The 227,792-nt window shown below is 54.0% G+C and carries 247 protein-coding genes, 9 tRNA genes, 1 other RNA gene and 5 pseudogenes (1 of these 262 running past the window's edge); 139 read left to right on the top strand and 123 right to left on the bottom strand.

The features are described from left to right. Positions 1-52 precede the first annotated feature (52 nt). On the top strand, positions 53-667 hold the full coding sequence (locus tag HBUT_RS00005) for a DMT family transporter (RefSeq protein ID WP_052287721.1): 615 nt from the start codon (positions 53-55) through the stop codon (positions 665-667). A 239-nt stretch (positions 668-906) separates the two neighbouring features. Here HBUT_RS00005 and HBUT_RS00010 read toward each other — a convergent pair whose 3' ends face one another. Beyond that, entirely contained in the window at positions 907-1,857 is a 951-nt protein-coding gene (locus tag HBUT_RS00010; RefSeq protein ID WP_011821199.1) for an ABC transporter permease subunit, read from the bottom strand. A 519-nt stretch (positions 1,858-2,376) separates the two neighbouring features. Next, a tRNA-Ala gene (locus HBUT_RS00015) sits at positions 2,377-2,453 on the bottom strand. A gap of 327 nt (positions 2,454-2,780) precedes the next feature. On the opposite strand from HBUT_RS00015, the gene HBUT_RS00020 reads away from it, so the two are divergent. The 4 genes from HBUT_RS00020 to HBUT_RS00030 all read left to right on the top strand — a co-directional run bounded on the left by HBUT_RS00020 (position 2,781) and on the right by HBUT_RS00030 (position 4,414). Continuing rightward, positions 2,781-2,856 (top strand) — tRNA-His (locus HBUT_RS00020). 90 nt (positions 2,857-2,946) lie between these two features. Continuing rightward, positions 2,947-3,271, top strand: an RNA gene (gene rnpB, locus HBUT_RS09130) — RNase P RNA component. Between the two features lie 77 nt (positions 3,272-3,348). After that, complete coding sequence (locus tag HBUT_RS00025; protein ID WP_011821200.1) at positions 3,349-3,732, top strand: Zn-binding domain-containing protein; 384 nt, start codon at positions 3,349-3,351, stop codon at positions 3,730-3,732. After that, on the top strand, positions 3,680-4,414 hold the full coding sequence (locus HBUT_RS00030) for a phosphoglycerol geranylgeranyltransferase (protein ID WP_228546743.1): 735 nt from the start codon (positions 3,680-3,682) through the stop codon (positions 4,412-4,414). The genes HBUT_RS00025 and HBUT_RS00030 overlap by 53 nt, the downstream gene beginning before the upstream one ends. Here the strand turns inward: HBUT_RS00030 and HBUT_RS00035 are convergent, their stop codons facing one another. From HBUT_RS00035 to HBUT_RS00050, 4 genes are all read right to left on the bottom strand, one after another. Then, complete coding sequence (locus HBUT_RS00035; protein ID WP_011821202.1) at positions 4,415-4,717, bottom strand: MazG nucleotide pyrophosphohydrolase domain-containing protein; 303 nt, start codon at positions 4,715-4,717, stop codon at positions 4,415-4,417. A gap of 98 nt (positions 4,718-4,815) precedes the next feature. After that, a complete protein-coding gene (locus HBUT_RS00040; RefSeq protein WP_011821203.1) occupies positions 4,816-5,010 on the bottom strand; it encodes an SEC61-beta family protein in 195 nt (64 codons plus the stop codon). 529 nt (positions 5,011-5,539) lie between these two features. Continuing rightward, a complete protein-coding gene (locus HBUT_RS00045) occupies positions 5,540-6,829 on the bottom strand; it encodes a TiaS agmantine-binding domain-containing protein (RefSeq protein ID WP_011821204.1) in 1,290 nt (429 codons plus the stop codon). 69 nt (positions 6,830-6,898) lie between these two features. After that, positions 6,899-7,144 (bottom strand): Lrp/AsnC family transcriptional regulator, encoded by a 246-nt coding sequence (locus tag HBUT_RS00050; RefSeq protein WP_011821205.1) that lies wholly within the window; start codon positions 7,142-7,144, stop codon positions 6,899-6,901. 137 nt (positions 7,145-7,281) lie between these two features. Between HBUT_RS00050 and HBUT_RS00055 the strand changes: the two genes are divergently transcribed. After that, a complete protein-coding gene (locus tag HBUT_RS00055; RefSeq protein WP_011821206.1) occupies positions 7,282-7,875 on the top strand; it encodes a DUF367 family protein in 594 nt (197 codons plus the stop codon). A 21-nt stretch (positions 7,876-7,896) separates the two neighbouring features. Here the strand turns inward: HBUT_RS00055 and HBUT_RS00060 are convergent. The 4 genes from HBUT_RS00060 to cca all read right to left on the bottom strand — a co-directional run bounded on the left by HBUT_RS00060 (position 7,897) and on the right by cca (position 10,611). After that, positions 7,897-7,984 (bottom strand) — tRNA-Leu (locus HBUT_RS00060). A 72-nt stretch (positions 7,985-8,056) separates the two neighbouring features. Continuing rightward, positions 8,057-8,437 (bottom strand): helix-turn-helix domain-containing protein, encoded by a 381-nt coding sequence (locus tag HBUT_RS00065; RefSeq protein WP_011821207.1) that lies wholly within the window; start codon positions 8,435-8,437, stop codon positions 8,057-8,059. Between the two features lie 15 nt (positions 8,438-8,452). Next, entirely contained in the window at positions 8,453-9,226 is a 774-nt protein-coding gene (locus HBUT_RS08765; protein ID WP_011821208.1) for a Thr/Ser protein kinase, read from the bottom strand. After that, positions 9,157-10,611 carry a CCA tRNA nucleotidyltransferase gene (cca, locus tag HBUT_RS00075; protein WP_011821209.1) on the bottom strand — a complete coding sequence of 485 codons (1,455 nt, stop codon included), beginning with the start codon at positions 10,609-10,611 and terminating at the stop codon, positions 9,157-9,159. The genes HBUT_RS08765 and cca overlap by 70 nt, the downstream gene beginning before the upstream one ends. Positions 10,612-10,805: 194 nt before the next feature. On the opposite strand from cca, the gene HBUT_RS00080 reads away from it, so the two are divergent. Further along, positions 10,806-11,540, top strand: coding sequence for an HD domain-containing protein (locus HBUT_RS00080; RefSeq protein ID WP_011821210.1), 735 nt, complete (start codon positions 10,806-10,808; stop codon positions 11,538-11,540). A gap of 384 nt (positions 11,541-11,924) precedes the next feature. Here HBUT_RS00080 and HBUT_RS00085 read toward each other — a convergent pair whose 3' ends face one another. Together HBUT_RS00085 and HBUT_RS00090 are read right to left on the bottom strand one after the other, a co-directional pair. After that, the gene (locus HBUT_RS00085; RefSeq protein ID WP_011821211.1) at positions 11,925-12,986 is read right to left on the bottom strand and encodes an NAD(P)-binding protein; all 1,062 of its coding nucleotides are present in this window, start codon (positions 12,984-12,986) and stop codon (positions 11,925-11,927) included. Further along, complete coding sequence (locus HBUT_RS00090; protein ID WP_011821212.1) at positions 12,983-13,921, bottom strand: polyprenyl synthetase family protein; 939 nt, start codon at positions 13,919-13,921, stop codon at positions 12,983-12,985. Before HBUT_RS00090 ends, HBUT_RS00085 begins: the two co-directional genes overlap by 4 nt. Before the next feature lie 176 nt (positions 13,922-14,097). Between HBUT_RS00090 and HBUT_RS00095 the strand changes: the two genes are divergently transcribed. Beyond that, positions 14,098-14,844 (top strand): DNA polymerase sliding clamp, encoded by a 747-nt coding sequence (locus tag HBUT_RS00095; RefSeq protein ID WP_011821213.1) that lies wholly within the window; start codon positions 14,098-14,100, stop codon positions 14,842-14,844. A 78-nt stretch (positions 14,845-14,922) separates the two neighbouring features. Here HBUT_RS00095 and HBUT_RS00100 read toward each other — a convergent pair whose 3' ends face one another. The 6 genes from HBUT_RS00100 to HBUT_RS00125 form a co-directional block, all read right to left on the bottom strand. Continuing rightward, the gene (locus HBUT_RS00100) at positions 14,923-15,816 is read right to left on the bottom strand and encodes an ATP-grasp domain-containing protein (protein ID WP_011821214.1); all 894 of its coding nucleotides are present in this window, start codon (positions 15,814-15,816) and stop codon (positions 14,923-14,925) included. After that, a complete protein-coding gene (locus tag HBUT_RS00105; RefSeq protein ID WP_011821215.1) occupies positions 15,809-16,030 on the bottom strand; it encodes a hypothetical protein in 222 nt (73 codons plus the stop codon). The genes HBUT_RS00100 and HBUT_RS00105 overlap by 8 nt, the downstream gene beginning before the upstream one ends. A 248-nt stretch (positions 16,031-16,278) precedes the next feature. Next, positions 16,279-16,779 (bottom strand): hypothetical protein, encoded by a 501-nt coding sequence (locus HBUT_RS00110; RefSeq protein ID WP_011821216.1) that lies wholly within the window; start codon positions 16,777-16,779, stop codon positions 16,279-16,281. After that, positions 16,746-17,570, bottom strand: a complete 825-nt coding sequence (locus HBUT_RS00115; protein WP_011821217.1) for an S-methyl-5'-thioadenosine phosphorylase — start codon at positions 17,568-17,570, stop codon at positions 16,746-16,748. Before HBUT_RS00115 ends, HBUT_RS00110 begins: the two co-directional genes overlap by 34 nt. Before the next feature lie 85 nt (positions 17,571-17,655). Then, complete coding sequence (locus tag HBUT_RS00120; RefSeq protein ID WP_011821218.1) at positions 17,656-18,594, bottom strand: class I SAM-dependent methyltransferase; 939 nt, start codon at positions 18,592-18,594, stop codon at positions 17,656-17,658. Positions 18,595-18,707: 113 nt separating this feature from the next. Further along, a complete protein-coding gene (locus tag HBUT_RS00125; RefSeq protein WP_083756226.1) occupies positions 18,708-19,040 on the bottom strand; it encodes an SWIM zinc finger family protein in 333 nt (110 codons plus the stop codon). Between the two features lie 85 nt (positions 19,041-19,125). Between HBUT_RS00125 and HBUT_RS00130 the strand changes: the two genes are divergently transcribed. Continuing rightward, positions 19,126-20,034 (top strand): geranylgeranylglycerol-phosphate geranylgeranyltransferase, encoded by a 909-nt coding sequence (locus HBUT_RS00130; RefSeq protein WP_011821220.1) that lies wholly within the window; start codon positions 19,126-19,128, stop codon positions 20,032-20,034. Between the two features lie 18 nt (positions 20,035-20,052). On the opposite strand, the gene HBUT_RS00135 is transcribed toward HBUT_RS00130, so the two are convergent. Both HBUT_RS00135 and HBUT_RS00140 read right to left on the bottom strand, forming a co-directional pair. Continuing rightward, entirely contained in the window at positions 20,053-20,745 is a 693-nt protein-coding gene (locus HBUT_RS00135) for a tRNA(Phe) 7-((3-amino-3-carboxypropyl)-4-demethylwyosine(37)-N(4))-methyltransferase (protein WP_048061340.1), read from the bottom strand. Next, on the bottom strand, positions 20,723-21,457 hold the full coding sequence (locus tag HBUT_RS00140) for a hypothetical protein (protein ID WP_011821222.1): 735 nt from the start codon (positions 21,455-21,457) through the stop codon (positions 20,723-20,725). The genes HBUT_RS00135 and HBUT_RS00140 overlap by 23 nt, the downstream gene beginning before the upstream one ends. A gap of 156 nt (positions 21,458-21,613) precedes the next feature. Between HBUT_RS00140 and HBUT_RS00145 the strand changes: the two genes are divergently transcribed. Then, positions 21,614-22,024, top strand: a complete 411-nt coding sequence (locus HBUT_RS00145) for a hypothetical protein (protein ID WP_048061341.1) — start codon at positions 21,614-21,616, stop codon at positions 22,022-22,024. 4 nt (positions 22,025-22,028) lie between these two features. Here HBUT_RS00145 and HBUT_RS00150 read toward each other — a convergent pair whose 3' ends face one another. Continuing rightward, a complete protein-coding gene (locus HBUT_RS00150) occupies positions 22,029-22,364 on the bottom strand; it encodes a hypothetical protein (protein WP_011821224.1) in 336 nt (111 codons plus the stop codon). Between the two features lie 100 nt (positions 22,365-22,464). Between HBUT_RS00150 and HBUT_RS00155 the strand changes: the two genes are divergently transcribed. The 8 genes from HBUT_RS00155 (at position 22,465) to HBUT_RS00190 (ending at position 31,034) form a co-directional block, all read left to right on the top strand. Beyond that, positions 22,465-23,706: a hypothetical protein gene (locus HBUT_RS00155; RefSeq protein WP_011821225.1), complete on the top strand. Its 1,242-nt coding sequence runs from the start codon at positions 22,465-22,467 to the stop codon at positions 23,704-23,706. Positions 23,707-23,735: 29 nt separating this feature from the next. Next, the gene (locus tag HBUT_RS00160; protein WP_011821226.1) at positions 23,736-24,446 is read left to right on the top strand and encodes a fibrillarin-like rRNA/tRNA 2'-O-methyltransferase; all 711 of its coding nucleotides are present in this window, start codon (positions 23,736-23,738) and stop codon (positions 24,444-24,446) included. Positions 24,447-24,570: 124 nt separating this feature from the next. Continuing rightward, positions 24,571-25,029 (top strand): DUF61 family protein, encoded by a 459-nt coding sequence (locus tag HBUT_RS00165; protein ID WP_011821227.1) that lies wholly within the window; start codon positions 24,571-24,573, stop codon positions 25,027-25,029. Between the two features lie 6 nt (positions 25,030-25,035). Next, the gene (locus HBUT_RS00170) at positions 25,036-25,992 is read left to right on the top strand and encodes a transcriptional regulator (RefSeq protein WP_011821228.1); all 957 of its coding nucleotides are present in this window, start codon (positions 25,036-25,038) and stop codon (positions 25,990-25,992) included. Between the two features lie 86 nt (positions 25,993-26,078). Further along, a complete protein-coding gene (gene aspS, locus HBUT_RS00175) occupies positions 26,079-27,407 on the top strand; it encodes an aspartate--tRNA(Asn) ligase (protein WP_011821229.1) in 1,329 nt (442 codons plus the stop codon). 173 nt (positions 27,408-27,580) lie between these two features. Then, positions 27,581-28,828 (top strand): TIGR04053 family radical SAM/SPASM domain-containing protein, encoded by a 1,248-nt coding sequence (locus tag HBUT_RS00180; RefSeq protein ID WP_011821230.1) that lies wholly within the window; start codon positions 27,581-27,583, stop codon positions 28,826-28,828. 5 nt (positions 28,829-28,833) lie between these two features. Next, positions 28,834-29,835: an Lrp/AsnC family transcriptional regulator gene (locus tag HBUT_RS00185; RefSeq protein ID WP_011821231.1), complete on the top strand. Its 1,002-nt coding sequence runs from the start codon at positions 28,834-28,836 to the stop codon at positions 29,833-29,835. An 11-nt stretch (positions 29,836-29,846) separates the two neighbouring features. After that, positions 29,847-31,034 carry a radical SAM/SPASM domain-containing protein gene (locus tag HBUT_RS00190; protein ID WP_011821232.1) on the top strand — a complete coding sequence of 396 codons (1,188 nt, stop codon included), beginning with the start codon at positions 29,847-29,849 and terminating at the stop codon, positions 31,032-31,034. On the opposite strand, the gene HBUT_RS00195 is transcribed toward HBUT_RS00190, so the two are convergent. Then, complete coding sequence (locus HBUT_RS00195; RefSeq protein WP_011821233.1) at positions 31,031-31,798, bottom strand: 5-formyltetrahydrofolate cyclo-ligase; 768 nt, start codon at positions 31,796-31,798, stop codon at positions 31,031-31,033. The two genes, HBUT_RS00190 and HBUT_RS00195, sit on opposite strands and share 4 nt — an antisense overlap. Next, entirely contained in the window at positions 31,795-32,493 is a 699-nt protein-coding gene (locus HBUT_RS00200) for a YraN family protein (RefSeq protein ID WP_048061611.1), read from the bottom strand. The genes HBUT_RS00195 and HBUT_RS00200 overlap by 4 nt, the downstream gene beginning before the upstream one ends. Before the next feature lie 118 nt (positions 32,494-32,611). On the opposite strand from HBUT_RS00200, the gene HBUT_RS00205 reads away from it, so the two are divergent. Then, positions 32,612-33,574 (top strand): deoxyhypusine synthase, encoded by a 963-nt coding sequence (locus HBUT_RS00205; RefSeq protein WP_011821235.1) that lies wholly within the window; start codon positions 32,612-32,614, stop codon positions 33,572-33,574. Here the strand turns inward: HBUT_RS00205 and HBUT_RS00210 are convergent. Next, a complete protein-coding gene (locus HBUT_RS00210; protein ID WP_228546744.1) occupies positions 33,546-34,256 on the bottom strand; it encodes a class I SAM-dependent methyltransferase in 711 nt (236 codons plus the stop codon). The genes HBUT_RS00205 and HBUT_RS00210 overlap by 29 nt on opposite strands. Here HBUT_RS00210 and HBUT_RS08770 point away from each other — a divergent pair. Both HBUT_RS08770 and HBUT_RS00220 read left to right on the top strand, forming a co-directional pair. After that, a complete protein-coding gene (locus HBUT_RS08770) occupies positions 34,210-34,929 on the top strand; it encodes a class I SAM-dependent methyltransferase (RefSeq protein ID WP_011821237.1) in 720 nt (239 codons plus the stop codon). The two genes, HBUT_RS00210 and HBUT_RS08770, sit on opposite strands and share 47 nt — an antisense overlap. Beyond that, the gene (locus HBUT_RS00220) at positions 34,883-35,476 is read left to right on the top strand and encodes a UbiX family flavin prenyltransferase (protein WP_011821238.1); all 594 of its coding nucleotides are present in this window, start codon (positions 34,883-34,885) and stop codon (positions 35,474-35,476) included. The genes HBUT_RS08770 and HBUT_RS00220 overlap by 47 nt, the downstream gene beginning before the upstream one ends. Here the strand turns inward: HBUT_RS00220 and HBUT_RS00225 are convergent. The 3 genes from HBUT_RS00225 to HBUT_RS00235 form a co-directional block, all read right to left on the bottom strand. Further along, entirely contained in the window at positions 35,449-35,883 is a 435-nt protein-coding gene (locus HBUT_RS00225) for a hypothetical protein (RefSeq protein ID WP_011821239.1), read from the bottom strand. The genes HBUT_RS00220 and HBUT_RS00225 overlap by 28 nt on opposite strands. A gap of 96 nt (positions 35,884-35,979) precedes the next feature. Continuing rightward, a complete protein-coding gene (gene endA / locus HBUT_RS00230; protein ID WP_011821240.1) occupies positions 35,980-36,525 on the bottom strand; it encodes a tRNA-intron lyase in 546 nt (181 codons plus the stop codon). A 14-nt stretch (positions 36,526-36,539) separates the two neighbouring features. Further along, positions 36,540-37,247: a DUF47 domain-containing protein gene (locus HBUT_RS00235; RefSeq protein WP_011821241.1), complete on the bottom strand. Its 708-nt coding sequence runs from the start codon at positions 37,245-37,247 to the stop codon at positions 36,540-36,542. A 119-nt stretch (positions 37,248-37,366) separates the two neighbouring features. Here HBUT_RS00235 and HBUT_RS00240 point away from each other — a divergent pair, with 119 nt between their 5' ends. Next, positions 37,367-38,953 (top strand): B12-binding domain-containing radical SAM protein, encoded by a 1,587-nt coding sequence (locus HBUT_RS00240; RefSeq protein WP_011821242.1) that lies wholly within the window; start codon positions 37,367-37,369, stop codon positions 38,951-38,953. Here HBUT_RS00240 and HBUT_RS00245 read toward each other — a convergent pair. The 3 genes from HBUT_RS00245 to glyS all read right to left on the bottom strand — a co-directional run bounded on the left by HBUT_RS00245 (position 38,950) and on the right by glyS (position 41,844). Next, positions 38,950-39,393: a hypothetical protein gene (locus HBUT_RS00245; protein ID WP_011821243.1), complete on the bottom strand. Its 444-nt coding sequence runs from the start codon at positions 39,391-39,393 to the stop codon at positions 38,950-38,952. The genes HBUT_RS00240 and HBUT_RS00245 overlap by 4 nt on opposite strands. A gap of 200 nt (positions 39,394-39,593) precedes the next feature. Beyond that, a complete protein-coding gene (locus HBUT_RS00250; protein ID WP_011821244.1) occupies positions 39,594-39,992 on the bottom strand; it encodes a hypothetical protein in 399 nt (132 codons plus the stop codon). 70 nt (positions 39,993-40,062) lie between these two features. Beyond that, a complete protein-coding gene (glyS, locus tag HBUT_RS00255; protein WP_011821245.1) occupies positions 40,063-41,844 on the bottom strand; it encodes a glycine--tRNA ligase in 1,782 nt (593 codons plus the stop codon). Positions 41,845-41,952: 108 nt separating this feature from the next. Between glyS and speB the strand changes: the two genes are divergently transcribed. Further along, positions 41,953-42,891, top strand: coding sequence for an agmatinase (speB, locus tag HBUT_RS00260; protein ID WP_011821246.1), 939 nt, complete (start codon positions 41,953-41,955; stop codon positions 42,889-42,891). On the opposite strand, the gene HBUT_RS00265 is transcribed toward speB, so the two are convergent. Continuing rightward, positions 42,878-43,081: a TFIIB-type zinc ribbon-containing protein gene (locus HBUT_RS00265; protein ID WP_011821247.1), complete on the bottom strand. Its 204-nt coding sequence runs from the start codon at positions 43,079-43,081 to the stop codon at positions 42,878-42,880. The two genes, speB and HBUT_RS00265, sit on opposite strands and share 14 nt — an antisense overlap. Positions 43,082-43,199: 118 nt before the next feature. Here HBUT_RS00265 and yciH point away from each other — a divergent pair, with 118 nt between their 5' ends. The 4 genes from yciH (at position 43,200) to HBUT_RS00285 (ending at position 47,044) form a co-directional block, all read left to right on the top strand. Beyond that, entirely contained in the window at positions 43,200-43,511 is a 312-nt protein-coding gene (gene yciH, locus HBUT_RS00270) for a stress response translation initiation inhibitor YciH (protein ID WP_011821248.1), read from the top strand. Between the two features lie 308 nt (positions 43,512-43,819). Next, positions 43,820-44,776, top strand: coding sequence for a transcription initiation factor IIB (locus HBUT_RS00275; protein ID WP_011821249.1), 957 nt, complete (start codon positions 43,820-43,822; stop codon positions 44,774-44,776). A gap of 83 nt (positions 44,777-44,859) precedes the next feature. Next, positions 44,860-46,557 carry a lysine--tRNA ligase gene (gene lysS / locus HBUT_RS00280; protein ID WP_011821250.1) on the top strand — a complete coding sequence of 566 codons (1,698 nt, stop codon included), beginning with the start codon at positions 44,860-44,862 and terminating at the stop codon, positions 46,555-46,557. Positions 46,558-46,624: 67 nt separating this feature from the next. Then, positions 46,625-47,044, top strand: coding sequence for a transcriptional regulator (locus tag HBUT_RS00285; RefSeq protein ID WP_011821251.1), 420 nt, complete (start codon positions 46,625-46,627; stop codon positions 47,042-47,044). Here HBUT_RS00285 and speE read toward each other — a convergent pair. After that, complete coding sequence (gene speE / locus HBUT_RS00290; protein WP_011821252.1) at positions 47,041-47,919, bottom strand: polyamine aminopropyltransferase; 879 nt, start codon at positions 47,917-47,919, stop codon at positions 47,041-47,043. The genes HBUT_RS00285 and speE overlap by 4 nt on opposite strands. Before the next feature lie 310 nt (positions 47,920-48,229). Next, a tRNA-Thr gene (locus tag HBUT_RS00295) sits at positions 48,230-48,304 on the bottom strand. A gap of 89 nt (positions 48,305-48,393) precedes the next feature. On the opposite strand from HBUT_RS00295, the gene HBUT_RS00300 reads away from it, so the two are divergent. Together HBUT_RS00300 and HBUT_RS00305 are read left to right on the top strand one after the other, a co-directional pair. Next, positions 48,394-49,023: a YkgJ family cysteine cluster protein gene (locus HBUT_RS00300; RefSeq protein WP_011821253.1), complete on the top strand. Its 630-nt coding sequence runs from the start codon at positions 48,394-48,396 to the stop codon at positions 49,021-49,023. Positions 49,024-49,084: 61 nt separating this feature from the next. Further along, complete coding sequence (locus HBUT_RS00305) at positions 49,085-49,810, top strand: DUF357 domain-containing protein (RefSeq protein ID WP_011821254.1); 726 nt, start codon at positions 49,085-49,087, stop codon at positions 49,808-49,810. On the opposite strand, the gene HBUT_RS00310 is transcribed toward HBUT_RS00305, so the two are convergent. Both HBUT_RS00310 and HBUT_RS00315 read right to left on the bottom strand, forming a co-directional pair. Further along, entirely contained in the window at positions 49,807-50,433 is a 627-nt protein-coding gene (locus HBUT_RS00310) for a DUF1028 domain-containing protein (protein WP_011821255.1), read from the bottom strand. The two genes, HBUT_RS00305 and HBUT_RS00310, sit on opposite strands and share 4 nt — an antisense overlap. A gap of 99 nt (positions 50,434-50,532) precedes the next feature. Continuing rightward, a complete protein-coding gene (locus HBUT_RS00315; protein ID WP_011821256.1) occupies positions 50,533-50,739 on the bottom strand; it encodes a DUF5622 domain-containing protein in 207 nt (68 codons plus the stop codon). Between the two features lie 113 nt (positions 50,740-50,852). On the opposite strand from HBUT_RS00315, the gene HBUT_RS00320 reads away from it, so the two are divergent. The 3 genes from HBUT_RS00320 (at position 50,853) to HBUT_RS09390 (ending at position 53,909) form a co-directional block, all read left to right on the top strand. Next, entirely contained in the window at positions 50,853-51,485 is a 633-nt protein-coding gene (locus tag HBUT_RS00320; protein ID WP_011821257.1) for a cysteine hydrolase family protein, read from the top strand. 253 nt (positions 51,486-51,738) lie between these two features. After that, positions 51,739-53,574 (top strand): ATP-dependent DNA helicase, encoded by a 1,836-nt coding sequence (locus tag HBUT_RS00325; protein WP_011821258.1) that lies wholly within the window; start codon positions 51,739-51,741, stop codon positions 53,572-53,574. 164 nt (positions 53,575-53,738) lie between these two features. Continuing rightward, positions 53,739-53,909 carry a hypothetical protein gene (locus tag HBUT_RS09390; protein WP_153801334.1) on the top strand — a complete coding sequence of 57 codons (171 nt, stop codon included), beginning with the start codon at positions 53,739-53,741 and terminating at the stop codon, positions 53,907-53,909. Here the strand turns inward: HBUT_RS09390 and HBUT_RS00330 are convergent. The 3 genes from HBUT_RS00330 to HBUT_RS00340 form a co-directional block, all read right to left on the bottom strand. Continuing rightward, a complete protein-coding gene (locus tag HBUT_RS00330; RefSeq protein WP_011821259.1) occupies positions 53,906-55,009 on the bottom strand; it encodes an ABC transporter ATP-binding protein in 1,104 nt (367 codons plus the stop codon). The two genes, HBUT_RS09390 and HBUT_RS00330, sit on opposite strands and share 4 nt — an antisense overlap. 64 nt (positions 55,010-55,073) lie before the next feature. Continuing rightward, positions 55,074-56,969, bottom strand: coding sequence for an ABC transporter permease (locus tag HBUT_RS00335; protein WP_011821260.1), 1,896 nt, complete (start codon positions 56,967-56,969; stop codon positions 55,074-55,076). Beyond that, positions 56,959-58,512, bottom strand: coding sequence for an ABC transporter substrate-binding protein (locus HBUT_RS00340; protein ID WP_011821261.1), 1,554 nt, complete (start codon positions 58,510-58,512; stop codon positions 56,959-56,961). Before HBUT_RS00340 ends, HBUT_RS00335 begins: the two co-directional genes overlap by 11 nt. A 208-nt stretch (positions 58,513-58,720) precedes the next feature. Between HBUT_RS00340 and HBUT_RS00345 the strand changes: the two genes are divergently transcribed. After that, positions 58,721-60,070, top strand: a complete 1,350-nt coding sequence (locus HBUT_RS00345; RefSeq protein ID WP_011821262.1) for a hypothetical protein — start codon at positions 58,721-58,723, stop codon at positions 60,068-60,070. A gap of 199 nt (positions 60,071-60,269) precedes the next feature. Continuing rightward, a complete protein-coding gene (locus HBUT_RS00350; protein ID WP_048061344.1) occupies positions 60,270-62,420 on the top strand; it encodes a metallophosphoesterase in 2,151 nt (716 codons plus the stop codon). Here the strand turns inward: HBUT_RS00350 and HBUT_RS00355 are convergent. Then, positions 62,417-62,896, bottom strand: coding sequence for a hypothetical protein (locus HBUT_RS00355; protein ID WP_011821264.1), 480 nt, complete (start codon positions 62,894-62,896; stop codon positions 62,417-62,419). The two genes, HBUT_RS00350 and HBUT_RS00355, sit on opposite strands and share 4 nt — an antisense overlap. Positions 62,897-62,964: 68 nt before the next feature. Beyond that, positions 62,965-63,420 (bottom strand): hypothetical protein, encoded by a 456-nt coding sequence (locus tag HBUT_RS00360; RefSeq protein WP_011821265.1) that lies wholly within the window; start codon positions 63,418-63,420, stop codon positions 62,965-62,967. Between the two features lie 134 nt (positions 63,421-63,554). Here HBUT_RS00360 and HBUT_RS00365 point away from each other — a divergent pair, with 134 nt between their 5' ends. The 3 genes from HBUT_RS00365 to HBUT_RS00375 all read left to right on the top strand — a co-directional run bounded on the left by HBUT_RS00365 (position 63,555) and on the right by HBUT_RS00375 (position 65,141). Next, complete coding sequence (locus HBUT_RS00365; RefSeq protein WP_011821266.1) at positions 63,555-64,454, top strand: RIO1 family regulatory kinase/ATPase domain-containing protein; 900 nt, start codon at positions 63,555-63,557, stop codon at positions 64,452-64,454. Positions 64,455-64,599: 145 nt separating this feature from the next. Next, on the top strand, positions 64,600-64,974 hold the full coding sequence (locus HBUT_RS00370) for an ArsR/SmtB family transcription factor (protein ID WP_011821267.1): 375 nt from the start codon (positions 64,600-64,602) through the stop codon (positions 64,972-64,974). Between the two features lie 89 nt (positions 64,975-65,063). Next, positions 65,064-65,141 (top strand) — tRNA-Val (locus HBUT_RS00375). 307 nt (positions 65,142-65,448) lie between these two features. On the opposite strand, the gene HBUT_RS00380 is transcribed toward HBUT_RS00375, so the two are convergent. After that, positions 65,449-65,820, bottom strand: a complete 372-nt coding sequence (locus tag HBUT_RS00380; RefSeq protein ID WP_011821268.1) for a hypothetical protein — start codon at positions 65,818-65,820, stop codon at positions 65,449-65,451. Between the two features lie 550 nt (positions 65,821-66,370). Then, positions 66,371-66,661 carry a hypothetical protein gene (locus HBUT_RS00390; protein WP_048061346.1) on the bottom strand — a complete coding sequence of 97 codons (291 nt, stop codon included), beginning with the start codon at positions 66,659-66,661 and terminating at the stop codon, positions 66,371-66,373. A gap of 294 nt (positions 66,662-66,955) precedes the next feature. On the opposite strand from HBUT_RS00390, the gene HBUT_RS00395 reads away from it, so the two are divergent. From HBUT_RS00395 to HBUT_RS00415, 5 genes and pseudogenes are all read left to right on the top strand, one after another. Then, on the top strand, positions 66,956-67,621 hold the full coding sequence (locus tag HBUT_RS00395) for a hypothetical protein (RefSeq protein ID WP_153801335.1): 666 nt from the start codon (positions 66,956-66,958) through the stop codon (positions 67,619-67,621). A gap of 118 nt (positions 67,622-67,739) precedes the next feature. Beyond that, positions 67,740-68,267, top strand: a complete 528-nt coding sequence (locus HBUT_RS00400; RefSeq protein WP_153801336.1) for a hypothetical protein — start codon at positions 67,740-67,742, stop codon at positions 68,265-68,267. Positions 68,268-68,662: 395 nt separating this feature from the next. Beyond that, positions 68,663-69,033: pseudogene (locus HBUT_RS00405) on the top strand (PaREP1 family protein). 334 nt (positions 69,034-69,367) lie between these two features. After that, a complete protein-coding gene (locus HBUT_RS00410) occupies positions 69,368-70,417 on the top strand; it encodes a phosphate signaling complex PhoU family protein (RefSeq protein WP_194840481.1) in 1,050 nt (349 codons plus the stop codon). A 203-nt stretch (positions 70,418-70,620) separates the two neighbouring features. Further along, positions 70,621-71,736, top strand: a complete 1,116-nt coding sequence (locus HBUT_RS00415; RefSeq protein ID WP_011821272.1) for a hypothetical protein — start codon at positions 70,621-70,623, stop codon at positions 71,734-71,736. A gap of 34 nt (positions 71,737-71,770) precedes the next feature. Here the strand turns inward: HBUT_RS00415 and HBUT_RS00420 are convergent, their stop codons facing one another. Together HBUT_RS00420 and HBUT_RS00425 are read right to left on the bottom strand one after the other, a co-directional pair. Beyond that, on the bottom strand, positions 71,771-72,457 hold the full coding sequence (locus HBUT_RS00420) for a phosphoribosyltransferase (protein ID WP_011821273.1): 687 nt from the start codon (positions 72,455-72,457) through the stop codon (positions 71,771-71,773). Between the two features lie 67 nt (positions 72,458-72,524). Continuing rightward, positions 72,525-72,932, bottom strand: a complete 408-nt coding sequence (locus HBUT_RS00425; protein WP_011821274.1) for a cupin domain-containing protein — start codon at positions 72,930-72,932, stop codon at positions 72,525-72,527. A 223-nt stretch (positions 72,933-73,155) separates the two neighbouring features. Here HBUT_RS00425 and HBUT_RS00430 point away from each other — a divergent pair, with 223 nt between their 5' ends. Further along, the gene (locus HBUT_RS00430; RefSeq protein ID WP_011821275.1) at positions 73,156-75,303 is read left to right on the top strand and encodes a DUF460 domain-containing protein; all 2,148 of its coding nucleotides are present in this window, start codon (positions 73,156-73,158) and stop codon (positions 75,301-75,303) included. Here the strand turns inward: HBUT_RS00430 and HBUT_RS00435 are convergent. The 4 genes from HBUT_RS00435 to HBUT_RS00450 form a co-directional block, all read right to left on the bottom strand. Further along, positions 75,271-76,500, bottom strand: coding sequence for a methionine adenosyltransferase (locus tag HBUT_RS00435; RefSeq protein WP_011821276.1), 1,230 nt, complete (start codon positions 76,498-76,500; stop codon positions 75,271-75,273). The two genes, HBUT_RS00430 and HBUT_RS00435, sit on opposite strands and share 33 nt — an antisense overlap. A gap of 83 nt (positions 76,501-76,583) precedes the next feature. Beyond that, on the bottom strand, positions 76,584-76,865 hold the full coding sequence (locus tag HBUT_RS00440) for a U6 snRNA-associated Sm-like protein LSm6 (protein ID WP_011821277.1): 282 nt from the start codon (positions 76,863-76,865) through the stop codon (positions 76,584-76,586). Positions 76,866-77,132: 267 nt separating this feature from the next. Continuing rightward, a complete protein-coding gene (locus HBUT_RS00445; protein ID WP_011821278.1) occupies positions 77,133-77,498 on the bottom strand; it encodes a hypothetical protein in 366 nt (121 codons plus the stop codon). 98 nt (positions 77,499-77,596) lie between these two features. Further along, positions 77,597-77,698, bottom strand: a tRNA-Cys gene (locus HBUT_RS00450). A gap of 130 nt (positions 77,699-77,828) precedes the next feature. Here HBUT_RS00450 and HBUT_RS00455 point away from each other — a divergent pair. Beyond that, on the top strand, positions 77,829-78,977 hold the full coding sequence (locus tag HBUT_RS00455; protein WP_011821279.1) for a lycopene cyclase family protein: 1,149 nt from the start codon (positions 77,829-77,831) through the stop codon (positions 78,975-78,977). Further along, a complete protein-coding gene (locus HBUT_RS00460) occupies positions 78,943-79,806 on the top strand; it encodes a class I SAM-dependent methyltransferase (protein WP_011821280.1) in 864 nt (287 codons plus the stop codon). The genes HBUT_RS00455 and HBUT_RS00460 overlap by 35 nt, the downstream gene beginning before the upstream one ends. Here HBUT_RS00460 and HBUT_RS00465 read toward each other — a convergent pair. Then, the gene (locus tag HBUT_RS00465) at positions 79,803-80,240 is read right to left on the bottom strand and encodes a hypothetical protein (RefSeq protein WP_011821281.1); all 438 of its coding nucleotides are present in this window, start codon (positions 80,238-80,240) and stop codon (positions 79,803-79,805) included. The genes HBUT_RS00460 and HBUT_RS00465 overlap by 4 nt on opposite strands. A 133-nt stretch (positions 80,241-80,373) precedes the next feature. Between HBUT_RS00465 and HBUT_RS00470 the strand changes: the two genes are divergently transcribed. After that, a complete protein-coding gene (locus tag HBUT_RS00470; RefSeq protein WP_011821282.1) occupies positions 80,374-82,152 on the top strand; it encodes a S16 family serine protease in 1,779 nt (592 codons plus the stop codon). Here the strand turns inward: HBUT_RS00470 and udg are convergent. After that, on the bottom strand, positions 82,108-82,773 hold the full coding sequence (gene udg / locus HBUT_RS00475; RefSeq protein ID WP_011821283.1) for a type-4 uracil-DNA glycosylase: 666 nt from the start codon (positions 82,771-82,773) through the stop codon (positions 82,108-82,110). The genes HBUT_RS00470 and udg overlap by 45 nt on opposite strands. Before the next feature lie 108 nt (positions 82,774-82,881). Between udg and udp the strand changes: the two genes are divergently transcribed. The 4 genes from udp to HBUT_RS00495 are packed head-to-tail and all read left to right on the top strand — an operon-like array spanning position 82,882 to position 86,197. After that, positions 82,882-83,724 carry a uridine phosphorylase gene (udp, locus tag HBUT_RS00480; protein ID WP_011821284.1) on the top strand — a complete coding sequence of 281 codons (843 nt, stop codon included), beginning with the start codon at positions 82,882-82,884 and terminating at the stop codon, positions 83,722-83,724. Positions 83,725-83,751: 27 nt separating this feature from the next. Then, the gene (locus HBUT_RS00485) at positions 83,752-83,967 is read left to right on the top strand and encodes a hypothetical protein (protein ID WP_011821285.1); all 216 of its coding nucleotides are present in this window, start codon (positions 83,752-83,754) and stop codon (positions 83,965-83,967) included. Next, complete coding sequence (locus tag HBUT_RS00490) at positions 83,933-84,958, top strand: TIGR00269 family protein (protein ID WP_011821286.1); 1,026 nt, start codon at positions 83,933-83,935, stop codon at positions 84,956-84,958. Before HBUT_RS00485 ends, HBUT_RS00490 begins: the two co-directional genes overlap by 35 nt. Positions 84,959-84,979: 21 nt before the next feature. After that, complete coding sequence (locus tag HBUT_RS00495; protein ID WP_048061347.1) at positions 84,980-86,197, top strand: hypothetical protein; 1,218 nt, start codon at positions 84,980-84,982, stop codon at positions 86,195-86,197. Here the strand turns inward: HBUT_RS00495 and HBUT_RS00500 are convergent. The 5 genes from HBUT_RS00500 to HBUT_RS00520 form a co-directional block, all read right to left on the bottom strand. Next, positions 86,194-87,045, bottom strand: a complete 852-nt coding sequence (locus tag HBUT_RS00500) for an ABC transporter permease subunit (protein WP_011821288.1) — start codon at positions 87,043-87,045, stop codon at positions 86,194-86,196. The two genes, HBUT_RS00495 and HBUT_RS00500, sit on opposite strands and share 4 nt — an antisense overlap. Continuing rightward, the gene (locus HBUT_RS00505; RefSeq protein ID WP_011821289.1) at positions 87,038-88,075 is read right to left on the bottom strand and encodes an ABC transporter permease; all 1,038 of its coding nucleotides are present in this window, start codon (positions 88,073-88,075) and stop codon (positions 87,038-87,040) included. Before HBUT_RS00505 ends, HBUT_RS00500 begins: the two co-directional genes overlap by 8 nt. After that, positions 88,065-89,594, bottom strand: coding sequence for an ABC transporter ATP-binding protein (locus tag HBUT_RS00510; protein WP_011821290.1), 1,530 nt, complete (start codon positions 89,592-89,594; stop codon positions 88,065-88,067). The genes HBUT_RS00505 and HBUT_RS00510 overlap by 11 nt, the downstream gene beginning before the upstream one ends. A gap of 167 nt (positions 89,595-89,761) precedes the next feature. Beyond that, entirely contained in the window at positions 89,762-90,028 is a 267-nt protein-coding gene (locus HBUT_RS00515; RefSeq protein ID WP_011821291.1) for a 50S ribosomal protein L13e, read from the bottom strand. 829 nt (positions 90,029-90,857) lie between these two features. Then, complete coding sequence (locus HBUT_RS00520; protein ID WP_011821292.1) at positions 90,858-91,334, bottom strand: Lrp/AsnC family transcriptional regulator; 477 nt, start codon at positions 91,332-91,334, stop codon at positions 90,858-90,860. 153 nt (positions 91,335-91,487) lie between these two features. Between HBUT_RS00520 and HBUT_RS00525 the strand changes: the two genes are divergently transcribed. The 6 genes from HBUT_RS00525 to HBUT_RS00550 all read left to right on the top strand — a co-directional run bounded on the left by HBUT_RS00525 (position 91,488) and on the right by HBUT_RS00550 (position 96,022). Further along, positions 91,488-91,811: a DUF211 domain-containing protein gene (locus HBUT_RS00525; RefSeq protein ID WP_048061349.1), complete on the top strand. Its 324-nt coding sequence runs from the start codon at positions 91,488-91,490 to the stop codon at positions 91,809-91,811. 70 nt (positions 91,812-91,881) lie between these two features. Continuing rightward, positions 91,882-92,220 carry a methionine--tRNA ligase subunit beta gene (gene metG, locus HBUT_RS00530; protein ID WP_048061350.1) on the top strand — a complete coding sequence of 113 codons (339 nt, stop codon included), beginning with the start codon at positions 91,882-91,884 and terminating at the stop codon, positions 92,218-92,220. A 10-nt stretch (positions 92,221-92,230) separates the two neighbouring features. Beyond that, positions 92,231-93,373, top strand: a complete 1,143-nt coding sequence (locus HBUT_RS00535) for a saccharopine dehydrogenase family protein (protein WP_011821295.1) — start codon at positions 92,231-92,233, stop codon at positions 93,371-93,373. Between the two features lie 291 nt (positions 93,374-93,664). Next, the gene (locus tag HBUT_RS00540; RefSeq protein ID WP_011821296.1) at positions 93,665-94,408 is read left to right on the top strand and encodes an ABC transporter ATP-binding protein; all 744 of its coding nucleotides are present in this window, start codon (positions 93,665-93,667) and stop codon (positions 94,406-94,408) included. Further along, positions 94,405-95,637 (top strand): ABC transporter permease, encoded by a 1,233-nt coding sequence (locus HBUT_RS00545; RefSeq protein WP_011821297.1) that lies wholly within the window; start codon positions 94,405-94,407, stop codon positions 95,635-95,637. The genes HBUT_RS00540 and HBUT_RS00545 overlap by 4 nt, the downstream gene beginning before the upstream one ends. A 73-nt stretch (positions 95,638-95,710) precedes the next feature. Next, positions 95,711-96,022: a signal recognition particle protein Srp19 gene (locus tag HBUT_RS00550; protein WP_011821298.1), complete on the top strand. Its 312-nt coding sequence runs from the start codon at positions 95,711-95,713 to the stop codon at positions 96,020-96,022. On the opposite strand, the gene pyrC is transcribed toward HBUT_RS00550, so the two are convergent. Genes pyrC through pyrF form a run of 6 tightly spaced genes read right to left on the bottom strand, consistent with a single transcriptional unit; the run spans position 95,991 to position 100,729 of the window. Then, positions 95,991-97,265, bottom strand: a complete 1,275-nt coding sequence (gene pyrC / locus HBUT_RS00555; protein ID WP_011821299.1) for a dihydroorotase — start codon at positions 97,263-97,265, stop codon at positions 95,991-95,993. The two genes, HBUT_RS00550 and pyrC, sit on opposite strands and share 32 nt — an antisense overlap. Then, positions 97,253-98,026 (bottom strand): iron-sulfur cluster-binding protein, encoded by a 774-nt coding sequence (locus HBUT_RS00560; protein ID WP_011821300.1) that lies wholly within the window; start codon positions 98,024-98,026, stop codon positions 97,253-97,255. The genes pyrC and HBUT_RS00560 overlap by 13 nt, the downstream gene beginning before the upstream one ends. Before the next feature lie 2 nt (positions 98,027-98,028). Beyond that, positions 98,029-98,511, bottom strand: coding sequence for an aspartate carbamoyltransferase regulatory subunit (gene pyrI, locus HBUT_RS00565; protein WP_011821301.1), 483 nt, complete (start codon positions 98,509-98,511; stop codon positions 98,029-98,031). 4 nt (positions 98,512-98,515) lie between these two features. Further along, positions 98,516-99,463, bottom strand: a complete 948-nt coding sequence (gene pyrB / locus HBUT_RS00570; RefSeq protein ID WP_011821302.1) for an aspartate carbamoyltransferase — start codon at positions 99,461-99,463, stop codon at positions 98,516-98,518. Positions 99,464-99,470: 7 nt separating this feature from the next. After that, positions 99,471-100,076 (bottom strand): orotate phosphoribosyltransferase, encoded by a 606-nt coding sequence (gene pyrE, locus HBUT_RS00575; protein ID WP_011821303.1) that lies wholly within the window; start codon positions 100,074-100,076, stop codon positions 99,471-99,473. Further along, a complete protein-coding gene (gene pyrF / locus HBUT_RS00580; RefSeq protein ID WP_011821304.1) occupies positions 100,073-100,729 on the bottom strand; it encodes an orotidine-5'-phosphate decarboxylase in 657 nt (218 codons plus the stop codon). Before pyrF ends, pyrE begins: the two co-directional genes overlap by 4 nt. Before the next feature lie 116 nt (positions 100,730-100,845). Here pyrF and HBUT_RS00585 point away from each other — a divergent pair, with 116 nt between their 5' ends. From HBUT_RS00585 to HBUT_RS00595, 3 genes are all read left to right on the top strand, one after another. Continuing rightward, entirely contained in the window at positions 100,846-101,826 is a 981-nt protein-coding gene (locus HBUT_RS00585; RefSeq protein WP_011821305.1) for a PLP-dependent cysteine synthase family protein, read from the top strand. Between the two features lie 25 nt (positions 101,827-101,851). Next, on the top strand, positions 101,852-103,459 hold the full coding sequence (locus HBUT_RS00590; protein ID WP_011821306.1) for a CTP synthase: 1,608 nt from the start codon (positions 101,852-101,854) through the stop codon (positions 103,457-103,459). Between the two features lie 101 nt (positions 103,460-103,560). Next, on the top strand, positions 103,561-103,896 hold the full coding sequence (locus tag HBUT_RS00595; protein ID WP_011821307.1) for a hypothetical protein: 336 nt from the start codon (positions 103,561-103,563) through the stop codon (positions 103,894-103,896). 107 nt (positions 103,897-104,003) lie between these two features. Here the strand turns inward: HBUT_RS00595 and HBUT_RS00600 are convergent. The 6 genes and pseudogenes from HBUT_RS00600 to HBUT_RS00625 form a co-directional block, all read right to left on the bottom strand. Next, positions 104,004-104,357, bottom strand: a pseudogene (locus tag HBUT_RS00600) (Fur family transcriptional regulator); the annotation flags it as partial. A 295-nt stretch (positions 104,358-104,652) separates the two neighbouring features. Continuing rightward, positions 104,653-105,543, bottom strand: a complete 891-nt coding sequence (locus tag HBUT_RS00605) for a CBS domain-containing protein (protein WP_011821309.1) — start codon at positions 105,541-105,543, stop codon at positions 104,653-104,655. 119 nt (positions 105,544-105,662) lie between these two features. After that, positions 105,663-107,039: an NfeD family protein gene (locus HBUT_RS00610; protein WP_011821310.1), complete on the bottom strand. Its 1,377-nt coding sequence runs from the start codon at positions 107,037-107,039 to the stop codon at positions 105,663-105,665. A 60-nt stretch (positions 107,040-107,099) separates the two neighbouring features. Next, positions 107,100-107,351, bottom strand: a complete 252-nt coding sequence (locus HBUT_RS00615; RefSeq protein ID WP_011821311.1) for a hypothetical protein — start codon at positions 107,349-107,351, stop codon at positions 107,100-107,102. A gap of 38 nt (positions 107,352-107,389) precedes the next feature. After that, positions 107,390-107,587 carry a ribbon-helix-helix domain-containing protein gene (locus tag HBUT_RS00620; protein ID WP_011821312.1) on the bottom strand — a complete coding sequence of 66 codons (198 nt, stop codon included), beginning with the start codon at positions 107,585-107,587 and terminating at the stop codon, positions 107,390-107,392. Between the two features lie 157 nt (positions 107,588-107,744). Then, positions 107,745-108,110 (bottom strand): hypothetical protein, encoded by a 366-nt coding sequence (locus HBUT_RS00625; RefSeq protein ID WP_011821313.1) that lies wholly within the window; start codon positions 108,108-108,110, stop codon positions 107,745-107,747. A gap of 96 nt (positions 108,111-108,206) precedes the next feature. Here HBUT_RS00625 and HBUT_RS00630 point away from each other — a divergent pair, with 96 nt between their 5' ends. Together HBUT_RS00630 and HBUT_RS09740 are read left to right on the top strand one after the other, a co-directional pair. After that, on the top strand, positions 108,207-108,812 hold the full coding sequence (locus tag HBUT_RS00630; protein WP_011821314.1) for an ATP/GTP-binding protein: 606 nt from the start codon (positions 108,207-108,209) through the stop codon (positions 108,810-108,812). Positions 108,813-108,819: 7 nt separating this feature from the next. Further along, complete coding sequence (locus HBUT_RS09740; RefSeq protein ID WP_011821315.1) at positions 108,820-108,999, top strand: hypothetical protein; 180 nt, start codon at positions 108,820-108,822, stop codon at positions 108,997-108,999. Positions 109,000-109,001: 2 nt separating this feature from the next. Here HBUT_RS09740 and HBUT_RS00635 read toward each other — a convergent pair whose 3' ends face one another. Both HBUT_RS00635 and HBUT_RS00640 read right to left on the bottom strand, forming a co-directional pair. Next, on the bottom strand, positions 109,002-109,454 hold the full coding sequence (locus HBUT_RS00635) for a DUF488 domain-containing protein (RefSeq protein WP_048061351.1): 453 nt from the start codon (positions 109,452-109,454) through the stop codon (positions 109,002-109,004). Further along, positions 109,439-110,347, bottom strand: a complete 909-nt coding sequence (locus HBUT_RS00640) for a thiamine-phosphate synthase family protein (protein WP_048061352.1) — start codon at positions 110,345-110,347, stop codon at positions 109,439-109,441. The genes HBUT_RS00635 and HBUT_RS00640 overlap by 16 nt, the downstream gene beginning before the upstream one ends. A gap of 258 nt (positions 110,348-110,605) precedes the next feature. On the opposite strand from HBUT_RS00640, the gene HBUT_RS00645 reads away from it, so the two are divergent. Both HBUT_RS00645 and HBUT_RS00650 read left to right on the top strand, forming a co-directional pair. After that, complete coding sequence (locus HBUT_RS00645) at positions 110,606-111,835, top strand: M20 family metallo-hydrolase (protein WP_011821318.1); 1,230 nt, start codon at positions 110,606-110,608, stop codon at positions 111,833-111,835. 16 nt (positions 111,836-111,851) lie between these two features. After that, complete coding sequence (locus HBUT_RS00650; protein WP_011821319.1) at positions 111,852-112,367, top strand: hypothetical protein; 516 nt, start codon at positions 111,852-111,854, stop codon at positions 112,365-112,367. Between the two features lie 2 nt (positions 112,368-112,369). On the opposite strand, the gene dph5 is transcribed toward HBUT_RS00650, so the two are convergent. Further along, positions 112,370-113,164: a diphthine synthase gene (dph5, locus tag HBUT_RS00655; protein WP_011821320.1), complete on the bottom strand. Its 795-nt coding sequence runs from the start codon at positions 113,162-113,164 to the stop codon at positions 112,370-112,372. A gap of 78 nt (positions 113,165-113,242) precedes the next feature. Between dph5 and HBUT_RS00660 the strand changes: the two genes are divergently transcribed. Further along, positions 113,243-113,944 carry an orotidine 5'-phosphate decarboxylase / HUMPS family protein gene (locus HBUT_RS00660; protein WP_194840482.1) on the top strand — a complete coding sequence of 234 codons (702 nt, stop codon included), beginning with the start codon at positions 113,243-113,245 and terminating at the stop codon, positions 113,942-113,944. Here the strand turns inward: HBUT_RS00660 and HBUT_RS00665 are convergent. After that, complete coding sequence (locus HBUT_RS00665; protein WP_011821322.1) at positions 113,934-115,199, bottom strand: molybdopterin molybdotransferase MoeA; 1,266 nt, start codon at positions 115,197-115,199, stop codon at positions 113,934-113,936. The two genes, HBUT_RS00660 and HBUT_RS00665, sit on opposite strands and share 11 nt — an antisense overlap. A 125-nt stretch (positions 115,200-115,324) precedes the next feature. Here HBUT_RS00665 and HBUT_RS09940 point away from each other — a divergent pair, with 125 nt between their 5' ends. Continuing rightward, positions 115,325-115,456, top strand: coding sequence for a hypothetical protein (locus HBUT_RS09940; protein WP_267195207.1), 132 nt, complete (start codon positions 115,325-115,327; stop codon positions 115,454-115,456). Here HBUT_RS09940 and HBUT_RS00670 read toward each other — a convergent pair. Next, the gene (locus HBUT_RS00670) at positions 115,453-116,640 is read right to left on the bottom strand and encodes a Clp1/GlmU family protein (protein ID WP_011821323.1); all 1,188 of its coding nucleotides are present in this window, start codon (positions 116,638-116,640) and stop codon (positions 115,453-115,455) included. The genes HBUT_RS09940 and HBUT_RS00670 overlap by 4 nt on opposite strands. A gap of 99 nt (positions 116,641-116,739) precedes the next feature. Between HBUT_RS00670 and HBUT_RS00675 the strand changes: the two genes are divergently transcribed. Continuing rightward, the gene (locus HBUT_RS00675; RefSeq protein ID WP_011821324.1) at positions 116,740-116,952 is read left to right on the top strand and encodes a hypothetical protein; all 213 of its coding nucleotides are present in this window, start codon (positions 116,740-116,742) and stop codon (positions 116,950-116,952) included. A 4-nt stretch (positions 116,953-116,956) separates the two neighbouring features. Here HBUT_RS00675 and HBUT_RS00680 read toward each other — a convergent pair whose 3' ends face one another. Further along, positions 116,957-117,235, bottom strand: a complete 279-nt coding sequence (locus tag HBUT_RS00680; protein WP_011821325.1) for a ubiquitin-like small modifier protein 1 — start codon at positions 117,233-117,235, stop codon at positions 116,957-116,959. Positions 117,236-117,558: 323 nt separating this feature from the next. Here HBUT_RS00680 and HBUT_RS10120 point away from each other — a divergent pair. The 3 genes and pseudogenes from HBUT_RS10120 to HBUT_RS00690 all read left to right on the top strand — a co-directional run. After that, positions 117,559-117,687, top strand: a pseudogene (locus HBUT_RS10120) (hypothetical protein); the annotation flags it as partial. Between the two features lie 34 nt (positions 117,688-117,721). Further along, positions 117,722-118,003, top strand: a pseudogene (locus HBUT_RS09945) (MarC family protein); the annotation flags it as partial. Between the two features lie 91 nt (positions 118,004-118,094). After that, positions 118,095-118,520 (top strand): hypothetical protein, encoded by a 426-nt coding sequence (locus HBUT_RS00690; RefSeq protein ID WP_011821326.1) that lies wholly within the window; start codon positions 118,095-118,097, stop codon positions 118,518-118,520. 512 nt (positions 118,521-119,032) lie between these two features. Here HBUT_RS00690 and HBUT_RS00695 read toward each other — a convergent pair. From HBUT_RS00695 to HBUT_RS00715, 5 genes are all read right to left on the bottom strand, one after another. Beyond that, a tRNA-Val gene (locus HBUT_RS00695) sits at positions 119,033-119,110 on the bottom strand. A gap of 345 nt (positions 119,111-119,455) precedes the next feature. Beyond that, the gene (locus tag HBUT_RS00700) at positions 119,456-120,220 is read right to left on the bottom strand and encodes an anaerobic ribonucleoside-triphosphate reductase activating protein (RefSeq protein ID WP_011821327.1); all 765 of its coding nucleotides are present in this window, start codon (positions 120,218-120,220) and stop codon (positions 119,456-119,458) included. Beyond that, positions 120,175-120,813, bottom strand: a complete 639-nt coding sequence (locus HBUT_RS00705) for a nucleoside/nucleotide kinase family protein (RefSeq protein ID WP_011821328.1) — start codon at positions 120,811-120,813, stop codon at positions 120,175-120,177. Before HBUT_RS00705 ends, HBUT_RS00700 begins: the two co-directional genes overlap by 46 nt. Before the next feature lie 39 nt (positions 120,814-120,852). Further along, positions 120,853-122,763, bottom strand: a complete 1,911-nt coding sequence (locus tag HBUT_RS00710; protein WP_011821329.1) for an anaerobic ribonucleoside triphosphate reductase — start codon at positions 122,761-122,763, stop codon at positions 120,853-120,855. Positions 122,764-123,102: 339 nt separating this feature from the next. Next, positions 123,103-123,181 (bottom strand) — tRNA-Gly (locus HBUT_RS00715). Positions 123,182-123,322: 141 nt separating this feature from the next. Here HBUT_RS00715 and HBUT_RS00720 point away from each other — a divergent pair. From HBUT_RS00720 to HBUT_RS00735, 4 genes are all read left to right on the top strand, one after another. Further along, complete coding sequence (locus HBUT_RS00720) at positions 123,323-123,793, top strand: hypothetical protein (RefSeq protein WP_011821330.1); 471 nt, start codon at positions 123,323-123,325, stop codon at positions 123,791-123,793. Continuing rightward, positions 123,759-126,605 (top strand): hypothetical protein, encoded by a 2,847-nt coding sequence (locus tag HBUT_RS00725; RefSeq protein WP_153801337.1) that lies wholly within the window; start codon positions 123,759-123,761, stop codon positions 126,603-126,605. The genes HBUT_RS00720 and HBUT_RS00725 overlap by 35 nt, the downstream gene beginning before the upstream one ends. Positions 126,606-126,829: 224 nt before the next feature. Continuing rightward, positions 126,830-128,713 carry a coiled-coil domain-containing protein gene (locus HBUT_RS00730; protein ID WP_048061354.1) on the top strand — a complete coding sequence of 628 codons (1,884 nt, stop codon included), beginning with the start codon at positions 126,830-126,832 and terminating at the stop codon, positions 128,711-128,713. A 129-nt stretch (positions 128,714-128,842) separates the two neighbouring features. Beyond that, positions 128,843-128,980 (top strand): hypothetical protein, encoded by a 138-nt coding sequence (locus tag HBUT_RS00735; protein WP_153801338.1) that lies wholly within the window; start codon positions 128,843-128,845, stop codon positions 128,978-128,980. A 1,158-nt stretch (positions 128,981-130,138) separates the two neighbouring features. Here HBUT_RS00735 and HBUT_RS00740 read toward each other — a convergent pair. Continuing rightward, positions 130,139-130,216 (bottom strand) — tRNA-Glu (locus HBUT_RS00740). A gap of 64 nt (positions 130,217-130,280) precedes the next feature. Continuing rightward, on the bottom strand, positions 130,281-130,712 hold the full coding sequence (locus HBUT_RS00745; protein ID WP_011821333.1) for a hypothetical protein: 432 nt from the start codon (positions 130,710-130,712) through the stop codon (positions 130,281-130,283). A gap of 98 nt (positions 130,713-130,810) precedes the next feature. Here HBUT_RS00745 and HBUT_RS00750 point away from each other — a divergent pair, with 98 nt between their 5' ends. From HBUT_RS00750 to HBUT_RS09405, 10 genes are all read left to right on the top strand, one after another. Further along, positions 130,811-132,685 carry a CBS domain-containing protein gene (locus HBUT_RS00750; RefSeq protein WP_011821334.1) on the top strand — a complete coding sequence of 625 codons (1,875 nt, stop codon included), beginning with the start codon at positions 130,811-130,813 and terminating at the stop codon, positions 132,683-132,685. Positions 132,686-132,901: 216 nt separating this feature from the next. After that, on the top strand, positions 132,902-133,198 hold the full coding sequence (locus HBUT_RS09750) for a PH domain-containing protein (RefSeq protein ID WP_011821335.1): 297 nt from the start codon (positions 132,902-132,904) through the stop codon (positions 133,196-133,198). Next, a complete protein-coding gene (locus HBUT_RS00760) occupies positions 133,198-133,560 on the top strand; it encodes a hypothetical protein (RefSeq protein WP_011821336.1) in 363 nt (120 codons plus the stop codon). Before HBUT_RS09750 ends, HBUT_RS00760 begins: the two co-directional genes overlap by 1 nt. A gap of 389 nt (positions 133,561-133,949) precedes the next feature. Next, complete coding sequence (locus HBUT_RS00765; protein WP_048061356.1) at positions 133,950-134,231, top strand: hypothetical protein; 282 nt, start codon at positions 133,950-133,952, stop codon at positions 134,229-134,231. Beyond that, on the top strand, positions 134,228-134,524 hold the full coding sequence (locus tag HBUT_RS00770; protein ID WP_011821338.1) for a type II toxin-antitoxin system VapC family toxin: 297 nt from the start codon (positions 134,228-134,230) through the stop codon (positions 134,522-134,524). The genes HBUT_RS00765 and HBUT_RS00770 overlap by 4 nt, the downstream gene beginning before the upstream one ends. Next, positions 134,521-134,682, top strand: coding sequence for a PIN domain-containing protein (locus HBUT_RS09755; protein WP_228546745.1), 162 nt, complete (start codon positions 134,521-134,523; stop codon positions 134,680-134,682). Before HBUT_RS00770 ends, HBUT_RS09755 begins: the two co-directional genes overlap by 4 nt. A 316-nt stretch (positions 134,683-134,998) precedes the next feature. Next, positions 134,999-135,748 carry a phosphocholine cytidylyltransferase family protein gene (locus HBUT_RS00775; RefSeq protein ID WP_011821339.1) on the top strand — a complete coding sequence of 250 codons (750 nt, stop codon included), beginning with the start codon at positions 134,999-135,001 and terminating at the stop codon, positions 135,746-135,748. Further along, entirely contained in the window at positions 135,723-136,382 is a 660-nt protein-coding gene (locus HBUT_RS00780) for a CDP-alcohol phosphatidyltransferase family protein (protein ID WP_011821340.1), read from the top strand. Before HBUT_RS00775 ends, HBUT_RS00780 begins: the two co-directional genes overlap by 26 nt. Before the next feature lie 48 nt (positions 136,383-136,430). After that, the gene (locus HBUT_RS00785) at positions 136,431-137,168 is read left to right on the top strand and encodes an acetate--CoA ligase family protein (RefSeq protein ID WP_011821341.1); all 738 of its coding nucleotides are present in this window, start codon (positions 136,431-136,433) and stop codon (positions 137,166-137,168) included. Positions 137,169-137,364: 196 nt separating this feature from the next. Further along, complete coding sequence (locus HBUT_RS09405; protein ID WP_153801340.1) at positions 137,365-137,529, top strand: hypothetical protein; 165 nt, start codon at positions 137,365-137,367, stop codon at positions 137,527-137,529. A 73-nt stretch (positions 137,530-137,602) separates the two neighbouring features. On the opposite strand, the gene HBUT_RS00790 is transcribed toward HBUT_RS09405, so the two are convergent. Then, positions 137,603-139,000 carry an NAD(P)-dependent malic enzyme gene (locus tag HBUT_RS00790; protein WP_011821342.1) on the bottom strand — a complete coding sequence of 466 codons (1,398 nt, stop codon included), beginning with the start codon at positions 138,998-139,000 and terminating at the stop codon, positions 137,603-137,605. Positions 139,001-139,282: 282 nt separating this feature from the next. Here HBUT_RS00790 and HBUT_RS00795 point away from each other — a divergent pair, with 282 nt between their 5' ends. Genes HBUT_RS00795 through HBUT_RS00810 form a run of 4 tightly spaced genes read left to right on the top strand, consistent with a single transcriptional unit; the run spans position 139,283 to position 142,939 of the window. After that, positions 139,283-141,040: a succinate dehydrogenase/fumarate reductase flavoprotein subunit gene (locus HBUT_RS00795; RefSeq protein ID WP_011821343.1), complete on the top strand. Its 1,758-nt coding sequence runs from the start codon at positions 139,283-139,285 to the stop codon at positions 141,038-141,040. Positions 141,041-141,093: 53 nt separating this feature from the next. Further along, complete coding sequence (gene sdhC / locus HBUT_RS00800) at positions 141,094-141,582, top strand: succinate dehydrogenase, cytochrome b556 subunit (RefSeq protein ID WP_110138720.1); 489 nt, start codon at positions 141,094-141,096, stop codon at positions 141,580-141,582. A 30-nt stretch (positions 141,583-141,612) separates the two neighbouring features. Further along, on the top strand, positions 141,613-141,969 hold the full coding sequence (locus tag HBUT_RS00805) for a succinate dehydrogenase/fumarate reductase transmembrane subunit (protein ID WP_011821345.1): 357 nt from the start codon (positions 141,613-141,615) through the stop codon (positions 141,967-141,969). Positions 141,970-142,015: 46 nt separating this feature from the next. Further along, complete coding sequence (locus tag HBUT_RS00810; RefSeq protein ID WP_011821346.1) at positions 142,016-142,939, top strand: succinate dehydrogenase/fumarate reductase iron-sulfur subunit; 924 nt, start codon at positions 142,016-142,018, stop codon at positions 142,937-142,939. An 82-nt stretch (positions 142,940-143,021) separates the two neighbouring features. On the opposite strand, the gene HBUT_RS00815 is transcribed toward HBUT_RS00810, so the two are convergent. Beyond that, positions 143,022-143,621, bottom strand: a complete 600-nt coding sequence (locus HBUT_RS00815; protein WP_011821347.1) for a FumA C-terminus/TtdB family hydratase beta subunit — start codon at positions 143,619-143,621, stop codon at positions 143,022-143,024. A 23-nt stretch (positions 143,622-143,644) separates the two neighbouring features. Continuing rightward, entirely contained in the window at positions 143,645-144,529 is an 885-nt protein-coding gene (locus HBUT_RS00820) for a fumarate hydratase (RefSeq protein WP_011821348.1), read from the bottom strand. A gap of 756 nt (positions 144,530-145,285) precedes the next feature. Between HBUT_RS00820 and HBUT_RS00825 the strand changes: the two genes are divergently transcribed. After that, a complete protein-coding gene (locus HBUT_RS00825; protein ID WP_011821349.1) occupies positions 145,286-146,101 on the top strand; it encodes an SAM hydrolase/SAM-dependent halogenase family protein in 816 nt (271 codons plus the stop codon). Here the strand turns inward: HBUT_RS00825 and HBUT_RS00830 are convergent. Both HBUT_RS00830 and feoB read right to left on the bottom strand, forming a co-directional pair. Continuing rightward, positions 146,081-146,359 carry a hypothetical protein gene (locus tag HBUT_RS00830; RefSeq protein ID WP_011821350.1) on the bottom strand — a complete coding sequence of 93 codons (279 nt, stop codon included), beginning with the start codon at positions 146,357-146,359 and terminating at the stop codon, positions 146,081-146,083. The two genes, HBUT_RS00825 and HBUT_RS00830, sit on opposite strands and share 21 nt — an antisense overlap. Before the next feature lie 22 nt (positions 146,360-146,381). Further along, positions 146,382-148,535: a ferrous iron transport protein B gene (gene feoB, locus HBUT_RS00835; RefSeq protein ID WP_011821351.1), complete on the bottom strand. Its 2,154-nt coding sequence runs from the start codon at positions 148,533-148,535 to the stop codon at positions 146,382-146,384. A gap of 81 nt (positions 148,536-148,616) precedes the next feature. Here feoB and HBUT_RS00840 point away from each other — a divergent pair, with 81 nt between their 5' ends. The 3 genes from HBUT_RS00840 to HBUT_RS00850 are packed head-to-tail and all read left to right on the top strand — an operon-like array spanning position 148,617 to position 149,888. Then, positions 148,617-149,333, top strand: coding sequence for a metal-dependent transcriptional regulator (locus HBUT_RS00840; protein ID WP_011821352.1), 717 nt, complete (start codon positions 148,617-148,619; stop codon positions 149,331-149,333). A 27-nt stretch (positions 149,334-149,360) separates the two neighbouring features. Beyond that, a complete protein-coding gene (locus HBUT_RS00845) occupies positions 149,361-149,615 on the top strand; it encodes a FeoA family protein (protein WP_048061632.1) in 255 nt (84 codons plus the stop codon). Positions 149,616-149,642: 27 nt separating this feature from the next. Further along, a complete protein-coding gene (locus HBUT_RS00850) occupies positions 149,643-149,888 on the top strand; it encodes a bifunctional DNA primase/polymerase (RefSeq protein ID WP_011821354.1) in 246 nt (81 codons plus the stop codon). Here HBUT_RS00850 and HBUT_RS00855 read toward each other — a convergent pair. Beyond that, entirely contained in the window at positions 149,878-151,413 is a 1,536-nt protein-coding gene (locus HBUT_RS00855; protein ID WP_011821355.1) for a carboxypeptidase M32, read from the bottom strand. The genes HBUT_RS00850 and HBUT_RS00855 overlap by 11 nt on opposite strands. A gap of 111 nt (positions 151,414-151,524) precedes the next feature. On the opposite strand from HBUT_RS00855, the gene HBUT_RS00860 reads away from it, so the two are divergent. Further along, positions 151,525-152,877, top strand: coding sequence for a DsbA family protein (locus tag HBUT_RS00860; protein WP_011821356.1), 1,353 nt, complete (start codon positions 151,525-151,527; stop codon positions 152,875-152,877). Positions 152,878-153,001: 124 nt separating this feature from the next. After that, positions 153,002-153,655, top strand: a complete 654-nt coding sequence (locus tag HBUT_RS00865; protein WP_011821357.1) for a hypothetical protein — start codon at positions 153,002-153,004, stop codon at positions 153,653-153,655. Here the strand turns inward: HBUT_RS00865 and HBUT_RS00870 are convergent. Beyond that, positions 153,652-154,182 (bottom strand): NUDIX hydrolase, encoded by a 531-nt coding sequence (locus HBUT_RS00870; protein ID WP_011821358.1) that lies wholly within the window; start codon positions 154,180-154,182, stop codon positions 153,652-153,654. The genes HBUT_RS00865 and HBUT_RS00870 overlap by 4 nt on opposite strands. Before the next feature lie 100 nt (positions 154,183-154,282). Between HBUT_RS00870 and HBUT_RS00875 the strand changes: the two genes are divergently transcribed. The 7 genes from HBUT_RS00875 (at position 154,283) to HBUT_RS08780 (ending at position 160,131) form a co-directional block, all read left to right on the top strand. Beyond that, a complete protein-coding gene (locus HBUT_RS00875) occupies positions 154,283-154,831 on the top strand; it encodes a hypothetical protein (protein WP_048061358.1) in 549 nt (182 codons plus the stop codon). Positions 154,832-155,031: 200 nt separating this feature from the next. Beyond that, positions 155,032-156,141: an ABC transporter substrate-binding protein gene (locus HBUT_RS00880; RefSeq protein WP_011821360.1), complete on the top strand. Its 1,110-nt coding sequence runs from the start codon at positions 155,032-155,034 to the stop codon at positions 156,139-156,141. Positions 156,142-156,154: 13 nt separating this feature from the next. Next, positions 156,155-157,123 carry an iron ABC transporter permease gene (locus HBUT_RS00885; protein WP_011821361.1) on the top strand — a complete coding sequence of 323 codons (969 nt, stop codon included), beginning with the start codon at positions 156,155-156,157 and terminating at the stop codon, positions 157,121-157,123. 3 nt (positions 157,124-157,126) lie between these two features. Continuing rightward, positions 157,127-157,291 (top strand): ATP-binding cassette domain-containing protein, encoded by a 165-nt coding sequence (locus HBUT_RS09950; protein WP_011821362.1) that lies wholly within the window; start codon positions 157,127-157,129, stop codon positions 157,289-157,291. Further along, positions 157,233-157,910: an ABC transporter ATP-binding protein gene (locus tag HBUT_RS00890; protein WP_011821363.1), complete on the top strand. Its 678-nt coding sequence runs from the start codon at positions 157,233-157,235 to the stop codon at positions 157,908-157,910. Before HBUT_RS09950 ends, HBUT_RS00890 begins: the two co-directional genes overlap by 59 nt. A 222-nt stretch (positions 157,911-158,132) precedes the next feature. Next, entirely contained in the window at positions 158,133-158,498 is a 366-nt protein-coding gene (locus tag HBUT_RS00895) for a roadblock/LC7 domain-containing protein (RefSeq protein WP_011821364.1), read from the top strand. Positions 158,499-159,213: 715 nt separating this feature from the next. After that, positions 159,214-160,131: a DNA glycosylase family protein gene (locus HBUT_RS08780; RefSeq protein WP_011821365.1), complete on the top strand. Its 918-nt coding sequence runs from the start codon at positions 159,214-159,216 to the stop codon at positions 160,129-160,131. Here the strand turns inward: HBUT_RS08780 and HBUT_RS00905 are convergent. Then, positions 160,095-160,889: a radical SAM protein gene (locus HBUT_RS00905; RefSeq protein WP_011821366.1), complete on the bottom strand. Its 795-nt coding sequence runs from the start codon at positions 160,887-160,889 to the stop codon at positions 160,095-160,097. The two genes, HBUT_RS08780 and HBUT_RS00905, sit on opposite strands and share 37 nt — an antisense overlap. A gap of 173 nt (positions 160,890-161,062) precedes the next feature. On the opposite strand from HBUT_RS00905, the gene HBUT_RS08785 reads away from it, so the two are divergent. The 3 genes from HBUT_RS08785 (at position 161,063) to HBUT_RS00920 (ending at position 163,218) form a co-directional block, all read left to right on the top strand. Beyond that, positions 161,063-161,443, top strand: a complete 381-nt coding sequence (locus tag HBUT_RS08785) for a 6-pyruvoyl trahydropterin synthase family protein (RefSeq protein ID WP_011821367.1) — start codon at positions 161,063-161,065, stop codon at positions 161,441-161,443. After that, positions 161,373-162,080, top strand: a complete 708-nt coding sequence (locus HBUT_RS00915; RefSeq protein WP_011821368.1) for a 7-carboxy-7-deazaguanine synthase QueE — start codon at positions 161,373-161,375, stop codon at positions 162,078-162,080. The genes HBUT_RS08785 and HBUT_RS00915 overlap by 71 nt, the downstream gene beginning before the upstream one ends. 103 nt (positions 162,081-162,183) lie before the next feature. After that, positions 162,184-163,218, top strand: coding sequence for an NAD(P)/FAD-dependent oxidoreductase (locus HBUT_RS00920; RefSeq protein WP_011821369.1), 1,035 nt, complete (start codon positions 162,184-162,186; stop codon positions 163,216-163,218). 25 nt (positions 163,219-163,243) lie between these two features. On the opposite strand, the gene gcvH is transcribed toward HBUT_RS00920, so the two are convergent. Then, positions 163,244-163,663, bottom strand: a complete 420-nt coding sequence (gene gcvH, locus HBUT_RS00925) for a glycine cleavage system protein GcvH (protein WP_011821370.1) — start codon at positions 163,661-163,663, stop codon at positions 163,244-163,246. 187 nt (positions 163,664-163,850) lie between these two features. On the opposite strand from gcvH, the gene ndhC reads away from it, so the two are divergent. Both ndhC and HBUT_RS00935 read left to right on the top strand, forming a co-directional pair. Next, complete coding sequence (ndhC, locus tag HBUT_RS00930; RefSeq protein WP_011821371.1) at positions 163,851-164,225, top strand: NADH-quinone oxidoreductase subunit A; 375 nt, start codon at positions 163,851-163,853, stop codon at positions 164,223-164,225. An 11-nt stretch (positions 164,226-164,236) separates the two neighbouring features. Then, positions 164,237-164,731: pseudogene (locus HBUT_RS00935) on the top strand (NADH-quinone oxidoreductase subunit B); the annotation flags it as partial. Between the two features lie 642 nt (positions 164,732-165,373). On the opposite strand, the gene HBUT_RS00945 reads toward HBUT_RS00935, so the two are convergent. Continuing rightward, positions 165,374-165,898 (bottom strand): NADH-quinone oxidoreductase subunit C, encoded by a 525-nt coding sequence (locus tag HBUT_RS00945; RefSeq protein WP_011821373.1) that lies wholly within the window; start codon positions 165,896-165,898, stop codon positions 165,374-165,376. Between the two features lie 144 nt (positions 165,899-166,042). On the opposite strand from HBUT_RS00945, the gene HBUT_RS00950 reads away from it, so the two are divergent. Genes HBUT_RS00950 through HBUT_RS00985 form a run of 9 tightly spaced genes read left to right on the top strand, consistent with a single transcriptional unit; the run spans position 166,043 to position 174,734 of the window. After that, positions 166,043-167,251 (top strand): NADH-quinone oxidoreductase subunit D, encoded by a 1,209-nt coding sequence (locus tag HBUT_RS00950; protein WP_011821374.1) that lies wholly within the window; start codon positions 166,043-166,045, stop codon positions 167,249-167,251. 24 nt (positions 167,252-167,275) lie between these two features. Continuing rightward, entirely contained in the window at positions 167,276-167,521 is a 246-nt protein-coding gene (locus HBUT_RS09955; RefSeq protein WP_052287728.1) for an NADH-quinone oxidoreductase subunit H, read from the top strand. Next, positions 167,506-168,294, top strand: coding sequence for a complex I subunit 1/NuoH family protein (locus tag HBUT_RS00955; protein WP_011821375.1), 789 nt, complete (start codon positions 167,506-167,508; stop codon positions 168,292-168,294). Before HBUT_RS09955 ends, HBUT_RS00955 begins: the two co-directional genes overlap by 16 nt. 30 nt (positions 168,295-168,324) lie before the next feature. Beyond that, a complete protein-coding gene (locus tag HBUT_RS00960) occupies positions 168,325-168,870 on the top strand; it encodes a NuoI/complex I 23 kDa subunit family protein (RefSeq protein ID WP_011821376.1) in 546 nt (181 codons plus the stop codon). Next, positions 168,854-169,396 carry an NADH-quinone oxidoreductase subunit J gene (locus HBUT_RS00965; RefSeq protein WP_011821377.1) on the top strand — a complete coding sequence of 181 codons (543 nt, stop codon included), beginning with the start codon at positions 168,854-168,856 and terminating at the stop codon, positions 169,394-169,396. The genes HBUT_RS00960 and HBUT_RS00965 overlap by 17 nt, the downstream gene beginning before the upstream one ends. 42 nt (positions 169,397-169,438) lie before the next feature. Next, a complete protein-coding gene (locus HBUT_RS00970; protein WP_153801341.1) occupies positions 169,439-169,759 on the top strand; it encodes an NADH-quinone oxidoreductase subunit NuoK in 321 nt (106 codons plus the stop codon). Between the two features lie 6 nt (positions 169,760-169,765). Then, positions 169,766-171,277, top strand: a complete 1,512-nt coding sequence (locus HBUT_RS00975; protein ID WP_011821379.1) for a complex I subunit 5 family protein — start codon at positions 169,766-169,768, stop codon at positions 171,275-171,277. Positions 171,278-171,290: 13 nt separating this feature from the next. Continuing rightward, positions 171,291-173,255 (top strand): NADH-quinone oxidoreductase subunit 5 family protein, encoded by a 1,965-nt coding sequence (locus tag HBUT_RS00980; protein WP_011821380.1) that lies wholly within the window; start codon positions 171,291-171,293, stop codon positions 173,253-173,255. Positions 173,256-173,285: 30 nt separating this feature from the next. Further along, positions 173,286-174,734: an NADH-quinone oxidoreductase subunit N gene (locus tag HBUT_RS00985; protein ID WP_011821381.1), complete on the top strand. Its 1,449-nt coding sequence runs from the start codon at positions 173,286-173,288 to the stop codon at positions 174,732-174,734. On the opposite strand, the gene HBUT_RS00990 is transcribed toward HBUT_RS00985, so the two are convergent. After that, entirely contained in the window at positions 174,731-175,627 is an 897-nt protein-coding gene (locus tag HBUT_RS00990) for an NAD(P)-dependent oxidoreductase (protein ID WP_011821382.1), read from the bottom strand. The two genes, HBUT_RS00985 and HBUT_RS00990, sit on opposite strands and share 4 nt — an antisense overlap. Positions 175,628-175,838: 211 nt before the next feature. Between HBUT_RS00990 and HBUT_RS00995 the strand changes: the two genes are divergently transcribed. After that, positions 175,839-177,458, top strand: a complete 1,620-nt coding sequence (locus HBUT_RS00995) for a cytochrome c3 family protein (protein WP_011821383.1) — start codon at positions 175,839-175,841, stop codon at positions 177,456-177,458. Between the two features lie 95 nt (positions 177,459-177,553). On the opposite strand, the gene HBUT_RS01000 is transcribed toward HBUT_RS00995, so the two are convergent. Genes HBUT_RS01000 through HBUT_RS01010 form a run of 3 tightly spaced genes read right to left on the bottom strand, consistent with a single transcriptional unit; the run spans position 177,554 to position 179,174 of the window. Next, on the bottom strand, positions 177,554-178,081 hold the full coding sequence (locus tag HBUT_RS01000; RefSeq protein WP_011821384.1) for a hypothetical protein: 528 nt from the start codon (positions 178,079-178,081) through the stop codon (positions 177,554-177,556). Continuing rightward, positions 178,078-178,677 (bottom strand): macro domain-containing protein, encoded by a 600-nt coding sequence (locus tag HBUT_RS01005; RefSeq protein ID WP_011821385.1) that lies wholly within the window; start codon positions 178,675-178,677, stop codon positions 178,078-178,080. The genes HBUT_RS01000 and HBUT_RS01005 overlap by 4 nt, the downstream gene beginning before the upstream one ends. A 23-nt stretch (positions 178,678-178,700) precedes the next feature. Further along, positions 178,701-179,174 carry a hypothetical protein gene (locus HBUT_RS01010; RefSeq protein WP_011821386.1) on the bottom strand — a complete coding sequence of 158 codons (474 nt, stop codon included), beginning with the start codon at positions 179,172-179,174 and terminating at the stop codon, positions 178,701-178,703. 208 nt (positions 179,175-179,382) lie between these two features. Between HBUT_RS01010 and HBUT_RS01015 the strand changes: the two genes are divergently transcribed. Together HBUT_RS01015 and HBUT_RS09410 are read left to right on the top strand one after the other, a co-directional pair. Then, the gene (locus tag HBUT_RS01015; RefSeq protein WP_011821387.1) at positions 179,383-179,655 is read left to right on the top strand and encodes a hypothetical protein; all 273 of its coding nucleotides are present in this window, start codon (positions 179,383-179,385) and stop codon (positions 179,653-179,655) included. Continuing rightward, entirely contained in the window at positions 179,648-179,842 is a 195-nt protein-coding gene (locus HBUT_RS09410; RefSeq protein WP_153801342.1) for a hypothetical protein, read from the top strand. The genes HBUT_RS01015 and HBUT_RS09410 overlap by 8 nt, the downstream gene beginning before the upstream one ends. 12 nt (positions 179,843-179,854) lie before the next feature. Here HBUT_RS09410 and HBUT_RS01020 read toward each other — a convergent pair whose 3' ends face one another. Beyond that, entirely contained in the window at positions 179,855-180,736 is an 882-nt protein-coding gene (locus HBUT_RS01020) for a DMT family transporter (RefSeq protein ID WP_338034150.1), read from the bottom strand. A 328-nt stretch (positions 180,737-181,064) separates the two neighbouring features. Here HBUT_RS01020 and HBUT_RS01025 point away from each other — a divergent pair, with 328 nt between their 5' ends. The 4 genes from HBUT_RS01025 to HBUT_RS01040 all read left to right on the top strand — a co-directional run bounded on the left by HBUT_RS01025 (position 181,065) and on the right by HBUT_RS01040 (position 182,396). Then, positions 181,065-181,298, top strand: a complete 234-nt coding sequence (locus HBUT_RS01025) for a hypothetical protein (protein WP_048061361.1) — start codon at positions 181,065-181,067, stop codon at positions 181,296-181,298. After that, positions 181,285-181,701, top strand: a complete 417-nt coding sequence (locus HBUT_RS01030; RefSeq protein WP_011821389.1) for a hypothetical protein — start codon at positions 181,285-181,287, stop codon at positions 181,699-181,701. The genes HBUT_RS01025 and HBUT_RS01030 overlap by 14 nt, the downstream gene beginning before the upstream one ends. A gap of 40 nt (positions 181,702-181,741) precedes the next feature. Continuing rightward, a complete protein-coding gene (locus HBUT_RS01035; protein WP_048061362.1) occupies positions 181,742-181,975 on the top strand; it encodes a hypothetical protein in 234 nt (77 codons plus the stop codon). Between the two features lie 73 nt (positions 181,976-182,048). Beyond that, positions 182,049-182,396, top strand: coding sequence for a hypothetical protein (locus HBUT_RS01040; RefSeq protein WP_011821390.1), 348 nt, complete (start codon positions 182,049-182,051; stop codon positions 182,394-182,396). Positions 182,397-182,832: 436 nt separating this feature from the next. On the opposite strand, the gene sucD is transcribed toward HBUT_RS01040, so the two are convergent. The 3 genes from sucD to HBUT_RS01060 form a co-directional block, all read right to left on the bottom strand. Next, entirely contained in the window at positions 182,833-183,714 is an 882-nt protein-coding gene (gene sucD / locus HBUT_RS01050; protein WP_011821391.1) for a succinate--CoA ligase subunit alpha, read from the bottom strand. A gap of 35 nt (positions 183,715-183,749) precedes the next feature. Next, entirely contained in the window at positions 183,750-184,883 is a 1,134-nt protein-coding gene (sucC, locus tag HBUT_RS01055; RefSeq protein ID WP_011821392.1) for an ADP-forming succinate--CoA ligase subunit beta, read from the bottom strand. Between the two features lie 699 nt (positions 184,884-185,582). Continuing rightward, positions 185,583-185,996: a CopG family ribbon-helix-helix protein gene (locus tag HBUT_RS01060; RefSeq protein WP_011821393.1), complete on the bottom strand. Its 414-nt coding sequence runs from the start codon at positions 185,994-185,996 to the stop codon at positions 185,583-185,585. 130 nt (positions 185,997-186,126) lie between these two features. Here HBUT_RS01060 and HBUT_RS01065 point away from each other — a divergent pair, with 130 nt between their 5' ends. Together HBUT_RS01065 and HBUT_RS09415 are read left to right on the top strand one after the other, a co-directional pair. After that, positions 186,127-187,503 (top strand): heavy metal translocating P-type ATPase, encoded by a 1,377-nt coding sequence (locus HBUT_RS01065; RefSeq protein WP_228546770.1) that lies wholly within the window; start codon positions 186,127-186,129, stop codon positions 187,501-187,503. Between the two features lie 46 nt (positions 187,504-187,549). Beyond that, positions 187,550-187,717, top strand: coding sequence for a hypothetical protein (locus HBUT_RS09415; protein ID WP_153801344.1), 168 nt, complete (start codon positions 187,550-187,552; stop codon positions 187,715-187,717). Between the two features lie 70 nt (positions 187,718-187,787). Here the strand turns inward: HBUT_RS09415 and hemA are convergent, their stop codons facing one another. Beyond that, a complete protein-coding gene (hemA, locus tag HBUT_RS01070) occupies positions 187,788-189,023 on the bottom strand; it encodes a glutamyl-tRNA reductase (RefSeq protein ID WP_011821395.1) in 1,236 nt (411 codons plus the stop codon). A gap of 270 nt (positions 189,024-189,293) precedes the next feature. On the opposite strand from hemA, the gene HBUT_RS01075 reads away from it, so the two are divergent. Then, positions 189,294-190,082 (top strand): helix-turn-helix domain-containing protein, encoded by a 789-nt coding sequence (locus tag HBUT_RS01075; protein ID WP_011821396.1) that lies wholly within the window; start codon positions 189,294-189,296, stop codon positions 190,080-190,082. 162 nt (positions 190,083-190,244) lie between these two features. Then, positions 190,245-190,730 (top strand): DUF2795 domain-containing protein, encoded by a 486-nt coding sequence (locus HBUT_RS01080; RefSeq protein ID WP_011821397.1) that lies wholly within the window; start codon positions 190,245-190,247, stop codon positions 190,728-190,730. Here HBUT_RS01080 and HBUT_RS01085 read toward each other — a convergent pair. The 6 genes from HBUT_RS01085 to HBUT_RS08795 form a co-directional block, all read right to left on the bottom strand. After that, a complete protein-coding gene (locus tag HBUT_RS01085; protein WP_048061364.1) occupies positions 190,727-191,056 on the bottom strand; it encodes a hypothetical protein in 330 nt (109 codons plus the stop codon). The genes HBUT_RS01080 and HBUT_RS01085 overlap by 4 nt on opposite strands. Positions 191,057-191,272: 216 nt before the next feature. Next, the gene (locus HBUT_RS01090) at positions 191,273-192,766 is read right to left on the bottom strand and encodes a DUF7125 family protein (protein WP_011821399.1); all 1,494 of its coding nucleotides are present in this window, start codon (positions 192,764-192,766) and stop codon (positions 191,273-191,275) included. 111 nt (positions 192,767-192,877) lie between these two features. Beyond that, on the bottom strand, positions 192,878-193,771 hold the full coding sequence (locus HBUT_RS01095; protein WP_011821400.1) for a type II secretion system F family protein: 894 nt from the start codon (positions 193,769-193,771) through the stop codon (positions 192,878-192,880). A gap of 15 nt (positions 193,772-193,786) precedes the next feature. Continuing rightward, positions 193,787-194,629: a type II secretion system F family protein gene (locus HBUT_RS01100; RefSeq protein WP_228546771.1), complete on the bottom strand. Its 843-nt coding sequence runs from the start codon at positions 194,627-194,629 to the stop codon at positions 193,787-193,789. 12 nt (positions 194,630-194,641) lie between these two features. Then, on the bottom strand, positions 194,642-196,264 hold the full coding sequence (locus HBUT_RS01105) for a type II/IV secretion system ATPase subunit (RefSeq protein ID WP_011821402.1): 1,623 nt from the start codon (positions 196,262-196,264) through the stop codon (positions 194,642-194,644). A 209-nt stretch (positions 196,265-196,473) separates the two neighbouring features. Further along, a complete protein-coding gene (locus HBUT_RS08795; protein ID WP_153801345.1) occupies positions 196,474-196,896 on the bottom strand; it encodes an archaellin/type IV pilin N-terminal domain-containing protein in 423 nt (140 codons plus the stop codon). A 136-nt stretch (positions 196,897-197,032) separates the two neighbouring features. Between HBUT_RS08795 and HBUT_RS01115 the strand changes: the two genes are divergently transcribed. Continuing rightward, positions 197,033-198,154: a TIGR04084 family radical SAM/SPASM domain-containing protein gene (locus HBUT_RS01115; RefSeq protein ID WP_011821404.1), complete on the top strand. Its 1,122-nt coding sequence runs from the start codon at positions 197,033-197,035 to the stop codon at positions 198,152-198,154. Here HBUT_RS01115 and ilvA read toward each other — a convergent pair. From ilvA to rgy, 3 genes are all read right to left on the bottom strand, one after another. Next, on the bottom strand, positions 198,151-199,410 hold the full coding sequence (ilvA, locus tag HBUT_RS01120) for a threonine ammonia-lyase (RefSeq protein WP_011821405.1): 1,260 nt from the start codon (positions 199,408-199,410) through the stop codon (positions 198,151-198,153). The two genes, HBUT_RS01115 and ilvA, sit on opposite strands and share 4 nt — an antisense overlap. Next, positions 199,403-199,804 carry a RidA family protein gene (locus HBUT_RS01125; protein ID WP_011821406.1) on the bottom strand — a complete coding sequence of 134 codons (402 nt, stop codon included), beginning with the start codon at positions 199,802-199,804 and terminating at the stop codon, positions 199,403-199,405. The genes ilvA and HBUT_RS01125 overlap by 8 nt, the downstream gene beginning before the upstream one ends. A 307-nt stretch (positions 199,805-200,111) precedes the next feature. Further along, a complete protein-coding gene (gene rgy, locus HBUT_RS01130) occupies positions 200,112-204,353 on the bottom strand; it encodes a reverse gyrase (protein ID WP_011821407.1) in 4,242 nt (1,413 codons plus the stop codon). Between the two features lie 288 nt (positions 204,354-204,641). Between rgy and HBUT_RS01135 the strand changes: the two genes are divergently transcribed. Together HBUT_RS01135 and HBUT_RS01140 are read left to right on the top strand one after the other, a co-directional pair. Next, a complete protein-coding gene (locus HBUT_RS01135) occupies positions 204,642-204,881 on the top strand; it encodes a winged helix-turn-helix domain-containing protein (RefSeq protein WP_083756248.1) in 240 nt (79 codons plus the stop codon). A gap of 274 nt (positions 204,882-205,155) precedes the next feature. After that, positions 205,156-205,320 carry a hypothetical protein gene (locus tag HBUT_RS01140; RefSeq protein ID WP_153801346.1) on the top strand — a complete coding sequence of 55 codons (165 nt, stop codon included), beginning with the start codon at positions 205,156-205,158 and terminating at the stop codon, positions 205,318-205,320. Positions 205,321-205,430: 110 nt separating this feature from the next. On the opposite strand, the gene HBUT_RS01145 is transcribed toward HBUT_RS01140, so the two are convergent. After that, the gene (locus HBUT_RS01145) at positions 205,431-205,772 is read right to left on the bottom strand and encodes a hypothetical protein (RefSeq protein ID WP_011821408.1); all 342 of its coding nucleotides are present in this window, start codon (positions 205,770-205,772) and stop codon (positions 205,431-205,433) included. 208 nt (positions 205,773-205,980) lie between these two features. On the opposite strand from HBUT_RS01145, the gene HBUT_RS01150 reads away from it, so the two are divergent. Beyond that, entirely contained in the window at positions 205,981-207,021 is a 1,041-nt protein-coding gene (locus HBUT_RS01150) for a fumarylacetoacetate hydrolase family protein (RefSeq protein WP_153801347.1), read from the top strand. On the opposite strand, the gene HBUT_RS01155 is transcribed toward HBUT_RS01150, so the two are convergent. Beyond that, a complete protein-coding gene (locus HBUT_RS01155) occupies positions 206,998-208,482 on the bottom strand; it encodes a B12-binding domain-containing radical SAM protein (RefSeq protein ID WP_048061647.1) in 1,485 nt (494 codons plus the stop codon). The genes HBUT_RS01150 and HBUT_RS01155 overlap by 24 nt on opposite strands. A 64-nt stretch (positions 208,483-208,546) precedes the next feature. Beyond that, complete coding sequence (locus HBUT_RS01160; protein ID WP_011821411.1) at positions 208,547-208,897, bottom strand: hypothetical protein; 351 nt, start codon at positions 208,895-208,897, stop codon at positions 208,547-208,549. Positions 208,898-209,762: 865 nt separating this feature from the next. Between HBUT_RS01160 and HBUT_RS01165 the strand changes: the two genes are divergently transcribed. Together HBUT_RS01165 and HBUT_RS01170 are read left to right on the top strand one after the other, a co-directional pair. After that, entirely contained in the window at positions 209,763-210,500 is a 738-nt protein-coding gene (locus HBUT_RS01165; protein ID WP_011821412.1) for an MBL fold metallo-hydrolase, read from the top strand. Between the two features lie 234 nt (positions 210,501-210,734). After that, entirely contained in the window at positions 210,735-211,841 is a 1,107-nt protein-coding gene (locus HBUT_RS01170) for an aminotransferase class V-fold PLP-dependent enzyme (protein WP_011821413.1), read from the top strand. Here the strand turns inward: HBUT_RS01170 and HBUT_RS01175 are convergent. From HBUT_RS01175 to HBUT_RS09420, 4 genes are all read right to left on the bottom strand, one after another. After that, positions 211,838-212,563: a hypothetical protein gene (locus HBUT_RS01175; RefSeq protein WP_011821414.1), complete on the bottom strand. Its 726-nt coding sequence runs from the start codon at positions 212,561-212,563 to the stop codon at positions 211,838-211,840. The genes HBUT_RS01170 and HBUT_RS01175 overlap by 4 nt on opposite strands. A gap of 131 nt (positions 212,564-212,694) precedes the next feature. Next, the gene (locus HBUT_RS01180; protein WP_011821415.1) at positions 212,695-214,287 is read right to left on the bottom strand and encodes a sodium-dependent transporter; all 1,593 of its coding nucleotides are present in this window, start codon (positions 214,285-214,287) and stop codon (positions 212,695-212,697) included. A 207-nt stretch (positions 214,288-214,494) separates the two neighbouring features. After that, positions 214,495-215,280 carry a polysaccharide deacetylase family protein gene (locus HBUT_RS01185; protein ID WP_011821416.1) on the bottom strand — a complete coding sequence of 262 codons (786 nt, stop codon included), beginning with the start codon at positions 215,278-215,280 and terminating at the stop codon, positions 214,495-214,497. Between the two features lie 89 nt (positions 215,281-215,369). Further along, complete coding sequence (locus HBUT_RS09420; protein WP_153801348.1) at positions 215,370-215,519, bottom strand: hypothetical protein; 150 nt, start codon at positions 215,517-215,519, stop codon at positions 215,370-215,372. A gap of 235 nt (positions 215,520-215,754) precedes the next feature. On the opposite strand from HBUT_RS09420, the gene HBUT_RS01190 reads away from it, so the two are divergent. The 4 genes from HBUT_RS01190 to HBUT_RS09150 all read left to right on the top strand — a co-directional run bounded on the left by HBUT_RS01190 (position 215,755) and on the right by HBUT_RS09150 (position 217,295). Beyond that, positions 215,755-216,453, top strand: coding sequence for a peroxiredoxin (locus HBUT_RS01190; RefSeq protein WP_011821417.1), 699 nt, complete (start codon positions 215,755-215,757; stop codon positions 216,451-216,453). 172 nt (positions 216,454-216,625) lie between these two features. Then, the gene (locus HBUT_RS01195) at positions 216,626-216,889 is read left to right on the top strand and encodes an AbrB/MazE/SpoVT family DNA-binding domain-containing protein (protein ID WP_011821418.1); all 264 of its coding nucleotides are present in this window, start codon (positions 216,626-216,628) and stop codon (positions 216,887-216,889) included. Positions 216,890-217,023: 134 nt separating this feature from the next. Then, the gene (locus tag HBUT_RS09960; RefSeq protein ID WP_267195208.1) at positions 217,024-217,152 is read left to right on the top strand and encodes a hypothetical protein; all 129 of its coding nucleotides are present in this window, start codon (positions 217,024-217,026) and stop codon (positions 217,150-217,152) included. A gap of 17 nt (positions 217,153-217,169) precedes the next feature. Beyond that, positions 217,170-217,295 carry a type II toxin-antitoxin system VapC family toxin gene (locus HBUT_RS09150; protein ID WP_083756250.1) on the top strand — a complete coding sequence of 42 codons (126 nt, stop codon included), beginning with the start codon at positions 217,170-217,172 and terminating at the stop codon, positions 217,293-217,295. Here HBUT_RS09150 and HBUT_RS01205 read toward each other — a convergent pair. The 5 genes from HBUT_RS01205 to HBUT_RS01225 all read right to left on the bottom strand — a co-directional run bounded on the left by HBUT_RS01205 (position 217,292) and on the right by HBUT_RS01225 (position 220,817). Then, positions 217,292-218,683, bottom strand: coding sequence for a glycerate kinase type-2 family protein (locus HBUT_RS01205; RefSeq protein WP_011821419.1), 1,392 nt, complete (start codon positions 218,681-218,683; stop codon positions 217,292-217,294). The genes HBUT_RS09150 and HBUT_RS01205 overlap by 4 nt on opposite strands. Before the next feature lie 115 nt (positions 218,684-218,798). After that, positions 218,799-219,440, bottom strand: coding sequence for an ABC transporter ATP-binding protein (locus HBUT_RS01210; RefSeq protein ID WP_011821420.1), 642 nt, complete (start codon positions 219,438-219,440; stop codon positions 218,799-218,801). After that, positions 219,437-219,874 carry a hypothetical protein gene (locus HBUT_RS01215; protein WP_011821421.1) on the bottom strand — a complete coding sequence of 146 codons (438 nt, stop codon included), beginning with the start codon at positions 219,872-219,874 and terminating at the stop codon, positions 219,437-219,439. Before HBUT_RS01215 ends, HBUT_RS01210 begins: the two co-directional genes overlap by 4 nt. After that, positions 219,843-220,469 carry a hypothetical protein gene (locus HBUT_RS01220; RefSeq protein ID WP_153801349.1) on the bottom strand — a complete coding sequence of 209 codons (627 nt, stop codon included), beginning with the start codon at positions 220,467-220,469 and terminating at the stop codon, positions 219,843-219,845. The genes HBUT_RS01215 and HBUT_RS01220 overlap by 32 nt, the downstream gene beginning before the upstream one ends. Positions 220,470-220,526: 57 nt before the next feature. Further along, positions 220,527-220,817: a hypothetical protein gene (locus tag HBUT_RS01225; RefSeq protein ID WP_153801350.1), complete on the bottom strand. Its 291-nt coding sequence runs from the start codon at positions 220,815-220,817 to the stop codon at positions 220,527-220,529. Between the two features lie 663 nt (positions 220,818-221,480). Between HBUT_RS01225 and HBUT_RS01235 the strand changes: the two genes are divergently transcribed. Together HBUT_RS01235 and HBUT_RS01240 are read left to right on the top strand one after the other, a co-directional pair. Then, positions 221,481-222,704, top strand: coding sequence for a hypothetical protein (locus tag HBUT_RS01235; RefSeq protein WP_011821424.1), 1,224 nt, complete (start codon positions 221,481-221,483; stop codon positions 222,702-222,704). Positions 222,705-222,740: 36 nt separating this feature from the next. Beyond that, positions 222,741-224,360 carry an HD domain-containing protein gene (locus HBUT_RS01240; protein WP_011821425.1) on the top strand — a complete coding sequence of 540 codons (1,620 nt, stop codon included), beginning with the start codon at positions 222,741-222,743 and terminating at the stop codon, positions 224,358-224,360. On the opposite strand, the gene HBUT_RS01245 is transcribed toward HBUT_RS01240, so the two are convergent. Continuing rightward, positions 224,357-224,686: a hypothetical protein gene (locus tag HBUT_RS01245; protein ID WP_194840485.1), complete on the bottom strand. Its 330-nt coding sequence runs from the start codon at positions 224,684-224,686 to the stop codon at positions 224,357-224,359. The genes HBUT_RS01240 and HBUT_RS01245 overlap by 4 nt on opposite strands. A gap of 272 nt (positions 224,687-224,958) precedes the next feature. Here HBUT_RS01245 and HBUT_RS01250 point away from each other — a divergent pair, with 272 nt between their 5' ends. Both HBUT_RS01250 and HBUT_RS01255 read left to right on the top strand, forming a co-directional pair. After that, positions 224,959-225,801 carry a hypothetical protein gene (locus HBUT_RS01250; RefSeq protein ID WP_011821427.1) on the top strand — a complete coding sequence of 281 codons (843 nt, stop codon included), beginning with the start codon at positions 224,959-224,961 and terminating at the stop codon, positions 225,799-225,801. Between the two features lie 241 nt (positions 225,802-226,042). Next, positions 226,043-226,279 (top strand): PIN domain-containing protein, encoded by a 237-nt coding sequence (locus HBUT_RS01255; protein ID WP_048061370.1) that lies wholly within the window; start codon positions 226,043-226,045, stop codon positions 226,277-226,279. An 80-nt stretch (positions 226,280-226,359) separates the two neighbouring features. Here the strand turns inward: HBUT_RS01255 and HBUT_RS01260 are convergent, their stop codons facing one another. Continuing rightward, positions 226,360-227,160 carry an energy-coupling factor ABC transporter ATP-binding protein gene (locus HBUT_RS01260; protein ID WP_011821428.1) on the bottom strand — a complete coding sequence of 267 codons (801 nt, stop codon included), beginning with the start codon at positions 227,158-227,160 and terminating at the stop codon, positions 226,360-226,362. After that, on the bottom strand, positions 227,147-227,792 hold the 3' portion of the coding sequence (locus HBUT_RS01265) for an energy-coupling factor transporter transmembrane component T family protein (RefSeq protein ID WP_011821429.1). It continues 128 nt past the right edge of the window; 646 of the gene's 774 nt are visible here — the last part of the coding sequence; its start codon lies beyond the right edge, outside the window; its stop codon occupies positions 227,147-227,149. The genes HBUT_RS01260 and HBUT_RS01265 overlap by 14 nt, the downstream gene beginning before the upstream one ends.

Below are 227,792 nucleotides of genomic sequence, written 5' to 3' on the forward strand. Positions count from 1 at the left end.
CTGCTGCAGCACGTGGAGGGTTGGCCGCGGGGGCCGCCTATACTCTTGGGATTTGGCTGCAGGCTGGGGGACAGCCTACACTACCGCGTCGAACTCGGCCTTCATAACTGGGCTTAACGTTGTATTCGTCCACCTATTCCAGGCACTTGTAATGCGGCTGTACAGCGTTGAACTCGCATTCTCCCTAGTACTTGCAGTAGGAGGGCTCTACATGTTGACCGGGCCCACTGGCGGCTTCAGCTTTGGTGAGTTCTTGGTACTACTGAGCGCTTTTGCATGGGCTGCACAAGTTCTTATCGTTTCAAGGTTTAGCGGCAGCGACCCATTCGCATTCACCTTCTTTGAAGCATTAACAGCTACGGTCATGATTATACCCGATATGCTGGTCTACGGCAACTCTCTCGATGTGCCTGCACAAGCACTACCCTACCTGGCGTATCTAGGGCTAGCGTGCACTGATGCAGCGTTTGTGCTACAAGTGTATGGGCAGCGCGGCGTCTCGCCAGCTACAGCTGCAATAATATACCTTCTCGAGCCGGTTATCGCTGCAGCCATAGCTGCAGCCATGCTCGGCGAACATATGTCCACCCTACAAGCGATAGGCGCTGCCGCTATACTAGCCTCTCTAGCTGTTGCAGCGAGAGCCGAGGCCAGGAGGGAGGGATGAAAGGAGGAGAGTGGATTAGGGTGTGCCCCCGGCTGGAGGCTAGCCCGCCCATCCAACACCGGGCTTAGCCCGGTGTCGCGGCTGCGCCGCCGCCGGGAAGCCGGGGGCCGCGGTGTTTCCTTCTACTACTTAGAGGAGCTGTATCTGTGTTTCCCCGGCATCACCCCAATACCACGAGACTACAAAACATCTTATATTATTTCTACAGTTTTTATGTTATTACTAGATCGAGTTTCGGCCTAGACGACGTATCGCTTAAAGTATACGGTCAGTATGGTGATTAGTAGAATTGTCGCCGTGACATAGGCTAGTATGGCTGCTGCTAGTATCTCGCCCACGCTTGGCATGTATGCCTTACTGCCCATCAGCGTTAACACGAGTTTGGCGTCGAGACCTGAAACTATCGCATCGAATATTAGTCCTGGAAGCTTGAAGCTACCATGGATGGGTTCTGCATAGTCTAGCATAATTGCCGTTCTCATTGCAGCTATAACATCCTCCATGCCGTCGCGTGAGGCGCCTATTATTGGTATGGCAGCTACAAAGCTGCCAACAATGTAGATTATTATCGCTATGAGTGCTGCTATGCTGCTCCTCCGCAGCTTTAGGCCGAGGAGTGCTGCTACGAGGGCAAGGGGAAGTGTAGAGATTGAAATGAGTAGACCGCTGACAGGTATAAGCCAGGGGTAGTCCTGTATCGTGAATAGTATGCTAAAGCTGGCGTATAGCATGCCAGCCGAGAGAGTATACATAAGCGCCATTGCCACGATGTAGGCTATGAGTTTTGTAGCTATGATTTCAACCCGCGATACCGGCCTTACAAGGATTAGACTTATCCTCCCGGATTCTATGTCGGAGGCAAAGAGGTATGCACCGTACATTGCTGCTATTATCCAAGCAAAGCTGGCAACCGTTGAGAACTGTACAGGAGTAATGGCCATTACCGCGCCAACATAACTGCTGATATCCGTTACCGTACGCGCACCAAGAGTGCTAAGCCACACAGCCCGGAAAATAGAAGCGTTAAGCCCTACCCCTGCAAGAATATTCCTCACGAAACCCCTCAAAAGCACCGCTACAGCTAGCGGTACAACAGTGAGTGCCAGGAGTGCTAGAAACGAGCGCCTCCGCAGAAAGCCCTCAACCTCCACGCGTACAAGGACAAGAAACTCCCTACTCAGCAGCCTCATGTCCGTCCAGCACCCACCAGCCTGGAGCCCACACAAGTGTGACGACTCGATAATAATTCGTGATAAAAACTTCTACGCAGCATTCTGCACACAACAGCATACACTAGCTCGCCGGGAACCAGTTTTGAAGCAAGATGCACGAGAGTTGCCGCCACAGCTTGGAGTCGTTAGAGGAAGCCGTGAGTTCCGTAAGCCTCAACGAAGGATGCGGGTCGGGACGCGGCCTCATACATCACCGCATAGGCTAAATGCTGCATGCTCAGCTGTCCGGCAGAGCCTCCTCAGCCCCAGCAGACCCTACCAACTATGCCAGGGGAGGAGTATATACTGCCTACCACGGACATCACCGCACATTCCACATCACAGCCTAGAAGGAGCTGGCATCACACACAATATCAGCCGGGATTAGAGGTAACGAAACACACCGTGAACATGTAGGCTAACAACCACATAACAACATGTTTACACATGGCCTGTATGAACGCATTGCACCACGGATAGAAGTCTAGAGGTGGGGGGTGGTGGACCGGCCGGGATTTGAACCCGGGACCTCTCGGGTGCGAACCGAGCGCTCTTCCAGGCTGAGCTACCGGCCCACCCATCCAAATTATGTTGCATGGCTAACACCGCATCATCCTATAAGGTTTACGTACATGCCATTGAGGGGCTCTGTTGCGGGCCTTGCCGCCATCCCCCGGGCTCTCACCCCGGGGTTGCCGGTGCCACGGTGTCAACCCGGGTTCTCTCTTCATCGCCCACCGCTTGCTACGTGTATACGACCAGACAGAGACCTATATTAATCCGAAACCGTGAAGGTAGACTCTCCTAACATGGCACTGGGCCGCCTCCAAAGAGCCCCACACGCGTGGGGCGATGAGCTGCAGCGGCCTCGCGGCAGAGCCACAGGCTGTGACCAGTGGGAGGCCGCCGTAGCTCAGCCGGGAGAGCGCGGGGCTGTGGACCCCGAGGTCCCGGGTTCAAATCCCGGCGGCGGCCCCACTCCATCCTCGTGAAAAACATTCCCCGTACACTTTCACACCATAGCCTAATTACCAACATATTGTTCCTCCCAAACTACACGAGGAGGGCGGGCCCCGGCTGGCCGCTGACGGGCCGTTCAGGCCCGAGGAAACTCCGCCCTCCCCGCGGCACCGGGGCCCCGAGAGGGGGCGCGGGTAACACCCGCGGCAACGGCACAGAAACGGCACGCCCACCCGCGGGAGGACGATGAGGCGGCGAGGGCTCCCCGGCGACGGGGAGCCAGTAACCCGCTGAGGACCCGGGTGGGTGCGTTGAAACGGCCGTCCCCCGGGGAGCAAGGCGGCGCGCCGATGAGGGCCGCGCGATTGGCGCGCCGGCGTCCGCTTAGTCGGATGCGGCCGTAGGTACAGAAGGCGGGTTATAGCCGGGGCCCGCCGCTTCTCGCCTCCGACGGAGCTGCATGGGTATATTAGTCCTTGGATTCTGGTAGTGTCGCGTGGTGGCGGCGGTATGGGTAGGCGGAGGCGTAAGTATAAAAAGCGGCCTTTGCTGAGAGCGCCCCGCGTCCTGCCAACGGTGTTTGAGTGTCCACACTGCGGCGCCAAGGCTATGACCGTTGAGATCAAGAAGAAGGAACGCAACGAGCAGGGCTACGTGAAGGCGATTATACGCTGTGGAAACTGCAGCCTCTACGCCGAGATGTGGGCACCAGAACTCTTCCAGCCCGTCGACGTGTACTCGAAGTTCCTTGACGCATACCTGGAGGGCAGGATAGAGTATAAGTTTATCAAGGCCGAGGGCGAGAAGACCATCAGCCTAGAGGAGCTGACATCTGAGGAGGGTGAAGTTGTTGAAACTTGGGAAGGTGGAGAGACTACTGAGGAGCAGGGTTGAATCAGGAGAGAAGCTCTTCTTACTACTCTCCGACCCCGAAAAACCAATATCGCCCAACACTGTCAAGCTCTTCGAAGAGAATGGCGCCGACGTACTACTAATTGGTGGTAGCCTAAACGTTACCCCCTACGATATAGATGAGTACATAGCTAGGCTTAGGGTTGAGGGTGTGAAGCTCCCCATAGTTCTGTTCCCGGGCGGTCTCAACAACATCGCCAAGTCTGCCGACGCAATACTCTTCATGACTTTGATGAACAGCATGGATCCCTACTGGATTGTTGGCGCACAGGTAGCTGCAGCCCCAATCGTGTATAGGCTGGGCCTCGAGGCTATACCATCAGCATACATCATTGTAGGGCACGGTGGTGCAGCTGGACATATAGGCCGCGCACTACCAATTCCATACGAGAATGGCTATATAGCAGCAGCCTACGCCCTAGCTGCCGAGTACCTCGGAGCACGCCTAGTATACTTTGAGGCAGGCTCAGGTGCCCCAAAACCCGTACCTGTTGACGCTGTAGCTGCTGCCAGCAAGGTTCTATCGCAAGCTTTGCTAGTAGTTGGTGGTGGTATACGGGAAGAGACCCTGGCCGCTGAGAGGCTTAAGGCGGGAGCGGACGGCGTCGTAATTGGAACACTTGCAGAAAAGGATCCCGAGAAAGCACTGAGATCCTCTCGGTAGTTAAGAAGCGCTAGACTCCTCCCCGCCTGTGCCTGTACAGCTGACACTCCCTAGCTCAGCACCATACTTCTTCTTGAATGCTTCCTCAGCGTCAACTCCCACGAGGTTTGCTATACTGAGAGCCCAAGCTATAACATCACCTATCTCCTCAGCAATGAGGTTCTTGTCACCCTTTAGCAGGGCTTCAGCCAGCTCTCCAACCTCCTCCACAAACCATGTGAACGTCGCATATAGCCCTCGAGCATTGTCACGCTCGTAGAAAGCCTTCCTCATAGCCTCTTGTGCACATCTCAGGCTAACCATAATCACGACACCTCTTGACACTGAGCACCCTGCTACGCTTACAGAGCGCCTTCTACCATCAGAGAAACTCATCAGACTCACAGGGCTGTAAGAGAAGGCTAGACTATGTTGAACACTATGACACTTGCTATGAAGCCTAGCGTTATGAGCATTATGTGGAGCGGCTTAAGCCTTACGACAGCATCCTCCTCACTAAACGCCAAGAGGCCAGCAGCACTAAACACAGCCGGCGACGTATCCTTGGTCTTCTCCTTCTCGTTGTCGCTACGGCTACGCCTCCTAGCCCTAGCCACTGCTCCCCCCAGACTAGGCTAGTTCTTAGCTAGCCCCTCCTTAAAACTGGCGGGAGACTACTAGCCCCACTCTGGGCCCACTCCACAGGAAAGCTAGGGGTCGTATGACGAACTGTTTCACAATAAGAACGAAATATTCAGCACTAGCATGCACCAATGGTTGACTCTGGCACCCCTCAACTTCTAGTGCAGACAATACAGCATACAAGGATGAACTGGTAACTGCATAGCAATTGCAACGCTACTCTAGTTTATACAAACAGGCAAGTTTAAATAAGGGCCTATAAAGGATATGCGATGTAAATCCATTGTCCAATAATCTGATTCACAACTTGAATGCAAACTGCAATATGTATGTGAGTTCACAATTGTAACTCAGAGCTTCTGTCTACAGGCAATTGGGGGGTGCCAGGGTGTTTCCATGTGCTACAGCTGGCAGTGATCTTAGAGTCATTGCTGCCGTGATGGGTTTCAGTGTCTTGTGGCCCTATGGTGGGCTGGAGTGGAAGCTGAGGGGTTGTTTACCCTATTATAAACTAATGGTGTCGGAATGGATGGGGGTTGAGGGTGGCTCTAGGCTCTTTGATGGGTGTAGAGGTCTCTCTGGCGGCTTCATAAGGTGGTGGAATGCTGCACGTGGAGGATAGAGTATGACGTTACGTCCCGATGGTATTGTTGCTGTGCAGCCTCCAGCACGTAGCGATGCTGGCTCGAGTATTCGTAGATACTCAGCGTTGAGGGTTAGTTTGTCAGTGTGTGGCTTAACCTGACCCCCAACCTCGACTAGTGTGCCGCGGGGCAGTTTGAGGACATGGTTTCGCAGCCTCCCCGTTTCCCTGTAGAATGCAGTATCTATGCATGTGTTGTTGCATAGCCGGACTATCACGTGGCCTCCAGGTATAGGCTTTGTGTCCTCTATCACGCCACAGACTATGGCGTTGTCGTAGGGTCTTACACGTTCTATCTCCTTTCTCTGGAGGTGTGCATTGGTAGCTTGATTAGTCCTGAATATTGTCCAATGGCTAGGTTCCTCCTCCACATCGATGATCTTCAGTGCTTTTAACAATATGTGTGGCTCCTCACCCCGCACGCCATAGAGAACAGGGTCGAAGCCGTGTGGCGCTATTAGCGGTTTGGACTGTTCATAGTCGTAGTTTAGGAATGTTAGGGGCCGAGTTTTCAAGTCGAACTCTATAATGCTGTCCTCGTCTATTCTGCGAGGTTCGGACCACATTCTGGGCTTTCTGTAGACTATGAGTTCGAATGTGTGGTCAGTTATTAGATCGGCTCCAAGGGCGGCTAGTGCCCCTACTAGGCCCCGATGTGTAGAGCCGTGTAGGGCTATGAGCTTGGTCTTTCCATCTTCCCTAATACTCTCCAAGCAGTTCATAGCGGTCTTCAGAGGTACGAGTTCGTGTACGGCCCTGCGGTATAGTTCCACGAGGCAGTGTGGCCTAGCAGTAATGTAGTCTTGGAGGTTATCGGCATGGTAAAGTAGTATCGCGACAAAGCTCTCCTTACCTGTAGACCCATAGGCCTTGGCGAGCCTTGAAGTTACTTCTTCAGCTACTCTGCGAGCCTCGTCCTCACGGTCAACAGATACTAGGAGTGCGGTGGCACCATTGCCCCTGGTCTTCCATGGTACAGCCGGGTTTAAGCGGACAAGCCATGGGTAGTCAGCGAGTCTATAGCCATGAATCGACAGGGTGTATGCAAGTATTGAGGTGAAATGGGTTGTACAACCAGCTAGGGGGGTATCAAAGCTATCAATACCTATTGCGAGGAGCATCGGCTCTAGCCCATCCTCCTGAATGCTCAATCTGTGTACTGCGGAGGGCCTGGATAAAAGGGGGTGAGGCTTTGGGCGAATCTCCTTGCTGCATAGTGGCTATTTCTTTTCGCTCTCGTTTACAACTATCATTGTAAGTGTTGAGCGTACATAAGGTGATGATCTTACGTGTTTGTATACTATCTCTCTAAGCTGGTCCATATCGTCAGTCTCTATCACCGCTACAATATCGTATAGGCCGTAGACCATGTATACAGCCTTAACCTGGGGCAACTCCTTTAGCTTCTCGAAAACCTTCTCGTCGGTTCCCATCTCGGTGTTTATAAGTAGTACAGCCTTGACCATGAAACTGTACACCTCGGCTATGCAGTATGGTAGGGGTGGTCCTACCAGATTTAGGTTAGATAGATTCGGGCCAAATTTATCCTCCTACGGGTAGGCGTGACTGACAGTATCGTGCGCTGGAGGGGCTGTGAAGGGTATTGCGTAGCGGTGTGAGGCTATACGCTGTATACCTTAGACAAGACAACCCGAAGTACAATACGGTTGCAAAGCTGGTACGGCATGGCGTTGTCTCGGAGGTGCGTGCGCCGCCCAGAGGTGTTGTTGTGCTTGACCCCTTCTCTCCAACACCAATATCGGTATCGGATAGAGGGCTGATCGAGAAGAGCGGGCTTTGCGTGATAGATGGCTCGTGGCGCCGCGTCAGCAGCTATCTCCGGAGGCTACGCCGCGTTGTTGGTAGAAGGCTTCCCCTGCTCCTAGCAGCTAATCCAGTAAACTATGGTAGGCCCTTCCTCCTCAGTAGTGCTGAGGCGCTCGCAGCAGCACTATATATCGCAGGATTTAGAAGCATAGCTGAGCAGCTACTATCATTCTTCAAATGGGGCCCAGAATTCCTAAGGCTTAACAAACAGTTGCTCGAGAGATATGAAGGCAAGACATCCACGGAGATAGTTGGTGAGGAGTGCCGCCTCATAAGCAGTATGACGGGCTTAGAGATTGGAGACTGTGATGCTGCTAGACTTGTTGAGATCTATGGCAGAATAGTTGAGGACTACATAGGGGAGAGGTAGGGATAGTACAGGATAATTGGTTGGTGCGGGGGGTGGGATTTGAACCCACGCAGGCCTACGCCAGCGGGTCCTCAGCCCGCCCCCTTTGACCTGGCTCGGGCACCCCCGCAGCCGCTGCCGGGGGCTGGATTGCCGTCCATTATTTTGGTGGCAGACTGGTCTGGGGCTTAAAACTATTGCTCTATGGTGTTGGTGGTGGTGTGTGTTTGTGTGCTAGCAGTTCCGCTATGGTGTCTGATATTCGTTCCAGTAGTCTCCTTGTACGTGGTGTTGGAGGTAGGTTGTGGAGTAGTTTCTCGAGGCTCAGCCATATACTCTCGGCTATCGTTTCTAGGAGCCTGGTTCTTGTTTCCTCGTCTATGTTGAGTAGGAGCCTGCACAGAGTCTCAGAGCTTGGTGCAAGGGTTCCATGTACGTACCGTGATACTGCTGCGGAAGAGACGCCCATGAGTTCTGCAACGTCTTTTGCAGCATAGCCTGATTCTATGGTTTCGGCTACGAGTCGCTGTCTTGCCGTAGGTGGTAGGAGTTGTAGGAAGCTGCAGAGCTCTGTGTGGTTCATGGCTATCCGTCTAGGCTATGTGAGGCCTAGGTGTTCAAGTATCTTGTGATAGTTTTGGATAGTGGGGTTCAGCTTGTATTGTTTCAACAAGCTTCTTAACACTTTATCTCTGGGCTCGACTATAATGATGCTCCTTATCCACTGGATCCTCATGAGGCCTCCGATGAGCTGTGTTAGGTTCTGGGGGTTCTCGTGTAGTGTTGCTGACTCGAAGTCTATTATGTAGGGCTCACATGTGTTATGCTCGACTAGGACCTGCTCTCCAGGTCTTGCTAGCTCATTATGCCTTATTCCAAGCCTGTCCAGGGTAAATGTTTTCCAGAGCAGCCTCTTCAGCGCTAGTCTTCCACAAGTCTTGTTGTCTGGCTTGTAGTCTCCTAGCGTGTTGCCTCTAACAAGCTCCATGAGTATGATCGTTCTTGAGGCAGCGTACAGCCGTGGTGATACTCCTGCCCAGCCCGTAACGGCTAGGATTGCGGCCTCCCAGAGTAGGCTTCTCCTCCTACTCTTAGGGTGTAGTATTTTCGCTGCAGCAACGCCTGCTGCTGTAGCTGCTGCTGCTACGACTGCGCTCCATCCCCTGCCCAGCAGCTTGAGCTTGCCCAGTATAGTGTTGCCGAGGGGTATGATTCCTCTGATTCCTAGGGAGTTAGCGTCGTGTATGAGCCTATGGCACTCTGGTGACTCCATGCTCACGCTATAGTAGCTACAGATTATTTCTATGGCTTTTGCGAGTGGTATAGCCTCCTCATCCAGGCTGGCTTCTTCACGGCTAAGCTGGCTAGGCATTCCAGCTCACACTCCTCAATCCTCCTCTCCAGGAGGCCCTGAAGTAGCGGGTGGACCTCCACCTTGTACCCACTAGCGCTGCCGGGGAGCCATTCCCATGCCCGGTCGCGTAGGAGGTGTATAGCGTCCTGGTACCTCCTAGCCCTAATCACTACCAGCCGGCCCTCCTCGTCAATCCAGGGCCCATAGGCGTTTGGATCGGTGGCGTACTTCTCGAGGAAGCGTAGCGCGTGCCCACTCCAGGCCGGTGGGCCCCGGTGCAGTGTGTATGGCGGGGTTACCCTCTCTTCCAACTCGATACAGGCTAGTATTCTCCCTTCTGTGCATGCTGTAACCCTGTAGTCTATTACGTGGAAGCCCCATCTCTCTAGCAGGTTTACTGCTAGCCTTAGGGCTCGCTTGCCAACCCCCCATAGTGTGTCGGGGGGCACTCTCTGCGGTGGCTCTAGGAGTAGTAGCACCATGTTTGACACACGCTCACCACTACTTGCTACTGCTTGTTGGGGCGTCGTAGGGGGGGTTCTGGCTACGTGGAAGAACTCCATGCGGGGTTCCCTGAGGTACATTTTTGCTGCGAGAACAAGCTCTGCAAGTGATCGTGTCGAGACTGCTGCTGCCGCATTCCTCGATGGGTCTACGGGATCAACAACTATCATGGGTTTATCGCCAAACTTTTCCAGGAGCTCCTTACGGCTATAGCCGGCCCCATTCACGTCAACTATCACTGGTGGTTTCCACTTGGCAGCCTCAGCTATAACATTACGAAAGCAGCCATAGGCTGCGATTAGTAGTTCTGCTAGGTAGCCGGAAAATCCCTCCACAGCTATTTCAGCACCATAAACACCTATTCCCTTAAGGAAGCTCTTGAGAAGCCTAACCTCGTCACGCTGATGGGGCTCTAGCCTTCCAAGTATATACCTTGTGTGAAGGGGGGTCCTGTCAACAGCAGTAACAACCTCTCCAGGCTTCTCCACGCGACAAGCTGGCACCACCTCAACCCAGTAGCTGTGAACTAGTACTCTTGCGTATGGATGCTGGGCATACCTGCGTTCAGTGCGCAAGCCGAGCTTGGCCAGTTTCTCCTCAATCTGGTCTATCAGCCCGGCGTGTATCAGGTCTAGGCACTTGCTTCTCGGGAGGAGTATGAAGAGGTCTATGTCTAGCTCGCCGCTAAGCCAGGTATCCTTTGCATAGCTTCCCTCGACACGTACCTCATAGTCCTTGACTCCAAGTTCTTTCAGTACAGCGTCGAGAAGCCTGGTGGCCTCCTCTACAGCTTTACGCGCCTTTTCGCGCTCACCCGTGGTGGGTGCAACCATAGCTAGTACTTGTTTCTCGACCTTGGTATGGGGGCAGCCGCTGCTGCCGGCGATGCCGGTCTTCATGGCTCCACCAGTACGCATATAGTATGGTGGCGTGGTAGGTCTTAAAGAGGAGCGATGAAGAGGGCTGGTATTGCTGACCAGCCATAAGCTGTGTGATGAGGGACACCAGCACGGAGCATCAACATACTCTGGTGCTACAAGCTATATAGCCTTGTAGCACATGCCTTGTGTGGAATATGTTCGGGGTGACTGCAGTGGACTGGTTCATGGAGCGAGCTAAGAGCGTGTACGCACAGCTACTGGCCAAGGCCGAATCCATAGAGGATGAGAACCTCCGAAAAATAACACTTGAACTGCTCAAAAACCCTGTAATTACTTTTGTAAAGGTTGAGCCTAAGATAACCTTCTTTGAGAGCCCAGCAGCCCCGAGGAAGCACCACGCGTACCCTGGGGGCCTCCTAGACCATACTCTCGGCGTTACGCTGATAGCTGAGAAGCTCGTCGATGTCTATGGCAGCGTCTATGGCGCCTCTATAGATCGTGACGTTGTTATAGCAGCAGCGCTGCTCCATGACCTATTTAAGTATTACCAGTATGAGCTTGACCCCCTAACCGGCGGCTACCGGCCGCGGAGCGACTGGTACCTAGGCCACGACTTTGCAATGGTTGCCGAACTCTCCACCCGCGGTGCTCCTGACAAGCTGATAAGGGCGATAGCTGAGGCGCATGGGACGGTACCGTTTAGCATGCTTGAGTCGCAAATTGTACATAGGGCTGATAGCACTGATTCTGAGATGATATCCCAAATACAAGATATTATATGGAGGGTATGTCTCGACATAGAGCTCGAGAAGCCAGATGCAAAGGCGGTAAAGGTGTTCAACGAGGCGCTGAGGAGACGTTCAATATTCGATTATGCAAAGATATACTATACTGGGGGCCGCGACGCGTTAAGGGAGTATATTAAGAAGACGCTCGGCTTAGACTAACAATATACTGGGGCTGTGTGGAGGCCGACATAGGCCTACGCCGCTGTGGCGGATGAGGAGGGGTCGATTGGCCGAAGCCCACAACGTTCTTTGCCGATGAAGAACCGTCGGACGTAGATGAGCAAGGCGATGAAATATCCCCTGGCTCCTCTGAGGCCTCCTTAACAATTGCGGGAAGAGGCTCAGTAGGGTCCGGCATCGTCACCGATCAGCTGACCGGACAACAGTCTTCACAGCCATTACTACCTATGGAGGGCTCGGTTTGAGAGCTCCAGCTCACCCCAGCCGGTTGGGTCGCACGGTTTGCTACTCCTCACAGCCCGTGTAGACAATGCTGGTTGAGTCCTCGCCCCCTCTTAAGCCTGAGAGGACTCGCCTAGGGGGCTAGGTCTTCTGCACTAGTGTACGGAGGATTTCTGCTAGCCTAGAGGGCATCCTGGCTATTAGCCCTAGCAGCTTGATTGTTGAGACATTGCCTATTCCTATGAGTGGTAGTAGGTCGGTTGGTATACTTCTTAGTAGCTTTGCTCTTGTTTCGGGCCTTGCTGTCTTTATTTTCTCGAGAAGTTTGCGTTGTACGCCTATCCAGTGGACTATTCTGCTCAGTGTTTTGCCTGGGTCCTCGCCGCTAGCTATGTATCTTGTCAGGGCATATGCGGATGCTATTGAGGGCCTTATACCCTCGCCGGTAAGCGGGTATACAAAGCCTGCAGCCTCACCTATCACCGGTATATCCCTTATGAGGAGGCTTGGATTTGCTCCTCCAATGTTTATAGCTGCGCCGCGTATTGGTGTCATCTCGACTGGGCCTTTCACTCTCTTCCTTATGAACTCTATAAGCTTCTGGCGAAACTCTCTTGGCTCGCCATAGCCGCCCACGCCAATGTCTACGGTATAGCGAGAGCGTGGGAAGACCCAGTAGTAGCCTACGAGGCTGCTGTCAAACCACAGCTCCATAATAGTAGTGTCGTGTGGCTCGCTAGTCCTGACTATTGCCTGGACAGCATATATTTGATCCCTAATGCCGCGGTGTGGAGTCACCGAGCCCGTAGCTACAACGATTTCCTTTGCTTCTTCGAGCTGCTTGACAGGCCTAAGCTCAGGTGTAAGCTCCACAATCCTCCGCTCGAAAGGTATGCCTTCGAGCAAGTGTTTGAGGAATGCAGGCTTGTCTATAATGTAGCCCTGGAGTTTGCCGTACTTCTCATGGGCTAGTTCGCCGTCGACATAGACTCTAAAGCCGCGTATCTCAGTTAGGATAGCATCAACCGGTATGTCAATGTAGTCCTCTACTTGCAGCGGGACAGCCCATCCGCACGGCTTAAATCCAGGGTATGGGGCTATGTCATATACCTTGACCCTAAACCCCTTATCGGTTAGGAAACGTGCTAGCGCTGCGCCAGCCGGGCCGGCCCCTATGATTACGTAATCATACCTAATAGTCATACCCGGTTATCCCCTCGGGGTACATGACGTGGAGGGTTAAACCGGGTTACCCGGGACGTATAGGCTTTGACGCGCTCAATGTCTGGACCAAGCATTGCGCTGACAATAAACTCTGGTAGTATAGGAAGATAGGAGTCGGGTGTAGCGGCTAGCTTTTCTGCTAGCTTTTCAGCTTCTGTGAGCAGGTTTGCTATGAATTTGTAAGCTTTCTCTATCCCTTCACTGCCTAGCCACTTTCTAAACATTCTCGCCGAGGGGAAACTGATGGTACCTGTCCTGCTGTCTACAATGTCGTCTGCAACCTGGTACATTAAGCCGAGGTACTCACCGTAGAGTCCGGCCTCGCCGTAAAGGTCTTCGCGGCCTGCAACAATGGCGCCAAGCTCGCCAGCTAAGCGGAAGAGGGATGCTGTCTTCAGCTTAACAGTTTCAAGATAGTATTCTGGGGGAAGACTATCAGGATCCGTAAACGCATCGAGAACTTCGCCGCGAGAGATGTTGAGAGTGGCGGTTATTGTGCGGCTTGTAGCTCTAAACCCGTACCTTTCCTCGACTATCTTATGAGCAAATGTTACAAGAAGATAGACAGTCATAACCGTCTTCTTAACACCATACTCGACCCAAGCAGCTTTCTGGCCCCTCCGCTCCACATCCTCGTCTATTATGTCGTCAAGTGCAAGGCTTGAGGCGTGTATAAGCTCTACAGCTACAGCAGCATCGAGCGCATCTTCTATGCGGCCTCCAAGGCTTCTAGCTATTTCGAGGACTAGAAAGCCTCTAAATCGCTTTCCACCTCTCGCGATATACTCTGCAACCCTTACAGCATGCGCTTCTGGAAGCCGAGCTATCCACTGCTTGATAGCATCATCTACTAGTGACCGGAGCTTCTTCCAGTGCTCAACCAGGCCTCCATAGCTGGTGCCTATTTGCTGCATAGGCTATCAACCCAAAGTTGTGCCGTTATAGCCTAGGTTGCACCCTGGCAGTATGCTTGCAGGCACCAGTTTCTGGGCGTTTTGCCGTGGTGGATTATTATCTCGTTATGCAAGTGAGAGAAACCCTCACTCTTATACCCTCACAGAAACCCATATCCTGGGTTAGGGTGCAGGGGATGGCTAAGGCAAGACTGTCATACCCTGACGCAAAATCGTTTTACAACATGCTTGATGCGATATCGAAAATTGTTGATGAGCTTGCAATGACTATAACGCCTAATGGCGTAAAAGCGATAGCCCTTGACCCAGCCCATGTAGCGCTAATGGTCATGGAGCTGCCGCCAGAAAGCTTCATAGAGTACGAGGTTGAGGATGAAGTGAAGCTTGGTTTTAATGTTGCTAACATAGCGAAGATAATTAAGAGGGGTAAGAAGGGCGATAAGCTAGACATAGAAGTCGACGAGGATAGGGTTACATGGTCTATTGTTGGAGCTACGATCAAAAGGTATAGACTGCTAAATCTTGACGTGCCGGTGCCAGAGCTACCAGAGGCAGAGCTTGAGTTTAAGGTACACGTTTCACTGATAGTGGATCCGTTCAAGAACGCACTAAAAGATGCTGAAGCCGTCGGGGATACTGTTGAGCTAGAGGCACCAGACGACACGACACTAATCATACGTGGTGTCGGAGCTGCAGTAGCGGAGACAAAGATTAGGAGTGATACGCCTGCCGTAGTGGAGTTTAATGTTGAGGAGCCCTCCAAGTCAGCCTATAGTATAGAGTACTTGAAGCATATGCTTTCGCTGACAAAGGTTGCAGACACGATAACCATAGAATTTGCGCAGGACATGCCGCTAAGGCTACAGTTCAGGTTACCTGCTGGCGGCAACGTGACATATCTCCTAGCGCCGAAAGCGGCATAGCGCACCGGGCAGTGATGAGTTTCACCGGCTCATCCGACGCTCTCTAGGCCGTGAGGATGGCCAGGACAGCTGAGCCACCTACTTCTTCACAAGTTCGAGTACTTTTTCAACAATGTATCTTGCAGGGTTTACCCCAGTTGCTGATTGTAGTCCGCGCCAGAGTGGTGAGGCATTAACCTCTATGACTGCATACCGATTCTCATCATACTCTATCACGTCTACACCGGCGTAGACTAGGCCTAGTACCTTTACAGCGCGGATAACAGCCTTTGCTACTTCATCACGGACTGTTGCTGGTACAGGTTTTGCTCCTTGAGCTATATTTGTTTTCCAACTATTTCGTGGTGCAATGCGGTACATTGCAGCTACCACGTGGTCGCCGACAACGAATACGCGAAGATCCCTATTGCCCGGCTTTTCCAGGTATTTTTGTATGTAGAGGGGCTGGTTGAGGGTTAGCAGAAGGTTTATGATATGGTAGGCCGTATCGGTATCCTTTACGCGGAATGAGCCAAGGCCTAGACTACCTATTATAGGTTTAAACACTACGTCACCGAGCTGTTCTACAGCATGTAGTGCAGTGGTAGGATCCTCTGTAACCAGTGTCCGGGGGACGGGTATCCCCGCCTCCTGTAGTATTCGTAGACTCGTAAACTTGTCCCTGGCACGGAAGAGTCCCTCTGGCGGGTTTACAACTACGTAGCCCCACGATTCCGCTGCCTCTAGAATAGCTCTCCTCACCGCATACCTCTCTATGCTGAGCCCCCTGCCGAGGCCCCGCACTATGATAGCGTCCACGTTGAGGCATCTGCCTCTATATTTTAACGGGCATGATGGAGTTCCAAGTTCTGCAGATATGTAGTTCCAGAGAATGTAGAGTGGTGTCGAGCCCGTATCGGCTATGGCCTTTAGTAACTGTCGGCTACTCCACGTGGGCCTAGGGGTGTGGTGCAGTACTGCTATTTTAGCCACGGCGTTCACGCCCGCTAAGCATATCTCCGATGAGTTCTGCTATGAGTGACGCGTATACAGGTGCTGTTAGTGGGTCGGTATGCATAATTATCTCTGCCAGCTTACCCTTGTTCTGTGCTATTGATAGCTTAAATCTTAGCTCACGAAGGATGTCTGCTTCAACATCAGTAGCAAATACTAGTAGGAAAATTCCCTGCTGTTCGAGCCGTTGCAATAGTGTTAGTAGCCGACGTTACAGGCTCTATAGGCACGGGGGCTCCCATAGATTCCTCTATATGCATGGCTGCCAGGGCTGCTGCGGGCGTAAGTGTTGGTGTGGAAAAGACAGCTGCTTTAGTGCTTGAGGATAAAGCCTCTGTGATGGAGTTTACTATGCTGCCATACCTTGACTTTATCTCTTCGAGCACAGGATGTATGTTGTTAAACTCGCTCGTAAGCCTCTCTACACGGACCCTAATACCGCTATGTTTTCTGGCGAGTTTTGCGGAGAGCTTGGCAGCTGCAAGAACATATGTGAGGTGGATTCTCTCGGATGCAACTTCTACCAATACTCTCCTCGCTTGGTGCGCGTGCCTTGAGCACTGGTGGTAATGGTGGTGTCACAGCTACGAGGCTCACACCGGTAAGCTTCGTAGCGTCTATAGCTCTTCCGACAATGTTCTCGGCTCCAGCCTCGGCGAATAATATGACGGCGATGTTTTCCTCGCGGTAGGCTACAATGTGGTATATCAGGGCTTCAATAGGTTCTAGACGTACACTAGTGGTGGTTATCTGGCGTAACACCCAATAGCCAAGTGTTGCTGCTGCCAGGGCGTATCTTGTCCCAGCATATGTTAGGTAGAGCTCGCTATACGATTGGTTTAAGAAGGAAAATATCCTCTTGGCTAGTTCTTCGGCTTGTTTTTCGAGGCGTTTAAGCTTCTCCCGGGTTAGAGGAGTGCTGTCTCTAGTGAGCTGCAGCAACTGCACCTCGCCTTGTCGGGTTCGGGTGGCAGGCGGGGTATTAGCTTGTAGAGTATCTTCTTGGCCTTCTCAGTGTTCTCCTTCATAACCCTAGCAACCTCTTCAGCTGTTACTGGCCGCTCAGCCCAGACGTCATAATCGGTGACTAGTGCTATGGTTGCATAGCATAGCTGTGCCTCACAAGCTAGGTTTACTTCGGGCACCAGAGTCATTCCTATAATGTCTGCTTTGAATACCTCCCGCCAGACTCTGCTTTCAGCTCTCGTCGAGAAGCGTGGCCCCTCAATACAGATGTATGTACCTCTGGGATGAACCCTGTAGCCTAGCTCTCTCGCAGTGCTAATTATTTCCTGGCGTAGGTGCTCGCAGAACGGGTCGGCCATACTCACGTGGGCTACTATGCCCTCGTCGAAGAATGTATATACACGGCTCTTAGTCATGTCTATAAACTGGTCTGGCACAACTATGTCTCCAGGTTTGTAGTCTTCTCGTAGGGAGCCTACAGCAGAGACGGCAATAACCCACTTTACGCCAAGCATCTTGAGAGCCCAAATGTTCGCTCTATAGTTTATCTTGTGTGGCGGAATTCTGTGTCCCCTGCCATGCCTTGGTAGGAATGCTACACGCTTTCCCCCAAGCTCTCCAACAATTATGTAGTCGCTAGGCTCTCCATATGGTGTGTAGATTTTGTACTCCTTGGCGTTCTCGAGGACTCCGGGGTCATAGAGGCCGCTACCTCCTATTATGGCTATATCGGCTTTTACGGATGGTTTCGGGGGAAAGTCGGGCAAGGGAGAAGCTACACCCCCACCTACACAACCAGCTACCTACTACTGTGTAGCGTGTGAGGCAAAATTGCTATCCTTCTGTGTCTTGTTAGCGGGGTTTTACCGCGATAACCCCTTGGGTTTGTTTGTCAAACCATACTCGCTCAAACCCTGCTCTCCTAAGTCTCTCAATAACTCCTCTCACTATGGGGCTGAGCCTTCTACTCCTAGCCTGGAGTGGTACACCTGTGTAGTGATACAACTTGCCACCTGGCTTCAGTACTCTGTAGAGCTGCTGATAGAACTCTAGGCTGTAGAGTTCTCCAGCCATATTGAAGCGGGGAGGGTCATGCAATATCTTGTCGAAGTATTCGTCGGGAAGTAGTTCTACAGCTATAGTAGCATCGGCATGTACTATTCTCACGTTTTCGTTAGCTAGGAGCCAGCTTGCAGGGTTGAGCGACGCTATTGAGAGCACATACTCGCTAACCTCTATAGTGTAGACCGTTGCCCCTCTACTTGAAGCTATTATCGTTGTATAGCCTAGCCCTGTACATGTATCAAGGACTCTATCGCCCCTCCTAACACCTAGCCTGGAAACTTTGAGTTGCGAATCGTGAAGAGGACCTCTAACTCCTACAATGCGGTGCATGTGTATGCCGTTTATGAGCAGGGTAGGTGCGTCAAGCTCGGCTGTAAAGTAGAGCCTCATATAGCCCTCGTTTGATCTAACTTCAACTGGTAGGAGTCTGTTGTTATGCTCGTCAAAGAAGTAGATAACGTCATCCCTAATCCTGCTTGGTAGTGAGCTAGGAGCTAGGCTGAACACATGTTCGCCATTAATGGTGATGTTTACTTCGTCTCTGCTGCATAGGATTTCAACACTATACTCGTAATATTGCGTTCTGCGTGCGAACACAATACTATTGCTACTGTCCTTACGGCATGCAGTCTTCAGCTTTGAAAGGAGAAATCCAGGTATGACTAGCCTACGCGGCCTATACTCGTAGATTTCGACAAAGCCCCACTCGTGTCTCGTTCCGTTCACGGCAGCCTATTCCTCTCCTATAGAGTTCATGGGGTATGGCAAAACTCTATATACGTAGTGCTAGAGTAGTGCTAGATTCTCCTAACTGGTTGGTGACTATCTGCTACAGTTAACTAGGCGTGATGAATACGACTCACACTGAGAGCTGATGAGGGAGGTTTCGGCTGATCCACATACATCCTTGTCCTGGTATACATTGTGTCAACATAGGTCTTTACTGCGAGGGCATGTTTGCATAGTTTGCCGCGCATACCAGCAGGACACGTACACTTCAGCATGCCCTTCTCCGGGTTGTAGAATACTATGTAGATATCATTGTCTCCACGTACAAGTGCTCTAAGACCATCGGGACCCAGCCTTACGTATATTATCCTCCTCTGGTTTACGAGTCTTGCTGATTTCAATAGCAGGGCTGGGTTAGGTCTTCCCTTTCGCGAAGAGTACATCTAGCCCCACAAATAGCTGGCATGTTGCTGGAAGCCTTGATAGTGCGGGTTGACCGTAACTAAAACGTTGATGGAGTGGATGGCCTTGCCGCAAAAACGCTTGCAGATGCTCCGCGGTCTCATCGAACTGGTAAGGCCACATAACCTGGTTGTGGCGGCTTTAACAACACTAATAGGCTATGGGACTGTTGCCAGTATCTATGGCGGTGATATAGTTAGCTCAGGCTATGCCTATGCAGCCCTTATTGTAGTGCTTGTTGCAGCTGGAGGCTACGTCATAAACGACTACTACGACATCGAGACGGATATGGTTGCAAAGCCTTGGAGACCCATAGTGTCGGGAAGGGTAAGCCCGGGAGCAGCCAGATTCTATGCTTACATGTTGTTTACAATCGGACTCATAATAGCTCTAGTTACGTGCCCCAACTTCATAGTCTTCGGATTTGCTGTGCTTAACGCTTTGCTAGTGCATGAGTATTCTCGATGGATTAAGCGTACAGGTCTGCCGGGTAATATTGTCATAGCATTCAACTCTGCGTCGACAATAGTGTTTGGTGCGCTCTATGCCTCATGTATGATAAAGGGCAAAGTTGTACTCCCCTCGGTAGCACTAATACCAGTACTCTATGCATTCTTGCTTGTACTTGGCAGAGAATTCGTCAAGGGCATAGAGGATGTCAAGGGTGACGCAATAGCTGGTATTGGTACGTTAGCAGTTCGGTTTGGCGTGAGGACAGCCTACATGGCGTCTGTTGCGGTGCTTGGGTTAGTGGTTGTTCTAAGCCCGTTTCCCTACATTTCCGGAGTATACAACATGGCGTACCTTATCCTAGCACTGGTAGTTGATGTGTTGATAGCTTACTCGCTTGCCATCCTCGGCAGAGGAGTAGCTAGGGGACTCGAGGACGCTATTAGGGCTTCAAGAAGGGCTAGGAGTGCTCTAAAGCTTGCATTTATGGTTGGTGCATTAGCCTTCCTTGCAGGATTGATGTAGTGGGGGAGCTAGGCTAGGTCAGTGATCATCATTGCATATTTGTGCTCGGTGTAGGGTAGCTTCTTCACAGCTCCCCTTTAGAACCGTTATACTTGTGGCTACGGCTCTTTTAAGTCGCCGAAGCTTGGACTTTGCAAGGGTTAGGTATGTATTCAGTACATCGACAACGTCATGTAGCTTCTCCTTGCTGAGCGGTATAATTTGCTTCCCCCCAATGGATAAGGGTATGTCTATGCGCTCTACACCCAGTATCAACACGTAGTACTTGCCGCTGCTAGCACGCCTATAGAAGGCGTACTTGAATCCCGCGCTGACAGCTACATCGACGACCAGCTTGGCAACGGCCTCGCTGCAAGTATAGAGTGCAAGTATTACTGGTTGTGCTGAGGCCCATACAAACCTATAGCTTGTGTCCAGAGCGGTTCTAATGGCGGTGTAAAACTCGTCAACATTTATCCTTCTATGCCAGCTATGTACTATGCCGCCCAGTCGTTTATTGCCGGGACTAGGTGCAGCAAAGACTGCTATACGTCCGCTGCAAGAACTCGTAGTAACTATGCACTCAACACTATTCAGTGCATCAAGCAGGTCTACGATGTCGCTGTCTACAAGCCCTCTACGTATATCATCTATAAGTCTGTCCAGGTAGTTCCTCCTTAGTCTGGCCCACTCGACTGTGTTACATAAACTAGTATTCCCTTTCGCTTCCACATGCATATAGAACCCCTAGCCAGCCGGCGGTAGCGAGGATACCACTTGACGATAAATATTCGTAGCCTATTACTATGCCATCACCTATACCCCTTACGGAATATATGATCGGTCTACCGTCTATGCCAAGCACTGGTGCTAGGTACTTGGCAAAAGGTCCAGCAACGCTGTATATCCTATCAACGCAAGCCGACGAGGTAGGCTTTCCAAAGACTCCAGCGGGATGGAGGGGATTGAAGGAGTAGAGGGTTCCACATCTTCCCCCCTCCTCGTTTACAGCTAGGTCGCCACTAAACGCCGAGAGATACAGTACGCCGTTTACCTTCTCGCGGAACAACTTCTCGAAGAACTCGTTAAACCCGACAACATCAACCTCATAGCCGAGTGTCTTAAGCGTTAGAAGGATCTCGTCAGCATCGCCACCAACAATGCAACGTCCTCCAATAAATCGCCCATATCCCCATGTTGGTGCGTGTATTCTTGCACTCTCCTCCGTCACACGACAGTCGGGGCTACATATAATACTCCCAACACCTATAACCTGTTCAACAATAAACCCTTGCCGCTCAACAACAGCTACGAAGGGGGAATCTGTAATAAAGCAACGACAGTCATTAGCAAGTCCACTAGTAGTAATTGATCTCACAAGCTCCGGCCTACGAATGATATCTTCTATGAGTATAACCTTGCTGCCAGCCTCAACCTGTGGCATAGGCTTTCCACCTCAGCAGCCTGGTTACATATCATCGCCACGGCTCATCCCTTACATGGTTCTTCATCGGTTTGGCATTACCCCCACGTGATAGAGCAACGAGCAATGCCTCTAAATATAGTGTTAACGCTAACCCAACCAAGGGTCAAAGGATCCTTGCTCAAGCGCTGGCCCAAAAGGAGGGAATTCCTGTTATATTACCTACTCGTACTATATAGCAAGGCAACCGGTAAGAAATGCATGAACCGTGGCGAGTATGTGGAACTTCTTGCACCAGTAGCTGGAAGCAAAAATCTTGCATCAAGAATAGTGAAGATACTCGTTAGGCAAGGCTTCCTAGAGCGAGTGAAACCTCTCGTATATTGCGTAAAGCCTTTGGATGAAGTTCTCGGTGTAACACTCGTAAACTATGTTGCTGGACGACTTAGACGTAAAGGCATCAATGTAAACGTCGAGGACAGAAAGCTTGTTGTAGCAGGTGAGGAATGTGAAAAGCTAAAGGTACTAATGAATATCGGCATCTTAGAGTGTAAGGATTTTGCGGAACTGTTGCAAGGGCAGCGATAGTACGCTACTCCTCCTCGTAGAGTTCGACAACAATTCTAGCTTTCACCCTATCCTTGGAGAATGGTGGTGGACTTTCGCCTAGATCGACGGCAAATACTACTCTGTTTCCAAGGCTATCAGTGAATCGAACCTCTGCAACATATTGCTTACGTGGCCCTTGTTCAAAGGCCTTAATTACAGCCTCGTATATTCTTGATAAAGCCATCTGTAGTGCTACGGGGCTCGAGAAGTCCTCGGGCCGCAATTGTATCGCGTGAAGACCTCTTATCACCTCGCCTATACGTGCCTCTCCCTCGAATATGGCAAGCCTCTTGCTTGGTGGTTCTTGCTCGGTGGACAAGCTATTGCTCCCCTTCACCCTACCCGGTGGAATGGAATATTTAAATAGTCACCTCCACATTGATAGCCCTAAGGGCGAGGTAAGGAGGTATAAGGTGAGTATGAAGGTCTACATTGTTGACCACTTTACGGGTAACTACGCGCTAAATGAGGATAAGGACGTTGTAGCCTACGAGCATGCACCAAAGAGCCTAGATGACATGGTTGAAGAGGCACTAAAGGTAGAGCGTGGCGAGGTTCCAGCTGCATTCCTACGGCTCCTCGAGAAGCTAAAGGAGGTGGGAGTAAAGACCGTAGTAGTTGAGAGGGAAGAACTCGCAAAGGAGGCTATAAGTAGGGGGTTTGAGGCGGAGGTTAAGCCTGCAAACGAGGTTGCCAGGTACTTCAGGGGCAATGTTGTAGACATTGTTACCGGTACGGGTTTTGTGCCGAGCAGGGAGGAGTACTACAAGCTTCTCCACGAGTTTAGCATGGAGCTTACACGGAGAAAGCTGCGTAGAGCAGCACAGAAGCGTGACCTCCTCGCAGCACAAGCCATAAGAGCTATAGACGATATTGACAAGACTACAAACCTGTTCGCTGCAAGGCTTAGGGAGTGGTATAGCCTCCACTTCCCAGAGCTAGACGACTTGGTCCGCGAGCACGAGGATTACGTGAGGATTGTAGCTGAGCTAGGTCATCGTGACAATATAACTGTTGAGAATCTTGTCAAGCTAGGCTTTAGCGAGGAGAAGGCCAAGAAGATAGCTGAGGCGGCAGCAAAGAGCATGGGTGCGGACTACCCAGAGTTCGACATCAAGCCTATGCAGCGGCTTGCACAGATAACCCTGGAGCTATACAAGCTTAGGAGAGACCTAGCAGACTACATAGCCCAGGTAATGAAGGAGGTAGCACCAAACATAACCGCGCTAGTAGGTCCACTCCTAGGTGCAAGGCTCATAAGCCTTGCAGGCAGCCTAGAGGAGCTAGCATTCTTGCCGGCCAGCACAATTCAAGTGCTGGGCGCCGAGAAGGCCTTGTTCAGAGCGCTGCGTACCGGTGGCAAGCCGCCAAAGCACGGCGTTATCTTCCAGTACCCCGATATACACCGCAGCCCGCGCTGGCAGCGCGGTAAGATAGCTAGAGCGCTTGCTGCAAAGCTTGCAATTGCTGCCAAGGTCGACTACTTCACTGGCAGGTTCATAGGCGATAAGCTAAAGGAGGCTTTGAGGAGGAGGATAGAGGAGATCAAGAGGATATACAAGAAGCCGCCGAAGAGGAAGGAGGTTGGGCCAGCACCCAGGCCAGCGAAGCCGGCAAGGAGGAAACGTGGCAAGCGCGGTAAGGGTAAAGGCAGGAAGTAGCCTACTCCATGTGATAGGGGGTGTAAGGTATGGTTGAAGTAGTTAATGTGTATGAGCATGAGAAGTATAAGGGTGTATACATCGTAGAGCTTGAGGATGGTTCTACGAGACTAGCAACAGTAAACCTAGCGCCGGGCCACAGGGTTTACGGCGAGAGGTTGTTCAAGTGGGAGGACCTTGAGCTGCGTGAGTGGAATCCCTACCGTAGCAAGCTTGCTGCAGCATTACTCAAGGGTCTTGAGGAACTCCCGATAAGGCCTGGTCACAAGATACTCTACCTCGGTGCTGCAACCGGTACCACAGCGAGCCACGTCTCAGACATTGTTGGCAAGGAGGGGCTAGTATACGCGCTTGATGTAGCACCGCGAGTAATGCGTGAACTGATAGCAGTGTGTGAAGTTAGACCCAACATGGTGCCCCTACTTGCCGATGCCAGGAAGCCCTACGAGTATCGCCACATAGTAGAGCTGGTAGACGGTATCTATGCAGACGTGGCGCAGCCGGATCAGGCAGAGATTGTTGCAGACAACGCTGACTACTTCTTAAAGGAGGGTGGCTACCTTCTACTAGCTATCAAGGCTAGAAGCATAGATGTGACAAAGGAACCAAGCGAGGTATTCAAGAGAGAGATAGATGTGTTGAAGAGCAGGGGCTTCGAGATAGTAGACATGGTGCACCTAGAACCCTTCGACAGAGACCACGCAATGGTGTATGCAAGGTATAAGCCGCGCAAGCAGTAAGGTAACTGTAGGCTAATCTATTTTTAATATAACCCATGTATCCTTTCTGACCACATACGAGCCGCTTTCCTAACACAGAACGGTGTAGCACGTTAGGGCTAGCTCGGTAGGCTGGCTGATGTATATGGCTACAGGCGAGGGTGTTAGTAGGATATTCCGTAGCTATGTTACTAGAGTCTATGCTGACAAGAGGTTCTTTGAAGAAATACTCCCAAGAGAATACAAGGAGCTTCCAAGGCTGCTTGAAGAGGATGAGCCTAGTGTGGAGCTCATATCTGGTAGTAGACACTATTTTGATAAGCGCGAGTTATTGGAGCTTAGCAACTCGCTGCCGTGGTATTTGCGTGGGTTTACAAAGCTGCCATGGATCTTTACTTATGCTCGGCAAGGGTTTGTCGGGATATACAAGCTCATAAACAGCGATCCGTGGTCTGGCAGAATAATAGCATACCTCATCCGCGGAGACTATTCTAAGCCTATGCTAGAGGTTAGGGAGGTGGAGTTTCAGCGGCTATTATCTAGGTTTAAAACCCTTATAATAGTGACACTGCAAATAAATATTATGGAGGGCGGAGAAGGGTAGCGTGGCATGCGGCTTGATGAGTTACTCGAGGCGACGGTAAGGCTACTCTACAGCCAAGGCTATAGCGTTGAAAAAATATCATACCCCGAGAACCCCCAGCGTAGAGGCATAGATGTTGTTGCATCGAAATCTAATGGCGAAGCGTTACTCGTAAAGGTTATTGAGGATGCGGCGCAGCTGGGTCCGAAGGATGTGCGTGAGCTTAGGCAGTGTAGCCGCCTACTAGAAGCTAGCGGTATTATTGTTGCAGAGAGGAGTAATGGTGTTGAAATAGACGATATTGTTGCCATTGAGAAGTCTGGAGTATATGTAGTTAATGTTGATGGTTTAGGAGCTGCACTCCGGAACGAGGTGTATGTTGTACACAGGCAGGGTAACCTTTACATGAGGGTTAATGGTGAAAAGCTCAGGGAGGAGAGGCTAAGGAGGGGCTACAGTCTAGGCGATCTTGCATCGTTGCTGAACGTTACCAGGCGTAGCGTCTACCTCTATGAGCAGGAGGAGGTTGATGTGTCACTTTCTACAGCGTTGAAGCTCATGGAGATATTTGGTGACGAGATATTCAAACCGATACCCGTCATAGCTCGTGAGCGTGGCCGCGAGCATAGCTATCAGGGACAATTGAAGCCTACAATGCAAGCGCCAAGAACGGCTAGCGGTGAGGCTAGTAGAGCGATACGTGGTATCATAGAGGCTGGTGGTGAAGCTATCGAGACTAAGCGCATACCGCCAGACATAGTGGCGAGGATTAACGATGACAAGCTACTGATACTGATAGAACGTAGGCGTGACAAGAAGTTCGAGAAGAGGGTTTACGAGGCGGTAAAGGTTGCTACAAGGGTTAGTGCCCGCATAATGGCTGTTGTATCCTCTAGCGAGTATGTTAGTGAAGTTAGGGCTTTCGGCGAGGTGGATGTGTATAGGAACGTTGAGGAGATGCTGCGCGACATAGGTAAGACGTAGGGTTGGCTTGAGTCTAAACTACTGGCTTGAGAGCAATACCTATTACTATCCCTACTCTGCCTAGGCAGCCCATTTGGGGCTGATGTTTGCCGCTAAAACTCCGAGAGCGTGTATATATACGTGACCTTCTCGAGAAAGGTGTCATAGGTAACGAGTATACGGTAGCTGGCTGGGTAGACACAGTAAGAGTTCACGGCGGCCTAGTTTTCGTAGTTGTTAGAGATCGGACCGGCAAGATGCAGCTAGTAGTTAAGCGTAACATATCGCGTGAAGCATGGGAGCATGCCCGTAAACTTGCGCCCGAGAGTGTGGTAGCGGCACGAGGCAGGCTAGTGGAGAGTAAGGCTGCTCTCGGTGGCCGCGAGTTACAAGTCTACGAACTCGAGGTCCTCAACAAGGCTGACCCCTTACCGATCGATATCTATGCGCCGGATAAGACAACACTTGCCAAGAGGCTTGACTGGCGCTTCCTAGACCTGCGCAATCCACGCAACCAGCTCATAATGAGAATTGCGGCTGAGGTAGCTAGGGCCGCCAGGGAGTGGTTCGTCGAGAACGGCTTCATAGAGATCTTCACGCCGAAGATTGTTGGTGCAGCCACTGAGGGAGGTGCTGAGGTCTTTAGCATAGTCTACTTCGACAAGCCGGCATTTCTAGCACAGTCGCCGCAGCTTTACAAGCAGATGGGTGTTATAGCTGGCCTGGAGAAGGTGTTTGAGATAGGTCCGGCATTCCGGGCAGAGCCCCACCACACGACTAGACACCTCACAGAGTATACGAGTATAGACCTTGAAATGGGCTTCATAGACAGCTATGAAGATGTTATGGATATTGTTGAGGCGGTAATAAGACATGTGATCAGCAGCGTACTTTCGCGCTACCGGAGCGAGATAAAAGAATACTTCCCTAATGCCATAACTGAGCCCCCCAAGGAGATACCGCGGATAACGATAAGGGAGGCCTACAAGCTCCTAGAGGCAGCTGGTACTCCTGTGGAGTGGGGCGAGGACCTATCAAGTGAGGCCGAGAGAAAGCTCGGAGAGATAGTTGAAAGGGAGTATGGCTCCTACCTCGTATTCGTGACAGAATACCCCTGGGCGGTTAGGCCATTCTACACGATGCGTAAGAGCGATGAGCCGGATTGGACCTATAGCTTTGACCTCCTCATGAGAGGCCTAGAGATAGCTACTGGTGGCCAGAGGGAACATCGCTACGACGTACTAGTGAAACAACTCGAGGAGAAGGGGCTAAACCCAAGAAACTTCGAATGGTACCTGGCAATGTTCCGGTATGGTGCACCACCACACGGTGGTGCTGGCATAGGCTTAGAACGTGTCGTAATGCAGCTTCTAGGCTTAGGCAACATCCGTGAGGCACGGATGTTGCCAAGGGATCCGGAGAGGCTGGTGCCATAACCAAGGAGGGCCCTTTTGATATTTAGGAGTTTGGAAATTGTGTATCAGCCCCCAGCGCCTCTTCATCCATCCCATGGGGTGTCTGCGTCGTCTAGCATCATCACCGCTATAATACTATGGGACAAATTATATTTAGGCTTCACCCAAGTTTCTTTTTCAGGGGTTAAAACTAGATGAAGGTGGGCTCCGAGCATAGCGGATACCCGCTACATAGGACGTGGCCCTTTGAGAGGAACCCTCTCCTAGTCTTCTGGGAGACAACGAAGGCTTGTATGTTAGCGTGTAAGCACTGCAGGGCTTCTGCCATATTGAAGTCGTTGCCCGGTGAGCTAACAACTGAAGAGGCCTACAAGCTCATAGACGATGTAGCTGCGTTTGGGCAGCCCTACCCGATACTCGTCCTAACAGGTGGCGATCCCCTATTAAGGAGCGATATATGGGACATTATAGCGTACGCTAAGGGTAAAGGGCTCCGGCTGGCGGTAGCACCAGCAGTCTCGCCTAATCTTACCGAGGATAAGGTTAAGAAGCTCGCGGAGCTGGGTGTTGATGGTGTAAGCATAAGCCTTGACGGTAGCCGACCCGAGATACATGATGGTATAAGGGGTACCAGCGGCGTCTTCGAGAAGACGTTGTGGGCAATCAAGACGTTTCAAGAGTATGGTGTAAGGGTCCAAGTGAATACAGCCGTGATGCGAGATAATGTGCACGACCTGGCTGACATAGCTGCACTTCTCTTGAAGCTCGGGGTGAAGGTTTGGGAAGTATTCTACCTAGTCCCTGTCGGCAGAGCGCAGTTGGAGCTTAACCTCACACCTGAAGAGTGGGAGGATGTAAGCCACTTCCTCTACGAAGCCTCCAAGTATGGGCTTGTAGTAAGGACTTCTGAGGGCCCAATGTTCCGCAGGGTAGCGATAACGCGTATGCTGCTAGAGCTAGCAGGCAAGAACCCCGACGAGGCGTTAAACACTGGTCCTCTCTACCGCCAGCTGGTTTCACGGCTCCGCCAGCTCCTTGGAGAACCTCAAGGTAAGCCATTAGCCTCAACTACTGGTACACGCGATGGTAAGGGTGTCATATTTGTATCATACAACGGCACCGTGTACCCAAGTGGCTTCATGCCATACCCGCTTGGCAATATACGTGTCAAAAGCCTTGTTGAGATATATCGTGAAAACTTGATACTAAAGAGACTCCGTGGCGCTAGATTTGAGGGGAGATGTGGTAGGTGCGAGTTTAGAGAGATATGTGGCGGTAGTAGGGCTAGAGCCTACGCGGTCACTGGTAAACCATTCGGCGAGGATCCAGCATGTCCCTATAGGCCTGGCACTTTCTCGGTGATGGTGTCAAAGCTAGGTGTACGTGTTGAAAATGTAGTTAGGGAAATCGAGGGCTTAAAATACGTCCTGCCACCAGGGTGAAGGAGTTGATTAGCCCTGCTGACTACGTTACATCCATTGTCGGGTCTAGGCTAGCTGTTGAGGTGCTGATGAAGCTTCAATACGAGTTCCCTCTAACGCCGACGCCGTACTGTGATGTGGCAAGCTCCCTGGGTATTGAAGTGGATGAGCTGCTCGAAATGCTCAATAAGCTGCGCTTGTTACATGTGCTAAAGAGAGTTGGCTTTTACTTTAATGTTAGAGCTTCAGGAAAGAATGTGGCGTTGATAGCAATCTCCACCAGCAACCCCGAAGCAGCCTCCAAGCACCTAATGGAGTTGTTGGAGGTTACTCATAGCTATCTACGCGAGAACGACAAGTTCAACTTGTGGGTTGTTGGCAGACACACCAGTCGCGATGCCATAGTGGAGGCTGCTCGGGCGACGGCAGAACGTTATGGCGATGGTAGGTGGGCTGTACTGTGGAGTGTTAGAACGTACAGGCTTAGCGTGAAATACGATCTCATCAGCGGCACTAGCCGTGCTGGCCCCTACAGCGAGATAGCACAGTCACCGCCAAGTCCTGAAGAACTGGGAGTACCGGGGGAGCTTGCGGCAGCTCTACGTCGTCTCCCCCTAGCTCAGCATCCATACCGTGCTATAGCAGTAAAGTTCCGACTAGATGAGGAGAGAGTCTTTGATGCTGCTAGAAGACTGCTAGCAGCTGGCGTACTAGCTGATCCTGGTGCAGCCCTCGACGGGCATAGGATAGGGTTCAAGTACAATGTAATGGTCACGGTTAAGGCTCGCGAAGATAGGTACGACGAGCTATGCCGCGAGATAATGCAGGGTGTTCCAGAGGCAACACACATAGTGCTTCGGAGGGTAGAACCGCCCGGAGCTTGGAGCCACTTATGCTACTTCATGGTTCATGCGGTGTCGATGCAGCTCATCGACAAGATTATCGATAGGCTGTATAGGCTAGACCTCGTAGACGATGTTCTTAAGCTTCCAAGCATACGCGACCTAGCACCCGGCCTTGTAAGGTGAGGGTGAACGGAATGATACCCGTCACAGTGCTCGTAGGAGGTAAAGCCGCGGTTTCACGCAGGATTAAGGGAGACTATAGCGTCTCAAAACCCCCGAGGTTCTCGGAGCTACTCAGGCCAATAGTCTTCTGGAACATCACCTACCAGTGCAACCTACAGTGTGTACATTGCTACATAAAAGCACTAGCTAAGCGCAATCCCAACGAGCTAACTACTGAAGAGGCTAAGCGTGTAGCGGAGGAGATAGTCGAGATTGGTATCCCACTAGTCGTTTTCAGCGGCGGCGAGCCTCTAGTGAGAAGTGACTTCTGGGAGATAGTAGAACCTATGGCTGGTAAGCAGAGACCGAAACTGTCGTTGAGCACTAATGGCACATTAATAACGAGGGATGTTGCAGAGAAGCTTGCGTCATACCAGTTCAAGTATGTGGGTATATCTATTGATAGCATAAAGCCGGAGTGGCATGACAGGTTTAGGGGAGTACCCGGCGCATTTGAAGCTGCGGTACGTGGCATAAAATATGTTATGGAGCTAGGTATAGATGTTGGCGTGCGCACCACGCTTACCAAGTACAATATTGAGGAGGTACCAGCAATACTCAAGTGGGCCTACGATCTCGGCATAAAACGTGTAAGCCTCTACGTCCTAGATACCGTGGGTCGAGGAGCAGGTATTGCAGACTGGCTTCCCACCCATGAGCAGCTCCGCAAATTCGCAGATACAATAATAGATGAAGCACGCAAGTACTCGGGCGAAATGGAGATATTAATCGTCAGAGCGCAGTTCCTAGGAATCTACATTGCCGACAAGCTTGCTCGCTCTCCCGAGGACTTCATGAAGTACATATCGCTGCTTGATGCGCAGGGCAACTGCGGCAGGAAAAGCATAAGCATATACCCGAATGGCGATGTTAAGCCATGCCAGTTCGTAGACTGGGTAACCCTCGGCAACGTTCGGAGACAGACGCTAAAGGATATACTTAGCCCTGAGAACAAAGAGTTAAAGCCATTCCTAGCCATAGAGAACTACTTACGCGGCCCAAGGTGTGGCAGGTGTCCATTCCGGAGGATATGCGGGGGTGGCAGTAGGGGCAGGGCACTAGAGCTAACCGGCGACGAGTGGGGAGACGACCCGCTATGCTTCATAGACTTCTCCGCGATAGCTAAGAAGTGGGGCATAGATCCCAATAAGATCCTCTAGTGCTCTCTGCAAGGCCTACTAACACCCTTCCTTTTAGCCAGTTCAACAAGTATCGGTATCTCCTTCAGCTTCTCGCAAGGTAAGAGCTCCCAAATCACACCCGGCGGCCTTGGCCCCCGTTCAGCTACTCTTATGAGTCTCGTTGGCGTAGCGATGAAGTCCACGGTGAGATCGTAGGGCTCTCTAGGTATATGGTCGACGATTTGTAGATCGTGGACGGTGGTAGCTATAGGTGTATCCTCGTCTACGAGGCCTAGCTCCCTCATGATAGCGTACTCTAGCTCTGCATAGCCTTCGCCCTTGCCAACCCTATGCCCATACCTATCAACGGCAACAGAGCCTGTAACTATGAAGTCTATGCCGCCAAGACTCCTTAACTCATCAATTCCTATGACACGGCCTAGCTGGAAGGCACCACGTATTGTCGAGGCTTTCTCATAGAGGTAGCTGGGTATCCTCTTCGGGTCAAGAAGTATGAAGCCCTCATGCAGCCTAGGTGTCGCCATAACGAGTAGCTTGCCTTGTCTAAGTGTTGCTAGACGTACCCATCGCTGGGGAGAGTCAGGGTTGGCTTTCACAATCCTCGCTCTACGCCACTCTCCTAGATCGAATAGCTTAGCAGCGGCCGCTTCTGCACCTCTAAAGTTTGGAATCCTACCCCAGGGCGGCGGGAACGTAGCAACTCCCCGCTCGGAGAGGAGGCGCCAAATATGCTCCCTCAGCCTCTTCTTATACTCCTTCACATCAATGTGCCCATTGTTCACCGCGGCGCACCCACCCCCTCAAGTAGCTTCTCCAGCCTAGTAGCAGTTGACTCAAAGCTCTCCAGGAGGGCTGCAACTCTAAGCCTCAACAATAGTATGGAGGCTGTAAGCCTAACGTAACGATAACCCCGCCTTGCCAAAGGCGAGAGTCGCCGGAGAAACTCAACTACACGCACAACGTCGCTTAGCGGTTTTGATAGGTAGGATGCAGCTTCCTGGATAGTCGGCTTAAGCGCTATCGCCCGCAGGTAGGGTAAAAGCTCAGGCTTAACACGCACCTCTTCGGAGAAAAGCAGTCTTACAACCTCAGCTACAGCATCGTAGACAGCGTGGTATACAAGGTCCTCAAGCTCCTCGCTGTCAACTAGGAAGACGTCCTCCAAGGCTATAACTTTCACACCCAGTTTCTCGGCAAGCTTTTCTGCAGCTTCGTCGGCAAATCCCTTACATATCACTAGCGGTTTAGCATTGAGGAGTATGGCATTACTATATGCTTGCCTAACACCGTGTACATCGAGCCTGCCAGCCTTAACTTCTACAGCGTAAAGTTCCCCATCAGGCCCCCTAGCCACGGCATCGACTTCGGCTACCTCTACACCTTCAATTCGTACCCTCTTATGAACCTCGAGTATCTCGTAGCCCTGCTCCTCCAGCAGTCTAAACGCTATACGTTCGCTTGCATGCCAACGCTTCATCCCACTCAAACTGGGACACACCCTTTGCTAGCATCGCCCAGGGTTAGGCTTCTAGCAGCGGGTAAGCCCTAATACTTCCATTAGCCAGACATAGCGCTACCCGGGGTGGAGTACAAGTTTGGTACAAAGAGAGGATCTCCTACGTGAACAAGTGACTGATGTCGAGTTGAAGCCTGGAATGACGCTGGACGAGCTAATAGATGCCTACGGTGAAATATACGGGTTCATGGCTGGTCATTTGAGGAGAGCAATAGAGATTCTATCTAGGTGCCTCCGCGACGCAGACCTCCGCGTACTATCATTTACAGCTAACATTGTTGCAACCGGGGTTAGGGGTATACTAGCCCAACTAATCCGCGAGAAACTATTCAACCTTGTCGTAACAACTTGTGGCACTATAGATCATGACGTAGCTAGGGGCCTCGGCTATAACTACTACAAGGGATACTTCGAAGCAGACGACAAGATGCTCAGAGAGCTTGAGATACACAGACTCGGCAATATATACATCCCGGTTGAAAACTATGGCGAGCCAATAGAGAAGTTTACACATAGAGTACTATCAGATCTCGCTGGGAGGAAGAAGAGGTGGGCAGTCTACGAAGTTCTCTGGGAGATGGGTGCAAGAATAAATGATAAACACAGCATCCTACGGGCAGCCTACGAGGCTAAGACACCAGTAATAGTTCCAGGGTTTGTGGATGGAGCTTTTGGGACAGCGGTATTCACGTTTACACAGCTAAACCGTGACTTCGCCATAGATATAATGCTTGACGAGGAGCTGCTAGCAGACCGCTTCTTCAGAGCCAAGAAGGCAGCAGCGCTGCTCATAGGCGGTGGTATAAGCAAGCACCACTCAATATGGTGGGCTCAGTTCCGCGGCGGATTTGATTGTGCAGTATACGTTACAACAGCTGTAGAGTATGATGGAAGCTTGAGTGGGGCACAGCCACGTGAGGCAATTTCATGGGGTAAGATTAAGCCTAGCGGCGAGCACGTGGTAGTCTATGGTGATGCGACGATATTGCTACCGCTAATAGCCTATGGCCTGCTTAGGTCTCTGAGATGGGGGAGCGGGTAGGCTTAATATCGCTAACCCCTCTTATATAGAGGTAGAGTGTGCGCACAAGCCCGGCAATGTAGTATCTCTCGACGTGTACGGGTTTCCAGCCTGGTATAGCGAAGTCTAGTGTGACTATCCTAGTACCCACCTTCAACTCTTTCTCAAGCTTTGGTTTTAACGCGGCGTTAACCCTCGTCAACAAGTACATGTAGACTACTGTTGCATCACCTATCGGGACCTTGAAGAAGTCATCGTTGACGAACTTAACCCTATCGTAAACCCCGGCTTTCCGCGCATTCTCCATAGCTGCTTCTATAAGATCCTTCCTTAGTTCTACACAGACGGCCTTAGCTCCCCTCCGTGCAGCTTCAATTGCAACTCTGCCATCACCACAACCTAGGTCATAGAATATGTCGCCCTCGCCAACCCTTGCTATACGCATAACGTAGTCTATAAGCTGTCTCCTCGTCGGCACCCAGGGCACATCGTAGCTACCGAGCACGGATAACGGTATTGCGGCAAACAGCCCGCGGAATACCTCCACCCGCTCACCCATACTGTGCATAGATAAGGCTACGGGAAACCCCCTAATTACCTGGCTCCCACGGCTTCCTTCAGTGGCATCCTCGAATAAGCCTCGAAGGGTGTAGCTGTTGCGGAGACTTGACATCAGCTTCTGGAGGAAGATAATAAGCGACATAGAGGCTATCATCTCCTACTACCGAAGAATGAATAGAATTATGTCGCTGGGGCATGACGAAAAGGTTCGTTGCGATGCAGTACAAGCTATCTGTAGACATACCAGGTGCATGCTCGTCCTAGACGTAGGGGCTGGTCCAGGCGACTCAGTGAGGTGTATATGTAAAGTTGCAAAACCAGCCTACATAGTAGCTGTTGAGCCATCTTCCCGCATGGTAAGGCTTTCTTGCAGAGCATGTCGTCATGTGTGTGATGCTGTTGTAGCCATAGCGGAGAGTCTCCCCTTCCGCAGCACGGTCTTTGACGCGGTAACCTCGTTCTACGCTGCTAGGGACTATCTCAACCTCACAGCGGCTCTAAGAGAGGAGAGGCGGGTAGCTTGTGGAGGAGTAGTCATAGGCGACATATTTGTTCCTGCCAGTAAGCTTCTACGTCTGCTTCAGAAGATATGGGTATGTGTATTTGCGCCGTTTATAGCGCTCATAGTTGCTGCGGGTAAGTGGAAGCCATATACTACGCTCTGTAGAACTCTTAGCCGCTGGCTTACAATAGGCGAAATGGGCTCTATGCTTTGTAGCGGGTATGAAGTCTGTGAACAGCGTGCGTACGTGGTAGGTGGCTTAGGATATGTTGCTGCGTGGCAGAAGAGTGCTTGTGGCGATAACAGGGGCTAGTGGCGTAATCTATGGTGCTAGGCTCGTAGCGCACCTCGCGAAGAGGGGGCTCCTCGAGGCAGTAATCTACACTCCATCAGCGTTAATAGTTGCAAGGGAAGAGGGCATAGATCTTGAGAAGTTTATCAAGGGTTTAGGTGTACCAGCCTATCTTTCAACGAGGCTAGATGCGCCCTATGCGAGTAGTAGCCGTGCACCATGGGCAATGGTTGTTGCTCCCTGCAGTATGAAGACGTTGGCAGCATTAGCCCACGGATATAGCGATAATCTCGTTACTCGGGCGGCACTAGCAGTGCTAAGGCTTGGCCGTAAGCTAGTCCTAGTAGTGAGGGAAACACCCCTTGGCAAGGCTGAGCTGAGAAACATGCTGCTAGCGGCCGAAAACGGAGCCATAATACTGCCTGCTGCTCCAGCCTTCTACACGAGGCCCAGAACACTTAGTGATATAGTGGACTTTGTAGTGGGCAAAATACTAGACGTACTTGGTATAGAGCATAGTCTCTACCAGCGCTGGCGCGGCTACTCGAATTCGTCATCGCCAAAGTAGCCCTTGCGTTTCATCAGCTTTTCTATCTTTGACATGGCCTCCTCTTCAGCCCTAATCTCTCTCTCTAGATCCTCGATCCGGGTCTCTTGAGTTTGCTTCTCCTTAGCATAGAGGCATGTGCCATCAGGCAGCAGTGCCTTTAAAGCACAAGCAGCGTACTGGCATGCACCACCGATACATTCGTCACCTATCCATCTGCAGTATGCTACTCTCTGCATCTTTCCGTGTACCGGCTTGCGGACCACTGTTAGTGAATTGTTTAGGCAGCGAAAGTATGGGCAGAGAGGGTTACACTTGCCGTCGGGCAAGGGCATCGGCCTAGATTTTTCGCCTCCCCTACGCGGCACACCAGGTTCCCTACGTGGCTGTCGTGCAGGTGGCCTACCGCCCCTCCTGCTAAAGGACAAATTTCTACACCTCGCCCAGCATACTGCTATGCACCATCCGGCGAGAGAGCGTAGGCAATGCTGGCTTGCCACTTACAGTCTCTCTGGCCAATCTTATTAGGGCTTACTCCACTTAAGCAACAGGTAGCGTATCGGTGTATCCCTCGGACCTGTAAGCGCTAGGATAAATGCCTTCCTAACACTATGGCTAAGCCTTCCCGCGCGAACTATTTCAAGAGGATCTATCTCCTCGTCCACACGCATAACATGGACTAGATAGGGTGCATGCTCGAGCCCAGGTCCGCGTTCATACACGGCAAAGTCTGAGCCATATTTGAGCCCAGACCTAACAACATAGCCCCGGTCTCTCAAGTCACGATAAACCTTGTAGAGCAGCTCAAATTTAGGTATAAACCTTTCAGCTCGCCTCCTTACCTCCTCAACACTTACCCTGTGGCCTTCCTCGTCGTAGACCTCTAGCATACCCCTCTCTAGCAGGTGGAGTGTCTCCAGGAGCCCAAGCTCTAGCGGCGCGTCAAAATTAGAGCCACGGGGCTTAGGTATGCCTAAAGGCTTACCATAGTATCCGCTTGCATAGAGCCTTCTGGCTGCCTCCCGGTCAAACACTACAGCTCTGAGCCCCAGCAATACAGCCCGTATCATTGCATCACCGTTGTCTAGCGGCCGGCAACCATGTAGAGTGCTAGGAACTTAACGTTTTCAGCAGCATCCCTAATAGTATCAGCTATATCTTCGATGAGATCTGTAATATCCTTTATCAGCATTAGCGCAACAATATCGCTCTTTAGCTCCCTATATAGTGAAAAGACCAGCTCACGGTAGAGCGCGTCAACATCATTTTCTATATTTAGTACGCGCTGTGCCTCCTCATAGCTCTTCTTCGGGTTCGACCATAGATGATTTATTGCCTTCTCCAGGCTCTCAAACTCCTTGGACAAGGTTTCAGCTATAGCCTTAAGCTTCATGGTCACGTCGTTAGCTGAGAGTATTGAGCTCTTAGTATTTGAAGATAAGAGGTAGGCCCTATATGCTATGCCTTCGGCGGACTGTGCAACGCTGGTGAGGTAGAGGAACAAGTCCTTGTATATAGTGTTGGTTGTTAGAATGTTGCCAAGTCTAGCAAGGTAGGTTAGCGCGTCGTCCTTCATGGCTTCGACTCTGTCCTTTGCACTCCTAATCTCGCTGTGAAGCCTACCCAGCTGCTCAGTGTCGCCACGCACTAGGGCATCTATTACGCTCCTAATGCCTGCAATCTCCTTTGAAAGCTCGCGTATGACCCCAACTATCTGCTCGGTTAGACTCTCCTCGGCTAGTGATTGTTGTCTTCTCCTCTCAATATCATAATCATAGTACTCCTCAGCCAAGCTACTATCCCGAGTGTAGGTGAAGTTTCGGAAGAGGTATTAGAAGGGTTATGCTGTGTAATGTAGTGCAGTGGAATAGGTGTAGTATAGAGAGGTCTTGAGTAAAAGGGGCATGGAGCATGGATGTTGTGGTTGTTGATGCATTAGCGCATGGAAGGTATGCGCGTCGACAGGTAACAGTCGATGTTATAGGTGCTGGTCCCCGAACAGTGGCAGGTGTCCTTGAACAGAAGGGGCTAAACGTAGACCTCTACATTGCCGAGGATGTTGTGGAAAATCCGTCGAGACTGCGTGGTTATAGTGCGCTGCTCGTTAGTGGTATGAGTGTTGATGAGCCAACCGTTGCTAGGATTGTAAGACTTTGGAGGAGAAACTCTAGGGGTCCCGTGATAGTTGGGGGTCCCATAGCTGCTGACCCGGAGTTCCTCGTACGTGTCAGAGGCGATGTAGGAGTCTATGGCGAGGCGGAGCCCGTGATAGAGAAGCTTGTTGAAACCGGTATATTCGAGCAGCAACGGCTAGATCCGAGAACGCTAGAACGCCTATGCGGAATAGTCTACGTCGAGAATGGAGGGAGGCTTCGCGTCAATAGGAGATGCCCGATAATGCCGAGAAGGGTGTGGGAGAGGTATAGGCCTAGCACACGGGTTATCCGAGGCTATCCACTCTACTGGGCTGCAAGAGTCTACGTTGAGGTTGTACGAGGCTGTAGTAACTATAGCTTCCCAAGGCTCGACGGTATTCTTCCACCAGAGCTTCTTCCCGAAAAACCAATACCAGGCTGTGCCTACTGTAGCGTCATACCCCTCTACGGCTATGCTAGGAGCAGGAGTATAGACCATGTGTATGAGGAGGTTAAGGAACTCATAGATCAAGGTGTACATCGCATAGTGCTCAGCGGTCCAGACTTTCTCGACTATGGAAGGGACTGGCTAGTAGAACCTAGCCCCTTGCTAGATCCGCGTAACCCACCTCCAAACACAAAGGCTATAGCTGAGCTATTGCGGAGGATTACGGCGATACCGGAGGTTTCAAGCGGTGAAGTCTCAGTAATGGTTGAAAACATAAAGCCAAACCTAGTCAATGATGAGGTTGTATTGGTTCTTGGAAGATACTTACGCGGAACACCCGTACACATAGGTGCTGAGACCGGTGATAACAAACTCCTTGAGGCCCTAGGTAGATCGGCAACGGTTTACGAGGTTGTGAAGGCTGTACGGCTTCTACGTAGGCACGGCCTTCGCCCATACGTGTATATCATGTATTGTCTCCCAGGCGAGACAAGCAGAACAATAAGACAGACAGTGGAATATATGGAAAAGCTCTACAATGCTGGGGCTGAAAAGATAACAGTCTACAAGTTTACACCCTTGCCCCTATCTTACCTACACAAGCTGGCAGGCACTAACTACGACACCAAATGCCCTAATCCACACCCAGTGAGGCTCCGGGCGGAAGAGATCAATAAAAGGGCTAAGAGGAGGCTCATAGGGCTAAGGATTCGGGTCATAATTGTAGGCTATTACCGTGGAAGGAGGCCTCTAGGCTACCCGCTAAAGCACGGCCCTGTAGTCCTACTCGACCGGGGCTCGATAGGAGACCTTGTGGACGCGAGGATAGTTGACGTGATTAGCGATAGAATGGTGGAGGCTACAGTGATTAAGCGTATCAAAACGTTGGCAGGAGAATCGATGGAGAGAAGCTAGTAATATCTATCAACAATATCCTGTAGCTTCTCGACAATACTATCTAGCTCTTGAAGATCGTTGCGAATCTCGTCCTCAGCGTTGCTGAGAAGACGCGCCCCCCTCCTCCCAAGCACTATACTCTTCTTCAAGAGATCCCTCTCGAGCTCAGCGCCAACAATTATCATGTACTCGCTCAGCGTGGCAATGTTGCCTCTTATCTCGTCGGTAACATCTTCAAGCCGTACAGCGCCGTTAAGCACGCCCATAAGCCGAGAGCGTAGCGTCCTAAGCCTCTTAATGTATGTGAGTGCAAGGGATTGCAACTCCTCATCATAGGGATCTCTGCGTAGCCTAACCAGGACACGGTTAAGAGCCTTAACAGTCTTAGCATGTCTTGTGGCAACATCTTCTAATACACGGAGCAGCTTATGGGGATCTACAAGACCCTCCTCGCTCACAGCAACACCACCCAAGATAGCTGAGCAGATCAGCTATCTAGTGCAATGCACGTACCCTCCTACTAGCCAGGTATCTGACTGAACCCGTATAATATATCCATCGTGTCAAGCTGAAAGTGATACAAGCCTTATGCTGCCGGGAGGAGAAGGCAAGCTGAGGCAAATAGCTCGAATACACAAAGAGAGGGTATCTGGGGCTTTTACTGCCTTACAACTCTCACGGTAGCTATTGAGTTATCAGCTATACCATACTCTGGCAGTTTTTCGCCGTTAACCCAGACCTCATTCACAGGAACGGAGTCGTCAGTTTCGACCTTGTAGCGGAACCGGTGCCTACCTGCAACAACAACCTCTATGTACTCTCCTTCGCCGAGCTCGCGGAGAAGCTGCGGGTTGACCTTTGCGGTACCCTCACGTAGCTCGTCATGGAATCTCAGCCTTACCCTACGTTCTCGCGGCTTCTTTTCTCTTCCAAGGAGCTGTGATGCTGGCGGAATTAGCGCAAGTGCACTCCTAATATCTATCTTTTTCTTTGGTACGACCTCCTCTTCTCTTCGCTCTTCAGCCTGCTTCTGCTCGATCTTAGGCTCCTCACTCAAAGGGAGCCTACACCTCGCCCCCTAGTTATTCCAAGTTACTATAGCACATCAGCTAGGACTACATAAATAGTTAGCTTTTAGTCTCTACGCCAGCGTCAACAATGGTTCCGAGTTCCTCTATGTCAGCGCCATTTAGGAATCTTCTAAGTGCATCTACTAGCTTGTCAATGCTAACTCTTACTTGCTTCCAGGTGTCCCTATCCCTTAGCGTAACAGTGTTGTCCTCTAGTGTCTGGTAGTCTACGGTTACAGCAACTGGTACTCCGATCTCGTCAACCCTTGCATATCTCTTACCAATACTGCCATCGTCATCATAGACTGGGTAGAAGCCGGCATCGAGTACTATTCTAAACACCTCCTTAGCCTTAGCTACGAGTTTCTCGTCCCGCGTCAGCGGAAACACTGCAACCTCTATCGGAGCCAGGTACCTTGGAAGGCTAAGTATAGTCCTACCATCTCGCTCTCGATGGGCGTAGTCAAGCGTTACTAGTAACAGCCTCTCAACACCAAATGATGGTTCTACGACGTGTGGTAGGAATCTCTTCCCGGTAACCTTCTCCTCCTTCTCAATAATCTTAACACGGTCAGCCGGTATCCTAACCTCAGCAACCTCTATGAAGCCCTTCTCTGCTAGCTCCTTCTCAGCACTCTCTGGGTCAAGCTCCTGTAGTGCTTGGAGAACCTTCTTGGCTTTCTCTCGGTATGTCTTTCCAAGCCATGCCCTGTCAACGAATATCATTTTGCGTTTAACGATTACCGGCTCCCTGTACTGTTTGAAGACTCTTAGGTCCTGGCCGCTATGCTTCATGTGGCGTGAGAGGTCGTAGTCGGTTCGGTAGGAGTGTCCGGAGACCTCTATCCAGCCAAACCTGCTAACCCTTACGAGCTGGTCGAAGGTCTGGGCAGAGTAGTGTGCCCTCTCTTCTGGCGGCTTTTCCTCGAAGTACATGTTCTGCTCCGGCACGCCTAGTGCTTTGATAAAGTCTCTGGCAACAGCCATCCAGTATGCCAGCCAGGGATTAGCAACGATGCGCTCCTCTACAAGCTCTGAGACCTTGTACTCGGAAGGCTCATCAGCACCCTTCTCCTTTTCCTCTGCGCGTAAGATACGAAGCTTTGTATCTCCAACCCTTCCGAGAAGTTCGTCGAGAAGGCCGTTGTGTCCTGGATCCTCGGGATCAAAGAAGAACTCCATCTCGGCTATCGTGAACTCTCTAAGCCTTATCATTCCTTGTCTTGGTGATATCTCGTTCCTAGCTACTCGTCCTATTTGCGCTATGCCCAGGGGAAGTCTCTGCCTCATAGCCTCGTAGACTCTCTTAAACGCGACAAACATACCTTGTGCATTCTCAGGCCTAAGGTAGCCAACATTCTCACTATAGGGGCCAATAGTGGTCTTGAATAGTAGGTTAAATTTCTTGACCTCGCCTAGTTCGCCACCGCAGACTGGGCAGCGGATATCATGCTCTCTTATGAGCCGTGTCATCTCCTCTATGCTCAGTCCCTCAGCCTTAATGCCAAGCTTCTCTTCTATGAGATGATCAGCCCTAAACTTCCTGCCGCAACGCCGGCACTCCACGATGGGATCAGTGAAGTGCTCAAGGTGTCCGCTAGCCTCGAAAACTCTTGACGGAGCTATTATGGGCGTCTCGATCTCTACCACGAAGCCTGCGTGGCGGCGGATGAAGAAGTCGCGCCAGAGCTGTAAAATCTTCTCCTTAAGCCTCACACCGAGAGGGCCGAGATCGTAGAAGCCAGCTACACCACCGTATATCTCGTAGCTTGGCCAGAAGAACCCTCGTCGAATAGCTAGGTCTACAAGCTTCTCATACTTGTCAACAGGCTTAGCCATCGTTGCAACCCTCACCCAGCAAGAGCCCTTTACACGCGGATATATTACTCGCCCCCGTCTAGTAAAGCCAATGCACGCAACGAGGCTCCTAGGGGTGCATAGTAGGCCATGGGTATAGCTGAACTATATCTCTCAAGGAGCAGCCTCCTCTTTGGCGGCGTTGAGGTGCCGCTAGAGCGGGCTGAGGCAGTTATTGTTGGTGTACCATTTGACTATACGTCAAGCTACCGGCCTGGCTCGCGCTTTGCCCCCCGTGCGATAAGAGAGGCAGCTGCAAACATAGAATTCTATTCGCTGAGAGCGAATCTTGACGTGGAAAATATAGGTATAAGCGATCTAGGCGACATAGCAGTATCATCGCAGCCCCTTGAAACATTGCAGCGTATCGAGCAGGTGACAAGAGAACTGCTCGAGAATATGCAAGATAAGCTGCTAATAGTGCTCGGTGGTGAACATACAATAACGCTTGGTGTTGCCAAGGCCCTAGCAGCTACAAGGGAGCAACCACTATGCCTCATAGTCTTTGATGCCCACCTCGATCTCCGACAGGAGTACATGGGCGAGAAATACTCGCATGCTAGTGTCATGAGGAGAGTTGTTGAGCAAGTAACCAGCAACATATTCTACATCGGTGCCAGAGCATTTACAAGCGAGGAGTTTTCGTATATGCGCAGCCACGGCTTACAAATGGTAACCCCACAGCAAGCCCGGCTCCTAGGGCTAGCTGAGATCGTACGGAGAATCCGTAACTGGGCTAAATCCAGTGAGTGCAAAACGCTATACATAAGCTTCGACATAGACGCATACGACCCTGCCTATGCACCCGGCGCAGCAAATCCCGAACCTGACGGGCTGGAAACTTGGCTTGCACTAGAACTCCTACACCGTATCATAATCGAGGTACCGGCAACCATTGCAGTCTTTGACTTAGTAGAGGTCTCACCACCCTACGACTGCTCCTGGATAACGAGCATACTAGCAGCAAAAACAGTGGTAGAAGCCATAGCCGCAAACCATGTAGCGCGCCGAGCAGCTAGACAGCCTTGACGAGCTTTCTACCCGGAGGCCTAACCTTGTATACAACCCTATAGCCACAGTAGGGACACTTAATCGTAGGCATATACTCTAGGTCGAGGGCGCTAAACTCCATGCCACACCTGCCGCACTTGTAGCGTATCAGCGACTTATCCTCTATAACGCCATACTCGCCCGCTTCACGTGGCTCATAAAGCTCCATAACTTGCACCCGGTAGGGTGGTAAGCTGGCCCCGAAATCCTTATAAGAATAGCTCTGGGGGGAGGTGCTGACTGGACACAAAGCGTAGAGACAACGCTTGAAGGGTAGGTATACTCCCATGAGCGGGGAACTATCCTCGATATGTGGCGGACTTCCCCCAGAGCTGTGCGAGCAGCTTGCACGTGAACAGCAAATCATAAAGATAAAGCTCGAGAAGAGACGCTACGGCCGCGAAGTAACAATCATAGAGGGCCTTGACGAGCGTGAGGTTAACCTGAAAAAGCTAGCCTCTGAACTCAAGTCTAGGCTAGCAACCGGCGGAACATACAAGAATGGTAGGATCGAACTCCAAGGAGACCATCGTCACCGCGTAAAGGAGATACTTGTTGAGATGGGGTTCCCGGAGGAAAACATAATAATAGTAGAGTAGTAATAGTAGAGTAGTGATGTAGCGGCAGCATAGCTATACGTGCAGCCTAGCTGTTTTGTCGCTATATTAGGTAATGCTCAAGCCCTGGTGGTGGCTGGGCAAGCTTCATAGTTCCTGCAGGCTTACAATGCAATGTTTTCCGACGGTTGGCTCGCGACATTCCACAAGCTCCATGCTGTGTTATGATTGGGTGTGAGAGTGAGCTGTGACTAAAAGCTTATAAACCCCTACTAAGGAATAGGATGTGTTGGGCTTTAAAGGGTTTCGGGCCATACCCCCCGGGGTACTATGCTGTTGGGTGGGGCTACGTGTTTGAGGAAGGTTATACCCCCGTAGAGGGGGGAGAGGAGAGCGAGGCAAAAGAAGGTATCGGGGATCGGTGCCCCCCAGAATATATTGTATTCGATGAGGAGAGAGGCGAGTATATCTGCACGCTTACTGGCGAAGTTGTAGAAGATACTGTTATCGATACTGGGCCGGAATGGCGTGCCTATACCCCAGAGGAGAAGACGAAACGTAGTCGTGTCGGTAGCCCACTGACACACACGCTTCCAGACTATGGTGTTCTCACAACTATCTCTGGCTACCGTGACGCCACTGGACGGAAGCTCGAGGCTAGGCTGCGTATAGAGGCTAGTAGGCTGCGCAGACTACAAGCCAAGCTGCGTGCAACAACTAGCATTGAGAAGAACATTGAGCAGGCTGCTAGGGAGATTACTCGCCTCATTGAGGCGCTCAACCTGCCCCGTAGCGTGATAGACACTGCCATGATGATCTATAGACAAGCTGCAGAGAAGGGTCTTGTGCGTGGCAGAAGCCTAGAATCCATGGCTGCGGCAGCTGTCTATGCAGCTTGCAGGATTAGGGGTATACCTAGGAGCATTGACGACATAGCAGAGCTTGTGAAGGGCGGTAGGAAGGAGGTTGCTAGGTGCTACAGGCTCATAGTGAGAGAGTTAAGGCTCCGCATGCCGATAGTGGATCCGGTACGCTACGTATCAAGGATAACTTCAGCTCTTCGGCTGAGCCCGGCGGTTGAAAAGAGGGCTGCTGAGATCCTAATCAGGGCTCGCAAGATGGGGCTTACGGCAGGCAAGGATCCAGCTGGCCTTGCAGCAGCGGCGATATACATCGCCGCTCTTGAACTCGGCGAGAGGAGGACACAGAAGGAGATAGCTGCAGCAGCGGGTGTAACCGAGGTAACTGTTAGGAACCGCTACAAGGAGCTAGTCCAGAAGCTCAATATAACCCTTCCAGCACAGTAGCTTGGACACTACTCAAGCCTCCGGTAGCTAGGTTTTTCCCTCCTCCAGGCCCCCAGGCCCTGTTACCGGGTGTGTTCTAGCCCTTGGCCGTGGAGTTTGTACAAGACGTTAGGCAGGCTAGGTTTCTCCGTGAACCAGTAGTCGAATCCCGGGGCGAGCTAAAGCATTGGATTGACGCGTTGGCCGACTGGCTAGAGGAGAGACTACGGGCCCGTGGCAAGGAGGTCTACGTCTTCAATGGAGGATTGTCTGTGTCCGGTCTTCAGCACGTTGGTAGGCTGAGGGGCGAAGTGATTATACTAGAGACACTGCGCCGCATACTCTCCCAAAGAGGGCTTAGGATAAAGCAGTACCTCACTCTCTACACACAGGATGCGTGGAAGGGCAAGGATAGTCAACTCAAAGCGTTCCCCAACCCCGAGGAGGCCCGCCGGTACACCGGCTGGCCCCTCATAAGGGTACCTGACCCTAAGGGCGAGCTTAGGAGTTGGGTTGACAGGTTCTGGCTTGACTTTGGTCCCTACATACCAGAGTTTACTGACGGCCAAGTGGAGGTTGTAACTACGACCGAACTCTACCGTGGTAAGCTGCTGGAGTTCGTGAAGATGTCTGTGGAGAGGCGTGAGGAGGTACGACGAGTCATAAACAGGTACCGTGGTAGAAAGCCGTATCCAGAAGGCTGGATACCATTTGAAGCAATATGCGCTAGGTGTGGCAGGATAGACAGTACCGAGGCTCTCGAGGTCGATCTTGAGAGGGAGATGGTACGATATCGCTGTAAGCAGTGTGGTCACGAGGGCTGGGCCAAGCTCTGGGATGGGAAGTTAAACTGGAGGATAGAGTGGGTTGGCGTGTGGTGGGCGCTAGGAGTAGACTTTGAGCCTTACGGAAAAGACCATGCTACACCCGGCGGCAGCAGGGATAGTGCCAATGAGCTAGCTCGCTTAGTCTACGGCATCGAGCCGCCAGAGGGGCTCCCCTATGAGTGGGTTGCCGTGAAGACCCCGGATGGAGAGGCTGATATGAGCAGTAGTGACTTTATAGGATTTACGCCCCGTGAGTGGCTAGAAGTGGCTCACCCGGAGGTCCTAAGGTTCCTCATGCTGAAGACCCCACCCATGAGGAAGATATCTCTTGGCCTCCACGAGGTGCCACAGTATTACGAACAGTACTACAAGGCTGAACGTGTATACTATGGTGTTGAGACGGCGGGATCTCGTGAGGAGGACATAGTGCTACGTAGGAGCTACGAGCTAAGCTATACCAGGGCGGGGCCGCCCGAGAAAATGCCTGCCCAGCCACCCTACACACACGTAGCGATTCTTGCGCAGATACTGCCAGAAAACTTGTGGCGCAGCGAGGCTGTAAAGAGGCTGCAAAGGAGTGGTCACATGCCAGACAATCCGACGAGCTTCGATATAGAGAGGCTCATGGCCCTACTGCCCCGCGCTAAGAGATGGGCTGAGCGTTACGCCCCCAGCCACATAAGGGTTAAGATACTCGAGGAGTTGCCAGACGATGTCAGGAGTCGTGTACCAGACTGGGCGCGTAAAGCGCTACGCGAGCTAGGTGAGAAGCTTGCAGTGCTCGAGGAGTGGAGCGAGGACGCCATCAAGAACGTGATGATCGAGTTTACACGTGGCTGGGAGCCAGCAAAGAGGAGGGAGTTCTACCGCTACTTCTACCTAGTCTTCGTCGGCCGCGAGAGTGGGCCGAGAGCGGCTCCACTACTAGCACTGCTGGATCGCGAGTTTGTCGTCAGCAGGCTCTCAAGCATATAACATGTCTTTCACGGGCGTTAAACATTTTTATAGACTCTGGTGTATATTCTCTTGCGGGCTGGTAAGTGTGAGTGCGCCTCTAACACTTGCAGTCTGTGGGAATATCCCCCAACACAAGCTCAACATAACAGTGGACGCCACAGCTTCACGCGTGGACATAGCTAGGCTCAAATGCATGCTCAAGTGTGTATTCTCGCTCAGCGAGGAAGAGGCACAAGTACTAACCTACTTGATACTAAGGGGTAGAGGTGCCATAGCAAAGGACATAGCTGAAGCACTTGGCAGAAATCCTGAAGTTGTACGTCGTGCGCTACGAAGCCTCTACATGCACTCTCTCGTCGTTAGGAGGCCCTACCCGCTAAGGCGTGGCGGCAGGGCATACCTCTACGAGGTACCTGAGCATATTGTGGAGGCTGTAGCGAAGCTGTGTAGGGAGGTTCAGGAGCTAGACGAGCTAGTTAAAAGTAGAGGAAATGGTAAAGGCTAGGAACCTCTGCCTTCCAGTAGCCTTATCCCGCCAAGCCCTATAAGGGTGTAGTGGCGTAGCCCGCTATAGAACCTTGTCTCTACACCCCTCTCCCGGAGCCTCCTGTCAACCTCCTCCATAGATAGGTCTGTCAGCCTGTACTTGTCAGAGGCGAATACGAAGCTGTTAACATACATGAACGATGGCACCCACACACCATATTCCTCAGCGTGCGCGAATAGGCTCTTGACAGAGCCGTACACCTTCTCAAACGCTTCTGGGAAGAGTGCGGCGCAGCCAGCCTGAGTCACAAGTATACCATCGCTCCTAAGCACGGACTTAACGAGGCCTATAGCTTCCTTCGTATAGAGCTTAGCAGCTATCTTCGGGCCAAATGGGTCAGTGAGATCCATTATTATGACGTCGAAGTCTTCTCCTCGTCGTGCTGCCTCCTTTATGTACTCAAAGCCATCCATTATGACTACTTGTGCTCTTGGGTCGTCAAAGGCGCCTTGGTGCCACTCTGGAAGATACTCCCGTGCAACCCTAACAACCTCCCCATCAATATCAACCATGACGGCCTTCTCAACAGTATTATGCTTCAGAACCTCTCGAAGTGTTGCTCCCTCACCACCACCCAGTATGAGGACACGCCGCGGGTTAGGATGGACCGTCATAGCTGGGTGAACGAGTGTCTCGTGGTATATGTGCTCGTCGCTCTCGGTACTCTGTATAAGCCCGTCAAGCACAAGCGTCTTACCGAAGCCGCGTAGAACAAGAATCATTATCTCCTGGTACTGTGACCTGCCATGGTAAAGGATCTTCTCAACGGGGTAAAGTGCACCGATGGGGCCTCCAGGCTGGTAAATGTTTAGCCTAAACATTCCCAGCTCCACAGCACATACACCCGTAAGCCACCGAAATAGCTAACCATATTAATAAGACTCGGCTAGCAAAACCGCAACCGGAAGTGATGAGGGCCTTTAGGCCAGACCACACAGCCCGGATGAAGAAAGTACCCTCGGCTGACAACTTGCTGTTAGAATTGCTTCTCGTAATACTTTCACGTATATACCATAGAGACTGAAGAGTTAGTGGTGTACTGGCTGCATCTCCAGCGTCTTTACTCGCTACTTCCAAGCAACGCTAAACTGGTGTCAAGACAATATAATGGCGCGAAGATCTATTGTGGTGATGGAGGAGTAGTGGAGCCGCCGGCGGGATTCGAACCCGCGACCACCGGCTTACAAGGCCGGCGCTCTACCGCTGAGCTACGGCGGCACAGTAGCCGTGTAATGATATTCCGGGATGGGTCTGGGTGTTAAGTATTTTATTCTCAGGCTGTATTTAAGCTTGGTTTAGGGCATGCCATGGCAGGTATTGATGTCAGCATAGACGAGCTTGAGGAGTATACATCGAAGCTTATCCGTGTCCCCTTAGGCGGCATGTTTAGGTTTAGGTGCACACGGTGTGGTCGTTGCTGCAGCGGCGGTCCGAATGTTGTGCTCACGATATTTGATGTTGTGCGTATGGCTAGGTTTCTGCGTGTGTCGTGGCGCAATTTTCTCCGAGGCTATGTGAAGATAGTTGTTGCAGATGTCTATCCGTTCATGCTGCTCCGAGGCGATGAGCGGAATCGCTGCTTTTTCCTAGCTGAAAAGCATGATGGAACCAAGCTGTGTGTAATCTATCCAGCGAGGCCTATGCGGTGCAGGCTCTACCCTATCCTAGTTGAGGACTTCTCAGTAAAACATGTGTTTGTGGATCCCAAGTCGCCCGGTGTTGGACAAGGTCGTTTACGGCCACTTCCCAGGAGGCTTATTGAACAATATGTGTGGGAGCGCAAGGAGCATTATCAGCGCCTCCACAAACTCATCGTTAATGAGGGATTGCCGCCGCTTCGAGCGCTCTACCGTGCTCTCGAGGATGCCTGGGCTGAGGCTGAGAAGGGAGCACAATGGGCTGACCTCGACTGGTTAGAGTCTCTTGGCTCAGTGTAGTGGGTGAAGCCATATAGCATGCCTTGCAGCAGCATACAAGCCCCTTTTGGGGCAAGAAGGCTTGCCTAGAAGGATCGAAGACCTGCCTCCTATGGAACGAGTAGATGCATACATCATTAATGTTGAGAGAGTTATAGAGAAGCTCAGGGGCAAAGTTAGTGGTAGTGTTGCAAAAATTGTGGAGCTAGCTGCAGCCTACGCCAATGATGCAAGGTACTACCTGGAGAAGGGTGATGTCTTTACAGCTCTTGCCGATATAGCCTATGCTGAGGGTCTTCTCGATGCGCTGCGGTGGCTTGGCCTTGCAGAGTTTAGCTGGGAGCAAACAAGCGCGATTGCCTCGCGGCCAAAGGTGTTGGTTGCTGGTACGTTCGACATAATCCATCCGGGCCACATTACGCTTCTAAGGGAGGCCTGGCTGCGGGGCAGAGTATACGTTGTTGTCGCCCGTGACGAGACTGTCAAGAAATTCAAGGGTAGGCCGCCAGTAGTCCCCGAGGAGCAGCGTCTAAGCGTGGTCGGGGCGATGCGTTATGTGTATAAGGCGATGCTGGGTAGTAGAAGGGATGTGCTAGAGCCACTCCTCGAGGTTAAGCCTGACATAGTGCTTCTTGGTCCGGATCAATGGGCTGACGAGGATTGGCTGCGTGTAAGGCTCGAGGAGCATGGTTTGAGGCCGCGAATTGAGAGGCTGCGGGCTAAGCTGGACTGTCCACTCTGCAGCTCTACATCGATAATATGTAGGGCAACGGAGCTGGCTTCGGCGACCGGTATTTGCCGGCGCTAGTAGCCCTCCACGAGTAATGAATATATCCTCTTTAGCTCCCGGATAGGGTCTGGTGCATAGTCTACGCGCAAGTCTATAACACGGTCATAGTATGGTGCATATTCGGTCTGGCCGACGACGAGTAGCGCAGCTGATTTGTCGCCGCGCCTATCGCCGCCCGCCCGGTGGCCAGCCTCAATGGCTGCTAGGAGCTTCTCGGCTAGGGTGCCACGGGTATCCATGAACGCGTTTACTGCTTCGCGGCATACGTCAGGGCCGCGTACGAGGTTCGCGATGCATACCACTGGCTCTCTGGGATGGATATAGTAGCCGTGCCAAGAGGGCGACCACTCGCCATCATGTACGGCTACGTCGCCGCGATAGTCTACTACAGCTACCTGCCGATGTGCGGGGCTCGGGTCGCTTTGAAGGGCCCTTCGTAGGGCCTCCTCGGCGCTCATAGCCTTGGAGAGATACTCAAGGATCATTGGCGCGAGTGCTGGGTTTGTGTAGGCCTGGGTAGCTACTACGCCGATGCCGTGCCGGCCCCAGGGAACCCTAGATCCTACAGCAATGCTGCCCGAGACCGTTGAGATGCCGGCCTGACCGAGTAGGGGGTCGTAGGCGAGTATACTGTAGGTCAAGGCTGCTGCTCCCACCATCCAGGGAGACTAGGCACCCCTACTAGAAGGTAAAATAGAGGGGCTAATGCGGCCGAGAGGAGTTTAGACTCTGCGATAATGCTAGACCGTGTAGAGTTGCTTCTTAACCTCCTCAGGCACATCGTCCTCCCTGAGCACCGGATATGTTGGCGGTACGTCCTTCCTCTTAGGCCCAACCACGATGTATCTTGCCGGGTCATTCTCCTCCCTGCTCTTCAACACGCGTACCTTGACATACCAGCCATCGTTGCGGAGGACATACGCGTACTTTCCGTGCTTCCCGCCCATATATCCACCCCGAGCTACAGCCGGGCTTACCGGCAACCTATAAGCCTTAGAGGCTAGAGGGTAGACCAGAACTATACTACTCGGGAACTATACTACTCGGGGGCGAGTTCCACATGATTATCAACAAGAAGGTTGTCGAGGTGCCTGAGATACCGGTAGAGCAGACTGTAAGACTGTCGGCAGACAGGACAGCAGTGATAGTGGTTGACATGCAGAACGATTTTGTGAGGCCGGAGGGCAAGCTATTCGTCCCAACAGCGCCCAAGACTATCCAGGCGATAAGGGAGCTGCTCGAAAAGGCTAGGCGCCATGCAGTAATGACTATATACACCATGGATACGCACTACTCTGATGATCCCGAGTTTAGGATATGGGGGGAACATGTTGTTAAGGGCTCCTGGGGCTGGCAGATAGTAGACGAGTTAAAGCCTACCAGGAACGAGATAGTAGTCGAGAAGACTAGGTATGATGGGTTCTACGGTACGCCGATAGATGATCTGCTACGTGTGCATGGTATAGAGAATGTTGTTATTGTTGGGACAGTTGCAAACATATGTGTTCTCCATACAGCGGCAAGCGCAGCACTACGCTGGTACAAGGTGTACGTGCCCATGGATGGTATCAGCGCGCTCAATGAGTTCGACTACTATCTAACACTCCGGCAGATAACCTTCCTCTACCGCGGCGTGGTTGTGGAGAGCGTTAAAGGCATAGAGTTTGAGGGTCAGGGCAAGTGGCCCCGTTAGCCGGATAGCTGAAGACGTGCTCCGTAAACCGGAAGCATGAGTTTAAAGCCAAGAAGCGGCTATACATCAACCATACAACCACGACTGCTGCAATATCAGCATAGCAGCCTCTTGGCATGCGCATCGTGATTTTTATATGAGGATTACATCCTCGGCAAGCAGTCTAGCATAGGTACACCGTTGCTTGTCTACAAGCCTCCCAGACCTTTAGGCTGGAGGGTGTTGGACAGCTGTAGTAGTGGGAAGGATAGGTGTGGCGAGGTTTCCCTATGCTAAGCCGCGGAGGGGCCAGCTCGAAGCTGCTAGGGCTATAGTCTCTACCGTGCGTGAGGGTGGCGTCTTCGTACTCAGTGCGCCTACAGGCTTTGGCAAGACGTCAACCATCATATATGGATTGCTTGAGGCTGGTGTAGAGCGCATCCTCTACGTTGTAAGGACTAGGAATGAGATAGCCCCCGTGTTGAGGGAACTTCGGCGCTTCGGTGTTGAGCGGTACTCGTTCCTCTACAGTGCTAGGCGCATGTGCCCACTCCTTGCAGGAGAGCAGCTAGCAACCGAGGACTTCTGGGAGACATGCAGGCTCCTAAGGCTGCGAGGCGAGTGTATGTACCATGAGAATCTTGTCGAGGTTAGTGAGGAGACCGTAGAAGCAATAGTAACCAGCATAGGCGAGAGCAAGCCGTCAGAAGTTGTAGCAGCTCTAAGGAACGCCGGGCTATGCCCCTTCTTCTCGCTCCGCCTAGCTTCAACCCGTGCAGCGATAACGGTTGCTACTTACCCTTACCTCTTCCGCGAAGACATATTCACAAGCGTCTTCGAGCCACTAACCTATGGCGACTTCGTCGTAGTCGTTGACGAGGCCCACTCACTGCTCACTATACAGTCCATGCTAGAGGCAAGGCTCACGCTTGAAACACTTCGGGCGGCACTGGACGAGATAGAGGAGTACGGCCTGCCAGGAGAGCTGACAGTAGCGCTCAAAAAGCTCCTCGACATGCTGTCGTCTAGTACAGCTCCGAGAATGGCTATGAAGAGGCTTGAGAAGAACAAGATCAGAGACATACTTGCAGAGCCAGACCTATGGCTCGATGCGGCGCAGGAGGTAAGAGCTGCAAAGCTACGTGAACGCCTCGAGCAAGGTGCTCCAGTTAAGCTCAGTGTAGCGCTAACAAGGGTAGCCAACTTCGCAGCCATGGTGTTCCGAGAGGATACAGGGGTCTACCTCCGCAAGGAGAATGGTCGCCGTGTCCTCATAGCGCTACCGGTGGAGCCGTGTAGCGTTACCGAGAAACCACTAAACGAGGCCAAGGCCGTAATCCTCTCTAGCGGTACAATGCCCGCGTCAAGTATCCTCCGCGACGTACTCTGCATAAGGAAGCCAATGAAGGTTTACGAGGTGGAGCTGCTGCACGGCCATATATTCCCACCGGAGAACATCTATACAGTGTTAGCGCTTGAGATAACCTCGCGCTACACGAGTAGGAGTAGAGAGATGTATGCGCGCTACGCCGAGTACATAGCAGAAACATTTAGAGCGGTTAGGAACGCAGTGCTCATAGTATATCCAAGTTATGAGTTTATGGAGGCCATACTCTCACACCTCAAGCATCTGTTGAGCGGGGAGCCAATGGTCGTAGAGGGACGCGACACAAGTATAGAGCAGGTAGAAGAGTATGTACGGAGACACGGCCACGTAGCAATACATGCGGTAGCTGGTGGAAAGCTAACAGAGGGCATAGAGATCGTCGAGAACGGCGAGAGCTTAATCAAAACAGTATTTGTTGCAGGTGTGCCCTACCCTCAGCCGGATGACTATGTAGCAGATCAATATGAAGTACTGGCAAAACGCATGGGCACGACTGAGGCCAAGACGTTTCTCTACGACTACACAGCGGCAGTAAAAACAAGACAAGCAGTAGGGAGGGTGCGTCGCAGCGAGAAGGACCGTGCGCTCATAATCCTCGGTGATGTGAGATTTGCGAGAAGAAGGCTGAGAGAATACCTACGACTACGAATAGACGCGTATGCAGCCACGCTAGAGGACTACGTGGCGCGTGTACGGGCTGCAGCAGAAAAACTCAAGGTTTAAAGGGAGACGGCAGCACAATTCACGCCTGGAACCCCGGTCCCCTGCGAGCACAAGGCCCCGAGTCCCGGGGAACAGATGAGCAGGGGGCGGGTCACTCCCGGCCGCATCCCCTAACACAATTCGTCTTTCAAACCCTCTGGGTGGAGTTCAGAGGTGACACTGTAATGGTGGTTGAGGGTCTTGATGCGGTATTGAGGGAGACTCTCCAGAAGCTGTCTGAGGAGTATGAGAGTAGGGTTAGAGAGCTAGAGGAGCAAGCTACAAGGATAATTATGGCGAGGAGAGAGGAGCTGACGAGGCTGAGAAGTGAGATCGAAAGGGTTTTCCGTGGCTAGGTTTGCTCGGCTATGGTCTTCACTATCTCCTCCTCCACTGGGAACGCATGTACGTTCTTTAGCGGCACGTAGATCTCGGCCTTGCTGCCAAGCTTTGGTAGCTCCTCCTCACCCGGCAGGTTGAACATAACCTCATAGCTCGAATCCTCTATTACCAGTCTAACCTCGTTAAATAAGCCTAGGTACATTGACACGGTTACCTTGCCGGAGATGATGGTGTAGTTTTCGGGGTTCTCGGGTTTTCGAGTGCGTGCACCATCAGCTTTAATCACTATAGCTGCTTCATCACCTTTTCCTAGGCCATGGTTTACGGCTTTGAATAGGCTCCTGCCAACAGCTACTATAGCGTAGTCAGACTCTATATCGACAACCTTACCTATGACCAGTGATGTTCTGCCGAGGAACATTGCTGTGAAGAGTGTCTTGGGGTTGGTGTAGAGTTCCTCGGGTGTGCCAACCTGCTCTACCATACCCTCCCTCATAACAGCCATGCGGTCTGCTAGTGCCATAGCTTCCTCCTGGTCGTGGGTGACATAGACCATTGTTATGTCTAGCTGGCGCTGAAGCTTCTTTAGCTCGCCACGGAGGCGGAGACGGAGCTTAGCATCAAGATTGCTTAGCGGCTCGTCGAGTAGGAGGACACGGGGCTGAACCACTAGAGCCCTAGCTAGGGCTACGCGCTGCTGCTGTCCTCCACTAAGCTGTCCAGGAAACCTGTTCTCAAGCCCTTGCAGACCCAGGAGATCTAGCACCCACTTGACGCGCCTATCTATCTCGCTCTTTGGTAGCTTTCTCAGCTTAAGTCCAAATGCTATGTTCTCATAGACGGTCATGTGTGGCCACAAGGCCCAGTTCTGGAAGACCATTACAGTGCCACGCTTGTCCGGGGGCTTCTCTGTGACATCCTCTCCGTCTATGTAGACCTTGCCGCTGTCGGGAACCTCGAAGCCAGCAATAACCCTTAGGAGCGTGGTCTTGCCGCAGCCGCTGGGGCCTAGTATAGCGAATAGTTCGCCCCTCTTAATGGTCAGGGAGACCCCCCTAAGGGCTACCGTCTTGCCGAAGCGTTTCACTACGTCACGAACCTCTATGTAGCCCAATACCAGCTACCCCGGGCTACACTGCTCTGCAGCACTGAGGGCTAAATCCTTCCACAGCCGGTCCTCAGACGCTGACAAGAGCTTGACCCCTCCTCGTAAGCCTTGAGGCAACCGTTATCACTACAGCCTCAAGAGTCATTAGTATTGCTGCAAGTGCTGCCGCCTTGGCGTGTGGCTGTGTGCCGCCCTCAACTATTGTTGCCTCGGTGAGCAGCTGTAGTATTGCAAAGGTTATTGGGCCAGTGTGGTTAGCTGATATGAGGCTCCCCTTGAGAGCGCCAAGGGTGATACTAACGCTAACCTCGCTAAGGACATGGATGGCGCTGAGTAGTAGGCCTGCTAGCAGCCCACGCCAGACCAGCGGTATAACTATGCGCTGCAATACCCTAGCCCTCCTGGCGCCGAGGCTACGAGCAGCCTCCTCGAGCTCCTCCGGGGTCTGTATGATAGACGTAAAGACAGCCCTTACTGTAAACGGAATCTTTCTCACAACGTATGCTAGCACGAGTACGTTGGCTGTATAGATGGCTGGGTCGAGGAGGGTGCCACGGAAGTATGTTATGAAGAACACGTAGTAGCTAAATGCGACGACGAGGCCAGGCACGGCTAGGGGCAGCGAGGACAGTATGTCTAGCAGCCCTGCACCTGGGAGCCTAGCTCTGGCGGCTGCGTAGCCAATCATAAAGCCTAGAATGGCAATGAATACTATTGCTTGGGATAGGTATACCACGCTATTCTCGATGCTTCTAACGATGCCAGCTACACGGCCAAGCACCTCAAAGTTCACGAAAAGCCTATCTGGTGGCAGCAGCTCTGGTGTTGGGCCGATCCAACGTTTACTAAACGCTAATAGTGCGACGCCAATCTGGGGTGAAGCCGCGAGCAATATTACCGGGAGCACTACAAGATAGGCGAATATGAGCCCCTTACGGCCTAGTGGTAGGCCGTGGAAGGGGCGTGGCGCACCTCGGGCTAGCCTTGCGTAGTATCTAAGGCTCAAATAACGCCTAACGAAAACCAGTGGTATGGCAGCGAGGATTAGCATTAGGAGGCTTAGCGCTGCAATGGTTACTCGCAAGGCTTCACTTTGAATGCCGCGGAAGTTATCGTATACCTGGAACGACATGAAGTATGGATAGTTAAAGATTATTGGTCCGCCTACATCCTCTATGCTGAGAATATACACGAGTGTTGAACCTGCAAGAATACCAGGCATAATTAGTGGTAAAATTATGCGGCGCAGAAGCCTGAACCCCCTGGCACCCAGGTTTATGGCCTGCTCGATAAGTGTGGCATCTACAGCTGCAAGGGCAGCCAATACATTGATGTAGACTATCGGGTAGAACATGAGTATCTGTGCTAGTGCGACACCCGCCTGTCCTGCAAAGGCTATCGAAATCTTCTTACCGATAAGGGGCTCGGTAATCATGCTAGCTAGGTAGGAGAATGTATTGAGGTGAAGGCCAAGGCCGAAGTACAACTTAATAATGTAGGTGCTCACCAGGGGAGCTATGAGAAGTGGCATGTAAGCTATAATGGCGAATATACGACGGCCAGGGAACCGGTAAAGGCCCACAAGTAGTGCAACAGTCGTGCCTAGTGCTGCAGCGGCAAGTGTAACGATTACCGCGTTCACTATAGTGTTTCCTATAACGCCGAAGTTGAAGCCATTAACGGTTATTCGTATCGTATCCGGGAGCACGCGTATCTCGATGAGCCTGCTAACGGATCTCCAGCTAAAATCAACGTAGAATTTATCGCTAAATAACGAGCCGAAGTCGGCCTTAGAAGATTCTGCTATAACTACTAGTAGCGGTGCGATAAACGCGAAAAATATTGTTGCAAGGGGTATGTAGAGTAAAAGTATTATTTCGATATCGGTTTTGGCCCTGGGTATAGCCCTCTTGGCGGCTAATAACGCATTCCTCCCGATATCTATGAGCTTCTGCCTAGCCGCCAAGGGCGTCTAGGACCTCCTCGTATTTCTGCCTAGCAGCTTCACGCCAAGCGCTCATGTACTTCTCGGTTACTGCTGGGTTTTGCTCCAATATTTTATTTACTCTCCTGGCATCCTCCAACGTAAACTTTACAATCTCGCCGGTGAGCGGGTCCTTGTATTCAACTGTATCAGTTAGCTTCTGCTTAAGCGCTTCGAATGTAGCCTTGTCTATCTTCTTCTCGACATAGTATGCCTCTAGGAGCCTCTTCCATGCTTGCTGTAATGTTTGGTGTTCGTCTACTAGCGTTGCCTTGAAATACTGTCTCATAGCAGTCTCTATCTCCAATGCTAGCGTATCGTTGAATTGTATCACTTTAACTTGCATTGCGCGATAGTATGCATCACGTAGATCAGGCCTCTGTTGGCCCTCCGGGGTCTCAAAGACCTTGGGGTTTGCTGGTAGCCGGTTAATCTCGGGGCTTAGCCAAATCTTCTGACCCTCCGTTAGTACCCACGCTATGAAAGCCTCTGCAGCTTCTGGATGCTTCGTGGATATCGTCACGGCTATTGGGTCGCCGTTAACTATCGTCTCACCTTCGGGCAGTATGTACTTACAAGCTGGATTTATTCTCTCGGCTGTGTAACCGTAGAAGTCTATAGTGATGCCTACCATTACTATGCCCGCTATAACGTCGTCGCGCACAAGGCCGCTACTCTGCTCTATGCGTGCATTTGCAGCCATGAGGGTTAGTATGCGCCAGCCCTCATCCCAGCCGTACGTCTGAAGAATGATTTCATAGATCCTTGTATTACTGGTACTCTGCGTTGGATCGGCTATTGCTAGTGCCGGAGTATTGTACTGTACAAGTATGAGGCCGAGATCATCGCTTGCGAGGTCGCGCCAGGACTTGAGCTTTGATACATCATAGTCGAGCTGCTGGGCTACCTCTGTGTTAATGGTGAAGCCGAAGCTAGCTATTGCTGCTGCAACCCAATACACCTTGCCATCCTTCACCCTCTTGAGCGGCTGGCCAGCAAAGGTGTCAGGTACTTGACTCGCGGCCTCAAGCGCTATCTGTGTCTCGAGGGGCTTCAGCAGCCCTTTCTTGAATAGGAGATCGAAGAGCGTTGGGCCGCCGCCCCAGGCTACGTCTATGTTCTGCTTCTCGATGAAGGTTTGCCAGAGGCCAGGTGGTACAGCTATGAACGTTATATCCTTGACGCAATACCTCTTTGCGAGGTCCGACTCTAGGAATAGATCCCTAGCCTGCTCCTGGATATCGGCAGGATGCCTTGTAAGCACTGTTAGCTCAATCCACTCCTTACACTCAGTAGTTGGTTGTGTTGGCGTCTCCGGTGGTTGCTCTTGCGGCTGCTCCTCTGATGGCTGTGTTTCAGGCTGCTCTGCTGGCTGCTGGGGCTGCTCAGTGCTAGGTGTGGTGGGTGTTGTTGGCTGCTCGGGAGCTGCAGGTTTCTCCTTGCCTCCGGTGAGCAAGACTACCCCAGCTATTACAGCTATTGCAACTATAATACCTATAGCAAGTACTATGTTTCGGGACGCCATACCCTCTTACCCGCGTAGAGCCGAATTGTACTGCATTGTGTAATAAAGTTTGCAATCCTGGGCCTATCGCGAGTGATTGAAAATTATTAATAGCGTTGTGTATAGTCAATTAACCATGTAGTTTTAAATATCTCATGGATATGTACTTATTTGCCCGGATAAGAGGGTGAGACACATCGCTCCCTCACTAGGCTAGGGGTGAAAGACTATGCAGCGCCTCCTCTATACCCTGGTTGTTGTATCTCTCATAGTAATCTCGGCGTATGCACCCCTAACAGCTACAGCTGCAAGGCTTGAGTTGCCAACGATACTGGTTGACCTGTCGCATGGCCAGAACAGCAACGGAGTATGTGCAATGATGTCGGCGGTGCCCGATGCCTACTGGGTTGTAGTACTGCCGAGCGAGGATGCCTTGTCGGCGTTTCCCGAGTCACATGCTAAGTGTATAATGCAGCATGCCTACAAAATAGTATTCGGTGACATTGCCACTGCTCTATCGGACTCCGAGCTGTCAATAGACATGATAATTATAGGTCAGCCTATATACCCGCTAAGTGATGCCGAGAAGGAGGCCATAGCATCATGGCTTGGTAGCGCCACGGCTAAGGCGCTCTGGTGTGCCACTGATAGCGACTACCCGGCACAGGGTGGTGCCCAGGAGGCAGCTCAACACATATGTAACGATCTTCTCGACTACCTCGCCGAGTCGGGCTTTCCAGTAAAGCTTAGGAGCGACTATGTGAGTGTAGAAGACCCGTCATCCTGTGCTAAGAGGTCCTACCGTGTAATAGCCTATGTGGAGCCGCCAGCGAGATATGATGCTGAGCTGCTAAAGTTTGGCGCAGAGAAGGTGCTAATGCATGGCCCCGGCGCGGTGGCGTGGGTCGACGAGAATGGCGATTGGCATAAGGTGACGGACCCTAACACTCCAGAAAACATCATACCGATAATAGTGACAACGGAGGAAGCTACAATAGTAGAGCACCAAGCTAGCGGAGCCACCGAGATGGGCTACGCTCACATGGCTGGTGAGCGTGGCAAGTTTGTGCTAATGGCTGCTGAGATTCTAGAGACTGAGAATGGCAGAAAGGTAATCATAGTCAGTGGCGAGTCGCCATACTTTGGCTATCAGTCAATGCTAACCTTTGAGTATTACGGCTACCTCCTTGACGGTCCAAGGTTCTTCAGAAACCTAATACTATGGGCTACCGGCAACTACGCGGAGCTAAAGGCGTTCAAGGCACTAGAGGAAACAGTCAACAAGGCTGTCGAGGAGGTAGCAAAGACGGTTGAAACTGTAACCAGTCAAATAGACCAGCTAAAGAGCTATGTGGACAATGCTCTAGCAGTCCAGGACTCCAAGGTAAAGAGCCTAGAAAACGCTCTTAACACCGTGAAGGCTGACGTGGACGGTGTTAAGAGCGACTTGGCATCGGTTAGGGATACCGCCTCCAGTGCCTCAAGCAAGGCCTCCAACGCCATGGTGCTCGGTGCAGGTGGCATAATCCTTGGCCTAATAGCCCTCATAGCTGCAGCGCTAGCGCTTAGGAAGAAGTAGGTGGTAGGCGAGAGAATCGTTTCACAAGCATAGCTGTGCATCTGCCTAAGCACATCAACATTTTTCTTCATGCCCCATCATGCATGCTGTGATGTCTAACTGTTAGGCTTTGGAACATTGTATTTCCTTTAGAGTTAATTTGTGCTCAAAGAATTTAGGGTAGAGTAGCCGTTCCTCCCCCTTCTTGGAGGGGGGGTACATGGCACCCCGTCTAGCTAGTTTAGCTGCTTCTCTAACTATACTAGCACTCCTAATGCTACCTATTGCGGGGATTGTGCAGGTTTCAGCAACTGAGGAGAAGATCGTAGAAGTGACTATTCCAACACGTGCCGTCAAAGCGGAGCTTGCCAAGGGCTTAATAGTATACCCTCGGCTTTCAGCGCCAGCCTTCGTAGAAGCTGGTGGCACGTTTAAGCTTGTAATCTCGCAGCCTGCCACTGTTGAGAAGGTTGTTATAGACGACGGCTACGGGCACAGCTACGAGTGTAGTGTTGAAGCGATAAGTGATACACTCTACACTGTCAGAGTTCCAAGCGATGCAGTAAAAGGAGTCTATGACCTCATAGTGTTCCTTAGCGATAAGGTTGTCGGTGAACCTCACGCGGTTTATGTTGGCAAATCCTCGGACTACAATGAGATGTTAATAGTACATATTAGCGATAGACACTTCGGAGTGGTAAATGCTAATGGTAGGGCTGCTGCAAACTATGACCTAGCAGTAGCCGTTATCGCTCTGGGCCTGCCAGCAAACACTATAGTAATAGACACGGGTGATGTTGCAGACACGGCTAACGGCTACGAATACATGCAAAGCCTTGACGTTGACTTGCTCCTCAACAAGCCTCTCATAGGGGTGCCAGGAAACCATGACCATGTAGCGGGCTCTAAACTCTACACGGTGTACAGGGGCCCATTCAACTACACGCTATCAATCTTCAACCTATACCGCATCGTGGGCATCGACAGTGGCAGCGAGGGCTACATATCGGATGACCAGGCCGAGTGGGCTCGCAGAATCCTTGAGTCCTCCCAAGAGCCCGTAACGATATTGCTATTCCATCATCCGCACTTCACTCACCTCTACGGCGAAGAGCCAACAGTCTTTAAGGCATCAACAGCCGACGAACTATATGAGATACTTGTATCAAATAAGCCTGACAGCACGTACACGTACATCTACTCAAGCTGGCTGGCAAACAATGAGTCGCTAAAGACACTCATTGAGGGTATAATGGCTAACAAGGCTAAGCTGATACTCGTCCTAAGCGGCCATATACACATGGACTCCTATGCCCTAGTAGAGAGACCCGACGGCTCCAAGATACAGTACATCGTTACAACGTCGACGGGCGGAAGTGTCAGGACATACCGTAACGACTATCATGGCTTCAGAATAATCAAGGTAACAGCTGACGGAGGCCTAGAGATCTACGGTGATGGCAAGCCCTGGGAGTTGCATGCAAGCTTCAGCACGGAGAACACCACGGTAGCCTATGTAACGGGGAAGAATGCAGTAGCAATGCTATTCACGCTAGGAAACAGCAATGTTGCAAAACTCATGGAGAAGACCGTGCTAGCAGTACATGTACCTGAGGAGTTCGAAGGCAAAACTGTAAAGGCACTGTTGAAGGGCCTTGACCGTGTAGAGCTACGTTGTACACCACTGGGCTGCGTAGCCTACGGGATAGCTGATACACCACCCAAGGTAGGCTATACCTACAAGCTAGTACTATACACTACTGAAGACCTGGAGCCCCCATCAATAACTGTTAAGAGGGTTACGCCGAAGTCGCCTACAATAGGTCGCCAAGTATCAATAACCTTTACTGTTAGTGATGACTCGTGGGGTGTAGCCAAGGTTCTAGTAACACTACAGTACGATGGCAAGAAGGTTGAGCTACTCCCGTCGAAGACTGGTGACGTATACCGCGTCGTATTACAAAAGCTAAACACTACAAAGGCAGTTGTAACAATAACAGCTATAGATGCTTCCGGTAAGGAGTCCAGCAAGACAATAACAATAGAATATCAGGCTCCACAACCTGTCGGGGAGCAACCAGCCCAGCAACCTACCGAGCAGCCCAAAGAGGAGATCACACAATCACAGCCAGCAGAAAATATGACTGAAACAAAACCGGCAGAGAGTGCTGAGGAACAACCATCGCAACTTGTTGAGCAACCTGTCGAGGAACAGCCAGCCGAGACACCCCCTACAGCTACGACACCAACAACACCAACAACACAGCCATCACCAGAAGCTAGCGGACCCAGCACTATGGTGATAGTATTGGTTGCCGTAGCTGTGGCTGTCGGGGCGGCAATATTCCTCTTGGCAGTCAGGAGGAGCTAGCATAGCTTAGTAACATAGGGAGGTCCAGCCTCAACATACTTTTTTATAAGGAACTCATTAACGTCATGTAATTCAACTATGTTTGGTACCGATAAGAATCGATATATGTTGCTACCTATGACTCCTGAGAGGTGCTCTGCAACGATATCTTCAAGTCTGGCCTCTAGCTCTCTTACGTCAGGCATATTGTTTGTTGAACAGCTAATAGCAAAGTCTATGTCCTTGTCTCCTAGTCCCTCGCTAGGCTCGCCACCGTGCATGTCTAGTCGGTAGACACTACAGCCCGCTAGCTGGCAGATACACTCAGCAATAGCTTCGCCAATATAGCGCTTGGTTTGCTGCCACTCAAAGCTATCCCAGCGTGGTCTTTCACTACCCAGCACTAGGAGTCTCAGAAGCTGTGCGATCTTACTAGAGTACTTGCCAAGTCTATCTTGTACACAGCTTACAATTAGATCCTCGACACCACTTGCCAAGGGAGGTAGAGCCCTAACCTGAGAGCCAGAAGGAGGGGTACATAAAGCTCTACTATTACGCGGGGCGGTTACGGGTATATCCTTATAGCGTTGCTTAGAAGCGTCTTGGACCCGTATATGCCGCGTTTGCTGACGTGTATTTCGAATAGACTTGGTGCAGTTGTATACTTAAGCGCGTCTATCCCGGCTAGGTGTATTAGCTTCGAGAGTATGGCTTCGAAAGTCTCTGTAAGCTCCTCGGGATTATTGACACGGCTCTCATCTACCACAAGGAATAGATCCACATCCCGTCCCACACCATCTTCGGCGAGATCAATATAGTATATCTCCTTTATCGCGTTGGGCACGAACTTTGCAAGGCATTTTGCAGCAACCTCGGCTAGCTGACGCTTAAACCGAGCCCACTCCAGAAGGTATGTTTCGAAGGGCTCGCCCCTCCTTGGCAGCAGTGGTTTGAGCTTCCGGACGCTCTGTAGACACTCTCCCACGCCGGCATCAACGTGCTCAAGCTCGGCTGGTCCCACAGATAGTCCACCAGACTATAGCTTTGCTCAGCAAAACCCCTATAAGCTTTCCCCACAACATTATACATGTTAAATAGTGTTAGTCGTCTAGATTATAGGCTTGTGGACCACAGCGGGGTAAGGGGGTTCTAGGGATGGTGCTGCTAGCATTGACATATAAGAAGCTCGTGCCAAGAGACTTCAAAGTATTGCAAGTAATCGAGAGGGAGATGCCACGCTATGAGTATGTTCCGGTAGAACTTATAGAGCGAAGGCTTAGAATGCCTTCGAGCCATGTGGCTATGAGCTTACAGAAGCTCAACCAGCTAAAACTGGTGAGAAGGAGGCTAGGCGAGTATGTGGGCTACCGCCTAACCTACATGGGGCTGGACATGCTAGCCATACACTCGCTTGTAGAGCGCGGTATCCTACATGCATTGGGGGACAAACTCGGTGTTGGCAAAGAGAGCGATGTATACTCTGGGCTAACACCTACCGGGGAGAGGGTCATAGTAAAATTCCATCGTGTGGGAAGGACAAGCTTTCAGCGCGTTGTAAGAGTTAGAACTTACGCTGCTGATAGGCCATATGCAACCTGGCTACAGATAGCCAAGGTTGCTGGGCAGCGGGAGTACCGGGTATTAGAGGAACTCTATCGCGAGGGCGCGCTTGTACCGAAGCCGCTGGGATATAGCAGACATGCAGTTGTAACAGAATATCTTGAGGGTGTTGAGCTATACTTGTACAAGGACCCTATAGACCCGGAGTCCATGCTGCAGAGGATACTTGAGACTCTACGTAAGGCTTACCTAGACGTAGGCATAGTACATGGAGACCTAAGTGAGTATAATGTGCTTGTTGTGATAGAGGATGAGGAGGAGAAGCCGTATATTATAGACTGGCCACAATACGTTGAGCGAGAACATCCATCAGCAGAGCAGCTACTTCGCCGCGATGTGGAGTACATCGTAAGGTTCTTCCGTAAAAAGTATGGCGTAGAGGTTGATGCTGAGAAAGCACTTAAATACGTTAAGGGTGAGGTTGAAACTGTCTAGCGTGTCTCTGGTTTACAGTCCTATCATTAGGGAACCATACTAGTCTTGACTTATAAAATGAAACAAATATTTATGCTACTGGTTTCCTTGAAGCGTAGACCTAAAAAACGTGTAACAGCAATAAGACTATGTTTGGGTGGTGTAAATGGCTTCAGCCCCGGAGAATGAGGTAAAAGGTAGGGAGGAAACCATAAAGGAGGGAATTATGGAGAAGGATGGTGTTCTCGTAGTATCCGGTGAGGACTATATCTACCGTGTGTGTAGTGCTCTAGCAAGCCCAACGAGGATTAGAATACTCATAGAACTCTTGCGACGTGAGGCAGACATAGGCGAAATAGCCGACATGATAGGTCAAAGCAAGGCTAATGCATCTACACAAGTGAGAAGGCTCGAGGAAATAGGCCTAGTACGCTCCGAGTACAAGCCCGGCGTGAGGGGAGTAAGGAAGGTGGCCAAGACAACTGTTAGAGAGATACGCATAGTACTTGCACCCCCTGAACAAGAAGAACAGCAACATTGACAATTAGTCCGAACTGTAAACGCTACGAAAGCTAAGTTTATAGCCTGCGCACGTGGCCTCTTTACCCAATACTATGGAGAGTGTTGGTCGGGCCCGTCGTCTAGCCTGGTTAGGACGCCGCCCTGACACGGCGGAGGTCCGGGGTTCAAATCCCCGCGGGCCCACCACTCATACTCCCCAAATTACCTCCTTGCAGGACATAACATCACGGTAGCGGAAACTCAAAAGGTAGCACAAGAGTCACCAACACAACACGGGACACAGATTATGAGCATAGTGGACAGCACAGTAAGGATGCTAGAACCCCTACCACAAGCACAAAGACTAGAACAGGATGAGCGAAAGTAAGCCAGTGGCAAGAGAGGGCGAACTAATAAAGAAGGTTAGTAAGCTAAGTCAACCTAGCTAAGAGGAAAAACACGTCCCTCCCCTACTAGCCAGGTACTCAAAGCAACAACGGACAGTGCATGACATCTACCTCCTCCGAAGTCTTCTAGCAGCATAGGCTGAGGCGGCAAGCACAGCTGCAACAGCCGCAAAAGACAGGTAGTCCTCTATGCCTCTATGGAATAACTTGTAGTCCGGTAAGCTCAAGAGTAGTTGCACAGTCTCAGGGTAGGGTTTAACATCCTCAAGTAATAGCACATGCGTTCTATTAATTGGCAACTCTATATTGTAACCAGCAACGAGATAGTGGCGTTTAAAGAGTAGTTCGGGCTTACCGTCGGGAGCAGCTAATATCAACACAACCATGTAGGGATAAGCGTTGCTGGAGGAGACAATGTAGCATCCATGTTCGGGGCACATTAGTGGTTTACCGTTAAATACTGGCTTTAACTTCTCCACAACCTCTTCAGTTAGCTCAATAGTGGAATATAGTGGGAAGAACCCTAACTCCTTAAAGTTGACAACATAGCTACTCTCTTAGTCCACCACATAGTACGCTTTAATAGAAGTATTTACATTACCATACATTATCTGGTAGTAATCCTCTAAGCTAAGATTTAGTGGCATACTTAAATGATAGATCCTCGCTAAAACCTTAAACTCGTCAAATGTAGGCCCTCTAAGGATAAGCAATACGGTTGTTTTATCGTCACTAGTATTAGCAATATGCAGCTCAAGCGTATAGAAGACATTCCTTAACACAGTCTTGTTTTTCGACTTATCAAAGAGTTCAAAGCTGCAGAAATACTTGAGTAACCTAGTGTCCACACCCGGCTCATCAGCCGTTCGTGCTTTCACTGTGAGACCGGAAAGGGACAGAAACAAACATAAGCAGTATGAGGAGTGAGAGAAGGGCTAATCGAAAACCCCTCTCGTGGAGCTGTACTCCACTCCCCCCACCCCACTACGTTTCCCTTTCAGCTTTCAAGTAGCGTTTAGTTTAAGCTAGTCAACCTATGGTTAGGCTTACAACAGACGAGGCGTCAGGGCTGAAGTAGTGTTTGTCGTCGAAGCATGGTATGCCCGTCTTCTCGATGTATCCATTAGCCTTAAATGTTACTCTTCTTGCTATTATCCGATAACAGCTAACATACTCTGTAAACTGTTTTGTCTGACTGTTGATCACTAGTTTGTGGTCGCAAGTCCACCAATCATGATTCTTTATCGCTCTTGCCGTATCATATCCTACAGCCCAGTCTCTAGCCTGTGGTATATAGGCTGCAAATATACCGGATGACATTGCTATATATGATGTATGCTATATATGATGTACTACCCGGCACGAACACCTTTATGCTCACAGTTGCACCACCATAGCTTAGTGCGAGGCTAACATGCCCGATAACGATATCAGGGCCAGGAGTGTTAGCCTTGAAGTGTGCCCGCCCTCCACATGAACACTTCTACCAGCACCTTAGCACACTCCAGAGAGAAAATCATGCAACGTATCCATCGTACTGTCCACAGAGCGTCACCACATAGAGCGGCTTGGACAAAATTAAGGCTCCTATATCTATAATTCCAGCATATGATTTTGGTGAGCTTGGTAGCCAGTCTCCAGGTTCACAAGTTCTGGGCAGTAGCCAGAGAGCTAGGCCTGGACTGCGAGCCCGGCATAATCGAGCAACATTATCGACCTCATGATCGATTGTCCCGTAACTTCTGCCCAGAGGACAGCTACCTTTACGACCTGACTGCTATCGAGCAGCCAAAGTGGTGCAAGGGGCCCCGCTACAAGCCGGACAAGAAGTACCTTGAAAGGCTCCAGCGTTGGCAAGAATACTGTAACATTGCCTACTATAGCTGTCTCTCAAAGAAGCAGTGGGAAGGACTAACCTACAAGCAGGCTAGAGAGATATGCCAGGCGTACGAATTGATACCCAAGCCCGGAGTTTCGATCCCCCTGTTGGCTCCCACACGACCTCAAATAGAAAAATGGGGTAAGAACTGTCACACAACCTATATCGATCTGGGCCGTGTTCTTGCAGCCTTACTGTGTACGGAGCATGTTGAAGGAGGCCTCTGTACTGATGAGGCTATACTTGCGCGGGACAACTGCTGCAAGTACCTGGTGGACCTGCACGTGGTCCTAGACCTGGCCAGCAAGGGTGTCTGCAGAAGCCCCGAAGACTGTAAACGGTGGAGCCAGGAGTGCAGGGACCTAGCAAGTGAAGTGTTGGAGTTCGTCGAACGGTGCTAGAGCGAGATACTCCAAACGCTAAGAAGGAACGGGTAATTGCAGCTATTCTATTTCTTTTGCTGTGCTAGCAGCGTGCGGGAGCCGAGAGTCATGGGGAGAGTGTGGAGTGTAGGTTGCTGTGGGGCGTGGTTTCTGTGCGTTGGAGGTTCTCGGCGTAGACGCTGACACCCTCGCGGGGCGGCTCCTTGAGGCAGTGGAGCGCGCCAAGGAGAGACTTGAGGAGTGCCCTAGTGGCGATGCCGAACTGTGCCGCATGCTGCGGAGGAGGCTCGATGAGCTTCTCGGGGCTAGCAGGCTCGCCATTACCCCCGCACTAGTCGTCGACGAGGAGGGCGAGACCGTCAATGCGTTCTATGTTGAGGGCCGTACGGGGGACACTGGCTGGATAGTCTTCTCGCCCCACACCCTGGCAGACCCCGACTACGTTGCACACATACTCCTCCACGAGCTTGTCCACGCACTCGGCCTAGAAAACGAGGATGAAACCGAGGCACTAGCACTCTTTGCCGAGAACCAAATCGACATCCCGGAGCCTCCGCCGCCAGTAAGGGAGGCCGAGCACAAGCTACGACGGGCAAGTTGCATGCTGACGGAGCAGGAGATCACAAGCCCGGACATTACGGTGCTCATAGTGGAAGCCCGGTAGACCACTGGAGTACATTGTGCCGTAATGGCGTATGCATGGACTAGAGCTGGATGTCTATCTTTCTCGTTCACCCTTTGTCTTGCCGGGCTGACCTATAGTTCGCAGTATATTTCGGCTACCACGCTAACTAGCGCTCCTGGCGCTGCGTAGCTTCAGCCACGAGGACGGGGACGGAGCTAGCATAGCTTTATGGGTACGTGTTGGGGCTTATACCTGGTGGGTTGCTGGAAGCCTTGTCAATGCTTGTCGTGCTTCCTCCACGTATAGCCGAGGGGATTCGCCGAGAAGCTGAGAGGCTCTGTGTCCCCCCCAGAGGAGGTTATCGTTGAGGCTCTCGGGAGGGGCTGGATCCCGCGGACCATGCCCGTGACTATATCGATGTTGCCCTGGCACTACTGGAGCAGGCGAGGAAGGAGCTAGAGAAAGGCGACGTCCGCCAAGCCGCCGAGAAGGCCTGGGGCGCTGCTGCGCTAGCCGTGAAAGCCAATGCCTGGCTCCGGGAAGGCAGGAGACTGGCTAGCCACGGGGAACTATGGACTACGCTGGGAGGCTTGCCAGGGAGCTTGGAGACTGGGTTGCCGACGCCTGGGCCCAGGCCAATGCTATGCATACCTGCTTCTACGAGGGCTGGTGCACCAAGTGGCACGTAGAGCATGCGCTAAAGAGGGCAGAAAGCTGGTCATGGAGATCAAAATCCGGATACAAACAAACTAGGCCAGCAACCAGGAGGGAAGGCCGGAGGGGTTGCAGTGTCGGCGTTGGTTAATGCCTTGGGGTATGTGAGGCGTCTAAGCAGCAGGCTTGATAGGGTATGGTAGCGGATACAGTATTTCCTCCCCTTGTTTTGCGATGGCATGCTTGTTCTTGTCGTGATCCGGCTTGCTTGGTGGCGGTTGGTACTTATGCTTCAACGTGTACTGCTGTAGGGGTTGGGGGGAGGAGAACCCCGCTGAGCATGGCGTGATGAGGGGCTGAGCGGCGACCCCGCGCGCTGCTGGGCGTGTGGGGGTGAGTTGGGCCCGCACGCTATGGTTCTTGGGGTTGCTGGTGACATTCTTTTTGGCCCAGGCATGTGGTGGTTCTTGTTTCTGGGGTGTCTTGTGGGGGAGACGCGGCGGATTCAGGCTACTGGCGGCGGATCGTATGTTATAACGCTGCCGAAGGAGTGGATTAGGCTTCACCGTCTCGGTAAGGGCTCTGAGGTTATCGTGTCGGTTGAGCCTGATGGCTCTCTGAGGATTAGGCCCGTTGGGGCTGGGGGTGGGCGGGCAAGCATTACTACCCGGATTGTTGTTGAGCCTGGATGGGGTGTTGGCGAGCTTGTGCGTAGGCTGGTCTCCTACTATGTTGTCGGCGCTGATGTCATCGAGCTGGTGTTCCGGGGTCAGGTTGGCGCCGAGGTGCTGAGGGGGCTTCGCGACTTTGTCTCGAGGCGGCTTATCGGCGTGGAGGTTGTCGAGGAGTCCTCTTCGAGCATAGTGTTCCAGGTTGTTGCTGACGAGGCTAGCCTCCCGCTTAGCACCTCCGTCCGCAGGCTCATGAGGACCGTTGAGTTGATGCTTGATGACCTTATCACGGCTCTCCGGGAACTCAACGAGGCTACACTACTCGAGATCGATGAGAGGGACGACGTTGTAGACAAGTTCTACATGTTCATATCCAGGCAGCTTGTCAGCGTACTCGCTGGTCACCGCCAGCCGGGCGAGATAGGGCTTGGCTCCGCCGCGGAGGCCGGCCTCATACTCATGGCGTCAAAACACGTTGAGCGGGCTGGCGACCACGTCTCGAGAATGGCGCGTAGTGCGCTCGAGGGGTTCAGGCTCGGGCTCTGGACACGGTATAGCAGTGTTAGGGATCGTGTCGTAGAGCACCTGGCCGGCGTGCTTGAGAACTACCGCGATGCTGTCACGACATTCCTAAACCCTAGCCCCGAGAGGGTTGACCGCGGCGTGGAGGCCTCCTCGAGGCTCCGCGCAGAGAACGACGAGATAGCACGCCAAATAGTTGGAAGTCTCGACTACAGCTCGGCCATGCTTATGCAAAGGTTTCTCGAGAGCGCACGCCGTATAGTGGACTATAACACGGACATGTTTGAGTTATCACTCAACAGGCGCATGCTGGCGGAGATCCTGGATCAGCGGAAGAGCTAGGAAGCGATTCAGCACCAGAAACCGTCATCACGCTCTCAGCATATCTAGCCGTCATCACATCCGGGACAGAGCAGCCAGGCACACCCCTATATCGGGCCCGGCCTGGGGGAATGGGCGGATATATCTAGGCCCGGACTTGTTGTATGGCTTTATGTGCCGGGGGTATGATGAGCCTCCCCTCACCCCCATGCAGAGCCGGTGCGGTGACGTGCCTCACGGTAGCTGACCCTTCTGGCTGCGTCTCCAGGCTTGTTGGTGCCCGTGAGAGACCCCGCTACAGGCTCCTCGAACTCCTCGGAGAGCACGGCTACTACTCTATCGGCAGCCGCGTCCACGTCGAAGCCTCCCGGCTCTCGGAGGACCCCTTCCAGGAGCTGACTGTACGCATACTCGTCTGGGGTGGCGGGCTCCGGGAGGATAAGGGCTACGTGGGCGGTGTTGTGTACAGCGAGGAGTACATGGGTAGGCAGTATAGTTTCATACGCGGCGACGGCGACACCCGCACGGACGCCGTGTATGTGCGGGACGCTAACTGGCGCTGGATGCTGCTGGAGAAGCTGCCAAGCCAGCTTAAACCTTTGATCGTCATAGAGATGAGTCTTCTGTGGCGGCACAGTCCGAGGGAGTTGGTGAGCCTGCGTAAGCAAATCGCAGCAGCGCTAGGTGTTGTACGTAGGTATCTCTGGGACCGCCACCTCCTCCTTGCCGGTATTCCTGAGGGCGGGTTTGAGTGGCTACGCCTACTCATGGGCCGCGGCTCGGTGAGCATCTCCAGCCTGCCAGGCGACGAGGCAGCAATGCTCCGGGGGGCCCGAAGGATAATACTGCTCGACCCCTCGGCGGAGAAACCCCTCACGCCGAGCGAGGTACTGGAGGCTGACGCGTTCATCCTTGGGGGTATAGTTGACCGGCTGCCGAGACCCGGCGAGACCTCTAGGCTCCGCCTCCGGGGCTTAGCCGAGCCCCGCCGGCTCCTATTCCACGGCGATGTCCATGGGGTACCCAACCGGATAAACATGCTTGTCGAGATACTCCTCCGCGCCCGCTACAAGTATTGCGGAGACCTGGACCAGGCCATACGCTCCGTGATGAGCCCCCGTGATGCGAGGCTCCGGGCAGCAGTAGAGATCGCCCGGTGGAGCCGGGGCAAGAAGAGAACAGTACCGTGGACGCTCTACGAGGAGCTGTGTAAATGGCTGCCCCTCACACCTAGGGACTTCGTGCGGGCGGCAAGGATGGCCGGGCTAGAGGTTGAAGGGTCTCCCCGTGAGAATGAGGGGGTTCAGCAAAGGCCAAACTCGTCACATGGTCAGCGATAGCTGGTTACATCATAACCCCGTTTGCCGGGTAGTGTTAGCTTTTCGCCTTAAGCCTGTAGCGGCCGCCGTCCAGGGGCTCAACAACGCCCTGCTCCACAAGCATTTCGAGGGCATCGCTGTAGTAGAAGTCTTCGACGTCTATACCGTACCACTCCTTGAACTTAGCCTTGATCTCGTCTAGGCTCCACTCCTCTTTACCCTCCTCCCTGTAGACCTCCTGCATCATCCTCTTGACGAACTGTGTCACGTCCTCAAGCCGCGTCCACGGGTACTGGAACCACACCCACTCCTTAACCTCTAGGTAGTAGTAGTCGGGCTTAAACTTGGCAACCGTGCTTATCCACTGGAGCGTAGCTACGCGGAGCTCGTCGGGTCTCCACTCCCTCAATACGTAGTCTCGCGCAAGCATTACAGTCTCGCCAGTATCCACGATGTCGTCTACCAGTAGCGCGCGGTGGCCACGAAGGTCAACCCGATATGGGAACTTGAGCACGGCACGCTCAGCAGCTTTGGCAGCCTCCGTCCAGTGCTGGCTCTGCACACTGAGAAGATTCTCTACGCCGAGAAAATCACAGAGAAGCCTAGCGGGCACGTAGCCGCCACGCGCCACGGCTATAATGACTGTGGGCTTGTAGCCCGACTCCTTTATCTTCCTCGCAAGACCGCGGCTCCACTCAACAATCTCCTGCCAGGTAACAAGCTTGACGGGAACGCGCGGCAACCCGATACTTCACCCTAACGGGGACGTAAAAAGAGGGATAAATAACGGCTATCCCCGGTCTTCCCAGCTATGCCTGGCTGCAGGGATCATAGTTCTCGTCAACCGTTGGCTTTAGGGGTATGAGGCATAGGAAGTGTGCACCCTCGCTACCAGCCCAGTACTCGTGCTCCACGTTGGGCGGTATGAATATGAACGAACCCTCCCCAACGTCGTATGTATTACTGCCTATCCTCACCTTCATGGAGCCCTTGATCACGAATATCTCGTGCTCCCATGGATGTTTGTGACCCGGTATATGGGAGCCAGGCTCCATAGTAAAATACCTCATCGCAAACGCCCGGGCACCGTCGGAGTCCCTTATGAGCCAGCGTATCCTGACACCCTCTAGCTTCCTGCCAGCTATGACTACATCCTCAGCTTCTACATCCAGGGCCCTGCCTATTTTCTCGCCGCAGGAACCACGCAGAACAGGCAAGACGAGCTACACCATGTAGGACTAGCTGGCAGAGGGTTAAATGCTGGCGGTCGCGTCCGGCCCGGTACACGTCACCGGGCCAGACGCCCTCAGAGGGCTAGGGTCGCGCGAGGGGGCGCGCTCACCCCGCCCTCTGAGGGCTTGTGCCCCGCCTGACCGACCCGCTTCATTGCCCCGTCGCCGGGTCTCGGCGGGTGTGAGACCGGCGGGGCCGCCGTGTGGCATGGATTCTGCACGCTATCCGGCTATTAGGGGTAACGGCGTCCAGGAACTTTGGGGCGGGCTGGGAACGGGCCTCGGGGTGGTCTATCTGCGCGTTATCGGTGTCGACGTCGAGCCTGGCTGTAGGAACTCCGGGCGCTGCTACTCTGTCGCAGTGCTCGATGGAGATAAGCTTCTGGCCAAGTATGAGGGCATACCACTGCATAGGCTTATCAGGATTATCTGGGAGTATAAACCGGACATACTTGCTGTCGACAATATAGCCGAGCTAGCCGAGACCGAGCACGAGCTAGCAAAACTAGCATCAATGCTGCCAGCGGAGATGGCTATCGTGCAGGTTACAAGGCTGCCCGACGGAAGCTTTGTCGACGTACGTAGACTTGCAAGGCTTGCAGGTCTAGACCCGGGCTCGGGTAAGCTCACGCCCAGCCGCACAGCCTATCTCGTCGCAGTACTCGCCTCGATGGGTTATGGCTCGAGGGTACGGTTTGTAGAGGAGAAAACGAAGATCGTAATCTCGAGGTCCAGGAGGCTCAAGCACGGCGGTATGAGCAATCCAAGGTTCCAGCGACGCATAAGGGCAGCAATACTGAGGGCCATGAAGGATGTGAAGAAGCTACTAGATAAACACAAGCTAGACTACGACCTTATGATACGTAAGAGCGGTGGCGGCCTGGACAGCGCTGTGTTCATAGTCTACGCGTCCCGACCAGCGCTAAACGGCATTATAAAACCATACGAGGACAACGACGTGAGAATAGAGGTAAAACCAATCTATAGCAGCAAGCTCGTCTTCGAAACCACACACGAGAATATAGCACAGCCAAAACCCTACATCATAATCGGCATAGACCCGGGAATATCCACGGGGGTAGCGATAATAGATATACATGGTAGATTCGTTACGGCCCTAAGCCGCAGGGGGTTCGACCGCAGCGAGGTCATAGACCTCGTACTCCGCTACGGTGTCCCAGTACTAGTAGCTACCGATGTTAGGCCCGCCCCCGAGTTCGTTAAGAAGCTAGCGGCAGCACTCGGCGTACCCGTCTACGAGCCTTCTACAAGCCTGTCAGTCGAGGAGAAACGTACACTCTTCGATTCATACGCCCAGAAGTACCCCGTACTAAGAAGGCTAGCTGATGCACATGTGCGGGACGCGCTGGCAGCAGCTGTTAAGGCCTACCAGGTATATGAGCCGAAGCTACGCCAGGTCGAGTCCTACGCAGCAAGGCTAGGCATAGACATAGATGTTGACAGGGTTAAGGCCGACGTGATAAGAGGAGTTACAATCGCCGAGGCCGTGGAGAAGGCTATAAACGAGGCGCTCAACGACATTATGCCTAACATGTATCTCGTTAAGAGTGTTAGGAGGGACCACGAGGAGGCTGCTAAGCAGCAACCCGCGGGTGAGAAGCTGGAGAAGCTGCGGGTCGAACTCGAGAGGCTTAGGGCTGAGAATAAGCTTCTCCGCCAGAGGCTGGCGGAGCTTGACGAGGTCATAGAACGCGTCGAGACGGAGTATCGTCTACTCCAGCTAGAGTATAGGGCTAGCATAGAGCGTGACCGCGAGATAAACAGACTTGCTAATGAGGTATCATTGCTACGCTCCGAGCTGGAACGGACGAGGATGGAGCTGGAGAAACTGCAGACCCTTGTAGACGAATACACGAGGGCACTCTTCCTCGTAGCTAAGGGTGCAGCAGTACCAGCCCTCGCCTATGGCGAGCTAAACAGCGATACTGTTAGGGAGGTCGAGGAAAAGGCTACAGAATATGGCAGGATAGTACTGGTGCTCGACACGGTTAACCCGGTGCACTGGAAGCTCTATGGCCAGAAGGTGTCACAAGCGCTGCTAGCCGTCCTGCTTCCAGGACAAGCCATGGATAAGAGGAGCGTTATTGAGGAGTACATGGTCCCGGTTCTTCCTGCAGAGGAGTACATAGTCTTTAGGCATGGACGATACGCCGTCGTAGATTCACGTGTGCTGCTCGACGCGTATCTCCGCAAGCAGGCTCTGCTGGAGGAAAGGCAGTGGAGGGGGGATAGAAAAACGCTGACAAAGGACGAGCTTAAGAAGCTTATAAGCGAGTATAGGGCTAGGAGAGCTAAGCTGCTCTTAGAAAATAGTAATCTTGCCCTCAACGAATAGCTTTGTCAGCTCCTGGTACTTGTCAAGCTCCTCCTCAACTATCGCCTCTATCTCCCTAAGAGCATTGGATGGCAGTGGCTCTCCAGGCTTCTCCGATACAACCTTAATGTTTGCTATCAAGGGGTCGTTGATTGGCCGGCCAATCTGGCTTAGCAGCTTAACATAGACCTCACGTATCCCAGACACGTTGTCGTAGATTCTGCGGGCGATGTTTAGCGCCATGACGTTGTATATCTTACCTACATGGCTTACCGGGTTCTTGCCAGCAGCTGCTTCTAGGCTCATAGGCCGGAGCGGCGTTATTAGGCCGTAGCTTCTGTTGCCACGGCCGGTCATACCGTCGTCGCCGTGCTCAGCGCTTGTACCCGTAACAGTGATGTATACTATGCCCTTGTCGGGCTTGTCGGCTGTGTTAACGTAGACCTCTACATCGTAGTCTGGTGCTATCCTGCTAGCAAGGTCGAGTACAGCCTCCTTGATTGCCTCCTTGACGGAGAGGTAATGGTCAAGGTCTTGCACGAGACTTGATATTATTGCTGCAGCTATTGTCAGCTCTATCTTCCTGCCACGCCGGAGACCCATAACCTTAATGTCCTCGCCTACCTCCGGGTTCTTCTCCTTAAACTCCTTGCTGTTGAGGAGCCTCTCAGTCTCAAGCACTAGCTGCTCAAGCGTCGAGAACGGGGCAAAGCCCACTCCTACGCTCGTATCGTTTGCCAGGGGTACACTATCCTTGCCAAGCTCGTATATACCTACAAGATCCGCGCTTCCTTGACCGACCTTGTAATCCACTATTATATGGCTCTCCGGGTCTAGGAAGCGGAACTTCTCCCTAATCCACTCCTTCACAGCACGCAGGATAATGGTGCCTATTGGTATTCTCTCGGTTTTACCGTCTGGCAACCTTACCTCGGTGGTAGCCCTACCCGATACTATGATGTATATGGGCTGTAGAACCTCGCCGCCGCCAAAACGTGGCGCTGCCTGACCACCCACAACCAATACCTTGTCAAGGTTGTGGTGTAGTATTGTACCGTACTTCTCGATATAGTACCTTGAGAGGTACTGGCTCGAAATTTCTGCGGCAGCATCAGCTATTGTGTCCGGGTGTCCCAGACCCTTCCTCTCGACCAGCTCTACACTCTGCTCTTCGACAGGCTGCAATTTTACACTCTCAACTACGATATTCCTGGGCACGTTTTCCCACCATACACCTTCATATTAATAACACCACTTCCTAATCTCACTTGTATTCCACCCGCAGCGATACAATTTAAGATTTAGCCCACCGGTAGCGAGCCGCCAGTAACAATCTCGAAGTCAACACTCACGTATACGACATGGCTTCCACGTATCAGCACGCGGCCATACTTAACCTTGCGCTCCATAGTCCCTGGCTTTAGTTCCACACACTCGTCAAGCACTAGGTTCATTGTCGGATCCGTAGCTACGAGTTTTCCAACGTACTCGCTACCATCCTTTAGCTTTACGAAGATAACCCTCCCAACAGCCTCGCGTAGGACTCTCAGGGGGCTTACTGGTTTTGCACGCTGCTGAGACACACTTCCACCCCACAATTCTCCGCATTTTCTACAGCGTGGTTACTTCTAGCCGGGGTGCTAGCCTTCAACTCTAGAGACTTTAAGCTTACTACACGCTAGCCCAACAGCTAGCCAAGAAGTAGCTGCTCCTAGCCGGGGGGTACCAGAGCGTTGAGGAGTACTGTAGAGTATACTCTGCCGGTGAAAGAAGGGAGAGGATCCTAATTTCCCAGCATATCCCCTCTTGTGTATACGCCTAGCTAGCCTCTCAGCGTCGCCCAGCTAGGCCTACTCCTCCTCTGCCTCCTCGAGTTCCTCGAGCACATCCATTACTGCCTCCCTAGCCTCTAACCTTGCTGGAAGACCGCGTCTCCTAACAGCATCGTATACTTCGTGGGCTAGCGCTGTCAAGTCGTCCAGCAACTCTTCTATGTAGCTCCTCGGGTCAGCCTCTGTGTCCACGATCTCGCGGATATAGTCTTTAAGCCCTTCATAACCTATCCTTACTGCTATACCCCTACTGGTCTCAACAACCTCAACATAGAGCGGAGCCTCACTATGTACAAGCCTTACCGCTTCACCAACCTTCTTCACGGTATAGCCTCTACGCTTAGCTAGCTTCTCAATGTCATCCAGTAGCTCACGCTGTACCATCTACGCTCACCGCGGAGTTATGACTTGAAGCTACGTAATTAAAGGGAGCGGGCTTGATAGTCAAGGGATGAAGGATGGGGACACCAGGAGGGAGAGGTTGGAGCCGGGGCCGGGATTTGAACCCGGGATCAACGGGTTTCCACGATGGGCGGGTGCTAGGCACTGCAGCCCGCCGCCTTTGACCGCTCGGCCACCCCGGCGCCCATCCGTGGAACCTCTATTCTCCTACAGCCTCTCTTTATTAACCTTAGCTCGTTTCCAGCTCATAGCCTTGGGGGTGATTGCCCCAGGCGGAGCTGACGGCCAGGATGCCGGGTGATGTGTTTAGCCTTGTCTGACCCTAGGCACCAAGTCCTCATAGTTGGTGGTGGTGCTGCCGGTCTTTCTGTTGCTGTGAGGGTATCCTCTGACGCTGTTCTCGTGTCAGCTTCGCCTAGGCCTGGCTGGCCGCCGCACTGTACTGGGCTTATAAGCCCTGAGACTCTCAAGCTTCTATCTGCACATGAGGCTGTCAGCGATACCTATCGCGGGGCCGTGTTTCTCGACGCGAGGCTCCGAGAGGTGTGCCGTGTTGAGCGGAGGAGGGTACTAGCCTACCGTGTTAATAGGCCGTTGATGGAGGAAGTTTTCGCCGAGGAAGCTAGGGCTCGTGGAGTACGTATGATGTTCTCCAAGCCGGTCGTACATGTTGACTGGTTAACTGGCTGTGCAATGCTTGCCGACGGGGGGAGGATTTGCGGCGAACGGGTAGTCCTAGCGCCGGGCTACTCGCCACGCTTTGCGATGCTCTTCGGTGCCGAGCGTTGTGAGCGCCTCTACGGGGTTGAGGTCAGGGTCGTTCTTGCAAGGAGGATGCTGGATGATGTCTTCTATACCATACATGGCAGCATCTATACACCAGAGTTCTTCGCCTGGATAGTCCCGGTCAACGCTGGCCGCGAAGCTCTCATCGGGCTTGCAGCACGCAACAAGCCCCTCGAAAGACTTGCAGCTCTGCTTGACGACCTAGCCCGCCGCGGCGTAGCAGACTATACTAGGGTCGTTAGTAGGCGTAACGGCATCATAGTTATGGGGCCGGCAGCTAAGAGGATAACTCGTGGCAAGCTTGTTGGCCTGGGCGATGTGCTATGTGCCTCGAAGCCCTTCACCGGTGGGGGCCTCTACGCAATATCGCGGCTCGCAAGCCTAGTCGCAGGCTATGCTGACAACACTATTGCATATGGGGAGCTAGATGCTGCTTGGAGGCTGCTCCGTAGAGAGCTGCTGCTACAGCGCAAGCTTACGAAGCTGCTCCGGGTACTGCTTAGCTCTTCCCTAACAAAGCTTGTACTAGCCCCGATATGCGAGGCGGGAAGCCGGGGGCTCTGCAGCCTAGATTATGATAGGCATAGCAGTGCCGTAAGCTGCCTCTGGAAGCTGTACAGATTGTGGGGCGGTGGGAGAGTTGCCGAGGCGAGAGCTGCTGAGGAAAATAGCTGAGGAAGTCTATGGGCCCGAGAAGGCTAGACGATTCTGGAAGAGAATAGACATTATAGGCGATATCGCCATTATAAAGAAGCCCTTCGACGTTGAGCTAGAGGAGCTTAAGCCGCTCGCTGAGGCTCTCCTCGCCAGGCTCCCTTATGTGAAGAGCGTCTGGGCGGCATCAAGCCCCGTTGAGGGCATGTACAGGTTGCGAAAGTTTGTCCACCTTGCGGGAGAGCAGAGAAGCCTGACTATACACCGCGAGTACGGGTGTAGCTTCCTTGTAGACATAACAAAGGTCTACATCTCGCCGAGGCTCTCCTACGAACACTATCGTGTGGCAAAACTCGTCAAGCCAGGCGAAGTTGTCATCAACATGTATGCTGGAGCAGGCCTTTTCTCGATAATAATCGCCCGGCACGCTAAGCCACAGAGGGTCTACAGTATAGACATAAACCCGGACGCCTACCAGCTCATGGTGCACAACGTCAAGATGAACAAGGTTGAAGACATTGTTGTCCCTATACTCGGCGACGCTGCAAAGGTTGTACCAGAGACGCTTCGTGGTACTGCGAACCGGATACTGATGCCTCTGCCCGAGCTAGCACTTGAACACCTGCCAGCAGCACTTGCAGGCTTGCGAGAGGGCCGGGGCGTCCTACACGTGTATCTCCACATCTTCGCGGAGAAGGGCGTTGATCCCCGCAGCCGCGCCGTGGAAACCCTTGTCAACAGACTGGAAGAGCTAGGCGTGAAGAAGCACCGTGTGCTCCTCGCAAGGGTTGTGAGGACTGTCGGGCCGCGGCGTAGCCAGGTAGTAGTCGATGTTGAGGTTGAGACCTAGCCTAGGGAGGATAGCTTCATAGCCGCATATTCTAGTGCTGCTACCACATCATCCTTCACACCCTTATCAACACCGGTCACTAGTATGGATACAACTCCTCCCTCACGCTTCTCAACACTATAGTCTACGCCCTCCTCAGCCCTTAGCCTCTCAAGCACATTCAACACATACTTTATGTAGGGCAGCGTCTCGGGCACCGGCCGTGTAAACGCAAGCATAACAGTGTCCCTAGACTCGACAATCCTCGCTACGACCCTGCCCTCCCGGTTCCGGAACTCCCTGCCACGCCTCAACTCGCCACCTACACGTCTAGAGCCAGCACACTCCTCAAGCACCGCTAGAAGTTGCTGTAACAGCTGTAGCCTCTCCTCAAGCTGCTCAATCTCCCTCTCAAGGAGCTCCCTCAGCTTCTCAATGTCCAGGCCCTCAGACATACCTACTACACCCAGCTATGCTGCTCCACTACAGCTGTAGAGGTAAAGCCAGGTTTATGGGGGGCGCGGCTGCTGTAGCCCAAAGGGCCTAGCACAAACTCCGCCTATAGTGGCCGAGAGGTGCTCTAGCGCCTTGAGACCCAACCATGCACGGCTTCTAATAGCCCTGGTACTTGTTGCAATTATAGCATTCCCCACTCCTGCTAGCGCTGCATCAGTCTGTCTAGAGCTTGGGCTCCTAGCTGTTAACGAGGATAACGGTGCTCTCCACGGTGAGGTTATACCTGCCCAGCTTACAGTTACTTGGCCCGGCAATGGCACAGTATCACTGCTATCAAGTAATGATATAGGGCCCTCGACAAGGGTATCGACCTTCATAGCGTTCCAGGTAGCTGCAATCCTGGCAGGGATTGACCCCCGATACTACAACGTAACTATAACGTTTAAAACAGAGGAGCCTGTTTCGGGGCCCAGCGCAAGCGGCTTCATCGCAGCTGCACTCTACTCCATATTTATCGGTCTGGAGCCCTCAAAAAAGGCAACTATGACTGGCATGACTTCAGCTACAGGGTTTGTGCTCCCAGTTGCGGGGCTAAGCTACAAACTTGAAGCAGCCGCTAGGGAGGGCTACGTTGTCACCATAGTACCATGGCAGCCTGACATACTAGAAAACTCTTCACTACCCCCTCAAGGCCTTACCATACGCCATGCCTGCAGCATTGAGGATGCCGCGTTACTACTTGCTGGAGGTAACCCGGTCAACCTCACCACAAGACTTGCCCTCAACCCCTTGACACTGTTTGGCAACGAGGTGGCAAAGTTTAGGTACTATGCACTCCTCTTTAGCAACTATACTCTCAAGCTGGTGGACAGTATAGACAATGAACATGTAGCAAAGATTGTCGAGAGACTTGCACGCGAGAGCATCACTATAGCCGATAAGTCGCCCTATAGTGCTGCAAGCATGGCATTCCTATCCCTCTACCTTGCATCAACCGCTGTAGCTGAGCAACACGGCTACGCGGCTGTCGAGCGCCTACTCGGGGTAAGCATAGAGGATATCCTCGCCGAGGCAAGAACTAGTGTGGAGCATGCTGCCAGCCTCTTCAACTACACAGGGTCCTGCGGGCTATGGGGGTTCGAGGCTCTAGCAGCTGCCAAGCTCCGCCTATACCTTGCCGAGCACGCGGCGAAATCGGACGATGAAGATGTTAAGGTGCTAGCCCTCCTCCGCGCTTACTCTGCAGAATCCTGGGCTAAGCTGGCAAGGGTTGACTACGGCCCACGCGTATCGTGTGCAGAGCTTAGGGAGGCTGTGAGAATACTCGTAAACTATGCGAACTATACGTACGAGTATCTCGCCAGTATTATTGACCGCTACATAAACGTTACCAGGATGGTTGACGGCAGGACCATCGAGGAGTGGCTTGCCGATGCAAGGCATGCTCTTGAAAACGGGGACTATGCTCTTGCAGCCGGGATAGCACTGTACGTAGTCGACGAGGTCGAACAAATACTCATAACGTCCTCGCCACTGCCACAGAGCTGCGTGCTAGGACGCGCTGAGCGCATAGAGATACTCCAGTATGGGAGAGGACTTCTAGGCCTAGTCTCAGGGCTGACACTAGCCTATGCGCTGGGCGAGGCTAATCTAACCGCAAACATAACCGGCAACCACAACATTCCCGAGGGATTAGCTATAACCTCGATTGTATGGTCGCTTCTCCCCCTCACGCTCACGAGCATAGAGCCTAGCGGAGCGCCAGCTCCAACACTAGCGCCAGCCAGCTGTCCTCTACGATCCATACAACAATACATAATGGCGTTGGTCATAGTGTCGGCTGTACTCGCAATACTAGCCTACGCGTCAGCTCTTACTGCTAGGAGGGCTAGGCTTGAGGTAGTCCAGTAACGTGCGCGGCTTTTTAGAGGTAGGCTCCTCTCTCAAAGCCTCCCGCACAGCAGCCGCAATGGGCCCCCGGAAGTCGTCCTCTAGCTTCTGCCGGAGGGGCGGCTTGTAGAGCGCGGCAGCGGGGTGATAGGTAACAGTTATCATCAGCTTGACACCTCCAATCTCGCCGTGGTACGTCTTGCCGTGCTGTTCGCTCATACTCCTCCACTGTAGCCCAGCCAGCTCCAACAAGGTACGGGCTGAGTGACGGCCAACGGCTATGATTAGCTTTGGCTTTACCAGCCTTATCTGGTGTAGAAGGTAGGGTAAGCAAGCCTTCACCTCATCTTCCTGAGGGTCGCGATTGCCGGGCGGCCTACACTTGACGATATTCGTTATATAGACCTGCTCCCGTTTGAGCCCCGCGAGCTCCAGGAGCTTGTTTAGGAGCTGGCCGGCTGCGCCAACGAACGGCCTACCCTGGAGATCCTCATTCCTGCCCGGCGCCTCACCGATAACCATCACCTTTGCGTTGAGGGGGCCCTCGCCAGGTACCGGGTTGCGCCGGTACTGGTGGAGCCGGCACTTGGTACAGTTCATTATCTCCTCAACAAGCCTCCTATACTCCTCCTCAACGCTCATAGACGTGGATTCTTCTGGCACGGCTTGGCTACCCGGTTTCACAGCATAGTCTGGCCGGTACAGCTAAGGGGTTAGCCCCTCCTAACAGATTGTAGTGGTGTAGTAGCCGTGGAGAGGCCCTCGGCGAAAGCGCCAACCGTTGAGGGTAAAATGTACCATATCATGCTCGGCCCAGGCGAAATTCCGCCCTACGTCCTCCTGCCAGGCGATCCAGGTAGGATAGACGATATAGTCGCGACGTGGGATGAATGGCGGGAGCTAGCATTTCACCGCGAGTATCGTAGTGTCAAGGGCAGGTATAAGGGTGTGGAAATAGGCGCTGTCAGCACTGGCATAGGCGGACCGTCAACTGCAATTGCCGTCGAGGAGCTGGCTAGGATAGGGGTACATACGTTCATCCGCGTGGGCACCACTGGCGCTATACAACCGGATATAGAACTTGGAACAGTCATCATAGGCTATGCAGCTGTAAGATATGATGGTGCTAGTGGTGAGTATGCTCCGCCAGAGTACCCCGCAGCTGCGACACCCGAGGTGGTTCTAGCTCTTGTTGAGGCTGCTGAGAGGCTCGGGGTACCATACCGTGTCGGCGTGGTGGCCTCAACAGCAACATTCCACTTGGGGCAGAGCCGCCCAGGGTTCCGTGGGTACGAGTGGAGCCGTAGCAGGGAGAGGCTAGCAGACCTACAGCGCATGGGTGTCCTCAGCTTCGAGATGGAGGCGGCGACGATATTCACTCTCGCGAGTCTCTATGGGCTGCGGGCAGGCTGTGTCTGCGCCGCAATAGCCAACCGCGTGACCGACGAGTTTAAACCGGGGGTCGGGGTTAGGGAGGCGATACTAGTGGCTAATGAGGCTGTGAGGATACTAGCCGAGGCCGACAGGGAAAAGGGCAGGAAGCCAGCTAGTATAACAACGCTCTACAACGCCGTCAGAAAGCTGTACGGCTAGTTGCAGGACAAGGATCGGTGCGGGGGCTTGCCTAGGGTCAAGGTGACAGTTGTTCCGGGCGGCAAGACTAGGATACTAGAGTTTGGCGCCATGCCACGCGTAAGGGACATACTGGAGAAGCTCGGCATACCGCTAGAAGCGGCTGTAGTTGTGAGGACGCGTGACGTGAAGCCGCTCCTCCCTGACGAGCATGTGGGTGATGGCGAAGATGTCACAGTCTATGTTGCAGCAAGTACGGGGTAACGAAGCTAGGCTATACCGCTGCAGCCTCTGCGGAGAGCCTGCTGCCGCTGAGCTGAGATATGCTAGGCTGAGGCTCTGCAAGAAACACTTCATCGAGTTTATAAATAGGAAGGTTGAGCGCACCCTACGCCGTGTCGGCGCGCTACGCAAGGGTGTAAAGATACTTGTAGCGATTTCGGGTGGCAAGGATAGTGCTGTAACGCTTGCAGCACTTTCCGACCTGGCAAAGAAGTATGGCATCGAGGTCTACGCTATACACCTACGCCTAGGCTTCGGCGAGTTCTCAGCCAAGGTTGAGGAGAGAGTTAGGAGTCTATGCAACATGCTCGGTATACCCTGCATAGTGGTTGATGTTGCCGAAGCAGTGGGCGATCCGGTACACATACTTGCACGCAAGGCGAGGAGGCCAGCATGCAGCGTCTGTGGCCTCGTGAAGAGGTATTTCCTAAATGCGTCTGCAATAGAGCTAGGCGCCGACTATGTAGCGCTTGGCCACAATGCAGACGACATAATAGCCTATAGCATCAAGGCCTTTCTAAACCAGGATCTGGAGGCACTAGCAAAGTTTGGCCCTGTAACAACAAGCATTGACGACCTAGCTGTTGCTAGGCTTAGGCCACTCTACGAGGTCTACGAGAAGGAGGATGTACTCTATGCTATTCTCCGAGGCCTACCTGTAGTCTTTGATAAGTGTCCGTTCAGACCAGAGGCCCCCATGGAGGATACGATAAAGGAGATGATCAACAAACTGGAGGACAAACATCCCGGTATAAAGATCTCCTTCCTAAGGAGGCTCGAGAAGAGGATAAAGCTCTACGGAGAGTTGGCAGGCAGCGCAAAGCCTGGACGCTGCAAGTACTGTGGCCTCATAAGCCAGGGCGATGAGTGTAGCTTCTGTAGACTCACACGCCGCATCTACGGCGAGCCCAGGGGACCGAAGGTCAGGGAATACTTGAAGCAGGTTATCCAGAGGAGCTTTGCAACCAGGTAGAGCGGATATGTGGGGGATAGGGTGGAGCAGAAAGAACCCCGAAGGATAGCCTCAACGTCGCCGGAGCCAGCAAATAAACCGAAGATAGCGCTTAGAGAGGTGGACTCTAATCTTCCCCCGACACGTGTAGACCTTGTATCCGCGATGCTGGGCTCTAGCAACCTTCTCTACTGCTACAAGCCAACCATAGTACTCGCTCTAAGACCTGAAAATACAAGGTTTAGCTACCTTGAGCTTCTACGCCGGGTAGCCCGTGAAGCATGCAGGGTTACACTGAGACTACAGCTCCATGGCCTTCACGGCGGTAGAAGGCTTACGGAGTATCAGCTTGCAACTCTTCGATTCTCCGGCTTCATAGCCGCGATAGACCTTGACGAGGTTTCCGAGTCGGAGAGAGGGGATGGTGTAGCATCTCTAGCAAGGCTTGAGGCCAGCCTCGAGGATAGGCTGCGAGAAGCACCGCTATCCCTTCCAGGCTTCATAATCCTATACGGTTCTCGGAACCTCATACGCCGTATCCAGGTTATGTGGAGCCCAAGGGTTGGGGGGCGTGGTCAAGTCTTTGTCCGGCTCCAGCCCCCCGTGGAGGCTGAGATAATCGAGAACGAGGACGTATTTAAGGCTATAGCACTGCTGTACAACCTGCCCGAAAACATCGTTAATGGGGCAGCCAATATTGATGACGCTGTTACTCTAGCCGAGGAGACCTATACAAGGCTCCTAGAGGCTTTTGCCTCAGACCCCTCCCTAGGCGCTGTAGCGAGACAAGCTATAGACGATGAGGAGACCAGGCCCGACGAGGCATTTGTACACTTCGCCTCCAAGATGATAGCCCTTGCCAACCTGCTGGAGGCAGGGTATAGCGAGGCCGAAATAGAGGTCGAGGTCGCCGTCGGGGGTGTACCCGTAGATATAATAGTTGGCGGCAGGTGGTCGAGGAGCCTCATAGTGGAAGTTGAAACACTCTATGGCTCGTTAAACCCGGCCGCCCGGTTATCCACGGTGGTTAGACAGAGGATAGGCATGGGCTACAACATGTGGATTGTTGTACCGCCTCTCCAAGCAGCCCTCTATGCCCCCTACATAGAGCCCGTGGTTAAACGCTATAGCGAGAGCGGCTCGATAGAATTCTACACGTTTAGCGGTTTCGATGCATCCCTAACTCCCCTCGGCGAGTTCCTAGAGAAGGTATGGGCTCTTGCAGAAAGGCTGTGGAAGCATAGGCTTGGCGGCTCTTAGCGCCGCCATATGAGGGCAGGCGGCCTCGCACCAATCCTCTCATACAGCCAGGACACTAGTGCGAGAGCCACAACAACCATTATGTAGGGCGTATTCTCGGCCACTACAGCGGGCACACCCAGCCCCTCAAGGACCATTATCAAAGTGTTAGCCAGGCCTATGAGGTAGGCTGCAGCAGCCACTCCCACCGGATGCCAGTAGCCGAGGATGACACTGCCCAGTGCGAGCCAACCCCAGCCAAGCGCCACTCCAGCACTCCACGTGCCCGGCCGGCTCAGAAAGATGAAGGCGCCAGCAATACCCGCCAGAGCCCCAGCTGTGAGCGCCACCGCAAGCCGGTAAACTGCCACGTTCACCCCTAGGAACCTTGCAGCCTCCACATCCTCGCCAAGGCTCCTCACAGCATATCCTACCCATGTACGGTATAGGAGGGCGTAGAGTACCACTGCTGGAAGCACGAGTAGCGCGAGCGAGGCATAGTTCTTTACCCCGAGACTGAGGGATGGCAGGGGGGTTCCGGCAGCATTACTGCCAACAAGGTCACCAAGGCCTATCCCGAGGAATACTATTGCTAGGCCAGTGACGGCCTGGTTGGCCCTAAACACTATTGCTGCAACATAGTAGACGAGGATCAACGCTATACCTGCAAGGGCTCCCACAGCAAATCCTGCTGACAAGCTACCAGTAGCCGCTGCAGCAGCTGCAGCCGCAGCCGAGGAGAAATAAACTAGCCCCTCTAGCCCAAGGTTCAGCATGCCAGCTCTCTCCATCAACAGCTCGCCATAAGCAGCTACAGCAACTATTGCAGCAGGAGCTAGGCCTTGGACTAGGAGTTCTATGCTAGTCATTCCTCCTCACCACGAGCTTGTACCTGGAGAGTGTTGTGGCTATGAGCACGGAGAGTACGAGTATGGCTTCGAAGGCGTAGACTAGGCTTGCAGGTATACCCTGGAGCTGGAGCATAGAAACCATGTTATAGAGCACGGCCAGCAACATGCCAGCAGCGAGAGCGCCGAGGGGACGTAGACCAGCTAGCCACGCTGCGAGCACGCCCATGTAGCCGTAACCCAGGCCTCCCTTGCCTATAGTGGTTAACGGTGTATGAATAGACACTATGTACAGCGCGCCGCCGAGCCCTGCCGCAGCACCAGACAGTGCCGCAGCAGCGAGAATTGTTCTCCGGGGGTCCACCCCATAGGTTTCAGCTGCCTTTCTCGCAGCCCCGACAGCATCTATTGCCACGCCAAGCCTTGTAAACCGATGGACAAGGTCAAGCACTACTATGGCGGCAGCCGCTACAGCTGCCGCCGTAGCCCCGCTGACCCAGAACTTCTCGGGCAACACTACAGTCATGGTGAATCTCCCAGCTTTCCAGGGTCCGGATACGAGATAATTTACAATAGCAACAACAACATAGTTTAACATGAGGCTTATAAGGGTCTCATTGGTGCCCAAGTACGCCCGCATAGCGCCAACAAGGAGGCCACATGCTCCGCCTACTATAGCGGCTAGTACTAGTGCCGCTACAAGACCTGCAAGACCTGGCGCATCCCATAACACATAGGCTAAGAGGCCGTGGGTTACTGTCAAGCCCAGTATAACCTGACCCTCTGAGCCGATGGTTATGAAGCCAGCTCTATAGGCTAGGGCTAGTCCAGCAGCCGAGAGGCCTATGGGCACGAAGTATGGCAGCGAGTCGAAGTAGGAGTTGGGATTCGTAAAGGCCTTGTAGAAGGCGGCAGCTACACCACCTACGCCACGAGGTGTAAGAGCGCCAACAGCTATGGAGACAAGCATGCCGGCAGCTAGGCCGGCAAGGCCGTAGAGGAGAGGATTTCCACGCTCCCATGGCGCCTTCTCTACAAGCTCAAGTCTCAACAGATCCACCTCCCTGAGCCATGGCTGATACTATGTGCTTGTAGTTGAATGGCTTAGAGCACTCGCAGACAATTCTGCCGGCGCTCATAACGGCTATCCTGTCTGCCAGCTCAAAAAGCTCTTCAAGATCCTCGGATACGAGGAGAACAGCTGCACCTTCGTCGGCCGCTCTTGCTATGAGTCTGCGAACCCTCCTTGTAGCGTCAAAGTCGAGGCCTGCCGTGGGATTCATTGCCACTATGAGCCTGGGCTTTTTAGCCAGCTCACGTCCAAGGATGAAGCGTTGCATGTTACCTCCGCTAAGCGCCTCAACGGATGCGTCTAGACCAGGAGTCTTTACCTCCATATCCTCCACTATCTTCTCCGTAAGCCTCCTAGCCCTACTCCACAACACCACTAGTCCACGGAACAAGCTTGTTCCACAACTGTAAAAGCCGAGAACGGTGTTGAATACAAGGCTCTTACCTGGTACGAGTGCCCAGCCAAGCCTCTCCTCCGGTATAACAGCTGTGCCCAACCTAGCTCTCGCACCAGCTCCACGCCTTGTAACATCAACACCATCAATGATTATTGAGCCTCGTACTGGGATGCGTAAGCCTATAATAGCCTCGAATAGCTCTCGTTGCCCGTTACCAGCCACCCCAGCTATACCGTAGATCTCGCCACTCCTAACGCTAAACGCAGCTGCCTTCACCACGTAGCCGCGGCCGGGCTCACTAATCCACACATCCCGTACCACCAGCACCTCCCTGCTTCCCGGCTTAGCGGAGCGCTTAACCTCCATGCGTGGAGCTTCACCAAACATTAGCTGGAGGAGCTTTGCAGGCGTAGCCTCGCTACGGGGCATCACTGTTACAAGCTTGCCACGCCTCATCACGGCTATGCGGTCTGCAGCCTCTAACGCCTCCGGGATACGGTGAGTGATGAGGACTACACTGCGCCCTTCACCCGCCAGCCTCCTGGCAAGGCCTAGAAGCTGCCTAGCCTCAAGCGGAGAAAGGTGCGTAGTGGGCTCGTCTAGGAGTAGCACTTGCGCATCCAAGAGCAACGCTTTGAGTATTTCCGCCCGCTGCCTCTCGCCCATAGTAAGTTCTCGCACCGGCTTATCAGGATCAACGTGTAGACCATACTTTTCAGCTAGCTGCTGCAGTCTAGACACGACCTCGCTCCGCGAGAGCTTTCTGCCAGCAAGCCGGACAGCGAGCATAACATTTTCCGCAACAGTAAATGCCTCGATGAGGCGTGGATGCTGTGGCACGAGGACAATACCGGCGCGAACTGCATCACGGGGACTCCCAAACTGGACCTCCGAACCCCGATAGATGATTCTCCCATGGTCAGGCCTCTGTAGCCCAGCAATTATGCTCACAAGGGTAGACTTGCCGGCACCGTTCTCGCCAAGTAGCGCGAGAACCTCCCCGGGGTATAGATCCAGGTCTACATGGTCGTTAGCGACCACACCTCCTGGATAAACCTTCACAATGCCATGCAGCGAGAGAACTGGGGCAGCCTTGCCCACTCCTTGCAGCCCGGGACGTGACGTATTGCCACGAGCTTACTAAGTTTATTCATAATACATTGTGCAGAAGGCCTACAGTAGATACTATGATCGAAACACCCGCTTGTGGGGCCGGGCTAGCTCTGAGCCGTGCAGGAGACCTGGTAGAGTTTCGTGGAAGTAAAATGCTAGCTACTGGAACTCCGCGGCTTTATGCCTAGCTCTTCGAGGAACTTACGTAGGGCCTCTACATTCCAGTCCCACTTAGTCTTCCTCCTCGTGTCAACGTAGAGGCCGAGCCTTCTCGCCTGTTCAACTGTCAGCCCCACAGCCTCAAGCTCCGGTATGCTGAATCCTCTACCCTCCCGCAGACCCGGCTCCGCACCACCATACTTGAGTAGACGTGGCTTCTTCACTATAGCCCTTGGAGGCTCTACGCTCCTCTCCTGCGCCAATACCATACACCCCTCCACTGCAGCCCCCCACGCCTAGGTCTTTAAACCTGGCGAGCACACAGAAAGAAGCCGCCACAACTTGATGATATGAAGCCCCAGCATGCAGCAGCCAATGCAAACAAAGCAGGTTTATGGATTCAACTACATGATGTGTCAAGCCTTGACAGAACTTGTACTACAAAATACCTCATGATTCCCGTGCCAACCCATCTCCACAAAGGCTTGGAAAAGGCCAAGAGACGAACGTTACAATATTAAGGCCTTACTTGCCACAAGGCTTAGTTGCGGCCTTGACCCAAGCGTTACAGCCCTAGACTGCATCAGGGCTGACGGTGTCTACCTTAAGCAGACAAGAAAGGAACTAGAAAGAATGATGTAGAACAAGGCGGCAGAGAGGGCTTGGGGATCGGTAGCTTCGGCCGTAAAGGCATACTCCTCATGAAGAGAGGCTTGGAGGCTTGAAAGCCGCAGGGAACCAGGGCTCTGCAATGATGTCCTCGCGGGGGAGCAAGGCTCCTGGGATGAGAAATGTCTCCGCCAGGCGAGCAGCCAACATACATGCTTCTATGGGGGTTCTGCGCCTGGTGAGACGTAGAAGACGTTCTTAAGAAGGCTGAAAGGCTCATACAAGAAACACGCAACAGGATAACCAAGACGGTTGAGGACACATAGTGACTTGTAAAATTGATGCATTACCCTAGGTGCGTGGCTTTCCTCCTGCAAGCTTGCTCATATAGGATACCAATACCCTTTAGACGGCCCTGCTGCCACCCTTCAAGTACCACCCATGGTGTTTGCAGCATGGAGCACCCATGATCTAATGGTGTTGCTAGGCCTCCGCTGTTAGGGGTGAGGCGGGGTCCTCCTTTATTGCGCGAAGGGCGAGGCTTGTAACGGTTCGCTTGACGGCTGGCAGCTTGTTCACGGCCTTGATGAACTTGTCTAGCTCACTTACGCTCCTAAACTTCGCTACGACTGCGAGATCGTAGTCGCCGGTGATATCATACACTGCGATAACGTTGGGAGACTTGGCGAGGTATTCTCCAACCTCTACTATGCGTCCCCCTTCAACTTGCATTAGTATGAGAACAGTGACAGTATAGCCCAACACATCGTAGTCCGGTAGGACAGTAAACCTCCTTATAACCCCTGCTTTAACAAGCTTACTTAGCCGCGTGTGAACAGTTGATGCAGCAAGTTTTAATTCCCTTGCGAGCTCGCGTATACTCTGCCGCGCATTCATAGCCAGGAGCTTTACAAGCTTATAGTCAACATCATCTATGCTAGCATGGCTCCGCGCAGACAATCTGTTCAGCCCCAGGCTGCAGCTGTAAGGGGTGGTGCCCTAGAAAGGTGAATCCCTACCACCTATTAATACTTCAATTCTGCCAGTTGCGGGGCGTGGGTAAAGCATACGCCTAGTGGAGAGTAAGAGAGATAATCCCAACGGACTATGTGTATGCAACTACGCGGCGGGAGGGTTAGTCGAGAGTTGAGTGGCTTGCGCCGCCTAGTCCTCGACGTGCTTAAACCCCTAAAGGACCCGTCAATAGTTGATGTTGCTCTCGAGCTTGCAAAGGTTCCCGGCGTACAGGGCGTAAACATAACTGTCAACGAGGTTGATGTCGAGACGCTAAGCTTAACAGTCGTTATCGAAGGCGACAATATCGAGTTCGACGGCATTAGGAGGGTTCTCGAGGAGGTTGGAGCAGCAATACACAGTATCGACCAGGTGGTGGCTGGCGAGAAGTTTGTCGAAATTCCACGCAGACCACAAGAATAAGGCTGTCCTAGATGACTAGGGTAGGCTCGGGTTTTAGGAGGTGTGCGGGACCGTGGCCTCCAATCAACCCATGGACAGAGAGAAGGAGTACATAACTATAGAGGAGTTTGCCCGCATCGACCTACGTGTTGGCCGGGTTGTAGAGGCTGAGCGTATTCCTGGCACGAGGCTACTCCGCCTCATAGTGGATATTGGTACCGAGAAGAGGCAGATAATAGCTGGGCTCGGCGAGTTCTACAACCCCGAGGACTTTATAGGCAAGACAATGGTTATAGTTGCCAACCTCAAGCCTAAGAGGATACGTGGTTACTTGAGTGAGGGCATGCTACTAGCTGCTGGCTGCGAGAAGGGACAGAAGCCGGTGCCCCTAACAGCTGAGGGAGCTGAGCCCGGCTGGAAGGTCTGCTAGTATAATCTCCTTGGAGGGTCTGGCCGCAAAGATGGTTATATGCCTCGTGGGCTATGGCAGAATTGGGAGAATCACTGCACGCATACTCGCCGAAAAAGGGTTTCCACCTATAGTCTATGACTCCTCGCGGTACCGCGTAGAGCTGGCCCGTCGCGATGGCTTTGAGTCACATCTAGCCGACTCTACGAATCCACACGTCGCCAGCCATATAGCGTCTAGCTGTGAGGCTATACTCACAGCGCTACCCGGCAGGATCGCAGAGCGGGTCATAACACTACTCGTAGAGTATAAGGCGCCACTGATAGTAGATGTCTCGTTTGTTCGAGATCCCCTAGCATTCCATAGCCGTGCTCTCGAGAATCGCATCAAACTCTTCGTCGATGCCGGCTTTGCGCCGGGCCTCTCGAACATGCTGGTAGCACACGGCGCACGAGGCCTTGACAGTGCCGTGGAGGCTATAGTCTACGTTGGTGGCATATCGGCGGAGGCTGAGAGGGAGCCCTTAGGCCTTGTAGCATCATGGTCTACTATGGACCTGCTTGAGGAGTACAGTAGGCCTGCACGGGCTAAACTAAGGGGAAGACTCGTAGAGCTAGACCCCATAGACGACGCTGTGGAGGTAGAGCTACCCGGCCTAGGGCGCTTTGACGCCATGCCCACTGATGGACTTAGAACATTACTGACATCTTACCCTAGCATTGAAACGCTTGTAGAGTACACGCTACGTTACCCGGGCCACGTAAATGTCTTGAAGACACTCAAGAGGCTAGGCCTGCTCGACAACAAACCACATGTGATAGCTGGCTGTTCCGTGGCACCTCGCGAGCTGCTCGCAAGGCTTCTTGAGGAGATACTTCCTAAACAAGATGATCGAATAGTTTTACATGTAACTGTAAAAGGCATAGCGAATAACAAGCGTGTCGAGAGAGTCTACACAATCGACGTTAAACAGCGAGATCTCGATATAGATTATCCGGTGCTCGCCTATGCAACAAGCATAGTACATGCGTGGACGGCCATGCAAGCGCTACGCGGCTGGGGGCATCCTGGCGTTAACACGCCAGAGGAGCTCGCTCCCGCACTGAGGGATCTAGCCCGCGAACTCTCTTCGCGAGGTATACAACTTAGAAGGAGGGAGTGCATCGAATCCTAGCTGGAGGCACCGCACCCCCAAGGGGCGATGAAGACTGGTATTACCGGCGACCACGCGGGGATGAACGGGCCCCAACCGCTGCAGAGCCCCGCCACTACACGCAAAGGGATGATGACGAGCTGGCGAACAGAACCCTCCGGACGGGATGTTGATGGGTGTGGGGTTCTGACCACCAAAGAGGATACAGCATATGCGATCACATGACATAATACTCTCTGCAATCTCTTCGGTAAGCATATTTAGGTACTTTCACAGCTCTCCTTGAAGGCCTATCTGAAGAGGCTGTTGAGTTTGGAGACCGCTGTACGGGCTGAAAACCTTCACAAGGTCTACCCAGGTGGAGTTCACGCGCTAAGAGGCCTCTCCTTCACGGTATTCGATGGCGAAATATACGGGCTAGTTGGGCCTAACGGCTCGGGGAAGACAACTACACTACGCATACTTGCCACGCTTTTACGTCCAACCTCGGGGAAAGTGCTAATCTACAACATAGACGTACTCTCGGAGCCAGCGAAGGTGAGAAGCCTCATAGCATACCTCCCAGAGGATGCAGGAGTTTACCGAAGGCTAAAAGGTATCGAGATTATAGAACTCTTTGCGAAGACCCGGTTCAAGAGTAGCCGCGACCGTGAAGCCTTCATAGACGAGGCTGCTCGGCTCTCTGGGCTTAGCTGGGAGGAACTTGAGAGGCCTGCTGGAGGCTATAGTAAGGGCATGAAGCGTCGTCTCTTGCTCGCAATAACTCTTGCATTAAGGCCTCGACTACTGATACTTGACGAGCCTACATCTGGTCTCGACGTGATGCAGAGTATGCGCATGAGGAGGATGATACTACGCTACAACCGAGAACACAACATCACAGTATTACTGAGCAGCCATAACATGCTTGAGGTTGAGTTTCTCTGCAACCGCGTGGGCATAATTTACGGCGGCAGGCTACTCGCCGAGGGCTCTCCAAGGGAGCTGAAGGAGAAGTTCTCGGCAGAGAACCTCGAGCAAGTATTCGAGAAGATTACGGGAGGTGTTAACGCATGATCGGCGTGCTTGCTGTTAAGGAGATAAAAAGTATTCTGAGGGATAGAGCGTTTATAGCCAGCCTAATAATAGCCCCTATGCTAATAATTATGCTCGGCCAGTTCACGACACAAGCAATAGAAGAGGCCGCCAAGACGAGAACTGAAGCACTCACAAAGACCCACATAGCCGTTGTTGGACTAGACAAGGGTGACCTCTGGCGCGAGATTATCAGCGAGCTAACCAGGACTACGAATATACACATGGATATCGTTGAGGGTGACCCAATCAGGCTGATGGAGAGCTATGACATTGTCATAGTGTTCCCGGAAGAGTTCAGCAGGAACATATCCTCCGGATACCCAGCCACCGTGCATGTATATGGCTCGGTAGCCCCCACATCAATCGCAGAACTCGCCTCACATCCTGCCTTGGTACTGGCATCACTGATATCTGAAACTGCTAGCAGAATTATCGCCAACAGGCTAGGTGTAACACCTACCTTTATAGGCTCGCCGGTGAAAACGGGTATATACATAGAACTGCCGAGAATAGGGCTTGTTGACGAACAAGAGCTGCAAGCACTCTATAACACAATAACGATGATGATATATGTCCCCCTCTTCGCTTTGATAATGGTTGCCCAGGTTTCGGCAACAAGCATGGCCTATGAAAGGGCCGAGAAGACTCTCGAGCTACTACTTTCCCAGCCAATTAGTAGGAGTTCTATCGTATGGGCAAAAATTGTCGGCTCATTTGCCATAGGGTTGCTAGAGGCTGCTGTGTTCTCAGCTGCAATGCTCTACTACTCTGAGGCTGTTGCACCAGGTGCTGGGTTTAAGGCTGTATTTGCTGACCCCAGCCTCCTAGTCCTATTCGCTGCTGGTCTCCTGGTAGCATCGCTGCTAATAGCCACAGTTGCAATGCTTATTGGCAGCCTTGCAGAGGATGTGAGAGCTGCACAGTCAACTATAGGCGTTATTGTAGCACCTCTCTTCGTGATGGCGATATCTATCATGTTTATAGGCTTGCCACCCGGCGCCAAGGCATATGCTGTGGCAGCCATACCGGCCTCAGCGCCCATGGTGGCGCTATACTCTGGCCTCAAAGCATCGTATAGTATTGCTCTGGCATCTCTGGCATTCAACACTGTCTATACTGTCGCAGCAGTATATGCTATGTCGCGATTGGTATCGAGTGAGCGCATACTAATAGGGTTCGGGCTAAAGTTGAGACGCCTGGGGCGGTGAGGAAGGATTATCGGGCCGAGTGGTGTGGAAGGTACCCTCAGGCTGAGCCCCTACAATAGTGAGGTGCTGGGGTTTGAGTAAAGAGTATCGGGGCAGGAGGATTGTGCTCTGGCCAGCAAATATTGACTCTACGCTTTCTAGGTCTGAGGGCAGGAAGATACCATTGAGAGATGCTGTTAGGAAGCCAAGGGTTGAGGAAATAGTTGAGGCTGCCAATAGGCTGGGCCTAAACCCAACAGTTGAGGAGGCAGCTTATCCCCGTAGCTGGTGGGAGCAGCGTAAAAGAGTGGTTGTGGATAAGGTTGGCTCCAAGCTTAACACTTTACGTATGATAGCTCAAGAGGTAAAGAAGCTTAGGGAGGAGAGGAGGAGGCTAGGTAAGTAGAGGCGTATTCTATAGCGTTAACTGTTTCAGGTTTCTCGCCAGTAAACTCGCCATCAAGGTAGACAAGCGTGCCTCCCACGATTACTGCCTTCAGTGCAGCACATACCTCGATAATGTTCTCTATTGGGTTTTCACCCTTGCTGTAGATTCTTGCTGGCCGGTGCCAACGCTCGAGCTTGATGACCACTATGTTCGCCCTCATGCCCGGCTGCAGGGAGCCGTAGACGGAGTCTATGCCGAGTATCCTTGCAGGATTTAGAGATGTCAAACGCGCGTAATCCTGGAGACTTAGAGTGCCAGAGGCTACAAGACAAGCCGCAAGTAGAGGCCATGAGTCGAGCCATGCAAAGCCCGGGCTACAGGATAGGGGGTCTATCCTCTCCCGCAGCAAGTGGGGTGCATGATCGCTCGCCAACGCGTCCACCATGCCTTCTGCTAGGAGTTTGAGCATGGATAGGCGCTCAGCCTTGCTGCGCAGGGGTGGGTTAACCCTCCATCCACAATCGCTGCCTCGGAGGCTGTAGAAGAGGTGGTGCGGCGTAGCATCAACTGTTGCACCCACCTTCTTGGCTGCTAGCACAGTGCTGGGGCAGCTAGCATGGGTTACATGGAGCCTCGCCGGACCAAGATCTAGTACCTCCATGAGCCCAGCGAGTTCGGCCCAGCAGCCCCTCATAGCAGCCCTCGTATCCTCGGCTTCTACTATGCTCTTCAACGCCACGGGGTGCTCTGCGTGAAGGATTAGTAGCTTGTGTAGCCTAGCTATCCTTCGTAGTGTGCCTCTCCTCTCCTCCAGGTCTTCGGGATAAACCTTGAACCCTGCAATAGGCAGCTCTGCGAGCCCCCGCGCCTCTTCGGGCTCGTCAGGTACCCCGGCGTAGACAGCATAGTCTACGAGGCTCATCCTCCTTAGCGCGGCAAGCTTAGCATCAATAGCACTCTTCGACCTTAGTGGCGGCATGGTATTCGGCATGTCTGCCACGAGCGTTATGCCCGAGGCTGCGGCTGCACGTGTACTAGTAGCCTCGTCCTCCTTGTAGGATAGCTTGAGCCCCCTTAGGTGAACGTGGAGGTCTATCATGCCGGGCAGTACTATGCCGCCCATATCTCGGTAGTCGAGCCTCTCCGGCGCCCTGGGCTCACTTGTTACCGAAGCTATCCTGTCTCCCTCAATGTTGATGCAACCACTCCCGTAGACGCCATAGCCATCTACGAGGTGGCCGCAGATGGCTAGTTCTGGCACTCCCTCACCACCCAGCAGCCAAGCCTAACAGCCGGAACTACGGGACCGTCACGGCAGAGCAGCATGCCTGTGCAGGGTATGGTGCAGCTCCCACAGAAGCCGAGGCCACATCTAACCATTGTCTCTATGCTGAGGGCAAGCCGTTCCAGCTGCCCAGCCTCAGCGGCCTCGCTGTAAGCCCTGCACAGTAGGGGTTTTGGGCCAGCAACAACCGTGTATACATCGCCTACACGGAGCCCGCTGGCGTGAAGTGCGTCAAGCACTGTTCCCCGGAGTCCTCGGCTACCATCATCCGTCGCGTAGATGACCCTGGCACCGCCTAGGAACTCCTCGACGGGTGCTAGCTCGCCGGCACTACGGGCACCATAGAAAACTGTAACCCTTACACCTGACTGCGCTGCCTCCCTCGCAGCCATAGCCACAGCTGCCACGCCAACGCCACCGGCTAGGAACACCATCTCGTCCCCGCGGTAGGTGAACCGCCTACCCAGAACAGCTATGACGCCAGCATGGCGCGGAGGCGACGAGACGAGCCTGGCAGTAGTCGGGCCCCGCTCAACTACTAGCAGAACCAATCTACTAGCATCACTGTAGAGGGGTGTCAACGGTATGGCCTCTGAGCCTGGAACCCAGAACAGTATAAACTGTCCCGGCGAGAGAGACGGGGCACTGTCTAGGTAGCGATACTCTAGCATAACCTGACGCGGACCTCGCCATAGTATGCGCACAAGCTCAACGCTATGGTAGCTGTAGCGTTGCACACCTAGCCTCCCTCAGCTAATTGCTCGGCCACATCCTCCTCCGATACGAGGGTACCACAATAGACGCACTGGAGCACCAGTGGCTGCCTCGACACTACACGGAATCTCGGCTTCACCGGCTCCCTCCCAACCCTCGTTATGCAGGACGGATTGGGGCACATCAGTATACCCTCAACAATGTCTGGCACTGTGACACGACGCTTCGCCACGACACGGTAGTCATGGATAATGTTTATTGTAGCCCTCGGAGCTACCAATGCTATCTTATCCACCTCCTCGGGGCTAAGGTGGCGACCCTCAATCTTCACGATATCTTTCCGGCCAAGCTTCCGACTCTCAACATTCATCACAACAGCTATCCTAGCTCCCTCGCGCCCAGTTATGCCCAGTATCTTTAACACAGTCAAAGCCCTACCTGCAGGTATATGGTCTATCACGGTTCCCTCACGTATCCTCCTAACCAGGAGGCCTGACCCGCTCTCCAACCGGCTACACCTCCCGGCCAGCTATGAGAGCTAGGAGCGCCATACGGACTGGCACACCGTTACGGGCTTGTTCAAAGTAGGCAGCGTATGGGGTCCCGTCTACCTCCGGCGCTATCTCATCAACTCTTGGCAACGGGTGAAGGATACGCAGCTCCCTCCTAGCATGCTGTTCTAGCAGCTCCAGTGTAACGCGGTAGCTCCCCCGGACCTTCTCGTACTCGCGTTGATCCGGAAACCTCTCCCGCTGGATACGCGTCACGTAGAGGACGTCTAGCTCGCCTAGAACTTCCTCGAGGCTCTCAACCTCCCTATACCTCATCCCTCTCTCGTCAAGTACCATGCGTACCTCGGGCCTCACTCTCAACAGAGGCGGCGAAATAAGGTAAATCATTCTAGGCCGATAGATTGTCAGGGCCAATATGAAGCTCGAGGCGGCCCTCCCGTAGCGGAGATCGCCGAGAACCCCATAGGTGAGCCCGTCTATTGTACCGAAAAGCTTCCTGACCGTGTAGAGGTCGAGCATTGCCTGCGTTGGGTGATGTTGTTTACCATCGCCAGCATTTATCACCGGGTGTTCTGCTATTTCGGCAGCATAGAGTGCTGCTCCCTCGTAGCGGTGCCTTAACACTATCATATCCGCATAGGAGTCGAGCATACGTATAGTATCGGCTAGTGTTTCTCCCTTGGCTATACTGATAGCCTCTTCGCTCGTAAACCCTATAGTGTCTGCCCCTAGCCTCTTCGCGGCTGTTTCAAAGCTCAGCCTGGTCCTCGTGGAGGGCTCAAAGAAGGCTAAGGCGACAATATAACCTTCTAGGAGTGGTATGCGCCCCCTCTCCCTGAGCAGGGAGGAGAACTTGTCAGCGACCTCGAAGAGCTGCTCAAGGCTATCCCGGTCAAAATCTAGGATGCTAATTACATCCCGGCCCTTCCAGCCCGAGCCAGAGCCCAAAAGCCCTCTACAAGCTTTCACCGTATAGAAGGTTTATAAGCCTCGTGGCCTCAGCTGGGTCAAGATATCCTTTGACAACCATTGCATGGATTATCTCACGTAGAGTTGCGAGACTGTAGAGCTTAACACCGTAATCTGCGAGTCTCTCAACAGCACCCTGCTCACGGTCTACAATAACCATGGCTGCTACTGGCTCAGCACCAGCCTCCCTGAGAGACTCCACGGCCGATGCGAGGCTAGATCCCGTGGTAGCAACATCGTCTACGACTAGTACACGACGCCCTTCAACAATCCCCTCCACAACCCTCTGTAGGCCATGCTCCTTCCTCTTGGGTCGGACATATGCTAAAGGTTTCTCGGAGAGGAGCGCGAGCCCCGTAGCCCAGATAATGCCTGCCGTTGCCACACCAACAACAACATCAACCTCCCTGACATCGTTAAGCTTTTCGGCAAGCATGCCTAGTACACGGCGGAACAGTTGTGGCTTCGAAGGCACAATTCTCATATCGATGTAGATAGGGCTTGTGGAGCCGCTGGAGAGTCTAAACTCTCCAAACCTTATCGCACCAGCCTCGACAAGCACATCAGCTAGATCTAGTGCATAGCTGTTCACGGCTTCCAGCACCTCTCAAGTCTCTTTTTCTGCTCCGCCAGAACCTTCTTAGCAACTTCGAGAGGATCCGGCGAGGACGTAATTAGTCTCCCAACTATCTCGTAATCAGCTCCTGCGCAAAGGGCGTCGCCAGGCTTCGCTCCTTGCGCGCCAACTCCTGGCGAGAACACCTTTACTTCCGGCAGCCTACTCCGCACAAGCGCTACGAGCTCCGGCATTGTTGCTGGCGCAACTACGCCCCACGCCCTGATCCTCCTCGCCACCTCAATATTGTCTTCTACGAGCTTATTGTAAAGGCTGGAGGCGCCTGGATGACTCATAGCTACTACGAGCACCAGTTTAGTTCCATGTTCCTCCAGCGTGTTGGCCAGCTGGTCAAGTGCACCCTCCACCCCAACCACCGCATGCGCTATGAAGGCATCTACGGCTCCGAGAAGAGGCTCCACGCTAGCAACCATGGTGCTACCTATGTCTGCAAGCTTTAGATCAGCAATCCATAGTGCGTCTCTACAGAGTTTACGCAGCCTATGCGCGTAAGCTGCACCATACCTAAGCAGCAGTGGAATGCCAAGCTTGAAGCCTGCAACCACCCTGCATAGCTTCGAAACTAGTTCCTCGGCTGGATCACGGTCTATTGCAGCTACGAGCGTCAAGAGTCGACTCCCATGGAGGAAACATTACACAAAGGTTACATTTATTAATGTAGTTTGTGCGAGAGCGCTAATAGCCGGACACTATATGCGTAACCGCCTCTCCTGGGTGTCCGAAAATGGTTCTAGCCTCTAAACCCTCTAGCCGCGAAGAACTCCTCCAAGCCATAGAGAGGCTTTCGCGTATCGTAGGGGGTACTCCAACTAAATGCTTTACCCTGGGCTCATATAGGTTCTGTGTAAAGCTGGAATACGTAAACCCGGCAGGGAGCCACAAGGACCGCATAGCCCTTTACATGATTAAAGGTGCTATAGAGTCTGGCGCTGTGGACCCCGGGGGCTGTGTTGCCGAGGTTAGCAGCGGCAATACGGCAACATCGGTTGCGTGGATTGCACACCTCCTAGGCCTCCGCTCGGTGCTATTTGTCGAAAAGACGGCATCGGCGGTTAAGAAGAAGCTTATCAGAATGTTTGGCGGTGAAATAGTTGAGGTGACCACTGAGGGGAGTGGCCGCGAGAGGGCTAGAGAGGAGATAGCCCAGATGGGCTGCTTCTTCCTCGACCAGATGGCCAACGAGATGAACCATTTAGCTCACTACGAGACAACGGCGAGCGAGCTGCTCTCCCAGGTTAAGCATGTGGACGCATTCGTCATGGGCGTTGGCACAGCCGGCACAGTGACCGGCGTTGGCAGGAGACTTAAGGAGACCCTAGGCAATACACTAAACGTGGCCGTGACTCCGAAAGGCTCAGCACTCGCTGGAGGCCGAGGCGAAGACCATATAGAGGGCCTAGTGAGCGACTTCGTACCCGATATCTACTCCAGGTATAGCAGATACGTTGACCGCGTAGTAGAGGTTTCATCCTCCGAGGCTATAATCGGTATAGCCGCGCTACTACGCGCGACAGGTCTACTGGCAGGCCCGTCAACCGGTGCAGCATTTGTAGCAGCAACAAGGCTCGTAGAGTGTGGAGCACTAGACAGGGGCTCAACGATAGTCATAGTGGCTGCAGACCACCTATCAAGATACCCTGACATAATCGCGAAGATAAAACCGCACTCGCCGCAAGTAGACGAACTCCTTAAAGCTTGGCAGTAGCTGTAGCCACCCCACCGGGCAGCACATGACAAAATACATCTTTGTCACGGGCGGAGTCCTCAGCAGCGTTGGCAAAGGTATAACTACAGCCTCTATAGGCCTCCTCCTCAAGGCGCGCGGCTACAACGTTACAGCGATAAAGATAGATCCATACATCAACGTTGACGCAGGCACTATGAACCCCTACATGCACGGCGAGGTCTTCGTAACCGAGGACGGTGGCGAGACAGACCTAGACCTAGGCCACTATGAGAGGTTCCTCGACACCTTCCTCTCCAAGAAGAACAACATCACGACAGGACAGATCTACCTATCAGTGATAGAGAGGGAGCGACGTGGCGACTACCTGGGACAAACAGTACAAGTAATCCCCCACATAACAAACGAGATTAAGGACAGGATAAGGGATGTTGCAAGAGAAACCTCAGCCGACATAGTGCTGGTCGAGATTGGTGGCACTGTAGGTGATATTGAGGGGCTACCATTCCTAGAGGCCGTGAGGCAGATGAGGATGGAGGAAGGCTACAATAATACACTATTCATACACGTGGCACTGGTCCCCGTTCTCTCGACGACGGGTGAGCAGAAGACCAAGCCTGTACAGCATAGTGTACAAGAGCTACGCCGCATAGGCATACAGCCAGACGCCATAATAGCCCGTAGTACACGCCCACTAGAGGAGGAGGCCCGAAACAAGATAGCTCTCTACGCAAACCTACCCCCAAGCGCAGTGTTCAGTAACCCAGACGTCGAGGTGATCTATGAGGTTCCACTAATCCTCGAGGAGCAGGGCCTCGGAAACTTTATCGTTGAGAGGCTCGGCCTTGAGAAGCGTAAGCCAGACCTAGACGCTTGGAGGGAGTTTGTTCGCCGCGTTAAGGAGGCCTCAAAACCGGTAAGGATAGCAATGGTTGGCAAGTACACCAAGCTCAAGGACAGCTACCTAAGCATCATAGAGGCGCTACGTCACGCCGGAGCAGCCCTCGGCGTTAAGCCGGTACTAAACTGGTACGAGTCAACACTCATTGAGAGGGGTAAACTGAACCCCCGCCGGCCAGTAGAGGAGAACGACGCAGTCATAGTGCTGCCGGGCTTTGGCGCAAGAGGAGCTGAGGGCAAGATAGCGGTCATACGCGAGGTCATAGAAGCTGGGAAACCATTCCTAGGCATATGCTTTGGCATGCAGCTAGCAGTCATCGCTATAGCTCGGCACCTGGCAGGCCTCGAGGACGCTAATAGCACAGAGATAGATCCAGCAACACCTTACCCCGTTGTAGACCTGCTTGAGAGTCAGCGTTACCTCACCAAGCTAGGAGGAACAATGAGGTTAGGCTCCTACCCGATAAAGCTGATAAGAGGCACGCTAGTCTACAACCTCTACGAGGGTAAGGAGATAGTATATGAGAGACATCGCCACCGCTACGAGGTAAACCCCAAGTACCTAGACAAGCTAGTAGCGTCGGGCATGGAGGTTTCAGGCTACAGCCTGGAAGGTGGAAGGGTCGAGTTCATAGAGCTGAGAAGCCACCGATTCTTCGTTGGGAGTCAGCCGCACCCAGAGTTCCGGAGCAGACCAATGAAGCCAGCACCGCTATTCTTAGGCCTACTAAGGGCAGCAACTAGCCAGAACTAGGCAAACCCTAGCACCTTTTAAACCACGTAGAATCCTCTATACACAACAATACAGGCCCGCGAATCCCGTCGCGGAAACTACTCGCGAGTGGTGACTCAGTCTTGGAGCGGGATGGCGCTAAACGCTACTGGCTACTAGCCCGGCCAGGCATACTCCGCATACTAGCAATACTCTACGAGCACGGTCCAATGCCCTTACACCGAATACCAAGGTATGGTATGGGCGTAGGCACAACCTACCGAAGCGCAAGCGATGCAGCAATGCTCGGCTTAATAACACTCTACTACTGCGGCAATAGCAAATGCGCAAAACTTACAGAGAAGGGGAGACGGGTAGCCGAGAAGTTAGCAGAACTCCTTAAGACCCTGGAAGAGTTGGATCTAGTTAAGCCCGAGCAAGCTACAGCACAACATAGCAGTGATACAAGTGAACCATAATACTGGTCCTCCCGTGTATAGATAGTACATCCTGGCGGCCGTTGAGGAGCTGTCGCCCTCTCCGAGTGGTGAGGATGTCAGCCTGGCCCCGAGGCCTCCTCACCCTATCATGAGCACCTTGCATAAACCACTATGTTCTCAACCCTAGCACCTGGCAGCTTCGACTCTAGCACCCTCGCAAGCCCCTCGGCCGCCCCAACATCATCTAGGTCGAATACCTTGCCGGTATCAATACAAACGACATTTACGTGCGTGTGCACGTTATCGTAGCGTGTCCCGCCATGGATACTAAAGCTCTTTATAAACCCGAGCTTCTCGAGTAACTGGAGGTTGTTGTACACAGTGCTCGGGCTAATGTTTGGTATCTCCCTCCTAGCCCTCTCAAGTATCTCCATAAAGCTTGGGTGATCCTTAACCGTCTCAAATACTATACGCGCAACAGCTAGCCTCTGCGCCGTAACCCTATACCCATGCCTCTTTAGCTCGTAACCACGTTTGTCAGTCTTTCGCCGACCTCTGGACTCGAATTACTTATTATTGCTCAACGCTCTCGTCATGCTCCATCACTGTCTACCTCACACAGTCCCGCAGGATATGTGAAATATGTTCCTACTTATAATTCTTTCTAGTTCGTTAATAGTACATTGTTCACCATAGGCCTCGGCTAAAGGAATTGTCCACATCGCCCCGCAGGGCTCCGGGCTGGGGAGTACTCCTCATAGGCCTTGGCGGGGAAAAGTTATGTTGAAACTGCTACTATCGTAATCCAGCTATAAACTTGAGGATATCTGTCCTAGTTATTATTCCTATTGGCTTGCCCTCAGAGTCCGTGACAACGAGCCTACCAATGTCACGCAGGTTCATGAGTTCTATTGCATCGCCTATGTCCTCGTCGCTTCTTATGGTTATAACTGGGAATGACATATATTCCTTCACAGTTGCATCGATACGGCCTTCGGCAACAGCTTTTGCAATGTCAGTTTGAGTTATGATGCCAATGAGGCGTCCACGGCTATCTATTACTGGTAGTCCTTTAACCCTCCTCTCTATCATGAGCTTTGCAGCATCCTTTATCGTTGCATCCGGTTCTATGGTTATAATATTGCCTATTGATGCAATTTCGCCGACAGGAATTCTTGGCACGCTTATAAGCCTTGTAATCTTAATGCCTATTTGCTTTGTTGCTAGATCTATGTGCGTCACCTCACCCTCTATGCGCACATTAGCTATCTTTGTTGGACCAATTTCAACCTTATCGCCAACGTTGATCTCGCCGCGAATCCTACCCTGCACCCTTAGTATGGCCCTACAGCCTTCCGGGTTTAGCATATCTAGAATCTCTATGGTGGTAACAGGTATGTCTAGCTCTTTACCTGCCTTCTTCAGTTTGACCGGCAGCTGGACAGGTATACCCCTGATAATCTCGTAGGCCTTTAGGGTCGGCATATAGCCGCCAGTGGGCCCAGTCTTAGATTCAACTAGACCTAGGCTCTTAAGGCTGAGGATGATGTTGCGTACTGTGCCCTCATCCTTGTTTACTAGCTCCGCTATCTCCTTACTCTTAATGAGTCTTCTACGCTCATCGTAGAGCCTTATGAGTGCCTCGAGCACCTCACGCTGCGACATTGTTAGCTTGTAAGGCCCCACGTTTCCCAAGCCCCTTCCCTTCCTTTCCGAGAGAATATAACCGGACTCAACTCCTCTGCGTTCACAGTCTAAGAATGTTCCAAATATTAGTTTTGTCGTGGATATGTTATGATATGTTATCATGTCGAAGCCTTTCCAGTAGTCCCTCCCTCCTCGTAGGGTACAACTAGGAGGGTTACACCATCCTTGCCTACAACCCTCACCTTTTCATCCCTCCGTATAATTCGACGACCAACGTTCCGCGCTTGCCAGTACTCGCCCTCAACCATGACGAAGCCTGTGCCGCCTGGCGGCATCTCATCTATTGCACGACCCTGTTTGCCAACGGGTAGTGGCATATAGACGGGCTTCCTTCTCCAAGCCCTTGCAGCCTTATAGACGACTATACCCATGAGCCCTGATAGGGGGACTATCACTGCTATTAGTATGCGCTGCGCCACCCTGAGGCTCTCCCCCGCAATATACGTTGGCTTGCCCGTGAACCCTATCAACACACCTAACAATGTCAGCGCTATACCTGTAAAGCCTATTATGCCGAAGCCTGGGGTGACGAAGAGTTCTACACCTATCAGTATTAGACCGAAGAGTATGAGTGCAGCTGCTGCAAGGCTAGCAGCGAGGCCGAACCCTATGAAGCTTAGGAGTAGAAGTGCTATCGCCACCACGGCTAACTGGAGGGTTCCAGAGGCTAGTGCAACTATGAGTAGGAGTATGCCTATGCTGGAGAATATCGAGCTTACGAGGGGGTCTGAGAGGTAGTGGAGTATCCGTTGGCCGAGCGGCATACTGTAGTACTCTACTACGGGGTCATGGAGCACTATCTCGGTCTGCCCGGAAACCATGTTTACCTTTGACCCATTAATCTTCGCTAGGAGATCGTGAATGTTTACAGCTACTGCTTCGACTACGTGAATTTTTACGGCTTCCTCAGCTGTTAAGACGAGGTTCTCATAGACAAAGCGCTTCGCAACCGTTATATTACGATTATATAGCCTCATACACGCCTCTATCTTCTTGTACACTGGGTTCAGCATCTTGGACTCGTTTATTGGTTGGTAGGTACCCGTAGGGGTTAATGCTACGGGCTGGACAGCACCTATAATTGTTCCGGGCTGCATAGCTGCATAATGGCTACACATTAGTATCATTGTGCCCGCGCTAACAGCCCAGCGCTCAACAACAAAACCTGCGACAGGTACGGGAGACTTTGATATAGCTTCAGTAATGCAGAGTGCTGCGTCAAGGCTCCCACCGGGAGTGTTTAGTAGTATTACGAGGAGCTTAGCGTGAGACTCGTGAGCGTAGGTTATCGCGTCATTCACATAGTTACACATAGCGCTATCGATAACGCCATAAACCTCAGCTACAACCACTAGGTCGCCGGCTGGCCTCGCCATGGAGGAAGCTGCCAGCAGTGCTAGACCCAGGACTATGACGAGTACACCAGCTGCAATCATCGAGGTGCGCTGCCTGTAGACACCACGCCCCAAATTCATGTCACAATACCCTCTATAGTCTCCTGGGTCTGTCCTACTGTGCTACAGTACTTACCCCTCTTATTCTAGTAGGCGTTTAAGCAAGGCAAAGAAGATGAGTGCTAGGATTGCTATGAGTACTGCCTTAAGGATTAGCACTACTAGGCGTAGAAGCAGCTCTACAACAATATATGCAGCAGGCAGAGCAATAGCTCCCAGGAGCGCGTAGACTGGTATCCTCTCGAGGCTCCGTGCCCGGGAGGCGTAAGCGTAGAGGATGCCGAGAATAGCGCCCAGGAGGGCTAGTACTACGAGAAAACCACTGCCGGGCAAGAAACCTACCCGGGAGAATACATGTGCTAGGAGCCCTCTTAGACCGTTATCCTTCTAGGTTGCCTTGACAGCTCCAGCCCGGTTGGGTGCTCCGGTATCCCCCACAGCTCACGCTTAAGCAGCTCCCTCACAGCAATCCTTATGGCCTCGCTCCTGCTGCTATATCTGCCCATCTTGACGAGTTCATCCAGGCCTTCCAGGTAGGTTTCGGGCATCTTGACCGTTACGAGCCTCATTGCTGTGTCTCACCGGTGTGTTATCTTGTAGGGTGTCGGCGAGGGTTTAAGCTAGGGGGAGGTGTGTTACCTCTTCTACTGCGGCCAATGCTTCGGGTGGAGATGTGCCTGAGGAGTGGATCCACCCCAGGAGTTGGATGGGCTCTGGGCAGGCCGGCTACAGTTCGTCAGGGAAGAATGGTGGCTTCTCAGCAAGGTCTATGATTGGTATTGCGACCCATCCCGGTCTAGTGCTCTTCGATAGCTCCACATGTTCTCCTTGATCGTCGACCTTCACCAACAAATAGTTGCCATCGCCCAGTCTTCCCTCATCATCGACGTAGTAGTATAGCATGGGTAGGCCATAGAGCTTGTAGTAGTCCCTTAGAACTGCTATGATACCATACACCTTACCTCCGTTACGGCTAGGGAGGCGTACAAGGTAGGCTGGCTGGCCAAGGGTTATAATGCTGGCAGCTATTCTTGCAAGGTCATGTATTCCCGATACCTTCACGGGTATCAGTTTCTCCTCGCTACTAGCCAAGGACTGGTTCACCCCAGGCTAGGCCGGGACGGCCGCGGCAATAATAAGTGCTAGTCCCCGCGGGGACACTGCGAGAGACGTAGGGGAGTAGGTGGGATGTACTACGTTGTTGTGGTGGGACCGGCTGGTAGCGGTAAGTCCCACCTTGTCGATGCATTCGGAGACTGGCTAGAGTTTAATCAGCTCTCGGTCGCCCGGGTAAACCTCGACCCTGCTGCTGAGTGGCTTCCCTACGAACCGGACGTTGACGTCCGCCACTATGTTGAGGCTAGGAGCGTGATGGAGAAGTATAAGCTCGGTCCCAACGGCGCCCTTATAGCGTCGATAGACATGCTTGTAAACCATGTTGAGATTATACGCTCGGAGATAGAGTCTACGAGGGTAAACTACGTTCTCATAGATACGCCTGGTCAGATGGAATTATTCGCCTTCCGGGACACCGGCCCCTATCTCTTGAGGGAGATCATCGGGGAGCATAGGGCTGTAACAGTATTCATTGTAGACGCTGTATTTGCATCAAACCCCAGGAGCCTTGCGTCAAGCCTCCTACTAGCACTCTCCACGAGGCTTCGGCTCGGCCTGCCACAGGTAAACGCTATATCCAAGGCTGACCTCCTAAAACCTGAGCAGATGGAGAGCATAGAGGAACAGTTAAACAGCCCCGACACTCTCTACGGCGTCCTCGTGAGTGGGGGGTGTTGACCCGTTAATGGCTGAGGCTGCAATAAAGGCGCTTGAAGCCCTCGGCCCAGAGCCTGGCATGGAGGCTGCTATAAGGTTCGTATCATCGGTATCGGGTTACGGACTCGACGACCTTTACGCGACAATACAGCAAGTACTGGCAGGCGGAGAGGACTTCTACACTGAGGAGCCAAGCCCACGTCTCTAATTCTACTCTCTCCTACGCCGATAATGTGGTGTAGCACGGTTAGCATCGATTATGTGCATAACCTTGTAGCCCATGCTAGTGAGCGTGTCTGCAATGAATCTCCGGTGGCAACGAAACCACAGCCTCTCCCTGCACATGACAGCTACGGGTCCCCTAGCAGACTCCACTACCTTGACAAGCATCTCTATACCACGTCTATACCCCTCACTCTTCATATATTCCTCGTAGCCTCTAGGCCGAAACCCGCCCAGGACCTCGCCTAGCCAGATATAGCCTATACCATGCACGGGCAATAGCTCCATGAGCACCTCTCGTCGAAACCATGGTACGCGACGGCTCGTTGGAAACCTCCTCACATCAACTACTACCTTTACCCGGTACAGTTTTAGCAATGATATCAACTCGCCAAGGGTTCTATTACTATGACCGACAGTATACACTAGTCTCCGAGGCATAATAGGGCACGCTCAACAGCATCCATCGCGCTCCGTCCAAATACATAGATTACTGGTTCAAGATTTATACCGCCACGGTCAGCTATAACGTCCACAGGATCTCTCTGCTTCTCCAGCACCGAAGCTATATCCTCGAGGAGCTTCTCTGGCGACTCGTGGGGCCCTGCCTCTATTACCCGCAGACCAGTCCTCCTCAACTTCTCGATACACTGCTCGCTGAAAGCTATCACCACGGCTGCCCTGCAGTCGGACCACTTAGAGTAGGCTAGGAGGAGTATCGAAGCTGTATGTTTGCTACCGCCATACGCGGGAAATCCAACTATGGCAACTTTATCTCCGACCCTCACTATTGCACCTGTTAGACCGACAACCTCAGCTATAGTCTTAGCTTGGGGTTTCGCAGCTACAATGTTTGAGCCAACGTATGGTACGAGTTTCTCCACACCAGGCCTCGACGCGAACAATTTCGCAGCCTCTTCAACCTCCTCGATGTAAGGGTCCCGGCCAGGTTTGAACAAGTTCATGCATATGTTGCAGGTTACAGGGAGCCGAGGATCCAGCCTCCTATGGAAGCTGCAGAGTGCACCTCTCGCCAGCAAAGTGTTGATGTAGCTAGTAAACAGTTCCATGTAGCCAGTATAGTTTTGCAGTATAAGCCTCGCAGCAAGGATAGATACTATAGAGCGTACCTCATCGATATCAACGCCTATCTCGCCAAGCTCCTGTAGAATATCGTCGAATCTTCGGCGCAGATACCTACTAACTAGGGGCTGTGAGACACCAAGAAGCCTGGCTATCCTCTCCTGGCCTAGCCCTTGCCTCCGCAGAGCATGTGCTACAAGAGCCCTAATGCCCGGTATGAGGTAGCGGGCAACAAGCTCGTGAGGCACCACCCTCCACAAACCCCTCCGCTAGGCTCTCATAACGCTCAGGCTAGCCAGCTAGATAGACCTCGGACTAGTCTTAGAGGTAGAGAGCCGCTTCTAAACCTACACCTCTACACAGCTATAGCCCGCTAAAAATCGGGAAGATAGAATGCAACAATATACAGCCACTCTTGACGGGGAGGAGGACGTGCAATTGAGCTGTACCGTGTAAAGGGTAGGTCTTTAGCCTAGGTGTACAATGCATGCTACCCCTGGGGGCTTGGCTTGCGGGTACTCGACGAGACTGATGCCAGGACTCTCCACAGCTATATTATAGACCTCTACAAGAGCTTCATACCAGTAAAGGCCATTCCACCGGATATGGGTGGCGAGGGCGAGCTAGAGCGCGCCAAGGTACTCGAGGATGAGCTTAGAAGACTTGGGCTGAGGGTTTGGCGCGTAGATGCGAGGGATGAGAGGGCTAGAGGTGGCATAAGGCCCAACATACTCGCCCAGCTCGAGGGCGCCGACACCTCTAGGACTCTCTGGATAGTAGCCCACATGGACACTGTGCCTGAGGGTGACCGTAGTCTCTGGAGGTATGAGCCTTACAGCGTAACCGTCGAAGATGACTATGTATATGGCCGCGGCGTGGAGGACAACGGCCAGGCAATAGTGGTAGCTTTTGCAGTGGCCAAGTACCTGGTTGAGAGGGGGGTTAAGCCCAGGGTAAACCTTGGCATCGCCCTTGTCAGCGATGAGGAGACAGGTAGTAGGTACGGTCTACAGTATCTTCTCAGTCAGAATGTATTCGGCACTCCGGAGTCCAACTGGTTCCTCGTTCCTGACGCTGGCAGCCCCGATGGCAGCAAGGTTATAGTTGCAGAAAAACACATACTATGGTTCAAGATCCGTGTCGTAGGTATGCAGGCCCATGCAAGCACACCACACGAGGGGATTAACGCCCATCGGTTGGGTATGATGTTTAACCTGGAGCTTGACCGGATCCTTCACACAAGATTTACCAGGTACGACCCAATCTTCGAGCCTCCCGTCTCAACATTTGAGCCTACAAGGAAGGAGGAGAATGTAAGTAATATTAACACGATACCTGGTGTAGACACGGTATACTGGGATGCCAGGATACTGCCAAGCTATAGCATAGACGAGGTTGTAGAGACTGTTAAGTCTACAGCCTACAGCTTTGCCTCAAGCCACGGCATAAAGGTGGAGGTAGAAATTGTTGCGAGGGATGACGCTGGCGAACCAACAAGCCCAGACCATCCCTTCACCAGAGCCTTCCTTAGAGCCATAAGAGAGGCTAGGAATGTTGAACCGAAACTACTAGGTATTGGCGGCGGCACGATCGCGAGGTACTTGAGGAAGAAGGGGTACCCCGCTCTCGTCTGGATGACATGTGAGGAGACAGCCCACAAGCCCAACGAGAGGGCTAGGCTTAGCAGCATACTAGCTGACGTGGACACTGTACTCTATTACCTGCTACACGTTGCCTAGGAGGGTGTGGAGCGCCATGCATCTAAGGCTTCGAGCTGCAAGGTACTTCACTATACCCTACAGCGTCTTTGATATACTGCTACAGATGAGGGGCGCGATAGACCCCGACTCGGGGCAGATAGTATGCCACTTCTATAGTCTCGGCGTTGCAGCCCTTGAAACTTCAGCTGGAGCCGTACCGGTGATCGTTGTTGATGGCTGCCTCATGGCGAGCTTCGGCAAGGAGAATGTAGAGGCAATACTCTCCTCCGGCTCTGCTGTTGAGGTTGAAAACTTCACGCTACGTGGAGGTAAGATACTGATTGGCGATGTGGAGATCGATAGTACATGGGGGCTTGCAGCAATAGCCTATGCTGGAGAGACAGGAGCACCGATTAAGCTCTACAAGCTCCGGCTAGAAATCGATGGTGAGGAGGCACCAATAGCGGGTATATATGTGGAGGCGAGTGATGCAGGTCCCTTACTCCTCCTCATACCCTCGACCTGCGAGTACATAGAGGTTGAGGAGCCGCAGCCCCCCACCCACATGTAGGCCTAGCAGCTCTTGCAACCACACAATGTTTTCAACGCCTCAGCCTCCATAGGATGTAGACGTGGCGCCGTTACTACAAGCGTGTGAGGCGGCGGCGGATAACTAGCAGAGGCAACCTCCTCGGGGCGCCCCGCTATACACACTCCATCCTCCAACCCTGCCCTAGCCACACCAACAATTACCGCGTCTCTCAGCTCGGGCTCCCAGCCTTCCTCATGGGCTAGTTCCTCCTCTAGGCTCAGAAGCAGCTCGACAGCCTCTGGAACAGTCATTGCACGACCTTCGTCTAGGCGGAGGTCAAGGAGGACCATTGTGTGCAAACCTGCTCTACGGTTATTCCTTACAACATCGATCGTGCTATATGGCTTAAAGCCCTCCTCGGGGTAGACGAGAGTCACCGGCCTCCCAAATCTGTAGACCTGCAACCCCGTAGCATCAACCACAGCCTGGAGCCCGGATACCCCTGGCACAACCTCGGCGTCAACTCCTGCCCGACGAGCTTCGAGCAACAGCGCTATATGGGTCGTAGCGTGTAAGGGATCACCAGGTACAAGCACGACAACATTCATTCTCTGGGCCTCCTCGACAATCCTCCTCGACCCTTGCTCAAGCAGTTCCCTCGAGGCCTTAACAATGCGGGCCCGCGGGTTAAGCCTAGTTACCAGCTCCTCATCGATGCCCGGCGCTATACTGGTGTATGTATCAATGTAAACCACATCAGCGGAGCCTATGAGCTGTATCGCTCTAAGCGTAAGATACCTAGCGGAAATACCGGCACCAACCAGGTAAAGCGGCAAAACCCTCCCTCCGCCTTGAGAGTCGTGCCGCTGGAGATTATAGTCCTACACAGCCAGCCCCTACGCCCGGTGACTAGTGTGCCCTCCAGGCCACGCGTTGTGGAGCTAGCTTCTAGGCAGCCAATCCTCCAGATAGCACTTGACCTAACCTCGCTCGAGGATGCCTTGCTCCTCGCCTCTAGGCTCCGCCGTGGCCTCGGCGATTCGGGCTGGCTAGCTGAGGCCGGTACTCCACTCATAAAGTCTGAAGGACTGCGCTCAGTGAGCCTCCTGGCCCGGGTGGTTGACCCAGTGCCCGTTGTAGCTGACATGAAGACAGCTGATACCGGCGCGCTCGAGGCGGAGCTGGCATGCAAGGCAGGGGCTAGTGTCGTTACAGTACTGGGACTAGCGCCAGATGAGACTATAGAGGCTGCCGTAAGGACTGCTCATAACTGCGGTATGGCTGTAGCTGTCGACATGCTCGGGGTACGCAACGTCCTGGAGAGGGTTGAGGAGCTCGAGCCTCTAGGAGTCGACATCATCGAACTCCATGTTGGCATTGATGTACAGAGGGCTCTCGGCCTTACGGCGGCTGAGCTGCGCGGGCTAGTCTCAAAGATTGCCTCTAAGTTTAATGGCGTGGTAGCAGTAGCTGGCGGCCTCAACGAGTCCACAGCGCCAGCAATGATTGAGGCAGGGGCATCGATAGCCATTGTCGGCGGCGCAATAACGAGGAGTAGGGATCCAGTAGGTATGGCTAAAAAAATCCTCAAGGCGATACAGAGCGTTAGCCGGTAGAGGGCTCACGGTAAACTATCACCGGCACACGCTCCCCGGCATTATACCTGCGACCCTCAACCAACGCTATACCGTCAGCCTCAACATTGCTAACTGTCACCGAGCTTAGCTGCCTCTCACCCGGCAGGGGCTTAGCGTAGAGTACACCGTCACGTAATATCAGCTTAACCTTTACCGGCTGCGGCCTCTTGTACTCACCACCCTCTTCAAGCACCGCATAGGCGAAAGCTGGCGGCTCAGCTGCACGAACAACGTTGCCAAGATACTTCAGCACCGGGTAGAGCACCCTCACAAAACCATGCAGCGCCGATATAGGGTGCCCCGATAGTACGATCAGTAACGGTCCCTTGTCGAGCTTTAGCGCTGAGGTTGGCCTACCACCTTTAACGTATAGGCCCCGGAACAGCACCCGGCCCCCAAGCCTTTCCGCCAGCTGGTAGAACGTGTCCACAGTGCTGGGGCCTGAGCCACCCGTCATAACTATGACGTCTGCATTGCGGAACTGCCTAGTTACATACCAGGCTATGGTGTCAACGTCATCAGGTAATAGTACACGGCCGAGAACTTCCACCCAGGGCGTGTAGCGGCGGATAGCCCACTCTATGAGCCTCCCAGTAGACTCTACAACCTCGCCCCTAAGGACTCTCTCCTCAGCCTCCATGGGATTGCGGAGTTCGAATATCTCGTTGCCAGTAAGTATCATTGCTAGCCTAACCCTACGATAGACATAGATCCTGGTAACAGCAACATCTAGGAGACCAACAGCATCAAGCATAGTGACAACATAGCCCTTTGGTAATAGGACTTGCCCACGGCGCGCATAGGCCCCAACTGGGTCAAGGTTCTTGCCTGGCGGGTAATGCTTCTCGACGATGATATAGCCGTTCTCCCTCCTAGCCTTCTCCTCAGGCACAACAGTGTCAGCACCATCGGGTAGGTAAGCACCCGTGGAGACGTAAACAGCTGTACCCGGCTCAACACGGTACTCAACGTCGACCCGGCCTATCGTAGCCTCGCCAAGGAGGCGAAGCCTGCCAGGAGTATCTCCGGAACGCACAGCATAGCCGTCATAGGCGGAACGTGGCCTCGGGGGAAAATCATAGGCTGCAACAACATCCCTTGACAAGACCCTGCCGACAGCAGTCCACGTGTCGACGAGTTCCTCCTCCGCTACTGGCTTCACAGCCTCCATTATCGCCTTAACGGCTTCTTCGACTGGTGTGAGCTTCTCCAGGTAACGTGGAACCTTCTGCAAGACCCAGCCACGCCCCCCGTGCAGGGTGCTCCGCCTCTCCTCCCGCCTGGAGAGGGGTTAGTGATACTAGCCCCTACAGAGCTAGTGACGGAACCAACAGAATAGCTTCGGCTGGGGGTCTCCGGGTGAGTAGGGCCAGGCTCTTCCCCGATGCAGCACCAAGAGTATCCCTATACGCTGACGCCCAGCTACATGCTAGCCTGCCAGTCGTGCCAGTCGTAAGTGCTGGCGGAGAGATGACTGGAGGGAGACGTTAACGCCTCCTAACTTGTTTTGAGCGGAGCACTGCTAGAGGGTATACGTCTACCGGCAGATGTTCCTGCTCCACATAGTTATCGCCAAGCCTAACCCAGCCCAGTGTAACGCCATGCACAGCATTAGGCTCAATGTCTCGCCCCACCTTTACAACAAGCCTCGGCTCTACAGGGTTGAACGACTCTACAAAGGCCAGTACATCACCATCCCTTGTATGGAGGCCGGCAAGCAGCCCCCGAGCCCAGCCTGGCCTTAGCCAGAACCCTTGTTGCGGCTTTCTCCGAGACTCGACGATAAGTTTACCCGCACAGTCATAGATTACATTATCGCCTTCAACACTGTAATTGCAGAGGTTCACTATGTCCACATCACGGAGGACAAGGGTTCTCGCTTCCGCAAAGAGCCTCGTATAGAGCCTCTGTCTGAAAACCCTCCGGTCGTGCCTGCTCCTCTCCCTACGAAGTCGTGGCTGTGGAGCCTCAACAACTTCGAGGCCTCTTGCTCTCAACGCCTTAGCCAGACCCTGGTCAAGCGATATCACTACGTCAACATTGAGTGTCTCGGCCAGCGCTGCCTTGTACACAACTCCCCTCCCCTGGACATAGCCATCCGTGTCCACCACTATCCTTTGTCCACCACAGCGCATGGCAGCGCGTGCTGTAGCCGCAACTACCAGCTCTGCAGCCCTCTCAGCCGATACGTGGCCCACAAAGAATCCTCCAACAGCGCCAGCGTCCTCTAACACTAGCTTAGCCCCATCGAAGGGCGCATAGGAGACCATCGCCGGGGTGCCCAACTCGTTCTGGCCAACATCAGCCTCGACAACGCATGCCCCAAGGATGTTTCTCAGCCATGCTGTAAGGGTGGATTTGCCTGACTCAACCGGCCCAACCACAAGCACACGATGCACACCACTACGAGCCAGCTCCTCACCCAGCTTGAGCCAGCTGAGCGCGACATCATAACCCTCACTGACACGATTCATCGAAGCTCCAGCGCCCAACGAGACGCATACCCTCGAGGCCGTTGTTGCATAGAAGGTGAACCCCCTCACACCCCTAACCAATGCTTCCCCGCCAGCAGCTATCGTATAGCCGCTGGCTAGCAGCTCCCCCGAGGAAACCTCGACGCGGGCAGGTCCCGAGACCCAAAGCCCCTCGCCAGGAGCTAGCTCTACGCACCCCATCCCAGGCCACAGCCCCGACAGGAAGAGGCAGCCGGTAAGGCCACCCCTAAATACTGCAGCCACAACCCGTAACTGGGGGCCTCGGGGGCTTGATGGACCGTGTCGCTCCACATAGCTAGGAGGGAGGAGCACCAGGTTGGAAAGTATCGCGTTACACTGCTCTACACAGAGGACGGAAGCATTGTAGGCGCCATTGTCGAGGGGCCTAGGCTCTCGAGACCTGTCTACATAGCCGCCCAGGAGAAATCATCGCCCCGCATTCCCAAACAAGTAAAGAAGTTCCTTGCAAAATATGGGTTCAAGCTACAATAAAACCCTAGCCTCCCGCTGCCGGCGGGAAGAAGGCCACCCTATCACCGCTACGGAGCTTGGTCTTTACACCCTCCAGCCACTCTATTGATCGACCATTAACCAGTACAAGCACGTCATCTTGCAGTTCCCCATCCTTTACCAGGCGCCCTCTAAGCCCCGGAAACTTCTCCTCAAGAATTCTCGCCACATCAAGCACCGTTACACCCTTCGGAACCTCTAGCTCCAGCTCTGTTGACCCCACAGCCTCATGAAACCCCGCGTATAGTCTCACCGTGATCTTCAACTACGACCCCACCCCAGATCTGAATATCCTTAACAAGCCCCCTTATCGGGTTACAGCCAGCACATACAGTAAGCCAAGTTAGCCCCCGAACTGAGGCTGGGCAAAAGCTTTGAGGAGTCGCGAAGTGCTGCTGAGAGGTGTCGCTGTGACTATGCCTGGCCCTGGCCTCGTAATTGTGCTGTATGGACAGATAGTGACGATAATGAACCCGTTCACAGCGCTAAACAATTATCTCACACTGACCGAAGGCATGGAGAGAGCTGAGGCTCGACTTGTGTTGAAGCAGGCAATGATAGTGTGTCATCCTTCTAGGCCTAGTCTTAATACCTACTGGGAGAGCTATACCCGACTTCTACCATCTAAGCATCTCAAGCCTCAGGTTTGGCTGTGGAATACTCCTCATGTACATTGCCGTGGGCATGCTCCCTGGACAGCCAAAGGGCAGGAGGGTAGAAAACAAAGAGATAGCAGTGGTATCCCCTTGCTACCCCAATGATAGTAGGTCCCGGCACAATGACCCTTCTCATACACCTTGGCGCAACAGAGAGCACTCCAGCCACTATAGCCGCTTTCCTCCTAGCAGTAACCACCATGGCTGCAGCACTCTGCTCTGCCACGCTGATACAGAGGCTGCTCGGTAGAAACGGTATAAAGGCCATGGCGAGGTTTATGTCGCTGATAATAGCGGGTATAGCGGCCCAGATGATGTATTCCGCTGTCCGCGTCTGGACATTGCAACTGCTACACCAACCAACAACCACCGGGTAACACCACTACGCCATAGAGTAGCTCGCAACACTGATGTCGGATTCATTTTAACCCGGTATACCGTCTAGCCAGGTAATACCGGGGAGAGGTGATGAGCCTAGCAGCTCTGGAGGTGAGGGAGAAGCAGAGTGTTGCAGAGCGAGAAGAAAATGAAGAACAAGAAACACTAACAGCTGCCGGCACAGCAGCGGTGCTCGTCTGGACTGCCGAGGAAGGCCGCCGCTACATAAGGAGGCCGCAGCCCCCCTACGCGCTACAAGTGCCTAAGCTTCGCACATGTGGAGACAAGACTCGACAGATATTAGCCAAGGCAGAAGAGCTAGCTGTCACAGACACAGGGTACAGGATACTGAGGCTATGGGTACCCGACGATGCGTTCACGGGCACCACCTATTACATAGTCCCCATAAAGACCAGGCTGAGGGGCCGCAAGAGAACATGTATACGAATATTCGCCGATCTCGACGACGCCGTACACTACGCTCTCAACCCACCTCGCGGCACCGAGCCAGCATAACATTGAACTCTACACGAACTAGGAGCTATCGCACACTCAATGTAGGCCTTGTAGTACCACTCCCGGCAAGCCTCGTAGCCGAAAAGCTATTACGCTGACCCGAAGTCCCATGCTAAGCCGAGACCCCATAGTCGTGCTGGGCGCTGCGAAGAGAAAATGACTGACCTCGCACCAACCATACACTAGTCAAGGTTTTGGGTTTGTCCATGCATAGATAGACAGACTACACGTCTACACGGAAGCCCCGAAAGAGCTAGTACTACGCTACCTTCGCGAACTGAGGTACTGGAGCACGAGAGAAACAGTATATCGCGTATCTCTCCTCCTCGACGTCCTTGTTGACAAGCTAGACATGGAGATACTACGCTGACAGCTCGCAAAGAGGGGGCTAGAAAATCTCCCAGACAAAACCCTAGACATGCTCAGAAGTTATACGAGCACCAGAGCAGAGACCTGAAGAGAAGCCCACACAACCGCTAACAGAACGCGAGAAACGTGGAGGAGATGGGTAGTGGTGGGCCCGCGGGGATTTGAACCCCGGACCTCCGCCGTGTGAGGGCGGCGTCCTAACCAGGCTAGACGACGGGCCCAGCCACACCCATGGTATTCGGCTAGTACCCTATAGCCTCCAGGTAAAATCTTTACGGTCAATGCTCAAGATTTTGTTGGTGTACAGCCCTAGTCCACTTAGCACCGTTCCCAGCATTAGGGGGTTAGTATTGTGAAGGCTATTCTCCAAGGAGTAGTCTTAATTACATCTAGATGGTGTTGTGTGGTAGGTTGAATAGGGTTGAATAGTTAGGGTAGACTGTGTTGCTTTCCTGGGCTGTGATGTTGCCCTTTCGTTGCCTGGAGGCCCCCTTGGGTGGGGCTGATGGGGTAAGCCCCGACGGCTGAGCCCTCTCTTCTGTCTTTCTCGTGTCTCTGTTTGCGTCCTATGGGCCTGCTGTTGGTGTGTTTATGGTGTAGGTTTTCCGGTTGTACCTCTTGGCTATCGCGGCTACCTCCTCCAGGAGTGTTCTTGGTGGGTTGCAGTGCTCTGCGCACCAGTCTGGGCTTCTCGGGGTTACGGCTGGGGGGCCCTGTAGGGGGTTGACTACAATGTACCAGTTCGTGCCCTTTAGGGCTTCAGTGGGCTGTCTGAGGCTCTCCTCGAGCAGTCTTGTGTAGCCTGGTATGTCTCTTGGCACGGGTATGCGTAGCTCGACCTCGACCCCGTGGCGGGCTAGTAGGCGGAGGCAGTCGAGGTAGCGGCCCCAGAGCCGTGCTGCCTGGCTCTTGGAGAGGCCGGTGAGGAGGTGGAACGGTGTCTTCAGGTCTGTGGCTACGTGGTCTACCAGCTTCTCCTCCAGCAGCTGCTCCATGTTCTCGGGGAGGGTGCAGTTCGTATTGATGCTATTGCCTAAGCCTAGCTTGTGGCTTGCCTCTAGCAGGCCGCGGAGCCTCCCGGGCTGTAACAGGGGCTCGCCCCCGGTCACGTGGAGCACGTCTACGAGCCTGGCGGCCCCCGAGAGGGCCTCAACCAGCTCGTCCAGCTTGGCCCAGCGGCAGGTGCCGGGCAGCATCTCGGCTAGCTTCCAGTTGTGGCAGAAGGGGCAGCGCAGGTTGCACCCGCAGAGCCACAGGGTGAACGAGACGCGGCCCCTTACGTCCACTAGGCTCGGCGCCTTCCAGCCCCCGACCAGCAGTGTGTCCCGCATGTGTTTCTGCCCCGGGTGAGCCGTGTGTACTCCTCGTGGACGCGGCGCGCCTTTGCTTCTAGCGGTGCCTCGGCATCCAGGACGAGTACGTGGCGTGCTATTCGTGCTCCGTACGCCTCTACGAGCCGTGACACTTCCTGGTCTATGAACTGTATGTACTCGGGGTCCGCCTCCTCTCTGGCCGTCGCCCGGCCCCGTGCTAGTACGCGGCGCGCAATCTCCAGGGGGTCGCGGGCCCTTATGTAGACTAGCAGGTCTACCGGCGGGAGTATGAGGAGCAGCTTCTCCATGGCCTCGGCGGCCCCGCCACCCGATCCGCGGAGCCACCACCGAGTATAGACTGGTACTAGTAGCGGGTGGCTATCCATGACCACGGTCTTGCCGTCGCTGCGGGCCTCCCGGTATGCTGCTACGAGGCGCTCGATGAAACGGGCGTAGAAGAGGAGCTGCCTAGCGGCCGGGGGCAGCCCGGCAGCCTCACCGATAGCCTCCACTTCGCGGTAGATGTAGCAGCCGGGGTAGAGCCTGGCTAGGAGCCTTGCTGTGGAGGTCTTGCCGGAGCCGTGTACACCGACAAAAGCCACGAGCGGCAAGGCATTCTATGCCTCTCCGTGGCTGGCTGTTTGCAACGTCTAGAGCCTGTTGTAGTGGTGGCGTAGCCAGAACTCCCTCCTCCTTGCGGGGTTCCAGTTCCGTAGCGGGCGGTAGTAGCCAACAATCCTACTCCATATCTCTGTCTCGCCTCCACACCTGGGGCATGTGGTGCGGATGCCTACGCTGCTCCAGCCGCAGCGTGGGCAGACGCTTAGTGCCGGAGTGTAGCTCCAGTAGACGAGGCTCGTGTTCGCGGCCAGCTTCCTCGTGAGGCTTGCGAGGGCCTCTGGGTCGGGCTCCTCGCCGAGGAAGATGTGCATTATCACGCCGCCGGTGAAGACTGGCTGCACCCGCTCCTCGACCTCGACCCGCTCCCATAGCTCCATCGGCGCGTAGTAGGGGGCTATGCTGGTGCTGTAGATGGGCTCCTCGGGGTCTGGCAGGTACTCGCGTAGCTCCGGGAAGAGCTGGACGTCCCTCTCTGCGAGCCGTGCCGCGGCGCTCTCGCCTGGCACCTCCTCCACGTTGAACGGTATGCCGGTCTTCTTGCTCCACTCCCTAGTCCTCGACACGATGTGCTCCACGGTCTTCTTCATCCACTCGGCCATCCTGAACCACTGGCTCCTGCTGCCCTCAGTCCAGGCCTTCGGGTCGCCAGCCATTATCGCAGCAGCCTCCGACAGCCCTATCACGCCGACGGGCAGGAAGTACGTCGACCCCATCAACCGGAGGGCTTCCGGCACATATTCGAGAACCATACTGTAGAACTCAGGGTAGGCCTTGGCGAGCCTCTCGTAGCGCCTGGCGAACCACTCAAGGCCACTCCTTACAAGCGCCAGGGTCTCATCGAGCTTCTCGACAAACGCCTCGTCGTCGCGGCGTGCCTCAAGAGCTATCCTGGGCAGGTTAACCGTGATGACGACCTTGCTGCCAGTAATGTCGGGCATTGCCCAGAGGCCGCCCATATGCTGCTTCTCGAGGCTCCGTATGTACTCCTCCCTGGCCTGCTCCAGCTCCCTCCGGATGTCGCGTATACGCATACTCTTGCCGCCGACGCGCAGGGCGTGCCGAAGCTCATTCATGTCAATGTTTATCCTGCAGCACATCGCAAAGCTGGCGTTCGGGTCTACGACCCGGGTGTTTAGCCAGTACCCGGTCCCCCGCCTGGCTGCAGCGCCGAAGACGGCATCGAAGATCTCCGGGTCGTCGTAGAGCAGCTTGCTGGTAGTCATAATGGTTGGGATGGGGAATGTGAAGGGTCGGCCGGCAACATCGCCCTCCATGTGTACCTCGTAGAGGGCCCGCACAAACAACCGTGCCTCGTCGAGGTACTCGCCCAGCTTGCCGACGGGCTCGCCGGCATAGATGGCGTCGTCCCTCTCAAGCTTCGTCTCCGCGGCATCCAGGACCACTGTAAAGTTAGTGAATGGTGTCTGCATGCCAACCCTGCTCGGGAAGTTGAGGTTGAAGATGAGCCTCTGCACGCCCTGCCGTATCTCCCGGTAGCCGAGCCTGTCGCGTCTTATGAAGGGGCCCGCGTAGAGCTCCACAGCGCCGAAAGCCTGGGCTCCACTGAAGTAGTGCTGCATAGCTATCAGGTAGTTCGTCACATGGTCCACAAAGGTGTCAAAGTGCCGGGCCGGCCGGGCCGTTATCGTAGGGGTCTTCAGCCCCCTGCGCAGCAGCCGCTCCACGCTATGACCGCTGCAGTACGGTATGAAGAGCGCGTATGGCAGCTTGTGCACGTAAACCCTACCGTCAAGATGAGCTCTGGCCAGGGGCTCCGGAAGCACACTCCGTACAACCGGCCGGAGAGCCTTCTCAGCAACATAGGTTAGGAGCCCGCTAGGGCCAGGATACCGGTTAGCATTCTCAAACACGTCAAACACTGAAGCCTCCAGGTACTCCGCGACACTAACCAGGCCCTCTCGCTCTCCTATACTTTTCAAGGGTCTCCACAGCGAACCCCGCTGGTATAAGGCCCTACCCGCATAGTTAGAGTAGAACAGTCGTGAGAGGGCTGGAACACCGCATGCAGGAGTAACACCCGCGTATGCAATTGCGATATACGGTGATGGGTAACAGAGAAAGCCTGGACCACAGGGCCACCACCAACAACCAATGCTGCAATGGATTACCCGGACCCAAGCCGCCTGCACAAGAGAATCAGGGGGAGCCAGCAAAAGAAGCTAACAATGATGCATTACTCCAATAGCCAGGATAACCAGCTTGTCCCCCTTGGAGACTGGGAGTCGACCACTGAGTATAGCGCAGGGAGAAGGGGAGGGTGGTGCGGCGGCCGGGATTTGAACCCGGGATCGCCGGCTTGGCAGGCCGGCGTCCTAGTCCAGGCTAGACGACCGCCGCAGCCATCCATGTTACAGCTTTCCTCCCTAATAGGGGCGGGGTTTTAACGTTTATGGCCAGTATTGTTCCTTGGCAGGTGTGTAGAGTTTATGGGGGCACACCCGCCTACCTACAGTGTACACGTAGGGAGCTGGGAGCACTATGGCAGCGAGCCGCGGCAAGCTGCGGGGCGTCAGCGAGATAGTCTCAGCAGCACTACTAGTTATCATAGTTGTTAGCGTGGGCGCGTTCGTAGTCGCCCGTATCCTTGAGACCATCGGCTACGGGATCCATGCTGGCGAGAGACAAGTCCTAAAGACAATGATATCAACCAGGCAAGCGGTAGCCCCTGCTCTAGCCTATATAGATGCCAACAATACACTACACGTTGTAATAGTGACGGGCGACTACCCGGTAGAGCTAACCGCGCTCTACATAAATGGCAGCATTGCAACAAACTGCAATGTAACCAGTGGCAACACGACAGGTCCACTAGAGGGCTTCGTAGTGCCATACTACTCGCTGGCCCATATACAATGCAGCCTTCCAGCAGATACGAAGCTGGCAGAAGTCACACTCTACCATGGAGGTGGTGGTATTGCGGTGTTCGCCAGGAAGCTCACAGCAGCCTAGCGGGACGAGAGCTGTAGCAACAATCGTCGGAGCCGCAATGCTAGCCCTAGCCCTACTTGCCCTAATAGCATTCTACCTCTATACGCTCCGCCAGCAAACCGAGATAACGCAAATAGCTACCGAGGCAGCAGAAGCCAAGCTAACAGCCCCGCTTCTTGCATCAGCCATACACGGCTACTACATGTATGACAGTAGCGGCAACCTATACATCTACATACACTCATCGGCGCCACGCACAGTACTAGCAACAAGCCTAGTAATACTCTGGAACGACACGACAACACTACTCGTAGACCGCAACAACGAAAGCCTCTCAGCACTAGGCATAGTTGCCACAGTCACACACGCCGACGGCACAAAAGAGCAAATAGACAGATTCCCAATACCCCTGGCTCCAGGAGACAGCTTCACACTAATCCTAATCGGCCGCGCAGCAAACAAGAAACCATCATCAATAGCTCTCAGCATATCAGCAAGCCCCATCGTAGCCATAATACCAATCCGCCCCTACACGCCGGTAGCAGGAAACATTACAACAGCCCAGCCGCCACAGCCTGCAGCAAAGCTCTACGCCGAACTACAAAGAACAGCCTACAGCGGCACAGTAACATGGAGCGGAACAGCTTACGGCACAGCACTAGCAAACACCATAGCCCAACCACAACAAGTACAGCTCCTCCAAGGCTACAATCTAACACCCCTAGATCCAGCACTCATACAGGAACATGACAACAAGACACTGATAATAGAGCAGTATAAGCCAACACTAACTATAATCAATATTACGCAGGAGACAAGTAACACAATATACTTTCAGGATTTTGATTCGTGCAATGTGATAAGCACACAAACATGGGCTAAAATAGGTGGTGTATGGTCTGACACGCGAGGATTGCACGGGTGCGGTATAGGTCAGTCTAAGCCTTCAACTAGTGGTGAAAGCTTCGGAGGAAGCGGAGAATATGTAGCTTATCCGAATCTTGCTACTGGATTCCTACCGAGAAGCGGGTCGTACTATATTGCCGCCCATGTCAACCTTGCAAGCTCGTTAAATTATCATGAAATAGTCTTGTTCGACGATCCTAAGAGCCAAAGTCGGCTCGTAGCGGTAGGTGTTTACTTGAGTGATACTAGTGGAATTAACAATGCGTTTCTTGTAGTTGATACATGGACGCCTAGCACTGGGTGGGACAATGTTAACTATTCCAGGTTTAGCATTACAGGTAATGCATGGCTGACTGTTCTAGCTTTCGTTAATGTATCTGCTAATCTGCTCATGGCATACGTGTATGATGAAAAAGGTCAAACGCTTTACGCTAGTGTGCCTGCTAACTTGTCCGCTGGTAATCCGCAATTCGATCTTTCTGCTCTCTCATACGCAGGTGTAGGTACGTATGATGCTAAAGCAGTGTTTGATGACTTTATAGTATCTCGTGCAAATCCCTTGCAAATTAATTTGAGAGTCGTCGATTTAAATGGAGTCCCTCTCTCTGGGGTTAACGTGACTATTTTCGACTCTTCCGGCGTGAAAGTCGCTAGCGGTGTTACTGGGGATGATGGTTTCGTGCAGCCACCGCTTAATATTGGCTGGAAACCTATCCTTCGCAATGCCGTTGTAGCTGTCTACTACGATGGAGTGTCTGCTAACATAAGTGTCCCATTGCTTCTTGGCGGCGAGAACTACACCTTGTACATTTCTAGGGTCTACACTATCAGAGTTAACGTTTCCACGATCGTCAACACAAGCCTCGACCTGGGCCCTATCCGCATCGAGTATGCCTTCTCGGCTACCGCTCCAGGCAACTACACTATATTTGCTAACTGGAACGGCTCCTGGGTGCTTGTTGCCAGCGGTATCTACACTGGACCAGCCCTAGTTGTAAATAGCACGCCATGGTACACGTATTCAGGGCAGATAGCTAATAAGACTAATGGTACTGTCCTAATCGGGTTAGTGTTCACCTCATCGTCACCAGTCAACGTCTCCGTGGACGAGCTTAACGCCAGGTACCAGTTCTGGAACTACTCCTCCTTCAGTGCATTCATTGTTGGTGTCGGAGGGTCAAGCATCATAGATGTCTATGATGTTGCGAGTGGTGTGCTGCAATACCGGTACAATATGAGTGCTGGCAGTATCTTCAACGGCTCTACTGTGATAGCGTATGACCCCGCTACTCGTAGACTCTTACTATTCAACTCCAGTGGTCTCTACTCCTCCCTCCTCAGCCCCCCTGGGAACTTCATCCTGGTCAACAATACTTGTAGGGCTCAGATCAATGCCGCCATGGCAGTGGTTAATACATCCTCGGCTAGCTATGCTGTGCTCCTCGTGGGTGGCGGGGGTGACGCCTACTGTGTAGTCGATCTCTCCACCGGCAACGTTATCGATTCGGGGAACCTAAGTAGAAATATTGGCTTCACGGTTTCAACTGACCCCACACTGGTCTACACCGCTTCGGCTGTTTCGAGTGATGGCTCTACAGCCTACTTCCTAGTCTACGATACCAGTGATGGTGTGCCAGTTATAATAGAGTATAACGCTTCAACTGGTGATTGGAATGTTACAGGTGTAGCTCCAGCATCGAGAGCGGTTGGAATGGCTTACGGCAATGGGTACCTGTGGGTTCTCTATGAGCGCGGAAGCCTATACAAGATAGACCCGACGACTGGCAGATCGGAGTACGTTGACATATACCTCCCGTTCTATCCATGGGGCCCCGGCGACCGCCTAGAGTATATTGATTCGGGCAGATTACTCCTCTTTGTACGAGCGGATGGTACTAGGGAGGTTTGGAGCATACCTACGGGATAGGCTGGCTCTAGGCTGGTGTGGCCCAGCTATCTGGTAGATTTACCCTAGGAGGCCAGCGTGGCTCTGGATACGTACCGGTTCGAGATGCAGTGTTTCTGTTAGTTTCTGGGACAAAACATTTGTTTCAAACCAAATGAAACGATGATGATTGTCTTTGTCCCAGCCTTTCCCTTTTGAGAACGGGGCCCCATCCAGGGCTCCCGGGTAGCTCGGGTGTGAGAGCCATGGCATGGGGCCGTGTAGGCGTAACTGGTCTGGTTGCCCTAAGCTTCATCGTACTCCTAGTAGTTAGTAGTGTATCGCCGCTGCTGGCTAGCGTTGCAGCAGCTGAGGAGACAAATACAACACAAACTACTGATAACACTACCATAGCTAATGCTAACCTTACTGTGATTAATACTAGTGTGGCTGGTAACGCTACCGTGGAGGCTGAGGCTGGAGCTGAAACGACGGCAAGTAGTGAGTCTATTGCTGTGAACGTGAGGGTAGGTGTGTCCGTTTCGGCGCCGGGTACAGAGTTCGGCATGATGCTTACACGTCTAGATAATGTGACGCTGGGCAAGGCGCGTGCACTAGTAATGGTCTACAGTGGCATGATGCGCAGCGCCCTGGCGCGCCTGGGCCTGCTAAATGCAACTCCGGAGCAGATAGCAGAGGCCCTGGACGTTCCTCCTGAATACGCGGCGGCGATATACAATACTGCGAGGGTGGTTAGCCAGCAGCTAGACAGCATGACTGATGAGCAGGTAATGCAGCTCTTACACGAAGTGATGGCGGCCCATAAGATCCTTGTAGATCGTGTGAAGGAGATGGCTGAGAGGGCTGCTGAGAGAATTAAGGAGAAGATACAGCAGCGCGTAATGGAGCACATTGCTAGGACTGTGGAGAAGATTGCACGTCAGCTCAACGATACTGAACTGGCTCGGCTGGCACAACAGCTCAGGAACATGAGCAGACTTGGCAACTACACGGCGGCAAACATAACGAGGCTGATGAAGGATGTTGTGGCTAGGATTGAGGCTCACAATACGTTTATGCTGGCAATGAGAATGGATGATGCGGTGATGAAGCAGCTGGTACGCCTAGCAAACACGGCTAATGTAACGGATCCAGTGCGGTACATGGTGAAGCTCCAGAAGAGCCTAGCTAAGGCGATCAAGCTCCTGGAGCATGTGCGTGTAAGGCTGCAGGAGACGGGTGCAGGCCCTGAAGCGAGAGAGGTGGTGCAGACCGCGTTGGGGAACATGGCTGGTGTCAACGAGACGGTACAGCAGGTAATGGCCATGGCTAAGATATATGCTCGGGTCGGTGTGAACAAGACGAGCGTAGCGCTGGAGGCTGTCAAGGCAGCGTTTACGGCTAGGATAGACAGGCTGGCGTCTAGGGCAAACATGCTGGCAGAAGAGATAGCTATGCTAATGAACCTGGTGGATAACCCCAAGGCGCTGGACCTGCTGCATGACGCGCGGGAAGAGCTAGCAGAAGCCAATAGTACTCTTGCAAAGGCTCGCGTGGCACTGGAGCAGGGCAACCTGGTTGGGGCTGTAAAGCTGCTAACTGATGTTGAGAGGAGCCTGGCAAAAGCCGAGATGTACATTGGTAGGGTGCACGGTCACCTCGTAAAGGCAGTGATTGAGCAGAGCCAGCACGGAAGGGAGGTGCTGGGCGAGGAGCAGCACCGGAGAATAATTAGTAACGAGACGCTGGCAAAGCTAAAAATAAGGATAGAGGCCAAGATTAGGGAGGCTAAGCGCCTAATAAACCAGAGCATACAGGTCATATACCAGGTAAACGATAACGAGGCTCGGAAGGAGACCCTAGACAAGCTTCACGATGCACAGGAGGAGCTACATGAGGCTCTTGCAAGCCTTGAACAAGCCGAAGAAAAGCTAGCAAAGGGCGACATTGCCGAAGCCCTTGAGCTGTACCGCGAGGCACTCGAGAAAGCCGTGAAAGCAATCCACAAGGTGAAACTATCAACTCAAATAGCTAAGATGTACATGAACCTTGTAAAGACGATGGCAAAGATGCACCACGAGGAGAAGCATGAGAAGAAGGCCGAAGAAGCTAAGGAGAAGGCTGAGGAGAAGAGAAGAGAAGCACCGTGAGGAGCACATGAAGCAGCTAGCAGCTGGCAATGAAATCCTACTAGCAGAGATAAAACGAGGCTGTCACCCTAGTAGACAATGCCACAAGCCTATTACAACAAGCAAAAAGAAGCTCTAGAAAACGCAGACATGGCAACAGCACACGACCTCGTAGCACAGGCGCGCGAGCTGCTAGACCAGGCTAAACAGATACTCGACAACGTGGAGGAGCAGCTACAGCTACCAGGCGCTAGTCACCCAAGAGGAGAACACGGCACAAGACCATGATAATAAGGGGTAAACCAGTATATACTACGTCAACGCTACGTGATAACCGTTGTTTTCTGTGCTCCTTCCTCCACGTCTTCTATCGCAAACCCGCCTCAATGATACTTCCTCACCAACTTGCGAGAAGCTGAAAGGAAGATGAAAAGCAGAGCATGGAGTACTTGCAACTGGAACGACTCTAATGACTTTCTAGTAGGATATGCAGCATTCTAGAAGAACTCCTCTAGTAGCTGAACGGGTATACCAGCTCTACTAGGGCCTCATGGATTTTCTGCTGTCAGCGTCGACGCCTAGCTTCTCTCTAGGTGCTTGTGGAGTGGTAGTTCACGCTGTTACCATATGTGAATGTTGGAACATTGGCGGTATTCCATTTATCATGCAGTGATCGTGGTATATGTGTAGTAGGCTAAGCGCTCTTATCTTGTTAAGTCTAACCTGACTGGACTTGGGTGGAAATATGCCGAACATTTTTCTCGGTTTTGCCGGCGGGGTTTTATTGGCGGTAATTGTGCTAGCTCAGCTTCTTGGCATAAGCCTGGGCAGGCACAGGGTTAGAGGGGCTGCTCGGGGTGAGGTACTGTTTCTGCTGCTACTCTTTCTGCTAGGGGTGCTTGTGGCTGTAATGAAGCGGTAGGGCTGCTTGAGGCAAGTGCACCCGAAGTCTTTAGGGCTGCTATATCCGTTGCTATCTTCGCTGTAGCAGTGGCAACTACATATTTGAGATACGTTAAGGCAAGACCTGTGTGAAAGATTAATGTATGTCCTATGACTGTCTTCATTTAAAGTCTGTAGATTCGCCACGATAGCATTGGTAATTGTAATCACGTCGATACTTGCCGTCTACAAGCACCATGCACTAAAACTATGTAAAATGCTGCATCGCATATTTCCTGACTGCCGTTGAGGTGTAGCTGGAGCGTAACGCGACCAATCTTCAAAGCGCCTAGCAGCGCTTGCTTTCCATCAACAGCAAACATAGGATGTGAAGCCTTGCTTCACTGTTTAGCCTACTAAGGTCTAGCTAAGGCTATCAGGAAACGTATAACCTTCAAGAGTTTCGGTACTAACGTACAATTCTATCGTTTCATTTCATTCAACTGTACAATGGAACGATGAATACTGCTAGAGGGAATTCGAGAGGAGAGATGTTAGAGGAGTTGGTGCCGCGGCCGGGATTTGAACCCGGGTCACGGGCTTGAAAGGCCCGCATACTTGGCCGGGCTATACTACCGCGGCACGCCGCGCAGCTCTCCTCAGCCATGGTGTTAGTGTTAGCTAGCCGGGTGGGGTGGTAAATTCTTTACCCGGAGCTGGAGGCTGGGCCATGTTGACTCTTGATGTATTCTTCGAGGCGTTGCAGGAGTGCTCTTCCGGCTTTCACGGTGTTGTATACTAGTATCGCTGCTGAGGTGGCTGCTGCTAGTGCTGAGGTGTAGGTGTAGGGTGGCTGTGTAGTGAAGGCTGTTGTTGTATGGGCTAGGAGTAATAGGGTGTAGCCTGCCGAGGCTATCGTGTAGACCGTATATTCCAGCCTATGCCTCGTGAAGACTATTGCGATGGTGTTGACGCCTATTGAGAGTATGCCTAGCCATGCTGCTATTGTTAGTAGTATGGCGTAGAGTCCTGCTGCTCCGGGCTCGCCGTGGGCTGGGGCTACGTGGAGGAGTATCGTTAGCAGGGTTATGCCTGTTGCTTCGAGGAGTGCTACGGGGAGCCAGTCTCCCTTCCTCATCCTCTAGTCCCTCCCGTGGAGGTTTCTGGTTAGCGGTTTCTCTAACCATGTTCTTTCTTTAATCCTCCCACTTCCCTATTGCTATTGGGTGTTTGAGAGTGAAGGCCTGGGAGGTTGCTAGAAAACCGCGTGTTATAGTTCAGCCGGATACACCGCTAACAGTTGCACGTAGTTTGATGAGGGATAACGAGGAGCCTATAGCGGTTATTGTTGAGAGCGAGAAGACGATGAAGTTTGCAGGTTATGTCACGTGGAGGGAGGCTATACAGGTTACAAGTCACTACTCTCACCTCCGCGTCAAGGACGCAGCACTCGACTATCCCGTCGCCTACAAGGACGATGACATAGAGGATATCGTGAAGAAGATGGAGGAGGAGAAGGTATACGCAGTACCGGTCCTCGACTCGCCCGACAACCCTGTAGTAGTTGGTGTTGCAACTATAGCAGATATCGTCAAGGCATTAATGGCAGCTGGGCTAGAGCCGGTAGCGGAGACAGTGGCGGAGGTTATGACGACGGAGAACCTCGAGGAATACATTACGACGCAGGATGAGAGGGTTAACAGGGTCTGGAGCGACCTGGTCTACCACGGCAAGCTCGGCAAGGTGGTTGTGCGTAGCAAGGAGGAGCCGATACCTGTGGGCATTACCTCGCTCCGCGAGTTCATATCGACGGGCCGCTGGTACTTCCACCGCGAGAGCGAGCGTGGCCTCAAGACTGTGGCCAAGGTCAGGACGATAATGCTCCGTGGTGCACCGGTAGCAACGCCAGAAACGCCAATCGAGTACGCTGCCAAGGTCATGGTGGAGAATGATATACCGATACTCCCCGTCATAGACGAGGAGACGGGCAAGCTTGTAGGCGTACTCACGATATACGATGTGGCAAGAGCCTACATTGAGGGCGCCAAGCCTGGCAGAGTAAAGCCGGCCAAGAAGGCTGCGTTGCCGATAGAGGTTAAGCCCGAGGAGCGCGTAACCTATGTCACTGCTGAGACTGTATTGCAGCAGGTGCTTGTTGCTAAGCCGCAGGTTGAAACCCTGATAGGCTTGAGCGCAGCTGACATAGCCCGCGAGGAGCTGCCAGCAATAACGATAAACGACACCGTGGAGCATGCACGCCGCATGATGATAAGGTACCGGACCAACTACCTCCTGGTAGTGGATGAGAGAGGCCAGATAGTAGGCGTTGTAACTAAGTGGGGCATGCTCCGTGCCATAGCCCTCAAGGGCCCGATCTGGAAGAGGAGGGTGCACGACCGCTACTTCATAGACTACGTGATGGACACTGAGATACCGAGAGTAAAAGCTGACGATAGCATAGAGCAGGTAGCGCTGAAGATGGTTGAGGCTAAGGCCGAGCTTGTAATAGTAGAGGACGAGCAGGGCCGCCCCGTCGGTTTCATCACGAAGGACGACCTTGTGGACGCCTATGCGAGGCTACAGGCTGGCCGCGCCAAGGTAGAAAACATAATGACTCCAAGCAGGATAGGCATTGTGCATCCACACCACAGTCTATACCACGCAGTGAAGAAGATGCAGACATTCTACCTTGACGCCCTAACAGTGTATGATGGCTCCAGGATCGTGGGCGTGATCTCGGCTAACAGGCTGCCATTCGTAGCCTACGAGGACGCTGTGACTGGCATTAAGAGCCGCCGCCTGGTATGGGTACGCAAGCTAGTCAAGGGCGCAGCCAAGAGGGGCCGCTACGTAAAGGTAACACCGCTACTAGTCATAGATGCTACCGTGCCACTACACGACGTATACGTTAAGACCAGCGACGACGTAGTCAGGGCTATAGAGCTGATGAAGGAGCACAATGTTGATGGTATACCAGTAGTAGACGAGGAGGGCAAGGTTGTAGGTATAGTAACAAAGACGGACATCGTGAGAGAGCTAGCGAGGACAGCGAAGCTCCGCCTAGAGCGCGGCGTAACAGTGAAGATAGAGAAGAAGCCGGAAGCCAAGTAGAGATGAGGTTGTACATTATCTTCCTTTTTAGCCGATAATACTGATAAGATCCGCATTGTGGCAAGTTGAGCCTTACGGTCGTGGCCCGTAGAAGCTCTCCACTCCTTCCTAAGGGCTTACAAGCTCGTATGCATAGCATAATCGTTGCTACCTCGTAAGAATTATTAATAGTTGCTCATCGTCTTGGTGTCTGCACGGGTCGGAGAGGAGCGCGGCTTGGAGGCTTGCCTTGCTAGCAGCCTCCTCTTCTACCTTGGACTGTCAATCCTTATTGACGGTATTCTTGTCGTAGTGGTGTCTATGAGGAGACTATGCAGAGCTAGCTTTAGGATAGCGGATGGCAAGCTCCTAGTCCACCTGGGGCGCTGTGGCAGGCTCGAGATCCCCCTAGGCTCCATATCGTCTGTGGAGATTGTAGAAAAGCTGGGCCCCGGGATCAGGCTTGGGGCACAGCTATACCCAAGCTATTCTACTCTGGGCTCTTCTGCTTCCGCGATATTGGCAAGGCGCTAGTGTATGCTGACAGGCCCGAAAACCTTCTCCTGATAGAGACCCGGGACGGGCAGAGAATACTGTTAGGGTATGATGCTGTGAAGCTGAAGGACCTGCTGGAACGGATGGCAGGCAATGGCCCCTCGGGAGAGACGAGAATGATACTATATACTATACAACGGCCGGACCTTCGTATAGCGCTAGCACTATACGTTGCAGCCCTAGCCGTTGCCGTGGCTGCTGCAGTCCTGCTTCCCGCCAAGATTGTGTTCTTAGGAGAAGCCATGACTAAGGGAGAAGCGCTCGTGATAGCACTGGTTATCGCTGCAACAGGAATTACAGATATAGCAATATTCTACGCTCTTCTACGCTCTCAGCCATGACGACCCAACACTCCCTCTAGTAGCACTCCCAATCGGCTTAAGTAGGCTTCTCATGGTACTCTCCGTACTAGTCGCTGGCCTCACCTGTCCCGCGGCATAGCTGACCCAGCTCTAGCACATGGCGCTGTCTGTACACAACGATGCCGCAATACATGAAGTCATGGCACTTCTTCTAACCTGAAACCAGGGCATGCTATATGCAATAGCTTCTTGGAGGGCGTAAATAGATCCAAATTATGTCGAAGTATGCAGCTCTTGGCCTTCCGGTACTTCGCATTCTACACTGGTTTACGGTAGAAGAGGTGGTTAGGCCTCTCTAGCTGGCATAGGTGCTGTGTGGAGGAAGCCAATACTATCTTACAGTTTTACTCCTCACCCTACTGGTGTGGATGGATGTGCCTGGTAAGGTAAAGACGAACATCATGGTTGACCGGGAGTTGTGGGAGGCGTTTAAGAGGAAGATTGTATCCGAGAGGGGGCCTCGGTTTCTTAGCAGTGCGGTAGAAGAGGCGTTGGAGGAGGAGCTAGCAGAACTCTTTCTCCTCAAAGCCCTGGACAGCCTCGACGTTCCGGGTGATGTTGAGGCTCCTCCAAGTGTGGTGCGTGTAAGGCTACGAGTTGCTACAAGGGCGGAGGATGTGGTGAGGGAGCTGAGGGAGGGAAGGTATTGAGGGTATACCTTGACTCGAGCGCCATAGTGAAGCGGTATATTGAGGAGGATGGAAGCGAAACTGTAGCAGAGTTCTACGAGAAGGCATTGGATGGCGAGATAACACTTGCATTCTCAATATGGAATGTAGGCGAGGTTCTAGGCGTCCTGGACAAGTATCTGGCTCGTGGCTGGATATCACGTAGCGAGTACAACACGGCTCTGGCCAGCTTCAGGAGGGAAACCAAGAGGCTTATACGCCTGGGAATACTCAAAGTGGTGCTTGTGAAGAATCGTCTCCTAGCCTCCTCTTGAGGCTAGTCCTCCGGCACCACATTTACGTAGCGGATGCGCTGCAGATAGTCTCTGCACGGTATGCCCAGGCAGATCTGCTTGCTACTGGGGATAAGAGGCTAGGCCAGGTTGCCGCAGCGGAGGGTGTTAAAGCGCTTGTACTAGCAGCCGAGAACTAGCTGGGGATAGGTACGGCCGGTACCGTAAACATGTAGGTAGTGGTACTTGTGGCTGGCATGTAGGCTGTAGAGGGATACATATCTATCCGTAGGTCCTTGTGTAGCATTCTATGCTCGGGGATGAGCGAAACCACCGACACTGAGATAGGCCTGGCCACAGCTCTATAGCTAACGCCTGGCTTCAGCTGGGCTGCAGTGCTGAAGCCCAGCGATTGCGACCCTCTTGCTCCGTCTTGAGACGCTCGTTGGGTTCGAGTTCAAGTGTAATAGTTGCTCTTCCCTATTGATCTCACTGCCTTAGGCATGGGGGTGGTTGATGCTGGCTCCGAGGCTGGCTGTACTGCTGGCAGCAGGTCTAGGTACGAGGCTTGGTGGTAAGCCCAAGCCGCTACTACGGGTTGCTGGTAGGCCGCTGGCATGGTATCCGCTTAGCGTACTACACCTAGCGGGGGCAAGGGAGGCCTGTATAGTTACGAGGAGCGAGATCGCTGACGAGCTGAGGGGGCTTGCATCCTCAATATATGGTGGTGGCAGCGTCACCGTCGTCGTTAACCCTGAGCCCGAGAGGGAGAACGGATATAGCCTCCTACTAGCAGCAACGGAGTGCCCGTTATTGGTCAGCGAGCCAGCCTACGTAAGTATGACTGACCACATATACTCGCCGCTGATACCGGTAAGGGCTGGCTACAGCGTACAGACCGGCTACTATATGATAGCTGGCGACTCTGAGCCCTGCTGCATAGACATCGACGAGGCGACGTTTGTGAAGGCAGTACTTCCACGGGGCTACGATGTTGGTAAGGGGATAGCCTGGTGGACCCATGTTGACACGGGCGTTCACGTCTATGCGCTCGACTCTTCTGAGCTACAAGCAGTTGCAGCGGGCGAGTACACTGTGAAGCTTAACACTATAACTTCGAGGCTTGCACAGCGGGGCAGGCTACTCGTAGCAGACGTCTCGTGCCTCCCCTGGACTGAGATAGATACGCCGAGGGACCTGGAGGAGGCTGAGAGGGGTCAGCGTAGGTGGGTGATAAGGCATGTCGAAGAGTGGCTCCGCAGTTAGCTTTGCCAAGCCAACGGACGGCATCATATCGAGAACCATTAACCGGAAGATATCAGCGAGGATAACAATGTGGCTCGCATCGTGGAGGAGACCACCGAGCCCCGACACGGTGAGCGTCATAGCAGGGGTCATGGTTGCAGCTGGCGGCTTAGGCTTCGCTGCTGGCTACCCCTGGCTTGGCGGTATACTAGCCCAGCTCGGCAGCATACTCGACGGGGTCGACGGGGAGATAGCAAGGGTCCTAGGCCGCCAGAGCAAGGCAGGAGCACTCTTCGACACTGTACTAGATAGGCTAGCTGATATAGTACTACTCCTCGGCATGGTCCTAGCCGTAGCGGAAACACTAGACCCCATACTGGCTGTTACGGTTGCACTAGCAGCTATAACGGGAGACCTCATGGTGTCATACATTCACGCCTTTGGCGAGAAGGTAGCCGGCAGGCACCCTGTACTCATAGGGAGGATACCGGGCATAGCAAGCCGCGACGTGAGGCTCTTCACGGTCTTCATAGCAGGGCTGCTAGGCAGACCCCTAGAAGGCCTCATAACTGTCGCACTGCTCGGCCATACATATACTGTTGCTAAGACTGTTGAACTAATAAAGTACCTTGATCAAGGTGGGAGACCGCGCTGAATTATAACCTCAAACCATAAACAATAGTGGTGGAGGCGAAACAAGACCATGAGCGAGTTACGCAGAAAAGCCCTCGAGATTATCGAGCAAGCCCTGCGCGAGGGCCGCAGCAAGCTCCTCGAGCATGAAGCACTAGCGGTAGCAGAACTCTATGGCGTACCCGTAGCTGGCTACGGCCTCGCACGCAACGAAGACGAAGCTGTAGAGGCAGCCGAAAGGATAGGCTACCCAGTAGTCCTCAAGATTGTTAGCCCAGACATAGTCCACAAGAGTGACGTAGGGGGCGTCATAGTAGGCCTGGAAAAACCTGAAGACGTAAAGAAAGCCTACAACGAGATCATCGAGAACGTAAAGAGGCATGCTCCCAACGCGAGAATAGTAGGAGTACTAGTCCAGAAGATGGCACCCAAGGGTGCGGTAGAAGTTATAGTTGGAGGTCTACGCGACCCAGTCTTCGGCCCAACAATAATGTTCGGCCTAGGTGGCATATTCGTAGAGGTGTTCCGTGATGTAAGCTTCCGCGTGGCACCCTTCACAGAGCGCGATGCAGAGGAAATGATAAACGAGATCAAAGCCTCAAAGATACTAAAGGGCTACAGAAACCTGCCCCCCAGGGACATCAAGGCATTAATCAAGGTGATAATGGCGGCACAGAAGCTAATGGTGGAAAACCCTGAGATACGAGAACTAGACCTAAACCCAGTCCTAAGCTACCCAGACAGTGCAATAACAGTGGATGCAAGAATAATAGTTGGGAGAGAAGAGCACAGTGAGGAGCACCACTAACAACTCTCTCCGTTGACGGTGGTTGGTTTTAACACTCCCTTAGTTAGGCACCACCAACTCCTCCCATTTACAGGCTGGAACCACACAGTAGTAGCCATGGCGGCCCCTCTTTCCCATAGAGGTGCCATGTAGCTGTCCCGTGGTCGGCACTGCCTGGAGCTGGGGTGGACATGGGAGGCTCTCGTTAGCGGGAACCGTGGAAGTCTGTTGTCTGCAAAAGTTTACAGCAAAGAAGGCTCGTGTAAGAATGAGCGTTGTGGATAGTACTAGGACTCAGCTGGTATTCGGAACCAGTGTATGGATCGGGTTTACAAGCGAGGATGAACGTGGAGCTGAGAGGCTCCTCGGGCGGCTCCTCTAGCAGTACAGCCGGAGTGTCCATGGAGAGGAGCCAGCGTCTCCGTAAAAAACGGAATTGATTAGTCTTTTTGGGTCTATCTAGCTTTGAGCATTTCTTCCCTCTGGCGTCTAGCACGCTGTATTACAGCTTCTACCTCTTCGGGCAGCTTCTTTATGAGGCCTACGTCTACTAGTTTGAGTACCTTCTCTCTGCTCGTAGCGATTATCTGTTTGGCCTTCTCGTACTCCTCCTCGTATGTAGTCTTGAGCCTTGCTACTCCCTCCTCCACAGCCCTTACTGCGGTTGCGGCGGCTACGCGTGGATATACCTCCCACTCTTCCATCGATGGTATGATGTAGTCTTCTCGTAGCCCCTTCTCCTCGGCGAATCTTGCCAGCTCCTCGGCAGCAGCTATAGCCATGGTGTCGGTGATTGTCCTGGCGCGTACGTCCAGTACGCCACGGAATATTGAGGGGAATGCAAGGCTATTGTTTACCTGGTTGGGGAAGTCGCTGCGCCCAGTCGCTACGACCCTTGCACCAGCCTCCTTAGCCTCCCATGGCCATATCTCTGGCACAGGGTTAGCCTCGGCGAAGACTATGGGGTCCTTGTCCATTAGCTTTATCCACTCGGGCTTTATCACGCCTGGCCCTGGCTTGGAAGCCGCTACAACAGCTTCTGCACCTTCGAGGGCCTCCTTTATGCCGCCGCCTCGTAGCTGGTTCCAGCCGCCGTCGGTCTCGACTGCTATCTGGTACTTCCACGGGTTCTTCTCCTTCAGCTTCTCGATGTCCTCTCTCTGGCTGTGCAGTACACCCTTAGAGTCTACCACGACCATATTCTTGGGATCTACGCCATAGGCCTTCAACAGTCTGTAAAGTGCAGTGTTGGCGGCACCGGCACCTATGAGTGCTATCCTCATCTTGCGCAGGTCTCTGCCAGTGAGCTTAGCGGCGTTTATGAGGCCTGCAAGGGTTACGGTTGCGGTACCCTGCTGGTCGTCATGCCATATGGGTATGTTTAGCCGTTTCCGAGCCTCGTCAAGGAGGTAGAAGCACTTGGGGCTCTCGATATCCTCGAGGTTTATGCCGCCAAAGCTCGGCTCTATTAACACGAGTAGCTCGAGGAACTTCTCCCGATCCCTCGCCCTGTGAACTAGGGGCACGGCATCAACGCCGCCCAGGGCTTTGAAGAGAAGGGCCTTACCCTCCATTACCGGGAGGGCGCCTTCGGGCCCAATAGCGCCTAGGCCTAGAACCCTAGTACCGTCGCTTACAACGGCGACGGTGTTCCAACGCCAGGTATTGTGGAATGTTGCGTCTGGATCCTCGGCGTCCTCCTTGGCGGGGCCTGCTACGCCAGGGGTGTACCAGATAGCGAAGTCGTCTTGGCGAAATGCAGGAACCTTAGGTATAACCTCTATCTTGCCCTCGTAGAGCCGGTGTAGTTTCTTGGAGATACTATACCAGTCTATCCTCTCTTTTTCGGACATGATATTTTGGACACCTCTAGCTGGCCGTGTTTGGTAACGATTTGTAAATGTTAAAACATGTTGTGGTTTAGAATGATTGAAAATGTTCAGTGACAGGTTTGTTCGGGGGTTAAATATGAGAACAATGCCCCCTAAGACTAGATAGAATGGTGATATATCATGATTTTAATATTAATAACTATATTTGTTTGTGGAATGTATTCATCAATACACTTAATGTGTCCGCTCCTTGCAGACTCACTGAGTGGAGGCTACAGGGGCTTAACGGGAGGCGCGTAACACATGGTGGATATGTTCTACTATGACGTAGTGATAGTTGGCTCTGGATTAGCGGGTCTGCGCGCTGCACTAGAGATCAAGCGCACCTACGGCGACAAGATTAGCGTTGCGCTGATAAGCAAGGTTCAGCTCATGAGGAGCCACAGTGTCGCAGCCCAGGGTGGTACAGCGGCAGTACTCTACCCGGAGGAGGGAGACAGCTTTGCCCTACACGCCTGGGATACGATTAAGGGTAGTGACTTCCTTGCCGACCAGGATGCGGTCTGGCTGTTTGTAAAGCTAATGCCCGAGGAAATAAGACTGCTTGAGCGCTGGGGGCTCCCCTGGAGCAGAAGGCCCGACGGTAGAATAGCACAGAGGCCCTTCGGAGGGCACAGCTTTCCCCGAGCCACATATGCAGCTGACAAGACTGGCTTCTACGAGATGCAGACCCTCTATAGCAGGCTAGTTGGCTATGACAACTGGGATCGCTATGACGAGGTCTTTGTTACAAGCATTATAATCGAGGATGGAGTATTCAAGGGTGTTACAGCCATTGATATGAGGAGTGGCGAGTTTCTAGTCTTCCGGGCTAGGGCAGGCATAATTGCTACGGGTGGTGCTGGCAGAATATACAAGTTCACCACTTACGCCCACACGGTAACAGGCGACGGCCAAGCAATGGCGCTACGTGCTGGTATACCACTCAAAGACATGGAGTTCATCCAGTTCCATCCCACGGGCCTAGTCCCCTCGGGTATACTAATCACGGAGGGTGCACGCGGCGAGGGAGGCTATCTCATAAACAAGAACGGCGAAAGGTTCATGAAGCGTTATGCTCCTCAGAGGATGGAGCTAGCACCACGTGATGTCGTGTCGAGAGCAATTATGACTGAGATACGTGAGGGTAGAGGGTTCCGCGATCCGGTAAGCGGGCTCGAGTACGTGCTGCTTGACCTGCGCCATCTCGGCGAGGAGAAGATAAATGAAAGGCTCCCCGGTATACGCGAGATAGCAATCAAGCATGCAGGCATAGACCCTGTCACGGAGCCCATACCGGTGAGACCTGCAGCCCACTACTCGATGGGCGGCATTCACACCGACAAGTACTATCGCGTCTTAACCGTGGATGGTAAGTGGGTTAAGGGTCTCTGGGCTGCGGGTGAGGTTGCATCAGCAAGTATTCATGGCGCTAACAGATTGGGTGCCAACAGCACAGCAGAGTGTCTCACAAGCGGTCGTATAGCTGGCAGGCAAGCAGCTCAGTATGTGATCAAGACCAAGGAGATGGGTATGCCCGACCCGAAGCCCAGCGAGTCCAGCATAGCCAAGGAGGAGAAGAGGATATTCGATATGCTATTGAAGCATGAATCCGGCTCTGCAACAGTATACGAAATTAGGGCGAAGCTCCGCGAGACAATGGACAAGTATGTCTACGTATTCCGCGATGAAGAGGGGTTAAAGAAGGCACTGAAGATAATACTAGAGCTACGCGAGGCCATGAAAAAGGTGTATCCGAGCGATAAGAGCAGGATATACAACACAGACATGATAACAGTTCTCGAGACCCAAAACATGCTCGATGTAGCCTACTCAGTAGCCTATGGAGCTCTACTACGTACAGAGAGTCGCGGAGCCCACTACAGAATAGACTATCCGAAGAGAGACGATGAGAACTGGCTAAAACACACCCTAACATACCTAACAGCAGACGACAAAATAGAAGTAACCTACACACCGGTAACAATCACAACGTGGAAGCCGATAGAGCGCAAGTACTAGTACACCCCTATCTTGTTTCCCGTGCTTAGCGTGTCAATCTCAGATCATGGGGGATGTATGGCTTGGCCGGGGAGAAGAGGAAACGTGTACTCCTCGAGAACATGCCCGGGTTCCTAGCTGCAAGCCTAAACCCATGGCTCATCAAGGCGAAGAATAACCCGGAAAGGCTAGCATTCATTCTACACCGCGTAACCGGCTTCATAATCGTAGTATACCTGCTAGCCCACGTCATCGTTACAAGCTACTCAACAAACCCTACACAATGGGAGGATATAATGTCAACGTTTGCTAACAGCCTATTCAACAAGATTGGCGAGTGGATTGTGGCAGGTGCAGTCATCTACCATGGGCTTAATGGTATAAGACTACTACTTGTAGAATTCTTCGGTACAGGTATCGGGAAGCCAGAGCTGCCAAAGCCTCCATACATACCGCCAAGCCTCAAGGGAGGCCAGAGAACCGGGCTTTACATAGTGTTCGCCTTGAGCATCATAGGCTGGATGCTTGCGGGCATATTGATTTTCACGGGTCGACTATTCTAGGCCGAATAGACGTGAAGGAGGTGACCTAGGGTGGCACGTGCATCCACGCTACAGATATGGCAATACATTACAGCGATGATACTCGTATTAGTGCTAACATTCCACCTCGTAGAGCGGATTCCAGGCATAAGCCCGCTAGCAGCAGAAAGCTACGAAGGCAGTCTTGAGGTTGAGAAGGTGCAAAATGCCTACAGCGAGTACTGGTGGATATTGGCAATACTCCTTGTTGCAGCATTATTCCACGGCCTCAACGGGCTTCGTGGCATGTTGCTAGAGATGAGGCAGGGTAGGGCCTGGACGATATTCGTAAACGTATTGTTCTGGATTCTCTTCATAGGCTTCACCATATACGGGCTCAACACGATAATAACTCATCTCCAGGGCTAGCCCGTGAAGGCCATGCGGCAGGCTATAATGTGGGGGTGAACGATGTATGGCCGAGAGGCTCGGCTCGATACCCGAGCCACCGAAGGAGGTAATCTTTCGGATTAAACGCTACGATCCCGAGACAGGGAGAAGCTGGTGGCAAGAGTACAGGGTGCAGACATACCGAGGCATGACGGTGCTTGACGCCCTGATATGGATTAAGGAGCGTCTGGACCCGACGCTGTCGATGAGGTATAGCTGCCGCCAGGGCGTCTGTGGGAGCTGTGGAATGCTGATAAATGGTACCCCGAGGCTCGCTTGTCAGACACAAGTGGGGGCAATAGCCACCAATGAGAAGCCAGTGGTTACCGTGGAGCCGTTGCCAAACTTTCCGGTGGTACGTGACCTCGTAACAGACTTTACAAGGTTCTTCGAGAAGCATAGAGCCATAATGCCCTACATCATAAGGCGGAACCCCAGGGAGGTTGACGAAGCCAAATACGAGTTTCTGATGAGCCCCGAGGAGCACATGGAAATATACCAGTACAGCCTATGTATAATGTGTGGCCTATGCTATGCAGCCTGCCCAGTAGCAGCCTCCGACCCCGAGTACCTTGGGCCGCAAGCGCTAACCCAGGCCTATAGGTTCATAGTAGATGTCCGCGATGAAGGTGCAGAGAAGAGGATAGCAGTAGTAGATACAGAGCACGGCTGCCACCGCTGCCACTTTGCGGCCTCATGCAGCGCGGTCTGCCCCAAGGACGTGGATCCAGCGGCGGCGATACAGAGGCTGAGGAGAATAGTCTTCCTAGACAAGCTAGGCCTCTGGAGGAAGAGGAAGACATCAAAGGTTGCGGGTCCATTGGAGAAGCCGCTAAGACAAGTAAAGGCTGAGTACCCCAAGCACAACCTGCTAGAAGGCGTAGACCCCGAGCAACAGGCGAGGGAGCCGGTAAACATAGACCTCCACGAGGAGTGGCTCAGAGAGTGAGTGGCACATCAAAAAAGGGTTGTGTTGGCAAGCCTAATCCTGCTTTTTCACACCCCTCTTTTAGTCTGGAAGACATCGCCGCTTATATCCTGCTAAGTATTTCCTCCATCCTCTTCCTAGCGTTCTCCATTACCTCGTCGTAGAGATTCTTGCCGGTTGCATCAATGACTACTGTTAGGGGGCCGAAGTCTTCGACTTCGAAGAGCCATACTGCCTCTGGGATGCCTAGCTCCTCCAGCCAGTAGACATCAACTACCCGCTTAATTGCCTGGGCCGCTAGTACAGCAGCACCACCTGTAAAGACAGCGTAGACGGCGCCGTACCTTCTGCACGCCTCAGCGGTCCTGGGCCCCATGCCTCCCTTGCCTATAACCATTCTAACCCCAGTCTTTGCTATGAATTCGTGCTCTACGGGCTCCATCCTGGTGCTTGTTGTTGGCCCGGCAGCTACTACCTCCCACTCGCCATTCCTCTTCCTAACAACGGGGCCTACATGGTATACTGCTAGACCCCTCGGCTCGAACGGTAGCTTCTCGTTGCGGTTGAGAAGCTCGAGAATCTTCCGGTGCGCAGCGTCCCTAGCGGTGAATATTAGGCCAGAGAGGTATACGATGTCCCCTACGCGTAGCTTGCGTACATCCTCCTCGGAGAGGGGAGTCCGGAGCCTATACACGTTGGTCATGGGGTTCACCCCTTTGCATGGATCTAGATGTGTTTTGATGTTATCTCCCACCTGCCATCGGGTGTTATGTAGCCTGTTGCCCTCCTTATGGCCCAGCAGTTGAACACGACGCCTACAGCATAGGTTGCTGGGTGTCGGTGCGCATAGTCTATGTGTACATCTAGCGCAGTGATCTTGCCGCCGAAGCCGTGTACGCCTATACCCAGACTGTTGATTGCATCGAGGAGCTTCTCCTCTAGCTCAGCTATTTCCGGCTCGGGATGCCTCTCGCCGAGAGGGCGTAGGAGGGCTGCCTTCCTGGCAATTGCCAGTGCTTGTTCGCCCAGCGCTGCGATGCCAACGCCGACGACTACGGGTGGGCATGGTTTAGGGCCGGCAGAGACAACGGCCTTTAGTACTGTCTCCCAGACGTTGCGGATCCCCCTTATCGGCAGTGCCATGTTAAGCGTTGAGGGCGCCTCGCTGCCACCGCCCTTAGCTACAAACGTGACTTCTAGCCGGTCACCCGGCACAATCTCTACGTCGAACCACGGTATGTGCCTGCCAGTATTATCGCCCGTGTTTCCACCGCGTATAGGGTTGACAGCATTGGGTCTCAATGGTATGAGCCTTGTCGCCTCTCTCACAGCTTCAGTAGCTACCTCGTATATCTTCGCCCGGAGGGGGAACTCCTCACCAAGCCTTATGTAGAACACCGGCGTACCGGTATCCTGGCATATAGGCTTACCAAGCTTTGCTGCTAGCTCGGAGTTCCTCAGAATGGCCTCCAGGTGCTGCTTCGCTATAGGGTTATCCTCAACCTCCAATGCTTTCTTAAGCGCGTTGTAGACGTCGAGCGGCAGCCGGGTCTCGGCAACCCTTATCAACTCGACGAGGAACTCGCGTAGCCGGGCCTCAAGCTCAGGCAACTGTCATCAACCCGTTTTGTTTCTCTGCAGCCGTACTTTCAATACTATTTACGGTGTGTAAAATATGCTAGTCAGTGCTGGTCAGAACCCAGTCAAGGACACCACCAGTATAAGCCCCGTTCAAGCAAGATCGCGGAGCTGGGAGGCGGTGACGAGAAACCCCGGAGACCCGGCTTACGACCCGCCCTCGAGGCGGGGATGGGTGGAGCCCCGCATCACCGAGCCATCCTCTGTGATGTCTCCTAGGCTAAGCCCCTTGGAGCCACTGCGACGCTAAGGGTATGACTATACTACTGTCCCTCGGAAGCTTTGAGGATGGGCCAGCCTAGCCAATTAACCTCAACGTGCAGCCAGCATCAACAGCAGCCCGCTAACAGTCGAGGTCTACGTGCTCTTGCAGCCTAGTCCATAGGCTATGTAGGCCAATCATTATAGCCCAGTTGGGCCTAGTACGTGTTGGGCCTATGAGGTAGTTTGGCTACCTCCTTAGCCCCCGCGTATTGGGGGCTGTGCTGACTTCCGGCCTTGCCGAGGCCCAAACAAGCAAAAATAGTGAAAGGAGCAAGGACAAAACAAGTTGGGACGAGAAGGCATCGGAAGAAAAAGCCTGGCCCCGCGTGTATCCCCTCCCGCTCACCTGCTGCTAGAGGAGGGAGGGGATACTCACCATAGGGGTTTGGGATAGGCTGATTAGCCTCTCCATCGTCCTCCAGGGTTTGTAGGAGCTGGATTGTGGCTAGGGGGTGTCGGCTAGGTTTGGCTCCGCGGCCTACTGGCGTGGTAGTTTACATGAGTGATTTCGGGTGGAGTGACCCTTATGCAGGCATTGTGCGCGGCGTTATCGACCTCGTCTCGGGTGGCCGTGTTAGGGTTATCGACTTGACGCATGATGTTCCCGCCTTTAGTATTGTTGCTGGCGCCTACATACTATACACTGGCTACAGGTTCTTTCGCCCCGGCACAGTCTTCCTGGTGGTCGTAGACCCGGGTGTTGGTACCGAGCGCCGAGCAATAGCCGTCGAGACTAGGAACTATTATTTCGTAGGCCCTGACAACGGCGTACTCTATCCAGCCATCGAGGAGGATGGTATTGTGAGAGTACACGAGATAAGTAACGAGGCAATATTCCTCAAACCAGTCTCAATGAGCTTCCATGGCCGCGACGTCTTCGGCCCAGCTGCAGCCCTCCTAGCCCTCGGCGTGCCTGTAAGTGCCCTCGGCGGCCCGGTTGAGCCCTCTACGCTACGTAGACTGAGCCTGAGAACACAATGCATAAATGAAGGCCGCGTTGAGGCCGAGGTAGTCTACATAGACCATTTCGGCAATGTAGCGCTAGGCCTCGAGAGGGATTGTGTGGAAAGGCTCTGCAGGCGGAGCGGCAGGGTGGTTGTGGAGACTGGTAGAGGAGTGTTTGAGGCTAAGTGTCTCCCAGTGTTTAGTCATGCAGAGCCGGGGGAGATGGTGTTCTACCTTAACAGTCTGGGGTTCCCAGAGCTGGCAGTAAACCTTGGAAATGCAGGGGAAAAGCTGGGTGTGAGGATAGGAGAGAGATTAGTTATCGCGCCTGGCTAGCAGGTATAGCCTCAAACCACTCCTCCCCAGGGGGCAGTCTCGCCTCTTGCCCGGGGTACAGATTCTAGCTAGTGGACAGTACTGGCATGGATTGCCGCCCCCACTTAGCTCGCGTAGATAGCCCTGGGCGAGCAGTACCGCTATGAGCATCTCAGCTGTGCCCTTATCGACTCCCAGCTCTTTCTCCAGCAGCTCTGGAGAGACAACCCTGTACCTTCTAACCACGCTGAGGGCTTTCTGGACTAGCTGCTTACCCATCAGACTCCTCCCCGCCAGCAAGCTATGTCAATGGTAGTAGTACGTAGTAGGTTGCGAGCGAGAATACTGTCGCGAGTGATACCATGTATGCTAGTGCTGCTAGTACGAGCTTGGCGCTCCTAACCTCCTGATACATCACGGCCAGTGTTGCTAGGCATGGCAGGTAGAGCATCACGAATACGAGCAGAGCCATTGCTTGTGGTGTTGTTAAGCCTAGGCTCTGGAGAGCTTCTACGGGGTCCTCTGTGCCCTGCATTAGTGCAACAGTCTCTACCAGAGCCTCCTTCGCTATAAAGCCGTTGATAACCGCGAACATTACTCTCCACGCAGTTTCGCGATCCATGCCCCACAAGGTCTCGGCTATTGGTGCGAAGTACTTGCCCAGCATGGCGCCATAGCTCTCAGCAGAATTCCCAACCACGCCGCCTGGCCCGTAGCTCAGCAAGGCCCATGTTACCACGCTCAGTGCGAGGATGATGCCACCAGCCTTCTTTAGGAAGTGTTTGCTATAGTCCCATGTTATCCACCATACAACCCTCCAGCTCGGCTTGTGTATCGGCGGTATCTCTATCACAAACTCTGGGGCATCCCTCCTCTTGAAGTATAGCCTCCGTACTAGTAGCGCTGTTAACAGGTACACCAGTATGCCGAGCAGATATGCAGCTAGTACTCCTGCAGCCTGCATCACGGGCGAATGTACGAAGGTTAGCATGAACGCTAGCAGCACCAGCAGGCGTGCCTGGCACGGTATGAACGGTATGGCTAGTACTGTTTCAATACGCTCCTCCTCCTCTATTGCAGCCCTGCTAGCCATTACGCCCGGCACGTTACAGCCAAAGCTGATCAGCATCGGGAATAGCGCCTTGCCGCTGAGCCCGAACCTGGCAAATAACCCGTGCATCGCCATAGCTATCCTCGGTGCTACGCCGGAATCCTCCATCATTGCTATGACAGCAGATACCAGCATGATTAGCGGGAGGAATGATAATACACTGCCTACACCCGGTATCACCCCATCGGCTAGCAGGCTCACAATCCACTCCGGGGTCCTCCCAGCTAGTGCTGCCTCGGTAGCGCCTGCTAGCCAGTTGAAGAAGCTGCCCAGCAACCCGCTAATACTATACTCCTCCACCATTGCGGCGAGGTCCACGTAACCTAGTTCCTCGAATATTATGTTCAGTGGGAACCCGGTGTTAACCGTGAAGATCGCAAGGAATGCTAGGAATAGCAGCGAGAGGCCAAGCACGGGGCCAAGTATAGGCCTCTGAAAGAGTTCTTCGAGTATCGCTGCTAGCTTCGACTCCGGCCTCTGAACCCGGACAATGGCACCCTTCACCAGCTTCTCAGCATACTCGAACCTTGCTGACACTGCAGCATCCTCCGGGTTCATGCCACTACTCTTGCGGAAGTGCTCTCTCAGCTCCCTAGCCTTCTCCACGATGTCGCCACGGCCGGCCTTCACCAGCAGTTCCTCGAGCCGTGGATCGCCCTCTATGAGGCGTACCGCTAACCACCTAGGATTGTAGTTCTTGAGCGGATTATCCCTAGCTATGTGAGCTTCCAGCTCAGCTATGTATGGTTCGAGAACACCATAGTCTATTCTTAGTGGCTCTTTACGCCCCTTCCTCCCCTCAGCAACATCAATCAAGGTTCTCATGAGTTCGTCTATTCCCAGCCTCTGTAGCGCCGAGACAGTAACCACGGGTACTCCCAGCTTCTTCTCGAGTTCGTCTACGTGGATGTGTATGCCCATGCTATGGGCTAGATCCATCTTGTTAAGGGCTATGACTACTCGTGCTGTTAACTCAAGTATCTGTAGTGCGAGGTAGAGGGTTCTCTCTGGTGCTGTTGCGTCGGCGATTACGAGTATGACGTCCGGTATGCCAGTGACAATAAACTCCCTAGCTACGACCTCCTCCTGGCTGGAAGCGGAGATGCCATAGGTGCCTGGTAAGTCTACAAAGCATATCGTCTTGTCACCATACCTACTCACAGCAGCTTCAAGCTCTACTGTTACACCGGGCCAGTTTGCAACATGGGCCGTCTTGCCCGTAAGCGTGTTGAACAATGTTGATTTGCCGACATTAGGGTTGCCAACCAATGCTACTACTAGTTTGCAATCCTTTCCTTTTTGAAGCGTCTTCGTCCCAGATTTATGGCCTATCTGTAGCACCATGATCTTCTTCACCCGTTTAGATTTAGATATATCTAAACCTTTATAAGGTGTCAAGATAGTTTTGTTTAGCAGGGGTAAATGGTGGATTTTCGTAGCAGGCGGGCGGTTGCGGAGAGAAGGAGGCTAACCGGCACCGAAGCAGCAACGACAGCTCTCGAGGACTACCTTGTAACTATATACAAGCTCGAGGAGACGCTGGGGGCTGCACGCACGACTCTTATAGCAAAGGAACTTGGGGTTAAGCCAGCTACGGTGTCGAAGATCCTGACTAAGCTTGAAGCTGAGGGCTACGTAGTGAGGGAGAAGTATCGCGGTGCACGCTTAACGGGGCTCGGTAGGAGGATTGCCGAGCGCATCATCTGGAAACACCGTGTGATAGAGAGGTTTCTTCACGACTACGTGGGCCTAGACCCGCTCAGGGCTCACAGATATGCGCACATGATGGAGCATCTCCCCGACGAGATTATTGATAGAATCTATGAGAGGCTTGGTAGGCCCGGCACGTGTCCGATGGGCAACCCGATCCCGGGTGCTAAGGTTCCCGAGGAGATACGGAGGGCGGTGCCGCTCTCAAGCCTCCAGAGCGGTGCATGTGGGAAGATTGTGAGGATAACAATGGCTGTCCATGAGTGGGGCCGTAGGCTCATAGAGCAGGGCATATTTATTGGTCGTCGTGTCTGCGTAATCTATGCTGGGCAAAGCCACTTGATAGTAGACGTTGAGGGTATCGGCGAGCGAGAGGTTCCCGTCATGCACGCCTGCCTCGTATATGTTCTACCAGAAAACAGTGCTAGCTAAACGGGGGTGCAAGACATCTTGACGGCTATGCCTACGGACACGTCACGTCCGAGAGCGGTCCCGCTAGTAGCATTACCGCCAGGCTCTAGGGCCCGCATATTAACCGTCACAAACGGAGGCCATGGTGTAAGGATGAGGCTCCTACAAATGGGGCTAACGCCCGGCGCTGTCGTCGAGATAGTGGAGAACTATGGTAGGGGCCCTATACTCGTAAGGGTTCGCGGCGCCGTCATAGCCCTTGGGCGTGGCTTGGCGGAAAAGGTTCTAGTAGAGCCCGTCTAGAAGCCGTTGTTAGCGGTGTATGCTCCTTTGAGTGGGGCTGTCGACGAGCTAGCTAGGCTTCTCGAAAAGCTTGGTGCAAAGGTCGAGGAGCGCAGTGGCCTCATAGTAATACGTGTTGACGGTAAGGGATTCACACTTGCTAGCCTCCCCCGCGAGGTTTTGGAAAAGCTAGCTGTGCTTGAAAGGTTTGCTGTTGAAGCAGGTGACGGCTACTACTTCTACTTCCGCGGCGAGGATGTGAGGAGGCTTCTCGAAAAGCAGGCTATGGCTTGAGATAATCCTCTACCTCTCCCGGCAGCTTGAGGTACTTCCACTCCAGATACTCTATGAGAGGCCCTGCAGTTATCTCTTCGCCCATAACCCTCTTCACAAGCTCCTTCGGCGGATAGGTTGCACCCCACTTGTGTATGTTCTCGCCGAGCCATCTGCGCAGCTCTGCTAGCCTCAGCTCTCGCAGCAGCTCCTGGCTGCGGCTCCACAGAGTTCTCCATATCATTGCTGCTATCACGTTGCCTAGCGTGTAGGTTGGGAAGTAGCCTATACTCCCGTGGCTCCAGTGTATATCCTGTAGCACGCCCTCAGCAGCATTGCGCGGCCTTACGCCCAGCAGCTCCTCCATCATGTCGTCCCACACCTGGGGCACCTCGTCAACGTTTAGGCTCTGCTCTATCAGCTTCTTCTCTATCGTGAACCTGAGGTAGATGTGGAGGTTATAGGTTACCTCGTCGGCGTCAACCCTTATGAGGCCCGGCTTCACAGTGTTAACATACCTATATAGCTCTAGGAGGGTGTAGTCCCTAGTGTAGCCTATCGTTTTGTCCATCCTCTCTTTGAGCCATGGTATGAACCAGGGGCCACGTCCAACTATGTTCTCCCAGAACCTGGACTGGCTCTCGTGCACACCCATGCTGACACCGTGGCCTATTGGTGTGCGTGCTATCCTCGGGTCTATCTGTAGCTCGTAGAGGGCGTGGCCATACTCGTGCACGAGGCTATACACAGCCCTCTTGATGTCATAGCCCTCGTAGCGCACTGTTATTCTAACATCGTTCATGCCTAGCTCTATGGTGAATGGGTGAGCTGACTCATCGAGCCTGCCACGATCCCATGGCCACTCAAAGCCGTTAAGTATTGATTTGAGGAGCTCCCTCGCCCTGGCCACATCGTACTTTGCCTCTTCGAGAGGGTGATTCTGCGGGTAGAAGCCGCCGCTCAGCACCTTCTCCAGGATCCTTTTGGTTGCGGGGACTAGCTCGGAGAAGATGGCTTCCATGTCGCGTGTCCTTAGTCCCTCTTCGTAGAGGTCTAGGAGCGCGTCGTAGGGGTGCTCCTCGTAGCCTAACCGTTCAGCCTTCTCCCTCTGTATCTCGACGATCTCCTTTAGATATGGCTCGAACATCTTGAAGTCAGCCTTCTTCTTGGCCTCCCTCCAGACCACCGTAGCTTCGCTTGATACCTTTGCCTCCCTCCTAGCTAGCTCCTCCGGTATGAGCTTCACAATGCGGAGCATCCTCTTCATAACCCTTACAACGCCGCGCTCGTAGTCGTTTAGCTGGTCTAGCCTCTCATTAGCCTTCTCCACAAGCTTCTCAAGCTCCGGATCCCTGCTGAGCCTATGGAGGAGGCCCTCAAGCTCCTCGAACGCTACTGAGCGGTCCTCTACGCCGCGCGGGGGCATGTATGTCTCCAGATCCCAGCTCATGAGGCTTAGGGCGTGCTTGAGTGCCCAGAGGACGCGGGTCTTCTCAATTATCTTCTTGACGATCTCGTCCTGGAAGAGATGGGTCTGCTCGGACAAAGGGGGTCTCCTCCGCTCGTTCCCGGGCTGGGCCTTGTGGGTTTTTGGTGTTTCCGCGACAGGTATTAGATGGGTTGCAGAAGCCTAGGTCATGCCTAGGTGTAGCAGTAAATGGTTAAGCCTCGTAGGTCACGTAGGCATAGTATCTTACTTGTAGCTGGTGTACTAGCTGTCGTAGTTGGTGTTGTAGCAATGTTCATGACGTATTTTCGGGGAGGAGGTGGCAGCGCCGAATTCTGCCTGGGTGATGGGCCAGCTGTAGCGGTAGTCTACGTGGATGGCCAGGAAAAACTTGCAGAAGAGCTCAAAAGGTATCTCGAACTCCAGCTAGCCGGGCATATCAGTGGTGCTAGATACTGTACCATAGAGGCGTCAAAGTTTGGAGACGAGTTTAGGGTGTATCCGGTCATACTTGTGAAAGCCCAGAACATTAGCAGCCAGCTCGCCTCAATACTCCTAAACACTACGGTGAAGGATGGCTGGAGGCCAGTGAGGCTAGACTATACAGCGGCTTTTGCAGCCCAAATAGCAGTACAGCTCGGCGTCAAAGGCCCAGTGTACCGTAATACTGCGACGCTACTCGTAGTCGACGGCTCTACGCCCTTCACAAAGGTCAATGTCTCGGCCCTTAAGCAGCTAATTATGGAGAACGAGCGGTACCATGTGTTGTTCTCGGCGATATTTACAGCCAATATAACGGACGTAAAGGTGGTTGAAGAGCCGCCGGATGGTGTAGAACCGGTAGTTAGACCAGCATTTTACGCGGTTTCCCAGGCTGACCTCTCGGAAGGTGCTCCGGCGCTGCGCGAGGTGGCACCAAGCATCTACGAGACTGACGTCAATATCGCAGCGATGATTGCCGGTAGCCCCGTCCTTGATGCCTTCGAGTCCCGCGAGCTGCCCAAGGGGCTTGAGGCTCATCCCTCGCTGGGCAGTGGCCCGGTGCACATAGCAATATTCGAGGACTTTGCATGTCCTTACTGTGCGCTATTCTATAAGACGGTGTTTCCAGGCATAGAGAAGTACATAGAAAACAACACCGTGACATTCCACGTGCTAGACCTGATAATACACAACAACGAGAATGTGGTTAGGATACACAAGCTCCTCCTCTGCTACTACAATGCTACAGGGAACTCAGAGGTCTACCTCGAGGAGGCTAGGAGGATATACTCGGAGCTAATGATATATGCTAGCGAGCCCGTAACCGGAAACAAGACCTTCTACGATAGGCTGGGAGAGATAGCGGCAGAGCTGGCTTCAAGCCTTAACGCGTCTGCAGACTGTAGCGCGGCAAGCCTAGTCGATGAATCTACTAGGGAGGCGCTTCGTCTAGGCTTGACGGGCACACCCAGCTTCGCTGTATGGAGCGAGAATAGTAGCACGGTAATCTACTTCGTTGGCTATAGGCCCCTAGACTACTTCCGCGAGCTAATAACATGGTTTTTAGAGCATAGCCGGTAGACGCCATAGTTTCAGTAGCCCCTCCTCCAACCTATATCTAGGGGCATAGAGCTGCTTCTAGCTCTAGGAGTGTGTAGCTGCTAGCACACCCAGCATCATACAGGGATAGGGAGGGCCAGGGGGATTGGTTACCAGGAGACTCGATGACTATCTGCGCCAGCTGGGAACAGCTGTACGTGAGAGACACGTGGACGTAGAGGCGCTAATTCGGAGACTCGTAGAGGAAGCCGTGGCTGCCAGTAGCTGCAATGGCGCTAGGCTAGACGAGGTCTTGGAGAGGCTCGAAGCTATAGAACGCAGGCTTGACAAGCTGGAGAGGACACTAGAGGAGCTAAGGTCGACGGGGCTGCTGACGCGGAGGAATATAGAGGAGCTAGCCCAAGCACTAGCCTCTGCGGTATCAGCTGTACTCAAGCAGGCTCGGCAGCAGCGCGGTGGAAACGAGCCTCGCTGGGTCAAGCTCATCCTTGAACGGATCGAGGATAGAGGCTACGTATTTCTACATGAGCTTCCGGCAGAAGTTCGCAGCGGCTTTGACCCCGGGGTTCTGAGATCTAAAGGCCTTATAGTAGAGAGTGTTGGCGGGGATGTGCTCATCGCTAGTAGCAAAACGCTTCAGGAGTTCTCGGAGGAGCTTTCAAAGCTTAAGACTAGCGATGAGTATGAGGCTGAAATGAAGCTTGGAAAGTATAGAGTGCTATTCCGCATACTGAGAGACGAGGGTATGGTCTATTACGCAGCTGGCCGTGGCTGGGTGCTCAGGGGTTTAAACCGCTAAAGCCAGCCCATAACCCGGCCTGCATGGTAGTACAGTATCCCTATAATCGACTTGGCATCCCTTATGACGCCACCACGTATCATTTCAAGAGCTTCCTCGAGTTTCACCCACTCAACCTCTATGAGCTCGTCCTCCTCGAGTTTCTGCCCCCTCCACCGGAGATCCCCTGCAGCAAATACTACGAGCTTCTCTGTTGAGACACCTGGACTCGTATAGAACTCTACAAGCCTCTTTAGCCAGCCGGGCTCGTAGCCAGTCTCCTCTACAAGCTCTCTCCTAGCCGTCTCCTCGGGCTCCTCCCCAGGTTCAAGGGTGCCAGCGGGTATCTCGTAGAGCCACTCGCCAACAACAGGCCGGTACTGCTTCTCGAGCAGTATCCTTCCATTCTCCTCAGCTACTACAGCTACCGCGCCAGGGTGGAGCAGTGCGTCGAAGGCCTTAACACTGCCTTTCACGACGTCGTATATCCGGGCGAGAACGAGTCTACGCCCCCGGCAAAGCTCTTCAACACGTCTTTCAGCTGCCACAGTGAAGCACCACGCTTGTACACAAGCTGTAAGGGCGGTAATTAACTAGGGTGGGGATACCCTGCTTCCGGATTGGGGAGTGTGGAAGGGTGTGGTGTCTGTGGTGAGGATACTGGTTCCATTCCACTTGGCCCGGCTTGGAGACCGTATTGTTGGACTTGACGCGTATTTTTGGGGTCAGCTGAGTGAGCGGTACCGTGTAGTACTACTCGTCCATCCAGCGGAAAACCTGCTAGACGAGAGAGATGCTACAGGCTGTAAGCTCCCTGTAAACGTTACCTTTGAGGAACAGTTGCGAGACATAGAGGAGGTGTCTGAGATAAGGACTCCCAGGCCCAAGCTGCCACGGATAGGGCCGGGCAAGAGGCTCCTAACACTACTCATGCCAGCCATGATAATCTACCAAGAGCTAAAGGCGGCTATGAAGCTCGTGGAGGTTCCAGAGGAGGCCCAGGCGAGGAACCTGGCCAAGATGCTTCGGAACCTGGAGCCGCTAAATGTTCTCGGCTATGCCGTCTTCGAGAGGCAGGGAGACCTTATACTGCCGGCAAGGGAGGGCACGATGAAGAGAATTTATAGCGAGCTTGCAAGCCGCGACGAGGGCTACCGTCAGGCTTGTCTAGACGCGATACGCCGCTGCAAAGCCTAGTGTTTGAGGGGTGGGGTCGGCCAGCAGCCCCACTCCTCACACAGGCGGCCCGCAGCCCCCGGGCTAGCTGCGGGCCTCAGCTTTGCTACATCTCCTCACGCCCCAGCCGTGCCTAGCCTAGTTTCGGGGTCTAATACCTACAGTGTTGCATCAGTGCTTTTAGCCTGGCCCCCAGGTCCAACCCATATTGGTGGCCTATTGTGGCGTATAGGTCTGTTGCACTGATTATCCTCCTTGTGGTGGCGGCGCTGGTAGCCGGTATAGCGATAGGCTACACGGTTGGCGGCAAGAATGGGATGGCGCCGGCCCAAGAGCAGCCAGTGACACAGCCAGCTGGGCAAGAGCCACAAGCTGGTATGCAGGGGGAGCCCCAGGTTGTTGAGGAGGCTTTGAGGAGTAGGGTTGTGGTCCTCGTAGATGCTCTCGGGAGGGAGGTGACACTAGCCAGGCCGCCGGAGAGGATTGCGAGCCTAGCACCCTCGATAACAGAGGTCGTCTGCGCCCTCGGCGCGTGTGATAGGCTAGTTGCAGTGGACAATATTTCAATGTCTATAGTCGAGAGGGAACTTGGAGCTGAGGCTGTGAAGCTGGTTAGTGTCGGCAGCTTCTGGCAGCCATCAAGCGAGCTAGTATTATCAGCTAATCCAGACATGGTGCTCGCATGTAGCGGCGTACCGGCCCAGGAGGCTATGGTAGGTCAGCTTGAGGATGCCGACATCAAGGTATTCTTCCTGCGCTGCGACAGGTCGAGGAATATCGGGGACATTTACTGGGACATATCGACTCTTGGCGTCATGCTAAACGAAACGGCAAAGGCCAGCGAGATTATCGAGGAGATACAGGCTAGGCTACAGAGTGTAGCAACAGCCGTAGCCAACGAGACAAGCCCCACGGTAGCCCTTGTCGTCTACATGGATTCCAACGGTGTCTACGTGGCTGGAGGCGGTAACTTCCAGGACAACCTTATACAGCTTGCAGGCGGCGTAAACGTATTCGGAGACTACTATGGCTGGCCGATGATTAGCTACGAGGATATTGTGGTCCGCGATCCCGACTACATAGTGGTAACAAGTATGGGCACTGCAAACGATACCATAAGCCTCATAAAGTCCACGCTGCTAAGCAAGACCAAGGCGTATAGTGAGGGTCACGTCTGCATAGTGACGGGTGAGGCTGTTGACGTCCTTAGCAGGCCCTCGGTAAGGATTGCCGATGCAGTGGAGCTGCTAGCATCGATACTACATCCAGACGCTGTGGAACCCCCGAGCAAGCTGGCAGGCTACATAACTTGCATAGGCGCTGGGGGCTGAGGTGGCCACGTCCTTGGCGAGTTTTTTACCACTCACGATAACCTTGCTGCTCTTCCCACTCCTTATCCTCGCGAGCCTTGCGGTGGGGCCCGCGGGGCTGGTAAACCCTCTGGATCCGGGAAGCCAGCTCATAGCAAGGCTCCGGCTCATGCGCACCCTTCTAGCAGTAGGTGTCGGCACTGCCCTGGGTCTCTCCGGGACACTAGTCCAGTACAGCGTGGCCAACCCCCTGGCGAGCCCGAGCATACTTGGAGTCTCAGCTGGCGCCCTTGCTGCAGCCTCGGCGGCCTACATCGTGTATCGTGGGTCTCCCCCGCCAGCTGCACCGTTGGCAGCGGCTGTAATGGGTGGGCTAGCTGCGTATGCGTTGACGCTAGCTATAGCTTCGAGGGCGGGGCTCACGAGAGTCTCCATGGTGCTCGCCGGTATAGCGGTCTCGAGCAGCCTCGCTGGCATAGCCAGTATGCTCGTAATATACATCAATGCACGGTACCATGTGGCATCAGCGCTGTTGCTAATGGGAAGTTTTGCCTATGCGGTCGAGGAGAAAGTGTTAGTAGCAGCTGTAGCTGCGCTAGTAGCAGCGGCTACAGCGCTAATCCTGGCAAACCCTCTCGACGCTCTCTCATACGGCGACGAGACAGCACTAAGCCTAGGCTACAGCCCAGCCAAGATAAGGCTCGCAGCTACAGCAGCCGCGGTAGCAGCTACAGCAGCCACGGTCTACGCCGCCGGGCTCATAGGCTTCGCCGACCTCGTAGCAGCCAACATAGCCAGGAGCATTGCTGGAAGCCATCCCTCAAGATCGGCGCCAGCCTCGGCGCTGATAGGTGCAGAGATAGCACTAGCAGCAGACATAGCAGGAAGGCTAGCAGCAACAACCATAAGGCTCGGCGAGATCCCAGCAGGCCTCCTCACAAGCACTGTTGGCGGATTATTCCTTGCCTTCCTCGTAGCGAGAAAGGCGGGACAGGGATGGTGAGACATGCAGCACGTCCTAGAGGCTGAGAACGTCACAGTAGAGTTCAACGGTAGAATAGTACTCCGGGACATAAACCTGAAGCTCGAGTCAGGTAAGCTCACGGTAATCCTTGGCCCAAACGGTGCTGGCAAGACAACACTCCTCAAGGACACTAGCCGGGATAATTAAGCCAACCCGGGGAGTGGTAAAACTCGATGGCAAGCCGGTACATGCGATGAACCCTCGTACCCGGGCAAGACTAATCGCCTACACTCCGGTCGCCCTCGAGGCGCCAGGCCTAGGCCAAACAGTGGCAGAATACGTGGCTGCGAGCCTCTACCCCTACGGTCACAGCCTCAAAATAGGCCTAACCAGCTACGACCTCCAGGAAGCAATAACCCATCTAGGAAAGCTAGAAGCTGAACACCTAGCACAACGGAGACTAGCAACCCTAAGCAGTGGCGAGCAAAAACGCAGCATTATAGCCCACGGCCTCGCCAGGAGGCCCATAGTGCTACTCGCCGACGAGCCAACAAGCCTACTAGACATGAGGGCCCGGCTACTAGCCTACAGAGTGCTCCGCCTAGAAGCAGAGAAGGGCCGGATAGTCGTGGCATCAACCCACGACATGCTTCTTGCGGCACTCTATGCAGACCACGTAGTAGTCATAGATAAGGGCGTGGTCGTAGCGCAGGGCACAGCGGGAAAAGTACTATCCAGCGAGCTTCTCGAGGCAGTCTTCTCGGTTAAGATAGCAGTAGCAGAAGTGGATGGAAGAACAGTCCCCATACCACTTGAGCCACTTTAAGCAGTAAGAAACAGGTATTGTAGAAAAGCAAAGGTTTTTAGAAACCTTCTTACCCGTGATTTTCCGAAAGACATGGTAATATATACAAGCAGTCGAAACGACTTTGTGGGTGTCTACAATGTGAAAGATTTTTAAGTATGTTTAATTGTACAAGAATCTTGGCAGTGGAAGTCACTGCTGTATAGAGTGCTTGGGTCTAAAGTAAGAGGGTGTAGCATAGTCATGTCAATGCTGCCACAAATCCTATCCTCACTTATAAACGTGCCGGGTGTAGTAGGCGTATTCATTATAAGCAAGGATGGCTTTGTAATAGACAAAGCTACATCGAGTGTCCTCAACATCGACGATGATGTGTTGGCAGCAATGATAACAACAGCCTATGGTTCGGTAATACAGCCCGGTGCAGAACTACACATTGGCGAGCCAGAAATAGTGACCATGGAGTACAGTAACCACTACGTGCTAATAGTTGATGCTGGCGAATACATCCTAGCACTCCTAGCAGACCGTGGCCGCGCAATACTCGGCAGGCTACGCTACGAGCTACGCCGTCAAGCAGAGTCAATCCGAATGGCTGCACGTACATAATTATGCTACCTCTTTTCCACAGACCACAAATTCCCCGAAATCAGGGCTACTGGCGGGCATGTCTACAAGACTTCTAGCACACATACAAGCATATTCCTGTGGACATGACTCATAACCGCGATTATAGCTGGCTACCAGGTAGCGTCAACCAGGATACTGGTAAAGGCTGTTGGCAACGTATTGGTCAGCATACCTGAGGAGCTAGGCATAGAGTTTGGTACGTTGACATACATAGATGAGAATTCTGTTAAGACGTATCGTATTTTCAGAGGCTACTAGGGGTAGCGTAGAGGCGTCGAGGGATGATACACTTGGGATCCTTGAGGTGCGCTATGGCTGTCACAGTGCTTGCACCGCGCTGACAAACTGCAAGGCAATGATACTATAGGCCCCTTTTATTGAGGAGGGTTTCGGATGAAAGGTTTGAACTCGCAGCAAAGGAGTGCTCGTTCAACGTGAGTGAAACACAGCTAGCCTCCTTCATCGATATCGTCGTGGGTGTTCTTAGGGCTCTAGGTGCCATGGCTGTAGCTATGGGGAGAGGAAGTAGAGAAGCAGCGTGGGAAGGGAATCCATGCCGTCTGGGCTGTCGGAGGAGGCAAGAACTGCAAGACAGTTGTTGGAGATGTATTGTGAAACCCGTACCTTTACCTTCTTTTACCGTGTCTGAGGTTGAGTGTTGCAGGGTAGCTCTGAGGAGGGCTTTGGGCGGCTCTTGCCCCGTCTATGCCTACCACTCGGCTATCAGTTTGACCTTGATCTCTCAATGTATCCTAGCTTTGTCTCTTCGCTCTATGTGCGTATTGCTGCTCAACGATGGCGCCGTGTAATTGGTGCAAGTCACATAGTCTTCATCGAGTCTGGCAGAGTGTGCTGCGAGGGTGATGGATGTAGTATTGAGCTCGTCGAGAAGCTCTCTGGGCTGTGGTGTATGGAGCGCTGCCTACGGGGTATAGCTGCTTCAAAGTACTCGGAACCTCTTCGGCAGCTCCTCATGGCTTACCGCGGGCTCTCGGTGTCGGCGGCGGGTCCAGGCGACGAGCTTCTTGTGGCTTCGGCTGTTGTGCTCTCGCGTAGGACAAGTTATGCGCGGAATGTTAGGAGGTGGATGTACATCATCTTCAAGCATACTAAATCCCTCTACGAGGCTGCGGAGAGGGCGGCGAGGCTGCCGAGCCCCCAGCCACGACTCCTCGCAGCAATACTCCACGAGCTAGCGGAAACACTCCAGGAGGGCTGTACTAGCCCGTGGAGGCTAAGGCAGAGGCTACTAGGGATACCGGGGGTAGGCCCGAAGACGGCGGATGCTATCCTCCTCTTCACTGGTTGTAGCAGCCGCGTCGCGCCGGGAGACGTGCACCTAGCGAGGTTTACGGAGATGGTGTTGGGCTGGAGGCTCCATCCTCCGCTGAAGAACCGGTGCCTACGCACAGCCAGCTGCATGGAGTGCACCTACGCGGCTAGCTGTCTCACGGGCAGGATTGTTCGGGAGTTTGGTGATGGTGCTGGGCTTGTGCAGACCCTGGCATACGTGCATGACAGCCTAGGAGGCCGAGGAGGGTGGAGGGCTAGGCTTGAGGAGGTGTTGGCCAAGCACTATACGAGTTCTGGTGGCACCTCATCAGGGCGGTAGGCCTTTCGGGGTCGAAGCCCAGTTCTCCTCATTAGCTCGACGACGTGGGGGTATAGTATCACGTACTCTGGATCGATGTTCTCAGCCAGCCTGGGATGTATCGCGTAGAGCAAGCGCTTAATCCTCGTAACGCCCCTCTCGTCGGTAAAGCTCAGCATGACGGCGGGGTACACCTCCTCGCCGGGTTCAAGCCCATAGTCTACTAGGAGCTTCAGCGCCCGGAGCTGTAGCCTCCATGCCTCCGGCCTAGCTCCCGTGAGCATGTAGAATTCCTCCTCACTAGTACCCTTAATCGAAACTCTAACCTCCACGCCTGCACCGTGAAAGCTTGCCAGCCTCCGGGCAAGCTCCTCATAGGCCCCGATTAGTATCCCATTGGTCTCCAGGACGAAGTGCAGTCCCTCCCCCGTAACAGCCTCCATGACCTCCAACAAGTGCTCCCAGCCTACTGTGGGCTCGCCACCCGACAGCCGGACCTGGCGAACTCGCGTCCTCCTCGCAAGCCTCATCAGCCTCTCTGCAGCCTCATCCGGCGATAACAACACGCCGCGGCCATAGCCTGTCCAGGTGAAGCGCCAGGCCCAGCAAAACCTGCAGCGCAGGTTACAGCCAACAACATCCCCCGTCACAATGCCGCCGTACCAGCGATCCCGGCGAAACCGGTAGTAGCGTCGGAGCCTCATCCCACCACTCCACGGGGCAACCCTCTCGGCAACAAGCTCGGCGAGCCTAACCGGGTCATACCCTCTAGACAGCATATCCACGGCTTCCCCGCCGCAATACCAGGCTGATGCGAGCCGCCAAACTGTGCTGAGTACCCTGCTCTACTGTATACATCTACCACCCCTACCGAGGACCTGGGAAGGCAAGCTATGTATGGGTGAGAGCCCCTATGCGTCATAGACCCGGCTCGGGGGGGCGACCTGGCGTCATGTTCCTCGTGAAGGCTTGTACAATGTTCAGCGCGGCTCACCGCATTGAGGGGCACCCGCGTTGCGGGAAGATACACGGCCACAACTACCGTGTCTGCATAGTGGTGAGGGAGGAGAGGCCCCTCCAGGTGGACCTTGACGCTCTAGAGGAGTGGCTGGAGAGGAATGTGTTCCAGCGCTTCGACCATCAGTACCTCAACAAAGTGCTCGCAGCCCCAGATAAAGATGAGAAGCTTGTTGTCACTAGCGAGGAACTCGCAGTACTCATAGCCGATATGTTGGAGCAGGCTTTCCCTGGGAGGGTAGAGTATGTCGAGGTCTGCGAGACGGAAAACCTCTGCATTGAATACCGTCCTCCGCGTCGTGGAGGTTTTCGCTAGTATTCAGGGAGAGGGCCCCTTCACTGGCACGTACAGCGTCTTCGTACGGCTCGCAGGGTGCAACCTCCGCTGCCCCTTCTGCGACACGAGGTACGCCTGGAGCCTCGAAGCCGGAAAGCCACTAGGGGTGGAGGAGCTGGTAGAGGAGATAGCTAGGTACGAGCCGAGCCTAGTAGTGATAACTGGTGGGGAGCCCCTGCTCCAGAGACACCCACTCAACAGCCTCGTAGAGGGGCTGGAGAGCCTGGGGCTCCGCGTCCAGCTGGAGACCAATGGTATTCTCCCGGCGCCAGCTAGGGATGAGCAGCTCTGGAGAGTGTACCATGTTGTTTCGCCAAAGGATGTACCGGTACGCGTGCCTGGAGCAAAGCTCCATCCCAGCTGGGTGGACTACGCGAGAGCGACCGGGAGGGCGTGGTTCAAGTTCCTAGTGGCTAACGAACAGCATGTGCGAGAGGTAGCAGAGTACGTGGCGAAGCTAGGTATTCCTAGGAGCCGCGTCTACATAATGCCGCTAACGCCCGAGAAGCTGGACATGAAGGAGCTGCTAGAGCTGCACAGTAGGATAGCAAGCTTGGCGGTAAAGTGGAGGCTAAACTTTAGCCCGAGGCTACACCTCCTCGTACAGCTACCCTAGCCTCTCCTACTAGGTTGCCTACACAACGTATATACCGAGCGAGGGTACAGCCTAACCGTCTTTACCGGACGTTATAGAGGCTCCTAGCTCCGGGGTGTAGGGCTTGGCCGAGCAGACTGGGCAGACGGTAGGACGGTCCGTTGAGGGTGAGGTTGAGAGGCACGATGTTATAATAGTCGGTGCCGGCATGGCGGGGCTGACGGCGGCGCTCTACCTTGCAAGGCAGGGTGTTGACGTGCTGGTTGTGAGCCGCGATCTCGGTGGCCAGCTTATGCAGGCAACTATTATCGAGAACTACCCGGGGATAGAGGCTGTTAAGGGACCAGAGCTGGCAATGAGGGTTGAAAAGCAAGCTAGGACCTTTGGTGCAAAGTTTAGGTATGGTGAGCAGATAGTCAGGATTGACAAGCTCGAGGACGGCACGTTCCTCCTTGAGAGCAACCGGGGTAGGAGGTACCAGGCGGAAGTGGTCATACTAGCTTTTGGCAAGACCCCGAAGAGGATGAACATACCCGGCGAGGATGAGTACGATGGTCGTGGCGTAAGCTACTGCACCATCTGCGACGGTCCACTATTCCGCGGCAGGAACACAGCTGTCGTGGGCATAGGGGATCAGGGTCTTGAGGCGGTTGCGCTCTTAGCAGGGCTCTGCCCCAAGGTCTACTACGTGACTCCAACCAAGCTCTTTGGAGAGCCAGACCTAATCGCTAGGATAAAGTCTGCACCCAACGTGGAGATCCTTGAGGAGCATGAGCCGGTAAAAGTGCTAGGTGATGGGAAGAGGGTTACCGGCTTAGTGGTACGCAACAAGAAGACTGGCGAGGAGAAAACCCTGGATGTCGAGGGGATATTTGTCGAGCTCGGCTACGAGGCTAGGACAGAGTTTGTAAAGCACCTAGTAGACCTCAATGAGAACGGCGAGATAATAACTGGCAAGCTCGGCGAGACGAGGACGCCAGGGCTATTTGCGGCGGGCGACGTTACCGATGTACCGTTCAAGCAGGCCATTATCTCCGCTGGCGACGCTGCCAAGGCGGCACTAGCAGCGTTCAACTACCTGCAGAAAAGGCGTGGCCGTAACGTCACGATAAGGGTGACTGGAAGAAGACTGGTAGGGTTAAGCCAAAAACGCAGATGAGACTTGGGCTGAAGAAGAGGGAGGGCTAGAGACCCTCCTCCTTCCTGATCTTCTCGGCGTACTCCTCGGGGCTAAGCAGCTTCTCCAGCTCGGAGCGATCCTCAATCTTTATCTTGAACATCCAGCCCTCCCCATAGGGGTCCCTGTTCAGCAGCTCCGGCTCATCGTAGAGCCTCTCGTTAACCTCCACCACCTCCCCGCTGACCGGCGCATAGACGTCTGCGGCGGCCTTAACCGACTCTATGCTCGCCACGGCCTCCCCCGCCTGCACCCTCCTACCCTTCTCGGGCAGGTCTACGCCAACGATGTCCCGTAGCTTCTTCTGCGCGTAATCCGTTATCCCAACGGTGACGACACCGTCCTCCTCCTTGATCCACTCGTCGGACTTTGTGTACCTCCTATCGGTTAGGACGAGGTAGTCTCCGACACGTATCTCTCCAGCCAATGCTTATGCACCCAGGGAGCAGCAAGCACCAGGTCTACAGAATGCTAAGGCTAAGGGCTCTTAAGGCTAACAGAACTGTGGATGGTGCATTACGGTTTAGTGTTCCCTCCTACCCGGGTATCGGGTTGCTTAAACTTTTAACTAGCCCTATCTCTTGAGGGTTTCCCCGGGTGGAGGGCGGGGACTTTTGGACTATGCAGCATTCACGGCACTGTTGCTAACGGGTATTGTGCTGCCTGTCGTCATGTACTTCGTCTATAGGGTGTTCGAGATAGTCACCCGTGGACCCGACAGATACTTTGCAAGGTTCCGCTACGAGTCTGGCAACCCGCCCAAGGGGCTGGCATGGGCAAGGGTGCTCTATCACTACTTTGGCTACGTCGTGCTCCTTGTAGCGCTTGAGCCTATATTCATAATCCTCTACGTCTTTGCTGTCTACAGTGGCGCCTCTACCTGGGAGCTGCTTGCCCTAAGCCTTGCGATTATAGCTTCTATCATTCCTCCACTCCGGTACGCTGTCCGCTATGCTGAGAAGAGGGAGTACTGGGAGCTGGAGGTGTAGCCTCCGTGGAGATGGCGTGTCCGCGTAAGGGTTTCATGCTCGTTGGCCGCTTGGAGGAGGCTGCCGCGAAGGCTATGAAGTGGTTGCTCGAGAGGAAGCCTATCAAGTCCCTGCTGGACTGGGGTATAAGCTTCAGCCTCTGGCCCGTACACCTCACCACTAGCTGCTGCGGCGCAGAGTTCGCAGCAGTCTACGACCCGAAGTATGACAGCGAGAGGCTTGGAAGTCTACCATTCACACATCCCAGGAACACCAACGTACTGCTCGTGGAGGGCACCCTGACAAGAAAAATGGCCAGAGCCGCAAGGCTGGTCTGGGAGCAAATGCCATGGCCAAAGTTCGTCATAGCCATGGGGGCATGCGCTATAACAGGCGGCATATTCTACAATAGCTACAATATTGTGAGGGTCAACCAAATCCTCCCCGTAGACTACTATGTGCCTGGCTGTCCTCCAACGCCAGAAGCTGTTGCTAACGCGCTGATAAAGCTGCAGGAGAAAGTGAGGAAGGGCGAGTGGAAGCCAAGAGACATTGAGGATAAGAAGTTCCTAGAGGAGCTCATGGCTCCACACTACGAGAAGGCAAGGAGGCACCTTGAACTGCTAGCCAGGACCCAGCGCACGGAAAGAGCATAAACCGGTAGGCATCACAATCAATCGCCGGGGCTCCAGAGAACGTCAGGGAAGCCTCCACAGCGTTTGTTAAAGGGACACCTGCATCTTACATGGTTCCCCAGGCCTGCAGCTCATACAGCTCATATTCTCTTACCCATCGAGCCAATTCTCCTAATGGATCGGAGTGAGGCATAACCAACTTTCGAGAAGAAGCTCCGAGTAAACCCATCCAGCCACTTACCCATCCGGCCTATACTTGTGGGCAGCACTTCCAGTCTTGTCTATGCTACCGCTCTACACTTCCATCCTCAATATATGGGATGTCTAGGTAGACGAAGTATCCCCTCAAAGCCCGCTTCCCGCCCTCCTCGAGCTTCACCAGAATGGCCTTTTGGAATCTCGGATGACAGTGTTGGTTAAAACCTGTTCTGGCAAAGCTGTAAGCCCTAGCAGGGGTGCACCCATAGATGTTATCCTGGTTTCGCATGCAGTTTCTAGGCTATGTAATGGCCTCCTCTTCACTGCAGACTGGACCTAGGCCTTCTCTTCTCCCTCATCCTTTGGCTTAAGTTCCGGCTTGAGTATCCATACAGGCTTGCTCGGCTTTGTTGACATGTGGCTCTCCTCTACCACCTTAAAGTCCTTCCTGAGCGGGTAGACGCCCTCCGGCCAGTCCTCCGGCAGTAGCAGGTGGCGGGAATCTGGGTTGCCACGGAACACTATACCCAGCATCTCGTGCTCCTCCCGTTCATGGAGGAGCGCTGCCGGGTAGACATCGTGTATACTATCTATCACTGGCTCGTCGCGGGGTACAACCGTCTCGACAGCGACCACGTCGCCGGGGTTGCTGCTACGGGCGAAGTGGTAGACGATCCTTATCCTCTTAGCGTCGGGCTCGTCAACACCTGAGATTGATAACAAGTAGTCGTAACCAGTGTTCTTGAGTTCGGCCACGACCTCCCTTATCCTGTCGGGCTCCACTACCAGGGCATGGTAGTTGGTTCGCTTCTCAATCCTCGCACCATGCTTCTGGGCTAGCTGCTCAAGCGGGACGGACACAGCGCACCAGCCCGGTTGCAAACTTAAATTTAGCCGGCTAAAGTGTTTTGAGAACCGGCGGTAAACCATTCGGGGTTGGTTCGCCCGGTTAAGGGCCGGGCTAAACTATAACAGTGGTTAATGTTGGATCAAAGGGGGCGGGCCATGGCGCAGCTAGAGCTTCCAGGCATGCTCGCCAGGGAGGCTGGCACCCGTGAAGGGTACAGGCTCGTGGAACTCTACATAGGCCCCCAGCACCCGGCTTCTGGTCATATGAGGCTTATAGTCTACCTTGACGGCGACCGGATCGTGCGTGTTGATCCCGACATAGGCTACGTGCACCGCACAATGGAGAAGCTCTCCGAGATCCGGGAATGGGTTCGTATTGTAGGCCTTGTAGAGAGGATGACAATTATAGATTCATGTAATGTGACTCTCCCCTTCGTCGAGGCTGTAGAGAAGCTCCTTGGAATAGAGCCTCCGCCGCGTGCAAGGTACCTCCGCACGATTCTCTGTGAGGTAAACCGTATCGCGAGCCACCTCTATGGCCTCGGCCTCGGCGGCATATTCTTAAACCACTCAACAATGTTCATGTGGGCATTTGGCGATCGTGAGGTCTTCATCCATCTCGCAACACTGCTCACTGGTGCAAGGCTAACCCATACCTATGCGATACCTGGAGGTGTGCGGCGCGACCTCCCCCAGGTCTTTCGGGATGAGTTTGAGAAGGCCAAGAGGTATATGCTTCGAAGGCTAAAGGAGTACGAGGATATATTCGTCAAGAACCCAGTTGTGAGGGGAAGGCTGGAGAACGTTGGTGTCCTACCAAAGCACAAGGCGATAGAGCTAGGCGTTACGGGACCAAACCTCCGTGCCAGCGGCGTGGTATATGATGCAAGGCTTACAGGCTACGCAGCCTACAGTGAGCTGGACTTTACACCCGTCGTAGGCGAGGCTGGCGACGCGCTTGAGAGGATACTAGTCCGCGTAGAGGAGATAAAGGTAAGCCTAGACCTCATAGAGCAGGCGCTTAAGAGGCTCCCGGAGGGCCCGTTCTTCCACGAGCGCTTCGCCAAGATGGTTCCACCGAACATGAAGCACTGGTTTGAAAAGGGCCGCGTCAAGCTCCCTGGCGGCTATGTGAGGCTACGCCCAGCGCGCGGCGAGATACTGACAAGGGCCGAGATGGGTCACGGCGAGATAACATACTACATTGTGAGCAAGGGTGAGTTTAAGCCCTACAGAGTCCGCATTATAACACCGAGCTTCCGTAATGTCATACTCTTCATGACCCTCCCCGTCGGCCATACATTGATGGATCTACCCGCAATATATGGTAGCATCGACTACTTCCCACCCGAGTCGGACAGGTAGCAGGGAATAGAGGTGAGGTAGGCCGTGCTCGTGGACACCCTCGCGTCAGCATTGCATCTCCCCACGTGGCTGGTAAGGGGGGTACTCGCTCCACTCGTTTACCCAGGCCTCGCAGCGATAGGTGTAGTAGCGCTCTTCATACTCTGGGCAGAGCGTAAGATAGCTGCCCGTGTCCAGATGCGCGTTGGCCCCTACTATGTGTCGCCACAGGCTGGCACGGCGCACTCCAGCTGCTGGCAGACGGCGTGCGCTTCATGTTCCAGGAGATAATAGTGCCCTTTGAGACTGAGAGGCTAGCATTTGCAGCGGCACCCATACTAGCCTTCACGATAGCAGTGCTGCCTCTAACAGTCATACCTGGCGGTCCAGGAGTCTACGGGTTCACAAGCCCATACAGCATGTTGATAGCGTATGCACTACTCTCCCTGACAAGCATAGTCATACTCGTCATGGGGTGGGCTGCCTCCAACAAGTTCACACTCATAGGTGCGGGCCGCGAAATACTCACAGCTATAGCTGGCGAGGTTGTACTTCTAGCCTCGATCCTACCCACTGCGCTAATGTATGGCACGCTAGACATCAACGAGGCCGTAAGGGCGCAGATGGAGACTGGCATCATAGGCCTAGTAGCTAACCCTGTGGCTGCGCTCCTCTACTTCCTCGCAGCAATGCTGATAACCGATAGGATACCCTTCGACCTTGTGCTAGGCGAGCAGGAGATCGTGAATGGGCCCTACACCGAGTACAGTGGGTTCCTCTACGTGCTATCCATGGCGCTCGACTATGCCAAGCTTTACGCGCTAATGATGCTATTCACCGACCTCTTCCTAGGCGGCTGGGCTCCATTCACTGGCGAGATCACTGGCAGCTTGGCGGTGTTCCTCAAGACGGTGGTGGTAATGCTCATAGCAGTATTCCTACGCTCGGTCTACGGTAGGATGAGGCTAGACAAGATGGTCTCAATGTTCTGGGGCCGCTTCATGCCCCTAGCCTTTGCCGCCCTCATACTTGCAGTATTCGTGCGCTCGCTCTATCTCGGCTAAGTATGGGAAGTAGCGGAGGTGTAGGCTTGGATGAGCCAGAGCGGGCAACCCGGAGCCGGGCAGACGGCAAGCAGTGGTGTTAGGGTCCGCAGGGTTAGTAGGCCAAAGGCCGGCATAGTGTCGGGCCACGTCTCGGCGATCTCTGCGGCCCTGCGTAGAGCGTCGAAGAAACCCATGACGCTAATGTACCCCACGGTGGAGGAGGAGAAGCCACAGCTCTTCAGGGGCTTCATACTCTACGACTACGACAAGTGCATAGGCTGCAGCTTGTGCGCCCAGATATGCCCAGCCAGGGCTATCAAGATGTATCGTGTCCCGGGCGACAAGAGGCTAAGACCCGGCTACGACGTTGGGCGCTGCATATACTGTGGCCTCTGCACAGACATATGCCCAACAGATGCCCTCATCCTTAGCGACCGGTTCGACCACGTATTCGAGAAGCTTGAGGACATGATTTTCGATCCGATAGATTGGGCTCAGATCTCCAAGAAGATTAGGGAGGAGAAGCCCACGAGGAAGAGGGTTAGAACACTCGTAGATGAGGAGGTGGGTCTCCGGTATGAGCCTATCGGCTAGCCTTGAGAGTGTTCTCTACTACTCTGTACTGCTCGGCTCGCTAGCTACAGTGGCAGTGGGCTCCATAGCAGCAGTAAGGGCTAGGAAGACCATCTACAGCATACTTGGCCTCGTGACTCTTGCTTTAGGCGTCTCAGCAGTATTTGCGCTCCACGGCTACACCTACCTGGCAGTATTCATCCTAGCCATCTACGTCGGTGCCGGCGTGACACTCATAGCACTCGTAGTAATGGTGACAGGGTACTACCGCATACCTGTACAGCACAGCCCTGCAAAACTCCTGCTAGCATTCATAGCTGCTGCAGCTCTCCAGGCCCCAGTGCTAGTCTACGGTGCAGCTCACAACGGGCCGGAGGCAGTAATGGTTGACCTTCGCAGTGTTGCAGCGGACATGTTCAAGTGTAAGATATGCATAGTGGTGATAATCATTACCATCGCCTCGGTGCTGGTAGAGGCGATTGCTATAGCGAGGGGCGAGGCCCGCAAGTCCTCGCAGGTGGAAGGTAAACCCACCCATAGCGTCTAGTTTTAAGAGGCTGGCATAGCTGTGTGAGGGGGTGGTGGAGCCGTGGCATGCGGGTTGTCGTTGGCTGACGTGGCGGTCTTTCTTGCGGCACTGGTAGCGTCTGCTATGGGTATATACGGGGCTATAACAGCGAGGAACGTTATAAGGCTACTTGTATCCATAGAGATCATATTCAACTCTGTGTTGCTCGAGGTCGCCTATATAGGGTTCCTCTCGGGTCTCAGTGTCGGGTTTTACTCTCTACTCGTCACGGTTATTGCCCTAACCATAGCCGAGATAGCCATAGTTATCGCGCTCACCGTGCTCGCGTTTAGGAAAAAGCAGAGCCTGGATATGGAGTCCATGACCGAGGCGAGGGGGTGAGCCGTGGTGGCCAGCGGAGTGGAGACAGTTACCCTTAGCGCTCCTCTGCTCTGGCTGGCAGTGGCAGCCCCAATAGCAGCTGGCATTGTAAGCGGCTTCGCTGGCCGCAGCATCAGCGCTAAGGGCCACACAGCGCTAGCTACAGTGTCGTGGCTTGTATCGCTGCTACTCCTATTCCCAGCCCTAGGCCACGCACTCGCAGGCAGGGTTGTAGTCGACCCATTTTACGGGGAGGTGCCAGGCCTAGGTGTATTCGCCCTGTTCATGGATGCGGTGTCAGCCATACTGGCGCTGAGCGTTGTGCTGGTAAGCCTCATCATAGCAGTGTATAGTAGGCCATACATGGAGCACCGCTTTGAGGAACTCGGCGGCGGGAGCTGGGGCACCTACTTCCTACTATACCAGCTATTCACAGCCGGCATGCTGGGCGCAGTACTAGCCAGTAACACTATCCTCTTCTACCTCTTCCTAGAGCTCACCTTAATACCAAGTGGCCTCCTCATAGCGCTATACGGGTATGGGGATCGGCTGAGGGTAGCCCTCCTATACCTAGTCTGGACCCACGTCGGCACACTGCTGTACCTGCTCGGCGTATTCATCTCCGGGGCCTACGACATCTACGTGCCTGATACCGGCTACACAGTGGCAGCATTCACTGGACTACTGCCGCTAGCACTGATAATTGTTGGGCTCGGCGTAAAGATGGCTATGGCTGGCATACACTTCTGGCTCCCCTACGCCCACGCAGAAGCACCAACACCAGTCTCAGCACTACTATCCCCACTCTTCATCGGCGTTGGTGGCTATGCGTTATTCCGCGTTGGCGTAGGCATGTTCCAGGCTGACTGGGCCACGCTACGCCCCATACTGTTCGCCTGGGCGGTAGCGACAATGCTCTACGGTGGCTTCCTTGTGCTGGTACAGCAGGATGTCAAGAGGCTCTTCGCCTACAGCAGTATATCCCAGATGGGCTACATTATGCTCGGACTCTCCGTAGCAAACCCCGAGGCTGAGGCAGGAGCAATACTCCACTACATGTCCCACGCGCTGGGCAAGGCAATCCTCTTCGGCGTCGCCGGTGTCTTCATCGTGGCGCTCGGCACGAGGAATATCAGGGAGATGGGTGGCCTCCTAGGCGTGATGCCCTACACCGGCAGCATAGCCCTGACAGGCTTCATGCTCATCTCGGGGCTACCGCCAACCCTCGGTATGTGGAGCGAGGTGCTCCTAGTATTCGGCTACGCCAAGTGGGCAATGGGTCTCGGGCTAGGACTCTTCCTGCTAACAGCTGCTCTCGTGGCAGCAGCCATGTCGCTCACCGTTGTCTACAGTTTCCAGACCTTCCGCCTCGTATTCCTCGGCCGCCGTGGCCCGGCAGCCGAGCGGGGCGGGGAGAGCCACGCATCCAGCCTCATAGCCCCCTTGTTGGCCCTCGCGGTTCTCGGTGTCACCCTGTTTGTTGCTGCGGGTGTACTCGTGGATCCACTCGTAGACTTCCTAAGGGTGGTGTATGGCTAGGGGGTGATGCCTAATGGTTGAGCCTGGCGTTGCAGCTCTCGTGGCGGTGTTCGCGGAGTATGCCGCGGCACTTGTAGCCCTACTGCTGGGTGCTGCTGGAGCCCGGTGGCGTGGCATAGCGTGGACCGGTGTTGCCGGCGCAGCAGTATCAATGGTTGCTTCGTGGCTGGCGTTCCTCGGCGGCGAGGGTAGGCTGGAGTACGAGTGGGTTAGGAGCCTGGGCGTAGCCTTTAGCCTCGACGTGGACCTACTAGCAGCCATCATGGGTGTTGTTGTCGCCACGCTGAGCTTCCTAATAGCAGTCTACAGCGTCGAGTATATCGGTGAGTGGGGTGCGCCCAGGTACTGGTTCTTCTACAGCTTCTTCGTTGCCAGCATGCTATTGCTAGTCTACGCTGGCGACATGATAACACTGTTCATAGGCTGGGAGGGCACTGGGCTTTCGAGCTGGGCGCTGATAGGCTTCTACTACGATGAGAGGGAGGAGGCGTGGGTTGGCGATCCTGGCCGTGTAGCGCTAGGCGTGCCGATGTGGTTTACTCCGACCCATAGCGGGCTGAGGGCGATAGTGTTTACGAGGCTCGGCGATATGGGTATGCTGATAGGCATGGGTATGGTGTACGCCATTATAGGTACTACCAGCATAGCAGCAATGGCAGTTGCTATGAACAGTGTAGCGCTCAACATGTATGTTAAGGGCGTACTGGCTGCATGGGTGATACTATTCTACCTTGGCGCGCTGGCTAAGAGCGCACAGTTCCCCTTCCACGAGTGGCTTGTAACGGCAATGACAGGCCCAACATCGGTATCAGCGCTAATACATGCTGCGACAATGGTGAAGGCTGGCGTCTACTTTGCGCTGCGTTTCACCCCGTTCATAGCGCCGGCGCTGTTCTGGGTTGGCGCCGGGATAGCTTCGATGAAGGCACTTGCGTGGCTAGCACTCCTAACAGCCTTCGCCACGGCGACAATGGCGATTGTAGCTAGGGAGCTGAAGCTCATACTAGCGTTCTCGACGGCTAGCCAGCTATCCTACATGCTCGGCGCTGTCTTCGCAGCAGCGGCTGCAGGAGACCCGGCACTGGGCAGCCTCGGCGGCCTAGCTCATCTAGTGTCACATGCAGTGTTCAAGGCAGCACTATTCCTCGGTGCTGGCGCGATAATACATGCTGTCCACAGCAGATACATAACCGACATGGGCGGCCTACGCCGCCACATGCCCTACACGTTCGCCGCAATGCTACTGGCTGGCGCTAGCCTGGCGGCACTGCCACCGTTCTCGGGCTGGTGGAGCAAGGACCTAGCAGTAAGGGCTATAGCTAGCCTTGGAGGCTTCGCCGAGGCAGTGGCGCTGCTGACAGCTGTTATCACGGCCGCGTACACGTTCAGAATGATATACTACGTGTTCTTTGGCGAGCCTCGGTTCCACGGCGAGCACGTCCACGAGGCTCCAGGGCTTATGCTCGGCCCCTACCTGGTGCTCGGCCTAGCAGCCCTCGGCCTAGGCGCAGTGTGGCCCTGGGTGGAGCATTACTTCGCGGAGGCCAGCGGCGCGGGCCACGTGGGCATGGAGCTGGCGACGGTGCTGTGGGGCACTCTGGCCGCCCTAGCTGGCACCTCAACAGTAGCACTCTACTTTGCCGGCATGCTGAAGCCAAACAGGCCCATTGTGAGCCCGGTTGAGAGAGCAATTCACGACTTCCTATACGACCGCTGGTACGTAAACGCTATCATCTACAAGCTGATAGTCTATCCAGGCGCTAGCCTTGCCAGGGCCCTATGGGGGCTGGAGAAGCTGCTCGACACCGGCCTACATGTTGTGTTGCCAAGTGCCGCGGAGGCTGTTAGCACCGGGCTTCGGAGGAGGTTACAGTCGGGCGACCTACGCCTATACCTTGCGCTATTCGCCGTTGGACTTGCTTTAGCCCTACTCCTTGCCCTTGCTTTTTCACCAGCCCAACTCCATGTTGGTAGCTAGCAGTGACGCGTGTTGGCCGGGTGAGAGGCCATGGCGGTGGTTGAGCTGCTCGTGGGCGACTACGGGTTTGCCCTAGGCGTAGGCCTCTACGCTGCAGCAGCGCTGGCAGCACCGCTGCTCGGTGTGAGAGCTTCAAAGTACATGTTCGGCTTGGCGGCACTCTGGGGGCTAATCTACGGCTTCCTAGTACTCGGCCAGACCCTTCCAGGCGGTGTAGTCTCAGCATTCTCGGGCTACATTGTGCTTGATAGCTTCTCGGCATTCCTCGAGACCGGCGCGGCGCTGGTACTGCTGCTCGCAGCGATAGGCTTGTCGGGGCTAGTGGATGGCTGGAGTAGCGGCGAAGCCTTCTACGCCGCGATGGGCCTCATGGCGCTTGGTATACATGTGCTTGCCGGGGCAGGCGTGCTGCAGCTCGTCTACGCGGCCTGGGTGCTAGCAGCAATAACCAGCTATGTACTCGTAGCCCTCCGCAGGGATCGTATAGCAGCGGAGGCAGCGCTAAAGTATGCTGCTACGGGCGCCATAGCTACGGTAGTCCTGCTGCTCGGCATAACCCTGGCCTACCAGGCCTATGAGGGCTACGCCCTCGGTCCAGCTGTTGTTGCGGGCGGCGCTACTGCCGTGCTCGCCTTCGCCTTCATAGTCTCGGCAGCAGGGTTCAAGATAGGTATCGTCCCGTTCCAGGCGTGGATGCCAGACGTCTACGGCAACTCGGACCCCGCAGTAGTCTCAGTAATCGCCTCAATAGCTAAGATAGCCTCCGTGCTTATACTCGTCAGGCTCATAGCGCCTCTAGCATCTCTGCAGCCCGAAACCCTCTTTGACACAGTGGCTGTGCTAGCAGCTATAACCATGCTCTACGGCAACATAGGCGCCTTGGCAACGGTGAGGGATTCCCCACAGAAGACCCTGGCCTATAGCAGCATAGCCCAGGCAGGCTATCTCGCAGCTGCAGTCGCGGCCCTGGCGAGGCTGCCGGGCGCAGAGAACCAGGCTGCCATTGCAGGCCTAGCATTGCACACCCTGGCCTATGCGCTCTCCAAGCTAGCAGCATTCCAGGCCCTAGCAGCAGCTGGCTGCGGCAGTAACAGCTGTGGCTGGGCAGCGCTCAGGGGCCTGGTGCGTCGCAGCCCCGCCACAGCATTCGCACTAGTAGTAGCAATGGCAAGCCTCGCTGGTATACCGGTGACGCTTGGATTCTGGGGTAAGCTCTACATCTTCCTTGCAGTGGCGAGTATAAGCTGGCCACTAGCACTCTTCATGCTGGCGAACTTCGGCATAGCAATATTCTACTATGGCTATGTGATATACCAGGCGCTACTAGCGCCCGAGACCGGAAAAACAATGGAAACCGTGGCTGGAGCTGAGGTGCGTGGAAACACGGACATTGCAGCGACTGCAGCGGCGCTGCTGCTGGTACTGCTGGGCCTGGTGGCCTGGCAGTTCTACAGTCTCACAGTCTACCCGTACCCCTAAACGGCTCCTCTACCTTTCTGCCTCCTCTTTTTCGCGTAGCTGGCCATGAACCCTACTATTGCTGGGTAGTCCTCCTCCCCGTAGCCCTCCCCGGCCATGAGCGCATAGTATGCTGCAACGGCTGCCGCCAGGTGTCCGGGGAGCCCGGCATCCTGTAGAGCCTCAGCAGCATACCTCGCATCCTTCCCGGCGAGGCGGGCTGCAAAGCTGGCTGGGTGGCCTAGCCTGAACCGCTCGCCGTATCGCTCAGCTATGCTTCCAAGCCAGGTCTTCGAGATGATCCTCCCGAGGAACTCGTCGAAGCTAATCCCATAGGCCTCTACGAGGGCTGCAGCCTCCGCGAAGCCTGCTACCACCGAGAGGAACAGCGTGTTGAAGGCCAGCTTTGCAGCCGTGGCGGCGGGGGGCTCTCCAACCCATACAGTCTCGCCTAGAGCTTTGAGGCGCTGGCAGACGCTCTCCCCCCTCTTGGAGCCGCAGAGTACTACGAGCCGGCCAGCCCTCGCGGCGGAGGGGCCTCCGAGAACTGGGGCCTCCACGTAGGTGCCACCGGCGCGCTCTACAAGCTCTAGCGCCAGCATAGTGTGGCGGGGGGTTACGGTGGTGTGGTTATAGACGAGCCTCCCCCCTAGATTAATAGATGTGATTCCCGTGGGCCCCGCTATGACGCTCATTGAGGCCTCATCGTCAGACACCACGATGTGTACGGCGTTACACTTCTCTGCAGCCCCAGCCGGAGACCCAGCAACTTCCGCGTCAAGCCTAGCTGCGAGCTCTTCAGCCCGGCTCCTCGTACGGTTCCATACAACCAGTCTGAAGCCCCTATCGTGTAGCCTCTCGGCAATAGCCGAGCCCATCCTGCCAAGACCTAAAACCGCTGCACACTGCTCCAAGGCGTCCCGGCCTCCCCACCTTCTAGGCCCCTGGGTGCCCCATACTCTTATTCCCCTTAGCTAGATATTCAAGCTATACCACATATTTCCACAAGCCGTAAACTGGTGTTTAAGACGTATGTTATCGCGCGTTAAGTTACTTTCGTTTATTTCACGCGCAACGATTAAATATAGTAGGCGTTCTTAGAGCATATATACGGTGAGGTGTGCAGTGGCACGCCTCCCCAGCTGGCTTGACTGGAAACTCACAGCAATCATAGTGCTGGTTGTTGTAGGTGTTGCAGCGGTACACCTAGCTGTATCTCAGCCCAGCGGCACCGGGATACACTACGAGCCTAAGCCGGTAGAGGTGGTAGACCACACAGAGATCTTTAAGGAGCACAATATAACCAAGTATGAAGGCTCTAAGACTTGTATGGAGTGCCACTATGACGAGGTCATAGAGGTGTTCCACTCCGCCCACTATCAGATGGCTGTGATACAGAACGACATAGCGGGTTACGCCGAGGTACTCTACGGCGGCAAGTACGCCTACAATGACTTCTGTGGCGCCATATTCTGGCGTGGCGAGGTACCAATCAACTATATCGGCAAGGCGGTGCTAAAGGCACCACCGCCGGGCTATGAGAAGCTAGAGGGCAAATTCATAGCTAGCGGTTGCAGCATGTGCCACGGTGTCAGCCTTGGACTCCCACCAGAGCCAGAGATGACCAGGGAGCAGCTGGAGAACATAGACTGTCTAGTCTGCCACTCAACGATCTACCGTGGAGGCCCTATAGGTGTTAAGCAGGGCTTCCGCATCCTATACAAGGATGAGCTGGGCCGCTGGCGCTACATGCCAAACCCCAATATAAGCATTGACACGCTAGCAAAGTCGATCGTGGAGACGCCGACGAAGGAGGCCTGCCTTGCCTGCCACGCGTTTTCCGGTGGAGGCCCAGGCTTCAAGCGGCCCAACCTAGACCCAAGCCTCATGGGCAACGTTGACGAGAGCATCGACGTGCACCTTGCTAGGGGTATGAACTGCGTGGACTGCCACCATGCTGAGGACCACAAGTTCCCGACGAAGAGTGCTGACACCTGGTTCCGCGAGGATGGCGAGGTGCCCGAGTGTACTGACTGCCACGGCGAGAAACCACACATGGGCCTCGAGGGCTGGATTATCAACAGGTTCCATCATAGGGTGGCGTGCCAGACCTGCCACATACCATACATAGCCCGTAACGAGACCTACCCGACCGACGTTGCTAGGGACTGGAGAGAGGCGGAGTTCAAGCCTGAGGCAGCCAGGTACGAGCCAAAGATAACCCTTGAGAGCTACGTTGTCCCCGTGTACCGCTGGTACAATGGCACTAGGAAGGTCTACGTCTATCCGAACCCTGTGGAGCCCGACGAGGAGGGCCGTATAATCTACGTGGAGCCGCTAGGCTCTAGAGATGACCCCAACTCGAAGATATACCCGTTCAAGCTCCACATAGCAGTAGTGCCCTATGATAGCATACACAAGGTCCCAGTACCAATAAAGGTCGGCATAGTATTCGCTACCGGCAACGTTGAGGCGGCAATAAAGGCTGGTGCGGCAGCTGCAGGCCTCAACTGGACCGGCGACTACGTAACACTTGTACGCTACATGCAGGTAAACCATGGCGTGGCACCTAAGGAGGAGGCGCTGGGCTGCTTCAGCTGTCACGGCCCAACGATAAGGAGGATGCCGTGGCCAGAGCTAGGCTATGGACGCCTACCAGAGATAGCGTTCATAAGCATCTCAGCACTACTGGTGGCGATCATCGTTGGCATAGCCTACCTCGTATACCGCAGGCTGAGAAGGTAATGGCAGTAATGGTGGATGCGGCATAGTGTTTTTATGCTAGAGCTTCGCTTCACACGTAGTTGCAACGTATTTTTCTTCTAGCGTCTCCTCAATCCTTAGCCTTTCTTTACCTCCTCTATGAAGAGTTCTAGCAGCCCAACAGGGTCGCGTGCTCCTGCAGCTCCTAGCCGTACCCATACCACTAGGCCGTCGCGGCACCAGAACGCGTGTAGGCTTCCGTCGTGCTTATTCATCGTCAGATAGACTAGTGTGTCTCCAAAGCTATGGGGTATTGGGGCGGTGTAGGGTAGCTCTGTCTCGTACTCCCTCATTTTCTCGGCCATAGACGCCGCTATGGGGCATGCGTTGCTGTCGACGTAGGAGGCCCAGAGTATCGTGCCGTCAGTATATATTGCAACCAGGGCATCATCAACATCTATCTTCTCCGGGCTCCAGTGAAGCCCCCGAATCATCTCTACAGCCTCGCTACCCGTTGCAAGCCTTGCGACATGATAGCCCCCGGGCAGTGTCTCCGGGTAGTCTATCCCTCCCCCTTCGTCATGGTGCGTATAGGCTGCGAGAACAGTTATGGCTAGGACTATGGCTAGGAGGGGAAAGAGTAGTCTTAGGCTGAGCATTCTCAAGCTCTTGTCTCACCGCCCACCGGGGCTAGCTTGCAGTTCCTCGTTTTGACCCGTTTTATCTCGTCTAGGAACTGCTTAGCGTCACGCTCGCTGTAGGCTACAAGGATTATCCGTGGGGGCAGCTTCCCGCCGGAGCCCAGGAACTCGTCCAGGGCCTCCATTATGGCTTCTAGGCTCTCCCTCGCGGTGAGACCCCCAACCCCAGCACCCATAGCTGGGAGGGCTAGGCAGCCCACGTTGAGCTTCTCCGCCTCCCTAAGCGCCGCCAGCACAGCCTTCACAACCTTGCCCTGCGTGGTTCTCATCGCGGGCCTCTCCATAGTGGGAGCATGGATGATATACTTGATCCTGGGCTCTAGCCTACCAGCACCCGTGTGTATAGCCTCGCCCACCGGCACGGGGGCCTTGCGCCTAGCCTCCTCCTCGACCTCGGGCCCGGCAGCGCGGCGCAGCGCGCCCGCGACACCACCGCCCATTATCATGAGGCTGTTAGCCGGGTTCACCACGGCCTCGCACTCGGCCTCAGTGATATCACCACGGGCTATCTCGACCACGACACCGTTACACCTGTACTCGGCTAGCTTTTCGAGCGGCAAGCCTCCCGCACCGTATCCCTAGTCTAGCCATGTGTTCGGCTCTTAACAGTCTCTAGCAGCTGGCTAGCCCACCAGAGTATCCGCTCACAGTGGCCCGGAGAGCCCGCCCCCTCCCTCCAAGCAACCAGCGCGGCGATACCTGCATAGAACGCGTCCATGAACACCTTGTTTTCCCGCCCAGCCTCCTCTGAGAGCCTCACATAATCCCGCAGGCCCCTAGGCAGCTTAGAGCCTAGGAGCACAGCGTGCGCATCAAGGGCTAGCAGGATGCTGCTCCAAACCCTGCGGCAAGCCTCACCATACTTCCCAGCCTCCACAAGCCTCCCAGCGTGGTCCAGCAAGGTCTCAGCAGCACGCACGAGTATGCGCGGCCTCTCCTCCTCCGGCGCAAGCCGGAGAAGAAGCTGAACCGTCAACGCTTCCGGTGTACTCCCCCTCTGCTCAGCCTCCCTCTCAAGAAGCTCCACAAGCTCGCTCGGGAGAAAACCAGTAGACAAACCAGCACACCACCAGAAAGTGTAAGGAGGAGTTGCACGCAGATATAACCCTTAGTGTCTCCAGGCTAGGCCTCTACCGGAACAAGCGTGGCAACGGTACTATAGTAACGTGCGGTACTAGGGGCGCAGGGAAAAGGTAAGGTAAGGTATGCGGTAGCCGCGCTGTTCTTAAAATATGGCTGTGCTACGCGGCTAGTTACGCGGCGTCTTGGGGTATAAGGCTGGCTTTGCCGCCGGCTTTGGAGCAGCATTCATTGTTTTCGGCATAGTCCTATTCTATGTTGCAGCAGTCGTGGAGGCGGAAGTAGAGCAGTGGCGTGACGATAGACGAGCATTCTACAATATAACACATAGCGTTGCATACGAGGCGGGCCCAATGGCTCTTGACTCGCTGGAAAACATGCTCGTAGAACTCCATAGAAGTGAGGTGGTCTCAAAAGTGTTCTCAGCTCTCGACATAGACTTGTCACTACATGGTTAAACAGATAGACAGCATCCGCTCTACAATGCTTGAGATGCGCCATAAATCAGAGGAGATACTATACTATACGTCGAGCCTGCCCGAGGACCTCAAGAGAATAGCTATGATCGTACTCGCTGCTGGCCTTGTGGTAGGAGCCTCGGGGGCGATAGCAGAAACCGTAATCAGAGCTAGAAAGCACTCCTAGCCCGCTTTCACTTCATAGGCTACCCAGTTTTCTCGCAGTGCTACCCGGCTGTGTTCTATATAGTGTTAGCCATGCGCCGGTAACTGTGAGGAGGAGCCCCGGTAGACTAGCTGGTGGCGGAGGCTCATCCAGTAGCAGCCATGCGAGGAGGCTTGCCCCGTAGGGTTCGAGGAGGGCGATGCTGGTAACCACTGCGGTGGGATAGAAGGCTAGCGCGTAGTTGAGCATTGTGTGGCCGAGAAGCATGGGGACAAGGCCTAGGGCTATAAGGTATGGTATACTCCCGCGGGGCGGGCTCCAAGCCTTAACCCCTGCTGCAGCAGCATATACAGCGACGGCCAGGAAGGCAGCAGTATAGACAACAGCTGTGTACTCGAGTGTAGAGACGCCACGTACACGCAGCCTCCTACCAAGCAGGAAGTAGGCAGTAGCAGCTACGGCAGCGGAGAATGCCATCAAGGCCCCCAGCATGGTAGCTCCAGCCCAGGGGGTAGATAGGATAGCCACGCCCGAGAAACCCAGAACAACACCTAGAACCATGCGTGGAGTAGCACTACGCTCAACCAGAGCCTCATAGGCAGCAGCGATCACCGGGTACGATACAACAATACCTGTCGAAGAAGCAACACTGGCATGGCGCAAACTCTCAAGCCACAGGGCTAGGTGGGCAGCGAGCAGAACCCCCGCTGGGAGACTACGAACGGCAACAGAGCTGCGAGGCAAACGCCCAACAATAGCAGACGCGGCAAGTGTGACAAGGCTTCCAACGAGGAGCCTCCACCAAGCAGCGGTAACACCGTCAACTCCAGCAAGTCGTGCCAAGGGGGCAGCAGTAGAGATACCAAACAATGCCACCAGCAGAGCAGCCCACGGCGCCAGCAAAACCCAGCCCAAACCCGCCTAGAAGGAATCACACAGCATTATTAGGGTATTAGCCATATACCGCATCTCCTGGATGGCTATGGAGGCTCTAAGAGGTGTTGGCGGAGCATATGGTATCAACAGTGTTGCTGAGGCATCCAAGGCTATTATAGAGAGGCGAGGCTGAATAGAGGGAAGGAAACTGGCAATCGACGAGATAGTACTCCTACTCCCTGACCTGGCTCGCAGCAAGATATGGAGCCTAGGAGAGGAGTTGTGGAGGGTCAATCCGGGGAATAGGGGATGTGAGAAGACGGGCTGCCCCAGGGATAGAGGGACGGCCTAGGGAGCGGAGCCGGCCATGAACACTACCAGTCTCCTAAGCCGTGGCGCTAGCCGTCTAAGGCTTGCAGTGCTCATCCAGTTAGCGGGGTATACGGGGCTAGTACTCGCCATCAACCTCTACAATATGCATGTTGAGGACCTGGCGAAGAAGGGCATAATTCTGATCACGGGCCAAGGCGTAGGATGGGTCTTCGCCTTCGAAACCATATCGTTCATCATCGGGCTAGCCTCATACTTTGCTAGTCCTTGACGGGTTCCGCGACCTTGAAGCATACAGGCCGGGAGTCTTCAGGGTGGGGATAGCAGCTGCATACACGCTACTCGCCTCGCTAGCAGTGACAGTCACGGGCCTAGCAGTCCTCTGGCTCTCCGAGGCCACGGGAGTGGCGGGATTTGAACATATTGGATGTTGGATAACAGCCTTCACACACATAGGCCAGCCAGCGGGAACAGCCCTAATGTATGCTGGGCTATGGAGACTTGGCAGTATAGTCCAGGTAGACGCTCTGAAGGCGGCAGCAGTGGCATGGATAACCGGTGTGACACTCACACTGCTAGACGTGGTTACCGTTGGAGCATTCCTGCTGGCAGCGGCCTACCTGCTCGCCGTGCTAGGCCTAACAATAGCGTCAAAGAGCGCCAGCATAGGCTAGTACACGGGCCCATCCAAGACCATCAGGTGAGGGGAATGAAATGCTCCAGGAGGATGAGGCTGTCGATGATGTGGTCTGGGAGAGTATCCAGGGGCGGGCCCTGGAACAGTACCGGGGCAACTACGTGGTTATCGCTGGCGGTGAGGTGCAAGGGGTCTATGACACCCTTGAGGAGGTAGTGCAGCGTACATGTGAGCCGTGGACGATAGGACGCAGCTGCATCTTGTTGGTAGGGCTCGGCATGGACAACACCAGCTGTGGTGAGGGAGAGTAGCTCGGGGAAGCATGGAGAGGACAGCGTATAGTAGTGCTGGGCCTGCGTTAGTAGCGTCCGCGAGTCCTATCCCGTGCTACGGCTTCGGCTCTACAGTGTGGCCCTCAGGGAGTACGGGGTTGTAGTGTTCCAGGTTGGCGCTGGCTATGAGGGCCAGTTAATGCTGCCCCGTGGCAACCACTGGTTCCTCATGGTGGGGGAGCTGCCTCGGAGCCCGTGGCGCGCATATGGCAGCCCAGCCAGCATGGCAGCTGTGAAGGTTGCACACGCAGTAGTCGAGGTTGCTGGTAGGCGGCTGGAGACGTATGTAGAATCGCCGCTCCATTGTGGGGGCATGCGCCTGGCTGGCAGGGAGCTGCTCAACATGCTCAAATTGCTCCTCGACGGGCCGGCCGGGAGGACATGCATACAGCTCGGCTAGATGCTGGCCAGCGCATCCACGGGTGGACTGGTGCATCAACTCGTGTACGCCCACGTATACTCTAGCCAGGCGCTAAAAGGTTAGAGGAGGATAGTACACGGCTGTCCCGCTAGGGGAGCTAGCCCGGAGAGACCGGCCACGCATGGCTACGCGGCGAGAGGTATCATCCACGGCCACGGCTAACAGGTACGCATAGCTGCTTATCTCGGCTTGCAGCCGTGGAACCTGTTCGCGGAGCCTGATACGCAGCTCCTGGTGCAGCCTAGCTAGCCCCCCAGGGCCAGCGGGCGATAGCCGCGCCACGCGGGGTAACACTCATTGTGATGGTTTACCTGTCAGCTTCGAGGCAATGGTAGTAACACAGCGGTTAATATGGTGAGTGGGGTGCAAGCTGTAGGATTTATGAAATAGTTTGTGTACAAGCTAAAATTTTGGGTTAGGCTTTTTCTAGGGCCTCCTTGACCAGGCGTGGTATCTCGCTGAGGGAGCGGGCGACCCTGGCTCCCGCCTTCTCCAGCGCCCGGACCTTGTCCTCGTAGCGGCCGGTACCCATCATGATTATTGCTCCGGCGTGGCCCATCCTCTTGCCCGGTGGGGCGGTGCGCCCAGCTATGAAGGCTACTACGGGTTTTGTGAAGCGGCCTTCCTCTATCATTCTCGCCGCTCTCTCCTCCATATCGCCGCCTATCTCGCCGATCAGCACCAGTACCTTGGTCTCGGGGTCCCGCTCGAATAGCTCCATCGCCTCTGTGAAGGACAAGCCGACGATGGGGTCGCCGCCTATGCCGACTACTGTGCTCTGGCCTATGCCGCTCCTAGTCAGCGCGTAGGCTATCTCGTAGGTGAGCGTGCCGCTTCGGGACACGATGCCTACGGGGCCTGGCGTAAAGACCCTGCCCGGCATTATACCTATCTTGGTCTTGCCGGGGGAGATTATGCCTGGGCAGTTGGGGCCTATGATAACCGTGCCCCTCTGCCTGGCGTAGTTTACAAACCTCATGGTCTCGTGGACGGGTATATGCTCGGTAATCACCACCACGAGCTTCAACCCGGCGTCGATGGCCTCGTATACTGCGTCGGGTGCGAAGCGTGCCGGTACAAACACTATGCTGGCATTAGCGTCCGGGTGCTCCTCCAGCGCTTCCTCGACGGTATCGTATACGGGTACCCCGTGAACCTCCATGCCGCCCTTACCGGGGGTTACACCCGCGACTATCTTAGTGCCATACTCTAGCATCAGCTTTGTGTGGAAGCTGCCCTCGCGCCCAGTTATACCCTGCACGATAACCCTAGTGTTCTCATCCGCGAGTATCGCCACGACAACCCACCCCCCAGGTTGTGGTTCACGTACACCTAGAGGGATATGATGCGCTTGACAGCCTCGAATGGGTCGTCAAAAGCTTCTATACCGTGTTCCCTGAGTATTCGGCGGCCCTCCTCCTCGTTGGTGCCCGTTAGCCTTATCACAATGGGCTTCCTCAGTCCTCCAGCCTCCTTGATAGCTTCGACAACGCCCCTAGCAACCTCGTCGCAGCGGGTTATTCCGCCGAAGATGTTTATGAATATCTTTCTTGCCTTGGGGTACTCGAAGAGGAACAACACAGCCCTCTTCACGGCCTCGGCGCTTGCGCCACCGCCTATGTCGAGGAAGTTTGCCGGTCTGCCACCATGCTCGTATACGAGGTCCATGGTTGCCATTGTTAGGCCTGCACCGTTCCCTATGATTCCTATGTCGCCGTCAAGCTCTACAAAGGCTAGGCCCTGCCTCCTAGCCTTTATCTCCCACTCGCTATACTCGCCGGTCTCTTCGATGTCCTTGGCTAGCTCCTGGTGCCTGTAGAGCGCATTATCGTCGACAATTATCCTTGCGTCGAGAGGGATCACCTTGTCGCCGACGAGGCCCAGCGGGTTAGACTCCACGAGTTCCGCGTCATAATCCACGAATACCTGGTACATTGCCTGCAGGAAGGCTGCAAAGCTCGTCAGTGCCCTGCCACTGAGGCCTATAGCCTTGCCCAGCTTTCTAGCGTGGTAGCCCCGCAGGCCTAGCACGGGGTCAACGTGCATTCTTATGATGCTCTCCGGTTTCTCCCGCGCAATCTCCTCAATATCCATGCCGCCGTACCTGGATACCAGGACTACAGGCCTCCTCTTGCTACGATCAAGCGTGATAGCAGTGTAGAGCTCCGCCTCATGCTCAACAGCCTTCTCAACCAGTATGTAGCGTGGCTTAAGCCCCTTGATAGGGGTCTCAAACAGCTCCCCAACCAGCCTAACAGCCTCATCGATGGAATTGGCCCTCCTTATGCCGCCAGCCTTGCCGCGGCCAGCTACGAGAACCTGGCTCTTAACCATGAGAGGCGGCTCCAGCCCCGCCTCGAGGATCTTCTCCCGGGCATCCTCGCCCCGGGCAATAACGACGCCTGGCGGTACATCGGCACCATACTTCCTCAAAATCTCCTTTGCCTCGAACTCGAATAGCTTCAAGGCCCAGCCAACACCCCACACTACCCAAGAGAAGGCTATGGTCGCTTTTGGATCCTCAGCACCGTTATGTCCTAGTCCAGGTTCGCTGGTATTTATGGAGATTTATGGTTTAGGAGTAGCGTGGAGCAGGCAGTATCGCCGGGCGGGATAGGAGCTAGCTATCTAGAGCCCACAGCAAGTCCGGGCGCTCAAACAGGTAACACCGACGGGGGGACAGGGCGCAACGAGTAGAACCCGCTCCACACCAGCCAAGCCGGCATATCGGCGTGATGGCGGGCGATGGCTCGGCATGCAAACGGCCCGGCTGGTAGGTCGGTGGCGTAATCCCAGGCCGTGCCCACGAGGCGGAGGGTTACGTGGCGGCTCGGTGAAGTTAACTGCCGGTTAACTTTCCGCCCAGTAGAGTTAACCCCCTCCACGGACAAGCCGACCCGCAGCCCAGCCAACCCCATCGCGATGGCAGCCGCAGCCCTGCAGGCAGCATATACAGTGCCCTCGCACCTATGCATGCAGACAGGCTTTACCGGCACGGGTACGCGAATAGCTAGGCTGCGCCGCCCAGAGCCCCAGCCCCACAGATCCTGCCCCTCTGCCCTTGTGGGGGCGGCCGGGAGTTCAAGATGATTCGTTGTGGTTAGAAGCTAGTAGCTAACAGGGACCCGGTAGACATCACACCATGCAATGTAGCGTTGACGGGTTCTAGCTGCCTTGCTCTATCCTTAACGGTATAAACCATATGCGGTCTATTCCCTGTATCTTCCGTAGAGCCTTCACTAGGGCTTGTATCTCGTTCCATGTAGACTCGACTACAGCTATGTTAAGGCACCAGCTCCCCTCAAGTAGCTGGTGATAGAATGATTTAATGATTGTTTGAAAGGAGTGTATAGTGTTTATCACTTTCTGGTCTACCGATGGTTTAATCTCGTGGTTTGTTAGTATCACTACTATGGCGTAGATTTTCCCGGTAAATGTTTCCTGGGGGAATCTCTGGGATAGGTACTCCCTCAGCGCCTCCCTTATAAGCTCGGACCTACTGGTATAACCGTACTTCTCAATGTACTCATCTACCTTATCCAGTAGGTTATTCGGCAACGAGATACTTATTACAGCCATTATCCAGCCTCGCCTCTGCGCCTAGGTCATATAGTAGCATTGATGTTGCGGGTTAATAACCCTTATATAATAGCTCTAGCTCGCCTTAATAAGAGGACTTATTATATAAGCCTGGCTGTCGTTATGTTTGGTGAAGACGGTGGCAAAGCATGGTGTTGACGAGCAGCATGTGCATGATGCTGACGAGGTACCATTGTTCTGGATAGTTGTTGGTGTTGTAAGTATAGCTATGTTAGTTGCATCCGCTGCTGGCTTACACTACCATATCATGGACTATGCGCTGCTATTGCTGTCCTTGGCTATACTGTCTAGGATGGCTAAGGTGTTGATAAGTAAACGTCGAATTACAGTAGATGTTCCAGTTGACGGTGTAATAGTTGATGGTGGATCAGTATTCGATACCTCCTATGTAACTGGTGAACCAGAACCAGTACCCCTAGGTAAGGGCGACTACGTTGTAAGCGGCTACATCAATAAGGCTAGGCTCGTAAGGATAAGGGCTCTAAAGAGGCCTAGTGAATCGCTTCTCCAGCTGCTCATAGTTGAAGCAGAGAAAGCGTTGGAGAGAAAAGCATCACTACAAAGATTTATTGAGAGGTTCTCACAGCCATATACGCTTCTAGTGCTCGGGATATTTGGTTTAGCTCTCCTAGCACTATCTCCCTACAGAGCACTAGCTATACTGCTCGCAGGGTGTCCCAGTGCGTTCATAATCTCGTCTAGTACAGCAACAGCTCTCTCAATAGCACTTCTCGCCAGGAAATCAACAGTGGTTAGGGGTGGTAGAGCCTTAGAAGAGCTAAGTAGGGTTAAAGTAATGGTATTTGATAAGACTGGCACAATAACGCTAGGCGAAATGAGGATTACCAGGGTAGAGTCATTCAACGGTTTTAGTAGAGATGAGGTGCTGCTCTATGCTGGGGGTGCAGCGAAGGCAAGTGACCACCCGGTAGCAAGGGTTCTAGCAAAGCACAGGCTTACACCATTGAGTGCTGAAGAGTATCCTGGGAAGGGCGTAAAAGCAGTAGTGGATGGCGCACACGTATACTTGGGCTCGAGGAAGTTCTTAGAGGAACAAGGTGTTGATGTAAGCGCCTTGGATCAAAGTGTTTGCGGTGATGGGGAGAGGGAGGTATATGTAGCAGTAGACGGTGCTCTTGCTGGAATAGTGTGCATGGAGGAGGAGGTTTCCGAGAAAGTCAGGAGGGTATTAGACGCAATTAGGAGGGATGGGTTGAAGGTAGTTATAGCTAGTGGTGATAGAGTTGATAGAGTCAAGAGGATAGCCGAGTACCTAGGAGTAAACGAGTACTTCGGCGAGCTGAGCCCAGGTGATAAGAGGAGGCTAGTTATAGATCTACGAGACAGGTATGGTAAGGTAGCCTTCGTAGGTGATGGTATTAATGATGTTGAAGCGTTAGCGGAAGCAGATGTAGGAATAGCTGTTGGGAGCCTATGTATAGTCTCAAACATAGGCGACGTAGTACTGCCTAGGGGTACTGCCTAGGGGTATAGACACTATACCCCTACTCATAAAGCATGCTAGGAAATATATGAAGTCGATATACTTGTCAATAGCGTTGGCTGTAACGATCAAGCTTCTAGCTATAGCGCTAGGTATAATGGGTTCGATCCCGCTATGGGTTATAGTAGGAATAGGGGATGACGGTGCTACACTAGTAGCGCTAGGTGTTATAGCCGCTCTCCTCTCAAGGCAGTAACAGACTCCTCACACGTTCTTTACACTGGAGGCTTAGGGGACTTACACTACTAGAGTATCGTAGTACTGTGCTAGTGCTGCCTCCTGGCGAGCTCGTCCCGATACTTCTGGGCGATCTCCTCGAGCTTCGAGAGGCTGCCCTCGAGGGCGGCTTCATGGGCGTATAGGATTAGTGGCCTTAGAAGCTTCTTGGTGAGGCTGTAGGCGAAGCTGCGTGCTACGAGTAGTGCGGCACCGTCAACGCCTAAGCCGCGGAGCCTTGAGACAAGCTCCTCGACCTCCTCCTCCATAACGCGGTTTGCGTACCTCATGATCTCCGCTATGGCCTCGTCGGCGCCCCTCTTTAGCCAGAGCTTGCGGAGAAGCGCCACCTGCTCCTCCACAATAGCTTCCGCCTTTGGCACCTCGCGTATCCTCACGGCGAGAACCTCTTTGATAACCTTCTCGACGTCACGGAGCCCTGCGTAGTAGACGTTACTGGGTATGGGCTGCTCCACGGCTGGCGGGTTGGAGATGTCCACCACTACCAGGTGCCGGCCAACATCCTCAAGCATGCTCCTCTTGATAACGGGCTCGTTGACGGTTACAGCTACCAGGACCACGTCAGCAGCCGCTAGGAGCTTGGGAAGCATGTCGAGCCCGTAAGCCTCTCCCCTAACCTTGCCTGCTAGCTCCCTAGCCCTGTCCACGCTGCGGTTGACGATGCTGATCCTTGCGGTGGGCGCCTCCTCCCGGACAAGGCTGGCCATTATTGAGCCTGCCTCGCCGGCTCCCACTACGACGACGTGCTTGCCATCGAAGCCTCCGGCAGCCTCCCTAGCCAGCTTCACGGCCGCGCCAGGCGCGCCCACGTTGCCGTAGGATATCCTGGTGCGGCTACGCACCAGCTTGCCGGTGCGGACAGCCTGGCTGAAAAGGAGCCCTAGGTACTTGCCCGCAACCCCCCTCCTGCGGGCCTCCTCGTAGGCCCTAGCAACCTGGCCGAGGATCTCGTTTTCGCCTATAATAGCTGATTCCAGGCCGGCAGCGACGCGGAAAAGGTGCCGCACAACATCCATCCCGTGGAGTATACGGGCATACCGGGAGGCTTCGCCGAGGAAGCCTATCACGGTCTCCACGAAGCCCCGGCGAGGGAGAGCATAGACCTCAAACCGGTTGCACGTCGCTAGCACAACGGCCTCGTCGACGACGCCCCGAAGGATCTGGTAGGCCTCCCCAACCCTAGACTCGAAAGAGCCCACAACATCTAGCGGAGCATCACGATGTGTCAGTATGACTGCTGTGAGCTCCTCGAGGAGCCGCGGCATCCCCCTACAGCCCCTCATTCAGCTGGCGCAGGCCGCGTAGGCACCGTGTAATGGTGGTATTGTGCCCAGATTATAACGGTACTACATCTTTTAAATATGCTGTCCCGCAAAAATTCGTTGGCCAGGCCCAGCAAATCCCCGGCAATGCTAGCCGTCAAGCAGTCCTCTACGCTCCTTGTCATACTTATCTTACAGGCTTCAACCAGGGGCCTCCCACGGGCACCTAGATATGTAGGTGGCGGATCTCCCTGTTCCCGGGGCTGTACGGAGATGGCTACTGAGCCTCTGTTAGTGCTTGCAGCCTACCGGGGCAGCACACGGTACAACCTTATACGGGGGCTGCTCGCAAAGGCTGAGGCAGCCTGTAGCATGGATGGCTACGTTGAATGCCGCATCGGAGAGCAGGGCGAGTCGATTCCCCGCCCCGTGCTCGCAGCCCGCATATACCAGTGCAGCTGCTGGGATGACGGGGCAGAGATATGGGCGAGGGTTAGCGGTGAGCCCCCCGCACTGGAGGCGCTGAAGAGGGTTCTCCGGCAGGAGAAGGGGCTAGGCTTCCAGGTCCTCTCAGAGACGAAGTATAGTATTATGCTGCGGCTAGTGAGCGAGATGGAGCAGTCCTGCGGCCTCGTAGACTGGTGTCCCTTTACTAAGCCAATTAAGGCAGCGATGGTGCGCACGGTTATCTGTACGAGTAGAATGGTGCTGGTCGAGCTGATAGTTGCTAAGGCGTCAGTACTTCACAGCATAGAGGAGGCTGGCTTCGAGATAATATACCGGGCTCCCCTCAACAGCGTCGAGCACAGCCTCACGGCTAAGCAGGAGGCAGCACTAGTGCTAGCATACCTCTACGGCTACTACAGCTATCCACGCCGCATAAGCGTGAAAGGGCTAGCATCAAAGCTCGGTATTAGTAGTTCAGCGCTCGCAGAGCTTCTGAGAAGGGCAGAACTCAAAATAATAACACGCTACATTCTCGAGGAGCTCCCACACTACCTACTACGCCACTATGCAGCTGCAAGAATGGCTGAGGAGCGCCGTAGGGCTAGCCGACGGTGAGTTCTGGTAGGTGTACCGGTGGATGCACGGGTACACATCACTGTTTGCGTTTTACGGGCTTATTTAAGGTTTCCCTCATTCTAGCTCTAGGCAAAAGTTTTACGATACATATCACTTACTAGGAATATGTAGAACCTAAGGTTCCAGTAGAGGTGAAGCAGTATGCCCAGGCGCGGGATAAACTGGGCTGTGGAGGTTCTCAAGAGGATTAAGGGACTCGAGTTCCCAGTAACTAGGGAGCAGCTACGCGAGAAACTCAGGGACTTCTACTACCACGGCATACCAGCCACGAAGATCCTCGACGAGGTCGAGAAGGAGAGCTTTGCAAGCCCAGCCGAGCTCCTGCACGAGCTTGCTGAGGCTATCCGGAAGCTTGAGGAGCGGGGCGAGCTACCGATAACCGCCCGGAGAGGCATCAACTGGGCTGTAGAGGTTCTCAAGAGGATCAAGGGCCTGGAATTCCCGGTGACGAAGGACAAGCTCGCAGAGAGGCTCAGAGACCTAGCCTGGCACGGCATCAACATGGACAAGATACTAGCCGAGATAGACCGGGAGAGCTTCGCGAGCCCAGCAGAGCTGCTACACTCTCTATCAGAGGCTATCCGGAAACTCGAGGAGCGCGGCGAGATACAACCAGCTCAGGCCTAGCCCTCGCGGCTACCAGCTCTTTTTATGAGCTCTCTAACCAGGCTGCCGTCGCCCCTCTCCAGCGCGTTAATAGCTTCTAGAACCTTGACTGGTGAGCCAGCGAGAGGTATTAGGAGCGAACGCAGAATAACCCTCGCCCTCTCCCTCCCCCCAGTAGCCTCCACGAGCACCTTGTAGGCCTCCAATGGGTTCTCAATAAACAATGTGGCGAAATCGGTACGGTACAGGCTAAACGATCTAGAATCCAGGATAGCCAGTATACCCATAGCTACGCTCCTCAGCCGGGCGCGTATAATCCGTGCAGCCCGCTCCTCCATGGCCACCACAACCTAGCACCATAGGAGCTCACTGGGCTCCCTAGAGTCTGGGAGGAAGCCCATCTATGCTAACGGCTAAGCCGGGTAAAAGCTAGAGGGTTAACAGGTTAGAGTGCAGGTTATATTCCCTTGGGCCTGGGCAGGCGCAGTGGTAACAAGTAATATTGTACTGGGAGGCGCCCCTCCTCTCCCACCCCTAGCCTTTGCTGTTTTATTTACACTTGTTCAGACCCTCGTGCAGAACTGGAGGAGGTTATTGGTTCTAAATCTTACCGGTATCTTGACGTGTATTAGCGGGTGGTAGACCTCCATACTTGTCTCTAAGCCTAGCGGCTCATACTCATACTCTACTATGCTCCTCGGATTCGCCTCTATGTATATCGAGAGTTCGAACAGCGGTGTTACGGGTAGCTCTTTGAGCTGTACGCGACTGGGCACGCTGTAGAGGTAGAAGCCGGTTACTCCTTTTTTCTTGCTCCTAACCAGCAGGTTGTAGAGGCTCGCATAGTACCGTTCCTTCCTCGTCTCGACAACCTCTATTGCTTCGAGCCCATCTACTAAGAGTATGCTTGGCTTAAACTGGTCTATGGCGCTGCTAATAAGATCTATGAGTTCTACTAGCGTATATACTGTAGGGTTCACCGATACAACGTTTGGTAGCGGCTTTTCATCGGGGCTACCCACGACCCGGAGGCTACACTCAAGCATGTCAGCTATGGATTTCGAGCTGTTCTTAAAGCTGACTATTAGTATGTCCTCCCCCATAAGCATGAGGGATGAGGCTATAGTGCTTAGGACTAGGGTCGAGTGTATCACAGGGCTAACTCCTATAAGGACCTGGCTCCCCTTGGCTATGTGAAGATAGTCGCATATAGAGGCCGCTCTTGTAATCTCCTTAGCTCCTATGCCTAGCTCTACTAGGCCGTGTACCCGGAAGAGCGTGTCGCAGAGACTTATCGTCCTACTATAGTCTAGTGGGGGAATTTCTTCCGGCTCCTCGGGCAAGCTGATATCTATCACTATTCCGGGCTTTATCCGGAACGGGAACTCCGCCTGGTGTATCGGTGCCCACCTGGCCTTCCTTATCTCCAGCACACGCTGTATCTTCCCACGTGACAGCCGGTACTTCAGTATGAACACTGCGTCGACAATGAACTCCTCTATGCCGTAGCCAACGACCTTAGCGCCATAGGGATGCTCTGCTATAAGCACAGTCGTAACCTGATGAGGCTTAAACCCATTCACGAAGATGTTTTGGAGTAGCTCCCTCACCCTCGACGGCACCTTTACTATCTGTAGCATGGCTGTTATACTGTCAATCGCCACCCTCTTAGCCTTAGTCTCCATGACTAGCTTTACCAGGTCCTCAAGCTGTGTTATAAGCGCGTCCTCGTCAGCTATCGTTACAGCCTCCATGTAGTGGAATAGCCCCTTCCTCTCGCACTCCTCGAAATCCATGCCCAGCATGGTCATATGGTCGTAGAAGTCGCGGCGCGGCTCCACGAAGTTCAGGTAGATGCTCCTCTCGCCCCGCCGGCAGCCCTCGTAGACGAATCTTGCAGCGAAGGTGGACTTGCCAGTGCCGGGATTGCCTGCTAGGAGGACTACAGCGCCGCGGGGGAACCCGCCTAGGAGGATTTTGTCTAGCCCCTCGATGCCTGAGGGTACTGTTTCAGGCAGCACCTTCGGTGTGTAAAACCGCCGCACGTCTATGCTCAAGATACTACACTCTCCCCAGTATTATTAGTAATTGTGGTGGCTGGGTGCTATATGATGGTATTCTCTTGGTAGCCAGCAGTGTCTCCGGTGATGGTCCCGGGGCCAGGGCACCTAAAATATTATTATCGGTGCTGCCAAGTAAACTGCTAGACTTAGAGGTAGCAGCATAGCAATATACTTTGAGGCGAGCGCAATATAGCCGTAGACGACACGTGCTATCACTATCGACGATGCGACAACAATCATTATGAGCGAGTAGAAGTATAGTCCGGCAAGCACGCCCGTATCTATCCTAGTGGTCATGCCTGGTAGCGGTACAGCTGTAGCTTGGGCGACGAGCGCAACGGTTACGCCCGCGGTTAGCGCGTAGGCTACGGCGGCAAGCCCAGCTATCATCTTGTACTCGCTGAGCCGGGCCTCGGCAAGCCCTACGAGGCGCCGTGAAGCGTCAGCATAGGCTGCAACCTTGGAGAGTACTATGTGGATGTGGCCGCCGGTTTTTGCGGCTGTTACCACGCTCCTAGCCAGTATACGCACCTTGCTCGGAGCAGCGGTGAACGCCTCGTTGAACGCTCTCTCCAGGTCGCCGGTTGAGGCGTAGATCCTGGCCATGCGCTCCACATAGCTGTTAAACGGAGGTCTGAGCATCCGCGCAGTACGGAGCAGCGCGTCGGCTGTCGAGGGGCTGGCAGCAAGCATGCCTGGGAGAATGAGTAGGAACTCTATGAGCTGCTCCTCAAACATCCTCAGCTCGGTATAGCGTTGTCTTGCGTAGAAGTACACTGGCACCATGGCGGCTACTATGGCGCCGCTAATCATTATCATTGTGCCACGGTCAGCTATGACCGGGACAAAGTAGACAAACTTGACGGTATGGTATGGCTTAACCCAGTCGAGTCCGAAGAATGACGCAAGCACATTAGCCATGTGGGGGTAGCCGGCTAGCCACGCGCCAACAGAAACAATTGAGAGGATCACCGTGACAATCGCTGCCAGCCTAGCCAAGGTACCGGCCCTCCCCTAGATCCTTAGCCTGGACACTATCATGTCCGCCATGATAACGACTACGGCCACAGTCACGGGTATACCTATGAATGTCGTGAGGAAGAGTATAGCGTCGAAGCTGAGCCCCGCTACTTGCTGGAATACCAGTAGGAGACCAACCACACCTATGGATACGGGTAGCATCACTGCCGCAGCCATGTAGAACTCTAGTAGGGCGCCGAGGCTATTGGTGAGCCGGTCGATCTCTGTCTCCTGCGTGCTAAGATACTCGGATATGGCTGCATCCACAACCTCCCGTAGACCCGAGCCGGTGCGGGCAGCTGCGGAGAGGCCTGCGAGTAGGCTGTGGAGGCTAGGCGATGGAGTGAGCTTGGAGGCCTCCTCCAGGACACGGTCTACCGGTATTCCAGCCCTTATGCCCGACACTATATACTCTAGCTCTATCGAGAACTCCTTAAGCTCGCGGAGATCCTCCCGGTACATCCTTTCAAAGGTCTCAATGAGCCCTGCACCTGCTAGGAGCCTTGTTGCGAGCGCCTGGGCGAAGAGGAGGAAGCGGGCCTCCAGCTTCTGGCCCCTGTTACGCGCAGCAAGCATCGGCAATGCTATGTAGATAGCTAGCATAACTATGAATGCTATGAGCGCTCCTCCAGCCCCGAAGACTGCCGCTATGATGGCTGGGAACCCCTGGATGTAAAGCATTACTGCTGGCAATATACCGGCGAGGAAGACTACAGCAACAGTTGCAGCTAGGAATAGCACCACGTACCTCTCGAAGCTCGATGCTATGCCGCTTCCGACAACGTGGTACCTCAGCAGCGGATCCAGCTTCTCGCCTAGCGCTGCAAAAGCCTCCACAACACTCAAGGCCTAGACACCCAGGCCGGCGGCGAACGTGTAGGGCTTGGTCTCCGAGAGCGCCTCCACATACACCTTCTCGGGCTCCCTCATGTACCTACGCACAATCTCGTGCAGTTCCAGCACGTCGGCACCACGCTCAGCAGCCCATTTAAGCACCGTAGCCCTCATCTCTATATCTTTCCACACCTCACTAGGCTTAGCCAGCAATAGGTCAGCGATAGCGTTAACAAAGCTGCTCTCCTCAACCACGAGCCTCCACACATCATTATGGCTATCCCAGACGATAAGCCTACCTATCTCAACCTCGTCCCGGACGGGATCGTAGTCCCTCGCCTCATCTACCTTTATAACCTTACGGTAGACATGGCCCCTCCTCTCGATACGGAGCATATGCACGTAGAGCTTGGCAGCAGCAATAATGCTCTTAGGCACGTTCATAGGCGGGCTGGCGAGCCTCCGGATAAGCACGTCCGCCGATTCAGCATGCACGGTTGTTATGCCACCGTGGCCCGTGGCGAGAGCCTGGAAGAACGCGTAGGCCTCCCTGCTACGAATCTCACCCAATATTATCACGTCCGGCCTCATGCGTAGCGCGCTCTCGACCTGCGCCTGCAACGTAATATTCTGCACGCCAGGCTGGTCGGAGAGCCTCGTATGCATAGCGGTCCAGTTATCGTGGAAAGGTATGCTGATCTCGGGCGTATCCTCGATCGTGACTACCTTGTACTCCGGCGGCAACAGCATAGCCAGCGCGTTGAGCAGTGTCGTCTTGCCAGCACCAATGGGCCCGTAGATGATAACGCCCTGCTTGTACTGTATCGCAGCCCACAGCATAGCAGCCACGCCGGGGTCTAGTGTGCCGCGGCGGATAAGCTCGGTTATCGTGAACGGCTCGGCGCGGAACTTACGCACCGTAAAGCTGTGGCCACGCCTAGAGACAACATCAAGCACTATGTGGACACGGTAACCCTCAGGCTTCAATACACCCTCAACAACGGGCCGGGCAAGGCTGGGCTCCTGACCACTGCGGAGCGCAAGCTTCATAACAACATGCTCTAGCTCCTCAGTGCTCTCAAACGTGATACCAGTCGTGAGCCACTCGAACTCTGTGTGGTAGACGAATACGGGGGATAGGAGCCCGTTACACGAGATATCCTCGATGTAGGGATCCCTTATCAGCGGGTCGATACGACCATAGCCAACCAGGTCCCGCGCAATATAGTAGGCAACACCAAGCGCCTCCTGCTCCGGGTCACGCCTAAGCTTCCTCAGCTCCTTACGATGCCACATCACCAGCCGACGGGCAAGCCGGTAAGCCTCCCTCAAACCCTCACCAAGATCAGTCAGCTCCGAGAAAAGCTTCAAAAGCCGAAGATCACCAATAATCTTGCTACGCAGCCGGTCGAGAATCCTTCGACCAATATCGCTTAGCTTAGGCTCAAAGACGTTATAGAACCTCCTACCATCCTCATCCTCGACAATAGAGACGGCAACACGAGGCTCTTCGAGTAAACTATACTCCCTAAGAATACGTAGCTTTTCACCTGTACCCCCCACGCTATCAATATTCTCTAAGGCAGCATCGATTCTATCGTTGTTGACGCCTGCTCTACCTTCATGCCGGGCAGCCATGCATCAACAACCCTACACGGCCAGATTGATATTACAACTTTTAACTATGTATACTCACCACCGAGTACGAAGTACTCACCGTTTACAGTTATTTGATAATATATGTTACACTAATATGGACTAAGGAGTAGGTCAGAGACAGATATTTTAGCGTTTCTTAAAAAAGTATGCCTTGTCTTTCGAGTTTATGACCATCTTCTTAACTCTTATCACCTAACAACGACTAGGTATGTAGCCTCAATACCATTGGACGTTACGGCCTTTACGATTACACTAGTGTACTGCGAGACATCTACTGGTACGTCATACGTGTATAGGTAGAGGTTACCGGGGTTTATTGTTGCACCAATGTTATTCGCGCTGTTGATGACTTGACCTGTTGTTGCATCGATAACGTATATCGCATCGATGGTTGCTGGTACGTCGCCAACATTCCTAATGTAGACTGCTGTTATTTGTTTATTTGTAACATCTACTGCCTCTATTCTTATTGCTTCCTGCAGCTTGGTTTGGCTTGTTGGTGTGCTGGATACCATGCCGCTTACCCATAGGTATAGCACTACGGCGGTGGCTACGGCTATGATTATTAGCAGTGCTGTTGCCACGACTGGGGAGACTGCGCGCATGCGCATGTAGACCCCCTCTGGCACCTTGGCTTTATTCTACAGTGTGCTCGAATAGTGTATGAATGTTTGGGCTGTTTTTAAACGTTAGCTCGGCTGGTGCGTAGTGGCTAAGTGGTGACTAGGTAGCATCTGGGTTTCGGTCGTGCTAGAGGCCTGGGTTGGAGGGTTTGGGACCGGGTTGCTCTGGTTCGTGTTTACGACGGGACTGTGTAACCTGCGGTGCCGCTACTGTGGTGGCGGGTTTCCGCCGGATATCGTGCCGCCGTGGCCGCGGTACCGTGTTGAGGAGCTTGTAGAGCTTATCGAGCGTGTTGATTCTAGGCCGGTCGTGTTCTTTTATGGTGGTGAGCCGCTGCTGAATCCGGGCTTTATCAGAGAGGTTATGGATGCTCTGCCCCATGCTGTGTTCGGGATACAGACCAATGCTATTCTTCACAATAGGCTTGGCGATGAGTACTGGGCCCGGTTTACCACTGTCCTCCTCAGTGTTGATGGTGTGGAGGGTGTTACGGATCGGTGGCGCGGCCCTGGTGTCTATTCGAGGGTTGTCTCTGCGCTTCGCCGGCTCCAGAGGCTGCGGGAGAGGCTGGGTGGTCCCGCAACAATTGTCGCGAGGATGGCTGTGCACCGTGAGATAAGCATTTACCGTGACGTTATGCATCTCCTCCGGGGCCTTGGCTTCGACAAGGTTCACTGGCAGCTCGACGCGGTGTGGAGTCCCCCGTGGCGGCTCGGTGCGTGGGCCCGGGAGAGCTACCTGCCGGGGCTCCGTAGGCTCGCCCGCTGGGTTGCGGCGCGTCCCCGGGCCCGGCTCCACAGAATAGTACCCTTTCACGGTATCGTATCAGCACTGTACAATGGGGGCTTCCGCTGGTACCCCTGTGGTGCTGGACGTACAGCTGTGGCTGTGCTAACTGACGGGAGGATTGTTGCCTGCCCTATAGCGGTGAGGGAGGAATGGGCTGTGCTGGGTACTCTGGATACGTGGAGGGGCAGGGTGTTGCCTGAGAGCTTTGTGCCGGAGAGGTGCCGGTTGTGCAGCTACTATCCTCTCTGCGGGGGGCGCTGCCTCTACGCCCAGGTTGAGTCAAGCTATTGGCCGGGGAGGCTGCTAGAGGAGCTTGACTGGGTTACGAGGAGGACAATAGACATAGTTTTGGAGGAGGTTGTCCCGGCGGTTGAGAAAGCCGTGGAGAGGGGCGAGATCGACCTGGCTTACCTCTCCTACACCCCGGAGCTAGAGTCCACCGAGGTTATACCCTAGGGGGCTTCGGGCTTCTGCCCCTTCAACCTAAGCCTGTACCCCCTCTCCGCCAGCTCGTTGAGCAATGCCTCGGCCTCAGCTGGCCCCGGAACCTCCAGTGTTACCCGGAGCCGTGTATGCCATGCTGGCGCTCCCAGGTCGCTGCGGTCATGAACCACCTCGAGTATGTTGCCCCGGTGCCTCGCTATCACAGCTGCTACGTCTGCCAGGGTGCCAGGGATGTCCGGCACGTAGCCCTCCAGCGTGACTATCCTCCCGCTAGCTGCCAGGCCGCGGATGAGCACGCGGTAGAGCGCTGTGAGGTCTATATTGCCGCCCGAGACTATGGCTACAACCTTCCTCCCCTCAACCGGCAGCTTACCAGTGAGCAGCGCTGCTAGCGCGGCGGCGCCTGCGCCCTCTGCCAGCACCTTACCCCTCTCCAGGAGCATGTATATCGCGTGTGCTATCTCCTCCTCACTAACAGTGACGATATCATCTACCAGCTCCCGGACGATGCGGAACGTTATATCCCCAGGCCTTTTCACGGCGAGCCCATCAGCTATTGTTGGCCTAATCTCGACCCGGACCGGTCTCCCAGCCTCCAGGGACTTGGTAAACTTCGGGGCATTCTCTGGCTCCACGCCATAGACCTTTATGCCGGGCTTAACCGTCTTAAGCACCGAGGCTATACCGGAGATAAGGCCGCCGCCACCGACGGGCACCACTACAGCGTCGAAGTCGCCTAGGTCCTGGATGAGTTCGTGGGCTATCGTGCCCTGCCCGGCTATTATCTTCACGTCGTCGAACGCGGGGATGAACGTGTATCCTCTCTCTCGAGCTATCTCCAACGCCTTAGCCTCTGCGTCGTCGAAAACCCTCCCGTAGAGCACCACCTCGGCCCCATACCCCTTTGTAGCCTCGACCTTAGCTATGCTGGCAGTCTCCGGCATAACTATGACAGCTGGTAGCCCAAAGACAGAGGCTGCATAGGCCACGCCCTGCGCGTGATTCCCAGCAGATGCTGCTACAACACCCCTGGCCTCGTTCTTGATGCTGTATATCTTATATAGAGCGCCACGTATCTTGAAGCTCCCCGTTTTCTGGAGGTTCTCATACTTCAGGTAGACTCTTGCGCGGGTGAGCCTGCTAAACGTGGCGCTGGGATCGAGAGGCGTATGGTGAGCATACTGCGACACTATCTCCCGAGCCTTCAGCGACTCCTCGTAGACGAGCCTCACAAGCTCACGCGTATCGCTCGGGACTGCTTCAGCCACGCTTCCCGTCACCCAGGTAGGCTATGGCCTCAACCTCTAGCTCCGCATTCTTCGGCAAATTGGAAACCTCAACCACGACCCTTGCCGGAGGGTTCTCCCTAAAGTACTCGCTATAGATCTTGTTGAACTCGGCGAACCTGCTTATGTCGCGGAGGTACACGGTCACCTTAACAATGTCGTCCAGCGAACCCCCCGCAGCCTCAACAATAGCCTTAATGTTCTCTAGGACGCGGCGCACTTTCTCCTCGAAACTCCCCTCAACCATCTCCCCGGTGGAGGGGTCAATCGGTATTTGACCGGAGATGAAGAGCCAGCCACCAGCAAGGATAGCCTGGCTATAAGGCCCAACAGGTGCGGGAGCCTTGTCAGTACGTACAACCTGCTTGGACGCCACACAGCCTCACCACGCGGTAGTGATGGTTTCAGCACTAAGAATCTTAACGTATGAGGTTCCCACAACCGGGACACCAAGAAAGGCGTGTCAGAAGCCAATGCAGCGTGTAGTAACGGCACACCTAGTAGTACCTCGGGGAGCAGCTTCTCCACATGCCCTCCGCGCCGCCTATGTACCCGGGGAGCTCTATATGCTCCTGTGGAAACTAATGCTGCGGGGGGATCTCGGAAGATATTGTGGGTATTAGACTATCTGTGGTTCAGGGCTGCTCTATGGTGTTGGTTGTGAAGAGTGGATGCAGATAACACTAGACTGGTAGTAGCTTCCTAGCCTCGTCTCCTGTTAGCCCGCTTTCTGGCTTCTCTAGTGCTCCCCGCAGCTCCTCCAAGACCTGGCTTAGGACGTCCTCGTAGTTTGCTAGGCCCTCCTCTATACGGTCCATGATCTCTTGGAGTTTTCTGGTGGTCTCCTCTGATACTAGGCTTCCAAACCTCTTCATTAGGAAGTCGTAGACTCCTATGCCTCTGCTCGTAGCTATCATTGTCCCCCTTCTAGGCGATGTTACGACATAGGCTCTCCTTTGCAGTGTATCGATTATCTTTGCATAGGTGCTCGGCCTTCCTATACCCCTCTCCTTCATCATCCTGACAACATCCGCTTGTGTTAGGAGCTGCACAGGGCTCCACACCCTCGTAGATATCCCTGCCATCCGGTAGTCTCCCTCGACTAGGCGCTGCTCGGTGCGGACGACCGGGTATATGTCGAGCCAGCCCGGCTCTAGTATCTCAACGGTCTTCTCGACCTCCCTGACGATCCTTACGGGCTTCTCGCCGGGTATGCTGAACTCCAGCTCTACCACAGCCTTCTGCTTTCTGACCCTGGCTGGCTTCATCTGGCTCGCCATGAACCTGCGGAAGATGAGGTCGTATAGCCGGTAGTGCCTGCTCGTGAGGGGCCTTGCTAGCTGTAGCGCACCCTCCTCCACGAGTCTCCGCAGGGTCTCAGCGTCAATGGGTCTTGTAGGCCTTATCGCCTCGTGTGCTCCACCGGTGCCCCAGCGCCTAGGCTGGAACACCTCGCTGAGCTTCTCCTCGCCATACCGGTACCTCAGGTAGTCCCTTGCAACGGCTATGCCTGCATCGCTGACCCTTGTGCTGTCGGTACGGTGGTATGTTATGAGACCCAGCTCGAAGAGGTCCTGCGCCAGCCTCATGGCCTCCGGTGCGGGTATGCCCAGCCTCGCAGCAGCCTCTGCGAGCATGGCGTCCGTGGTGAATGGTGGTAGTGGCTTGAGCTCCTCCTCCCACTCCTCAACCTTGGAGACCCTGGCCTTTACAGCCCCTCCCTCCCTCAGGGCCTGGTTAACAGCGAGTATGACTCTCCTCTTGCTCCTACGCAGCTTCTCAAGCTCCTCCAGCGCCTCCAGCACGTTGTGGCTCTTTAGCGCCTCCTCGAGCCTCCTATGGGTCTCCTCTAGCGCCCTCCTAATCTCCTCGCTAACCTCGTCGCCCCTAACATCCACCTCTAGCCTCGAGCCATTGTGTTCTAGCTGGAGCCTATAGAGTGGTATGCGGAGGTACTTACTGCCAATAGTGTGTTCTACTATCCAGCCCAGAACAGGTGTCTGCACGCGGCCAGCGCTGAGGTTGTAGTTTGGCCTGCGGCACTCCTCGGCGAGGCTTGCAAGCCTCTCCATCGCGTTGAGGGCTGTCTGCAGGTTCTTCATCCTCCTGCCCTGGACTAGGCGTCGTTTGAGCCTCCAGCTACAGTACCATGGCCAGAACTTTGTCCATAGTATCGGCGACAGTGTGAAGCCTATCCAGCGGTCCTCAACCCTCCGGACGATCTGTGCCTCAACCAGCCTCTGGTCGAAGTCCCGTAGGCTGTGGAGGGCCTCGACTATGGCCTTCCTGGTTATCTCGTGGAACTCTATCCTCACAATGCTCCTCGCAGCAGGCCTTATCAGGCTGGCTATGTCCCAGCCGATCTTCTCGCCCTCGGTGTCCGGGTCGGTGCCCACTAGCACCACGTCGACCTCGGTGGCTATGTCGCGCAGCGCCTCCACAATGTCCCAGCTGCTCTTCACCAGCGGGGAGCCACAGATTGGGCAGCGTAGCTCTCCACGCCCCTCAGCGGGGTTGTAGTCCTCGGGGCTTATCGTCCACTGGTGACCGCAGGCCAGGCAGCGGGCTAGCGGCGCGTAGACCGGCAGGAAGCGCCTCTCGCCCCCCTCAGCAGCTAGTACGCCGTGAATATTCCTGGCTGTATCCCAGTTGTAGCCCTCAACACTGCCGCTGAGCTGGTCTAGGAGCCAGTCCGGGCTAACCGTTTCCTTGGGCGTGGAGGGCTTTACCAGGTCATAGACGTGGCCGCCACTAGCAGCTACGAGGAGGACGTAGTCGCCGGTTGAAACCTCGTAGACGCGTAGGGGGCCTATCTGCCTCGCCGAGGGCCTACCGAAGAAGCTTGCTATTGTGCGTGCCTTGTTGGGGCTCTCAACTATCAGCAGCGCGGTCTTCACGAGCTCCATGAACTCAGGCTTAACCCTGCCCTCGATTATCGCTCGTACCCTCTCGCGGTCCTCGTCTATCTCCCTGAGGAGCCTCGGAAGATCCAGCTCCTCGAACCTCTTCCACTCAGCCTCCACCAGCCACCGCGTCCTCCTCATTAGCCCGTTTAGGAGCCTCTCGTCATCCACGACTACTACGCTGAGGCCCCTCGTTATTCCGCCAGCGAAGAGCCTGCTAGTCCTCCCCGAGGCCTGAATGTAGGTCGCCACGTCGGGGACCAGTATGTAGGCCCTCCCGTCCTCCCTAACCACTGCTATGTCGTCGGCAGCCTCCAGGGCCTCCCACACATCCTCCCGGCGCAGCACCCCGCGGAGCCACTCTAGAGCCTCCACGAAGGCCCTAGTGTACTCCGATGCTGGGGTCTCGGAGCGCAGCTCCTCGGCAATCTTCGCGAGAGCCGCCTGGCTCAGCCTCCTCACGATTGCGCGGAGCCTACCCAGCAGCGCCTGGGCCCGGTCCGCTACATCCCTAGGTGCGTGCTCGGCTAGTACAGCGAGGGCGCGGAGTATAGAGACGGGGTGCGGGTCCTCGAACCTTGCGCTGAACTTTAGCCGGGGCACCCCGGCGAAGACAGCGTAGCGTATCCTCTCTGGGAGGTCGAGCCCGCGGACAGCCACGCCGTAGTAGACGGCTACCCCCACGAGTACCTTTGTTTCACCGGCACGGAACCTGTCGAGGGCTGCCTGGTTCCTCGAGGTAAACGCCTCCGCCGCGATGCCGTGCTCGCGGAGGTACTCGGCGAGCCGCTCAGCGTACTCTGCGCCCTTGTCGAGGGGGACGTAGACTAGGCCTCCGTCGCCGAGCCTCTTAACGAGTTCCAGCACCTTAGCCTCTATGCCCTCGGGGCCGGGGTAGGTGTAGGCGTCGACAATGTTCCTAATGGCCTCCCCCGCGGAGCCAGCCTGGAAGCCCAGGAGTGCCTGGAAGAGCCGGACACGGCTACCTCTCGGCCGCCCCGTAGCACTACTAACCACTAGCACTGCAGCCCTCCGCCGGGCCTCGGCCAGCCTCTCCTCGACCCTCCTCAGCTCCTCGTAGAGCCTACCCAGCCTCTCCTCGAATATTCTCCTCCGGAGCCTCCTCACCTCCTCGGCTGACAGCCTCTTCCCCTTCCTACGGGCCTGCTGCCGTAGCCTCGCCAGCTCCTTCAGGAACTGCTCCTGCGCCCTACGGCTAGCCACTACGAGCTGCCGCTGGAGCTGGAGCAGCTTCCAGCCGAGCTCAACCTCTTCCGGGGTAAACCCCACGACACGTAGCACTGCATCTACGCTCTTCCCGCTCTTCAGAACAGCGTCCACGTCGTCTACGAATACGAAGCGGAACCCCTTACCCCACCTCTTTCGGAGCCCGGCGAGCCACTCAGCATTCCTTATCATGTACTGGCTCGTAGTTATCAGTATGTCAAAGTCGCCCTCCTCAACCCTCATCGTAAGCTCCTTCTTGACCTTCTGCGGAAGCCTACCGTGGAGCGCAATTATCCGGGCGGGCACCCCAGCGGCATCGGCTAGCTTGAGAGCCTTCTCCTCAACCATCCTGACCAGGGGCGTTGTAGGCACGACTATGTAGCTCTTCTCGCCCCGCCAGGCAAAATAGACGGCCATCAACACGCCAAACGTTGTCTTGCCCACGCCGGTCGGCGCTATGGCGGCGAAGCTCTTACCCTTAAGCACACGCTTAACCCATGTCCTCTGCGCGCTCCAGAGACGAGAGCCCGTAGCCTTCTCAAAAAGCGCCTCAGCCTCCCTTGCCTCCCTCTCGACACGGGCATAGTACTCCAGCTCGCTTCCACGCCTTAGCCTCCCAAGCTTCTCAAGAGCCTCGGCGACGTCTAGGACGGACTCCGCGGGGGTCCTCTCGGGCAGACACTTGGGGCATGGAAGCCCCAGTGAGAGCCTATCATCGCCCACGGGGCCGCCGCAGTTCGGGCAGGAGTATAGGTAGACACCCCTAGCGGCTGCCCCGCCCCCGTAATTCTTCAACTCTAAACATACCCCCGAGCATCCCCCGGCTCATGAGCCTAGATTTAAACTCTAGACCAGTGCAAGCTCCGAAAGCCTTGCTACCACACGTGCCCCAGTGTTTAACCCCCACCCCACCTACAGCCGAGGCTAACACCGACACCACAAGAGTAAGGCTACGAGGAGAGCATGGGGCTGGACGCTGAGAACAAGGCTGATAGCAAGCTCACCCGCGGCCACGTTGATGTCGGTTTATTATGCGGCAGCGGTGTCAGGAAGTGCCCAGGAGGAGTAAGCTAGAGACTCGACATCCTAGAGACCGTTGCTAAGGGCCCCATAAACCCTACTAGGCTTGCAACACTAGCCAATATGCCGTATGACAGACTCAAAGCCCTCCTTAGAGAACTCGAGGATAAAGGGCTAATTGAGCTCAATGAAAACAACCAGCATGGTAAAGTGACAGTAACAATAACTTCTCGCGGTATACAGCTGCTAAGAGAGCTTAGGAGACTTAGAGACGTACTGAGAGACTTTGGCCTCGAACTGTAAAGCCAAGGATAACGACATACATGATCTTGAGAAAGACCAGCTGTACTTTGACGCTCTTGCGGGAAAACCCGACACCTACCCTGGAATTGTACGTAGTATGCTCTCGTCTCTGCGCCGCATACTGTATGCATTGGGAGAACATAATATTAACCGATATTTGCGGCATAGAAGATTGTAGGAAGAGGAGTGTGATTAGGTAATGTGGTGCCCGTTTTGTGGTTGGTGATGGGGTTGGGGATGGTTTAGTGTAGGCCCGTTTATGGGCGTACTATGGATGATACTGTGGATTGCGATAATAGTCGCCGTGGTATATGTCATAGCGAAGTTTGTCACTAACATGGGTCGGAGCGAGCATCATAGTGAAGCCGAGGAGCTACGGAGAGAACTGAGAGAGCTAAGACGGGAAATTGAAAGGCTAAGGGAGGAAAAGAAACAGTAAAACGGCGAGGGCATCTCTGCTGCTCATAACCCATGCGTTCATTATTTAGTGTTGCTGTTGCTTTTCAGGGCGCCTGCTTTGTTGGTGTAGGTTAGACAAGTTCTCCAAGGCTAGCCGCCGCCACGGAGAAGTAGTAGCTCTAAGCTCTCGCAGATGGTTCTACAGTTGGTGGTGGCATGTATAACGAGTTTCACCACCCCATACCCTCTACTGCTTGCTAGTTCCGAGAGCTTGCCAAGCCTAAACGGCATCTCACCCATGTATACAGCGTGTAGCGACAACGTACAGTCGCCGCATCTGGCGCTGGCTCTAACCTCTCCTGTCTCGTCCCGGTGTGTCACCCTAGCTTCGCAGCCACGCTTAGACAACGCCTCAAGTATGTACTCGACGATGCGCTCCGGCTTTTCAAACCATACCTCACGCTCATCACATACACGCAGATCTACGGTCATGTCATTGCACCGCGGCGCCTCTGCTCTCTCGACGCGGCAAGCTGGTATGGTATTAAACTGCATGGTGCGCCAGATGTGTGGAGTTTGAGGCGGGCTCTTCTACTGCGGGCCTTGCCGGGGACGGCGCTGACTATGCGTCTTTTCGTCCCTGGTTTAGGCTTCATACGTGAGTGCACGGGATACGTTGGGGGGCTTGGGGCTCAGCTAGTTGTTATGCCTCCAGTTTACAGTCTTGGTGTTACTTGCCAGGTTTAGGGCTAGCCATTGGCGGCGTAGGGCTAGGCTGAACATGGTATCATCGGCCTCCCTTATCTGGGTGCCCTGGCTCGTGGCTATCAGCGGGCCGGGCTTTACTGTTGAGGCTGTGCTGGGGCTTGGTAGGGCAGTTCTGCCTGGCGGTGTGGCTGAGCCTGTGCTGGTTTATCGCGGGAGGGTATATGGGCTAGGCGAGTGGGGCTATAGTGACGTCAGGGAGGTTATGCTTGAGGTTGGCCCTGAGGAGCTTGAGGGCCTCGCACGCGTGGTCTCCTCGAGCGATAGGGGCTTGCCGCTGAGCGCTGTCCGGCTCCTGGCCCCAGTGGATAAGCCGGAGAAGATTATCTGTATCGGCGTAAACTACCGGGCTCATGCGAGGGAGAGTGGTGTCGAGCTGCCGGGAACCCCTAACCTATTCGTCAAGACCGGCAACAGCATTGTGGGCCCCGGCGACCCCGTGGTGGTGCACTCTGTTGGCTTGAAGCTTGACGGGGAGGTTGAGCTAGCAGCGGTTATAGGTATACCTGCCCGCAGTATACCTCCAAGCGAGGCCCCTGACGTGGTATGGGGCTTCATGGTGCTTAACGATGTGACTTCCAGGCTTGAGCAGAGGGAGCTGGGTATAAGCCAGTGGTGGAGGGCTAAGAGCCACGACACCTACGCCCCCACCGGCCCGATAATCGTGCCACGCCACATGGTTAGCATCGGCGACACTGAGCTAGAGCTCGTGGTTGATGGTATCGTGGCGAGACGTGGCAACACGGGCGACATGGTTCATAGCGTCTGGGACATAGTTTCAGTAGCTAGCACGTCAGCCCTACTCGTGCCGGGCGACATAATCTGCACTGGAACGCCTGCCGGAACGATGCCGGACGGAAAACCGGCGAAGACCCCGGAGCCGGGCTCCGTTATGAGGGCGTGCGCCCGGGGGATAGGCTGTATCGAGAACAGAGTGGTTCTCGACGAGGAGCTATGCCCTCATGGCGGCCTCTAGCCGGGCCTTAATCTTCGGCATGAGTCTCCGTGTCTTCCACTTTATGTAGGCTATGACGGCTTTAAGCCCGAGTTTTAGCGGTATGTACTCGACGCCCCGCAGGTAGAGCTTCGAGATCATCTCCTCGGCCCAGTAGAGGCTGTGCTCGAGAGTCTTCAGCATGACCTCCAGATGCTCGGGCTTTAGCAGCTTCCGCTGGAACCAGTCCCTATTCTTAAACACGCCCATGGGCACAAAGAACATTGGCACGATAAGGCTGCGGTACGGGCGGAGCCGGTCTAGGCCCTCAGCGGTCTTCATCACGTCGTCCGGGGTCTCCCCTGGGAGACCAAGTATGATGGTGCCAGCTGGTATTATCCAGTTGTCGTGCATTATAGCGAAGGCATCCTCAACTATCTCCGGCCACTTCTCCGCAGGGTAGGGAGCAGCCTTCGCGGGCATAACCTTCCTGGCTAGGTTCACGCTCAGAGTCTCAATCCCGACCTCCACGCCTAGGAACCGTTCCCGCCGGAGCACGTAGTCCCCCATGATCCTGGAGATGAGCTTGTAGTTCTCCTCCGCGTACTTGACCGCTGCTAGGCTTGCATGGCTCCACGCCAGGGTGCCGTCGGTGGCACGGTACCATAGCTCGTGCAGTTTTAGCAGCGGCTCCGGCCGCGGCTTGACGCCATCAGCACCATACAGCAGCACGTCCTCGCTGTGGTATATCACGTCTCGTACGCCGTGCCTCTTATTCACCTCTATCTCAGCCTTTATCTTCTCCAGCGGTATGAAGCGTAGCGGCCTCAGCGTTACGCTGCAGAACTTGCAGCCCCTCGGGCACCCTCTCATTATCTCGACGAGACCGTTAACACTAGCCCCCCTTATCACGGGTATCTCCTCGATGCTTGGCGACTCGCCAGGCCCAACGTAGATGTAGTCGGGGAGCGGTTCGCCTTTCAGCGCCTTATCGACAACATCTACTATCACCCTCTCAGCCTCTCCGTCTATCACCGTATCGACACCCCATTTCTTCCAGTACTCTAGCTCCCACAGCCACTGCCATGCAGCTGGCCCGCCAACAATAATGCGTACACCCTTCTCCCGCGCCTTCCTCACTGCGGGGCTCTCCATTAGGCGGCGGAAGCTCCTCCGGTTAACGGGCTCCTTGCCAGTTATCATCCACCACTCGCTGCTCGGCGGCCCCAAGGCGAAGAAGTCATGGTGCCCTATCAGCAGCACCTTCATCGTGTCAAGGTGCTTATGGAGGTGGTCCGGATCGATGATAGCAGCTTTGAACCCCGCCTCTTGCAGCTTAGCCTCGATCTTCCTGAGCCCATATGGCGCTTGCCATGGTCTCCCCTCACTATCAACTCTTATCTTAGGTGCTGCCACCCACATCCAAACACGCTCTGGCACCCCGATAGGCGGCCCCGTGGCCATAAACCCGATAAACTCCTTGCCATGGTGGTTGGACATCATGGTACGGTCGGTCGTAATTACAACCTCATAACCACCCACGACCCACCACCTTGGCCCGCGTCTCCTAGCCCTGCGTCACACCCACAGCCTCCATTGCCGCCTGCTTCAGCTCCTCATCCGCAGTCTCGTCAACAACCACAGCCGTATCTGGGCTCGCAACGATCTCCCTAAGCTTCACCGTGTCAGCGCCATGATACCAGACGCGAAGGCTATACGCGATATTGTTCAGTATTATCCCCCGGACAGTCTCCATGTAGTCCGGCCTGGGGCGAGTTGTGAACACGTGCAGCTCAAACCCACGGTAGCCCCTTGCAGCTTCCCTCGCCATAAGGGCGAGCACCTGCTGCACAATACCGCGGCCCCCGCCGAGCACAAGCACTATCCTCCTGACACCACGGCCGCTCTGGAAACTCATGAGACCCGCATTCACCCATACTATAGTATTGTTAACCGGCATTATAAGTGCTTAGACGCTGACCCCAAGCCTAGATACGACTGCCTAACCAGTGTACACAGAAAATCCATCGATACCCGAGCGGTAGAACCACTCAGCGCCAGGCCCCGCTATGCCACGTTATTAGTGAATGGAGAGATAGGCTTCCCTTACATATACTTGTCAGCGGTGGGCCCGTTCCACCGTTTAGCTCGTGGCTGCATCCATAGGGGCTCCATGCGGAATACTGTGATCCATACCTGGTGTCCTAGTGGAAGGCATAGCTAATGCACTACCATACTTCAACCTTCAACACGGCTGTATAGTACATAAACCATCCCAGCTGCGATACGGTATAGGCATGGTGTTAAGAACGGCAGTGCCATACCAGCAAGCAGAATCCCTCCATCGTATAGCTTGTGGGGCTAATCACTGACGGACCTCTTATCCTTCCCCTTTGCGTCTAGACGGTAACCCAGCTCAGCTGACTATGTGGTGTGTCAGTATTATTGGAATGATCAGACCGAACATATGGGCGGGTATACCATGCATGTTAGCCATTATCCGCAGTACGGTGCAGGCCCTAAGGCTTGTTCAGCATTTACGGGTCAGAGCTGGGGAAAAGCTACATCACTACTATACCCAGGGAGGTTTGAGGGAGGCTAGGTATCGGGGATTGCGATGTGTTGAAGCTAGTTATGTATGGTAATGATATTGTGTTGGGGAAGCCGAAGTTTCTGATTAGGATTTACTACACTATCGAGGGTCTGTATCGCCAGCGTTCATCCATATATTCTCCTCCTCACCGTTGCCCTCTCGGCTTATCCTCGCTGGGTGGTCTCAGTTGATGATCTGGTTCATCGGTACTGCGGGCGCCGGAGGGGTTCCGGGCCGAGCTAAGAACTGTATCCTGGTTGACACGGGGGATGCTAGGCTCCTCCTCGATGTTGGGCCGGGCTGCGTGGAGAGGCTCTACGAGCTGGGCTACAGCGCCTGTGACGTGGACTACATCTACATAAGTCACCTCCACATGGACCATTGGAGCGGCTTGTTCGATTACGCTGTCCGCTACAGTGTGGAGGGCTGCAGCCAGCCTCCAACGCTGCTAGCGGGGGAGAAGGTGAGGGATCAGTTGTCATCAGTCATAGAGACGCTGCCTGGCAGGCTACGCGGCGAGGTGGGAGCCCGCAGCATACCAGCCAGCGGGGGCCTAGAGCTTGACGGGATGCTGATCCGGGTCTACGAGGCCGTGCATACACTCCCAGCCTACACTGTTGAAGTAATTGTTGACGGGTCGACGCTTGTCTACAGTGGCGATACAGGGCCAACGGGGAAACTCCGAGAACTAGCATCGAGGACTGATCTCCTCGTGGTTGAGGCCTCTATGCCTCGAGGGATGGAGGTCAAGGCAAGGGAGACCGGGCACCACACTGTGGATGAGGCAGCAGCATACCGCGACCAGATGAGGAGCGAAGCACTACTAGTGCTAACACACCTCACCAGAGAAAGCCTCGAAGACATAAGGCGGCATGGGCTCCCACGCAGAGTCATAGCCGCCTCCGACGGGCTCGTCCTCAGCATCTAGTGCGAGCCTAGCGTAAACACCATACGGAAGCCGTTCCAGTCCACTGCAGCTAGAGCCGAGACAATCATTCGTTGTATGTGTCCTTGGATTTCTGTGTCACAAATACTAGCACATTGCTCTCCGGAAATGGTGTTCCAGTGGACTAGCTCAACAAGCTGTAGTGTTCCATACGTAGCAAGCTGTGGAGAGGCCTCTTACCCCAAAGACTACTATGGGCTACTGGGGGGTTTAGCTTTGGAGTGGCTGCGTGGGGGCAGTTGGGAGGAGGTAGCAAGGGAGCTGGGGGAGCTGCGTGCTGGAGAACCTAGTCCGTGCCGTGTTGCAGGTAGCACTGTTGCAGAACCTTTGCCTGTTGCACGTAGGGCTTACAGCCTCTATGCAGATGTGAATCTTAACGATCCTGCTTCGTGGCCTAGTGTGACAAAGCTCCTGGAGGGTATTTCTAGGGTCCTCGAGGAACTCAGGCTTGGTCATCGCTGGCTCGTTGCTGTAAGTGGTGGCAGCGAGGCAGTATTGACGGGTCTCTACATTGCGAGAGAGTATACGCGGGGCAGGGTGGTTGTAGCGTCTAGTGCTGCCCATGCATCCGTGCTAAAGGCTGCCCGTGTCCTGGGCATGGAGGTTAAGCTTGTGCAGGTGGACTCTAGGCTGAGGATAGACCTCTACGCCCTGGAGAAGACGTTGAGGGGAGTTCAGAATGTTGCTGCTATCGTTGCGACAGCAGGTGTCACTGATAACGGTGCTGTGGATCCAGTTAGGGATGTGGCCAAGCTTGCCTGGGAGCATGGTGCAGTAGTGTATGTGGACGCTGCTTTTGGCGGCCTACCACTCCTAGGGTTGGGGAGCACCGAGACAGTATTGCCCCGTGGCGGCCCCGCCCTAGCCGGGATAGACTTCCACAAGCACGTAGCACCTCCGCCATCCTCCATACTTGTATCAAACACAGCGGAGCTTAGGGACTACATAGTGTTCCCCGCGCCCTACATGCCCTTGGGGAGGCAGGAGACGCTACTCTGGACCCGGCCAGCATCGGGCCTAGCAGCAGCCTATGCAGCCCTTAGGGCACTAGGAGCCAGTGGCGTTGGAGAGCTAGCAAGATACCTCTACAGGCTAGCCTCGAAGCTGGCATCCATCCTCGAGCAGCGGGGTGTAGAGTTGTTGTCGCCTCTCGATACGCCTCTCGTGGCCTTTCGGCCCCCAAGTGTGGAGGGGGCGTTGAAGAGGCTGAGAAGGAGAGGCTGGATACTCTACCCCTCCAGGCTTCCCGGCATACTGCGCTACGTAGCAAAGTGGTGCCACGAGCCCGGAGACGTGGAGGAGATAGCGGAGGCGGTAGCCTAGACAAAGGCGTCCATGCTACGATATATCACGTACATGGAGTAGACGGCTAACACGAGTGCAGCAGCAGAGACGGCGAGTATAGCTCCGACCACTACATAGGCTGTCTGCATGCTAAACCCGGCAACCTCTATAATCCTCTCGATCTCTGATGGTGTAGTCAACGCGTACACGGCATAGCGCAACCCGATAATCGAAATGAACAGTATGAGGGGGAGTAGCGCGGCAGCTATGAGGGGGCCGAGCTTCCTCCGGGAGCGAAACGCGTGGATCGAAACGAGGAGTGCAAACACGTAGATGCCAAGCATGAGGAAGCCGGCGCGGAGGAATATGGGGGTAAGTATCATGGCTAGCACGGCTGCAAGGACATAGAGTCTGTAGGCCCGGCGCACATGGGTAAGCCTTGAGGAGAAGTCGTAGTATGAAGCGGCTACATAGTTGGAAAAAACATGCAGGCGCCAAACAGCCTCCTCAACCGCCCCACGATCAGACGGGTCAAGCCTTGAAAACGTTCTTAACACACTATCGGCACTCTTATTCAGCGCTACAGCTAGATCGTACTGGTCTATCCGCAGCTCCCCCAGCACCTTCTGCACAGCGCTGCGTGCTCTCTCAACCTCCCTCAGCGCCCTCTCCTTCGCACGACCATCGAGACGGGACGATGCCAGTCTCTCTATGCGGTCAAGCTTCTCTAGCAACCTCCGTAGCTCCTCAGCCGACTGCAACGCATCAGCACGCCCCGGTAGACTGGTAACAAGCACTTACCGTTGGCGCCTAACAGTCATCCACTTATATGCTACGAGGGTTATTAGTAGGAATACTACGCCCCAGCCAAATGCTACGAAGGCCTAGCGCGCTAGCCTTCACGTGGACTCACCCCCCTCCTAATTTCCTCACCATACCTCTTATAGAGGGCCTTATAGTTGAGAGCTAGGCCTATTAGGAACATTATCACCATCATCGCAACGCCTATCCAGCCGAAGATGTTCTCTGGCTTGGCGGCAGCGGATTCGGTACCTGTTGCCAGGAACCATGCCAGCATTATTATCAGGTAGATTGGTGTGATAATGCCGACAACGTACTTCCAGTACCACTTCGGCACGGTAATGTAGGCACCATTATGCAGCTCCCTGTAGCTCTCCTCAATGCCCCACAGCCACAGGGCAGCTACGACCTCGAATAGTGCTACCACTAGCAGCAGCAGGCTACCGGCGTAGAAGTCTACGAGATCGAGGTAGTCCGTCAGCTGGTCAGTCTTCATGGCGCCCTCAATGTTTACGAATACGCCGGTTATGAATACCATCATGAAGGCTATCCATGCACTATACCTTCTCGCGATGCCGTAATCCTCCTCGAACATCGAAGTTAGAACGTTAACTATCGCAATGGCGCTTGTTATACCGGCAAACCATAGCAGCGAGTACCAGAGGAAGCCTGCCAGGGCACCAAGGCCTCCTAGGTGGTTGAATAGTGGTGGCAGGGCAACCATTGACGCAAGGAATATTGAGAGCTTGCCTGCAGCGATGTCCTGTATGATGCTTGGGCCTCCAAACGCGTACAGTAATGGTATCACGATGCTGCCTCCGAGTACTACCTCGGCGAACTCGTTGAGGGAGGTGGTAGTTAGGGCTGATAGTGGTAGATCGTCCTCCCTGCGCAGATAGCTAGCGTAGTTTGGTATGATGCCACCGATACCGATGCTTAGCGTGAAGAAGATCTGGCCAGCACCCTCAATGAATGTTGCAGGGTCCTTTAGCTTCTCAAAGTTCGGGGTCCAGAGCCACTCAAAGCCCTTAAGCGTGGACCATTCCGGCTTTACAGGAGCGCCAAGGGTTAGCGAGACCGTTGCTAGGATTACAGCCTCAATAAACAGTATTGGCATCATTATCTTTGCTGCAATCTCAATGCCGCGTCTGACCCTCCTGGATACAATTAGTGTAATTACTAGTAGGGAGATGAACCACGCCGGCACATTTCTAGCTGGATCCGTTAGGAAGTCTATGAAGAACGTTTTGGCCTTGGTGGCGTCTGTCAGCTCGGCAAACTTGCCGCTAATTGCTGCCGTTGCATAGTAGCCCATCCAGCCTATGATATTGGTGTAGTAGCCCGTGATCATTACGCCAGTTAGGAATGCTATGGTGCCACCTATGATTGCAAACGCTGCTGCATTCTTCTTTGTGAGCCTATTCCTTGAGACTATGTAGAGCATTGGGGTTAGGTAGCCATGGCCATGTAGGCCGCCGTGCCGGCCGAGGGTCCACTCTACGAACATTAGTGGGATGCCTAGGAGTACAAGGGCTATGAAGTATGGTATGAGGTAGGCGCCGCCACCGTAGGCGGCAGCCTTGCCAGGGAATCTTAGGAAGTTGCCTAGGCCGATAGCATTACCTGCCATTGCTAGGATGAGGCCTATCCTTGTCGCCCAGTATTCCCTCGTTCGGACAGTCACTAGTCTATCACCGTTAATAGTGTGGGAGCCATAGCTGAAAAAAATCTTACCCGGCGAGTAGCAAATTGTGGAAACCTGTCTTGCAATATTAGCTGGCCCGTATAGAGGCACTTTGTGCAGGGTATTATCGTAAATTATAGAATGTCGGGTGTAACCACACGCACCAGCCTATAATTATTGTTCTTACCCGCACTATATTGCAGGGGATCATGCAGATGTTCTTTCCGTGACAGCCTTGAGAACGTATTCTGCAAGCTCGCTCCCAAGTGGTATCCATGCTCCGAGCCTCTTGGCCTCCCGGAGTACTGCTTCGAGAACCCGTATCCTTGCCCCGCGTCCTATGCATTGAGGGTGCATCGTCAATGAGAGGTAGCTGTGCCTCCTAGCTGCATATCTCATCTCGTCTAGCCACATCTCCAGTAGCTCCCGTGGCGTGAGGGACCGATGGTACTCCAGATATGGCCAGTCGTCAAGCCTCCAGTCGACGGGTAGCTCTACAAGCCCCTTGCCGAGGATGTATGGCTCCTCGTCGTCCATGAGGCTGCTATCGTAGAGGTAGCCCCGGCTCCTGAGCAGCTCTAGGGTCCAGGGGCTCCACCTCCAGTAGGGGGCTCGGAACCCACGTGGCTTGCGGCCGACTATACCGGCTAAAGCCTCCTCCATAGAGGCGAATACCTGCTCTTCAGCGCTACGCGATGATATTTCGTCGAGCCTCTCATGCATATAGCCGTGTCCTGCGACCTCGTGGCCACGTTCGACAAGGGCTCTCACAAGGTGGGGGTAGCGGCGGGCGACCCAGCCTGGTACAAAGAAGGTAGCCCTAACACCGTGGGCTTCGAGGACCTCCAGGACTCGCCAGAGCCCTCTCCTCTCCGCAAACCTTCCACGGCTACGTGCCACTGGATCAGCACCTTTCCAGGCCTCAGCACTGTCAACGTCGAGGTCAAAGCTGAGGAATAGGACAAACCCGTACCCGGCGGGGGGCCGGAACAAGCCCGGTCAACCGCTAGAATACACCTCCACGGCTGGGAGCTAAGGGTGTAATGCCATAGCGGTCACGGCTCGTTGCTGCAGTGTCTATGCTAGCTTCTAGTGTCGATGAGATACTCGAGTCCTACAAGGACGTATATTAGGGCCCATAGGGGGTCGAGGCTGAACTCCTTGGCAGCCTTGTAGATGAAGAGGCCTGCGAGTATTAGGGCTAAGCTGCGCCGGGCAACTATACATCCCAACCCCTAGCAACAAGGCGTAGAGCCATAGCTTCCCACCTCAGAGCAGCGGCGGAGAGCTGGCACCCCTAGAACATTATAGCTGGTATAGGGGCTAATTAACATATGGTAATGAGGAGTTGTGTAGGCTGTTCCGGTTATAGTCTTCCACCCATGTTTCAGGGCCAATAGACATAAAAACCAGAAGCAATTTCTTACTAGTAGCAAAATCGGAGAGAAGGTTCGGGGTGTACGAGTTATGCCTCTACAAGCTCCATCCATTGGAGAGAAGTTCCCAGAAATCGAGGTAATGACAACCCATGGCAAGATAAAGCTGCCAGACCATTTTAGGGGTAAGTGGTTCGTGTTATTTAGCCATCCAGCAGACTTCACGCCGGTCTGCACCACAGAGTTCGTAGCTTTTGCCAAGAGGTACGAGGACTTCAAGAAGCTCAACACAGAACTCATCGGCTTAAGCGTTGACAGCACCTTCAGCCACATTAAGTGGGCTGAGTGGATCAAGGAGAAGCTAGGCGTGGAAATACCATTCCCGATAATCGCCGATCCAACCGGCGAGGTTGCAAAGAAGCTAGGGCTCCTACATGCTCAGAGCAGCACGGCAACCGTACGCGCTGTATTCGTGGTAGACGATAAGGGTGTTGTGAGAGCTATCCTCTACTACCCGCAAGAGGTTGGCAGAAACATTGACGAGATATTGAGGCTGATAGAGAGCCTCCAGATAAGCGACAAGTACGGCCGCGCCATCCCGGCAAACTGGCCAAACAACGAGCTAATCGGCGACAACTTGATAGTACCGCCTGCAGCTACGGTACAGGAGGCCGAGGAGAGACTAAAGAAGTTCAAGTGCTTCGACTGGTGGTTCTGCTACGAGGACAAGGCAACAGCCGAGGAGAAGGAGCTAGCCAGGAAGTTCCTCAAGCGCGTTGCTAACTGCTAGTAAACACCTTCAATCCCATAATGAAGCTGGTTAAATCGCTATTTTTTAACCGCCACTACTTCCATACCGCACCCGCATGCTCTACGACTCCCACCCCACTAGGCTAAGCATGCACGCTCCGGGCTGGCTAGGTTTATACAGACCCTATCCCACTCCATCCACTTGGTGGCTTGTGTCTAGTAGTGGGGCTACAATCGTTAGGGTCGATGGTAAGGGTAGGGTCACGCTACCCCTCGAGGTTAGGAGGAGGCTTGGCCTACGAGAGTGGTCTAAGCTAAGGCTCTTCATCGACGAGGAGTCTAAGCGTATTATACTAGAGGTGGAGGCAGGGGTTGCAGAACGGTTTTACGGTGCCTTCCCCGCTAAGCAGTGGCCACGGGATGTTGATGAAGCTGTAGCGGAGGCTGTGGTTAAGGCATGGCTAGGAGATACGTAGATATTAACGTGTTCGTCTACTGGCTTGGCGGCCACCCAGAGTATGGAAGGCGTGCACTTGAGTAGATTAAGCGTATAGAGTCTGCGGCGCGTGGTGAGTACGTTACTGCCCGCATTACGGTCTACGAGACTATAGTGGTGCTCGCGGGGCTTACTGGCCGCAAACTCCGTGACAGAGAGTTTGTGGCGAGCATTATCGAGGCTTTTACCGGCCTTGAGGGACTGAGAATCATTGATACTACCCGCCAGGCCGCCAGGACCTAGTTAGCGCCGCAAGCCTCATGGAGAGGTATGGGCTGGATTTTGAGGACGCTGTACACCTAGCCGTTGCCATGCGTAATGGTGTCACTGAAATAGTTTCAAACGACTCAGACTTTGATTCTACTCCACTACGTCGCGTCTTCTAGGCTTCCTGCCTCTCGACAACCACTACCGTAACGTCGTTTACGTTTGTCCCTGTGTAGCCGCCGGTGTCCACGGTCCTGGCGAGCCTTGAGAAGAGGGTGTATGTATCATTGTTGTCAAGATATGCTTTGGGGTCTAGCTGCTTTTCCTCAAGCTCTCTGGGGAGCTGCTCGTCCACTATGGCTCCTGCAGCGGGGCTAGCCCCGTCAACGCCGTCGGTGCCTATGCATGCGGCCACGTATCTCTCGAGTATCCTAAGTTTTGAGGCTTCAAGTGCTAGGGAGAGGCATAGCTCCTGGTTTCGCCCACCAACACCTCGGCCGCGAACAGTCACCGTGGTTTCGCCGCCAGCAATAACAGCTACGAGCCTGGCTCTGCGGGGGTATGCAGGTAGCCCCCGGGCGGCGGCCTCGGCGAGTGATGCTAGGACTCTCCCAGCCTCCCTAGCCTCCCCCCGCAGCGTATCGGTTAGAACTACTGCTGCTACGCCGTGCGACTCCAGCAGGGCTGCCGCGGCGGTAAGCGCGTCAAGATTCCTAGCAACAATAATGTTTATCGCCTTAGAGGCTAGAGGATCGCCAGGCTTCAGGGTCTCCCTCGCGGCGCCAGCAGCCCCCGCCTCAAGGCGCCTCCTAGCCCTCACAGGGATACGATCCAGAAGCCCATACCTGGATAGTACCCGGAGGGCGTCCCGGAATGTTGATGGGTCCGGCACCGTAGGCCCCGAAGCCACAAGGGACGGGTCGTCGCCGGGCACATCACTCAGTATCAGTGATACGACCCTTTCAGCAGCTATGTAGCGGAGCAACTGGCCACCCTTAACCGCTGAGAGGTGCTTTCGCACAGTATTCAACTCATAGATATCGGCGCCAGCCGCCATCAACAACTTGGTAGCAACAGCTACATCCTCCAGCTCAACCCCCGCCGCGGGTACCTCAAACAAGGCGCTACCGCCGCCCGAAACGAGGAGGAATAGTAGGCTATCCCGCGGAAGCTCCCGGAGGAAGTCCAGCAGCCTACGGCTAGCCTCCAGCGTCCGAGAGCCGGGAATAGGGTGATCACCTTCCAAAACCTCGATGGGCCCGATACGCCCCCCACCACCGGGAGGCCCAATAACCATGCCAGCCTCGACGAAGTCGGCGCCGAGAACGTTGATGAGAGCCCTGGCCATAGACGGTGCAGCCTTACCAAAACCGGCCACGTAAACGGCTCCGGGGCAGAACCCGCCAGCACCCCTAACCTTCACACAGCCAGAATCGAACCGGGTAACCCATCTTGGAATAACACTGGAGGGGTGAACATGCTCCAAGGCAGCCTCAAGAGAGTCGAGGACAACACCGTGAAGCCAACTCCTCTCAAGCACGCCCCGGTTACGGATAAACCTTCCCAAAGACCGTTAACCCCGTAGAGGAGGGGATCCACGGCGGCAAAAAGGTAGTGGAGGTAAAAGCAGCGAATCGAAGATGGAGTATGCATAGCTCTCTCCTAGCATTCACCAGTTAGGCTCACAACCCCCTCCAGGGTAGACTGGAGCTGACACCTGTACTGCGAGGCATAGCTGCTATGAGGGCTCCACCCTCCTCCACGTAGGACTCTAAGGCCTCCCGTACTAGGCGGGATGCAGTCTCATCCAGCATTGCGAAAGGCTCGTCAACCAGCAGCAGTCTAGGCTTTCTAACGAGGGCACGGGCAAGCTCAACCCTCTTCCGCTCTCCACCACTAAGCCTGCCAGCCTTCTCAAACGCCCTACTCCCGATGCCGAGCTGCTCCAGGATACGCTGCGCCGCCCGCCGAGCCTCGCCAGCCTCGAGCCCCGCCAGTACACCAGCTAGAACCACGTTATCCAGCGCCGACAAGCTATCAATCAAAACAGGTTCCTGAAAAACAAACCCAATCCACCTACGCAGCCTCGCCCTCTCAGCCCTCGACAGCCTAGCAAGCTCGCGTCCGAAGACCGCTACGCTACCCCAGCTAGGCTCCTTAAACCCAGCAACGATCATGAGGAGGGTAGTCTTCCCGGAGCCATTAGGGCCGGTGATGAGTAGAGCCTCGCCAGCCCCAAGGCTAAAGCTCACGTCGCGGAAGACGCAGAGAGAGCCATATGCCTTACCGAGCCCATGAGCCTCAACAATAAAGCCATTACTCAACCGCGAACACCTCTCACAACCTCCCTAAGCCCATGCCTGCCGAGAACATGGGACACGGCTAGGTACGCGGTAGCAGCCTCGACCAAAGCTATGGCGGCTAGGTAGGCTAGGCTCGAGGCGTAGTCGAGTCTAGGAGCGCCAAACACGACGAACAATGTCTTCGGCATAGTCCTCTCGGCTAGAACCCCCGCTAGCGGGGCACCCAGGACGGCGCCGAGCAAGACACCGGGCAAGTAGCCGGTAGCAAACAATAGGAGGGCAAGTCTGCGTGCCAGCACGGGTTCTCCACCCAGCACCTCGACTAGGAGAAAGAGCTTCACACTACGGTTAACCGCGAGCCCCCACAACGCTGCGGGCACCAGGATGAAGGCGAGCGCAGCGTTAGCGACGATAACCCTGTAGCTAGCCTGAAGCGAGCCTAGACTCCTCTCCAAAACCTCCAGCTGAATCTTGATTATAGTACAGCCTATACAGCGTAATATTGTGCCTGGAAAGCACATCCTTAACAGCATCCATAACCTCCTCGGCGAGAGACACACTAGGCCTCTCAAGGTATATGATGGCATACCAAGCCCACAAGTGCTCGCGGGAAAACCCGTAGCCCCAGGGCTCCAGGTAGCGGCCAAGAACCCCCTCAAGCACGGGGAAGAGGAGGCTACACCTCGAGAAAACAATGTGCGTCTCTCCAAGTGGGCCAAACAGCTCCCGCGGAAGCACGCCCACAACTCGGAGATGCACCGGGATAACCCTGTGCCTAGTGCCAAGCATCAAAGGGTTACCTTCAGCGGCGACAGTAAGATTCACCGGCAAAACGCTACCCGTACAGTAGCCGTAGACCCTGCAAACCTCGTCAGAGACAACAACCTCACCAGCATCCCCGGGCCACCTACCCTCAACAAGCCTTACAGGGCCAAAGAGGGCCGGTAGCTCCTCAATACTAGCATCAGCACAAACCATCCTAACAATCACGACGCCACCCCTACTACCCGGCATATTCGCCAGCGAGAAGTCTACACGCTCTACGGGCACGACCAGTTCCACGGGGAACACGTACACTGGGACAACGCGCCTAACACCCGGCAGCTGCTAAATATCTCTCAGAGCCTTGGGCGAAAGCCAAGCCTCACTACGAAGAGCCACATCCTCAGTGGGCACCCCATAGCTTTTAGCGAGATTTACTGTGTACTCGTCAACCAACACGGGGTCCAGGCTTGAACCCCAGTACGAGTCAATGAGTTTTATCTCGTAGAATATATAGCCCGCGTTAAGTAGTGCAACATGTTTGAAGAGCGAGTTCACTCTCTCGAGAAGCGTAAGGTAAGCAAGGAAGACACCAGACAATACGACTGAGAGAGCGGCGAGCAGGAGAAGAGACAACTTTACAGCCCTAGCAAGGGAGGAGAAGACGGTAAAAAGACCTCTTCTCTCCATTGTGTAGTCCCCTGCTAAGATTACAGTTATTGCAACTGCTGTTTAGGGATACTTGTAGACTAGCGTAACCCTCACTTGTCCAACAACTTCTACCACGTTAATATCGTGGAGTCAGTTGCAATAGCTGATTTTGTACTTGATATCATAGCCAACTACTGGATCGGGCTCCTTATCTACTATCCCGAATTCCCAGACAGTACCGGGAGCAAGCCATACAGACTCTGCATACCGGTGGCTAACACCTGGGCATCGTCATATATTAAATTACACCATGTGGAAGATAGCACTAGACTATAGTATTTTGTAAACAACGTCATAGACCGTCGTGGGTGCTATCTTTACGGTTGATGCTAGGGCTACGGATGATACCAGGTTTGCTATTGCTAGAACGGCTATGATTGCCAGGATTAGTGTGTAAGCGTGCGTATTTACTCATAATTTACACCCCATAACTTCGAGATATGAGTGTGTAGTGTTTGCTGCATAGTATATATCTTCTGGTTTTTGTAGAATATTTTCTACTTGTGTTCTATTTGAGGGTGTTTTTGCTTAATGTTTTTGCGAGTCCTTGCTTCGGGTTTGTTTGGGAGGGGAGGGTGGCGGCGAGGGATGGGGCGGCTGCTGTGGCTTCTCGTAGCCGTCTTCCTATACAGTGCTGCGGCTGCTATTGCTAATGTTGCTGCGGGGCTATACGTGCTTGATCTCAGTGGCTCCCGCTTCTACCTTGTACTGTCTGTTCTACTCTTCAATGCCGGGTTTGCGTTCTCCAGCCTCGTTGTTGTACACGTGGCTTCTCGCAGGCTTTCCGGCCACTTTGTTCTCGCTGCTGGCCTTGTGGGTGTTGCTGCTGCAGTTGCTGGGATGGCTTTTGCCCGCTGTGTTGTCGTTGTTGCTGTGTTGAATCTTGTCTATGGGGTGTTTGCAGCCCTGATCCAGCCTGTCGCTGTTTCTGCGGCGTCCCGTGTTGGTGGCGACGTGGCTGTGCCTAGGGTGAATATGGCTTCTAGCCTTGGCATTGTTGCTGGCGATGGTGTTGCAGCTCTCTTCGCGGGCTCTATTGGCGTGCAGGGCCTCCTCATTGTAGCGGGATTCTTGGCAGCGGCTGCTGTGCTACCAGTGCTCTATGGGCCGCGCGTGCAGGCGGGAGTTAGGGGGTATCCCTCGCCTTCCGCTCCCCTTGTCACGGGGCGTGCCCGGTATACTCCACCTCACGTGGCTCGTAGTAGCTTGCCTATGCCCGCTTGCCGTGGTGGGGTTCCGTGGCAGGTTTATGCTGGTACGCTAGTGTTGTTTAGCGGTGTTGCACTATTCTTCTCCCCTATGCCAGCCTATCTCCGGGAGGCTGGGATTAGCGATTCAGGCATATACCTCCTCTCGATGGAGGCTCTTCTAGCTTCCACTGTTGCTTACGAGCTTCTCCGTAGGCTGGAGCTCGGCGTAGCTGTTGCCGCCCGGCTACTTGTCGCTGCGTCAGCTTCCAGGGTTGCAGTGTTCATGCTCCCGCTAGCCGGGTTTGGAGGCTTTGCACCCGTCGGGGCAGTGATGGCTCTCGTCTACCTCCTCGTGGGGGTCACCTGGGCTGCTATCTCCACGGGGCTCCCGCTTCTAGCTCTCCGGCTCGGAGGTGGCGAGGCCGGGGTTGGTAGGGTTAATGCGTTTATGAGCTTTGGCCTCGTCGTTGGCAGTCTCGTGGCTGCCCCGTTGGCGGAGGCCTATGGTGCTGTTGCAACGTGCGCAGCCGCCTCTGCTCTTGCGGGGCTCTCTACAGTCTTCTTCGCCGTGGCTTCGGGGAGGCTCGCAGGCTGTGGTAATACCTTTAAGGCTTCTGCATAGGTAATACTCTTCAGGGACTGGTAGGGGCAGAGGCCGTTGCAGTCGGCTAGGGTTGAGGCTAGGGAGGTCGTCTACCTCCTTCAGCCGCTGCCGTTCACGGGTAAGATACGTGACGCCATATACGGCGATATAGACTATGTGAAGGATGCAGAGGACCTAATCTTCGACTCTTGGCCTGTCCAGAGGCTCCGCTACATATACCAGCTTCAGCTGGCCCACCTCGTCTACCCCTCGGCAACCCATACAAGGTTTAGCCACAGCCTAGGCGTAATGCATCTAGCATACCGCTTCATGCACCGCATAGTCTCCCAGCTGCAGGAGAAGGCTCTCCGGGAGCCCGGCAGCCTCTACAACATATTCCTCGAGAAGCCCCGCGAACTCCTCCTAGCAGCGCGTATCGCCGGGCTACTCCACGACATCGGCCACGGGCCTTTTAGCCACGCCTTCGACTACTACGTGCTCTCTCGCCATGACGTAGTCGGGTTTAGGGTTGGGAACCACGAGATATTGAGCTATGTGCTGTACCGGTTCCAGCTCCGCGACACCGTGCGCAGGGCAGCGGAGGGTATGGGGCTTGACGGGGAGCTTGTAGTATCGCTAGTCGACGAGGCTATGAAGCCGCCGAGGGATAACAAGGAGTACACAGACCTCGCCAATAGCGGGGGGTTCGCTGCTGGGCTTAGTGGTGAAGACTTCTACCAGCCCCACCCCGACATGGAGCCCCATAAGCTCGTCCGGCTTGTGGTGAGGGACTTTCTCTACCCAGCCGACATAATGGACTATCTTATACGCGACAGTTACTTCACGCAGGCACCGATAGGCTCTATTGACGTGCAGAGGCTGATAGGCGAGACGTACGTCGTGGAGTATCATGAGCAGCTATGGCCGGCTATTTCAAGGAAGGCTGTGGATAACCTTGTAAGGCTTCTCAATGCTCGTAAGCTGATGTATAAGAACGTGTACCTACACCCCGTTAACAAGGCTTTCGACCACACCCTAGGCATGGTGTTTAACCGGTGTAACGCGTTGAGCACCATGATTGCTGAGGCGCTTGACGCGATGCTCCGGGAGGGCAGGCTCGAGAGGTATAGGGGCCTCACAGACTACACAATCTACGGCATGTTGAGCTACTGGCTTGCGACCGGCAGACTCCACGACGAGTGTAGTGATAGCCAAGCAGCTGAGGCTGTGAAGTCGCTGCTGGACTACCGGAAGCCCCTCTGGAAGTGGGTGCAGAGGCTCTCAATACCCGAGGATAAGGCTGGCCACCTAGCCCGCGGGAAGAAGGCTGTCTACGAACAGCAGTTGGCACGAGATTTCGCCGAACATGCTGGCATCGACCCAGAGGAGGTTCTAGTGGATATTGGGAGGGTTAGCGCATACTCCTCCTCCGCGACCACTATAACCCCGTACGTCTTCATAGCCGATACTGTCGGGGGTAGAGTGGCAGCGCCGGAGCCGAAGACGCTGGATCAGTTCCTCCATGAGCACCGGGTTGCCGGGGAGGTCATAGTGACGTTCTACGTTGAGCGAACCAGGTACCGCAAGCTGAGGGATGACAGTGGGGCCATGAGGAGGCTTGCAGAGGCTGCCAAGAGGGCACTCCACGACTATGTCCCAGAGGCGCCGATCCGGGAGATGGTTGAAACCTCCTAGCCCGCGCGTGCGAGGAAGATGCTCCAAGCCTCCCGTATGAGGCGGGCGCCGTTAATCTCTGCTCTCGGCCGTGCTGTCAGCTCCGCGGGTTCCAGTACTCCGCGCGTCCCCACCCTAACCCTTCCAGCCTCGATGAGTTCCCATAGGTCGGTTTCTAACTCCCGGCAGAAGGGCCCGGTGGCGTATAGCTCCCAGCGGCACCCCCGATAGCCCAGGTCTACACCGTAGACCTCCTGCAGCAGGTAGACTAAGCTATGCAGTGCTATGCGGTCAACCCTGTAGACCCTTAGGAGCTCGAGGAGCTTCTCTGTCCGGTTGCTGGCCAATGCTAGCCCCGGTAGAGAAATTAGCGGGATGGACACACTCCCGGGCCCCCTCGGCCTGAACAATACCAGTGTAATACCCTATCTAGGCTCCTCTTGCATGTGAGTCTACGTGATTTCCATATCCTGTATTTTACTTGGACTTCACTGGCTACTACCGGGCGACTATTGCGGGGATGAGAGTCAGCTAGGGCTGCTCTGGAAGCCCCCCAGCTAGGTACATCATTACTATGCATGCGCTGGCCAGCTGTTAGGTTAGACTCTTATCGGGTGTTTTGACCGCTATTACATGGCTTGGTGAGCTGCTAGGTTTTGATGTTGATATAAGAGATCCATCATCACTACTTGACATTGTAAAGCATGTTGTCCCCGATATTGTTGGCGGGCTAGAGATAATAGCCATACTAGCTCCCTACGACTCGACAGAGTATGAGCTTGCCAGGTTTTCCTCTGGGCTCACCGTGCTCCTACACAGTCTCGTCCTACTCTTGTCTGTGCTCTATGCTAGCATTCTACATGAGGCTTTCGTAACTGGAATCTATGGTGTAATATCAGCTGCTGAGGGATCCAGAACAAGGGTTTTTACGAGAATTCTTGGCAGTAGCCTAGCTCTCTTCACACCCTTTATCATCTTAGCTAGCCTTCCGGCGCTGGTTTCTCCCGTTATGAATGGCTGGCTGGGCTATCGTGGGTTTACGCCGATGGTCATAGTGTGGCTGTCTATGTTCGCCTCGCTACTTGTAGAGCTACTATTCTACATGGCGCTAGCATCGATTATGGCGTATTACGGGTACTTTATAGAGTACGTAGTGCTTGCAGTTATGATGTTGTTTGTATTCCCATTAGTATCCGTGACTGTTCTATCGTCAGTGCTTGGAAGTGAAGCTCTTGTTAGGATCTTCTTCACAGTCGTGGTGGCTATCCGACCCCTACATGCTGCACCAGGTATTGTGGTAGAAGTTGTGAAGAACACCTCCTGGGATAAGGTGGCATCCCCCTTGGTGCCGAGCACTGTTGAGTCAATACTTTCCGTGATAGGCTTTTGTTTCTCCGTTCTTGCTAGTACCGCAATGCTCCTGGCAACATACCACTTGTTAAAGAAACAAGGTGTACCCTAGACTATCCGGCATACGTTACGCGGCTAACCCAATTCTCCCCCTTCAGACTCTTAACCCTTCTCATTTATCGCGTGTACCAAGTGCTCAGATGATTTGAAGAGCGCACAGCATACGGACTTTGTAGGGTTTCGCTTATCCGTGCTTAGTCTTTCATATCCACTAAACGAACTGTAGCACATTATCATTCGGAGTATAGGGTTTGGGGTAGTCTTTTCCTTTTTCTACAGCTGACTGATGTCGAGTGGACGTCAGGAGGGTTGTCGAGGGTGTTCAAGCGATTAGGGATAGTATGATCTACGCTCCCTTAACGGGCGAGGCTGTAGAGCAGGCTATACGCATGTACATGATGGGGCACCGGGATATGGTCGATAACCTCCTCTACTCGATAGCTCCGGCGAACAACTTGGTACTACTGACTATAGATGACAGCCTCGTAGACTTCATCCGTAGGCACCGTCTTCCGGAGAGCACATCGTGACACCGGAGGAGCTCTAGACCTCTCTAGGACTCCTTTACGGCTTCCCTTAGGCCACTGGCTCCGCGCTTCGAGAGCCATGGTTATGCCCCATCTGGTTTCCGTCTAACAGTCTTCGCTAGCTCGGCAACTTTCTCCCAGCCTCCAAGGCTGTACTTTAGGAGGCGAATACCCAGAGGTATGGGCAGCGATGTCGTCTCGAAGACACCCTCCCTTAGAGCGTCGAGTGTCGGCTTGCAGTACAAGCGGCCATCGTGTAGTATGCATGTCCTGGTTGAGTACTCTATTATCGCGTCTAGGTCGTGGCTAGCCATTATGACTATCTTGCCCCGCCTTGCTGCCGTCCTGATGGCACGGGATAACACCATGATCCCTTGGCGGTCCAGGTTTGCTGTTGGCTCGTCGAGGAGTAGGATGTCGGGGTCGTAGACTAGTATTGAGGCTAGAGCTACTAGGCGGCGCTGGCCGATGCTGAGCTTGTAGGGGGGCTGGGGAAGCAGCTCCTCTATCCCCAGCTGCCTAGCAATACTGTGCACCCGCTCGCGTACAATACTCTCCTCCAATCCTAGGCTGCGCAGCGCATAGGCTATCTCGTCGTAGACTGTGGGGTTGAAGAGCTGGTCGTCAGGGTTCTGGAACAATATCCCGATCCTCTGCCGTGCCATGGGAAGCTGCTCGCTGAGCGGGCGCCCGTCAAGAAGAACTTCGCCCTTATCGGGGGTTAGAAGCCCAGCCAGCAGGAGGAGAAGCGTAGACTTGCCACTGCCCGTGGGGCCTGCCAGGGCTACAACTTCTCCTGCCTTGACGCGCAGGTTTACACCCTTCAATACCGGGTTTTTGCGGGTATAGCTGAACCATAAGTTTCTAGCCTCAATTACCGACAAACACGCCAAGCCCCGCTGCAATAATCACTGCCGCCTGGGGAGCGTACGCGAGCAAGCCGCGAAGCGCACCCTCCCCGGGCCTCGAGAAGTATACACTGTAGCGTGCAAGACTACGGGCCTCAACAGCCATGCTGAGTACTAGAGCACGATGCATGCTCCGAACCACTAGCTCGCCAATAGTGCTCGATAATAATCTCCACTCTTTGCGTAGCCTCTGTCTGCGGAGACTCCTCGCCTTACGGGCGCTTATCAACCTAATCGTTTCAGCAGCCAAAAGCGGCACATAGTATAGCACTAGGTGCATCGACTCTGCAAACTCTCCCGGCACGCCAAGCCTCCGCATACCAAGTGCCAGGCCTCTCCAGCCAATGAGCCTGGCAACAGAGACAACCACTATCGTCGACGCTACAACTCTTAGTATGAGCAGCTCGGCCTCCCCATGCCTCCCCATAACTATAAGCGGCGCTGAGATGACCATCGAGGAAGCTAGCACATACACTATCGGAGTTAGAGTTGCACGTTTCCTCTCTGCATCGTTGCTCAGGAGGTAGGCTAGAGGAACAAGAGAACCAGCAATACCAGCTACAGCGGGGGCCGGAGAGCTGGACGAAGATATGAGTGCCACGCTGACC

The organism is Hyperthermus butylicus DSM 5456, assembly GCF_000015145.1.
GTDB lineage: Archaea > Thermoproteota > Thermoprotei_A > Sulfolobales > Pyrodictiaceae > Hyperthermus > Hyperthermus butylicus.

What these genes read in the sequence shown, in the direction of transcription:
- HBUT_RS00010 (WP_011821199.1), bottom strand. Translation starts at nt 1,857, where the DNA reads ATGAGGCTGCTGAGTAGGGAGTTTCTTGTCCTTGTACGCGTGGAGGTT.
- HBUT_RS00025 (WP_011821200.1), top strand. Translation starts at nt 3,349, where the DNA reads ATGGGTAGGCGGAGGCGTAAGTATAAAAAGCGGCCTTTGCTGAGAGCG.
- HBUT_RS00035 (WP_011821202.1), bottom strand. Translation starts at nt 4,717, where the DNA reads ATGGTTAGCCTGAGATGTGCACAAGAGGCTATGAGGAAGGCTTTCTAC.
- HBUT_RS00050 (WP_011821205.1), bottom strand. Translation starts at nt 7,144, where the DNA reads ATGGTCAAGGCTGTACTACTTATAAACACCGAGATGGGAACCGACGAG.
- HBUT_RS00065 (WP_011821207.1), bottom strand. Translation starts at nt 8,437, where the DNA reads ATGAACCACACAGAGCTCTGCAGCTTCCTACAACTCCTACCACCTACG.
- HBUT_RS08765 (WP_011821208.1), bottom strand. Translation starts at nt 9,226, where the DNA reads ATGCCTAGCCAGCTTAGCCGTGAAGAAGCCAGCCTGGATGAGGAGGCT.
- cca (WP_011821209.1), bottom strand. Translation starts at nt 10,611, where the DNA reads ATGAAGACCGGCATCGCCGGCAGCAGCGGCTGCCCCCATACCAAGGTC.
- HBUT_RS00085 (WP_011821211.1), bottom strand. Translation starts at nt 12,986, where the DNA reads ATGACTATTAGGTATGATTACGTAATCATAGGGGCCGGCCCGGCTGGC.
- HBUT_RS00090 (WP_011821212.1), bottom strand. Translation starts at nt 13,921, where the DNA reads ATGCAGCAAATAGGCACCAGCTATGGAGGCCTGGTTGAGCACTGGAAG.
- HBUT_RS00095 (WP_011821213.1), top strand. Translation starts at nt 14,098, where the DNA reads ATGGCTAAGGCAAGACTGTCATACCCTGACGCAAAATCGTTTTACAAC.
- HBUT_RS00125 (WP_083756226.1), bottom strand. Translation starts at nt 19,040, where the DNA reads ATGTACTCTTCGCGAAAGGGAAGACCTAACCCAGCCCTGCTATTGAAA.
- HBUT_RS00140 (WP_011821222.1), bottom strand. Translation starts at nt 21,457, where the DNA reads ATGCCACAGGTTGAGGCTGGCAGCAAGGTTATACTCATAGAAGATATC.
- HBUT_RS00155 (WP_011821225.1), top strand. Translation starts at nt 22,465, where the DNA reads ATGAAGGTCTACATTGTTGACCACTTTACGGGTAACTACGCGCTAAAT.
- HBUT_RS00160 (WP_011821226.1), top strand. Translation starts at nt 23,736, where the DNA reads ATGGTTGAAGTAGTTAATGTGTATGAGCATGAGAAGTATAAGGGTGTA.
- HBUT_RS00165 (WP_011821227.1), top strand. Translation starts at nt 24,571, where the DNA reads ATGGCTACAGGCGAGGGTGTTAGTAGGATATTCCGTAGCTATGTTACT.
- HBUT_RS00170 (WP_011821228.1), top strand. Translation starts at nt 25,036, where the DNA reads ATGCGGCTTGATGAGTTACTCGAGGCGACGGTAAGGCTACTCTACAGC.
- HBUT_RS00180 (WP_011821230.1), top strand. Translation starts at nt 27,581, where the DNA reads ATGAAGGTGGGCTCCGAGCATAGCGGATACCCGCTACATAGGACGTGG.
- HBUT_RS00190 (WP_011821232.1), top strand. Translation starts at nt 29,847, where the DNA reads ATGATACCCGTCACAGTGCTCGTAGGAGGTAAAGCCGCGGTTTCACGC.
- HBUT_RS00200 (WP_048061611.1), bottom strand. Translation starts at nt 32,493, where the DNA reads ATGAAGCGTTGGCATGCAAGCGAACGTATAGCGTTTAGACTGCTGGAG.
- HBUT_RS00210 (WP_228546744.1), bottom strand. Translation starts at nt 34,256, where the DNA reads ATGTCGCTTATTATCTTCCTCCAGAAGCTGATGTCAAGTCTCCGCAAC.
- HBUT_RS00220 (WP_011821238.1), top strand. Translation starts at nt 34,883, where the DNA reads ATGTTGCTGCGTGGCAGAAGAGTGCTTGTGGCGATAACAGGGGCTAGT.
- endA (WP_011821240.1), bottom strand. Translation starts at nt 36,525, where the DNA reads ATGATACGGGCTGTATTGCTGGGGCTCAGAGCTGTAGTGTTTGACCGG.
- HBUT_RS00240 (WP_011821242.1), top strand. Translation starts at nt 37,367, where the DNA reads ATGGATGTTGTGGTTGTTGATGCATTAGCGCATGGAAGGTATGCGCGT.
- glyS (WP_011821245.1), bottom strand. Translation starts at nt 41,844, where the DNA reads ATGGCTAAGCCTGTTGACAAGTATGAGAAGCTTGTAGACCTAGCTATT.
- speB (WP_011821246.1), top strand. Translation starts at nt 41,953, where the DNA reads ATGGGTATAGCTGAACTATATCTCTCAAGGAGCAGCCTCCTCTTTGGC.
- HBUT_RS00265 (WP_011821247.1), bottom strand. Translation starts at nt 43,081, where the DNA reads ATGGAGCTTTATGAGCCACGTGAAGCGGGCGAGTATGGCGTTATAGAG.
- yciH (WP_011821248.1), top strand. Translation starts at nt 43,200, where the DNA reads ATGAGCGGGGAACTATCCTCGATATGTGGCGGACTTCCCCCAGAGCTG.
- HBUT_RS00300 (WP_011821253.1), top strand. Translation starts at nt 48,394, where the DNA reads ATGGCAGGTATTGATGTCAGCATAGACGAGCTTGAGGAGTATACATCG.
- HBUT_RS00315 (WP_011821256.1), bottom strand. Translation starts at nt 50,739, where the DNA reads ATGGGCGGGAAGCACGGAAAGTACGCGTATGTCCTCCGCAACGATGGC.
- HBUT_RS00320 (WP_011821257.1), top strand. Translation starts at nt 50,853, where the DNA reads ATGATTATCAACAAGAAGGTTGTCGAGGTGCCTGAGATACCGGTAGAG.
- HBUT_RS09390 (WP_153801334.1), top strand. Translation starts at nt 53,739, where the DNA reads ATGGTGGTTGAGGGTCTTGATGCGGTATTGAGGGAGACTCTCCAGAAG.
- HBUT_RS00340 (WP_011821261.1), bottom strand. Translation starts at nt 58,512, where the DNA reads ATGGCGTCCCGAAACATAGTACTTGCTATAGGTATTATAGTTGCAATA.
- HBUT_RS00345 (WP_011821262.1), top strand. Translation starts at nt 58,721, where the DNA reads ATGCAGCGCCTCCTCTATACCCTGGTTGTTGTATCTCTCATAGTAATC.
- HBUT_RS00350 (WP_048061344.1), top strand. Translation starts at nt 60,270, where the DNA reads ATGGCACCCCGTCTAGCTAGTTTAGCTGCTTCTCTAACTATACTAGCA.
- HBUT_RS00365 (WP_011821266.1), top strand. Translation starts at nt 63,555, where the DNA reads ATGGTGCTGCTAGCATTGACATATAAGAAGCTCGTGCCAAGAGACTTC.
- HBUT_RS00370 (WP_011821267.1), top strand. Translation starts at nt 64,600, where the DNA reads ATGGCTTCAGCCCCGGAGAATGAGGTAAAAGGTAGGGAGGAAACCATA.
- HBUT_RS00390 (WP_048061346.1), bottom strand. Translation starts at nt 66,661, where the DNA reads ATGTCATCCGGTATATTTGCAGCCTATATACCACAGGCTAGAGACTGG.
- HBUT_RS00430 (WP_011821275.1), top strand. Translation starts at nt 73,156, where the DNA reads ATGGATTCTGCACGCTATCCGGCTATTAGGGGTAACGGCGTCCAGGAA.
- HBUT_RS00445 (WP_011821278.1), bottom strand. Translation starts at nt 77,498, where the DNA reads ATGGTACAGCGTGAGCTACTGGATGACATTGAGAAGCTAGCTAAGCGT.
- HBUT_RS00465 (WP_011821281.1), bottom strand. Translation starts at nt 80,240, where the DNA reads ATGTCTGAGGGCCTGGACATTGAGAAGCTGAGGGAGCTCCTTGAGAGG.
- udg (WP_011821283.1), bottom strand. Translation starts at nt 82,773, where the DNA reads ATGAGCGTTGAGGAGGAGTATAGGAGGCTTGTTGAGGAGATAATGAAC.
- HBUT_RS00490 (WP_011821286.1), top strand. Translation starts at nt 83,933, where the DNA reads ATGTCACAGTCTATGTTGCAGCAAGTACGGGGTAACGAAGCTAGGCTA.
- HBUT_RS00500 (WP_011821288.1), bottom strand. Translation starts at nt 87,045, where the DNA reads ATGACTAGCATAGAACTCCTAGTCCAAGGCCTAGCTCCTGCTGCAATA.
- HBUT_RS00525 (WP_048061349.1), top strand. Translation starts at nt 91,488, where the DNA reads ATGCAACTACGCGGCGGGAGGGTTAGTCGAGAGTTGAGTGGCTTGCGC.
- metG (WP_048061350.1), top strand. Translation starts at nt 91,882, where the DNA reads ATGGACAGAGAGAAGGAGTACATAACTATAGAGGAGTTTGCCCGCATC.
- HBUT_RS00545 (WP_011821297.1), top strand. Translation starts at nt 94,405, where the DNA reads ATGATCGGCGTGCTTGCTGTTAAGGAGATAAAAAGTATTCTGAGGGAT.
- HBUT_RS00585 (WP_011821305.1), top strand. Translation starts at nt 100,846, where the DNA reads ATGGTTCTAGCCTCTAAACCCTCTAGCCGCGAAGAACTCCTCCAAGCC.
- HBUT_RS00590 (WP_011821306.1), top strand. Translation starts at nt 101,852, where the DNA reads ATGACAAAATACATCTTTGTCACGGGCGGAGTCCTCAGCAGCGTTGGC.
- HBUT_RS00610 (WP_011821310.1), bottom strand. Translation starts at nt 107,039, where the DNA reads ATGAATTTGGGGCGTGGTGTCTACAGGCAGCGCACCTCGATGATTGCA.
- HBUT_RS00620 (WP_011821312.1), bottom strand. Translation starts at nt 107,587, where the DNA reads ATGAGGCTCGTAACGGTCAAGATGCCCGAAACCTACCTGGAAGGCCTG.
- HBUT_RS00630 (WP_011821314.1), top strand. Translation starts at nt 108,207, where the DNA reads ATGTACTACGTTGTTGTGGTGGGACCGGCTGGTAGCGGTAAGTCCCAC.
- HBUT_RS09740 (WP_011821315.1), top strand. Translation starts at nt 108,820, where the DNA reads ATGGCTGAGGCTGCAATAAAGGCGCTTGAAGCCCTCGGCCCAGAGCCT.
- HBUT_RS00635 (WP_048061351.1), bottom strand. Translation starts at nt 109,454, where the DNA reads ATGCCTCGGAGACTAGTGTATACTGTCGGTCATAGTAATAGAACCCTT.
- HBUT_RS00650 (WP_011821319.1), top strand. Translation starts at nt 111,852, where the DNA reads ATGCATCTAAGGCTTCGAGCTGCAAGGTACTTCACTATACCCTACAGC.
- HBUT_RS00670 (WP_011821323.1), bottom strand. Translation starts at nt 116,640, where the DNA reads ATGGGGTGCGTAGAGCTAGCTCCTGGCGAGGGGCTTTGGGTCTCGGGA.
- HBUT_RS00690 (WP_011821326.1), top strand. Translation starts at nt 118,095, where the DNA reads ATGAGCCTAGCAGCTCTGGAGGTGAGGGAGAAGCAGAGTGTTGCAGAG.
- HBUT_RS00700 (WP_011821327.1), bottom strand. Translation starts at nt 120,220, where the DNA reads ATGCGGGACACACTGCTGGTCGGGGGCTGGAAGGCGCCGAGCCTAGTG.
- HBUT_RS00720 (WP_011821330.1), top strand. Translation starts at nt 123,323, where the DNA reads ATGGCAGCGAGCCGCGGCAAGCTGCGGGGCGTCAGCGAGATAGTCTCA.
- HBUT_RS00730 (WP_048061354.1), top strand. Translation starts at nt 126,830, where the DNA reads ATGGCATGGGGCCGTGTAGGCGTAACTGGTCTGGTTGCCCTAAGCTTC.
- HBUT_RS00735 (WP_153801338.1), top strand. Translation starts at nt 128,843, where the DNA reads ATGGCAACAGCACACGACCTCGTAGCACAGGCGCGCGAGCTGCTAGAC.
- HBUT_RS00745 (WP_011821333.1), bottom strand. Translation starts at nt 130,712, where the DNA reads ATGAGGAAGGGAGACTGGCTCCCCGTAGCACTCCTCGAAGCAACAGGC.
- HBUT_RS00765 (WP_048061356.1), top strand. Translation starts at nt 133,950, where the DNA reads ATGGATGTGCCTGGTAAGGTAAAGACGAACATCATGGTTGACCGGGAG.
- HBUT_RS00775 (WP_011821339.1), top strand. Translation starts at nt 134,999, where the DNA reads ATGCTGGCTCCGAGGCTGGCTGTACTGCTGGCAGCAGGTCTAGGTACG.
- HBUT_RS00780 (WP_011821340.1), top strand. Translation starts at nt 135,723, where the DNA reads ATGTCGAAGAGTGGCTCCGCAGTTAGCTTTGCCAAGCCAACGGACGGC.
- HBUT_RS00785 (WP_011821341.1), top strand. Translation starts at nt 136,431, where the DNA reads ATGAGCGAGTTACGCAGAAAAGCCCTCGAGATTATCGAGCAAGCCCTG.
- HBUT_RS00790 (WP_011821342.1), bottom strand. Translation starts at nt 139,000, where the DNA reads ATGTCCGAAAAAGAGAGGATAGACTGGTATAGTATCTCCAAGAAACTA.
- HBUT_RS00795 (WP_011821343.1), top strand. Translation starts at nt 139,283, where the DNA reads ATGGTGGATATGTTCTACTATGACGTAGTGATAGTTGGCTCTGGATTA.
- sdhC (WP_110138720.1), top strand. Translation starts at nt 141,094, where the DNA reads ATGTATGGCTTGGCCGGGGAGAAGAGGAAACGTGTACTCCTCGAGAAC.
- HBUT_RS00810 (WP_011821346.1), top strand. Translation starts at nt 142,016, where the DNA reads ATGGCCGAGAGGCTCGGCTCGATACCCGAGCCACCGAAGGAGGTAATC.
- HBUT_RS00815 (WP_011821347.1), bottom strand. Translation starts at nt 143,621, where the DNA reads ATGACCAACGTGTATAGGCTCCGGACTCCCCTCTCCGAGGAGGATGTA.
- HBUT_RS00830 (WP_011821350.1), bottom strand. Translation starts at nt 146,359, where the DNA reads ATGGGTAAGCAGCTAGTCCAGAAAGCCCTCAGCGTGGTTAGAAGGTAC.
- feoB (WP_011821351.1), bottom strand. Translation starts at nt 148,535, where the DNA reads ATGGTGCTACAGATAGGCCATAAATCTGGGACGAAGACGCTTCAAAAA.
- HBUT_RS00845 (WP_048061632.1), top strand. Translation starts at nt 149,361, where the DNA reads ATGCCTACGGACACGTCACGTCCGAGAGCGGTCCCGCTAGTAGCATTA.
- HBUT_RS00860 (WP_011821356.1), top strand. Translation starts at nt 151,525, where the DNA reads ATGGTTAAGCCTCGTAGGTCACGTAGGCATAGTATCTTACTTGTAGCT.
- HBUT_RS09950 (WP_011821362.1), top strand. Translation starts at nt 157,127, where the DNA reads ATGCAGCACGTCCTAGAGGCTGAGAACGTCACAGTAGAGTTCAACGGT.
- HBUT_RS00895 (WP_011821364.1), top strand. Translation starts at nt 158,133, where the DNA reads ATGTCAATGCTGCCACAAATCCTATCCTCACTTATAAACGTGCCGGGT.
- HBUT_RS00905 (WP_011821366.1), bottom strand. Translation starts at nt 160,889, where the DNA reads ATGCTGTCTAGAGGGTATGACCCGGTTAGGCTCGCCGAGCTTGTTGCC.
- HBUT_RS08785 (WP_011821367.1), top strand. Translation starts at nt 161,063, where the DNA reads ATGTTCCTCGTGAAGGCTTGTACAATGTTCAGCGCGGCTCACCGCATT.
- HBUT_RS00915 (WP_011821368.1), top strand. Translation starts at nt 161,373, where the DNA reads ATGTCGAGGTCTGCGAGACGGAAAACCTCTGCATTGAATACCGTCCTC.
- HBUT_RS00950 (WP_011821374.1), top strand. Translation starts at nt 166,043, where the DNA reads ATGGCGCAGCTAGAGCTTCCAGGCATGCTCGCCAGGGAGGCTGGCACC.
- HBUT_RS00955 (WP_011821375.1), top strand. Translation starts at nt 167,506, where the DNA reads ATGTTCCAGGAGATAATAGTGCCCTTTGAGACTGAGAGGCTAGCATTT.
- HBUT_RS00960 (WP_011821376.1), top strand. Translation starts at nt 168,325, where the DNA reads ATGAGCCAGAGCGGGCAACCCGGAGCCGGGCAGACGGCAAGCAGTGGT.
- HBUT_RS00965 (WP_011821377.1), top strand. Translation starts at nt 168,854, where the DNA reads ATGAGCCTATCGGCTAGCCTTGAGAGTGTTCTCTACTACTCTGTACTG.
- HBUT_RS00980 (WP_011821380.1), top strand. Translation starts at nt 171,291, where the DNA reads ATGGTTGAGCCTGGCGTTGCAGCTCTCGTGGCGGTGTTCGCGGAGTAT.
- HBUT_RS00985 (WP_011821381.1), top strand. Translation starts at nt 173,286, where the DNA reads ATGGCGGTGGTTGAGCTGCTCGTGGGCGACTACGGGTTTGCCCTAGGC.
- HBUT_RS09410 (WP_153801342.1), top strand. Translation starts at nt 179,648, where the DNA reads ATGGTTAAACAGATAGACAGCATCCGCTCTACAATGCTTGAGATGCGC.
- HBUT_RS01025 (WP_048061361.1), top strand. Translation starts at nt 181,065, where the DNA reads ATGAACACTACCAGTCTCCTAAGCCGTGGCGCTAGCCGTCTAAGGCTT.
- HBUT_RS01035 (WP_048061362.1), top strand. Translation starts at nt 181,742, where the DNA reads ATGCTCCAGGAGGATGAGGCTGTCGATGATGTGGTCTGGGAGAGTATC.
- HBUT_RS01060 (WP_011821393.1), bottom strand. Translation starts at nt 185,996, where the DNA reads ATGGCTGTAATAAGTATCTCGTTGCCGAATAACCTACTGGATAAGGTA.
- HBUT_RS09415 (WP_153801344.1), top strand. Translation starts at nt 187,550, where the DNA reads ATGAAGTCGATATACTTGTCAATAGCGTTGGCTGTAACGATCAAGCTT.
- hemA (WP_011821395.1), bottom strand. Translation starts at nt 189,023, where the DNA reads ATGCCGCGGCTCCTCGAGGAGCTCACAGCAGTCATACTGACACATCGT.
- HBUT_RS01075 (WP_011821396.1), top strand. Translation starts at nt 189,294, where the DNA reads ATGGCTACTGAGCCTCTGTTAGTGCTTGCAGCCTACCGGGGCAGCACA.
- HBUT_RS01080 (WP_011821397.1), top strand. Translation starts at nt 190,245, where the DNA reads ATGCCCAGGCGCGGGATAAACTGGGCTGTGGAGGTTCTCAAGAGGATT.
- HBUT_RS01105 (WP_011821402.1), bottom strand. Translation starts at nt 196,264, where the DNA reads ATGGCTGCCCGGCATGAAGGTAGAGCAGGCGTCAACAACGATAGAATC.
- HBUT_RS08795 (WP_153801345.1), bottom strand. Translation starts at nt 196,896, where the DNA reads ATGCGCATGCGCGCAGTCTCCCCAGTCGTGGCAACAGCACTGCTAATA.
- HBUT_RS01140 (WP_153801346.1), top strand. Translation starts at nt 205,156, where the DNA reads ATGATACTGTGGATTGCGATAATAGTCGCCGTGGTATATGTCATAGCG.
- HBUT_RS01145 (WP_011821408.1), bottom strand. Translation starts at nt 205,772, where the DNA reads ATGACCGTAGATCTGCGTGTATGTGATGAGCGTGAGGTATGGTTTGAA.
- HBUT_RS01155 (WP_048061647.1), bottom strand. Translation starts at nt 208,482, where the DNA reads ATGATGTCCAACCACCATGGCAAGGAGTTTATCGGGTTTATGGCCACG.
- HBUT_RS01160 (WP_011821411.1), bottom strand. Translation starts at nt 208,897, where the DNA reads ATGAGTTTCCAGAGCGGCCGTGGTGTCAGGAGGATAGTGCTTGTGCTC.
- HBUT_RS01165 (WP_011821412.1), top strand. Translation starts at nt 209,763, where the DNA reads ATGATCTGGTTCATCGGTACTGCGGGCGCCGGAGGGGTTCCGGGCCGA.
- HBUT_RS01190 (WP_011821417.1), top strand. Translation starts at nt 215,755, where the DNA reads ATGCCTCTACAAGCTCCATCCATTGGAGAGAAGTTCCCAGAAATCGAG.
- HBUT_RS09150 (WP_083756250.1), top strand. Translation starts at nt 217,170, where the DNA reads ATGGAGAGGTATGGGCTGGATTTTGAGGACGCTGTACACCTAGCCGTT.
- HBUT_RS01235 (WP_011821424.1), top strand. Translation starts at nt 221,481, where the DNA reads ATGGGGCGGCTGCTGTGGCTTCTCGTAGCCGTCTTCCTATACAGTGCT.